The sequence below is a fragment of the Cognataquiflexum aquatile genome (assembly GCF_003316845.1).
Taxonomy (GTDB): Bacteria; Bacteroidota; Bacteroidia; order Cytophagales; family Cyclobacteriaceae; genus Cognataquiflexum; species Cognataquiflexum aquatile.
In genome coordinates, this window is sequence record NZ_QMIK01000004.1 from 1 (window position 1) to 230,686 (window position 230,686).

A 230,686-nucleotide genomic window follows, 5' to 3' on the forward strand; every position below is an offset into this window, starting at 1 on the left:
AGTGCCGATCAAGTCGGCACTACACAAGGTAAACATCCAAGTGAACGATCACTGTATGCTTCCTCTCCGGTATCGTAAAGGTAAAAAAAATTAAAATAATCTTGATTTTAAAGATAGTACCTACACCCAGTCGTAGTGGAATTACATGCCGCTATCAGTATTCATCCAGCACACTATCAATCGCTAAACTACACCAAGGTGGGATAATACATTCCATAATAAATATAATGACTGAAAAAAGCAGAGGACTAAAGACTAAAAAAAAATGAGAACGAGAAGAATTTATAGAATCTGTTTTACTGTCTTAATTTTAGTTTTTAGCTGTAATTCAAAAGAGGAAGTTTTAATCGAAGATCCAATTTTGACAATCCAGACCGATGATGACGGGAACATTCAATTAGTGGGATACACGATATTGGGAAAAAAAGAGGGAGAATGGCGGGAATTCAGACAAGAAAGGTTATTCTCCATTAGAAATTACAAAAATGCCATACCTCACGGAAGAGAAATAAATTATGAAATTGATTCTGGTAAAGTACTTGAAGATGGTTGTTGGAACAATGGAGAAAGAGTTGGGCTCTGGTATTTCTTTCAAGATGGAGTTTTAGTTTCGGTCACAGAATACAAGAATGACGTTGGAAAAATAATTTATCATAATCCTAAGTTCAAAAATGCCGGTGAAATACCCCCTCCACCGCCAGAGAGATAGTCGGTGCTTTTCCCAGTCTGAGTCTAGGTGTGTCGTGAAGTCCGAGCTACGGTGCATGGGGATCAGAGTGAGTATTTTTATCAGAGACGCAACTTTCACGAGGTGTAGATATGATTTGGAATTCGAAGCCAATCAATGGAAAAAAGCAAAATATGATAGAGCAAAATAACTACAAAGAGTGGTCTGGATTTCATAAGAAGTTAGGAGTTGGCTTTATTCTTCTATTTGTAACTCTTGTTTTCGGATTTGAATTTTATCGAACATACATTTCATCGACATCAGAAATAAGGTTTACAATTATCAACTTTTATGCACCGTATTCAGAGGGTAAGGGCAGAGGAATGAAGATTCATTATTTGGCAGAAGGAAGGCAGGAACATGGTAATTGTCTTTCAAATAGATGCAGAAAAATTCTGACGGGAGAACGGCGCTTAGGTTATTATTACCTAAAGGACCCTTCAATGTATGACATTCTTTTCGATGTCGTAGTCCCTGACTCAGTAATTGCCCCAGCAGGAGGTTGGAAAGAAATCCCCCACTGGGAGTAGGTGTGTCATGAAATCTTTGATGTGAATTCAAGATATGTTGTTTAGAAGATTGTAGTAGGCCTACTGCAATCAGCGAGTAAGAGGAGGTTGCAAACCACCTCTCGGTGCTGTTTTGGTGATGAAACGGTAGTTTACAGAATGGAAATAATGTTGGAATATTTTCTTTCATCTGAGGAAATAAATTCAAAATGAATTTACAAATCAACCTTCCCTGTTTTTGGGGTAAACCTTATACCACATTTTTCCTTTTCGCTCCCAAAAACCTGCGACATTACATTTTCATTACCCCGGGCGGCGGTGCATGGGGATTTGTTGAAATATAAAAATCAGAGAAGCACCTTGCCCGGGGCTAATAACATTTCGCCCACTTCGGGGCTTTTGGTCGAAGTTGGATTAAGTTGGAAACTTATTCTTCAAAAAGATTCTCTAATGGAACACTAGCGGGGAGGAAGAAATTTTACCGGGCCGGCGCGGCACCGCGCGTGGGAGGATTAAAATTTCTTGCCTTTTTTGGTTACTTTTTGTGGTAAGACAAAAAGTGACACGAGGAAGAGACGTTAAGAAAATACTTGAGGAAAGAATAGAAATGAATCGATCAATCAACCTTCTCTGTTTTTGGTGGAAACTCCATTCCTTGCTTTAACTTTTTGCTACCAAAAACCTAATAACCCGCATTTTCATTACCCCGGGCGGCGGTGCATGGGGATCGGTGAGTATATAAAAATCAGAGAAGCACCTTGCCCGGGGCTAATAATATTTCGCCCGCTTCGGGGCTTTTGGTCGAAGTTGGATTAAGTTGGAAAGTTATTCTTCAAAAAGATTCTCTAATGGAACACTAGCGGGGAGGAAGAAATTTTACCGGGCCGGCGAGGCACTGAGCGTGGGAGGATTAAAATTTCTTGTCCCGATAATTATCGGGATGGTTACTTTTTGTTTCAAGACAAAAAGTGACACGAGAAGGAAACGTAAAGAAAATACCATAGGAAAGAAATTCAAAATGAATTGACTTCTCCACCTTCCCTGTTTTTGGGGTAAACCTTATACCACATTTTTCCTTTTCGCTCCCAAAAACCTGCGACATCACATTTTTATTACCCCGGGCGGCGGTGCATGGGGATTTGTTGAAATATAAAAATCAGAGAAGCACCTTGCAAGAGGCTATTCATATTCAGCTCCGCCGCGGCGGACTGTTGGTCGAATAAGACCCGAGAATAATCCTGAAAATTGTTGAAGATAATTTTTTTCTTAGTATTCTTTTTTAGATTTAATCTAAATAGATATCTTTGTGTCGAGTTTGCTTTCCATTAAACTCTTGATTTCAGGATTCAATACAGCTATGATTTCATCACCGATTAATATTATTGACAATGCCAAATTCCAAAAAGCCTAAATCCACTTGGGAAAAGACGCGAAAGTTTTTCAATGACATCCACCTTTGGGCTGGGCTTTTCAGTGGGCTTGTTTTGGTAGTGGTATGTTTTACAGGTACTGTTTATGTTTATAATACTGAAATCAGGGAATCTGCCGCTAAGCATCTTTATGAAGTTTCAGAGCAAAGGGGAGAAGTAAAGCCGGGGTTAAATCCCATTTTGGAAAGTGCCAGAAAGCAGATTGAAGGTGATTTTATTTCGGTTTCAATTCCTTTTGAAGCCAATAGGTCTTTACAGATCAATGTCAAAAAGGAGGGAGACCAAAGCCGTTCAGGTACAACTTATTTTATCAACCCCTATTCTGGAGAAGTATTGGGAAATAATGCTGAACCGACCTGGGCTGATAATTTGATGAAGGACATGTTCAGCCTCCACAGGTGGCTGATGTTGGACAGGATCGAGAAGCCTTTGATCGGAGAACTTCCCAACCGAACCCTAGGCAGTTATATCACCGGGACAGCAACCATTCTTTTTACTATTGGAGTAATTACAGGGTTGATTATCTGGTTTCCAAAAAGGCTTAAAAACTGGAAACAGGGTTTGAAAATCAAAACAGGAAATTGGAAAAGACTCAACCATGACCTGCACAATTCTCTAGCTTTTTACTCGATCATTATTTTGTTTTTGATGGGCGTGACAGGTCCATTTTGGTCGTTTCCATGGTATAAAGAAGCCTTACAGAAATCACTGGGAACTTACAAAGAACAGCCTTCCGAAAATCGCTCTGGAAATGCTGCTAACCCAACTGTAACGGGAACCGCCATTCTGAATTCAAGTGCAAATTCAGGGGAAAGTGGGAACCAATCAGTGGCTTTGATGACAATGGACATTGAAAGAATTGTACAGCTAGCAGACAGCATACTTGAATATGAGGGAAGTTATCGGATATCTTTTCCACAGAAACCTGAAGATCTGATCAGTGTAAATAAGTATAAAACCGGGTTTTTTGCTCCTGCTGCTGCAGATAAGATACAAATGAAAGCAGATCTGACAATCGATGAAGTACAGGTATTTAAGGAAAAGCCCTTGAATGAAAGAATATCTTCTTCGATCAAATCAATCCATATCGGGGATGTATACGGTTCATTTTCCAAAATTCTTTACTTTTTAGCCTGCTTGGTAGCTACCAGCCTTCCATTTACAGGCACTTTGATCTGGATAAATAAGATGAAAAAGAAGAAAAATCCTGCCAATTCATCCAAGGCAGTGGCGGCATGATTTTGATCCCGGAATAAAAAAATATACTTATTTGGGTGATTAAATTTCACTTCAAAATCACGAAAATTTGAAGATTTTCAGAGAAATTCTTGTTATCCCCTCTTTTTTGAAATTTATCAGATTATAAATCAATCAGTTATAATCGAGATTTAAAAAATACCCAGTATTGGGTATTTTTTGTGATTAAGTTTATTTCTAGTTTTCAAAGCGTACCAACCACCCACCGCTATGAAAACACACAGATTCCCAATTTTAGCAATTCTTTTTTTGCTTACAATTTCCAATTCTTTTGCCGCTATTCAAGAAGGATTCAAGTTTGGAAAAATCCCGGATGAATTCGTCACTATGAAAGTATATGAAGCCGATCCCGATGCGGAAGCGGTAGTTTTGTCCGATGTTGGAGATGCAAAAATCACAAATTTGGGAGGATCCGGTTTTCAGATTATTTATAGTAGGCATACAGTCATCAAGGTTTTGACCAAAGAGGGAGTTTCATATGGGGATTTTATGATACCCTATTATTTCATTCCAGGGAGAACAGACTTGGTGAGTTCTGTCAAAGGATATGTTTACAATGAATCTGAAGGGACAATTTTGAAAGAGAAAATCGGGAAGGAACATGTTTTTGAAGAAGAAGTATCCAAGTCCTACAGGATGAAAAAAATATCAGCGCCCAATATCAAAGAAGGCTCAGTCATTGAGATTTCCTATGAAATCACTTCTGATTTATTCAGCTATTTGAGAGAATGGGAATTTCAAAGTGAGATTCCGACCAGATGGAGTGAGTATTCCTTGGAATATCCCGAGTTTTTTTCTTTCAGCCTTAGTGCACAAGGTTTTGTAGAATATGCAATCAACGAACAAACAGAAGGTAATGGGGGATCATTCTCCACCAGAAAATACCATTGGGCTGTCCAGGATGCACCAGCATTGCGTCCCGAGCCTTATATAGACAATCCCCAGATTTATCAAACAAAGATTGAATTTCAACTTCAATACATTCAGTACCCCGGAAGCCAAAGGCAGACTTTTTCTGGCAGTTGGAATACCATGTCGGAAGAGCTTCTTAAAGATCCTGAATTCGGAAAATTGTTGGAAAGGAATAAGTTTATCGAGGGTACTTTAGCCCAAATAATTTCCAATGACCAAAATGAACAAGAAAAGCTCCATGCAATTACTGACCATCTCCAAAAAATGGTTCAATGGAATGGGAATTTCGGGATATATCCCAGCCAGCCATCTCTTGAAAAAATTTATAAAGAAGGCAAAGGAAATTTGGCTGATGTGAATTTTTTATTGATTGCATTTCTAAGAGAAGCTGGATTCGATGCCCATCCTGTTGTCGGTTCTACCAGGACAAGAGGGTTTTTGAATCCTGCCAATCCTGTCATGTACAAGCTCAATTATTTAAGTGCTTTGGTTAAATCAGGAGACAAAGAATTTGTGATGGATATTTCTGATTCATCTTTGCCTTTTGGGTTCCTTCCCATCAACGGTTTGAATTTCAGAGGTTGGGCTGTCATTCCTAATAATGCTTCCCGTTGGGTAGATATTTATAATACCGTTCCCACATCGGAGACGGCCATGATTACTGCCAAAATGGAGGATGACAATTTGTATTCAACCATCCAGAAAACCACCAAAGGTTATCAATCTTCCCAGATAAAAAGCAAAATAAAGGCGACCGGAGAAGATAAATTCAAACAAGAAATGACAGATGAATTTACCGGGGGTGAATTGGTATCTATCCAATTTGAAAATCTTGATTCCAAAGAAAAAGGCATTGTCGAAAAATACGAGATCAAAACCAATGAGGGGATCGTACTTACAGGTGACAATATTTACCTCAATCTTTTTGAAAACAGCTACCTGTCCGAAAACCCCTTTAAACTGGACAGCAGGGTCTTCCCCATTGATTTCATTTACCCGCAAAAGAGACAGGTGATCCTCAATTTTGATATTCCTGAAGGATATACAGTGGAAGAAATGCCACAATCGATCTTGACCCAATTTAATGAAAAGGCAATTGTTTATTCCTTTAGGACAGCCCCACCTGCAAATGGAAGAATCACCATCATGCTGAGTTATCAGGTAAATGAAACTTTATTCAATGCTGAAGAATATCAGAATCTTAAGGAGTTTTTTGATATGATAGCCAATAAGCAGAAAGAAGCAATCGTCCTCAAAAAGATCTAAAGTATGAAAGGTAAAATGATTTCTGGAAATGCTTTTCTGCTTTGTTTGTGTCTATTGACAGCCGTTCAACCATCTTTCGGACAAAAATATGCAGCTACGACTATCAATCCTGAACATATCAAAAACGCTCCGGCCGTAATCAGGGAAGATATACAGGAGGTTGTGGTTGGAGCTGGGGGCGGATTTAGTGTGAAGTCCAAGATGGTCGTGACCATTTTCAAAAAGGAGGCAAATGACCTCGGTTTGCTTCAGGTCGATTATACCAACAAAATCAAGATCAAAAGTATCGACGGTCGGGTTTATGACATGATGGGGAGTGTTATCAAAAAAGGAGGAAAAAGTGATATCAGCGACTACAGCAATTTCAATTCTTTTTCGATCTACGAGGACAACCGGATCAAGCTAATGGACCTCCGGCAGTTGGATTTTCCCTACACCGTAGAATTTGAATATGAGGTAGAGTATCCTAATTTATTTTTTCTGACAAATTGGTATCCCCAATCTTATCCCAACATCCCGGTGGAAATTGCGCAGGGGAAATACATTTATCCCCAGGCAACGAAGCTCCGGTTTTTTTCCAAAACAATAGATGACAAGCATCTCACTTCCAATGAACTTGAAGGAGGTTTGATAGAGAAATCATGGAAAATAGAAAATATGGAGGCCTTTGAGCCGGAAATAATGCTTCCATTGGAGGAAAGTCCGGTCAAGGTGTTGTTCGTAGGAGCCTCGGAATTTGAATATGAAGGATTCCAAGGAGACCTGAGTTCATGGGAATCTATGGGAAAATGGATTGCCTCCCTGAATTTCGGCAAGGATGTTTTGACCCCGCAGTTGAAAGCCAAAGTCAATGAACTTGTTTCGGGTCTGGAAACAACCGAAGAAAAAACAAAAGCGATCTATGAATACCTGCAGAAAAATACACGGTATGTGAGTATTCAATTGGGAATAGGAGGATTCATGCCGTTTGAGGCATTGACGGTAGAGAAATATGGGTATGGAGACTGTAAGGCCTTGTCCAACTTTATGGGCGCAATGCTGAAAGAAGCCGGTATTCAGAGTAATTATGCGCTGATATATGGCGGCGAAAGCAAGCGCAAGGTCTATGAAGAATTTCCCAGAAGTTACTTCAATCACGTCATTCTCGCAGTTCCTGACGGGAAAGACACCATTTGGCTGGAGTGTACTTCCCAGACCAATCCTTTTGGATATCTTGGGAATTTTACCTCAGACAGGCATGCCTTATTGATTACCGAAAATGGAGGAAAATTGGTGAGAACACCAAAATATGGCAAAGAACAAAATACCCTGTTCCAAAAAGCTGATTTTGAAGTGGATGAAACAGGAAAAGCAACAGGGAGTTTACACTTTGAAAATAGCGGTCTTCAGACTGAAAATGGAAGTTTGCTGACTGTGGCAGGATTGTCAGCTACCGAGAAAAAGGATTGGCTACTGACCAATTTGACACTTTCATCTTTTGACATTGTCGATTTTAATTTCTCACCTGAAATGAGTTCTCTGCCCACTGTCAAAGTCGACGCGAAGATTATGGTTAAAAGCATTGCCAGCAAATCCGGCACCCGTATCTTTTTACAGCCCAACCAATTGAATGTGTATTCCATGAAGATTTCCTCCAAGCCTGAAAGGAAAGCCTCTTTTGAAAGGCGCATGGGTTTTATTGACGAGGACTTGATTACCTACAAATTACCTGAAGGTTACAATCCTGAGTCTGTTCCTTCCAAGGTCTTATTGGAATCCGATTTTGGGATTTATTCTGCCGAATACCATCTTGAGGAAAGAAGTCTAGTCTACAAGCGAAAACTGGAAATGAATGATGGTGTCTATCAGGCAGGTCAATTTCCTGCTTTTGTGGATTTTGTGACCAACATCGAAAAAGCCGACAAAACCAAGGTGGTGTTAAAGAAGGTTCAATGAATCCGTTGTAAATAGTCTAATTGAAAACACTAAATAAAAGGGGAGTGTGAAAGATAAAATCAATTTACTCTTTGTACCATTTGTTTTCACGCTTGTAGGGTTAACCTTGGGTTATACGTTTTTGCATTGGATAATTTTTATTGAACTTGAATTATTTCAACTAAAAGATATAATTATAAGTTTTGGAATACCAATCGTATTGACAGCACTTGCGGCATGGTTTATACTAAGACCAAGATTTAAAATTTTAAATCTTGAAGCCAAGAATGGGAATTGGAGAGATTTTTATAGTGCCATTATGTGGATGGCCTTTACAGCTCCTCTTTTGATTGCTCAACAATATGTTGTTTCAGCAACAGGAAAATTGACTGAATTAAATTCCATCAACGAAATCAACAATTCTGAATCAACAAAATATTACACCATTAAAAATTTTTTTATAGACAAATTCGCCATTGGATTACATTCAGCATTTGATGTTAGTGGAAAGAACAATGAAAGTTTCAATATGCATATTTATGTTGCCCTTCCAATTTTTGAAAGTTTAAAGGATACAACAATTTTAGAACCGAAAGCTTGGTTTGGAATTGAGTATCGAAAAACCATAAGTAACCGACTTGAACCAAATGAGAAAGAGAAAAAATATCAAGAGTTTGCCAAGGAAAGTGAGTTGGATTTTGAGCATAAAAATGTTTCTGAATTTGTGTATTTAGATAGAATCAGACATTCCGATAAAAAAGAAGGATATATTGAAGCAATTAAAGCCAATCCAAAATATATCCCAAATGAAATTATTCTTGAACCAATAAATGAACCATTTGAAGCGAGGAATGGTAAAAAGTTAGAGTGGATTATAGGTTCTTCAATAATTGGATCAATTGTTTGGTTAATTATGGTTCTTGTTCCTAAAATTGACGAAAATGAATTAAAAAGGATAAAAGAGGGGAAGCCTGACCATAAGGCTCAAAAAGAATTTCAAGAATTTGTTGGCTTCTTAAAACCTAAAAAAGGGTATTTCATAACACCAATATTAATCAATGCCAACATTGGGATTTACTTAATCATGGTTGTAATGGGATTTGGATTTATTTCATTCAAAGGTCAAGACCTTTTACAATTGGGAGCTAACTATGGACCCTTAACAAAAAACGGAGAATGGTGGCGGCTTTTGACAAACACATTCTTACACGGCGGACTAATGCACCTATTAGCAAATATGTTTGGACTTACTTTTGTCGGGAGTATTCTTGAGCCAAAATTAGGGAAACTTAAATTATTGACATTTTATTTAATTACCGGTATTTTGGCAAGCATTGCCAGTATTTGGTGGTATGAAGCAATTATAAGTGTAGGTGCTTCGGGACCAATTTTAGGGCTTTATGGAATTTTTCTTACATTTCTCCTGACTAAAATTTTTCCTCCTGAATTTTCTACATCATTTTTTATCAGTACATCAATATTTATAGGATTTACTCTTCTTATGGGTTTAGCAGGTGGTATAGACAATGCTGCACACATAGGAGGCCTTTTGAGTGGTTTTATAGTTGGATTAATCATATCCCCTATAATTAAAAACAAACAGAAAATTAAACGACTAAAAAAGACTAAGAAAGCAACTCTTTTAAGGCAAGATTAAAAAATGGGCAAAAATTCAATTTTTGCACAGATGAAAAGTTCCTCATTTTAAAGCCTCAGCTTTCCTTAAAGTTTGATCGATTTTTTCAATGCCTTTCGTACATCATCTCCGGTTCGACGGCTTCCACATTCCCTTTTTCATTGATTTCGCTGAGGGTGACGGTCTTCAGTTCATTGATTAAAATCGGATCGTACTTGGCTGCTACCCTGATATAATTTTGGGTAAAGCCGTGCATTTTACCATCTTCCACATCCTCTTCGAATAGGACGGTAAAGGTTCTTCCTAGATTCTCCTGATAAAATTTTCTCCTTTTCTTTTCAGAAAGAATCCTGAGCATTTTGGAACGCTCATTTCTCTTTTTGATTGGGACGACTCCTTCCAATTCCACTGCACGGGTATTTGCCCTTTCGGAATAGGTGAAAACATGGAGATAAGAAATATCGAGTTCGTTCAGGAAATGGTATGTTTCTAGAAAAAGTTCGTCTGTTTCACCCGGAAATCCCACAATCACATCCACACCGATGCAGCAATGCGGCATTAGGGATTTGATTTTGGAAATCCTGTCTTCATATAATTCCCTTAGGTACCTTCTTCCCATGCTTCGGAGAATGGTATTGCTGCCGGATTGAAGGGGAATATGAAAATGAGGGACAAATCTTTTGGAAGTCGACACAAATTCTATGACCTCATTGGTAAGCAAATTGGGTTCAATAGAAGAAATCCGGAACCTTTCTATACCTTCAATCTCGTCAATCGCCATCACAAGGTCTGCAAACCTTTCTTTTCTTTTCCCTTCCTGAATACCAAAATCTCCGATATTGACTCCTGTCAAAACCACTTCTTTTACTTCTGTGGCGGCAATTTCTCTAACTGAAGTCAGGATATTTTCGATGGTATCGCTCCGGCTTTTTCCTCTTGCCAAAGGGATGGTGCAAAAAGCACATCCATAATTACAGCCATCCTGCACTTTCAAAAAGGTCCTTGTCCTGTCATGCATGGAGTAGGCATTGTTAAAAATATTCGCCTCTTGGATTTCGGAGGCCAAGACTTTGGTTTCCTGTTCTTTGGCAAATCCATCCAAAAGTTCTATTAACCTGAATTTTTCTGCAGCGCCCAATACTGCGTCAACGCCATCTATCTCAGAGATTTCCTGTGGTTTCAGTTGCGCGTAGCAGCCAATAATGGTCACGTAAGAGTTGGGAGAAATCTTTTTTGCCTCTCGGACGATTTTTTTACACTTCTTGTCTGCGTTTTCGGTCACAGAACAGGTATTGATGATAAAAATATCAGGCGTATTGTCGAAGTCGACCTTTCGATAGCCTTTCGCTTCAAACATCCTGCTGATGGTGGAAGTTTCTGAATAATTTAACTTACAACCTAAAGTATAAAATGCAACTTTTTTCACGCTAACCTTTCTTTTTACCGGTCGCAAATTTAAATATTATCATTCAGTTTTCAATTTTCTATTTTTTGAGATCAAAACCCGATTTTTTTGGCCACTTTAAAGATATTTTGAGCCATTTAATTAAAAAAAATGTAAATTTTTTAAAAAATGAGCCCAATTGAAACCCTTTTGCTTTGAAATTCATATAATTTCATATTTTTGTGGGTACATAATCAAACCACTTATTGTAGAAAATGGCAACTTTAAGACAAAAAGCGCTACTAATGGCCCAAGGCAGGTCAAAAGTTACTGTAACACCGCCTTCGAGCAAGATTTCCGACTATTATGGAATCAATGTTTTCGGCACAAAGCAAATGAAAGAGTCTTTGGCCCCATCCGTATTCAAAAAGGTAATGGAGGCGATCGACAAAGGCAGCAAGATTGATCCCTCAACCGCAGAAGAAGTCGCATCTGCAGTGAAAGTATGGGCGCTATCCAAAGGAGTTACCCACTACACCCACTGGTTTCAGCCTCTAACAGGCTCGACTGCGGAGAAACATGATTCTTTCTTTGATGCCCATGCAGGTTTAGAAAAATTCAAAGGTTCTGCTTTGGTTCAACAAGAACCTGACGCATCCTCATTCCCACATGGCGGTATCCGTTCGACTTTCGAAGCAAGGGGTTATACAGCTTGGGATCCTTCCTCACCGATTTTCATTTTTGATAAGACATTGTGTATTCCTACCATATTTGTCTCCTTTACAGGGGAAGCGTTGGATTATAAGACACCATTGTTGAAATCCATGGAAGCCATTAATTCAGCTGCTGTGGAAGTATGTCAGCTATTTGACAGAAATGTCAGAAAAGTGAGCCCATCCTTGGGTGTGGAGCAGGAATATTTTGTGATTGACAAAGCGCTGTTTGCGACAAGACCTGATTTGGTGATGTCCGGACGTACAGTTTTTGGACATAACCCCGCAAGAGGTCAACAGTTGGAAGATCACTATTTCGGATCTATCCCTACCAGAGTGAAAGATTTCATGATGGATTTTGAGATTGAAGCCCACAAATTGGGAATTCCTGTCTCTACCCGCCACAATGAAGTAGCTCCGGGTCAATTTGAAGTTGCGCCTCTTTTCGAAGAAATCAACAAAGCCATCGACCACAACCAATTGTTGATGGATCTGATGGATAAAGTTGCAGAAAAGCATAATTTGAAAGTTTTGTTCCACGAAAAACCGTTTGCAGGTGTAAATGGTAGCGGAAAGCACAATAACTGGTCTTTGATCACTGACACAGGTGTCAATCTATTCCAGCCAAGCAGTTCTGCGAGAGAAAACCTTCAATTCCTGACTTTTGTGGTTGCTACTGTAAAGGCAGTGTATGACCATGCGGATTTGTTGAGGTCAAGCATCGCTTCTGCAAGCAATGATTTCAGATTGGGAGCAAACGAAGCACCTCCTGCTATCATGTCTGTATTCTTGGGTTCAACATTATCTTCCGTGTTAGACGAATTGGAGAAAAACGGAAACGTGAAAATCGAAAAAGGAGATAACATGTATATGAAACTTGGAATCTCCAAGATTCCGGAAATCATATTGGACAACACAGACCGTAACAGAACTTCGCCTTTTGCCTTCACAGGAAACAAATTTGAGTTTAGAGCGGTTGGTTCAGGTGCCAATTCTGCAGGACCGATGACGGCTTTGAACGTGATCGTAGCCGAAACATTAAGGAATCTTCTCAAAGACATTGATAAGGAAGTCAATGCCGGCAAAGAAAAGAAAATCGCCATTGTCAATGTATTGAGGAAATACATCAAAGACAGCAAAAAAATCAGATTTGAAGGTGACGGTTATTCCGATGAGTGGGCCAAAGAAGCTGAAAAAAGAGGTTTGTCAAACTTAAAAAGTACTCCGGCTGCTTTGGATATTTATCACGACAAGAAAGTTGCAGAGTTATTTGCAAAGCACAATGTCTTGAATCCAAAGGAACTCCATGCGAGACATGAAATCATGTTGGAAAATTACATCAAAAAAGTTCAGATCGAATCCAGGGTAATGGGCGACCTTGCTTTGAACCATGTAATCCCAACTTCTATCCTGTATCAAAACAAACTGATCGAAAATGCAAATGGTTTGGCTGGATTAGGCTTAGATAATACTGCTGCCATTGAGACTATCAAAGAAATCAGTAAGCACCTTGAATCTATCAACAAGAATGTTCACGGGATGACTGAAGCAAGAAAGCAGCTGAATAAAGAAGAGGATATTGTCAAAAGAGCCAAAGGATATTGTAATGATGTCAAAGAAGCTTATTTCGATAAAATCAGGTATGCTGTTGACAAACTTGAATTGGTTGTCGATGACGAATTGTGGCCTTTGGTTAAGTATCGGGAGATGTTGTTTATCAAATAAAATAGAAACCGCCTTCGGGCGGTTTTTTTTTGCTCAAATCACTGCATTACCAGCACCCGCTTTGAATAAAGTCAATGATCTTCTTTAATTTTTTTTTAAAAGTGGGTATGATTAAGCTTGCGAAGTAAATCAAGCCTTATTTCGATAATAAACATTTGGACGTAATTAATTGGCTTTGAGGGGGAATTGAAAGATGTAAATGGAAATGGACAAACTGAAAAAAGTCATGGATAAACAACCTTGTCTGGTAAACAATAAATAAATTTATTTGCTAAACCGATTTATTAAATATAATAAATCGTAAAAGTCACTGAACTTAATTAAAAAAAATATTTAAATATTTTTAACAATAATTTTTTTTAGATACATTTACAAAAGGCTAATCTTTCAATTATTTGAATTTAACCTATATTATTATACTGTTTAATCTCAAAATGGTTAAATTAATCTATGGCGTATCTTAAAATTGTCGAAATAAAAAATAATAAGTTGAAATCAAGTTAATTCCCATTTACCCTAAACCAATAAAATGTAACCTTTAAATAATTCCTATGAACAGAGTTGTACTATTAATGTTAGCGATGGTCATGATTTTTGCCTCAGGTTTTGAGGCATATGGCCAAAGCCGAGTTCTTACCGGTAGAGTAGTTGATTCTACCGGAGAACCGATCCCGGGAGTAAACATCCTGGACAAACAAGCAAATACCGGTACTACCACCGATTTGGATGGTAGATACTCCATTTCGGTGACCAATACCTCGGTATTGGTATTTTCATTTATCGGATTTTCGCCCCAAGAATTTTTGGTGGGAAACAGAAGTTCACTTGATGTAAACTTAGCGGAGGACTTGTCAGAACTTTCCGAAGTTGTAGTCACTTCCTTTGGTATGGAAAAAGACAAGAAAGCTCTTGGATTTTCTGTAACACAGGTAAGTGGTGACAAATTCACTGAATCAAGGGCCGTCAACTTAGGTAATGCCTTGACAGGTAAAATTGCCGGTGTGAACGTTTCTCCTCCTGCTTCAGGAGCTGCTGGTTCTACTAGAGTTGTTATCCGTGGAGGTTCTTCCCTAACAGGAAATGACCAACCTCTATATGTGGTCAACGGTATGCCAATCGAAACAGGCAACCTTGGAAGTGCAGGTATGTGGGGAGGTAATGATGCCGGTGACGGTCTTGCTTCTATCAACCCTGATGATATCGAAAGTATTTCTGTATTGAAAGGAAATGCTGCTGCAGCGCTTTATGGTGCCAGAGCTGCCAATGGTGTTGTGTTGATCACAACCAAGACCGGTAAAGCTAGAAAAGGTATTGGCGTAGCATTGAACTCTAACATCACCTTTGATAACGTTCTTGATTTCACCGAATACCAAAGATCATATGGTCCAGGTATAGACGGTGTTATACCTGCGACCTCAGGCCAGGCATTGGATGCTGGCAATATCCATTGGGGTGGTAAATACAACGGTGCAAGTACCCCTCAGTTTGATGGCGTATCAAGACCTTACTCCCATACTGGCGAAGGTTTAAATGCCTTCTACGAAACAGGTTATACTATTAACAACTCCGTTGCTTTGAGTGGTGGTAATGAAACAGGTACATATAGATTGGCTTATTCAAACCTGAATAATAATGACATCATGCCAAATGCAGGTTTCAAAAGAGATGTTGTCAACTTGAATATCAACAGTAAGTTGAAGAGACTCACATTGGATATGAGCGGTCAGTATTCCAATCAAAATGCGCAAAACCGTCCGAGACTTTCAGACTCTCCGGGAAATGCCAATTTTTCTATGATGACAAGACCAGGCAATCTTCCACTTTCAGCAATGAGAGGACCGACAGACAAACTTGGTGCTCAGGAAGACGGTTTTGAATTGAGATATCAACCTAACGTTTTCCAAACCAACCCTTATTGGGCTGCGCATCAGTTCTATCGTGAGGATGTCACAGACAGGGTTTTGGGAAAAATCTCCGTGAGATATGACCTCACAGATTGGTTATATGTAATGGGTAGGGCAGGTACTGATTTTCAGTCAAGAACAGATGATTCCTCTGAGCCTTATGGAACTGCATACAAACCAAGAGGTGATTACAATGTAAGTAAGAGAACCATTAGAGAAGATAACTTGGATTTGTTTATCGGTGCGCAAAAGCAATTTGGAGATATTTCTGTGGATGCCTTGGTCGGTGGCAATAGAATGAGAAGGTCCTTTGAAAGCCTTTCAGGTGGAGGAAATGACCTTGTAGTACCATTCTTTTCTAGTGTAAGAAACGTAGCAGCCCCTCAGGTTGGATATGGTTTTAGTGAACAAGGAATTAATTCCATATTTGGTTATGCCAATGTGGGTTACAAAAACTTCCTTTTCTTAAATGTTACTGCACGTCAGGACCAATTCTCGACTTTGTCTCCTGAAAACAGCAAATTGTTTTATCCATCAGTGGGAACCAGCTTTGTTTTGTCGGATGTAATTGAATTGCCAAAAGCATTTACATTCACCAAGTTAAGAGCTTCTTGGGGTCAGACAGGTGGAGGTGCACCAAATCCTTATGCCCTTAACTTGACTTATGGTCTTGTGGGTTCAGGACACTTGGGCGGAAGTTTGGGTCAGATCAACAATGGTTCAATCCCTAATGCAAACCTTAAGCCTTATTTGTCTACTGAATATGAATTCGGTGCTGATTTAAGATTCTTCGAAAATAAATTAGGATTGGATGTGGCTTATTACAGCCGAAATACAACCAATGATATCCTTGCTACTGGTATTTCTGCAACTTCAGGTTTTGGATCCACCATCATCAACATTGGTGAATTGACAAACAAGGGTGTCGAATTGTTATTGAACGTTGTTGCTTACGAAAGGAAAGATTTCCGCTGGGACTTCTCTTTGAACTATGCCAACAACCAAAGTAACGTCGTAAGTCTTGGAACAAACGCAAAAGGTGAACCGATTGAATTCATCAACCTTGACGAATCAAGATTGAGAAGGGAAAGAATCCGTCACATAGTTGGTCAGCCTTTGGGTATGATTGCAGGTTTCAAACATCTGGAAATCGATGGTCAAAAAGTGTATGACAACAGAGGTCTACCAGTTCCAACTAATGGACTTGAAACTATCGCAGAGGGACGTCACCCAATTTCTGCAGGTTTTATCAACAACTTCAGCTATAAGAATTTCAAGTTGATGGTGTTGCTTGATGGTAGATTCGGAGGCCATTTGGTTTCAGGAACCAATTACTTTGCTTACAACAATGGTTTACATGAAGAAACCTTGGCAAGCCGTACGAATGGTTTGACTACTTCTGGTGTGGACGCTAACGGTGAGTCAAGAACCTGGAACATTCCTGCAAATCCTGGTGATCCAACGCAATTTTTGATTGATGATTATTTCAACAGATATGCTCAGATCACGGAAAACATCGTGTATGATGCATCTTTCATCAAGTTGAGAGAATTCTCTTTCGGATATTCACTTCCTGGAACACTTTTGAGCAAGACACCTTTTACCGCTGCCTCAGTTTCTTTGGTGGGTAGAAACCTTGCCTTGATTTGGTCAAAAGTTCCTAACATAGATCCTGAATCTGCCTACACTGTCGGTGGTAACTCCCAAGGTTTGGAGTTCTTCGCAATGCCTACTACAAGAAGTTTCGGTTTCAATATCAATCTTAACTTCTAATAGGGATGTTTAACAAACTAATTCACGGAAAAATGAAAAGTATATATAAAATAACTGGACTCCTTCTCGCTTTCACTTTGACTTTCAGTTCTTGTGATGAGCAGGCCTTGTTGGATCTGAACAACGATCCAAATGCAGTTACAGATATGGATATGGCGTTCTTGTTCTCTCTTGCTACCTTAAGGATAGGCGGGGAATATGAAAACACAAGAGCTAACATGCTGTATTCTGCCACCATGATCCAACATTCCTCCTCGTTGGCGGGATATTTCAGCGGTGATAAGTATTTCTATAATGCACAATATAGCGGTGCTTACATGGAAAGACATTATACCGATGTAATCAAGCTTTATTCGCATGTGATAGATCAAACCAAAGACAGTCCTGAAGATGCCAATTTGAATGCGGCAGCAACTGTTTTGAGGATTTATGACCTTCACAGAATGACTGATATCTATGGTGATATCCCTTATTTCCAAGCCGGAAGAGGATTGGAGAGTGAAACCAACTGGTTTCCTGCCTATGATAACCAGAAAGATATCTACTATGACATGGTAGATCAGCTTAAAGCAGCAAGGGATAAGTTTTCGGCAACTGCCAAACCACTTGGCGTACAAGACTTTATCTATGCAGGAAATCTTGATAAATGGAAGAGATTTACCAACGCTCTTTTGATGAGGATTGCTATGAGAATGTCCAATAAGGATGCTGCCAAAGCCCGTGAGGTATTCATCGAAGCTAGTAACAGTGGAACTTTTGGTTCAATTACTGACAATGCCTACATTAAATACACTACAGGCCCGATCGGTAATAACAGAAACGGTTTGAATGATGGTTATTGGAATACTTATAAATATTCTCAGGACTGTAAAATCAGTAAGACCTTCATTGATTGGATGAAAGCCAATAATGACCCTAGATTGATGATTGTTTCCGGTGGACTTGGCGATCCAACTGCTGCTTCCAGCACTTGGAATGTTGATCCGCCAGCACAGCGTGGTATGCCAAACGGATACAATACACAGACTTTGAGAACTATCCTTACTCCTTCAGAATTAGCAGAATTTGAGGCATTACAGCCAAGAGGAAACAGAATGTTCTCTATGCTTAACCTTAAGTATCTTGATTGGGAAGATCCGTATTTGTTGATAACCTATTCTGAGACTGAATTGATGAGGGCTGAAGCAGCTGTAAAAGGTTGGATCACTTCTGATGCCAATACACACTTCAGAAACGGCGTTTCAGCTGCAATCACCTCATGGGTTGACTTTGATCCTACTTTTGCCAGAACAACTGCCCAAATCAATGCTTACATTGACGGAAGAGGTTTTGCAGCAGCTTCCAATACTGATAAATTAAGACTTATCGGAGAAGAATTTTGGGCTGCAACATGGTTAAATGATATCGAATCATGGTCCAACTGGAGAAGAACAGGTTATCCTGTATTGGCTCCAACTCAGGATCCAAACAGGTTTGAAGCCAATGAAATCCCAAGAAGATTACGTTATTGGGAAGCTGAAATCGGTGGAAACCCTGCAAATTATGAAGCTGCCCGTGTTAGAATGGGTGGTGATAACCTGATGACCAAAATGTGGTGGGATGGTGGAAATTGATTTCCATAGGAATTTAAATAAAGAAAAGGTGCTTTCGGGCACCTTTTTTCATTCAATCTAAATGAGATAAAAAATGAGAAGAATAATTTTTGCTTTTGCTGTTTTGGCTTTCCTATCCTGTGAATCAAAAGTCGCAAACATTGTTTCCAAAGATTCCGATTATAAGATCATTGGGTACATTGCAGGATGGAAAGGTGTGGATACCACGAAAATCGATGCTACAAAACTCACCCATATCAATTACGCCTTTGCAAATGTAATTGATGGTAAAGTCATCGAAGGAGAGGGAAGAGAACAGGCTGACAAAGAAAACCTGGCCAAATTGAATTCTCTCAAAAAGTCAAATCCCAAATTGAAAATTATGATTTCTATCGGTGGATGGACTTGGTCCAAAGGATTTTCGGATGCGGTCTTGACGGAAGATTCCCGAAAAATATTCACGGCTTCAGCGGTGGATTATCTGATCAGACATGACCTGGATGGATTGGATTTCGATTGGGAATATCCCGCGTATCCTGGTGATGACAACATTTATCGTGCAGAAGACAAAGAGAATTTTATATTGATGCTCAAATCTGTTAGGGAGGCTTTGGACAGCCTTGGTGCCTTGGACAATACCCATTATTTGAGCACCATTGCCTCTGCGGGTTTTAAGGAATACCTGGATGTGAATGACCTCGGTGAAGCGCAAAAATACCTTGACTTTATCAACATCATGTCCTATGATTTTATCGTCCAATCTTGGAGAGATACCACAGGTCACCATGCCAATCTGCATACCAATGACCCAATCGGAAGGTCAGTTGAAAAAGCTGTCAACGACCATGTGGCCGCTGGAGTACCTATAGAAAAACTGGTGATGGGAATTCCTTTTTATGGGCGAAGTTGGACCGATGTCAATCCGGCTAATAATGGTCTTTTCCAATTTGGAAAGGGATCAAAAGGATATCCTTATAGTGCCCTTTTTGAAATGATGAAAGATTCTTCTTTTGTCCGTCATTGGGATGAAAACTCAAAGGCTTCATACTTGTGGAATGAAAAGGAAAAAATATTTGTGACTTTTGAAGATCCTGAGTCTATTTTTCAGAAAGCCGAATTTATCAAAAAACACAAAATGGGAGGGGCAATGTTTTGGGAATACAATGAGGATACCGATGACCATATTTTATTGAATGCCTTGTTTGAAAGCTTGAAGTAGTCTTAAATTTTGCCATAGAATGGATAAATAAACAAAATTCATCATATTGTCGTCCTATTCTAAGGTTTGGAAAGGAAGGAAATGGCAAAGAAAAAGACATCCATTAAAGATATTGCTAAGTCCTTGGGAATATCAATTACGACGGTTTCATTCATCCTCAATGGGAAAGCGAAGGAGAAAAGAATCAGTGAAGAATTGACATTGAAGGTAGAGGAGTATATCAAAGAAGTTGGGTACAAACCAAGCCATTTGGCACAGAGTCTTCGCTTAGGGAAATCCAAAGTGATCGTCTTTATGGTGGAAGATATCTCTAACCAGTTTTTTGCTTCTATAGCGAGGAAGATTGAAGAAAAAGCCTATAAAAACGGCTATAAGATCATTTATTGCAGTACTGATAATGATCCCGAAAAGGCCAAAGCACTGATCGATACCTTTAAAGTGAGAAGTGTAGACGGATTTATCATCACGCCTACCCCGGCCCTAGAAAGCACAGTTTTAGAACTGTTGGAGGAAGAATTCGCAGTTTTGCTCTTTGACCGATGGATACCGTCTATAGATTGCAGCTACGTGGTGGTGGAAAATGAAAAAAGTGCTTTCGAAGCTACGTCACATTTGATCCAAAATGGGTGTAAGAATATTGGATTTATCACCGTAGAATCTGATCAGATCCAGATGATTGACAGGCTTAAGGGATATAGCTATGCTATGGAGAGCAATGGTTTGAAGAAAAACGTGTTTATGTTGCCATTCCACAACCTTTCGGAATTGGGTGCAAGCTCTAAAATCCAGCAGTACCTCCAAAAGAACAGTGAACTTGACGGTATTTTTTTTGCAACCAATTACCTTGCTTTTGAAGGATTACAGGCGCTCAATTCCTTGAAGAAACGTATCCCCGAGGACGTGTTGCTGGTTTCGTTTGATGACCATTATTTCTTTACCCTTTTTCAGCCAAACATTTCAGCTATTGAACAGCCATTAGAATCTATTGCGGAGAAATTGATGGAGGGGATGTTGATGCTTCTTGAAGATGATGGAAGCAGCAAACCTGATTTCAAGGTAACACTGCCAAATATCCTTCATATTAGAGAATCATCAGATTACAAGAAGTAAAGCATCTTTCTTGAAGATGGAAATGTGAAAGTGTTTTCTTATTTTTGATAAATCCTTTTAGCAAGATTCTTTAGCTTTTTTGGATTTGGAAAGAGGTTTCTGAAATTTCCTCTTCATCTATAATTTGAATTCAATCTATGCATAATAGATCAATTTTATCTGCCGATATCGGTGGCTCGCATATTACTGCCGCAGCTTTTGTAGAAAGGCCTGAGGGGTATGCTATGGAGTCAATCGCAACGAAAAGTATTGATTCAAGACAATCCAAAGATTTCATACTCAAACAATGGGTCTCGGTTTTTAAGGAGTTGGTTTCTGATTTCAGTCACTGCTGCATCGTTCTTGCCATGCCTGCGCCTTTCGACTATGTCAATGGAATCTGTCAGATAGTAGACCAAGGAAAATTTATCCATCTTTTGGGGGTTGATATAAAAAAAGAATTGAGTGAAAGATTGGGCATTTCTACTACCCAAATCCACTTTGTCAATGATGCAAAGGCTTTTTTGATGGGAGAATCAAAATTTGGGAAAGTTTCCGGTTTTGAAGATATTTTGGGACTGACTTTGGGAACAGGTCTTGGCTCTTCACGAAAAAATGGGGAACAGATTTTCGATGCTGAACTATGGTCTTCAAAATTCAAAGACAGCATTGCAGAAGATTACCTTGGTACAGGATGGTTTATCGGTTGGTGTAAAGAGAATCTCTCTCTGGAAGTAAAGGGTGTAAAAGAAATCATTGATAATCCCGAATTTCTTCAGATGGCAATGCCTGCATTCAGTACATTTTCAAAAAATCTAGCGGAATTTATTTTGATGAGAGTTGAGGAAATCCCTATTGATGCCATTGTTTTGGGAGGAAGTATTTCCCGGGCACATGTGCTTTTTTTGGAAGAAACAATTTCTATCTTGAATCAACACCACATCCACAAACCGGTTTTTATCAGCGATCTTGGAGACAAGAGTGCACTTTTTGGGGCAGCATCCCAGTTTTTTGGTCAAAAAGTACTATTAGGTTTGGATCAAGAATCGTAACTTGATCCTTTACTTTATTTTCTATAAACCAATGAAGCGATTTTCATCGATTACTCTCTTTTTGTCAATTCTTTTCAGCTCGTTTACAGGATTTAGTCAGGAAGAACCACAACTCATCATCATCGGAGGAGGTGCAAGTGGCACATCTGCAGGGATCCAAGCCGCGAGAATGGGTGTCCGCACGGTTATTTTGGAAGAAACCCCTTGGCTTGGTGGAATGATTACCGCTGCCGGTGTCTCTGCCATTGATGGTAACCACAATTTACCGTCGGGGATTTGGGGAGAATTCAGAGAAAAGCTATATGCACATTATGGTGGTCCGGATGCAGTCGGTACGGGTTGGGTCAGCAACACCCTTTTTGAGCCATCGGTAGGCAACAGGATTTTTCAGGAATGGGTCAAAGAAGAGCAGAACCTCCGTGTACTATTTGGAGTCAGCTGGCAAAAGGCTGTTTTTGAAGACGGTTTTTGGACAGTTCAGTACCTCGAAAAAGGAAAAGTTAAGACCATAAAATCCAAAATGCTCATCGATGCCACTGAGCTTGGTGATGTGATGGCTTCTCTGGGCTACAAGTACTTTGTAGGAATGGATAGTCAGGAGCGCTTTGGAGAAACATTCGCACCAAAGTCGGCCAATGACATTGTACAGGATTTGACTTATGTGGTTGTTTTGAAAGATTTTGGGAAAAACTCAGACAAAACCATTCCCAAACCGGAGGGATATGATCCTTCAATTTTTGCCTGCGCATGCAATCATGCAGATCCCATTTCATTTGACAGTCCCCAGAATGATTGTCAAAAGATGCTCAACTATGGAAAACTTCCCAATGGAAAGTACATGATCAATTGGCCCAACTGCGGCAATGACCTGTATATGAACATCATTGAAATGTCAAAGGAAGATCGAAACAAGGCGCTTGAAGAAGCCAAATTGCATTCTTTGAGGTTTATCTATTATATCCAAAACGAACTTGGGTACAAAAACCTTGGACTTGCAGAGGACGAATTTCCAACAAAAGACAAACTTCCATTTGTGCCGTACCATAGAGAGTCTAGGCGTATTGACGCGGAAGCCATGTTTTCTTTGCAGTATGTGTTGGATCCGAACGGGCAGGAGAATGCTTTTTACCGGACAGGAATCGCGGTTGGGGATTATACCATTGACCATCACCATAAGATGAATCTAAATGCACCCGAAATGGATTTTATTAAAATCAGAGTACCTGCCTACAATATTCCATTGGGAAGTTTGATTCCCAAGGGGTCCACCAATTTAATTGTGGCGGAGAAAAGCATCGGCGTTTCTAATATCGTCAATGGTGCAAGCCGACTTCAGCCGGTTGTATTGGGGATCGGACAAGCAGCAGGAGCATTGGCAGGGACGGCTATCCTGAGCCAACAAAATCTGCAAGAGGTTCAAGTGAGGATGGTTCAGAAAAACCTCTTGGCAAAAAATGCCTATCTGATGCCATTTCGAGATGTGCCGATAAGTCATCCCCACTTTTTGGCAGTTCAAAAAATTGGAGCGACAGGGATTTTGAAGGGGTTTGGTGTGCCCTATAAATGGGCAAATCAAACATGGTTTTATCCTGAAAGGGAAATATCTGAATTCGAATTGGTCGATGGCTTGAGGCCCTTGTATCCACAATATGCCCAATATTGGGATGCTTCCGGTGAACCCTTGAACGTTGGTAGGTTTTTAGAGATTTTGAAAGTAGTCAGACCTGAACTGAATGAAACCGATCTAAGGATGATTTGGAAAAATTTAGAGCTTAGTGGGTCACCTGATTCCGATTCAAAGCTTGACAGGCTGATTGTGGCGGTTTTGTTGGATAATATCCTTGATCCATTTTCAATTCCGGTCGATTTGAATGGGAAGATTATCAAGCCTTAAATCAAGGTTGCCTAGCGTTCGGAAACCTGTTTTCCTCCAACTCTTTGCAGGATGTAATTTCCTATTTTATCACCTTGCTTGACACCTTCTTCTATGGCATCGCGGAAATGTATTCCACCATAAAGCCTTGAAATCGCAGCTTCATCTGACGCCTGGGAAAATGACTTAAAAGGCCTTTCTGGTAATCCAAAATAGACTTCTGAGGTATCTATAAAATCAAAATCATCCCCAAAATAGTGGGTAAGGATGACAGCGCTCGTTTTAGAAATAACACTGTGACCACTTGTATATTCAGGAAATGGGGGAGTTTGTAACAATGGCCGCCAAGTAGGGTTCAGGTATTTTTGGATGGCAGATTCAGGTCTGATTCTATCGGAATCGTATTTTTCTTCCCAGCAACTTACAAAAGCGTCATGCAATCCCATTGCCACCAAGGTGTGGATATATATGGTTTCCTGCCAAGGTAACTTGGCTTTTTCTGCGGCAATTCCTGTGATTCCAATCCAATGACCTCCGGGTGAAATCTTCTTTAACCCAATGGCCATATGTCCCGAAAAACTCACTTTGAATGGATTGCAGTCCCAAAAATTGGCAATCAATTGTTGTTCTTCCGATAATGCAGAAGTAACCTGAACCACTTCATCCAATTGGTTTTTGAATGGACTTCCTTCGGTCAGGTCAAACTTTGCAGGTGGGGCAGGCTTATAGGGCTTCAGGTCTTGTAAGAAAAATGTCTTGATTGTACGCCATTCGGGTTCCACTGCGCCCATATAGGCAGGAGGAGTGGGGTACCAATGTCCTTCGTTTTTCTTGGGAGTATATCTTGTCAGTGCACTCAGTTGCCTGTAACCATCATTTTTGGCTATTTCCAAAACCTGTGCCGACACTTTTTCCGCAAAGGTAATGTTGGCTTCTACTTCTTTTTTAGAAATCCATTTTGACTTGGAAAATTGGTTGATTAGGGCTTTTTGCTTGGCTTCAAGTAGCTTTCCGGAGGGCATGATTTTCTTTCCCACATCCAGCATGGCATAAATTGACACAAATTCCGGTGAAAGGTTTTTTTCTGTTTCCCCGATGAATCCGATTTTTTCATGATTGGTTTTGGTCAACAGATTTTCGTTTTCCTTTATTCCTAAAGCTTGATCCCATGCAAGATGAGCGGCTAAGGTCGAATAAGCATAGAATCTAGCGGCACCGGGTGGGGAGGCCACATCCGTAACCATCACTTCTGTAATGTAAAATAGATTTTCGATGAAAACTTTTGTAGGAGGAGATCCATTTTTTTGGGAGAAAGCAGGAATTGGATTGCCAAGGCAAACAAATACCAGAAAGGCCAAGTGAATTAACCCCCATCGTTTATTGAAGCAATTCATGTCAATCATTTTTTTGGTAGTTGATCAGCCCTTTGTTATTGATACCGAAATATAGAAGATTTGGCTGGGAAGGCAGCTGAAGAATCGACTTCACATCGCCCAGAATGGAAAATCCTGATTCCCGCTGAGGGATGAATTGGAAATTCCCTTTTCCATCTCCGCGATAAAGTTGTCCAAGATTGGCATCCATCATTCCAAGCCTCAACCTTGTATAGCTTTGATTTCCTGCAAGGACCAAATCCAAATTACCGTCATTGTTATAATCGAAAACATGAATGGCATGAATCGGAGCGAATTGAGCTTCAATCGGCAATACGTGGGGAATGAATTTCTCCGCATTGTTTTCGAAATACATACTCCGCAACTCATTGGCCTCCAATTTTGAGGAATTTGCCAATTGTTCTTTGGTCAGAATCTGCTCTATGGTGGCCTCGGCATAACTTGCATAATCGGTAAACTTACTCCGGAAACCATATACCTGATCCAGCAATTCGTCTCTGCTTGGAAATGGAAAGGGTTTTCCCTGAACATAGCTGACTAGGATCGGGTCTATGGAGGTATTGTCATCAAAATCTCCAAAATAGAGTTTCAGCGGTTCGGCTGTATTTGTTTTAAATTGTGAATTCAGGCCGAAGTTACCCGCCACTATATCCATGTCACCATCCTTGTCAAAATCCCCGATGGCAAGACTCGACCACCAACCTTTTGTTTCTTCTCCAACCCATTCTTTGGTAACATCCTTAAAGCTTTTTCCCCCGTCATTGAGAAAAACGGTGATAGGCATATATTCTCCTGCGATAACCAGGTCTTGTAAACCATCTTTATTCAAATCCAAATCCACAGCATCGGTAACCATTCCGATTTTTCCACCTGACGGCAGGTACTGATTTGAAAGATCAACAAAATTGCCTTCGCCATCATTGATCAAAATATAGCTTTGCGGAGTTTGTGGGTATTTTCCGGGGATTATTCTTCCCCCAACAAAAATGTCCGGTTTCCTGTCATTGTTGAAATCTGCTACAGTGACCGATGAGGTGCTGACCAACATTTTTGGTAAAGACGTAGGGCTAAGTTTCAGGTTTCCTACGCCATCATTGAGGTAAAACCTGTCCTGTAAGGATTCTTCATTGGAAAGGTAATCGTGATAGCCGCCACTGCCGATGTACAAATCCATATGCCCATCACTGTTGGCATCAAAAAACTCTGCGTCTGCATCTGTGAATTCGCTTTCGGATTTAAAGGAATTAATTGTCTGCCACTTTCCGTTTGAAAATTGAAACAATTTTCCGGCTGACCCTTTGGTACCTCCAACAAATACCTCTTCCAATCCATCACCATTGATATCTGCTGCAGCCAAGACAGGACCGACATAAGAAGGCATTTCGAGTAAAAGTGGTTGCCTTTTAAAATCATTGAAACCATATTCCTTGTGAATGAAGGGGATTTTGTTTTCTGTTGGTTGGAAAAGAGGCGTAATGGAAGGTCTCTTGGTTTCTCCGCCCGCCAAGTCACTTTCTGAAATCTCAGAAATTTTATTGATTTCAGGATTTTTCAAAATTGAAACATTTCCTTTTGGCCAGATGACAACCAGGGAATCTATGTTGGATTTTTCTCCCAATCCGAAATGTAGTCGGTTAGAAACAGAGGATTGGAAGCCTCTTGTCGGCATTTGCTCAAGATATTGGGCTTGGCCTCCAGAGTAAAGAGCTACTTTGGCACCGATCCCAAGTGTGTTGGAATTGTTTCCTTTCAAATTGATCTGAATCCAGTTTTGGGTTTTTCCGCTATAATCTTTGTATTTGTTTTCATAAATGAAAGCAGGATGATTTTGGTTGTTTACAATTAGGTCAAGCTGCCCGTCATTGTTGAGATCGGCATATATTGCACCGCTTGAGAAGTTGGGGGAGTAGATTCCCCAATCTTTTGACTTGTCCTTAAAAATCAGATTCCCGCCATTTTCAAAAATGTAATTGGAAACCGGAGTGGAGGTCATGCTGGTGACCAAATGAAGCGTGTCGGCTTTTTCTCCGGCTACTGCTGATTTGAAATAATAGTCTCCTTTGTACTTCAGAAAATCCCTGTTGGTATAATCCCTGTAATAACCGTTGCTGATAAAGAGGTCTTTATAACCGGAATTGGTAGCGTCAAAAAACAAAGCCGACCAGCTCCAATCAGTATTTGATATGCCTGCCAATTGTCCTATTTCGCTGAATAACCCGTTTCCCTGATTGAGATGAAGCATATTCCGCATGTTTTGGTGGTAAAAGCCACGGTTGACCATGAGGGCATATTGTTCATAATTTTCCGGGCCATACAGCAATTTCTGTCTTTTATTGTCTTCTGGAAGCATGTCCAAAGTGAATATGTCCATCAATCCGTCATTGTTGACATCGGAGATATCCAAACCCATGGAAAAATGGGAAATATGCTGCATCATATCGGTCATTCGGTCCGAAAAAGTACCGTCTCCATTGTTGATATACACATAGTCCGGCTCGATATAATCGTTGCTGACATACAGGTCAATCCATCCGTCTCCATTGATATCTGAAGCCGCTACTCCAAGACCAAATCCCAAAGCGGTTCCTTTGATCCCTGCATCTTCGCTGATATCCGTAAATTTCCCCCCATCATTTCTAAATAATTTATCTCCTGCAAAGGGATGCCTTACGGCTCTTGCCTGGTCAAACTCAATTTCATTGATGACTTCAATGTGGTGATTGAGGAGAAACATATCCAAATCACCATCTTTATCAAAGTCAAAAAATAAGGCTTGGGTACTGTTAGAAGGGTCATCCAAGCCATAGGAGGCGGCTTCTTCTTTGAAAGTCAGATTTTTTTGGTTGATATAAAGTTCGTTTCTGCGGCTGTTGAGATCTCCGTTTCCCGAATAGCACACATGGATGTCAAGCCATCCGTCGGCATTGATATCGACCATGGTAACCCCTGTTGTCCATGATTTTTTTCCTTTGACTCCGGCTGTTTTGGTAATGTCTTTGAATCTGAAATCACCTTGATTGAGATACAGGACATTGTCTGTCATGTTTCCGGTAAAAAAAACATCTTCCAGTCCATCATTGTTGATGTCTCCTACGCCGACACCTCCTCCGTTGTAAAAATATTCATAGGTTAAAATGTTGTTTTTTTGATCCTCTCTGAGCGTATTGGAAAAATTAATACCGGTTCTTTTGGGAGAAAGAAGTTCAAATGCTCCGGTTTTGTTTTTTTCAGTCACTGAAAGGAAAAAAAGCCCTGCCATGAAGATCACACCCAATAAAATCCATACGGATATTGAAAACTTCTGATTCATAATACTTTTCAAGAATATTTTACCTCTACCTGACTTCGAACAGAACCTTGAATATCCGCAAAATTAAACCAGTACATCGTCAAAGATTTTTTCATTGACCACAGCTACACCTCCCAATAGTCCTACTTCTTTCCCTAGCTTGTACAATGCCAGTTCGGTATTCTCCCGGGCCTTAGCCATGCTGTAAATATTCAAAGCTTGTTGGATCGGGGTTATTAAATATTGTTTTGCTTCGGCTACCGAACCACCAATGATGATCATTTCAGGATTGAGCAGTTGGATAAGGATAGATATGCCCCTTCCCAAATCAAGCCCCACTTCCGAAAGAATAGTGATGGCCCTTTGGTCTCCGGCCAATGCCGCATCCACTACCAAGAAAGGTTCGATTTCATTGTTGTTTTCCCTTACCATGCGTGACAAGATGGAATCGCTGTCTGTGGCAATCGCTTCTCTTGCCATCCTGACTATCGCCGTTCCTGAAGCCACTGATTCTAAGCATCCCTTTTTTCCGCAGGTGCAGGTGATGTCACTTGACTCGAAAATGGGGGAGTGGCTAAATTCCCCGGCAAAACCGGAGGCACCTTGGTAGATTTTCCCGTCGATGATTATTCCCAATCCAATTCCCCAACCTATAAAGATCCCAAGGACATTTTTGTAATTGTCTTTTTGACCAAATTTAAATTCGGCCAAGGTCATGGCCCGGGCATCATTTTCCAAAAATACCCTTCTCTCAAGTCTTGCTTCAAAATTTTCCACAAGACTTTTCTTTCCAAATTTCAGATAGGTATGGTTGATGCCGTGAATGGAATCAATCAATCCCGGCATGGAAATCCCTATGGCAATGATTTTTTCGTCCGGTATTCCTGAATTGTTCTTATGGTTCAATATAAAATCACAAATCTGCTCAAAGGTTTCTTTTTCATTGTTCAAAGTGATTTTTATAGTTTCGGCCTCCGTGATACATTCATTTGAACTGTTATAGATGGCAGCTCTGACACGGAATTTATTGATGTCCACAGAAAGTACATAGAAGGCATCTCCTGCCAATTGGTATAAGTCCGGTTTTCTTCCACCCTGAGATTCTGCCCTTCCGTTTTTAATTACTTCTCCTGAAGCCATCAAGTCACCTAACAGGGAATTGACTGTCGGCAGGGAAATCCCCACCTCAATGCAGATTTCTCCAGCAGTATTGCTTCCTTTGGTGTAAAGGTTTTTGATTAATTTCAATTTGTTGGTATAACTTTTTGTTTCTACCACACCCAGAATTTTTTCCAGGTTTTTTTTCGGGTTTATTAGGTTCATTCTGCGGCTTTAAGAAAGCCAATTAAATGATTATTTTAAGCATATCAAAAGGGCTTATTAAAAAAAATCAATTATCAATGGTCATTTGTTGCAATTTTCCTTGAAGATTACCCGAAATCTCTAAGGTGTTAGGAAAGTTTTTCATTTTTTATCTGATTTTCAACTTTCCTAAATTCCAATTGCTTTTTATAGTATCGGTGTGAAATTTCCATTTAACATTTTTAATTCATACTGGGAATAAATTTTCAGGTAGGATATAAAAAGAAAAAAGAGGCCCATTTTGGACCTCTTTTTCTTGTTTTAGTTTCCACCTCTTCCACCTCCTCGGGAAAATGAAGCAGGCCTGCTTTCCGAACTTGGCCCGGCTTCCTGGGTTCTAGTCGGTCTGGCCTCTTGTCTGGAATTTACAGCTGGAGAACTTTGTTGACTTGGTGCCGGCTGTCTTTTGATTACCTCCTGACTTCTCTGGTTTACCTGTTGCCTTGTAGATTCAGCTTGTCTTTTAGAATTTTCAATGGTTCTTGATACACCCGGTTTTTGGGCTGGTGAAGCTTGACCTGATCTTGAATTCCCATCTACAACGGCAGGCGAACTGTTCCTTGACCTTGATTCAGGGTTTGGTGCCTGTTCTGGTCTAGCTTGACTCTGAGGTTGTGTTTGTTCAAAAGAACCATTTCTATTGCTGTTTTGGACATTCCTTGAAGGCGTGTTGGATTCATTTAATCCAACATTTGGATTTCCAGAGCTGTTTCTATTGATTTCTCTGTCAGGGACAGCCTGTCTATTTGATTCACGGGTAGGTTGGTTTTCAGCGCTTCTTGTGGAAGATTGTCTGGACCGGTTTTCCATGATTGACTTATTTTTAAACTCTTCAGCAGTAAATGCTCTTGAAGGTCTTGGATTTTCATTTCTTCCATTTACTTCCCTTACCTCTGGTCTGTAGACATTTAACCTATCCTTTTGAACGACAGTCCTGCCCGGTTTTTCAGAATCACTGACTTGGTACACCGGAACCACCGTTCTTGTGGACCTTTCTATATCTCTTTTGGAAGGTCCTGAATAGTAAGTGTTGTTGTTGTAGACATAGGTGTTGTTGATGAGGGTCGTTCTTTGGTAGATATGCGACACATAGTAGGAAGGGGCGCAATACCTGTAGAAGTTTCTTGACCTGAACCTCCTTTGAGGGATGAAAACCCAATAGTTGGAAGGGATGTTGAATCCCATGCTGACATGAAGTCCGGGACCTAAAGGTGCCCAACCATAATATCCTCCACCGGTTCTCCAATTTACCCAAGCCGGTCCCCATTCATAGCCCGGAACCCAAGCCCAACCGTAGAAATCATCCCAAAACCATCTTCCGTAATGGAAAGCTGCCCATCCCCATTGGTAATTTGATACCCAAGTGTTACCAAAATTTGTCATTTCCCAATACCCATCTGTTCCATAAGGGTGAAATCCCTGATCCACATAAGGTATCCATACATAGCCATAAGTTGGGTCCATGACCCAATCACCATAAGGACTCAATTCATTGTAGAATACCTGAAAGGAAATTCCATGATAAGGATTTGCCTTGGATTCTTGACTGAATACCATTCCTAAGCCAAAGAGGATCAGGAAACTTACCCGATAAATTGTTGACCTTTTCATAATAATTTGGTTTATTCTCTTGATGGGTTTTACGGCAGTTTAAAGAATTAAGTTTTATGATATTGACTTATATAAAATAATATATTTTGAAAAATCGTTTTAGCAAATTATTATTTTTTTTTTACCCGTTTTAAATTACCTGAAAAAGTGAAAAATCAATTAAAAATGGTAGCAATAAAAAAGCCCGAAAGTGACTTTCGGGCTTGAGGGATTATCCGTTTTTTCTGAGGAGGTCTATTTTTTTTGCTATTTCTTCCGCTTCTGCAGCCATCTTGTCAGCGAGTGTTCTATTGCTATGGGATATTTTATGGGCTTTCTCTAGCAATTCCTTGTAACTGTCCTGGAGTTTTTCCAACTCGGTTTTTTTCTTGAATAGTCCAAACATGGTTTTTATTTTGAAAACTCCCAGAACTTCAAAAGTGTTTGCCCAATTTAAAAATTGAATCTTGAAAGAGTGGTTTCTTCATTATCCTCTATAATTTCGTCGTCTTTATAATTGATGACTTGTTCAAGACGACCGCTGATATTGTAGTATTTCCATGGGCCCTCTTTTTTTCCATCTTTCATTTGACCTTCTGAGGCTTTTTTGCCCGTCTCATGATAATAGATCCACAAACCTTCCGGCTTGCCGCTTGAATAATTGCCTTCAGATTCCTTGGTACCGTCAATGTAATAGGTAATTCTGATGCCATTTCCGTCTTTTAGAGAACCTTTATCCAAGGTTTTGGTACCGTCATAGGAATTATAATCACCAATATTGATCAGTCTTCCATTGGTCCAAAACTCGTCTTGGGTAAGTTGCTTGTTGTCATAAAACAAGCCCCAAGTCCCGTCTTCAAATCCAAGGAAGTAACTTCCTACGGATTTCAATTGGCCGCCGTCATAGTAATAAAACCACTGTCCGTTTTCAGACCCAAGGGTATATTCACCCTCAGCAATCAAAATCCCGATCTTGTTGAAATACTTCCAAAGACCTGTTTTCAAATCATTTTTATATTCACCGATAGAATATATTTTACCCTCCGGAAAATAACTTTTCCAAAGTCCGTCTTTCCCTCCGTTTACATATTGACCCTGTACAGAGACATTGCCGTTGGCGTGGTTTTCGATATAGGGACCGGTAGGCAGGCCTAATTCATAGGTTTTTCTTTTGGATAATGCCCTATTGGGAAAAAATTCCTCCCAAGTTCCCACCGGAATGTCATTTTCATACTTTTCTATTCTGGCAACTCTTTTATTCTCGTAATAAAATTTCCATTCTCCTGTCTTATTTCCTAAAGCATCATAGAATTTTTCAGATTCGATGGTTTTGGTACCGGGAAAATAAGTAAGCCATTTACCAATTCTTCTTCCATTTTCAAATTCGCCCGTTTCTTCGACCACTCCCCCAAATGCAAATCGGGTGAATTGCCCATGAGGTACATCGTTTTTGTAATTGACCTGAAGCATAATATCACCCTCAAGTGCATATTCTATATGCGGACCTTCCACTTTTCCGTTCTCATAGGTCTGTATCACAGCTAGGTCACCGGTATTGTAAAAGGTCACCCATTTGCCATGTCTATTGCCATTGACAAACTGTCCTTCAATTTTAACTTGTCTAGGATTGACAAAATCAGGTTGTCCTTCTCTTCCATAAAACTCGCGGTAAGGGCCCACTCTGACACTGTCATTGAATACCATTTCTGTTTTCAATGAACCCGTCCTGTCATATTCTTTGTAAAAACCATTGAGTCTGTTTGCCCTGTATTCTGCTTCTATGTGCTTTGCTGCATTTGGATGATAGCTGACTGTGACTCCTTCTCTCAATCCCCGGCTAAAAGTGATGGTCTGTACAAGTGCTGTAGTTTTGGGATTTTGAAATCTCCAAAGTCCTTCCATTCTTCCATCCCTCAGGACACCTGTTCCAACCAATGAGGAATCTGAGTTGTAAAGCGAAACCAGATTTTGATTGTCTTGGGCGATTGAACTGAGAGAAATAATGAAGAATAAAACTCCAAAAATATATTTCATATAAGTTGGCTTCTTGTTTTTGTTGAATACGGTAACCCTACAAAGGAGGTTCTAAATTAGCGCTAATTATGAAATAAGGAAAGTTTTAAGAATGATTATCTAAGACAAACCTAATTTCTTTTTTTATCAAAGAATATGTTTTAGAATATTCCGGGTCCGGATCAATCTGTTTAAAAAATTGGGAAAAACCATCTTTTTTTGGTTTTAAACCAACTTCCTGCACTTCTTTGGAAATAATTTGGCCATAAGCCCAAGGGGAAGAATGGTCACAATTCTTGTAGGAAGCTGTTAATTCTGATTGTGATCCAATGTATTTTTCTAAGGTCAGTCCGCCAAAATAAACAAAAATAAAAAGGCCATTTCCCCACCAGTTCAAAACCCGGATATTAAATCCTGTTTGTTCGTCAAAATCCCTGACCAAATCCAACACCTGATAAGGGGAATTTTCTAGATTATATCCCTTGGATATTTTTGTTCCTTTGGCATTTTGGTGAATTTTCCGAAGTTCCTTCTGGGGGAAATCATTTGCCAGGCTACTGAAAAGATCTTCTACCAAATCTGACTGTTCCTTGATTTTTTGGAACAGGGTTTTGTTTTTTAGCAATTCCAGATCTAGTTTCAATTCGGTCATTTTTTACCAATTCAGCAATGCTGAGGCCCAAGTAAAACCACTTCCGAAAGCGGCCAAACAAACCAAATCACCTTCTTTGAGCTTTCCTTGTTCAAAAGCTTCACTCAAGGCAATAGGAATCGTACCCGCAGTCGTATTACCATAATACATGATATTATTGAATACTTTCTCGTCAGGCAAGCCCAATTTTTGTTGGATATAATTGCTGATTCTTAGGTTGGCCTGATGGGGAACAAGGAGGTCAATATCATGTTTGGTTTTACCGTTGGCGTCCAGGGCTTCTTGGATAACCTCTGCAAACCTGACCACGGCATGTTTGAAAACGGCATTTCCGTTCATCTTGAGAAAAAAGTCACCTCTGTCTATCATTTCAGTGGATATCCTGACTTCTTGGCAACTGCTAGGTGAGGAACAATACAACTCTTCGGCATGGTCACCGTCAGCATGGAGGTGTGTAGAAAGGATAGCTGATTTTTCAGAATTGGACCTACTTACCACCACTGCACCTGCGCCGTCAGCAAAAATTACCGCACTTGACCTGCCTTCATCACTTTTGTCCAAAGCTGAAGACTGGATTTCTCCGCCTACCACAAGGATGTTTTTATACATCCCGGTTTTGATAAATTGATCTGCAATAGAAAGCGCGTATATGAATCCCGAGCAGGCATTCCGGATATCCAATGCTCCGATTCCCTGCATGCCAAGTTCTCTCTGTAACAATACCCCTTCCCCCGGAAGGAAATAATCAGGGGTTATTGTGGCAAAAATGATGAAGTCAATGTCTTTATTGGATAATCCCGCTCTTTCCAAGGCAATCTTTGAGGCATTGACAGACATACTTGCCAAAGTGTCTTTGCCCGGAGTAAACCACCTTCTCTCATGGATGCCTGTGCGCTCCACAATCCACGCGTCATTGGTATCCATGATGGTGGATAGATATTCATTGGTGATGATTCTATCAGGGACATAATGTCCTACTCCTGTGATTTTGGATTTGTACATGGCCGTAAAAGTATTTTGGGTCTGGTTGTTTTGCGCGTAATTGGTTGAGGCAAATATCCCATTTCCTTTTTTGAATACCAAAAAACAAAATTGAAACAGCCTTACAAGTCGCTATTCGTACATGAATGGATAAAATAAGGGACTATTTCAGCCTTCCCTGACTTTTAAGTTTCCAATACCGGTAAAGGCCCGCTACTGACATCCAGCTGGGATTGGCATATTCATAGGTTTGGATCTGTTCTTTTGAACATCCTTCTCTCAAAAATTGCGATTTGGAATATTCCATAAAAAGTGGGACCACCTCAGATTGGTCCACATTTTTCTCAAAATAGGGTTTGATCCATTCTGCCCAATCGTCTAGCATGTAGGAGAGACTATCCAAATGATAGTCTACCGCGTCGATAATCCCAAAATGGGTGAGGTATAATTCCTTAGGCTTTTCGCTTTTTATGATGGCAAGGGACTTTTTCCATTCTTCCAAATTGATATCGGGTGGAGGGCAGGGAGGCATCACCGGGCCTCCGGCAATCTTGACGCCTGCTACATCGCCTGTAAATATGATATTGCCCATTTTCCATGCTATGTGGTGGACAGCATGTCCGGGAGTATGGAGGGATTTGATTTTGGTAGTACCAAATTCGAGTTCTTGCTTGTCTTCCACACTGACCAATTGGTTGGCAGGAATTGGTTTCATCTTTCCCCAAAGCCTGTCCATGTCATCTCCGTAAATTTGGGAGGCGGAGTTCCAAAGTTTTTCCGGAGAAGCCAGATGGGGAACACCAAAGGGATGCACATAAATTTTGGCTCCGGCTTCAGCAAGTTTCCAAGCTGCCCCGGCATGGTCAAAATGAATGTGTGTCAGCAATACATGTTTGATTTCATCTATGGAATGTCCGCATTTTGATACTCCTCGGCTGAGTTGGTCATAAGTGCTTGCCGGACCGGTTTCGATAAGTATCGGTCCATCGGATGTTTCTATCAAAAAGCTTGCGATAGCATCTTTTGATTTTTGAAAATGCAGGTCAATAATTTTGATTTTTTCCATCATCCGAATAAAGTGTAATTCCCAAATTGGTCCATAGGGGATGTTTTGCGGATAATTCCGGGACTGTCGTTGGTGACCTGATTTACAAGAGGGGATACCGTATAGCTTAACATGTCATCGGCCGAGTAGGTTGTTAGCATCTTGAGCAGGTTTGATTCAGAACTGTATTTGTCAAGCCACTTTTTCTCATCTTCTTTTTTCAGAATGACGGGCATCCTGTCATGAACCTCGGCCACAAGCCTATTTGGTTCGGTCGTCAATATCAAAAACGTATGGTTGATTTCCCCTTTTTCGTTTTCATATTCTTCCCAAATACCCGCAAAAGCGAAAGCTTCATCGTTGGCCATCGTAAAACGATACGGGACCTTGGTTTTCTTTCCCAATTTTTTCCATTCATAAAAACCGTCTGCAGGCACCAGGCATCTCCTTTTCTCAAAAGACGATTTGAAGGAAATTTTTTCATTTACCGTTTCTGCCTTGGCATTGATAAATTTTTGGGAAACAGGTTTGTTTTTGGCAAAATCAGGTGTGATGCCCCAATAGAAAAATGAAAAACCCTTAGGGCTATCAGAAGTGATGACCGGCACAAGCTGGGTAGGCGCTATATTGTAGCGTGGTTTGAAATCGACCAACATCTCTGCCTGAAATCTTTCTTCCAATTCAATTTTACTTTTGCTGAGGGAATATCTGCCGCACATGGTAATGGTTTTTCTGAAAATTACTGATCTGATGTGATAAATTCAAACGCCCTTTTTTCGGACCAATAAATATCGGCCTTCTTTCTCGGACTAAAGCCAACATGGCCTCCATATTTTGGAAAATCCATCCATACTTGTTCCAACTTTCTTCCAACAGATACCGGAAAGCACTGGTCGCTGAGGAATGGATCATTTTGGGCATTCAGAATCAAAGAAGGGATTTCAATATGTTCTAAGAAATACAAGGAGGAATTCTGCTCATAATAATCGTGGGCATCCTTGAATCCATGTAAGGGCCCGGTGTAGTGGTCATCAAAATCCTGTAGGGTTTTGATCTTCCTCAAAATTCCTGTTGGAATTTCATTAGGAAATTTTATTGCCTTCTTGACTACTTTTTCTTTCAGGGTTTTCAAAAATCGCTTGGCATACATGATATTTTCTCCCGTTGAAATTTTGATACAGGCAGATTCAAGATGAAGCGGAACAGAAATAGCCACGGCTTTTTTGATTTTTGGAGTTCTTTCTCTTTTTTCTCCTAGGTATTTCAAGGTAAGGTTTCCACCCAAGCTGAATCCGATAAGATAGACGGATTCGTAATTTTGCGAAGCATGGTCCACCACAAAATCCAAGTCATAAGTGGCTCCTGAATGGTAGAAAATCGGTTTGTTATTGAGTTCTTCACTACATCCGCGAAAATTCCAATTCAGCACATCATAACCGTTTGCAAAAAAATGTCTTGCCATTCCTGTCATGTAAGGCCGCTGGCTGTTGCCCTCCAATCCATGGCTGATGATGACTAATTTTTGGGATGAGTTCCTGAGCCAATCCAGGTCCAAAAAGTCCCCGTCAGGGGTAGTAACCCTTTCTCTTTCAAAAGGTAAGGAGTGCGTGTCTCTGAACAAGCTTGGGATTATGGTCTGCAAATGACCGTTAAAAAGCCATTTTGGATACTCATAATCTGTTTTTTTTACAACAGGCATTTTAAAACAAAATCATCAATTCTGAACTTATCAAACCTGAAAATACTACTATTATATTTGAATTAAGACATTTTAAGAACTATTTTTGGACTCCTTAAAATTTGACTAGGATATAATCAACTTATGGCCGAGATAATACGAATGCCCAAAATGAGCGATACCATGGAAGAAGGGGTGATCGCAGCGTGGTTGAAAAAAGTAGGAGATGCAGTAAAGCCGGGAGATATACTTGCAGAAGTGGAAACCGACAAGGCAACCATGGAGCTTGAATCTTACGAAGAAGGTGTTTTGCTGTATATCGGTGTGGAGGAAAAAAACGCTGTGGCTGTCAATGGGGTAATTGCCATTATTGGAGAAAAAGGTGAAAACATTGATGCTTTGCTCAAGGACATCTCCGGTGGCGGAGCTCCTGCAGCAAAAGCTGAACATAAAAAAGAAGAAAAAACCGAAGCTCCCAAGGAAGAAAAAGCTGCCCCTGCTCCTCCAAAAGCAGAGGCTCCAAAGGAATCTATCGATGTCTCCGGCATCAATGCGACCGTGTTGACTATGCCAAAGATGTCTGATACCATGACCGAGGGCACGATAGCCTCTTGGTTGAAAAAAGTCGGAGATGCCATCAAATCCGGTGATATCATTGCTGAAGTGGAAACCGATAAAGCCACCATGGAACTCGAATCCTATGACGATGGCATCTTGCTTTACATAGGTGTGGAAGCCGGTAATTCTGTGGAAGTGGATGGCGTGATCGCCATCATCGGTGAAAAGGGTGCTGATTATCAGACATTGCTCAAAGCACACAAATCAAAATCAGGCGGTGCGGAAGCCCCAGCTGTTGAAGAGCAGAAAGAAGAAAAGCCAGCTACTCCGGCGGAAAAAACTTCTGAATCAAAACCTGTAGAATCAAAACCGTCTACACCTGCTGCACCAACTGCGTCAACTTCCTCTTCTGACAATGGAAGGGTAATAGCTTCTCCCTTGGCTAAGAAAATGGCTTCCGAAAAAGGAATCGACATAACTTTGGTAAAAGGAAGCGGTGAAGGTGGAAGAATCATTAGAAGAGATGTGGAATCCTTTGATCCGGCATCTGTAAAACCTGCTGCTATGCCTACAGCCGCAGCATCAAGTACACCTGTATCAGGACCTGTCTTGGGTCAGGAATCTTTCAGAGAAGAGAAGGTTTCCCAAATGAGGAAAGTCATTGCCAAGAGATTGGCAGAAAGTAAATTTGGGGCGCCTCATTTCTACCTTACCATGGAAATCAACATGGATAAGGCAATTGCTGCAAGACAAAGCATGAATGAAATTTCTCCGGTGAAAATTTCCTTCAACGATTTTGTGATCAAGGCCGCTGCAATGGCATTGAAGCAACATCCAAAAGTAAATTCTTCTTGGTTGGGGGATAAAATCAGGTATAACGACCATATACATATCGGAATGGCAGTTGCCGTGGAGGAAGGATTATTGGTTCCTGTGATCCGGTTTGCGGATAGTAAGTCTTTGTCGCAGATCTCGACAGAAGCCAAGACATTGGGAGGGAAAGCCAAAAACAAAGAATTGCAACCGAAAGATTGGGAAGGAAATACATTTACCATTTCCAACTTGGGGATGTTCGGAATCGATGAGTTCACAGCAATCATCAATCCGCCTGATGCCTGTATCCTTGCCGTCGGCGGGATCAAAGAAACCGTGATCGTGAAAAACGGTCAGATGCAGATCGGAAATATCATGAAAGTGACACTTTCCTGTGACCATAGGGTAGTGGACGGAGCTGTCGGTTCTGCCTTCCTGCTTACCTTGAAAGGTCTGCTAGAAGATCCCGTCAGGATGTTGATCTAACAAAAAAAATAAATACTGTCAAAAAGTCCTGTTTTCACAGGACTTTTTGCTTTTGTATGGTTATTGAAGAAGTGAAATATATTTTAGAAAATAAAGTTGAAATACGCTTCGCGAAATACATTGGAAATATGCTTCGCGAAAAAAAGTGGAAATAGGGTTTGCTACATAGACTAGGGTTCTAAGTTTTATTTCAATGTATTTCTATCTTATTTCAATGTATCTCCTTTAATATTTCAATTTTATTTCTACCATATTTCAATGTATCTCCTTTAAATATTTCAATTAATTTCTACCATATTTCTACTTATCTCAATTCAAAAGTCTCTTATCTCACGTCTTATATCTCTTGTCTTTTAAAAAATGGAAAAAATAAAATCAACAACCGTAGTAGCCATCAAACACAACGGGGAAGTAGTCATCGGTGCAGATGGTCAGGCTACCTTGGGCAATACAATTGCAAAAAGCACGGTCAATAAAATCAGAAAATTACAAGGCGGAAAAATCGTCACCGGATTTGCAGGTTCTACGGCAGATGCATTTACGCTCTTGGAGAAATTCGAGGAAAAGATGGGTGCCTATGGCAACAACATGAAAAGAGCCGCCGTCGAACTCGCCAAAGAATGGCGGACAGACCGCATGCTCAGCAAGCTCGAAGCCATGATGATTGTGGCTGATGCGGTGGATATTCTGATTATTTCGGGTAATGGCGATGTGATCGAACCGGATATGGAGATCGCTTCCATCGGTTCCGGAAGCATGTATGCCCAATCTGCCGCCAGAGCGCTGAAGAAATTTGCGCCCCAACTTACTGCAGAAGAAATGGTCAGGGAAAGCCTCGGCATCGCTGCTGATGTCTGTATCTATACCAACCATAACCTGGTGGTGGAAAAAGTAGTGAAATAATTTCTTTTAAAATTTTGCCCTTCGACTTCGCTCAGGGACCTATCCTTCGACCACGCTGAGGGTCCAATATTGATTTAATGAAGGGGGGGAGAAGGGAAAGGGCGGAGCCCTTTCCCTTCTCCCCCTACTGTTTTTTCATTTAATGCGTTCCCTGAGCGAAGTCGAAAGGATTTTTTTGAATTTTTGTTTAATATCTATAAAGTGTCGTAAGTCTAAAGGTACATATCGAATTGGATTACCATCCTTTCATGCGATTTTAACAAAGTTATCTTCAAGTTTTACGTTAAAGTTTATCTCTGCTTTCAAAGCTTTAAACACTTTCAAAATGGTATCAATTGTAGCACTGTTGGCACTGCTTTCAAGTTTGGAAATTTGGGCTTTTTGCACGCCAATAAGCTTCCCAAGTTCTTCTTGTGTCAAATTCCGTTCTTGCCTAGCTGCTTTGATCATTTTCCCCAAAACATCCATACGAAGTTCATATTCGTATTCGTCACGGTCAACCGTTCCTACTTTACCGATATACTTGTCCTTCATTTCGGCAAGCGAGTATGTCTTGATCTGTTTGGTTGCCATATGATTAATTTTTCTATTTGTTTCGAAAATAATTATCCTTTAATCTAATTGCTCTGTCGATTTCGCTTTTTGGCACTTTGTCAACCTTTTTTATAAAACCATGGGTCGCAACAACCAAAGTTTTTTTGTTATTTGATTTATCCCAAAAGGCAAGAAGCCTAATTTGAAGTCCTGCGTATTTTGTACGAAACTCCCAAATGTCATTTTGAAGTTTCTTTAAAAGTTTTGGGTCATTGGTCTGTTCAGCAAGGTCAATATTGTAAAAGATTTTTTTGATGGCCTTAAGATCCAATCCTGAAATGAACTCGTTTGCTTCTTCTAAAAATTTTGTCTCGAAATACCTCATTAAATACTTGTTAAACATTACAAAAATACATAATGTTTCCATATTTAGAAACCTTAATTAAAATTATTTCTCTCAGCTTTTAATTTTCGAAAGACCTTTTGAATGTGATCATTCAGAAGGTCTTTTTTGTTTTCTTAGGTATTGAAAAGTTCGGCCTTACCATTCGTTTACTGATTATTCCCGAAGATATTCATTCAAAATGTAAGAGTAGGACCTTAGCCTTTCTCCCGTCTAACCTCTCTTTTTGGTAACTATTTTTCATATTCGATTCGCAAAAAATTCATCTGCAATTATGTATGGTTGTCCTAAATTAAAATCATTCGGGCTGACATCTTCATTTCCAAAAATCAAAAGTTTTGCATTTGTCCGATTTGCATAACCTTTGCTAAAACCATCAATTTCATTTTCAACAATAAATTTTATTCCGTGCTTTTCGCAAACTCTTTGAATAGGTTCTTTTAATGGTTTTGCAATGGATAAATTCAGCTTTCCCTTTTTTTTATAATATTCATTTAGTGACCGAAAAGTATTATTTATAGGAATCCAGTTTCCAGTAATTTTTTCATACTCAAAAAATAAGTCGCCAATAAACTCACTTGGATTTTTTGGAAAGACATTCAGTATACACTCAAGTTCGGGTTTTGTATATGTCCAAAGCAAGGGATGGTCGGTAAGTATTTTTAATTTGATATAAGGTAAATACAAATCAGCAAAAATTCCGCGAAAGTCTATGGTTTGGTTGCAGATCAATCTCCAATGTTCGGGATGGGTTAGTTTTCCATAATCATCTTGTTCATCAAGTATAAGATTAAGCTCAAGAGTTTTAAGTTGCCCAATTTGGCCAATTAAGTCAGTCAAGTGTATTCTTCCACTTTGATAGAATTCTTTCTTATTTGTCCGTTCGATTAATTGTTCAATCATTTGCTCCTAAATGAGTAGAGATTTTTTGCTTTCTCTTGACTATTGGAAAAGCCCTCCAATTTAAAACCCTTTCCCCCTTCCTATTGAACCCAACCCCATAAAACTAAAAATAAATTTTTATAATCCTGTTGGATTTGTGCTGCTTTTCTAAACTTCATATCCCTTTTCTAGGTTATGTCTCCAGTAAACAATACCAACCATGGAAAAAGCACCCGCCAAGAAAACTACCAAAGTAGATCAAAAAACAAAAATCATAACCGGATACGTCGAATACGTATTGGAACACGGTAAGCAACCGGCTTCGGTATTCAAGTTTGCCAAGGAACTGAAGATGAAAGAAGAGGAATTTTACACTTACTTCACTTCTTTCGAATCCATCAAATCAGCCGTTTGGGCAAAACTTTTTGACGACACCATCGGAAACTTGGAATCTCAGGAAGTTTATAAAGAGTACAGCGCCCGTGAAAAATTTCTTGGATTCCTTTTCACCTTGGTGGAAGAACTTAAGAAAAACAGGTCATATCTGCTGTCCCTGTACGGAGGTAACAAAGGTCTAAAAAATATCCTTCCCGCAGAAGCCAAAACTTTCAGGCACAAGTTTAAGGACTTTGCCAATGAGATCATTTTGGAAGGAAAAGAAACGGAAGAAATCGCAAGCAGACCGATCATTTCGGACCGATACGATGAGGCACTTTGGCTTCAGGTTTGGTTTGTGTTCCAGTTTTGGATCAAAGACAGTTCACCTTCATTCGAAAAAACAGACGCGGCCATCGAGAAATCCGTCAACCTTGCTTTTGACCTTATGGGAAAAAGCGCCATTGATTCCTTTATCGATTTTGCCAAGTTTTTGTACCAAAATAAGTAATCAGTAACATCATGGAAAGCAAAGTGAAGGAGCAAAAGAGTATCCCAACATCCAAAGTACAGCGTGCGGCGAAGTTTATCAGTACAGGTGCCAAAGTCGGCGGTAATTACATGAAGCATTATGCCAAAAAGGTCGTCAATCCTTCGATGACCAAGGAGGAACTTCATACCAACAACGCGACTGACATCTACAATTCTCTGAGTGAATTGAAAGGTTCAGCACTCAAAGTGGCGCAGATGATGTCTATGGACAAAAATATCCTCCCAAGGGCCTATCAGGATAAGTTTACCATGGCGCAATACAGTGCACCGCCTTTGTCTTATCCCTTGGTAGTAAAGACTTTTCAGAAGTATTTTGGCAAGAGCCCCGAGCAGATTTACGATACATTTACCCGGTCAGCGGTCAATGCGGCCTCCATCGGTCAGGTGCACCAAGCGATCCAAAACGGCAAAAAACTCGCAGTTAAAATCCAGTATCCCGGTGTGGCTGATTCGGTAAGTTCTGATTTGAAATTGGTAAGACCATTCGCCTTGCGCCTGCTCAATATGAATGAAAAGGAACTCGACCACTATATGGCAGAAGTGGAAGAGAAACTGTTGGAGGAGACGGATTATGTACTCGAAGTGCAGCGATCCAAGGAAATTTCAGGTGCATGCAGCCATATTGAAGACCTCGTTTTCCCGACATATTATGAAAACCTGAGCTCTGACCGCATCATCACGATGGATTGGATAGAAGGAAAGCACATAAAAGAATGGCTTGAAACCAATCCTACCCAAGAACAAAAAAACAGAATCGGGCAGGCACTTTGGGATTTTTACCACCATCAGGTGCATAATCTGATGCAGGTTCACGCCGATCCACATCCAGGAAACTTCATCATCCAAAACAATGACAAACTCGGAATCATCGATTTTGGCTGTGTTAAAGTCATTCCGGAGGATTTTTACAAAGGCTATTTTTCATTGATCAAAAGGGAATTATTCATCAATGAAGATGAATTGAACGAGATCTTCTACGGTTTGGAATTTATCAGCGACAAGGATACCGCAGAGGAGAAAGTTTACTTCAAAAATATATTCAAGGACATGATCTCTTTGTTGGGAAAACCTTTCCATGTGGAAACTTTCGATTTTGCGGACAACAGCTATTTCGAGCAGATCTTCCAGTTGGGAGACAGAATTTCCAATGACAAAATGTTCCGAAAATCCCGTCAGGCGCGTGGTTCCCGTCACGGCTTGTATATCAACAGGACTTATTTTGGAATTTATAATCTGCTCAATCAATTGGAAGCAAATATTGTCACGACCAAGCCGGAATGGCTGAAATAAGGAAAAGTTATTTTCATTTACCTTAAACAAAGAAAAGGTAAAGGCATCTCGAAATCCTAGTTAAGGAAGTAGTGAGTCTTGGTATGTAAAGTTGGATTTTTGAAAATGTAATGTTCGCCATCCCGGAGTAAAAAGGGTCTGAAAAGATCTCTTGTTCCTCGGGATGGCTTATAAATTTTGCCTGATATCAGTTTAAAACTTTTTCAGAACCCAAGATTTTTTGATTAGTCGTTTTATTTCGACTTTTATCAATCATTGCTATTGAAAAAGGCCATATGGATTCATCAAGCAACTTAGCCTATAACTCCTCCCAAATCTTTTCAATCAACTGTTTGGTAAGCCTGATTCCTTCTGGTTCTGATTGCTGCAAGCCCTCATACTCAATATCGATATAAGCATCAAAACCTGATTCTTTTACTATACCGAGCATTTTTCGGTAATCTATCTTAGGCTGTTCTCCCTTTTCGTCAAAACTGTAAGACTTTGCACTCACCCCTTTGGCAAAAGGCAAAAGCGTCTTCACTCCCTCATACCGGTCAAAAACTTCTGTACAATCATCAGCTTGGGTGCTGCCCCATTTGGCTGAGAGGCACCAATTCCCAAAGTCAGGCAAAGTACCAAGGTTGGGGGCTTTCAATTCTTCAATTATGCTTTTTATCCAAAACGGATCCGAACTGTAGAGCCCGTGATTTTCAATCAACACCTGAATATCAGATGCAGCAGCATAGGAGCAGAGTTTTCCAAGGCTTTGTACCATTGCTTTTTGGACATCTTCCTTGGCTCCATCTCCAAATGCATTGACACGGATAGAATGACATCCTAGGATTTTAGCGGCATCTACCCATTTGTAGTGGTTTTCAACCGCTTTTTGGCTTTCGGCTTGATTAGGATTACCCAAATCACCCTCTTCATCCACCATGACCAAGAGATTTTTGACGCCTTGGTCTTGGGATTTTTGGAGCATTTCCTTCCAAAAAGAGGTGTCCGAACCCTTTTCCCTGTAGAATCCATTCACATACTCTACAGCTTCCAGTCCAAATTCACTTTTGGCAATCTTGGCAAAATCATAGGGATTCAGTTCCCCGTTTTGAAAAGCGCGGTGAAGGGACCATTGGGCCAAAGACAAGCGGAGGAGTTTGGTAGGTTCCGGCGTATCCACGGTAGCGGTTTGTGTGGGGCGGTTGCAAGACCAAAGGGACGGGGCAGCCAAACTGACTGCAGCGCCAAGACCAATTTTTTTCAAAGTGTCACGTCTGTGCATGGTTACTTGCCGGAATAGGTGATCTTATAAATACAATTTGCCATATCATCTGATACCAACATGCTGCCATCCGGCATCTGAAGGACATCCACAGGCCTGCCCCAGACATCCTGCGATGCATCATCGAGCCATCCTTCAGCAAAAACTTCCTGCTTTACCACGTTTTGGTTGGCATCCAGGATTACCCGGGTCAGGTTATATCCTGACTTTTTGCTTCTGTTCCAAGAGCCGTGTTTGGCTAGGATGATGTTGTTTTTGTATGCCGCAGGAAACTGATTTCCGGTATAGAACCTCATTCCCAAAGGTGCCGTGTGCGCTCCTAATTTGGCTTTGGGAGCCGTATAGGCAGATTTGTCTTTTCCTTTACTTCCAAACTCCGGATCTTTGACATCACCGGCATGCCAATACGGGTATCCGAAGTGCATGCCTTTTTTTGGAGCGTGGTTGAGTTCGCAATCCGGCACATCGTCACCCATCATGTCTCGTCCATTGTCGGTAAACCAGATTTCCTTGGATGTAGGATGCCAAGCGAAACCAACGGTATTTCTGATGCCTTTGGCAAAAATCTCAGGTTGGATATTGGTTGATTTGACATCAATACGCGTGATCGAGGCGAAGATTTCTTCAGGTTCGCAGATGTTACACGGTGCGCCAATCGGCACATAAAGCAAGCCATCCGGACCAAAAGCGATGAATTTCCATCCATGATGCGCTTTGTCGGGAAACTTGTCATAAACCACTTCAAAAACAGGTTTATCCAGCGTTTTTTCAATATTCCTGAATCTCAAGATTCTACCGACTTCCGCCACGTAAAGGTCGCCATCTTTGAAAGCGACACCATTTGGCATCCGCAATCCTTCGGCAAGGGTATATTTTTTATCAGCCTTTCCGTCCTTATTGGTATCGACCAAGGCATAGACATTTTTACCCTGTCGGTTGCCGACGAAAATGATGCTGCCGTCCCCATTCATAGCGAGTGAGCGCGCGTCAGGGACATCTTCAGCCCAAACACTGATCTTAAAACCTGCCGGAAGCTTGATTTTTTCTAGTTGGATATAACTTTTTTTGGTGCTTTGGGCATTGCAGGACAGGCTGATGACTGAGAGGCAAAGGAGAAGGATTATTTTGCGCATGTTGGTTTTGGTTTTAGCGGAATAGATATTCATTGATATTCGTACTAGGGATAAATCTTAAATTGAATAATGAATAAAGAGACTGGTTTTTTTGGTTAAATCTCCTAGGGTTCCGAACCGTTGGAGGGTTTTAGGTATTTTTTCAAGCTACAAGTTATTGAAAATTAAAAGTCGAGACACTTTCTCAGTAATAATTGCAACGAAATCATTTATAAACGGGAGTTTGGTTATTTTTGCAGCATGTTATCAATTAATAATCTTTCTTACTTTATCGGAGGCCGGGCGCTTTACGAAAACGCCGCTCTCCATATCAAACCTAAAGACAAAATCGGATTGGTCGGTCTGAACGGAACCGGCAAGTCGACTTTGCTCAAAATCATCAACGGCGATATCCAACCGAGTTCAGGGGAAATCCAAAAAGCGAAGGATTGTACCATCGGTTTTTTGAACCAGGATTTGCTTTCTTACCAATCAGAGGATAGTATTTTGGATGTGGCCTTGGAGGCTTTCAAGGAGACACTCCAACTCGAACAAGAAATAGAAAATGTACTCCATCAGATGGAAACGGACCATTCTGATGAGATTATCAATAAGTTGGCAAGGTTGCAGGACCAGTTTGAAGCCAATGAAGGCTATACCATCAAGGCCAAAGCGGAAGAGGTTTTGGAAGGGATCGGATTCAATACCAAAGACCTCAGCAGACCGCTGAAGACTTTTTCCGGAGGATGGAGAATGAGGGTGATGCTTGCCAAGTTGCTTTTGGAAAAGCCTTCTTTGCTGATGCTCGATGAACCTACCAACCACTTGGATTTGCCTTCCATCCAATGGGTGGAAAATTACCTCAAAAATTATGAAGGTGCTGTCGTTGTGGTTTCCCACGATCAGGACTTTTTGGACAATTGTGTCGATATCACTGTGGAGGTGTCTAATGGATCTCTGACTTCCTATTCCGGTAATTATTCTTTCTACCAAGAGGAAAAGAAAGAAAGGATGGAAATCCAGCAAAACGCCTACGAAAATCAGCAGCAGATGATCAAGCAGACGGAGCGATTTATTGAGCGCTTCCGTGCCAAAGCCACCAAATCCAATCAGGTGCAATCCAGGATCAAAGCCTTGGACAGATTGGACCGGGTCAATGAAGTGGTAGATGACAACATCTCTGTGAATTTCAAATTTAAATTTTCCCAAAAATCAGGAAGGGATGTGGTTGTTTTGGACCATGTATCCAAAGCTTATGGGGACCTGGTGATCTTGAAAGACACCACCGCAAGGATCGAAAGAGGGGATAAGATCGCTTTGATCGGAGCCAATGGAAAAGGTAAATCCACGCTTTTGAGGATTGTCGACGGTACCGAACCGATTAAAGGAAAACGCGAACAGGGACACAACGTCATCAAATCGTTTTATGCACAGCATCAGCTCGAGGCTTTGAATGTCGACAATGAAATCCTTCAGGAAATGGTGCAGGCCGGTTCCAAGAAAACCGAAACCGAACTCAGAAATGTCTTGGGTTGCTTTTTATTTACCAATGAAGATGTATTCAAAAAAATAAAAGTCCTTTCGGGAGGAGAAAAATCAAGGGTTGCTTTGGCCAAAACAATGATCTCAGAGGCCAACTTCCTGCTTTTGGATGAACCGACCAACCACCTTGATATCCAGTCTGTCAACATCCTGATTCAGGCGATGGAGCAATATGAAGGAACTTTCATCACTGTTTCCCACGACAGGCATTTTATCCGTGGTGTGGCAAACAAAATCTGGTACATCGAAGAAAACAAGATCAAAGAATATCCGGGAACTTATGACGAGTTTGTTTATTGGAAATCCCAACAAGCCGCATCTCCTGCCGACACCAAACAGGATTCCAAACCAAAACAGGATACCCGGAAAAAGGAATTGAATATCACCGAAGTGAACGAAGCAAAGAAAAACCTAAAGAAGAAAGAACAGGAACTTGCTTTGGTTGAGGAAAAAATCCTTCAGATCGAAACCAAAAAAGCCGAATTGGAAAAGAAAATGGCCGATCCGATCGTTTTCTCAGACAATAACAAAATGGAGGAAGTCAATCAATCCTATCAAAAACTCAAAAACCAAGAAACCGAACTCAATCAAAATTGGGAGACTTTGGTGGAAGAGATTGGTTCTTTGCAGGAGACAGCTTCTTTGGCATAATTTTTTATATTGTTCCTGAAAACCAAAGCCCATGCGTAGTTCGATCGCCGTTCTGATTCTTCTTTTCACATTTTCTTCCCCTCTTTTTGCCCAAAAGGTTTTTGAAGACAGGGTATTTGAAGAGAATATCCAATCGGTGAGGTTGTTTCCTGCCTCCATTGAATATGAAGCACAGATGAGTTCTCCGGTGATCGAGTTGAATAGCGGCATTCCGATGTACCTGACTTTCGATGATTTGGCGTATGATCCCGATCAGTATTCTGCCAAAATCATCCATTGTAATTTTGATTGGACCCCTTCGGACTTAAAGGAACCGGAGTACTTGGTGGATTTCAATGAGTTCAATATCCTCGATTTCAGCTATTCGATTGATACCCGAATTCCTTACCTGCATTATAATTTTGTATTGCCAAGAGTCACCAAATCCGGTAATTATGCCATCATGGTATACCGGGGAAGGGACCAAAAACAGGTGGTGCTGACCAAGAGGTTTATGGTTTATCAAAGGATTTTGACCGTGGCCGCCAAGGTCGTTCCCCCAAGCCAAACTGAAAACAGACGCGCTGTCCAGCAAATCAATGTAAATATCAATTACAAGACGCGGGAATTGTTTGATCCCAAAAACAACCTGAAAGTCATGATCCGGCAAAATCAGCGTTGGGACAATACCAAGCTATTGAAAACCCCGACGATGATCCGAGAAGACATCAAGCTGATCGAATACCAGCTTTTTGATGGGAGCAATACTTTCTGGGCAGGAAATGAATTCAGGTTTATCGATTTGAGGTTTGTCAGGTCCAGAGGATTGGGTGTCAAAGCCATCAAAATGGAGGAGGATGTGGTCTATGCCGAGGCCGGGATCGATAAACCAAGACCACAGGGTGTCTATTCCGAATACCTTGATTTAAATGGGCAATATGGCATCATGAATCTCGAGCGGAGAAATTATGAGTTGGAAAGTGAATACATGCTTGTGACTTTTAATCTGGAGGCAGAACCGGGGAATGAAGTTCCCTATGTCATAGGCGCCATGACAAAATGGGGAAATGACCCAACTTCCAAAATGGTTTATAATAAATCGACCAAAAATTTCGAGGCAACTTTATTGCTTAAGCAAGGTTGGTACGATTACCAATATGCCTATAAAACTGCTGAGGGTTGGAACATGACGCCTTTTGAGGGGAATTATTTCGAAACCGAAAATGAGTACGAGATTCTCATATATTTTCGGGACATGGGCTCGCGGTATGACGAACTGATCAGCTACACCAATCTCAATCCAAATAAGAGGAGGCTGTAAGGATCAAAAAGTTTAAAGGTTTGGATAGTTTTAATGTTGGTGGAACAATTGAGTTTTTTTTAAATGATTTAAATTTCCCCATCTTACGAAGTATAATAAACCTTCTGCCTACAACAATCCAATGAAAACCCAAAGCAAAAAAGTAAAACCACGTCTAATCCGTGGCCTTTTTGCAGCTGTATTTTTTACCTTATTATTTGGCTGCAAAAATGAAAATACCGGCCAAACTGAGGAGAATAAGCTACCAAACATTGTCATCATTTACATGGATGATTTGGGATATGGTGATCTGAGCGCTTACGGTGCCACCGAATTGCAGACTCCCAATATGGACAGGTTGGCCAATGAAGGTATGAAGTTCACCAATGCCTATGCTACCTCCGCCACCTGTACGCCCAGCAGGTATGCTTTGCTCACAGGAATCTATCCCTGGAGAAATGAAAATGCCAAGATCTTGCCTGGTACCGCCCCCTTATTGATTGGGGTTGATCAGATGACCGTTCCCAAAATGTTGAAAACCAAAGGCTATCATACCAGAATTGTAGGCAAATGGCATTTGGGATTGGGTGAAGGAAATATGGATTGGAATCAGCGCGTTTCACCCGGACCCAATGAGGTTGGGTTTGATTATGCCTATATCATGGCTGCGACGCAGGATCGGGTACCCACTGTCTATATAGAAAATGGCCTCGTAGTCGGTTTGGAAGCCGATGATCCCATTTTGGTGGATTACGACAAAAACTTTGAGGGTGAACCGACGGGTTTGGACAATCCTGAACTGATCAAAATGAAATGGCATCACGGTCATAACAACAGCATTGTCAACGGTATCCCTCGGATCGGTTTTATGAAAGGAGGAGAAAAAGCCAAATGGGTAGATGAGGATATGGCAGACCATTTTCTGATCAAAGCCCAGGAGTATATCAACGGAAAGAAAAATGATGAAAACCCATTTTTCCTCTATTTTGCGATGCAGCAGCCACATGTGCCTAGAACTCCGCACCCGAGATTTGTAGGAAAATCAGGAATGGGTCCTAGGGGGGATGTGATTTTGGAAGCTGACTGGGCCATTGGAGAATTACTGAAGACTTTGGAAGAAGCAGGGATTTTGGAAAATACCTTGGTGATTTTTTCTTCTGACAATGGGCCTGTTCTGAATGATGGTTACTATGATGAAGCCGTCGAGAAAATAGGAAACCATAAACCCGCAGGAATCCTGAGAGGTGGGAAGTACAGCCTTTTTGAGGCAGGAACCAAGGTTCCATTTATGACCTATTGGAAGGGGAAAATCAAACCTGGGGTTTCTGATGCCTTGGTATCACAATTGGACTTGTTCTCTTCCCTGTCCAAGCTTGTGGGAAGTGAAATTGCCACCGAAGACAGCAAGGACATGCTGTCAGTCCTGTTGGGAGAAACAAATCTGGGAAGAGAAGAATTGATTTTAGAGGCTACCACCAAGACAGCCCTTCGCAGCGGGGATTATATCATGATACCCCCATACCAAGGTCCGGCAGTAAATCAATCCGTCAATATAGAATTGGGAAATGATCTCCAATATCAACTCTATAACCTCAAGGCAGATCCCGGCCAAAAAAACAACATTGCTGCGGCAGAACCGGAAATGCTTGAGAAATTGAAGAAAAGATTTGAAGAATTGAGGGGTGTCGGAACAGGAATTATTGAACAATTGGAATTGAAGTAATTTAAACGATTTGGAATAAAAAAAACCTGGAAGAAACATTTTCCAGGTTTTTTTTATGGTAAAATTTAAGACAGGTTATAATCTTTCAATCTTCCAATTTTCAAATCTTTCAATTCCCAAACTTCCCTTTCAAATAGCCCAAAGCCATACCATATGCTTCTGCGGTAGCTTCGCTGTCATATTTTGGGTTGGAGGGATTGGAGAATCCATGCACTGCGTCAAATATTTTGTATTCTAGGTCTTTTCCGGCTTTGTCCATCGCAGCAGCAAATTCTTCAATCACTGCTTTGGAAATATTTTCTTCAGTAGCAAAAAGTCCCAAAACATCAGAGTTCAAAGTTTTCAATTGCTCCACATCACGTACCGGCATGCCGTAATAAATGATCGAGCCCACGTTTTGTTTGCCTAGTAAAAGTGCGGATTTCAATGACCATCCTCCTCCAAAACACCAGCCCACATTGGCGATTTTAGCATCTTTACCTGCAAAATCCTTGGCGCCAAGAACGATTGTCTCCAGTCTTTTTTCATTTGTTCCCCTCATGAAACCCATTGCCTCTTGGGGATTTGAGGTCACATTGCCATCATACATGTCGATAGCGATCACGTTGACATTTCCTCCAAGGTCAGTATAAAATTTGTCTGATTCGGCTTTGATATTGTCATTGAGACCCCACCATTCCTGGTAGACAAAAAGCCAGTTGTTTGATGGTTTTTTGGCTTTGATCAGATAGCCGTTGGCTTTTTTTCCATCTGCGGTTGGGAAAGTTGTCATTTCCCCCAATGGATTAAAGTCAAAAGGAACCGGGGAAGGATGGAAAGCAACGAACTTGGGATCGTCAAGGAACGCGATCATTTCGGAAGGACCTGTGTGGCACATGGTGATTTCGTCAGAAACGATTACGGTTTCTTTTTCGGATACTTTCCAGCCAATGAGGCCGATAAGGATCAGATTGAGGTAGATGATGATTTTGTACATAGGGTTAGTTTTTGGTTAGAACTGTTTAAAATAGATATTGTTGGCCTGACGGTAAGGAGAAAACATGCCTACTGCAATGAAAGGAAATAGTAAGATCAAATTTAACCAATTTGAATTTGGAATATGACCAATCAAACCTTTTTCTTTCCGATTACAATCCCGCTTTTGGTTTGGAAAAAGGTCCGTGCTAAATTGAAAAAAATACCTAACAGCAGATACTTATGAGAAAATTTTACTTCTTGTGGGCAATAGTAGGTTTGTTGACCTTTACTACTGCCTTTTCCCAAAGCATCCCCACCCCGAAGGAACATTTTGGTTTTGAGATAGGGGAAGACTACAAATTGGCCACGTATACGGCTACAGATGCTTATTTCAGAAAACTGGCTGCCCTTTCAGACCGCGTAAAGTTCGTAGAAATCGGACCGACGGAGGAAGGAAGACAAATGCCGATGATGATCATCACCTCCCCCGAAAACCACAAAAAATTAGACCGGTATAAGGAGATTTCCCAATTGCTCGCAAGGGCCGAAATCACCGAAGAAGAGGCCAAAAAGCTATCTGTTGAGGGAAAACCTGTGGTTTGGATCGATGGTGGATTGCACTCTACAGAGACTGTAGGCTCGCACCAGTTGATCCCGACTTACTACGAATTGGTCAGCAGCAATGATCCTGAAATCCTCCGCTTTCTTGACGACCTGATCATTCTGATGGTACAGGTCAATCCTGACGGACAAGAGATTGTCACCAATTGGTACATGGGTCCTTCTGATGTCAAAAAGAGAAATATGAACAGCCCTTACATGTACCAAAAGTACGTGGGTCATGACAACAACAGGGATTTTTTCATGATGAACATGAAGGAAACTACCAACACTTCGCTTCAGCAATATGTGGAGTGGCTTCCACAAATCATCTACAACCACCATCAGACCTCGCCGGCAGGAACAGTTGTCGCAGGACCTCCTTATAGGGATCCTTTCAACCATGTTTTTGATCCATTGATCATGACAAGCTTGGATGGAGTAGGTGCCGCGATGATCAACAGACTCAATTTGGAAGGAAGACCCGGTTATACACGTCTTGGCGGTTCGGTGTTTTCATCTTGGTGGAATGGTGGCTTGCGTACCACGCCCTATTTTCACAACATGATCGGTATCCTGACAGAAATCACCGGAGGGCCTACACCTTCCGAGATTCCTTTGGTGCCGGACAGATTGATCCCGACCCATGCCACGCCATTTCCAATCGAGCCTCAGGCTTGGAGTTTCAAAAAATCAATCGACTATTCTGTTTCGCTGAACTTTGCGATTTTGGATTTTGCCAGCAGAAATGATGACGCCATCCTTTACAACATCTATAAGATGGGTAAAAACAGCATTGACCGTGGCAATATGGATTATTGGACGAAATATCCAAAGAGATCTGCCGCTGTCCAGGCAGCCTATGACAAAGCCAAAGAAAAGAAGTCAGCCGACGATCCTGAAATGGCTTTTTTTGGTATGAGAAGCGGATTGCCAAAGCAATATTTCGATTCGGTTTTTCAGGATATGGACCTTCGCGATCCAAGAGGATTTATCCTTCCTGCCGATCAGGCAGACTTCCCGACTGCGGTCAGGTTTATCAATGCCTTGATCAAATCCGGGATTTTGGTGCATAAAGCCACTGCGGAATTTACAGTGGATGGCAAAAAATATCCTGCAGGTTCGTATGTGGTGAAATCCGCCCAGGCATTCCGTCCTCACGTCTTGGACATGTTTGAGCCCCAGGATCACCCTAATGATTTCGAATATCCGGGAGGACCTCCAAAGCGTCCTTACGATGCAGCAGGATGGACTTTGGCCTACCAGATGGGTGTAGAGTTTGACAGGATCATGGAGGGGTTTGATGGACCATTTGAGCGGATTGGCTATGGTGAAGTTCAAAGTTTCCCTGCCATGAAAGTGCCTTCCGGTTCAGGATTTTTGATTGATGCCAGAGCAAACAATGCCTTTATTGCAGTCAATGATTTGTTGAAATCAGGAGCTGAAGTTTCACGAACCACTTCAACTGTTTCAGGATTGCCCGCAGGGAGTTTCTATGTTTCCGGTGGCAAAGCAGTTTTAGAGAAAGCCGCAAAAGATTTTGGGGTGAAATTGGTGGCAAGTTCCAAGCCTTCCGGCGCAGTCAAAATCAAACCTGCAAGAATTGCCTTGTTTGACCATTATGGAGGTTCTATGCCTTCAGGTTGGGTAAGGTGGATGATGGAGCAATACCATTTTCCATTCCAGGTTATTTTTCCTCAGGACATTGACAAAGGTGATTTGAAAGCCAAATATGATGTCATCTTATTTATCGGTGCAGGCGCACCAGGTACCATCAGAAGCTGGGGTGGCATGCCAAAAGCAGAAGACATCGATGCACAATACCACAAACTCCTTGGCAACCTGACCAAAGACAAGTCAGTACCTGAATTGAAAAAATTCATGGAAGACGGAGGAAATGTAGTAGCCGTAGGTGCGAGCACTTCGCTTGCCTACGACCTCGGGCTCCCGGTGACGAATGCCTTATTAGAAAAACTTCCTGATGGAAGAGAAAGACCTTTATCAGGTGAAAAATACTATATACCCGGAAGTATCCTGAAAGCAAATCTTGATTCATCAGCTCCGGCAAACTGGGGAATGGGAGAGTCTGCCAACATGGTATTCAACAACAGTCCAGTATTCAACCTTGCCCCTGATGCACTGATCAAAGGCATCAAACCTTTGGCTTGGTTCGGGACAGAATCACCGCTAATATCCGGTTGGGCTTGGGGACAATCTTATCTGAGAAATGGTGTGGTCGCATTTGAGGCACCGATCGGAAAAGGAAAACTGGTAGCTTTCGGACCGGAGATCACTTTCAGGGCGCAGGCACACAATACTTTCAAGTTGTTGTTTAATCAGCTTTATGTGAAATAGATTGTAAGTGTCAAAACTTCATATTGGAGAGGAAACAGGTTGAATAGCCTGTTTCCTCTTTTTTTGCTCAAAGTTTTTTACTTTTTATGGAAGCCGGTAAAAGAAACTACGCCTAAGAATTCTCGGGTTTTGGGGTTTCTTATTTTTTCAAAGAACAATTAGTTTCTTAAATAAAAATTGGTCTAATTTGTGTGGTTTGTTTTTCATATAGATGGACAGTTTTTGATATTCATGGTTAAAATTTAATCTGAAATATTAAAATCAAGCCCAAATTTGAATTTTGTGGGTGCAATCACCACCAAATGATTCAAGCCCATTGATCAAATAACCCAAAATAAACTCTTCCAGATTACTTCAGTGATTGTTACCATCAATAGGTAGAATTAAAACATTGAATTCGGATTCAAAAAAGTTTAGATATGGGTATCTCTGTTTGTGTATTGTTAGATAATATTTGGGATAGGATGTTTGCCAAATCTTTTTCTTCTGAATATCAATTATTGGATTTTTTAGGCCCCATGACAATTTCCCAAAATATCAATTCAAGCAAATTCTAACGATTCAAAACGGGACAAAATATGGCCGTAACCGATAAAAAGCTCTGTATTTTTATTCATTTCTGTAACCTGCCATACTTTCCCAAGTATGTAGAAATATATGTAAAAGAGCTTTCAGGGTATTTTGATGAACTGATTCTGATTTCCAACGAAAGGCAGGTCCAAGATGCTGAGAATGTTAATTTACCCAATGTCAGGATGATGTTCGTCCAAAATGAAGGATATGATCTTGGCATGTTTCATAAAGCCATCGAAAAAGTAAATCCAGAAGAGTACAGTCAGATAGCCTGTATCAATGATTCCAATATTTTATTCAAATCCTTAGAGCCTGTTTTTACCTGGGGAGAAAAACAGGATTTGGATTTTTGGGGATTGATTGATTCTTACCAAAAACCGTGGTTTTCGACACATTCAGACAACCACCATATTCAGAGTCACTTTTTGGTCTTCAATAGAAAAGCCATTGAACTGATTCCTCAAATTTTCAAATCCCTTGAGCTGGAAAAATTGTACAAGGAGGAGGATTTGAAAAAACTCCGCCAAACAGTAATCAATACATGGGAGATTGGTTTGACGCAGTTTTTTAAAAGCCAAGGATTAAGAGTAGGAAGTTTTATTGACAGCAGGTCCTTTTCAGCACAGAATAACATAAAAAAAGACACCAATTTAAGCCATTCCCACTATTTCAGGTTGATCAAGGCGGGCTATCCTGTCATCAAAAAGAAAGTGATTTTCCATACCAAATTTTTCAAGTGCTTTTTTAGACCAAAGATAAAGTGGGATGCCATGATGTTGAAATACGGCAACAGGGATTGGGATCTAGAAGGCTTAATTAAGGATCTGAAAAGGATGAAAAGAGAAAAGTAAGACCAATTTGGGAATATTTTTTAAGGAGCTTTTCAATAAACCGGATTCCTAAGCTAATTTGCTTGTGTATTTTTAAAAAAATTGAATTCTCAAACCCATGACTGACCATTTGGATTCGAAAATATACATCATGCATTACAAGAAGGGCATGGTTTTGAAAAACGATTCCCTGTACCGGCCTCTCATGTGTGGCAATGCATTGAATCCTGAAAAAGCCTCAGACAACATGACAGGGGATGATTCCGGTGATAATATTTCTGAAAAAAATTCTTTTTTCAGCGAATTGACTGGTACATATTGGATCTGGAAAAATACCGACCATGAGGTCACAGGCACTTGTCACTACCGGAGATTCTACACTGTCGAGCCTGAACCGCTTTTCTATAGGATCAAGCGTTTTTTTTATTATCCGATTGGATTGGCTGCCAAAAGGTATGGATTGATTTATACCGATAATGTGGATTTTTTCAGTTCAAAAATCTTAAATCAAGAGCAATTGAATGGTCTTCTCAGCCGTTTTGATGCCATATTGCCCCAGGCCCGCAAGTTGAGGTATTCGGTAGAGGAACACTACAGACGCTACCATGATATCCATGATCTGGAAATTCTCCGTTCTATTCTTGAAGAAAAATGTCCGGAATACCTGCCTGCTTATGAAGCGGTCCTTCAAGGCAATAGGCTGTATGCCAACAATATGTTTATATTGAAGCGTGAACAATACCAAAAATTCATGCCTTGGTGGTTTGGGATGATGTTTGAATTTGAGAGAAGAATCGATCTTGAAAATTATACCGGATACCAAAAAAGAATCCTTGGCTTTATTGCTGAAAGATTGCTCACGGTGTGGTTCAAAAAAGAACAATTGAACTGTAAAGAACTCCAACTGATTTATTTCAAAAATTTCAAAAAAGAATAAAGATTGATCTGTCGGGAATTTGACACAGATGAAAAGTCCAAACTGCGTAATTCAATTCATTAAACCTTATAAACTCATGAAATCCAATTTGATTCCTTCGCTGCTCCTGATTGTTTTATGGGCTTTTCTCCAATCCTGTAAGCCTGTATCTGAGGCCCAACAAATCGTGGACCGGTCCATTGAAGCACATGGAGGTAAGTTATTTGAAACTAGCAATATCAGTTTTGATTTCAGAGACCGGCAATATGAAATCTTCAAAAGCCCTTCCAAATTTCGATATACCAGGGAATTTTCAGATTCTACTGGCTATGTCCGTGATGTGCTGAATAACTCCGGATTTGTCAGAACAGTCAATGGTGAAGCAGTTACCCTTCCCGAGGACAGGGTCAGGGCCTTTACCAACTCTGTCAATTCTGTGGCTTACTTCACCTTTTTGCCTTACGGCTTAAATGATGAAGCGGTATTCAAAACTTATTTGGGTGAGGCTGAGCTTGAAGGAAAAAAGTACCACAAAGTCAAGGTGACTTTTTCTGAAGATGGGGGCGGAGAGGACTTTGACGACGTGTTTATTTATTGGTTCAATCAGGAAACCAACCTTATCGATTACCTTGCTTATTCCTACCATACTGATGGTGGTGGGGTGAGGTTCCGCAAGGCGATCAGACAGCACAATGTTGGAGGTATAATCCTTCAGGATTTTGAAAATTACCAACCGGCGGATAAAAACACCCCTGTGGAAGACATGGAAAACCTGTTTAAAGAAGGTAAATTGGAATTACTTTCTGAAATCATTTTAGAGAATGTGGTGGTGGAACTACCCGTTACCAAACAATAGCAAAATGAAAAGACCTCTGATCTTGCTTGTGTTGATTTTGCTGAGTCTGGCCATCTGGACTTATCAAAATCAGGCTGCCGAAGAAAATATCGGCATTGTTATCGCCGATAAACACAAGGGAGTATGTTGGGTGGGGAGCAGAAATCCTCTGGAAGGATGGGAATTGGATACATTGGGGAGTTTTGGTGTGAGCCATATTTCCCAGACTCCATTTGGATGGCAAGGGGATCCAAACCTTCCTGAAATCAAATGGGAGGAGCATTCTGATAAAATGTGGTGGGGAGAATCTCTCAAGGGGATGAATACAACCACCTCCATTGGCAGGGAAAAGGGCATTGAAAGTATTCTAAAGCCACATCTTTGGGTGAGGGGGAGTTGGCCGGGAACCATCAGCATGAAGACAGAAGCAGACTGGGAAAAATGGTTTGAGCAATACACTGCCTTCATCCTTTATTTTGCACGGTTTGCTGAGGAAAATCAGATCCCGATTTTGTGTATCGGAACAGAATTGGAGATGACAAGTGAGCGGGAGAAGGATTGGAGGAAAGTTATTGAAGAAATCAGGTCTGTGTACAAGGGCGAACTCGTATATGCTGCGAATTTTACAGAATACCAACAGATTGAATTTTGGGATGCCTTGGATTACATTGGCATTCAGGCTTATTTCCCCTTGAGTGACAAGACGAATCCTGATCTCGAGGAATTGATTTCTTCTTGGGAAAAGAAAAGTAAAGAAATAGAAAAGACCGTGAGGCAATATCGTAAGCCGGTTATTTTTACAGAAATCGGCTATTGCAACACCGAGGATGCGGCCATCCAACCATGGGTTTGGCCAAATGAAAGAAAGGAAATCCCGCTGTCGGAGGAAGTTCAGGCGCTTTGCTATGAGGCTTTCTTTCAGACAGCTTGGAAAAAAGATTGGTTGGCGGGCGTCTATTTTTGGAAATGGTATCCTCAACCCCGTGAACGGGATCCGGATTTTACCCCGCAAAACAAAAAGGCGCAATTGGTGATGAGAAGTTATTTTTCAGAATAAGACCCATAATTTTTGAACAAGAACTAGCAAAATCAAATAGGCATGCGGTTAAGAAATCTTGGTCAAAAACTCAAAGGGCTACTTAAACAGGGGCTTACACCCAAGGAACTCGCTTTGAGTATTTCCATCGCAGTCCTGATCGGGGTTTTTCCTATTTACGGAACCACTACTTTTATTTTGGCTTTTTTGGCTTTGAGATTGAGGTTGAATTTGCCCATCATGATTGCCGTCAGTTATGTTTTGACGCCGGCCCAAATCTTACTTATTATTCCTTTTGCTAGGGTTGGAGAATTTTTGTTTGGGTTTGAGACTTTGGGAATGGACATGGAAAGCTTGCAAAATGCATATGCCGATGGAATTTTGGAGGTTTTTTCACAGTATTCGGGTAGGTTGGTTTTGGCAGTTGGCGGTTGGATGATAGTAACCATACCCATAGCAGTTTTATTATACGTGATATTGTTTCAGATTTTTAGGGCAATAAAGTCGAGCAGGAAAACAGCCGTAAACAATATGAGTTCTGAGATTAAATGATACAGGTTTGAATATTTTCACTCAGCCGACAGATACCCAAAAGCACACCCTTTATGGGTCAGGGATTTTTGTGTTTTTATTTCTGATTTTGGCCTTTTGGTTTCCTGATTTTTTCCGGGAAAAGCTTGGTACCTGGACTTTTCAAATCCTGGAGGTGTTTGGGATGTTCAATTTGATAGTGGGTTTGGGTTCGGTTTTGATATTGTTGGCCATTGCTTTTTCTCCTTTAGGAAAGAGAAAATTGGGAAAGGAAAAACCTGAATATTCCTGGTTTTCTTGGATTGCGATGCTTTACAGCACAGGAATGGGTGCAGGATTGCTTTTGAGGGCAGTGCAGGAGCCGGTTTTCTATTATACCCATCCTCCTCGGGAATCGGTGCTTTCACAGGGGGAGTTTGCGCTGCAATACACTTTTTTCCATTGGGGGCTTACACCTTGGGCATTTTATGGATTGTTCGGATTGGTGATAGCCTATAACCTGTATGAAAAAAATGGAACCATCCTCAGTTCCTCAGTTTTAGAAAAGCGCCTTCAAAAAACCATTTGGGCCACAATGATGGATATCTTGACCATCATCTGTACGCTTTTGGGCGTAGTGGCTGCGGTAGGATTGGGTAGCAGGCAATTGCTGGATGCGGCAGCGTATTGGATGGGCTTGGAAGAAATACCTTCCAACCTTACCATTTGGCTGGTCCTTTTGGTTTGCGCGGTTTCTTCCTATTCTGCTATTTTGGGCCTAAACCGCGGAATCAAAATCATATCCAATGTCAATATTGGTCTCGCTTCCCTTTTATTGTTCTTCACATGGATAGTCGGAAGCGAATGGATGGTGGTCGGGATGTTTTTCAAGTCACTCGGAATCTATTTGTTGGAATTCGTCCCCATGAGTCTCAATATAGGAGATCAAAAAGTTTCGCATTCCTTTCTGACAGATTGGACATTTTTCTATTGGGCATTTTGGTTGGCTTGGGCACCGTTTACAGGCGTGTTTATGGCAAGGATTTCCAAAGGAAGGACAATTCGTCAATTCATTACCGGAACATTGATTGTGCCGGCTTTGGGTACTTTCATTTGGTTTACAGTTTTTGGTTCCAATGCTTTTGGATTGATCGAAAGCGGCAATACCACTGCCGAAAGCTTCGGTTCCATTTACAGTGCCCTGTTCAATTTCTTTTCTCTTTTCCCCTATTCCTCATTCAGTAATACCGTTTCTACGATTTTGATTTTCACATTTCTGATTACATCTGTGGACTCAGCCATTTTTGTGTTGAGCATGTTTACAGACGACGGAAAGGCCGAGCCAATGAGAAGGTACAGGATGTTTTGGGGTGTCAGCATTGCCATGTTCACTATTGTGGTGATTTTGATGGGCAAAGAAAGTCTGCTTCAATCTGTCAGTCAGTTGCTTATCATTTTTGCGCTACCGTTCAGTTTTCTTTTTGTCGGAATGGTTTTTTATTTTCTGAATTCTGTGATTTTAGAAAAGAATAAGAAAGGTTAGTTTTTTGTGTGACAAAAGTCATAAGAATGTAGGTGTTGTTTGATTTAAATTTAATCCAATGAAAACCGCTTTAAAATTGATTGCTGTCTGCGCCATTTGCCTGTCAATAATTTTTGGTTTGGTTTTATTGTTTCACTCCTAAACACACAAAAATCATGAAAAAGAACATGGGAACCACGGATAGAATCATCCGTACTATTATTGCCGTGATGGCGGCTTACTTATATTTTGGCGGAATTGTGACCGGCACTTTGGGCATTGTACTTGTCGTTGTTGCGGCTGTTTTCTTATTGACTAGCCTTGTAAGTTTTTGCCCGCTTTATTCAATTGTAGGACTCAATACCTGCTCCGTTAAGAAATAAAACTCTGTACTTTGTATTCATTGAAAGCAATCCTTTTTTGGGTTGCTTTTTTTAATATGTATGCACACAATTATGCCAGTAGATTGGATATCCATTTAAATTTTTGTCCGCAGACTGAAATATCCGGTACATCGGTCTTCCGACTTCCGTCTTCTGTCCCCATGAAGAAGAATATAGGGTTACTGGCAAAGAAGCGTATATCCATGTTTTTTATTTTTCAAATTTTACACGAGGATCTTTTTCAAATAGGAATAAACCTTAAATTCAAATTTTTAAAGATAAATACCAAAAACCCATTTCCGCATGAACAATAACCGCAGAGATTTCCTCAGGCTTGCAGGCCTCGGATTAGTAGGTTCGGCTTTGCCAAATTTTGCGCAAGCCGAAACCCCCGAGCAAGTGCTTTTTCAAAGCCTACGAACCCATTCCCAGCATTTCAATATGTCGGGATACGCAGCCCCAAAACTTCCAACCGTCCGGATAGGGATTGTTGGTTTAGGTCAAAGAGGACCTGGCGCTGTAGACCGTCTGAGCAAAATCGAAGGTGTTGAAATAAAAGCCCTTTGTGACCTGATGCCTGATAGGGTGGACAAAATGAAAAAAGAGTTGGAAGGTACCAAGCATAAGCCTGAAGGATATTCAGGATCGGCATATGCCTGGAAGAAAATGGTGGACAGGCAGGATTTGGACCTGATTTATATTGCTACCCCATGGGAATGGCATACTCCGATGGCCGTCTATGCCATGGAAGCAGGCAAGCATGCCGCCGTGGAAGTTCCTGCAGCGAGGACTTTGGAGGAATGCTGGCAGTTGGTAGAAACTTCCGAGCGCACCAAAAAACATTGCATGCAATTGGAAAACTGCTGCTATGACTTTTTTGAATTGATGACACTCAGCATGAAAAGAGACGGATTTTTTGGAGAAATTATCCATACCGAAGGAGCATATATCCATGATTTGCTTTGGCTGAATTTTATGAAAACAAGCGATGGCGGCTATCAGGATATGTGGAGGCTTAAGGAAAACTACCGAAACGGAAATTTATATACCACGCACGGTCTTGGTCCGGTCTGCCAAATCATGGACATCAACAGGGGAGACCAAATGAATTACCTGACTTCATTGTCCAGTGCTGATTTTCAAATGGGAGCCAAAGCCAATGAATTGGCTGAAACAGATGATTTCTTTGCGCCTTTTGCAGAAAAGAAGTTTAGAGGAAATATGAATACCACCATTATCAAAACCCAAAAAGGACGCTCCATCATGATCCAACATGACGTGACTTCCCCAAGACCTTATTCACGTCTGCATACAGTCAGCGGGACAAAAGCTTATGCACAAAAATATCCCGATCCAAAGGTCGCACAGGGACACAGTTGGATGAAGGCAGAAGAAATGAAAGCTTTGGAGGAAAAATACACTCCGGAAATCGTCCGGAAAGTAGGGGAACTAGCCAAGCAGATCGGAGGCCATGGAGGCATGGACTTTATGATGGATTGGAGATTGATTGACTGCCTGAGAAATGGGCTTCCGTTGGATCAGGATGTATACGATGCAGCGCTTTGGTCAGCTGTTTCGCCTTTGAGCGAATGGTCGGTAGCCCACCGTTCCAACTCCATCGATGTTCCGGATTTTACTGGAGGAAGCTGGAAATCAAACAAGCCTGTTGATATCACCCTCAAAGGCGGCGGAACAACCAAGGTAATTGTGTAATTTTCTTAAGACCTTTGAGGTTTTTTTGAACCTCGAAGGTCTTTGCATTTAATTTACCACATAGACAGATAGAGCGAATAGTTTTCCTTTTCAATTACTTTTGATTGAGAAAAGAGAAAAATGATTTCACTATGTGATCTATATGAACTATGCGGTAAAAAAAGTTTTACAAATCCTCAAAAGCAGGTTTGATGTTCGCCCAAAAAGCATCCAACGCGATGATTCTTGGCTTCAAAAAACTGATGATCGCCGGCCAATCATTTTGGTCAAATACATTCAACCCATTTTTGACTTTTTGGATGCGGGAAACCACTTTTCCCAAATCATCAAATTGGTGCAGTTGCCAATCCCACGGTTCTTCAAGTTCAGCTTCCAACAGTTTGCGAAATTCCACAAACTGCTCAAAGTAAAGCTGCTGCAGTTCATCGTCTTTGTGGTAGATTTCTATCCCGATGGAAATGAAATCCCGCTCGGTTTTCATGCGGAAATAGACATCTTTCACCCCGGTTTTATAATTCTGCCAATTGATCCGATATCCTTGGGCGGAAGGTACGGGCTTCATGTATTGGCCAAAAGTAGTCCAAAAATCCTGTCTGATTTTTGAGGATTCGGCAGCAGAGTACATCGGGGGTCAGTAGCTTTTGGGACTATCCATTGGCAATACGATGATGAAATCTGCGATGCCTTTTGATTTTTCTTCCAATTCTTTGATACTTTCCTGTTCTACAGTGGAAATGGTCAGGATCTTGGTTTTTGGGTATGCTTTATTTAGGTACCAAATGATTCCTTCATAATTGTTGGAATGGTACGAGCCATTGATGTGGAGAATGGAATTGCCTTTTTCGAGATAGTCAAATAATGAGTAAGCCATTGTAGCATCTTTCAGGGCCTGTGCCTCTACCATATAGTCTGCATTCATGCCTGAACCGTGCATCATGTCTTTCATGCCCACGTACCCAGGAAGGGTTTTGTCCACTTCTATCGGCAAAGGTGCAATGGATTTTTTGGCTTCCTCGGAAAGGCTGTCCAAAACCGAAAGCCCTTTTCTGCTGACCATGGAAGCATATTTTCGGGGAACATTGGTACCCACAAAAGGAATGTTGTTTTTCTTGGCAAAGAGCATCATCGGCTTGTAATCCACCTGATAGTTGTTCCAAAGCTTGGCTTCTGCTTCGAAATTTTTATCCGTCATTTTGCCTGCAAACCATTCCTCGATGTTCAATTGGTCATCCCTTTCAAAGAATTCAGCGGCAAGGATTACTTTATTGCCATTTTCCTGAAGGTTCTTCAAAAGCTGCAATTGTAGCCAATGTGCGATGCTGTTGTTATGGAGTTCTCCAAAAAAGATGACCTCAGACTTCTTGGAGTCTTTTACAATATTTTCAAAAGTGACTTCCTTTCCCTTGCCATCAAAGATTTTATAAGGCTCTGTTTGGGCAAAAGACGCTTGGAATGCAAATAGGAATAGGAGGGCTATGATTCGTGTTTTAAACATAATCTTCTGGATAGGTCACTGTCACCACGGAGAAATTAACAACGCCTCCGAGGGCAGGATTGTGTTTTTTGATGGTTACGATTACTGATTTGAGGTCAGGATATTCTTTGAGAATATCCAGGATCATAAGGTGGGAAAGGTGCTCTAATAATTTGACAGGCTCAAGCATATGTGCTTTGGCTATTTTGTAAAGCTTGGCATAATCTACCGTGGAACGTAAGTCATCATCCAACATTGCTTTGCGGAAATCAGTCTGCACGTGGATGTCCACTGTAAACCTGTTGCCCAATTTGGTCTCTTCGGAAAAGACACCATGGTAAGCATGAAATTCGATACCTTCAAGCGATACTTTTCCCATCAATCAAACTGGTCAAAAAATGAGCTTCCTTTATCAGGTTTTGATTTTGGTTCGGAAGATTTTTCATCCTCTTTCTCTTCTTCCGCATCTTCAGCTTTTGAATTTTCCACTTCGGGTGCGGCTTCTGGTTTTGGTTCTTCTACAGCTGTTTCAACTCCTTTTGCTTCTGATTGGATGGTTTCAACGGATTCTTCCTTTATGGTCTCTTCGACTGTTTCCTGTGATTGAAGAGGGGAAATTTCTTTTGGTTCCTCGGGCAATACCTGCTTGGTCATTGGCGATTCATCCACATGGACCGAGGAGATATTGGCAAAGGTAAATGCTTTTGCCCTGCTGAGTTCATCAACTATCTTGGCATGAACCTGCACGTTTACTTTCTTGAAAGACTCATTGGATGTGGTGATCTTGTCATCCAGATCCTCGGACAACCGCTTCATGTTTTTGAGGATGAGTTCCCTTTCTTTGATCAGTTTCTCATAGCTTTCAACAAGGCTTTTGACATTTTCCTTGAGCTCTTCCATGATCTGTTTTGCCTTTGCTTCAGCTGTTTCGATCAGATTTTGGGAATTTCTTTTCGCCTCAATGACCATCGAATCTGCATTATGGTGCGCATCAGCCATGATTTCGGAGGCGGCAATACTTGCTTCTTCGATGATGCTGGCGCCGGTATCTTCTGCAGTTTTCAAAGTCCTGAAAAGTGACTCTTCCACGTCTTTGAGTTTTTTTGCTTCCCGTTGACTGGTTTCCAGGGCCCTTTCAAGGTCTTTTTTCTCTCCCTGCAATTTATCCCATTCATCTGCCAATACGCCCAAAAAAGCGGTTACTTCATCCTTGTCGTATCCCCGGAAGTTTTTTTCGAAGGACTTTTGGCTAATTTCTTTAGAGGTTATGTTCATGTTTTTCAAAATTCTAGGTTCCAGATGGAGATTTTTCTATCGTCGCTGATGGAGATGATGTTTTGGTTGTAACGGCTCCAGGCAACTTTGTTGATGGAAGTGCCATGACCTGCATACCTTGCTTTGTCGATGACTTTGAGGAGTTTGTAGGATTCAGCATCCCATACTTTGATGGATTTGTCCATACTACAAGTTACAAAATATCTGCCATCTTCACGGAAGGCCAAATAATTTATAGCATAAAGGTGGGCAATAATGGTCTGTTTCAATTCATAATCCACTGTATCCCAAATCTTAAGACTTGCGTCCCTGCCACCGCTGATCAAGATTGAATTATTCGGATCAAAGGCCAGGGCAAAGACTGAATTGGTATGGGAACTGAGGTTGTGGATGGGTTCAAGAGAATTAAGGTCAAAAATCTTGATGCTGTGGTCACTCAGGCCCGCCGCAATCTTGGTTCCGGCAGGATTGATAGCCAAGACCCGAACGCTTTTTTCGGAGATTTTCAAATGTTTTTTGACAGCCCTTGTTTGGGTGTCTATGATGATGACCATGCCATCTCCTGTTCCCACAAAAATATTATTGCCCGCCACTTTGATGTCAAAAATCGATTGGTTTGTAATATTCAAAGACCAAAGTTCTTTTTGATCCAGGAGGTCAATTACATGGATTCCTTCAAAATTATGGCCAATAATGAGTTGATTTCTGTTCCGGTCGACCTCCAGCGCATAGACAGAATGGTTGACTTTGGCTATGAGCTTTCCGTCCTTTGGATCCTCCAAATCCCATAAAACAACCATTCCATCCCCCGAACCCGTAAAAAAATACCTTGGGTCAGGAGCTTCTGCCAAGGCATAAATACAATCGTTGTGGCCGGTCAATGTATGCAATTTATTTACTTGGATTTTTACCATATTTTGCTGTGATTAGCACTTCTTCCCATAATGGGTCTATGCAAACAAAAATAGAAAAAATAAGTCCTTTATCTGCTTTGGCGATAAAGAATATTGAGGAGGTCTCCCAAAACGGAACTGATTTTTTAAGCTTTAGGGAAAAACTTTCATTCGCCAATATTTCTCATCCTGAAAAAAGAATGGAGTGGAAGGGTGCGAGAATTGCCATCAAGGAAGCATTGGACTGTATTGCATTGCCTTATCCCGGATTTTATAAGGATGAAAATGGGAAATCACATTCTATGGACGGTTTTGGGCATGTGTCTATGACCCATACCAAAGGCCTGGCCGCTGCGATCTTTCACAAAGAAATGCCTGTAGGGATTGATTTGGATTATGTGCGCGAAAAGGTCGTTCGCTTGGGACCCAAGTTTCTGAATAATTTTGAGATTGATTTTTTAGGAAATGAACCCCTTATCAATACCATTGCTTGGTCAGCCAAAGAATCCATCTTCAAATGTCAGGGAAGGAGGGGGGTAAGCCTCAAAAATAACATCCGCCTTTCTCCTTTCACCCTTCAGGACAAAGTCATCTCAGGAAGAATTGAAAACACCGAATTTTCAGACCACCATTACCAAGTCAAAATCGAATGGCAAAATGATATTGTCCTGACTTATACGATCTGGTAGTATCTTTGTATGTATCTTTATTGTATCACGCAATTCATACCTGAAAATGAAAAAGATATCTCTATTCTTTCTATCGTTTATTTTGGTTTCTTACTCCTTTTCCCAAAGGGTCGAAAACTTCCAATTGGTAGATGCAGTATCAGGCCAAGAATTCTCTCTGGCTTCACACGGGGAGGCCAAAGCCGTCGTATTGGTTTTTACGAGCCTCAATTGCCCATTTTCCAAATTGTATGAAGAAAGAATTTCCAGCCTGAATAGTCAGTTTGCCGGTGAAGGGTTCGTTTTTGCTATGATCAACCCCCACGTAGGAATCGAGGAAGAAGAAACCTCCGCCGGAATGAAAGCTAGGGTTGCTGAAAAAAAGATGTCAATTCCATTTCTTGAGGATGGGAATCAGGTTGTCACCAAACAGTTTGGAATCACCAAATTGCCCGAGGTAGTGGTCATTACCCCCGGACCGACAGGTTTTGCTGTAGCTTATAGAGGTGCTATCGACAATAATCCTCAAATGGCTGAAAATGCAAACCTTAAATACCTGGAAAGTGCCTTGACAGCTATCCAAAACAGGAGGTCTCCAAGTCCCTCCTCCAGCCGTGCCGTGGGCTGTAATGTCAAATTGCGTTAACTTTCGCTAATCTCCAGGAGTTCTTTGATCTCTCCGGACTTTTCTACTTCTCCCAGTTTTTCAAATGCGACAATCAGATTTCTCAGGACTCTGGTGATGATATCTTTATTGGAGCAAGGTTCAAAGAAAACTTCACGTGATTCGATATGGAGGTGCTCAAGGTAATTGACAATGTCTTTTCTCGAAAAAATCAAGCCTTTATTAAAAGCATTGATGTAAAATGAAGCATCGGAAGATTTGTAAGTTAGGACAAACAAATTGGGCAGATTGACACCATAAATAGGAAGACCGAGTTTTTTGGCAACTAAGAGGTAGATGGAACAAAGACTGATTGGATTGCCTTTTTTGGTTTCAAGGACATTGCTCAACATGCTGTTGCCTGGAGAATGAAAATTCTTGGTATTGGCCGAAAATCGGAGTGAATTGAACAGAACGCCGTTGATGATCCTGACCTGTTCGTATGGAAGAAGGTCATTTTTGAAAGCCGTCCATACCTCAAAATAAATCTGATGCATATCTGCATTCAATTTTTCAAATTCCAGATCGGGGTATTGATAGGTATTGATGATCCATAATCCGGTCAGGAGATCTTGGTCAGGGGAATTTTTCCAATCTATAAGCCTTTCTTTTAATTGCAAAAACTGGAGACGGTGTACCAGGTCTTCAATCTCTTTTTGGATGGCAGGATTGAAACTTTCTTCCCACTTTTTTTCTAAAAACGGGATTACAGGATGCCCTATGGAAATCAGCTTGTCCAATACAAGGCTTTTCACCTCGCGGTCCGTATCGTCGAGCAGGGAAACCAGGGCATGAAGTTCTTTTTCACTGAGTTTTTCCATGGGCAAAATTGATATCCAATTTAATAAAATTTAGGATGAATGGAAACCCTAAGAAGCTTTCAAATCTCAAATCTCAAATCTCAAATCTCAAATCTCAAGTCTCAAATCTCAAGTCTCAAGTCTCATGTCTCAAGACTTATGTCTGTATCACCCCGACATTATACCGCTCGGTAATCGGCGCATGGTTGGCAGCTTCAATTCCCATGCTGATCACTTTTCTGGTTTCCAAAGGATCAATGACTCCATCCACCCAAAGTCTAGCTGAAGCATAATAAGGGCTTAATTCTTCATTGTATTTGTCGGTGATCTCCTGCAACAGTCTGGCCTCATCTTCAGGCTTGATTTCTTTGCCTGACTTTTGCAGGGTCGAAATTTTGATCTGAAGCAGGGTTTTGGCAGCAGAGGCACCACTCATGACAGCCATCTGTGCAGTCGGCCACGAATAGATCAACCTCGGATCATATGCTTTGCCGCACATGGCATAGTTGCCTGCACCATAAGAATTCCCTATAATAAAGGTGAATTTTGGAACAACCGAATTGGCCATGGCATTGACCATCTTGGCGCCGTCCTTGATGATGCCGCCGTGCTCGGCCTTGCTACCCACCATAAATCCACTGACATCCTGAAGAAACACCAAAGGGATTTTGCGTTGGTTGCAGTTCATGATGAACCTCGCAGCCTTGTCAGCAGAATCGGAATAAATCACTCCGCCCATCTGCATTTCGCCTTTTTTGGTTTTGACTATTTTGCGTTGGTTGGCGACGATGCCGACAGCCCATCCATCGATCCGGGCAGTGGCACAGATCAGTGTTTTGCCATAATCTTTTTTATATTCTTCTATTTCAGAATTATCCACGATCCTGGATATGAGGTCGGTCATATCGTAGGGTTTGGCCCGGTCTGCAGGCAAAATTCCGTAAATTTCAGGTTCAGGTTTAGCCGGTTTCTGTGGTTCTATCCTGTCAAACCCGGCTTTTTCAAAGGCTCCTATTTTTGAAAAAATCTTTTTGATGGCATCCAGGCATTCTTGGTCATTGGCGTATTTGTTGTCCGTGACTCCCGAAATCTCACAGTGGGTACTTGCTCCACCCAAGGTTTCATTGTCAACATTTTCTCCGATAGCAGCTTTGACCAAGTAAGATCCCGCTAAGAATATGGAACCTGTTTTGTCCACAATCATCGCCTCATCCGACATGATGGGAAGGTAAGCTCCACCTGCCACACAGCTTCCCATGATAGCCGCTACCTGAATGATGCCCATGGAGGACATCCGGGCATTGTTGCGGAACTGACGTCCGAAGTGTTCTTTGTCAGGGAATATTTCATTTTGTAGGGGTAGAAAAACCCCGGCACTATCGACCAGGTAAATGATGGGAAGCCTGTTTTCCATAGCGATTTCCTGGGCACGGAGGTTCTTTTTGGCAGTCATGGGGAACCATGCGCCTGCTTTCACTGTGGCGTCATTGGCGACGATCACGCACATCCTTCCGCTAACATATCCAATCCCGGTAACAACCCCGGCTGACGGACAACCCCCTTCTTCCTGATACATGTCATCTGCAGCCAAAGCGCCGATTTCCAAAAATTCCGAATTGGTATCCACCAGGTAATCGATTCTCTCTCTGGCGGTTAGCTTTCCTTTTTCGTGTTCTTTGGCGATCCGGGACTTGCCACCGCCAAGCTTGACAGTTTCTATTTTACTTTGAAGATGAAAAAGCAGCTGTTTGACCTGATCTTCGTTTTTTTTGAATTCACTGTCCATAAAGGCACTTGGGTTTAGTTTTCTTGTGATGCTAAAATAACTTAATTAACCCACAAGAATCAAATAGAAGTTTTTATTTCATTAAAGCTAAAATATTAGAAAAGTCATCAGTTAACAGTGAACAGTGGCAGTGTTCACTGAAAAAATTCAGGATTAAAAATCAATATGGATTTAGAAACAAAATCATTTTGCGATTATGAATCTAGGTTTTTTGATATCAAAGGGAGTGAAAAGATTTGCGGTAAAAAGAAATACTTTGAGGAGGTAAAGTCTTAAGATAAAAGTAAATTGAAGAAAAATCGCATATGAGACTTTTCAATAACCAATAACCCAATAACCAATTTTACAAGGCCTCTATCTCTTCCTTGTACGCCTTCACTGACCTATAAATAGCCGAGGATAGGTAGGTCTGTCCGTCTTTGGTATTGAGGTATTTTTCCTCGTTTGAATTGGAAAGAAAGCCCAATTCGATGAGGACGCTTGGCATACTTGTGGTCCAAAGTACGTATAGCGGTGCCTGTTTCACACCCCTCGAATACCTGTTGACACGGGTGCTGAAATCCTCCTCAACTTTGGATGCAAGTGAAAGGCTGTTGGACAAAAAAGCTTTCTGCATGAGGTTGAACATCATGTAGGATTCCGGCGACGATGGATCAAATCCCTCGTATTGCTCTTCAAAATTTTCTTCCAGAAGAATCACAGAGTTTTCCCTTTTGACGATGTCAAAGTTTGCCTCAAAGTTTTTGGTACCCATTACAAAAGTCTCTGTACCGTAGGCAGCCCTACTCGGTGCTGCATTGCAGTGGATGGAGATGAAAAGATCCGCTTTATTTCTATTCGCGATGTTGGACCTTTCTTTTAGCTCGATAAAAGTGTCTGTTTTTCTGGTGTAGATGACTTCCACCTCAGGCATATTTTCTTGGATGTATTGGCCAACCTGAAGGGCTACCTTTAAGGCAATGTCTTTTTCTTTGGACATAGACCCGACAGTTCCGGGGTCTTTTCCTCCATGACCTGCGTCGATGACGATGCGTTTGAGTTTGAATTCAGGTGCTTTTGGGCCTGTAGAAATAAATCCTGAGAGCAAGAAAGAAATCGTCAGGACCGAAATAATAAGAATATTTTTAACTTTGGGGCGTTTCATGCGTGTTAATACTATTAACTTTGCTGAGGCAAATTTTACAAATTTTTAAATAAATTAAAATCACTAAGTGCGGAATAACCGGTTCCTTTGGCTTCTATTTTTGGTTTTGTGGGCATTGCCCCAAATGGGCTATTCACAAAAAAGAAGCCAAAGAAATCTAGAGAAGAGGATCACTGCTCCGGATTCTATCCTTACTACTCCAACGAGGAATCCTTCTGCTTTGGATACTTTGCCGGAAATAAAAAACGATACCATTCCCATTACCGACAGCACAAAGATAGCACCCCAAGGGGATATCCAAACGGAAATCAAGTATTACGCAGAAGATAGTATCATCACAGATTTTCAATCCAAAAAAGTATTCCTCCATAAAGGGGCATGGTTTGAGTATGGTCTCATCAGGTTGGATGCTGACCTGATCATCATTGATTGGGAAAAAAGCGAAATATTTGCTTCGGGAGTAACAGATTCATTGGGGGCCATTGAGGGAAATCCCATTTTTAAAGAAGGAGCGACATCCTATGAAATCCGTAAGGAAATGCGGTATAATTTCAAAAGCCAAAAAGCCATTATCAAAGATGTCGTTACCGAACAGCAGGATGGATTGCTCCGAGGTGAGACCATCAAAAAAGACAAAGACGGCAGCATTTACCTTGACCACGGGTTCTACACTACCTGTAATCTCGCCGAACCCCATTGGCATATCAACTCCAGCAAGATTAAATCCATCCGGGGCAAACAGGTCGTAACCGGGCCTTTCAACCTCTATTTCAATGATATTCCTACTCCTCTTGGCCTCCCCTTTGGGATAATCCCTGACACACCGGAAGAAAAAGCCTCAGGAATTGTGTTTCCCTCCTATGGACAGGAGCAGGTCAGGGGATTTTTTCTGAGAAACTTCGGCTACTATTTTGCCTTTAATGATTATGTACACACAAGGGTTACAGGCGATATTTTCTCCAATGGCGGTTGGGGTGCCAAAGCATCTACGATGTATAAAAAGAGATACCGGTACAGCGGCGCATTCAATATAGATTACCAAAAATTCAAAAGCCCCGAAACAGAACTGAACCCGGTCGATTACAATACGATCTGGGTCAATTGGAACCACTCCCCCGAATCAAGGGGCAATTCAAGGTTTTCAGCTTCGGTGAATGCCGGTACCTCCAACTATAACAACGTGGTGGTCAACCCCAACAACTTTGTTCAGAACGTAAAGTCTGAATTCTCCTCCAACATCGCTTACAGCAAGACTTTCTCAGGAACGCCTTTCAGTATGTCTGCCAACCTGAGGCATTCCCAAAACATCCAATCAGGGGAAGTCAACCTGATCCTGCCGGACATTGCGGTCAACATGAACCGGCAAAACCCCTTTCAAAATGCCAAGTTTGAACCGATCAAGACATTAAACATTGCATGGAATTTCAACCTTCAGAATACAATAACCAATAGGGTAACCCCTCCTATAGGCGTATCAAGCGAGGTAGTGAATCAGGGACAGGGGATCAGTCCTGACCAGAACATCATTCCATTCAATCTGGAAAACCTACCTTTATTGCTCAAAAATGCCAGCAATGGTGCCAAAAACACCATTCCGATTTCCTCCAATTTCCGCCTTTTTAAATACTTTACAGGAACAGCCTCGGCAAACCTAACGGAGCTTTGGTACTTGGAGAAAACAAATTTCTTCTACAATCCCATTGAGCAAAGGGTGGATAAAATATTGGAGTCAGGCTTCAACAGGGTGACTTATTACAACACCTCCTTTGCCATGAATACCAACGTCTATGGTTTCTATAATTTTAAGGGAAGCAAAAAAATAGAAACCATCAGGCACCATATGCAGCCTTCTTTTGGATTTACATTCAATCCGGATTTTTCTGATCCTTCCTTTGGGTATTACCAAATTGTGCAAACTGACTCCATGGGAAGGTCACAATTCTTCTCAAGACATCAGGGTTTTGTTTTTGGGGGTGCGCCTTTGGGTGCATCCAAATCTTTAAACCTCAATATCCGAAATACCCTTGAAGCAAAATTGAAGAAATTGTCCGATTCAGGGGAAGCAGAAACCAAGAAAATCCCATTGCTCCAAACTTTGAATATCGGTACCAGTTACAATTTTGAGGCAGATTCCTTCCAATTGGCTCCGATTAGAATGGACACGCGGACATCTTTTTTTGACAATAAATTGTCGCTCAACATCGCAGCTACCTTGGATCCTTATGCGGAATTGGTCAAGACAGATTCTGAAACCGGAGCGGTGACAGGACGTCGTGTAAATCAGTTTGCTTGGAGAAGCGGTCAGGGAATCGGTAAATTCAGGAACGTCACCATGAATATCAACGGTAACCTCAATCCTGCCAAACAGGGAGGCCAAGCCGGCGAAATGAGGGACCAAATGACCGACGACTTCCTGCAACAAGGCGGTCAGTTGAATGAATTTGTTGAAAATGAAATCAACCAAATCATCAACGATCCTTCTCAGTATATTGAATGGAATATTCCTTGGTCATTAGGTTTTGGTTTTAATATAGCCTACTCTCAAGAGCCTGGCAGAGAGTCCAACATCACTTCAGCGATCAATATCAACGGTGACCTGAGTATTTCGGAAAAGTGGAAAATCACTTATAGTGGTGGCTATGATTTTATGACAGCTCAGCTTACCCAATCCATGATAGGTTTGGCGAGAGACCTTCACTGCTGGCAGATGAATGTCAGCTGGATTCCTTTTGGCCGATTCACTTCCTACAACCTCGATATCCGTGTCAAATCGTCCATTCTTCAGGATTTGAAAGTTTCTAGAAGAAGGTCATTCTTTGATTAATTAGTTTTGGCCTGGCAAATACCAAGTCAATTTTTAATTCATTTTTCATTTTCAATTTAAATGCCTTCCCTCTGATTTTTTTAAATTACTTCCTATGAATTAATGAGAATTTATCAGAGGGGTTTCTTGTTTGCCATATAATTATCGTTTGATATCGGATAAAAATTGTTGTCCTGTTCTTAATCTCAAATTGATGCAAAAACCTAAAATTTTGAAATTTTCGTTACCTTTAAATAAAAGTTAAAAACAATGAAAATTGAAAGAACAGATAAAGAGATCATTATTCGAATACCTGCCTCAGTTGATACAGAAGGATTACAGGAATTGGTAGATTATGTCAGGTACAAAGAGATTACCTCTAAATTTGAGGTTGACCAAAATGATGTTGATAAGTTGGCTGATGAAATAAATGAATCTTGGTGGTCTAAAAATAAAGACAGATTCCTCAAGTGAAAATAATCGTTGATACCAATATTGTATTTAGCGGAATTTTAAATTCATCTAGCAGAATTGGTAAGAAATTGATTTCTTCAAACGATCATTTTGAATTTTTTTCTTGCGATTTTCTAAAAAAGGAATTGCTAAATCATAGAGGAAAGTTAGTAAAACTAACAAAATTGACACTTTTAGAATTGGATGAATTAGAGCAATTGGTTACCGCAAATATACTTTTATAAATGAATCATTACTTCATAGTGAGAATTTCATTCAAGCTCAAGAATTATTAGCTGACATAGATGAAAATGATATCCCTTTTTTGGCACTTACACTTAATTTAAATGGGATTCTGTGGACTGGAGATAAAGTTTTAATTCAAGGATTGAAAAGAAAAGGTTTTACGAGAGTATTTGATACAGATGAATTGTCTAAAATGTTAGATGATTTGGGAAATATGTAATTGATGGTTTTTGTTTTTGTTTCAATAATCAACTTTTTTACCCCTTATTTTTATTAACTTCCTTCCTATGAACGGAGGAGAAATCATCGCCCAAGTACTCCTAAACCACGGAGTCAAATTCCTGTTTACGCTATGTGGTGGACATATTTCCCCCATTTTTGTTGGTGCTGAGAAAGCGGGAATCAGAGTCATCGATACACGACATGAGGCCACAGCGGTTTTTGCTGCAGACGCAGTGGGGAGGTTGACGGGAATTCCTGGAGTCGTTGCCGTCACTGCGGGACCCGGCCTGACCAATACCATCACTGCCATCAAAAATGCACAAATGGCCCAATCACCTGTGATTTTGTTGGGAGGTGCAGCCGCTACTTTGCTCAAAGGCAGGGGAGCACTGCAGGACATTGATCAGATCAGCATCATCAAACCCATCGTCAAGTGGGCAGTCAGTATCAAGAAAGTGAAGGATATTGGGCCGACCATGGAAAAAGCCTTTCGGATTGCAGCTGAAGGCGTCCCCGGACCGGTTTTTATAGAATGCCCCATCGACACACTCTATCCCGAGGCCATGGTCAGAGAGTGGTACGGTGCCAAAAGCAAATCAGGCAACCCATCCCTGAAGGACAAGGCTTTACAATGGTACATTGAGAGACATGCCAAGAAGCTTTTTGAGGACAACGACAAGACTATTTTCAATTCCCATCCTGCAAAGCCAAAATTTCAGCTGCATTCTGATTCACAATTGGCGAAAGCTGCTTCCCTGATCCAGAAAGCCAAACGTCCGCTGATGATTTTGGGAAGCGGTGCTATGCTCCAACCCGAGTTGGCCGGGCAATTGGCCATAGCGATAGACCAAATAGGGATACCTGTTTTCCTCAGTGGTATGGGAAGAGGTTTGCTCGGGAGCTCAGGCAGGCTTCATGTCCGGCACAAAAGAAAGGAAGCCATCAAAGAGGCCGACTTGATTATTTTGGCAGGGGTGCCCAATGATTTCCGTCTGGATTATGGAAGCCATATCGGAAGCCGAAAATTCATCTCCATCAACAGGAGCAAGTCAGAACTTTTTCTCAACAAAAAACCCACACTAGCTGTCCAAGCTGATCCCTGTAGTTTTTTGGTAGCCCTTTCTGATCATTTGAAAATCAATTCACAGGAATGGCTTGATACTTTGCGGAAGAGGGATTCGATGAGGGATCAGGAGATTGGCAAACAGTCTGAAGAAAACATCAATGGTTTAAATCCTTTGAAGTTGCTTTGCGAGTTGGAGCATCTATTGCCCGAAAAAGCAGTTCTTGTGGCAGATGGAGGTGATTTTGTGGCGACTGCTTCCTATACTTTGAAGGCAAGACAACCTTTGTCATGGCTTGATCCGGGAGCTTATGGGACCTTGGGAGTCGGAGCAGGTTTTGCCATCGCCGCAGCTTTGGTCTATCCGGATCGGCCAGTGTGGATCTTGTATGGAGATGGGAGTGCTGGATACAGCCTGATGGAATTCGATACTTTCCAAAGACATGGATTGGCTATCACTGCCCTCATCGGAAATGATGCCTTTTGGATGCAGATTGCCAGAGATCAGGTGGAGTTTTTGGGTTCGGACTGCGCTGTGACATTGGATGCTTCTGATTATGAAAAGATTCCTTTGTCCTTCGGTGTGGAAGGTCAAAAAACCGGGAGTTTGGAGGCATATGTGTCGGCAGTGAAGCAGGCCATAACTTCAAATCAACATGGTAAATCCTATTTGATCAATGCCATAATCGGGAAGACGGACTTTAGGAATGGGTCGATTTCGGTTTGAGGGGGAGGTATGGAAGTCGGGAAGTGAGGAAGTGGGAAGTTCGATGTACGAAGTACGAAGTTGGAATTAGTTTAAGAAGTAAAAAGTAAAAGATAAGAGGAACAAAGTATTATGTACCAAGTTGCAAGCTTACTAATTCGACAACCCGATAACTTGACAACCCGATAACTTGACAACGCGAAGCAGACAACCATAATTACAATTACAACCATTATAACTACTAGAACAATTACAACCAATACAACAATACTCCAATCATGCAAATGCATCCCCAATTCGCAGCTTTCCAAAAACCCTCTAGAGTAAAAATTCATTGACAAAAAACCACTTTTTTATATTCCTTCTTTGTTTTACCTTTTGAAAATAGTCTTCATTGATCCTATCCACTATGAAAAAATCCTTTCCCTTATTCGTTCTTCTTTTGACCTTACCGACAATCCTTTTGGCACAGGGAAAGAAAGCTATCGATCTCGATGCTGTCACTGAAAAACATTTTCTGTCAGGTATCGGCATTCTCAATGACCTGGTTTCCATCCCCAACAACTCCAATAACAAGGAAGAACTGGTTCCCAATATAGAGTGGTGCGAGGAAAATTTTGAGAAAAGAGGTTGGAAGATAGAACGGCTGGAGACGAAAGGTTTTCCTATGCTTTTGGCCGAAAAAACATTCCCAAAAGCCCAAAAGACAGTTTTGTTTTACTTCCATGTGGATGGTCAGCCTGTAGAAAAGAAGCGTTGGGATCAGGAAGATCCCTTCAAACCGGTGTTGAAGAAAATGGAAAACGGCAAGTGGGAAACTATCCCAATGGAAACATTGGACTCCTCCTATGATGCTGAATGGAGAATTTTTGCAAGATCTTCCTCTGATGACAAAGGTCCTTTGGCGATGTTTTTGACAGCATGGGATGCCTTAACCCAAGAAGGAAAATCCCCCAATTACAACATCAAAGTCATTCTCGATTTCGAAGAAGAAATAGGTTCACCGAATCTGCCGGCTGCCGTCCTCATACACAAAGAAAAGTTGGCCGCTGACATGATGCTGATCATGGACGGGCCGAGACACCTGAGCAATGAACCGACTTTGAGTTTTGGGGCAAGGGGAATTTCTGAAATTACCTTGACGGTCTTTGGTCCAAGAGCCGCCCAACACAGCGGTCACTATGGCAATTATGCCCCAAATCCGGCTTTTAGGTTGTCCCAATTGTTGGCTTCGATGAAAGATGATGAAGGGCGGGTGACCATCCCGGGATTTTATGACGGGATCACCTTGACCGAAACGGAAAGAGCCATTCTGACAAAGGTTCCTGACAATGAAGAGGCGATTAAGAAAAAACTTGGAATTGGTTCCACAGATAAAGTGGCCGGTACCTATCAGGAATCATTGCAGTACCCCTCGCTCAACATCCGTGGATTGGCGGCAGGAGGTGTAAGGGAAATGGCCACGACCATCGTGCCTGCCGAAGCCATCGCAGAGATTGATATCCGATTGGTACCCGAAAGTGACCCTGAGCGTCTTTTTGCCTTGGTCAGGAAACATATCGAAGGCCAAGGTTATCACATTCTGGACCATACTCCCACTGATGAGGAGAGGTTGAAATATCCAAAATTGGTCAGGTGGGAAGGAACCATTTCCTACAAAGCATTCCGAACACCTTTTGATTCCGAACCTGGTATTTTTCTGAACAAAGCCATGGTGAGGGCTTTTGGCAAAGATCCTATCAAAATCCGCATCAGCGGCGGTTCACTTCCGATTGCACCATTTGTCGATGCGTTGCAGATCCCTGCTGTGACCGTGGTGACAGTCAACTCCGACAACAACCAACATGGCCCCAATGAGAACATCCGTTTGGGGAATTACAAAGAAGGTATCAAGACGGCGTTGGCGATTTTTACGCAAGAACTTTGATAAGAGTAGGCAGTCTCAGTAGGCAGTTTTCAGTTGGTTAGTGAGAAAGTAGGTGAGAAGTAAAAGGTTAAAGGTGAGAGGTGCCGTAAGATTGGGAACCAAGTATGATGTACTAAGTACCTTAGTAGGCTGTAGCAGTTGGCATTTTTCAGTTAGTTAGTGAAAAAGTAGGGGTGAGAGGTAAAAGAAAATAGGTGAGACGTACGGTTAGATTGGGACCAAGTATTATGTATAAAGTACCATGATTCCGAATGTGATAAACAGACAGCGCGAAGCAGACAACAATTACAGCAACTGCAACAACTACAACCAATTAGACTGAGACCCTTCGTATCTTAGGGTGACGGATTCGAGAACCGTGAAACCTGATAACATGACTACACGAAGCAGACAACTTGACAACTCGACAACGCGAAGCAAACAACAATTACAACCACTACAACAATTACAACCAACCCTAAGGCAGATTCTTCGCTTCACTCAGAATGACATGAGAGACCCTTCGTTCCTCAGGGTGACGGACAGGTTAAATATACCCCACCACCCAATACACCGTAATCCCAATCCATTCTTTGAAAAGTCTGTGCCACATGAAAATGGAATAGGGTTCGGGTTGGAGTAATTGTGGGATGCTGAAGCGGATATCTTCAGAATAGTAATCCACGGGGAAAGTATCTGTCTGCAATCCTACCTTGTCAAAGCAGCCTTTGGAACGGTACATGTGAAAAGCAGAGGTGATCAATAAAAATCTTTGGTCAAGGTTGAATCCGTTTTGAGTAAGAATATCTTTGGAAAAGGCTGCGTTTTCTCTTGTATTTTTTGCTTTGTTTTCTACTAAAATATCCTCATTTGGAACACCGGTCATGACCATAAAATCCCGTAACAATTCCGCTTCAGTATTGGAATTGGAGGGGTCGAGGCCCTGTCCGCCGGTGATGAGGATTTTTTTGATCTTCCCCAATTTATAGAGTTGCACCGTATGGGTGGCACGGTCAGCGCCCTTATTGAAAAAAGTACGGTCGGAGGCTGTTTTGTTCAGATTGGTCACGCCGGTCAGGACAATACCGACTTCATACTCGGGGAGTGAATCGAAGGCTTTGAAATCCGGTTCCCAAGTTTGCATGGCGAGGTTTGCCAAAAACTGATTGGAAAAAAAGAGGATCAGAATGATTCCACCTAACATCAATTTCTTGCCGTACTTCTTTTTGCGGAGCCAAAAACCTGCTATCAACAAAATCAGGATGATCGTCAGCGGCATGGCCAAAAAACTCAGGAACTGGGAAAGGTAGAAGAACATGCGGATGGGTTTTTGGGAATAGAAATTTTGCTTATTGAGCAAACCTAGTATGGATTTTCGAATTTATTAAAATGATTCTAAAGGCTATGGCAAAAATAATTGTACTTTTTAATGCTACTTTTTTTCTTGACAAAAAAAGTAGCCAAAAAAGTCAAGACGGCGGAATCCTATCCACGCACAAGGCTGGAGCCGGCCCGGTCCGCCGTCGTCCTGCCCGCCTCAAAAATTCAAGATTCAGTATTAAGAAAAATTTATTGAATTGGTACGATTGCCTACAGAATTATGCAGAACAGTTAACCAAATAACCATTACCCAAATAACCCATTAACCATTAACCAAATAACCCTTTAACCAATAACCCAATAACCATTAACCTCTAACCACTCACCACCCATTATCCAGATTATTATAGTACTTGATTTTTTCATTGAGGAGTTTGTATTCCAATTTTCCTTTCACATCCTTCAGGTGTTCGATGATGGCAAGCGACTTATTGAGCCGGGAATTGGTGTTTTTGACTTTGGTTACGATGTATATCAGGCCCCGCTGCTTTCCTTTGGTCAGGGAATAGAAATACCTGCTTCCTACCTCATCCTGATCAAGGAGTACCTGCATTTCCTCCGGCATATCATGACCATATTCGGAGTTGTCCTTTTCCAAGGTCATGGTGATTTTGTCCCCCTCGGCGATTTTGAGCTTTTCCCTGTTGGGCTTATTGAGCAGGATAAACCAATATTCTTTCGTCTTCATCAGGGCAGCAGGGAAGACAGGGATTCCTCCCAGGTGAACCCTGACCCGCCTGTTGTCTCCGTTGATAAACTGCGCCGCAATATCCTCCGGCACGGGCAGGTGAAACTTCCAAAGATTGGTATGGAAATCTTCCAAAGTGGATAAAAATGAGATCATTTGAGGGAATTAATTTCTCCAAAAGCCGAGATGGCTGCCGAGCGATAGACGCTATGAATCTTGCCGTTGCCAATGATAAATATGAATAAAAAATTACTGATTCACAATTCAGTTAGGGTCTTTAATAATGTAAGGATTCAAATTATGCTTTACTCCAAAACCCCGGTTCAGTTGTGAAAGAATGCATTGAAGTAGTCAGATTGAAACCCCCAACAATATCTTTAATCAAAACAGCATCTAAATTCAAACCTATAAAAACAAAATAGCATCGGGTTTAAACCCGATGCTATTTAATTTGAAACCTTAAAAACACTAAGCTCTATGGAGAACCAGGCAAAGTCCTATCTTGATTTTTTAAGAAACTTAATTTTCCTAATTAACCCCTGACCCTGATCAATTATTAACAAATAGGTTCCGGGAGCCATTTTGAGTCCTGTTAGGTCGAGTTCTATTTCACCATTTTCGGTGTTTTCCATTCTGGAAATATAAATTCTTCCCATCATGTCGTACACCGCAAGGGAAATCCTAACATCTTCCTTACTGTTCATCTGAATGTACATCCTGTCTTCAACAGGGTTAGGGAAGATTTTAAATCCAAACATGGATTCCATTCCATCTTCAGGCACGGACATACCTGGTGTCAAATCTTTCTCCATCATAGAAGGATTTTCTTGGGAGTCAGAAGAATTCCCTTTTTCTGTCGGGTTTTCGGAAATCCTTAACGCTCCGCTAGTGATGGAAAAATTAATAGTTTTGACTGTTCCAGCTGTTCCGCCCCTGTTTGCTGCCGAATATGCTGTAGCTGTCAGGGTATAATTCCCGACGAGCAAAGTTCGGCCACTATAATTGCCATTGCTATCCCCGAACAGGGCGTAAGGTGCTCCGTTTTCAGTTTTTGTTGCATTGACAGGACCGGAAAGGGTAATGTAAACACTTCCTACTACAGATGGCAGCGTATTCGCTCTTATATTCAGACTTAAACCTTGGACCTGAGCTTGACTGATCTGGAGGCCGTTTGTCAAGGTTAAGATATCCAAATCAGTACCTGAATTGATCAAGGTAAAACTTGAAATGGTAAGTGGCGGAGGACTTTGGGTTACAGTAACCTGAGTGTTGGCTGAAAAATTCCCATCCTGCGTCGTGGCGGTAATCGTAGTCTCACCGGGACTCATGGCCATTACCAAACCACTGCTACTTACCGTTGCCACAGCTTGGTTAGTGGTTGACCAAATCACGTTCTTGTTGGTAGCGTTTGTCGGCAAAACCGTTGCCACCACCTGTACAGTGTTACCGACGATGAGGGAGGATGAGGAAGGATTGGTAGTTATACTAGTTACCGGAACAGGAGCTGCTACTATTGAGAACTGTATGGAAGAGAGTGTACCGGTTGTTCCGCCCCTGTTTGCTGCCGAATATGCTGTAGCAGTCAGGGTATAATTCCCGACGAGCAAAGTTCGGCCACTATAATTGCCATTGCTATCCCCGAACAGGGCGTAAGGTGCTCCATTTTCAGTTTTTGTTGCATTGACAGGACCGGAAAGGGTAATGTAAACACTTCCTACTACAGATGGCAGCGTATTCGCTCTTATATTCAGACTTAAACCTTGGACCTGAGCTTGACTGATCTGGAGGCCGTTTGTCAAGGTTAAGATATCCAAATCAGTACCTGAATTGATCAAGGTAAAACTTGAAATGGTAAGTGGCGGAGGACTTTGGGTTACAGTAACCTGAGTGTTGGCTGAAAAATTCCCATCCTGCGTCGTGGCGGTAATCGTAGTCTCACCGGGACTCATGGCCATTACCAAACCACTGCTACTTACCGTTGCCACAGCTTGGTTAGTGGTTGACCAAATCACGTTCTTGTTGGTAGCGTTTGTCGGCAAAACCGTTGCCACCACCTGTACAGTGTTACCGACGATGAGGGAGGATGAGGAAGGATTGGTAGTTATACTAGTTACCGGAACAGGAGCTGCTACTATTGAGAACTGTATGGAAGAGAGTGTACCGGTTGTTCCGCCCCTGTTTGCTGCCGAATATGCTGTAGCAGTCAGGGTATAATTCCCGACGAGCAAAGTTCGGCCACTATAATTGCCATTGCTATCCCCGAACAGGGCGTAAGGTGCTCCATTTTCAGTTTTTGTTGCATTGACAGGACCGGAAAGGGTAATGTAAACACTTCCTACTACAGATGGCAGCGTATTCGCTCTTATATTCAAACTTAAGCCTTGTACCTGAGCTTGACTGATCTGGAGGCCGTTTGTCAAGGTTAAGATATCCAAATCAGTACCTGAATTAATCAAGGTAAAACTTTCAATGCTCAGTGGCGGAAGACTTGGGGTGACAGTAATCGACGTTGTAGCGGTAAAGTTCCCATCCTGTGTTTTTGCTGAAATGGAAACATTCCCGGTAGCCAATCCTGTCACCAGACCACTTTGGTTTACCGAGGCGATATCCGGATTGGAAGAAGACCAAATCACTGATTGGTTGGTGGCATTGGAAGGTGTAATGGTGGCATTGATTTGGAGCGTATTTCCCAAAGTGATTGAGGAATTCGTAGGAATAACAGAAATACCTGACACGTTTATATGACTATTGCTTAGCCCGGGAGTAGGTTGATTAAAACTGTTTATTGTAGCTCCTCCGTCAGGTGTTCTGCCTTGGGAAATATTGGTTAATTGTGCACCAAATGACAAAGAGTCAATATAGGTTATAGTATTGTTGTTGACCTGGATAATTCCCAATTGCTCCCCGCTTGCACTGAGTTTGATATTGACATGGCGCACTCCCTGAAAAGTTTGCTCATCCGCCCAAAGTTGAATGAAACCACCGGCAGGAATAGTGGTCATACTTGGGTTAGAAGTAGGTATTTGCCATTTTGTAGGGTTGGCCAAGTTATCGGTAACAAATAGACCCCCAATATCAACAGGCATGGTATTGGCATTGTATATTTCAAACCAATCATCGTAACTACCAAACTCATCAATCTGTCCACCGGTGTTATTACTTGCTACCCATTCATTGATGAAAAGATTTTGAATTTGCGGGAGCGTATTTGGTTCTCCCGGTGAAGGCAGACTGAAGGCAACAAAATTCACACTTCCATCCGGATAACGTCCTGTAGAAATATTGGTAACCTGATTGAAATATTGCGTGGAATCTATGAAGTTAGTATCAGTTCCTATACGTTCTATTAAACCGATTTCCCCATTGATTTCATTCAATACAAAACCCAGATGCAAGGGACCTTGTGCCTGTTGGTTATCGGCCCAAAGTTTTAGAAAACCTTTAGCAGGAATACTTGTGATTAGGGGTTGACCGGATGGGATTTGCCATAAAGTTGGGTTATCCAGGTTATTGGTAAGGTATTTTCCTCCCAGATCTACTGTTTCTGTGTTGCTGTTATATATTTCGATCCAATCATTTGCTTCTCCAAACTCATCTATTATACCTGCGTTATTTTCTGCCAGAAATTCATTGATGTATAGCCCTGAAATGAATGGTATCAAATTGGGCTGTCCAGGAGTAGGGATATTGAAGAATCGCTGAACGGCATTCCCATCAGGATCGCGCCCCTGTGAAATATCATCTGTCTGGACTCCGAAAGTGAAGGAGTCTATGAATTGTTGATCAGTTCCCAGCACTTGGGTGAGGCCTATTTGTTCACCACTTTTGCCAAGCTTTGGCATGATGTGCAAGGGGCCTTCAGTCAGTTCGGCATCCGCCCATAATATAACAAAACCCTTGGCTGGAATAGTGGTGGCCGCTGGATTATTGGTTGGGATTTGGAATAATAAAGGATTGGCTAAATTGTCCGTGATATACATTCCTCCTATATCGACAGGCAAACTATTGCTGTTATAAATTTCTATCCAATCCTCATGGTCGCCGGCTTCGTCAACCAAGCCATTCACATTGCTGGCAAGAAACTCATTTATATACAATCCTGTAGCAAAACCCAGCTTATTGGATTGACCGGGAGTCGGATTAGTGAAAGTTCTAATGTTTGCAATACCATCAAGATAGCGTCCGGTGGATACATCGTCCGATTGTGCTCCGAAAGTGAGTGAGTCAATCACCACAGTACTTCCTCCTTCTATCATGGACAGGCCAATTTGCTCACCACCCTTGGACAATTTTAGATTCAAATGCCTGACACCTTGTGCAGGTTCATTGTCTGCCCAGAGCAACAGGAATCCATTCGCAGGAATGGTGCTTTGAGCAGGGTTAGTAGTCGGGATCTGCCATAAAGTACGGTTGGTGAGATTGTCCGTTAAGTACATTCCTCCAATATCTACAGGTACGGGACCTCCGTTATATATCTCAATCCAGTCTTCATGAACCCCCAGCTCATCTACGATACCGTTTACATTGCTTGCAAGGAATTCATTGATTTTCAGATTAAGAAGTGAATAAGTTGCTTCATGCAAGGCGCTCCAAATGCTTCCATCTTTTACCCTCGCCTTAACAGTCAAATCCCCTGTCAATAAAATTGAACTATTATAAATGGAGGCACTACTTGAGACTGTACCGTCAGGGTTTTTGGGGTCAGAACCATCCGTTGTGTAATACAGGGTTCCTGATCCATTTGGATTGGACATGGTCAAATTGAAACCTGATACTATGACGCCTGTTTCTTTGTTAAAGGCAGGAGGATTGATGGAAGGGTAATATCCTTGGGCTATCAAGGCGTTGATAAATCTGTTCACGTTCCCGTTCATTAGACTATCCACCCTGGTCACCTCAGGTTGCCAATGCGTATTTTTGGTTCTTGTAACGCCATCATTCAAGGCATCTCCCCACCTGGCTGACTCGCCGATGACTGCCGAAGAGATGAAATTATTCAATAGCATCCATCGCGCCCTTTCGTTTTCATCGGTCATAGCGCCATTATTGAAACAATGCTTGTATACCCTGTCTGCAAATAATTGCATGAATTCCGGGCTTTTTCTAGCCGAATGCCAAATATTCGCTATAGGCGATCCGCCGGTCGAGTTTGTACGGAATTTTGGGTGTACCCAAGCTCCTTCATTCGATCCGTTGGTGACATCCCAAGACCATTCAGCATCCCATGCTAAGTATCTGAATAAGCCGGGAGGGTTATTTCGATTGATGCCATAATAGTTGTTATCCGGCCAATCTGTCATTCCTATCATCCATGTTACGATGAGGTATTCAATGTATTTCTCAACATCCAAATACTGCTTGAGCTCTTGATAATTTGCCGAAACTGACATATCCTTTGGAACCAGTGTATTTAAAATATATTGATAGCGACTGTCATCCCCACTTCTTACACCATCGTGATTGAGAGCCATCCAATCTTCAACATTCCCTCCAAAATAAGCAGGAGCAAATCCCTCATCCGGCCGTTCGATTGGATTGAAAAGGCCCCAATATAATCCATTGACATAGAGGTGCATAAAAGTTCCCCGAGAGCCTTCACCGCTCATGGCAATTTGAGAGTCGCGGTACCATTGGTCTCGGGTAAAAGCGGTTCTGTCAGGATTCCAGTTTCTTGACCAAGCACGGTTATTTCCGGCGCGTAAAACAATAGCTGTTTTATAAAATGTCTCTACTGCAGATTGGTTATTCAGGGGTGCGTATTTAAAAATTTTCGAGGTGACGGGGTTAGGAAATTTGAGTTTTAAAGATCGTTTAAGCCGAAGGTGGCTATGCGATTCAATCTCGCACTCGAACTGCTCATTTCGCCCGGGAGTAGCGGGATATATTATTTCCACAGAGGTGGGTTTGTCAATATCTTCCCCATCATAGGCAGCCCAGAAATCATTTTTATCCATGACAATAGACATTGTGGGGATAGACTTCATTGCTGCATCTAGTTGGGCACTATATTCCGGATTGTTTACCACATCAGGATCCATTTCATAATCGTGCTGAGCTGTGGCTGTGCCTGAACCCAAACTATAGGTGTTATTTGGCCATCCTGATATGTTTGCCGGCTGCTGAATGATGTCATTTATGAACAGATATGTCTGTGTAATAACCGGTGATACTGTCCCACCATTGTAAGCTATGGCTCTGATCACAGAGGTTGTATTGATGGGTATGGAACCCGAATAGATTGTTCCCGAACTAGGGGTAGGTGCAGTACCGTTTGTTGTATATCGAATAGCACCTTCACCAATCGAAGTAGTCAATGTTAGTTGAAAGGGAGTGTCATAAAACCCTCTTTCAGTTGAAAAAATAACAGTTTGACCATATGTGTTTATTGAAAATGTACATATCAGGAAAAGTATGTACCCGCGTAGCAAAGTTTTCATATCAGTGAGGTTTAAAAGATCAAAATATATGGAACAGAGTTACCATACATTAAGCTGTATTTCAATGATTTACGTCATATTTTAGAAAAATAATTATCAACTTTTCAGGTATTTGATTTATCAAGAATTGGTATGTCAATTCTTGGCAAACCACTCTCACTTGGTTTATTCAAAGCCGCTAAAAAGACCGGAATTCCTTCCCTACCAAGAGAACCCTCATTGGCTCGATGTTCCCTTCAGTTAACTGTGTTGCTAGATCTAGGTAAGGGCAGGTGAAACCTCCAAAGATTGGTATGGAAATCTTCCAAAGTGGATAAAAATGAGATCATTTGTGGGAATATTTTTCTCTAAATATCGCGGTTTTTCGATTAAATTAACAGCATGACAAATGATCCCAAATCCAATTATTCGGTCTCCAAGACTGCTATAACCAAGCTCAATGACCGCAGCAACGGAAAATCATTACATGTAATGTCTGAAGCGGATTGGGATTTTTGGATCCACAATGGCTATGTGATTATCAAAAACGCTGTTCCAAAATCTCAGGCAAAAAAGCTGTCGGATTTCCTATGGGAATACGAAGGAAAAGATCCCGAAAATCCGGAGACCTGGTACCGAAAAACCAATCCCGATATGGAGATGAAGGAACTTGTCAATACCGGAATGGTCGAAATCTACCACCACCAATACCTTTGGGACAACAGGCAGACACCAAAAGTCCATCAGGCTTTTTCGGATATCTGGGGTACCGAAAAACTTTGGGTGACCATCGACCGGGCCAACCTGAACTTTCCCATCCGGTCCGGATTTGAGTACAAGGGTTTTATCCATTGGGATTATGACCCCGAAACCAAACCCCAAAATGTGCAAGGCGTCCTTGCCCTCGCAGACCAAACCGATGAAGAAATGGGTGGCTTCCAATGTATTCCCGAGCTCTACCGGACTTACGATACCTGGAAACTTACTAAACCCATAGACCGCAATTATTTCCAACCCGACACCACCGGATTTGAACTGACCAAAGTCAAACTGGAAGCCGGTGACTTGCTGATCTTCAATTCACTTTTGCCGCACGGAATCCGTGCCAACAGGAGCAAGGGCAAAGTTCGCATCGCTCAATACCTCTCCATGATGCCTGCCGAACCCGAAAATGAATCCCTCCGTCAGTGGCGCATCCATAGCTGGCAAAGCCGCGAAGCGCTGAAAGGCTATGCCTTTCCCGGCGATCCTTTACAGCGTGAAAAACAGCATCCTGTAGCGGAATTGACAGATTTGGGGAGAAGGTTATTGGGGTTGGAGGGATGGTAGGGGAAGTGGGAAGTACGAGTTACGAAGTACGAGGGATGAAGGTGGAATTTGGTAAGAGGTGAGAAGTGAGAGGTGGGAAGTACGATGTGGGAGGTGGGAAGTACGAGGGAGGAAGGTGGAATTTGGTAAGAGGTGAGAAGTAAGAGGTGGGAAGTAAGAAGTAAGAGGTGAGAAGTGAGAGACAAGAGCCGAGATGAGGGAGAAGTGAGAGGTTAAGGTAGCTAAAGGGTAACCCAGAGTCGGAGTATGGGTAAGGGAGACACGGAGTATCGGTAGGAGAGACACGGAGTATCGGTAGGGGAAGGTGGGGGGAACTATAACGGGTCTAGGGATTTACTATTGGAGATCCTTAGGTTTAGGACAGCAAGAATTCATTTGAAATTTAGCAGATCATGTTCTGCAGGAGGGGTATTAATTAGGCTTCAGAGTCTGAATAAAAATCCCATTTCATTGCTTCCAATGTGATTTTCGGAATGATATTCCTAAATTTAATTTGTTGTCAATCACAAGGTTTAAATTTTAGAATATGAAGGCTCGGCTTTTTCTTTACCTGCTTCTTGTGCTTCATCTTTTTCTGAGTTTGGGCGCATTGGCCGGAGGTGGAATGCTGGTCCTCCAACCGGATGGTTCCTTACTTGGTATGGAACCGGGATGGCTTGCTCAATCGCCATTCAGTTCCTACCTCATACCCGGTTTGTTACTCTTCATTTTTAGCGGTTTGCTTCCATTGTTTTCATTTATTGGGTTACTCTTCAAACCTGAATGGCGATGGTCAAATGCACTCAATATCTACCCAAACAGACATTGGGCCTGGACATATTCCCTGTATTCAGGCATTATTGTGATTACCTGGATTACGGTTCAGCTGGTCATGACTAGGTATTTTTGGTTGCAGCCGGTCATGATTTTCACCGGGCTGCTGATTGTTGTTTTCACTTTGACACCTTCCATCATGAAAAGATTTGAATTGAAATGAGTGGAAAAATCAACAGGGAGTGGCATGAACAACACAAAATGCCAAAAAACCCAACCATCGAACAGCGGATAGCATGGCACCTCGCCCATTCCAAAAATTGTAGCTGCCGCAAAATTGACGGGAAGCTCGCCGAGGAAATGAAGAGAAGAGGGATAGAGTACTGAAAACACGGTGGTAAATGGACTATCGACTATGGTCTATGGTCTGATTTTCCGCAGCTTTTACTTTAAATTTGGGCTTCTGGCAATTTGCGGATAATCATCTATTTTTACATAAATCCTTAATTGATGCCATTTACCTTTTCCCATGCTGCGCTTGTTTTTCCCATCAATTGGGGTTTCAAAAAATGGACTTCCATGACCGGCCTGATCATAGGCAGTATGGTTCCTGATTTCGAAAAATTCATCAACATGAGACCGGGAAATACCTTCAGCCACACTTGGGAAGGTATTTTTTGGTTCAGTCTGCCGGTAGGTTTATTGCTTTGCTTTATCTTTCACCTTTTGGTCAGAGATCCCTTGATTGACAACCTACCGGGACATTTCAGAAAGAGGCTCCATGTGTATAAGGCTGTCAATTGGATTCCGCATTTCAGAAAGCATTATCTCCTTATTTGTATTTCCATCCTCATCGGCGCATTTTCCCATATTGTATTGGATGACATTACCAAGGACCACGAAAGGTTGGTCAGGTATTTTCCCCTGACCGGGAATGGCATCCACCTCAGCGATGCTATTTATTTGTCCTTTTCCCTGATTATAGAGGTTTTGAGTGGCGTAATAGGATTGATGTTGGTTTATTATTTTGTGCTGCGGCTGCCGAAGGTAAGCGTACCCGGCCAAAGCATTTTCAATAAGATGGTCTATTGGTCTGTTTGCTTCTTGGTAGCGGCGACGGTGGTGTTTTTGCGGATTTCTCTTGACGCTTCAGTGGATAAATGGGAATTGATCATCACAACCATTTCAGCTTTTATGATAGGCCTGATGGGTGCGTCGCTTTGGACGAAGATGGGAGCAAGGTCAGCAAGAGGAGGATTAGGGTAAAGGCATATATTTCGACTTTTTCCCGAACATGACCCTTAGGATATCCAAATGAAAGCAATTAAGTTTAGGTAATTGAAAAATAACCACAATATTGTTTATAGCAGCCGGATTTGGGTAGATATCAACAAGTCTTGTTGATATACAAGCGTTACCTGTAAGCATTACCAACGACAGTACTATGAATGAACATTTACAAAATGACTTATTAAACCTTGACAATTTACTTGAAATAGTAAAAGACCAAGGACTTGAATATCTGAACAAACTTTCAGACAGACAAACCTCTACGAAAAGTGTAAAAAATGGTACACTGAGTTTATCCGAAATCGGTTTGGGGACAATTGGAACGCTTAAAAAATTCAATGAAAGATTTGAACCGATAATTGTATCTTCTTCTGGACCTCGATATTGGGGATTTGTAACTGGTGGCTCAACACCAGCCGCAATAGTTGGAGATTGGCTAACCACAATTTACGACCAAAATACTTTTGCAACAAAAGGACAAGGAGATATTTCTGCATTAATTGAATTAGAAACCATACAGTTAATGTTGGACCTTTTTGAATTGCCAAATGATTTTTTAGGGGGATTTGTTACAGGAGCGACAATGTCTAATTTCACTTGTCTTGCAGTTGCAAGGCAATGGATAGGAAAAGAATTAGGAAAAGATTTTGCGAAGGAAGGTGTTTCTGGAAATGTAAACATTTTAACTGCAACTCCACATTCTTCTGTTATAAAATCACTTTCACTTTTAGGAATTGGAAACAACAATATAATTAAAGTAAAAATATTAGATGACAATAGAGAAGCAATAGACATAACTGATTTAGAAAAGAAAATCATTGAACTTCGTGGAGAACCCTTTATACTTATTTCAAGTGGAGGAACAGTAAATACGGTTGATTTTGATGACTTTCTTGCAATAAAAAAATTGAAAGCGAAGTATAATTTTTGGTGGCATATTGACGCTGCATTTGGTGGTTTTGCGGTATGTTCAAAAACACATAAATACCTTGTAGCAGGTTGGGAAAATGCAGACAGTATAACCATTGATTGTCATAAATGGTTAAATGTTCCTTATGAAAGTGCCGTGTTCTTTGTAAAGGAACAACATAAACATTTACAAATTGAAACATTTCAAAATTCTAATGCCCCGTATTTAGGAAATCCACTTGAAAATTTTAGTTATCTAAACTTTCTGCCCGAAAATTCAAGACGATTAAAAGCATTACCAGTTTGGTTTTCTCTTATGGCTTATGGCAAAACCGGGTATCAAGGCATTGTAGAAAATTGTATTGCTTTGTCAAATCAATTCGGACAATTTATAGAAGAAAATAACAACTTTGAATTATTAGCTCCAGTAAGACTAAACACTGTTTGCTTTACATTGACAGGAAAAGAAAATCAAGAAAAAGTATATACATATCTAACACTCTTAAACGACACAGGTAAAGTATTTATGACACCAACTATTTACAATGGACAAAAGGGAATTAGAGCTGCTTTTGTAAATTGGAGAACAACAAAAAATGACATAGAAATAGCAACAAAACTAATGACTGAAATAATAAATGAACTGAAATAATGCCGGCAGGTAACTGGAGTTTGGTAAAAAAGCGGGTTCAGTGCTTAAATGAAGCTTTGTGCTTCTTAGCAAATTCAGAGCTGGCAGACAGCTTTCGTCTCCGAAATCCGCTTCTTCGCCAAGCTGAAAACTGTCAGTGGCAACCCTAAAAAAACAGCATACTAGATGACGAAAAGACTTGATATATTGGCTATTCTGAATTTTCTGATAATTTTTTTATCTAATCAGACTTTTGGACAAAATGCTTTGACAAAGGAAATTCTTTGGACAACTGATTGGAGTCCCAACGGAAAGTACATTGCAATTGGAGGTAATGTTGACTCTTTAAATATCTACAATAAAGGAAATCTAAAAATACACAAGTCAATCCCAGTAAAGAATACAATCACCCGTATTAAATGGCATCCTTCAATCAATATAATTGCTATAACGACACAAATGTCAGATGAAAAATCTTTCATTTTCAATCTTGAGACAAATGAAAAAATTGAATTAAGTGGCATCTCACCTGACGGGGCAAGAGGAATTGATTGGAATTACACAGGTGACTATTTAGCTGTTGCAGACAATGATGGACAAATATTGATTTATGATATCAAAGGTCAATTAATCAGAAAATTTGTAAATCAAGTCAACTCAACCAAAGGAATCACAGCTCTTGATTGGCATCCTAAAAAAAACATGCTTACATCTGTAACTGACAAAATTCGTTTTTTTGACATTGAAGGAAATTTGTTGAAATTAATAAAACATAGACAGGAAGATGTAATGTTGTTAAGTATCGCTTGGCATCAATCAGGTGACTTTTTTGTAACAGGAGATTACGGAGACGAAAAAGACAAATCATTACTTCAATATTGGAATGACCAAGGCGAACTTTTAAAGACCATTGACATCAGCAAAGGAGAATATAGAAATTTGGCTTGGAATCCAAAAGGTGATAGACTTGCCTCTGCAAGTGACGCTTTGAGAATTTGGGACACAAAAGGAAATCTTATTTCGGAAGGTAATTCCAAAGACTATTTATGGGGAGTTTCTTGGAATGAAAAAGGGAACAGAATTATCACATCAAGTATGGAACAAAGAATAATACTTTGGAATAAAAAAGCGGAAAGAATAATTACATTAGAATAAAGGGCAGCCGATAGCAGTATTTCGGCAAAATGGCGGGTTTAGTACTAATATGAACATTCAGTTTTCAAATGAATATTAGTACAAAAATGAAAGTAAGTGCTTAAAATCCACCACTTCGCCAAGCTGAATCCCGTTGATAGCAAGTGTGACAGACAACAATAACAACATCATACTATAATGCACGACATTCTATTTGACTTTATATCAAAATACATTTCCCTGACTGAGGAGGAGAAGGAGGCAATGCTTTCGTTAGACATATTCCGCACTGTCAAGAAGGGGACTATTTTACTCAAAGAAGGACAGAAATCGCAGGATGTCTATTTTATCCTAAAGGGATGTTTACGGAAGTATTACATCATCAACGGTGAAGAAAAAACTACCGCCTTTTTTACAGAAATGGACGCTCTAACACCCCATTGTGCCATCAATAATGCTCCGTCTGAATATTTTATAAGTTGTGAAGAGAATACCATCCTGACGGTTGGAAACCCAAAAATGGATATTGAAATTTTTTCCAAGTCTCCAAAATTTGAACTGATGTGTAGAATATTGTCAGAAGAAACGTTGGCCAAACACCAAATCAATTTTGACGAGTTTAAGACTTCATCCCCTGAACAAAGATACCTGAACTTACTGCAAAACAGACCGGACCTGATTCAACGTGTGCCACAACACCAATTGGCAAGTTTCTTGGGTATAAAACCACAATCACTGAGTAGATTAAGAGCAAGAATCTTAGAAAAAAGTAAAGCGTAAATCATTTCTTCACTTAAGTGAACGATTTGAAGTCTATTGCCAATCCACCTTTGCATTATCCTTTAACATCAATTAAAAAAGATATGCAAAAGAAGATTTTATGGATTGGACTTGCCTTAATTTTAGCAGGCAGCTTACAGGTGAAAGCACAGTATGACAAACAAGACAGTACTTACAGAAAGTTTTTTGTGGGAAGTACCTTGTTTTTGTTGGGCAATTTTGCAACCACAAACAACCCCGAATTCGTTCAACTTAATCTAGGCCATCGCATTACAGGAAAGGATGTGATTTCCCTTGAACTCATAACCTGGAAATATGCCTGGCCACTTGGTATCAACCCTATATTTAATCAGGCCTACGGAACACCTGAAGAAAAATTTCCCGGTTATGTAAGAGAATATGGTATTGGCCTTGCTTATCAACGGTTTTTTTGGAAAGGTCTGTACGTAGCAGTACATGTCATGCCTATGTGGCAAACATTTATGAATGATAACGGAGTAAAAATTGACAACGGTTTCCATATATTCAATACGAATCGGGTTGGCTATCATATTAAACTCTTTAAAGACAGGTTTTTTATAGAACCATCACTTGGTATTGCCGGCCGACCTTTTCACACTGAAATGCCTGACGGTTTTAAACAAAAAGATGACAAGTGGCCAAAATACACGTTTGAATTTGGACTGCATTTTGGGTTTAATCTTTAATCTTCACTATTATACGCTTCTTTGCCAGTAACCCATTATTCTTCTTCAATCGAGACGGAAGACGGAAGACGGAAGACCGAAGACCGAAGACAGAAGACGGAAGACCCCCGCCTGTCGTCGGGCAGGGATGTACCGGGCATTTCAGTCCTCAGACGAGAATTATTATGGTTCCCAAACCTTATGGCATAATTGCGTACATACATAATCTTTAAAACTACAATAAAATGAAAGCAGTTATTTGCACCAAATACGGACCACCTGAAGTTTTGCAAATTCGGGATGTCCCTAAACCGATACCCAAAGACAGTCAGATTCTTGTCAAAATAGTTGCTACTGCCGTCAACTCCGGAGATGTAAGGGTTAGAGCGCTTGATGTCAAAGGCTTTATGAAAACAGTAATGCGTTTCGTTCTTGGTTTTTCTAAACCACGTAAACCTATTTTGGGGACGGTGTTTTCCGGCATAGTAGAGCAAGTAGGAAAAAATGTAAGCAATTTTAAAATTGGTGATGAAGTGTATGGTATCACAGGTTTTAATTTTGGCACCTATGCAGCATATATAGCGGTGTCAGATAAAAGTGTTGTTGTCAAAAAGCCATCCAACGCAACATTTGAAGAGGCAGCAGCAATTTGTTTTGGAGGTCAGACTGCCTATTACTTTTTAGAAAAAGCTAAAGTTTCAAAAAAAGCAAACTTAAAAATATTGGTTTATGGGGCAACAGGGGCTGTAGGAACAGCGGCTATACAAATAGCAAAATACCATAACGCCGAAGTTACGGCCGTTTGCAGCGAACAAGGGAAGGAACTTGTCCAAGAACTTGGTGCTGATAAGATCATCCTGTACAACAAAGAAGATTATACAAAAACTGCTGAAAAGTTTGATGTTGTTTTTGATGCAGTGGGCAAAATCACCAAAAAGCAATGTGGACATTTGTTAAACCATGGAGGGATTTTTAAGTCTGTTGAAAGTTTTGAAATGGCATCTGAAGAAATTGAACAACTGAATTTTTTACGGGAGCTATTTGAAAAGGGAAGATATAAAGCAACTATAGACAGAACATATTCCATAGATGAAGTTGTAGCTGCCCACAGGTATGTCGACACGGGGAGAAAGAAAGGAAATGTTGTACTAAAAATAAGTGAATGACAGGAACACCATCCACCGACGCGGGCTTTGCAAAAGTGGAGGTTCAGTGCTTCGAATGACAGTTTTTATTAAGTTTGAAGTTCGTGGCTTCGTATGAAGTTTTGGTGGTAAAATCGTCCCCTTCGCAAAGCGGCAAAACGTTCATAAGATAGACCAGCTTTTCACAGGAATTTCAGCCTTTATGATAGGTCTGATAGTTTCTTCGATTTGGACGAAGAAGGGTTCAAGGTCAGCAAGTGGGGGATTAGGGTAAAGGCATATATTCCGACTTTTTATCGGATATGATCCTTTGGATATCCAACTAAAAGCAATTAAGTTTAGCTAACTGAAAAACAACAACAAAATTGTTGATAGCAGCCGGATTTGGGTAGATATCAACAAGTCAAGTTGATATACAATTGTTACCACAAATTTGAAAAATGATGCGATTAAGACTGATAGCAATATTCACCTTCATAATTTGCGTAGAAAGCTTTGCTTAAAAAAGTGGAGAATTATATGATACTATTTCAAAGCTTGACTATACCTTTTTTAAAGCCCTGAATGAATGTGACCTTAAGAAGTACGAATCTTTTTTAGCCTTTGACTATGAATTCTATCACGACAAACAAGGCTTAACAGTTTCTAAAGCAAGCGAAATGGAGTCAATGAGCTTGTTTTGTGGAGAACAAAGAGAAAGACAGCAAATTAAAAGGGAGCTTATAAAAGAAAGTCTTGAAGTATATCCTATTGCAAATTATGGAGCTATTGAAAATGGAGAACATATTTTTCACCTCGTTATAGATGAGAATACCAGTAAACCTGTTTCAAAAGCTAAATTCACAAGTATTTGGAGGTTTGACAAAAATGAATGGAAACTGGCAAGAACAATAAGTTATAATCATGTTCCATACGGTAAAATTCAGCTTGATGATGAAATTCTTGAACAATACGTGGGAAACTATCAAGCCTCTGACAGAATGATTAACATCAAACAAGAAGGAAAAGCTCTTAGAATAATGGATTTGGTGGATGAAAAAGAAGTGTGGAGCAATGATATGCTAGCAGAAACTGAGGATACATTCTATTTAAACCAGAATAATGTTCAAATCAAGTTTATAAAAAATAGAGGGAAAGTCGAAAAAATGGCCGTTTATGAAAATGGAGAATTAATAGAAGAAGCTATAAAAGAAAAATAAAAAACATGTGGTAACAGGCGTTTGGCTCAATGGCAGGTGACGTGGTAAATTAAACTTCCTATCTCGCATCAACTTTTGAGATGTTTTGACAGCTTTATGCTCCGCAATCTGCCTCTTGGCCAAGTGCCAAATCCTTAAATTCTCTCCTGCAAGTGCGGGTTGCTGAATTCATTCTGATAGATCGGGATTGTGCATATAATGAAGTTTAATATTAAAAAACGATTTCTTCACCTAGCCGACTTACGCTGGTACTAATGAAAATGAACAAAATATTATTGACCATATCGATTTTTTTGGGACTGACAGATTTTTCTTTAAGTCAAGTCGAGCAAGACAGCCTGAAGACAGCGAAAATGATTTCAGATTTGATTCAGAATCAAAAAGAAAACGTTGAAAAAGACTCGCTAACCTTCCTTTCTGGACATTTGTTTTCAAAATCAGTTAATCACAAGTATATAAGGATTTCTACTCGCTTAGAAACTTATATCCATGTTTACTCAGAAGAAGATAAGTATTTGGAACCAATTTTCACCGAGTCTGTCCATTGGATCAACTTTGTGAAAGATTCAATTTTTGACATTAATGGAGATAGAGTAATTGACCTAGCGATTCATTGGTATCCATCTTCAGGCTGCTGTTTAGCGGACATTTATGACTGTTATATTTATGATGAACAAACTGATAAATTTTCGAAAAAAGTAGAAATACCGAATCCGACATTCTATCCAGACCAATTTCAGACATACAGCATGACCTATGGGCAACCGGGAGAAACAGAGTTTTTTGAATTCAAATGGGTAAATAATTCATTGGAAACGTTGAAATCCTACGAATGGAACGATAGAAATCAAAGCCACATTATTCTTACAGACTTTGAATCAGCTACAAAAACTGACTTGACAGAAATTCCTAAGAAACTTGAAGCACTTTATGGATATTATTGGTTCGTGATGAAAATAAAAAACGAAGAAGAAAAGTAAAAATTAATCAATCGAACAAGACCTAAGGAAATACCTGGGTTACAGAAAATTCAACAAGACACCTTGTCCTCTTACAACCTCAATAAAAGCTGACCGATGGTATATTTGGAAAATCTCAAATTTTTGAGAACTTAACCTTAGTACTTAACAAAACCTCAAAACCACACTGATATGGAAAAAAAGAATTACAACGAGATGACAGATGAAGAACTGTTGGTCGAAAGAAAGGAACTAAATAAATCTAAAATCTTTCACGCAAGCGCAATTGGCTTTCTTGCCGGAATCCTCATTTTCGGATTGGTAGGTTGGGGTCTGTCTGAGGAAAAGCGTTTGGGATTTTTTATACCCATGTTGATCCCCATCGTTTTCATTTACAAACTGGTTAAAAATCCAAAAGGGAATAAGGATTTGGAGGAAGCCCTGAAAGAACGCCGCCTGAATTGAGGTATTATTAAACTAGACCGGTTGAAATACGACAAAGCCTTTTCCTTACTTGGTTTTTTTTGGATTTCCCTTGACGGTGATTGAATAAATGGGAATTGATCATCACAACCATTTCAGCTTTTTATAATAGGCCTGATTGGTGAGTCGCTTTGGACAAAGATGCGTGCAAAGTCAGCAAGTGGGGGATGGGGGTAAAGTCGGATAGTCGAATTTTTTCCCGACCATGATCCTTTGGATATCCAACTAAAAGCAATTAAGTTTAGGTAATTGAAAATTACAACAATATTGTTGATAAAAGCCGGAAGAGGTAGGTATCAACAAGTCTTGTTGATTACAATCGTTATGTGCCATATTTTGAAACGAATACTTAACAAACGAACGATAAAAATTATATCATCAACTTCGCCTCTGACATTTGAGACGACAGGTGGTGATTCGGGGAAAGTATGGGACAGATTTATTGCTGTAAACGGACAAAATATCTATCACATTGGAAATGTTTGTGGGACTTGTTCATTCTTTTTTGAAAAACTAATTGACAATAAGAAATCAATCAATCCCAAAGAGGTCATTGAGAAACTAAATGTTGGACTTACTTCCATTGACGACAATACAATTGAAATTTTAAGAGAAATAATTCCCAACGGGTTTTACGAAATAGCTCTGCTGACAATTATTCCAAAATTTACAGTTGTTGGACAACCAAGCGACTATTTCGCAAAGGAACAAGTTGACTTATGGGGAATAGACGGATACTATGGCGTTCCGCATTCGCCCAAAGTAAATTACTATCGTGGGACAGACAAGGAAATCGGTGACGATAGAAAAATATTTGAATTTTTTATTCCGTTGACATCGCCTGATAATATTGACCAAACACGAGTTGACTTTTATAAAGAACAAATTTTAAAGGGCAACAAACCGACAGCTATTAGCCTGACAATTTTAGACATTAAAGAGCCTGCTGTTTGGCCTGACGATGACATCAAACCTGAATTTACTTCGCATTGGTGCATTGCTCACTACATACTAGACGGACACCATAAAATTAAAGCTGCGAGTGAATTAAACTCTGAAATAACTTTACTTTCGTTCATTGCGACAGAAAAAGGAATTTCATCAACAGAAGACATTAACGAATTACTGAAACACATTGACTAAGAAAATAAATACGGCTCATAACAGCACCTACCCAAAAGTGGCGGTTCAGTGATTAAATCAAGCTTTGTGCTTCTATCAAAGTTTGTTCTTAATTGATATTGAAGTGCTACGAAATCCGCTACTGCGTCAAGGGAAAAACGTTGCAGCGTATTTAAAAAAGAAGACTATGGACAAAGAGATCACATGAAAAGGTTGAAACGGACATTAAAAATAATCTCGACAAATTGGGTGCACCTTGTTGGGTTTTACGTGACGACCCTTTTTAGTTTGATCCTTTTCAGTTTCTTTGGACTAGAAGGTTATACGACCGAAACGTGGACACAGGCACTTTTTCTTAACCTGATAATGATTCTCTTTTTGATATTCGGTTACGGACTAATGTTTTTGGTCGGATTTTATGTAGCATTAATAATTATGGACTCGATTGGGTTCAACATGACAAAGACCAAAACTGATTTCATTCTCCTACTCGAATGGATAATAATTGTCCCTCCGTTCGTGACATGGGCATTCAAATATGACTATTGGCTTTGGTTAACCCTGATAATTTCATTTGCTGTTACTCAATGGATAAGAAGACGAAAAATTGAAAAAATTAATAAAAAAATCGCTACAACATCCGCTTTAGCAAATTCGGGCTGATTGCTTAAAAATTAAGATATTTCAATTAAACAAGGTTCGGTCTGGTGGACAAGGGACCGGTTTCAAAATTCCGCACTTGCAATGGCTAGGGCCATTTTATACTACTCAATACTTCAATACTACTACCAACCCAGAAAATGATCCCAATTGATTTCCTAATTGAACTACAAACCAACAAGGAAACTGAAAGGCTTTCGTTTGCGACAAGGTATTTGGTTCAGGTTAATTTCTTTAAAAATAAGTTTGGGAATCAATTGTTTTAACCTTGAGACCGAAATCAAAGCAACACCGCAAAACTTATTGCCCATTTTTCCCCCTCCTTTCCTTGTATTTTTATCAATATCCCCTAAAACTGTTTTTACATAAAAACCATTTTCAAAAAGCGGTTATCCTGAATTGTTTCGGATAACCGCTTTTTCTTTTTGTCTGCCTTCCACCACAAATTCACCTCCATTTTCCTTTGAGGCACGGTTAATGCTCCTGTTTACTGCGGCTGTTCAAAGCCGGGGGCCGGGACAGGTTTTTTTTGGCCCAAATCAATTAGACAAAATGCATAAAGAAAATAGATTCAAAATCAGACACCTGCCCGGCCTGTTGTGGGAAGCGGGGAAGCTTTGGAATAAAAACAATCCCTGGAGATTGGGCGCCGTCGTGGCCTACTATGCGGTGTTGTCTTTGCCGGGACTGCTTGTCGTCGTCATCAATGCCGTCGGGGCATTTTGGGGACAGGAGATCGTGCAGGGGGAGATTACAGGGCAGATTTCGGAGGCCATCGGTCCGGGTGCTGCGGAGTCTGTCGTCTCCATCATCGAAAATTCGAGTAAGGATGACAGGACGGTTTTTGCTACCGTGATGGGTGTGGCGGTGTTGGTATTCGGTGCTACGGGTGTGTTTTACCAGCTTCAGATCTCGATGAATGAGATCTGGAGTGTCAAGGTGGACCCGGACGCCGGTTGGTGGAAAATCATCAAAGACAGGGCATTGAGCCTTGCCTTTGTGATGGTCATTGCTTTTTTGTTGATCATCAGTTTTGTGGTTTCCACGGCGCTGACGCTGCTGAGCAGTTTTCTGTCCAGGCTTTGGGAGCCTGCTTTTGTGTTTATAGCCCAGTTCTTTGATTTTGCCCTGTCCACTTTTGTCATCGGGCTTCTGTTTGTGTTGATATTCAGGTTTATGCCTGACATGAAGATCAGGTGGAGGTCGGTATGGTTGGGGGGATTTATGACAGCACTGTTGTTCAATCTGGGGAAAATTCTGCTCAGCCTCTACTTTGGGGCCGCGGATCCGGCTTCGGTCTATGGTGCGGCAGGTTCCGTGGTGCTGATTTTGCTTTGGGTGTCTTATTCCTGTTTGATATTGTTCTTTGGGGCGGCATTTACCAGGGTGTATGCGGAGAAGTATGAGGCGGCGGTTCATCCTTCTGATTTTGCGATGAAAGTCGTCGAGAAGGATATCATCGTCGAGAAAGGGGACGAGGAAATAAAGACCGAAGGGTAGCAATTGGAACTATACAGGAATATATTACCTTATGATAGGATATTGATGTTTTTTCGAGACCTTCTCAATAAGGAACATTTTTTTCTTAATATTTTAATAAACAACAGGAATGAAGGAGATAGGAAACAAGGGAATGGGAGCCGTCGTAGGCTTACGAGGTGTGACCTTCAGGGTTTGGGCCCCCAATGCCAACAGCGTTTTTGTCATGGGCAGCTTCAATGGCTGGAAAGACGATGAATACCAGTTGAAACACGAAAATGACGGTTATTGGGCGGTGCATGTGGATGCTGCCCATGAAGGCGATGAATACAAATACATCCTTTACAACGGAGAAAACAAAATCACTAAAAACGATCCCTATGCCCGGAAATTGACCAACAGCATGGGCAATTCCATTGTCATAGACCTGAAGAGAGACCGGGAAGACCATCAGTTTCAAATTCCTTCCTTCAATGAACTCGTGATCTATGAGATGCACATCGGGACATTCAACAGGGATGGGATAGAAAACGGAGGCGTGGGAACCTTTTATTCCGCAGTACAGAGATTGGATTATATCAGAGATTTGGGCATCAATGCCATAGAAATCATGCCGGTGATGGAGTTTGCCGGAGATGAATCCTGGGGATACAATCCCGCACATCCTTTTGCCGTCGAGTCGGCATATGGCGGACCGGAAGGGCTCAAGCATTTTATCTTCGAAGCCCATATCAGGGGCATGGCCGTGATCATGGATGTGGTTTACAACCATTTTGGTCCTTCGGATATTGACATTTGGCAGTTTGACGGTTGGCAGGAAAATGATCTCGGCGGCATCTATTTCTACAACGACGAGAGGGCCAAGACACCTTGGGGTGAAAACCGCCCCGATTACGGCAGAAAGGAAGTACGAAACTACCTCCGGGACAATGCCATGATGTGGCTCGACGACTACCAATGTGACGGGTTGAGGTTGGATGCCACCGCCGTTATCCGGTTTTTGGAAAATGAAAACCCTCACAACAATGCCAAGTTAGATGATGGCTATCGATTTTTGCAGCAACTGAATGAAGAAATCAGGGATAAATTTCCCGGCAAAATCCTGATCGCGGAAGACCTCAAAGCGGATCCTGTGGTTACTTCTGACATCATGCACAATGGCCTTGGCTTTCACTCCCAATGGGGCCTTGGCTTTGCAAACCATATCAGGGGGGTGATCCTTGAAATTGATGACCGTCACCGGAACCTCCAAATGGTGGTCGAATCCCTGTTTTTCTCTTTCAACAACGATGTTTTCCAAAGGGTGATTTTCACTGAATCCCATGATGAGGTGGCCAACGGTTCATCCCGCCTGCCCGAAGAAATCCATCCCGGGGAAGCCGATGGGGAATATCCCAAGAAAAAATCCACTTTGGCTGCCATAGCGCTGATGACAGCCCCGGGGATTCCGATGATCTTTCAGGGACAGGAATTTATTACCAACGGGCACTTCACAGATGATGTCCCTTTAAACTGGGAAATCCAGTCAACTTTCAACGGGATTTCAAGGATGTACAAAGACCTCATCAATATGAGGAACGGTAGGAACCCGCAAATGGTAGGTCTGAACGGTCATGCGATCGAAACGCTGCATTTCAATCAGGAAACGCTCGTATTGGCTTTCAGCAGGACCCACAGGGATTTTAGAGACCGGCCGGTATTGGTAATCCTCAATTTTTCCGACCGGGAATACTATGATTACAAAATCGGGATATCCCATGGTGGCAAATGGCATGTCAAGTTCAACAGCGGCTGGAAAGGGTATGATGAGGATTTTTCAGGGACAGAGTTTTTGTCCGTTGATGCCAAGGGACCTTTTGAAGGCAAGCCTTATTCGGTTTTGGTGGATCTTCCTGCATTCGGTGGGATCATTTTGATCAGGTAAGGTGAAGGACTCCCTGATTTTCTCTCCATAAACCAAATTATTAAGAAATGCAGAGAATGAGCTTGTACATATTGTATGAGTGGTTATGATTCGGGGTATAGAAGTCGTAACTTAATCCTGTAGAATTTACCTACATCACATATGTTCTTGCTGATGCTGACCTAGGCTACCGAATAAAAATCGAAAACCGGCATGGAACTATCCAAAACAAAGAAAATTAAGAAAGTACCTTTACCGGAACCCAAGCAGAAGGAGGATTTCCTGATTGTTGCTATCGGTGCTTCTGCGGGAGGATTGGAAGCCATTTCCGAATTGTTGAAATACCTTGCCCCGGATACGGGCATGGCATTTATTTTTGTGCAGCACCTCAGCCCTGACCACAAGAGTATGCTTACGCCGTTGTTGGCCAAAATCACCTCCATGGAGGTAAGAGAGGTTGAAAACAAGGTGCAGATCACGCCCGATACATTTTACATCATTCCTCCGGACAAGGAGATATCGGTGGAAAAAGACCACATTATCTTATCCCCTCGACCTGAAACGCCCAAATTCAATTTTCCGATAGACATTCTATTTACCTCGCTGTCAAAGACCCATAGGGAAAATGTCATTGGTATCGTTCTGAGCGGAAGTGCCACGGATGGTACCATCGGCATGACGTCGATCAAGCAGGAGGGTGGACTGACCTTTGCCCAAGATACCTCAGCAAAATTTGACAGCATGCCCAAATCCGCGATTACTGCAGGTTCGGTGGATTTTATTTTGTCCCCGAAGGATATCGCCCTGGAATTGAACAGGATCAGCCAAAATCCTTTGATTAAGATTTCAGGCAAGAAAGCAAGAGAAGAAGACCTGATAAGCGACGAAAATCCGGAATTGGTAGCCATCATCAAAAGCCTTCTGAAATCCACAGGTGTTGATTTTTCTCTCTATAAAATGAGGACTATCAAAAGAAGGATACTCAGGCGCATGCTCCTCAACAAAGCAAAAGACCTCAAGTCCTATTTGGCGCTGATCAATGGAAAAAAAGAAGAATTGGATATCCTTTATCAGGATTTGCTGATCAATGTAACCAGTTTTTTCCGGGATTCGGATATCTACAAATACCTGAAAGAGACCCTTCTTCCCAAGCTTCTGAAGTCCAAAAGCAGTGAGGAAACCTTCCGTGTGTGGGTTCCTGCCTGTTCTTCGGGGGAGGAAGCATTGTCCATCGCCATGATGGTGTTAGAAATACAGGAAAATACCGGTACCCATAACCCCATTCAGATGTTTGCGACCGACCTGAGTGAAAAAGCGATCAAGAAAGCAAGGGTCGGTGTCTATACCAAGGATGAACTGGAATCGGTTTCTCCAAAACGTCTGCAGCGGTTTTTTACAAAATCAGGAAGCAGCTACAGGATTTCCAAAACAATCAGGGACATCTGTGTCTATGCGCCGCACAATGTGCTGAAGGATCCGCCATTTTCGAGGATAGATTTTATCAGCTGCCGCAACCTGTTCATTTACCTTGATTCGGCAGCACAAAAAAGGGTTTTGGCCACCTTTCATTATGCATTGAACGAAACAGGATATCTGATGCTTGGCAAAGCAGAGACCATCAGTTCTTCACCCCATTTATTTTCAGAGGTCAATAAGAAGTACAGGATCTATTCAAGAAAAAGCAGCGCCGAAGGGCGCCAAATACCATTATCAGCTTCAAGAATGCCAAAAGGAGAGACCCAACATACAAAACATACAGTAGATTCTGATTCCAAAGCCGGAATTACCAAAGCCAATACTTTGCAAAACAGCAAAAACCTGGACCAAGCCATAGATGCAGTGATTATGGCTGAATTTTTACCCCCTTGTGCAGTCATCAACCAACAGATGGAAATCCTCCAATTCAGGGGAAAGACGGACCTTTACCTGAGTCATTTTTCAGGAAAGGCTTCCCTGAATATCCTCAAGCTGGTGCGAAAGGAAATAGCTTTTCACCTGAGAAGCCTGATTTCCAAATGCATAAAAACCAATCGGCGTATTCGGAAAACCGGAATTGAGATGAGTATCGAGGATACTGTTTTTGTCATCAGCATCGAGGTAGCACCATTGAATACAGATTATGAAGAAAAACTGATGCTTGTGGTTTTCTCCCAACACGATCAAGTCGCCGGGTCTCATCAGAAAAACGGGAAAGATGAAAATCCGGATTCGATTTTAAATATCAAAGAACAAAAAATAAAAAAACTGGAAGAGGAACTTGCCTTGTCACAGCAAGATGCCATGGAACTGTCCCAAGAGCAGGAAGGATTTATAGAAGAATTGCAAAGCGCCAATGAAGAAGTAGTCTCCAGCAATGAGGAGTTGCAGACGGTCAATGAGGAACTCGAAACTTCCAAGGAAGAACTTGAATCCTCCAACGAGGAGCTTGTCACGACCAACCAGGAACTCCAAACCCGGAATGACCTGCTCCACGAATCCTACGACTATTCCAATGCCATCATTGCCACACTTCATGAGCCCATGATCGTCTTGGATAAAAACCTGAAGATCAAGACCGCCAACAAATCTTTCTACAGGATATTCCAACTCAAAGAAGACCAGATAGATGGAAAGAAGTTGTTTGACCTGGAAGAAAAGCAATGGAACATCCCGAGTTTGAGGGAATTACTCGAACATATCATTCCCAAGAATTCCTCCTTCAGCAATTTCAAAATAACGCATACCTTTCCAAGGATTGGCGAAAAAGTCTTTTTGCTCAATGCCAGCCGCCTAGTCCAAAGAAGGCACGGGGAGCAATTGATCTTACTTTCTTTCAACGATATAACAGATGCCATGCAGACTCAAAAGAATGAATTGGAAGAATATACCAAAGACATAAAGGAAACCAAAAACTACAATGCAAAGCTCGAAAAGGCGGTTTTGGAAAGAACCAAGCAACTTGACCTTTCCAATAAGGCCCTTTCGGAAAAAAACAATGAACTTGGAAGAATGAACAAAGAGCTTGAAGCTTTTGCCTACATTTCCAGTCACGATTTGCAGGAGCCCCTCAGAAAGATCCAGACTTTTGCCGACAGGATATTGGAGAAAGAGGAGGTCAACTTATCTGCATCCGGCAAAGTCTACTTCCAACACATGCAGAAATCCGCCAACAGGATGCAAAAGCTGATTGAGGAACTGTTGACTTTTACGAGTCTCAATTCAGCCGAAAGGAAATTTGAAGCCCTTCCCCTCGCCGATATCCTCAATGACGTACAGGTGGAAATGAAAGAGGGATTGGCAGAAAAAAAAGCCACCATTACCATCAAAAAGATGTGCGAGGTCAGTGTGATTCCATTTCAGTTCAGGCAACTGTTCAATAACCTGATCAGTAATTCTTTGAAGTTTTCTAATCCTGATAACCCTGTCAAGATTACCATCTCCTCAGAAATAGTAAAGATGGAGGATATCAAAACAGTGGAGAATCTGAGCCAAAAATTTTACTGTCATATAAGATTTTCGGATAACGGGATTGGATTTGACCAGGAATACAGCAAAAGAATTTTTGAGGTGTTTGAAAAACTACACAGCAAAGATGAATACCCGGGCACGGGAATAGGACTTGCCATTGTCAAAAAGATTATAGAAAACCACAATGGTTTTGTTAATGCAACAAGTGAAATAAATAAAGGAACTATCATAGATATCTATTTACCAGCCAAAAAATGAACGAAAAATCCATTAAAATCCTATTAGCAGATGATGATGAAGCCGATAGACTGTTGTTCAGGGAGGCTTTTGATGAACTCAATGTCGGCACATCTGTCGAAACCGTCAATGACGGGGACGAACTCATGCACCTCATGCAAAGCACCGAGGCCGATAGCCTTCCCCACATCTTATTTCTCGATATCAATATGCCAAGAAAAAACGGCTTGGAATGTTTGAAGGAAATCAGGGCAGACAAAAAGTACAGGGAAGTTTCTGTTGCGATTTATTCCACCTCCTCTTCCGAAAACGACATGCAGGAGACTTTCCTCAATGGTGCAAATGTATACATCCATAAGCCTAACGATTTCCAGAAATTAAAGAAAGTCTTGGAAAAAGCGATCACTTATGCAAATATGTATCAGGATCCGCCCTTCAATAAAGAAAATTTTCTATTAATGGCGGAATAATTAGGTATATTTAGAATAAAGTGGAAAATCACAAGATTCATATTAAGTACATGGTCAGCCTGCGCTGCATCATGGTTGTCAAAGAAGAGCTCAAAAGTCTGGACATCCTCTATTCCAGTGTCAATCTGGGGGAAGTGGAGATTCCTGAAAAAATCTCCGCTTCCAAGAGAGAAGCCCTGGGTCACAATTTAAAAAAAATCGGACTCGAGCTTCTTGATGATAAAAAAAGCATCCTGATCGACAAAATCAAAAATGAGGTAATCAAAATGATCCACCATTCGGAGTCAATGCCGAAGGTGAATTATTCAGACCATATGAGTGACAAACTGGGGTATGATTACACCTATTTATCCAATATTTTTTCGGAAGTACAGGGTATTACCATTCAGCAGTTCATCATTTTCAATAAAATCGAAAAAGTCAAAGAGCTCCTGCTGTACAATGAACTCAACCTGACTGAGATCTCCTATCAACTGGACTACAGCAGTGTGTCCCACCTTTCCAATCAATTCAAGAAAGTAACGGGACTTACACCCTCATTTTTCAAGCAGATGAGGGAGTTGAGGAAAAACAATCTTTTAAAAGTCTGATTTTTTTGGGTACCCGGTTTTTGGTATTCGTTGATAGATGCTGTGGGCAGCTCCGGGATTTTATATAGTTGAAGGGAATAATTGCAATATTTTTTGGTTTTGGGAATTATCCGAAACTTGGTCTGAATGTTGGGACTGGCTTATCAGATAAATAGTTCTAACATTAAACAAAACTAACCATGACACATTCAGAAGAATTGAGCAGTGCTCTAAATGATCTTGTATTGATCAACAATGACAGGATCGAAGGCTATCAAAATGCAATTGAATCATTAGAAACTCAAGATGCTGATCTGAAAATGCTTTTTGCCAAAATGATTTCCAACAGCAGCGACCATGTCAGGGTATTGAGTGACCTCATTGTAGCAGCAGGTGGAAACGTGGAAGAAGGCACCACTACTTCAGGAAAGATCTTCCGCTCATGGATGAGTATCAAATCCGTTTTTTCGGTAAATGACAGAACGAGCATATTGGAATCTTGCGAATCCGGCGAAGATGCCGCGTTAAAAGCTTATGATATGGCTTTTGCTTCAGATGCCCATATGAGCGTAGACGTCAGACAAACATTGACAGATCAAAGAGCTTCCCTCAAAGGAGACCACGATCAGATCAAAAAAATGAGAGATTTGCATAAAAGCATGGTCTGATTTTAGGCCATAAAACCATCCCGGTAATTGGGATGGTTTTTATTTTTTATTGGAAAAGGCCGGCAAACTTGAAGAATATGAGAATCAGAACTTTTGAACCTTTTTGGTTAGTTAAAAACGGTCTTTTGCACAGTTATCCATCCCTTCAAAAAAACCTTGAAACCGAAATAGTTGTACTCGGAGGCGGCATAACAGGCGCCCTGGTCAGCCATGGGTTGTTGGAAGCCGGGCATCAGGTAGTATTGATAGACAAAAGGGATATCGGTCAGGGCAGTACATCTGCTACGACCAGTATGCTTCAATACGAAATCGATGAACCACTTGTAGAACTCACAAAAAAAATCGGAGAAAAAGGAGCTGTTGCCTGCTACAAAGCAGGAATCAAAGCCATCCGGACGATCGGGGATTTGGTGGCGAACCTGAACTTGGAATGTGGTTTTGATTTCAAAAAATCACTTTTTCTAGCCCATGATGAAAATGCTGCGGATTGGCTCAAGGAAGAATTTGAAATGCGCAATAAGCACCGGATGGGAGTGAGTTGGCTCTCAGCCGATCAAGTATGGAAAACCTTTGGGATCAGGTCATTTGGTGCGATCCTTTCCAAAACAGCAGCGAGCGTGGATGCTTACCGATTGGCGCATGGATTGATCCACCACAGCTTCAAAAGGGGAATGGATATTTATGACCAAACCGAAATCACAAAAACCGAGCACCGGGAAGATGGGGTCACGCTCCAGACTATGGATGGATTTTCAGTAAAATGCCGGAAAGTCATCTATTGCACGGGGTTTGAATCTACCGAATTGCTAAAGGAAAAAATCGCAAGCCTTTTTTATACCTATGCTTCTGTGAGTGAACAAGGGATAGCCTGCGCCAAGCAGCTAAAAGATGTTTTGGTATGGGACACAGCAAACCCGTATCTCTACATGAGGACCACAGACGATGGCAGACTATTGGTGGGCGGAGAAGATTCTTCCACCAATTTTCCATTTTTTCAACAGCAGATCAAGGAAAGAAAGTATGTAAAATTGCAGTCAAAACTTGATGAACTCATTCCGGAAAATGGATTTATAGAGGATTTCAGTTGGGGAGGAACTTTCGGAGCGACCAAAGATGGATTGCCTTACATCGGGGCATCTCCCGAATACACAAATGCCTTGTTTGTATTGGGATTTGGAGGAAATGGCATCACGTTTTCTATTCAGGCGATGGACATCATAGTAGCTATGCTGAAAGGCAAAAAGCATGATCTTGAAAAATATTACAGATTTGGCAGGTAGGGGAAAACTCACTTCCAGAGACCCTTTTTTTTCTCCCTTGCTTCTTTTTGGAGTTGGACAAATTGGTCAGCATACCTGACATTGGGAGGTACAGTCATGGTGGATGCATAGCCGTTTTTGATGAGATGGGCATTGAGAAACGTGCCGTTTTCCAGATATACGTAGGCCAAAGTTCTTTTGTACCGGTCGTATTTGCTGACATCGTATTCCAGCCGCACTTTTTTACCAGTCAATAGTTGTTCAAGGTAGATTTTTGATTCTTTGCCATAGTATCCTATTTCCTTTTTTCCTGACTTCCTTGATTCAGGTGCATCGACGCCGATCAACCGGATCTTTTCATTTTCGTTTTTCCCATTGATGATCCAAAAAGTGTCACCATCGACGATTTTAGAAACTTGGTACCATTTGGAACTGGTCTGTGAAGGTGAAGGGATTGCGGATAAAAAAATAAAAATGACAAGTAGGAGGTAATGTTGGGTTTTAAGCATGGGTGAAAGTAGGGAATTTAAGTATCAAGTACGAAGAACCAAGTACAAAGTACCAAGTACGAAGTATTAAGAGGCGAGAGGTGAGAAGTAAAACTCAGGATATACCGGTATCAGTTAAACAATTAACCCAATAACCAATAACCAATAACCAATAACCCAATAACCCAATAACCAATACCTCATAACCTAGCAACCAGACAACCCCACAACGCGAAGCAGACAACAATTACAACAATTACAACATTTCAAACCACTACAACTTTCCTCCAAGAGACCCTTCGTTCCTCAGGGTGACGGTTCCACCTACACCGCCCACTTTCTGTCATTGGTAAAGGCGACGTTCAGCCATTTTTTGAGGGAGATAGGCTTCATTTTGGACAGGATTTCTTCACGGATATTATCCTGTTCGGCAAGGTTCGGTTGCCATCCTTCGGGAGCAACAACAAAATCAATTTCGATAAAAAGCTTTGGGCCTGACTTCGAAACCCTCAAAAAAGATTCTTTGAATTGGTACTCTTTTTCGATTTCTGCGACGATCTCCTGACAAAGATCCAGGTATTTGGTGTCGGCTTTCATGTCGAGTACTTCTCTGATCTGCAAACCCATGTTGGTAATCGGAACTTTGAGAAAATAGCCCGAAACCAAAATGACCATCAAGGGATCCATGTATGGCGTCAGGTGGCTGTATTTGGTATAGCCCAATCCAAGGGACAGTACAAACCCAAGCAATACCGCCAAGCTCAGGAAAGTATCCATCAGCCACTGTTGGGATTCTGCTTCTACAAGTCCGGAACCGTTTACTTTTTGTTTTTTTACCAAGAATATATGAACTACATAGCAACCCACTGTCGCAATGAATGCATAGACCAACCCTGAACCGGCATTGACTTCCTGTCCTCCGGAAAGCAAAGTCGATACTCCTGAGAAAAAGGCAAACAGACAGAGGATAGTAATGACGAGGAATTTGCCAAGGATGATGATGGGTTCGATCATCTCTTTGCCATAAGGAAAGCGGTCAAAATCCTGTTTGGCCATAAAGGAAGCTGTGAAGAGGGAAATCATCGAAAGCCCAACGCTGATCAGGGAATAAATCCCGTCAAAAAGGATGATTTTAGAGTTTTCGATGACACCCCAAATAATGGCAAGCAAAGCAAAAAACAAGGCTCCATAAACAGAGAATTTTAAAAGTTGCTTTTCATTGTTCATATTTTTCCGATTAACGTCTAATGGTGAAAAAAAATTAAATGCCTCATTTCTTAAAGGTATTGTTTATCCAAAATGAAGTCAATAGGAGATTTTTAAAAAATGGCAAAAATAATGGATTTGGGAATTAGGAAATTTTAGTGTCCCGATGGTGTGGTTATTTCGCCCTTTCAGGGCTAACCTGAATCGGACATTTATACGATGGATGGGCTGCACCCATCCCTGAGATATTTTGCCCTTTCAGGGCTAAGATTAAAAATGGATTTCACTAAATTCCAATCTTCAATAATTCTTCGTTTCAACAATGATAAAAGGGTATCCAATATTATCGCCAAAGCCCTGAAAGGGCGGAAAAACCTAGCGATGGGTGAAACCCATCGCAAATATATGATCAAATTAAACGGCAGCCCTGAAAGGGCGGAATCCATAATTTTTAATAGATGAAGATAAACGTTTAAGTATTCGATTATCCTAGGGATTACTTTGTCAACTTAGTTATTTTGAAACTTAACCTAAGGAGGAATAAACAAACTTCAAAGCCCTGAAAGGGCAAAATAACCTAGCGGTGGGTACAGCCCATCGCAAATGTTGGATCAAATTAAACGGCAGCCCTGAAAGGGCGGAATAGAATATGGGACAATCTCTGGTAAAAAATTATATCCACATTATTTTTAGTACAAAAGGACGATACCCGCTGATTATTAACCCTTTTGAAAAACAATTGCATAGCTACCTTGGGGGAATATGTAAAAACCATGAATGTACTCCCATTATCATTGGTGGATATGTTGATCATGTTCATATCCTTTGTTTACTGTCAAAAAAAGTTTCATTAGTCAATTTGATGGAAGATTTAAAATCAAGTTCTTCGAAATGGATGAAAACTTTAGATTTTACATTAAAAGACTTTTATTGGCAAGATGGTTATGGTTCTTTTTCAGTAAATCCGAGTCAGGTTGATGTTGTCGTAGAATATATTAAGAACCAACATGACCATCATCGAAAGAAAACATTTCAAGATGAATACAGGGCCTTTTTGAAAAAATACAAAGTTGAGTTCGATGAGAGGTTTGTGTGGGATTGATTCGTTTCAAAATTGATTAAATTTTTATTTCGCCCTTTAAGGGCTTTCCATACTCCATCGATTTTTTTATGGATGGGCTGCACCCACCCCTGAGATATTTCGCCCTTTCAGGGCTGATTTAAATCAATGATATTGAACATGTCTTTTGAAATGATGGATTTTTTGAATTGATTAAATTTTTATTTCGCCCTTTCAGGGCTTTCCATACTCATTCGATTTAATATGGATGGGCTGCACCCATCCCTGAGATATTTCGCCCTTTCAGGGCTTATGAAATGCTCATTTCTATGGAATTTTTAAGTTACTTGATGAAAAGTTTTTTAGACCAGAAAGAGCAACAATCAAAGGGTTGAGTGCCTTTTTTTCAAATTCAATGCTGTTTTTAAGCCCTGAAAGGGCAGGATAGCCTAGCGATGGGTGAAGCCCATCGTAAAAAAACATTGCCATTTTCCGGTAGCCCTGACGGGGCGAAATTTTAATTAATGAAAATCAATTTTGAAAATTTGACCTTATAAAATTGATCAAAATATCCAGGAGTCCAGAGCCTCAGGAGTGATCGGATCGATGTTTCGCCCTTTCAGGGCTTTCCATACTCATTCGATTTTTTATGGATGGGCTGCACCCACCCCTGAGATATTTCGCCCTTTCAGGGCTTATGAAATACTCATTTCTATGGAATTTTTAAGTTACTTGATGAAAAGTTTTTTAGACCAGAAAGAGCAACAATCAAAGGGTTGAGTGCCTTTTTTTCAAATTCAATGCTGTTTTTAAGCCCTGAAAGGGCAGGATAACCTAGCGATGGGTGAAGCCCATCGTAAAAAAAACATTGCCATTTGCAGGTAGCCCTGACGGGGCGAAATTTTAATTAATGAAAATCAATTTTGAAAATTTGACCTTATAACATTGATCATAATATCCAGGAGTCCAGAGTCTCAGGAGTGATTGGATTGATGTTTCGCCCTTTCAGGGCTGATTGGAACCTCCTTTAATTAATTTGTTTTTCTCTTCATTTCCAATTTGGTTTTTTGATGGTATTGAGCCTTCCCGTTCAATAAATTATTGATTAAAATTTTATATTTGGTTTTCCTGATTTTGGCTACCCAAATAGACCTTTATGAAGAAACTTTTACTTTCCTCCTTATTTATTTTCATCGTTTTATTCCTTCAGGCCCAGGAAAAAGAGAATGCCGACAGACCCAAGATCGGACTTGTGCTCAGTGGTGGTGGTGCCAAAGGAATGGCCCATGTGGGGATTTTGCGCTATATGGAAAAGGCCGGCATTCGTCCTGATTTTATCGTTGGGACTTCGATGGGTTCGGTAGTCGGAGGCTTGTATGCTTTGGGGTATAGTGCGGATGAACTGGAGCAAATTATTCTCAATATCGATTGGGATATATTGATCACCAACCGAGTGGGATTCAATGACATTTCATTTGAAGAAAAGGAATATTACAACAGGTATCTTGTTGAATTGCCGGTGATTGAAGGGAAAGTTTCACTTCCCTCGGGTTTGATTCATGGTCAAATGCTCTCCGAGACCTTGCATTATTACACCTGGCCTGCCAATAACATTGAGAGTTTTGATGATTTTCCGATACCTTTTCGATGCATCACCACCGATGTGAAAACCGGAGAAGGCATCGTGCTGAAAGGCGGGTATCTCCATGATGCATTGCGGGCGAGTATAGCCATACCGACATTTTTTACCCCCTTTGATATGGACAGCACCATGGTCGTGGATGGGGGAGTGGTCAATAATTTTCCTGTAGATGTGGTCAAAGAGATGGGTGCCGATATCATCATCGGTGTCAATGTCGGAGATGAGGATTTTCTGGATCCCAAAGATATCGGTACTTTTTCAGGGATCCTGATGCAGATAGCTATGTCCAAATCCTACAGCAGGCTGAGGCAAAATATTCAGGATACGGATATTTACATCAAGCCGGACCTGAAAAACTACTCTACAGGGAGCTTTAGCAAGTTTCGCGAAATCCTGGAATTGGGGGATTTGGCCGGACAAAAGCATGCTCAAAAATTCAAGAACCTAGCGGACAGCTTGGATGTATTTGTTCCCACTCCCGGAATCGGGCTTGATGTCGCCCCGATCGTCATCAGTGACATCGAGGTTAAAGGAAACTATCTGTTTTCTGATGTATTGATCAAATCCAAGCTGAATATCAAGGCGGGGGAAACAGTCACCAGGCAGGAACTGAGGGAAGGGATGTCCCGGGTGTTTGGGATCAACGGTTTTTACAAGGTGGATTATTCTCTGATCAAAACAGGTGAGGACATTTATCAATTGGTGATACGGGCGAATGAAAAACCTAAAAGTCTTCTTTTCGCCTCCGTCCATTATGACAACCAATTTTCCGCAGGCATCCTACTCAACCTCACCATGAGGGATGTATTGGGAAAATCCTCCCGATCCATCATCCTCGCGGACATTTCCCAAAACCCCAAGTTTCGGTTTGACTATTACAAATACATCGGACCTCAAAAAAAGTATGCCTTCAACTTTAAGGTCAATTACTTCAACCAAGAGGCACCCGTCTATGAAGCTGGCAAAGAGACAGACATCAATGTCAATAGGGAAAGCAGGGTCGGTGCCCATATCCTTTCTACCCAATCCTTGAACAAGACTTTTGTTTTTGGGGGATTCTATGAAAATAACCAGGCAAAATCAAAATTCAATATCAGTTCACCTTCTGATGTCAGAAGCGCCGTCAGTAATTTTATGGGCTTGCGGTTTATGTATTACCGCAATTCTCTCAACGACCGAAACTACGCCACGAGAGGTGCAGAGGCGATCGTCGAACCTGTTTATTTATTCAATAACAATTTAAAAATCAACCTCAATGATGGAGTGGATACTTTGTTTATCGGGGAAGGCGACAGTCAGGTGGGAATTCCTAAAGAAGATATCCCTTTCATCACGGACTTATTGACACCAAAGGGATATTTTGCTTTTTATTTCAAATACATCAAATACTTCCCTTTGGCAAGAAACCTTCAGGTTATGCCGACTGCAGCTACAGGTCTGACATTCTCCAATGAAAATGCTTTCAAGGTTTTTGATGGATTTATAGCGGGCGGGCATCAGCGGGTGAGGTTCAATGACACCAGGATTTGGGGATTGAATTACAGGGAATTGGTCGTTCCCAATTTTGCCAAATTGGGCTTGGAGTTTCAGTATATTCCTGTCAACAATATTTTTCTCCGGACAGGTGCAAATTTTGTCGGATACAGCGAACATGTTCCTTTGAAAAATGGGGAAGGTTCCATCATTTCTGAAATGGAATCCAACAACCTATTTGGGTATGGAGTGGATATTACTTACAAATCGATTTTGGGACCCATTATAGCAGGAGTTGGAAAAAACAATTCAGATGAAAACCTCAGGTTTTATTTCTCCATCGGATTTTCTTTCGGCTATTCAGACCGTTAATTTTTTATTACTTGTTTAATTCTCTTTTGGGTTCTTTGATTTTTTTACCATTTTTGTGTCATTATGAAGGCTTGATTTTTCTCCGGTTTATTTTGGCCCAATCCCATAAGGGACAGTGGTCTATTATCTTCACCTCCCTACGGGAAAGCTATTTCATATATGACAATCAAGAACTTCATCCAACATTTCAAACAGGCCGTAAGTGGTCTTGAAGAGGATTTCACCAATATCAGTATCAAAAAAGCGATTTTCTACCTTTCTATCCCCATGATTTTGGAGATGGTGATGGAATCGCTGTTCGCAGTAGTGGATATCTTTTTTGTAGGAAAACTGGGCGTGCACGCAGTCGCAACGGTAGGCCTGACTGAATCGGTTTTGACGATAATTTACTCCATTGCCATCGGTCTCAGTATGGCCGCAACAGCGATTGTAGCCCGTAGGATAGGAGAGAAGAAACCCAAGGAAGCATCTGCAGCAGCATTTCAGGCCATTTTGGTTTGTTCGCTTTTTGCGGTAGCAGTGGCAGTTCTTGGGGTAGTGTATGCCAAGCAAATGCTTGCCTTGATGGGGGGAGAACCTGAAGTGATCGAGCAGGGCTACCGGTATACCCAGATAATTTTTGGAGGTAATGTCTGTGTGATGTTGCTTTTTCTGATCAATGGAATCTTCAGAGGAGCCGGTAATGCCGCGGTAGCCATGCGGACACTATGGATCGCCAATGCCATAAACATCGTTTTGGATCCCATTTTGATCTTTGGATTGGGACCGATTCCTGCTATGGGATTGGAAGGGGCTGCTTGGGCGACTACTACAGGCAGGGGAATCGGTGTGATTTACCAGTTTTATATCCTGTTCAATGGCAAATCCATCATCAAGTTCTATTGGGACAGCCTCAATATGAATTGGAAAACCGTCCTTACCATTGTGAAAGTGGCTTCAGGAGGCATGGGGCAGTTTCTGATCGAATCCGCTTCCTGGATCTTTTTGATGAGGATCATTTCCGAATCAGGTTCTGTGGCTTTGGCCGGGTATACGATTGCAGTGCGGATCATCATCTTTGCGCTCTTGCCTGCTTTTGGTCTTTCCAATGCTGCAGCGACATTGGTAGGACAGAATCTCGGAGCCTTGCAACCGGGCAGGGCTGAAAAATCCGCTTGGTTGGCGGCACATCTGACAGCCATATTTCTTGGGTTTTGTGCCATCATTTTCATCGCAGGGGCAGGGTTTTTTATCGGGATTTTCAATCAGGAAGAAGGGGTGATCGCTGTCGGGACAATGGGTCTGACGATCATTTGCTTGGGTTATGTTTTCTTTGGATATGGGATGGTGATGAGTCAATCGCTCAACGGTGCCGGAGATACCAAGACGCCTACGATCATCAACTTGGCCATCCTTTGGGGATTTCAGATTCCCTTTGCCTACCTGCTTGCCAAGACTTTCGGATTGGGCGCAACGGGGGTTTTTATCGCCATTGCGGTCAGCCATTCACTGCATGCTATCGTGAGTACTTGGGTATTTAATAGAGGCAAGTGGAAGTTGGTGCAGGTTTAGGTTTGGTTCAATAATCCCAAACAAATTGTGGTTGCTAAATCGGAGAATCTCCAAGTCTCAAAATTTCGTAATTGTCCGAGTTGTCATCCTGAGTTTTTCAACCTTAAGAGAAATGTCCAGAAAGGAACTGACATATAGGAAAACCCCCAACGGGGGTTGAACCATTAATAGCCCCGGGTTTCAACCCGGGGATTTATGGCGATTTAAGTTCAGGCCAACCCTGAAGGGGTTGAACATCTTTTATTGAAACAATTCTGTCATTGGTAGTGATCCTGATGGTAATCTGGAGAAGGGTCTCTTATTTTTTTGAGATCTTTCATCCTCGTACCTCGGATTCAAGATGACGGGTAACCACTGGTCCTTGACCACGCTGGCCCGGAAATCCCGACAATTGTCGCGGATTCCTCCTCCCTGCTGTTGTTCCAATTGAAGGATTATTCTAAAATAGAAGATGGAAAACTTCTCCTCCTTTAGCCTTATGCTTACCTGATATTCCCTCCACTCAAAAATCCTTTCTTTTAAATACCCTCATGGCGGCGGAAACAGGCAAAATCATCCAAATAAACATCACTGCAGAGGAAAGGAGGATTCCTTTTGCCGAACCGAAGAAATCCTGAAAGAAGGCTCCGGTATATCCCATCAGTGCTGAAATGTCCAATTGCATCAACATGATGATTCTTCCCAAATCCACAGGATTCAAAAACACCAGGGCCAAAGTGGGTTTTTCCAAAGGATAGTCCACCAAGCTATAAATCAGGTAAAGTACAAATCCGTCATAGACCAAAGAGAAATAGATCCAAAAAGAAAGGCTGATGCCGATGGCTTTGGCTTTGTCTCTCGTCAGAACGGAAGCCAAAAATGCCAATCCTGCAAAAACTACACTCAGTCCGATGCCGATTCCCAATAAGATCAAGACTGAAGAATCTGCACCCCACAGGATCATGGGCACACCAAAACCTATTACAATCGCCAAGCTCAATACAAACATTACCGCTAAGACCTGACTTAAAAAAACATCCCTTCTTTTGACTGGTTGGGCGAGCATAAGCTCGGTAAACTCCAGGTTATTGAAAAAATGGGTTGTGGCAAAGATGGCTGAAATTAAAGGAACGATCATCAGCATGATGTTGAGCAGACTGAGGGAAACCTTGCTCATGTCTTCCGAAACCTGGTAAATGGAGATGGCTACCAACACCATAAAAAGGGTGTAAAGTAAGGCAAACCTTGACTTTACGATATCATACAGGGCGTATTTCAATAACTTAAACATGGCTCAATTCAGTTTTAATTTGCTTTTTTTTTAAACTCCATTCCATCAACCTCGCGATCGCGGTGGTAAACTTGGATTCTCCTGTGATATCCTTCAGGCTTTCGGTCGTGTCATTGAAGAATATTTTGCCTTCATGGATATAGATCGCATGGTTGGTCAGTTCATCCAATTCACTCAGGATATGGGAAGTGATCAGGATGAGTTTCCCTTTTTCCCTTTCTTGGATGATTTTGTTTTTCAGGATTTCGACTGCAATGGGATCAAGTCCGGCAGTAGGTTCATCGAGGATCAGAATATCCGGACAAAACATAAACGCCAAGGAGGCACTCACTTTTTGGCGCGTTCCCCCGCTGAGTGTATGCATGGGTTTGTCCAGCATGTCCATCAATCCAAATTCTGTAGCCAAAGCCATGTCATATTCCCTGATTTCAGGTCGCATGTCCTGCATCATCGAGAATAACTGACCGATTTTGATATTGTCAGGATATCTGCCGATCTGTGGCATATATCCGATATCGGAACGATAGGAATAGCTTCCTTTGATGGATTTGCCTTTGACGAGGATGTCTCCCGCATTTGGGATGACCATGCCAAGGATGATTTTGATCAATGTGGTTTTTCCGGAGCCGTTTGGACCCATGAGGGCATAGCTTTTTCCCGATTCAAATTCCAGATTGAAATCCTTCAGGACTTCTAGCTTGCCAAATTTTTTATGTATTTGCTGTACGGATATCATAAGGTCTCATTTTTGGGGAGTTGTCGATCATGTTTTCTGGTGTGATGGAAGGGAGCACTTTTTCCATCCTGTCAAGGAGCGTCACCAGAAAACTTCTCCAAAGAATCACTGCAGCGGGGATTTTTTCTACGATGACGCTGAACAAACTGATGGGTCGATAAGGAACGTCTCCGGTACGGTTTTTATCCAGGTCATAGCCTTCGTATTTGTCCCAATAATTATGCTGTAAGGTATTCAGGACCACATTTCCGTTGGTGCTGATGTCAAAGGTGTTGGCCATGAAATTATTCTCTTCGAATTTGTTTTGGTCACAGCTCGCCATGAGTTTGATGGCCCAGCCATTCTGTGTAAAGGAGTTGCTTTTGAATGTACTTCGGCTGCATCCTTCCATGTAAATCCCGATGGTGTTGTTCCTAAAAATGTTTCCGACTACTTCGCTGTCGGTAATGTCTTTGAGCAAAATCCCGTAAGAGCTTGCCCCTTCGCTTTCTTCAAAGATGTTTTCCTTCATCAGAACATTTCGGGTGTACATGACTGCAACACCTGCACCGTTTTTTCTAAAAGTATTTTGGATATAGCTGTTGTCATGGGAAAACATAAAATGCAGCCCATATCGCTTGTTGGCCTCGATCATGTTGCCGGTGCTGACTGTATTGGTGACAAACTCCAGGTAAATGCCATCCCGATGGCCGCTTACCGTATTTCCCTCAATGAATGAATCCCGGCATTTCCAGAGATGGATGCCGTTGCCGGTTTGGTATTCCCGCTCGGCATGGGAAGAAAGCCGGTTGTTTTTGATGGTAAGGCTGGAGGAATTGGAAAAGTGTAAGCCGAAGAATGTTTCTTCCAAGATGTTGTCTTCCACAGTGCAGTTTTTGGAATCAAAAAATTTGATCCCGGCTGAATCGTCCATGTTGGACATTCCGGTATTGATGATTTTAAGGCCACGGATATGCACATTTTCTGATGCTACCAAAAAAACGTTTCCTTTTTCTCTCCCATCAATAATTGGGTAGGACTCGCCGATGAGGGTCAGGGGTTTCCTGATGGTGATTTCATTTTCAGCGTAAGTTCCTTTTTCGATGATCAAGGTATCTCCAACGGCTGCCTGAGTGATTGCCTTTTGGATGGATTGACCGTTTTTGACCCTGATGGTAGCGGCTTCCAAGGAAGCTGCATACAGCATGCAACATGTCAGGAAAAGGAGTTTTAAAGGTTTCATCTTTTTGGATTTAAGTCCTGAATTTTTTCTCACTTGAATTGGGTCACTAATTCACCCCACGCCAGATACACGCCTCCATGTTGGGATTTGTAGGATTCCAGTGTTTCATAATCGGAGAATGCGATGATATTGCTTGCCATGGGGGTTTTGAATTTGTCAGACTTCAGGTAAAAAGCAACCGTAGCATCCGTCAGACTTTCGGGTTTGGTGTAGTCAGCGACGAGGATATGTTTGATATCTTCCTGACTGACTTCATCGGATTCTAAGAATGACATCAGGCAGTTGACATCATCGAAGATGAAGATTTTTCCTTTTTGGGTAACGACCTCCGCGCCGTAGACAGGGTCCATCAGCTTCATTTTGCAATGGTGGCAGTTGTCATTTCCGTAACTGATGGGTCTCGGTTCTGCCTTGCAGGAAAGCATCAGAAGAGAGACCAGGAATATTTTGATTATATTTTTCATTGATGGTGTGGTTTATCGTATTTGGTTTTCAGAGGGAAGACACTTTCTTTTTCTTCCTCCATTCGGTAAATACCGCAACTGTCAGGAGTAAAGCCGATACGCCAAGAATCCATCCTCCGGTGTCGGGACCTGAATAAGCGAGGAAGTTGAGGAGTTCTTTGTATCCGATAAGTGGAGGCTGGTAAGCCATTCCCGGAACTTTGATCGCAGCAGTCTGATCCAAGTTGTGGCCATAATCATATCCCCAAAGGTACATGTCGGTCAAAACTCCGATTCCAAGTAAGACGATCATCACAAAAAAGGTATAAAGTGCCCATCTTTTGGCTATGGCAGCAGTGAGAATCCCAAACCCGATAATGAATCCAAAGACATAGATCAGGTAGGTAAATTCGGGAAACATCTCAACTCCGATATGCTTCATGCCGATGTAGTGGTTGACACCGTTGATGATTTCGACATCTCCGCTGAGCCGGTCTATCCATATTTTCATATTCAATCCCTCGGGATATTGGGGAGCCCAAAGGCTGATCTGCCACAGTGGGGTAAAGTACGCGGAAACCATCAGGGCAGCGGCGATGAGAGCCAGAATCCGGTTTGATGGGCTGATATTGTTCATCTTTTTCGGTTTTAATCACCGCCGGTTTTGATCCCGGCGGTGAGGTTGATGGGGAAATTATTCTGCAGCTCCTGTAGAAAACTTGAGCGGCGTATTGCTTCCTGCCGGAGATACCCTGAGGTAGCCCTGCATTTCTTGGTGCAATGCCGAACAGAAGTCTGTACAATAGAATGGGAACACACCTGTTCTGTCCGGTACCCATTTCAAAGTGGCTGTTTCACCAGGCATGACGAGCAGTTCAGCAGTGTTGGCGCCTTTGATGGCTAATCCGTGAGGCACATCCCAATCCTGTTCGAGGTTGGTCATGTGGAAGTATACCTCATCTCCAACCCTGATTCCTTCGATGTTGTCGGGTCTGAAATTGGACCTGATACTTGTCAGGTAGATGTGGACTTCATTGCCATTCCTTTCGACCCTTGCATCATTGATGCCTTTGAGCACGTGCGGGTGGTTGTTTTCTTCCAGTTTGTAGAACTTCACTTGCCTGTCTTTGATCAAAGAAGCAGGGAAAGACTCTGCATAATGGGGCTCACCGATGGTCGGGAAGTCAAGAAGCAACTGCATTTTGTCACCTGAAATATCATAAAGCTGGGCAGAGTGGGCCAATTCAGGACCTGTAGGAAGGTATCTGTCTTTCGTGATTTTGTTGTAAGCGACCATGTATTTGCCATGTGGCTTGCCTGTCGGTCCACCGGGGATACTCAAGTGTCCTACTGAATAGTAAGTAGGAACCCTGTCTACCACTTCAAGTGTTTCGATGTTCCACTTCACGATCTCCGAAGAAACAAACATGGAAGTGTAGGCAAATCCCTTTCCGTCGAATTCAGTGTGCAAAGGTCCAAGACCCGGTTTTTCAACTTCTCCGTGCAATACTGACTCATACTTCAATACCGGCATGCCGTCAATATTTCCTTCGAAATCCTGCTTTTCAATGGCTGCAAGCATCTTGGTAAAAGAGAATACAGGAATGATCGCTGCCAATTTTCCACTGCCGATGATGTACTCTCCCGTAGGATCCGTGTCTGTGCCGTGAGGTGATTTTGGACATGGGATAAAGTAAACGATGTCCTTCAGTTCTCTTGGATCTAAGGAAAGTACCTCGGTCCTGATGGTAGAAGTGGCAGTGTGGGTACTTTCATCCCACTTGTTGTGGGCATATTTCACAGGGACTTTTTTGCCCTTTCCTGCGGCGATGTATTCTTCCGCTTTCTTCCAGTTTACGGCCATGATAAAGTCCTTGTCTTTTTGTGAAGCATTCACTTCCAAAAGTGTATGGGCCATTTCGGTATTGTAGGTAGAGAAGAAAAACCAACCATGTGACTTTTTCTTTCCTGCCCTTGCCAGGTCAAAGTTGAATGGCGGTGCTTCCAATTGGAAAGCAATGTCCATATCACCTTTTTCTTTGTCTACACTGATGAAGGAAATTGTCCCACGGAAGTTTTCCTTGTAGGTATCGATGGCTACATCCCTGTTTTTGTCATCTCCGGTAGGTACCGAAAATCTCGTTCCTGCCACCACATACTCAGTGTTTTCAGTAATGAACGGAGAGGAGTGGTTACCGCCGGAATTCGGGATTTCGATGATCTCGACAGTTTTGAATGTAGTCAAGTCCACCCTGGCGATCCTAGGGGTATTGTTTGCATTACCAAAAGCCCATCTTGCATCATGCTCTGCATTGGTCGTAGAGATGGCAATGTGGTGCAAATCGTCCCAAGGAACGAATCCGTGGGAAGTGTTCAGCATGGGTTTTGTTTCTTCAGAGAATCCCCAGCCATTTTCCGGGTGAACCGAAAAGACCGGAAGGATCTTTAACACCCTTCCCGAAGGAAGACCTACTACGGACATCTGTCCATTGAAACCACCGGAAATGATGTTGTAAAATTCATCATGTTGTCCCGGGGCCACATATACTTTGGAGGCAGCGTCTCCCGAAATGGCGGTCTGTGCGCCTTTGGGTTTGCAACCATAGGCAAAAGCTATAGCAACTGCTGCTCCTGCCATCAACCATAATCTTGTTTTCATTGTCTTGGGGTTTGGTTTGTTTATTTCGCAGCAGCATCCATGCTACCGGCTTTTTCTAAGTCATTTTTTCTCATAAATTCCAAAATGTGCCTGGCTTCATCCATAGAGATGTTTTGGTTGGGCATTCTGGTGAGACATTCTTCCAACAAGGCCTGTGCGGTAGGATCTTCATCCAGCATCACATCGACATTGGTGACCATGTTCATGATCCATTCCGGACGTCTCCTGTTGGTCACCCCTTGGAAACCGGGACCCACCAAACGCTTGTCGTTGAGCTGATGGCAGGCAGTACACTTCATGTCCACTATTGCCTTTCCTTTTTCTGCCAAAGCTTCATCAACAGTGGCTCCGAGGTCGACACTTTTGATTTCACCCACCCCTTTTGGATCGGCTTCTTTTGCAGTTTCTTCTGCGGTCGGTGGGGTATAAGTACCTTGGTTTTCACCGCCACCACCGCAACTTGCCAACAGGAGCAAAGCCGCTCCCATGGTCATGATCATCGTACTTTTCATAGTTTTTCTGTTTTTATAAAATTGGGTTTTGATAGTATTTTCAATTGTAAGTTCAGCCTCATTGAAAGCCGGTTTTCGCCACAGTCCCACCCAAATCAGCAATAGGCCAATTGGGAAAAATGAGGAGGCAATGAATAAGATCAGGTGGTAGTAAGGAATAAATCCAAGTTTGGCCCAAAGCAAAGTACCCTGCCCGAGGAGTAGAATCTCCGAAGCGAGGAAGGCCAAAGCCAGGAAGTGCCAACCCAAACCTGAAAATCTGCCTGTGCCAAGCCAGTTGTTTTTCAAAGCAAAGGCTCCAATGCCAAAGGTGATGGAACCAAGCATTACCAAATGGACAAAACCGATGACATACATGCGGATGGTATAGGCGATGGTGGCCACATCAGGGATGATAAGGGCGGCCTGAATCAGAGCTTTGGCCACCAAACTCATCATTCCGATGTAAAGCATCCTGTCTATCCAGTTTTTGGGAAATTTCAGTCCCTCGAACAGTTGGTTGAAAGCAGGTTTCAGTATCCGGTAATAGGCGATGACTTGGAGGATTACTCCTGCAGCATTGATGAAAATCAGGGCTTTGATCGGTGTACTCCAAGAAACGGCCAAGGCATAGGTCAGGAAAAGGGAAATATGGAGAATCCATTCGCTTTTTTTGGAAACAGGAATGCTCCATCCGTTTTTTTGCAGGTAGCACACCAACAATCCCAAAAATCCATAGACAAAGCAGCCATTGAGCTGAAAGTGCAGAAACCATTGCACACTCATGAAATACAAGGGGTGGAGCCTGCCCAATGTTGCGCCGACAGGACCGATCGCCCAAAGTCCAAGGCTTGAAACAAGCAACCAAATGATGGAAAATCTCACCAATCGGGTAGCAGTAGATGCTTTGTACCGGGAAAGATCCTGAAAGAAGAAGTATGCAAAGAAATAGCTTGAAATCAGGTGCAGGGATGAAAATGTGATGCTATAAAGGCCATAACCCTGAAAGGGAAAACTCAGCATCATGCCTAGCGTGGTAAAAACCGATATACCGAGAAGTACTTTATAGGTTTGGAGCCTTTTGGCATCTTTTACATAGGTAAAAACCAAAGCCCCTGTGACCAATAAATATCCCCAACCCAACAAGGCCAAATGGGAGTGTGCATGAAGAATATGCTTGTATTCGAAGAAACTGACTTCGCCGACAAGGAAATACCTCATCAAAAGCCCAAAGGATGAAGCCATCAAAAAGAAGAAAACCGCCCAGAACATCCACGGTTTTGCCAAATGTCTCTCAAGCGGAGAGACACTTGGTTTTTGGCTTAAAAGTTCCTGTGCGGTTTTCATTTTTTCAGGGATTCAATTGGTGGTACAGTTCGGTTGCCTTCGGAAAAAGGATGTTGTTTTCAAGATGGATATGCTTGTGAAGGTCTTCTTCAAATTCCTGAAGCATGGCAAAAGCGACTTTGTAAGTCTGACAGCCATCGGTAGGTGTCTGATACCCGCCGCTCAGTTCCGATATCTTCCGGAACCTTTCGCCTTCAGTGTCATGCTCATGTTCCATCATGTGGATGGGGTTTTCGATGGTGCCAAAATGTGGTTTTGAGAGTGAGAAGTGGCTTGATTTTGCCTCTTCCATGGCTTTTATGTAGGGAAAAAGGATCAGTTCTTCCTTTTTCATATGGGTAGTCAAAGCATCTGCAGCATTGAAAAAATGATCCTTAATGAGTTCAAGTTCAGGATGTCTTCCTCCGTGTACAAGGACAAGTTTTTGCAAATAAGCCTTCAGAGCGGGAATGCTGTTTTCGACATAGCTATGATGGGTAGTCGTGATATGGTTGATCAGGTCGGTCAGTCCAAAATCTGTAAAATGAACTTCCTCGGGGAGGTTGACTGCATTTGCCAAGTCCTTTAGGATGCTTTCCATGGGGACATCGTTGACCTCACAGGCTTTCTCAAGGGTGATGCCGCCTTTGCAACAAAAGTCAATTCCGTATTCTGTGAAAACCTTTGCCGCCCGGAAGTTTTCCGCTACGATTCCGCCTACTTTTCTTTTTGATAGATTTTCCATTTTAATAGTATTTAAAGACCTTTTTATCCTTTATATATGTAAATTTTTTTCAGTATTTCAGAAAGCTGATTCCGATGTTTACCCTATCCGCCACATCTCTCAGGCTTGTAGTCATCAGCATGCCGGTCAAATGATCGCGGATTGCCAAAAACTTATGATGAACAGGGCATGGGTGGTCTTCGGAACATTTTTCCAATCCCAAAGCACAACCTGTAAAGAGCATGTCTCCGTCTATGGCCTCTACGATTTCTGAGAGAAATATCTTATTGGGATTCCCCTGAATATGAAAACCTCCGTTAGGCCCTTTGACAGAACTAAACAGATCATGCCTGACAAGTTCCTGAAGTATTTTTGCCGTAAATGCCTCCGGAGAATTGATAGCTTTGGAGATTTCCTTCAATCCTGCACGCTCCTGACCTTCCGGCAGAGTGGCCACATAGATCATGGCGTTGATGGCATATTTGCAGGCTTTCGAAAACATCTTTCGTCTTGTATAGTCCAAATGTAAGTACAAAATATTAAAGGACAAAAATATCCTTTAATCTTTTTATCATATTTTTAAAAACAATTCCTCAATTCAAAACAGAATCAGGGGAGGAATGTGGACCGGTTTTGAAAGTGTTTTATGACTAGGCAGAAGGGGATTGATCCAAAATTGATTTTAAAAAACGGAAAGGTTACTTGTTATACCTGATCCAAAAGCTACTTTTGTGAAGATGAAAAACCGGAGGCGCTGAGTGCTTTCATTTGGTTTTTTTTCAATCAAATTATCCAAAAGATAAATGAACCATTGAATGGAATGGGTCTGTTTTATCTGTGAGTTTCAAAAACTAATTTCATGACCGCAGCACAGCTTTCTCTTCAACAATCAGCCACCATTGAAAGTATCCAGGAATCTGATATTTCTATTAATTTTTTGGAGTTAGGGATTTTGCCCGGGAAAGAAATCAAATTATTAAAGAAAGCACCTTTTGGAGGGCCAATGGCTTTTTTGATTGAAGAAAATATTATCGCCCTCAGACAGCAGGAGGCCATTATGATCAATTTAAAATCCTGATTAGTATGGAAACCGCCACCGCTCTCCAGACCAAAACTGTTGCCATCATCGGCAATCCCAATGTAGGCAAATCCAGTATTTTCAACCAACTGACAGGTCTCAATCAAAAAATCGGAAATTACCCCGGAGTTACCGTTGACAAAACAGTGGGTTTTCTCCGGATTGGTGAAAAGGAAATTAACCTGATCGACCTGCCGGGAACTTACAGCCTTTACCCCAAGTCTGAAGATGAAGTCATCGCCCATCGTGTCCTGAATGGATTGGGACAGGAAAAGCCGGATTTCGCTTTGGTAATCCTCGATGCCTGCAACCTGGAGAGAAGTCTGTTGCTTGGTACCCAGGTGATGGATTTGGGTATTCCAATGGCTTTTGTGGTCAATATGAAGGATCTCGCCCTCAAAAAAGGAATTCAGATCAAGACTTTTGATTTGTATAAAATGCTTGGCGTGCCTTTGGTACTTACCGATGCAAGAAACAATGAAGGAATAGATGCCATCCGTCAATTGATGGCAACCGAAAAGTTTGAATCCCCCAAACCGCTTCTTGACTCTTACGCATTCGCCGACAAGGCATTGGTAGAGGAAGTCATGGTGAGATTTGGGTTTAAAAATCCCTATCAGGCTTTCCAGATGTTGGTGTTTGGAGAATTTGACAAAACCCTACCACTAGCGGACAAGCAATGGCTGGAGGAAAAATCCCTTGCTTTTGGATTTGACAGAAAAAGGCAACAGGTACGTGAAACCGAAGCACGATATGTCAAAATAGCTTCAATACTCAAAAAATCTGTCGATAGGGTTAAAATCGAATCAAGCAATGTAACCATCAGCTTGGACAATGTTTTCTTGAATCCTGTCTTTGGGTTTGTGGTTTTTCTGGGAATCATGCTGTTGATATTCCAGGCAATTTTTGCTTGGGCAGCCTTCCCGATGGATTTGATAGACGTGGGATTTGCAGGCCTGAGTGGTTGGATTTATGAGAATCTTCCTCCGGGTGTATTGACTGATTTGCTTGCAGAAGGGATTGTTCCCGGGATCGGCGGGGTTGTCATCTTTATACCGCAGATCGCCATGTTGTTTGGTTTTTTGGCGATTTTGGAGGATACCGGATACTTGTCCAGGGTGGTGTTTTTGATGGATAGGTTGATGCGTCCTTTTGGCCTCCATGGCAAAAGTGTCGTTCCCCTGATCTCAGGTATGGCCTGTGCCATCCCCGGTATCATGGCGGCCAGGAATATCAGCAACTCCAAAGAAAGACTGATCACGATTTTGGTGACTCCTTGGATGAGTTGCTCAGCAAGGTTGCCGGTCTATATCATCCTGATAGGGCTTACCATTCCGGATACCCTTTGGATGGGAATCAGTTTTCAGGCCCTTGGTCTTTTGGCGATGTACCTGTTGGGAGTCTTGTTTACGCTCTTGGGGGCTTTGGCCCTGAAATTTATCCTAAAAACAAAAGAGAAAAGTTACCTCTTGACCGAGCTTCCCATTTATAGATTGCCAAGATGGAAGACCGTCCTATTGACGATGTTCAACAAATCCAAAATCTTTGTTTTGGAAGCCGGCAAGGTCATTCTTTCCATCTCCATAGTCCTTTGGGTTTTGGCGAGTTATGGTCCGAGTGGCAAAATGCAGGCGATTGAAGAGGAAAAAACAACTGTTCTACAAACTACTCCTGAGGCAGATTGGTCTACTGTGGAGGAGTTATATGCTTCCAAAAAGCTTGAGGCATCATTTATCGGTATCATGGGCAAGGCCATCGAGCCCGCCATCAGGCCCTTAGGTTATGATTGGAAAATCGGTATTGCACTCTTGACTTCTTTTGCAGCCCGGGAAGTCTTTGTCGGGACCATTGCTACGATTTACAGCATCGGCGGAGATGTCGAAAACGAACTGACCATCCGCGAAAAACTAGCCAAAGAAGTTCATTCTGATACGGGAGAGAAGGTTTTTGACAAAGCTACAGGGTTTTCCCTGATGGTCTTTTATGCCTTTGCGATGCAATGTATGAGTACCTTGGCAGTAGTGTACCGCGAAACCAAAAGCTGGAAATGGCCGATCCTGCAGACCGTGGTCATGACCGGGATTGCGTATTTGGCAGCCTTTATCACTTATCAGATTTTCTCTTAATTATGTGGCAGGAACTTGTTGTTTTCGGATTGTTTGCCTTGGTTTTGGGAACTTGGGTTTTCAGGACTTTTATAAGAAAACCAAAAAAATCCCAATCCGGTCCAGGTTGCGATAAATGTGGGGGATAATTAGTGCCTTTCTCCTCTCTATTTTTTGAATTCAAGGAATTATTAATTATAAATATTTTTTATACATATAATTATTAATATAAATAAAAACTAATGAGTAGACCTTTGCAATTTTGTAATATCAAAAGAATCAGACACTAAAGGCTACACATATGAACAGGCAAAACAACATCACTTTGATCAAAGGGGAATTTGAAACCGAAGAAGCAAAAGATATTTTGAGAAACCTGATTGATTTCAAGATCAAGTTTCATCAGATCAAAAGTTTCAATTCTGAATTAAAATTTGGTGAAAAAGATGCTCGTTCCATGGCAAGAATCATAGAATTGAAGGCAAGCATGCAGAAAATGCTTGAAATAATGGAAGAAGCTGAAGCAAATGGATATAGCCTAAAAATTGACGCAAAAATTGATATTGAGTTTCAGCGTCAAGAGACTCAGATATTGGATCATATGGTGGTCAGCCATTGATATATATTTTCAGACTAATTCGAGGAAAAAATGGGGAATTATTCTTCCCCATTTTTTTTTACCTTAATTTTTTTCAATCATGTCTTGCTCCCTCCATCACTTTGAAAATATGTAACACTGCGGGAAAAATTGCATCCATGGATTCGGCCGCTCCTTTGGTCGAACCGGGTAAAGCCAATACCAATGTCTCTCCGATCAGACCTGCTACACTTCTCGACAACATAGAATAGGGCGTCCGCTGCTGTCCATACGAACGGATGACCTCTTCGATTCCGGGAACTTCCTTTTCCAAAAGCGGCTTGATCGCTTCCGGAGTAACATCCCTTGGAGACAAACCTGTTCCCCCTGTGAAAATTACCAAGTCCATTCCTCCAGCACAATACTGCTTTAATTTTTCCTGAATGATAGCAGTTTCGTCAGGAATCACAATATAATCTCCAATGATGACACCTTGTTTTTCCAACTTTTCTATAATGGCCTTTCCTGCCATGTCCACTTTGGTTCCCTTTGATATAGAATCCGAACAGACCACCACGGCAGCTTTGAGTCCTTGATTTTCCTTTTTGGCAAAATCCGTCTTGCCGCCTTTCTTTTCCAACAATTTGATCTGATTGATGCTGATGCCCTTGTCGATAGGCTTGAGCATGTCATACATCGTCAGCGCCACGACAGAGGCAGCATGCATGGCTTCGACTTCTACGCCGGTTTTGTAGATTGTATGTATCTCCGCATGGATGTGTATATCCAACCCTTCGATTTTATAGCTGATGGAAGTGAACTCGATCGGGAGGGGATGACAATCCGGGATCATGTCCGAAGTGCGCTTGGCAGCAAAAAGTCCCGCTGTCTTCGCCATTTCAAAAACATCACCTTTGGGTACCTTCCGCTGTACGATGGCATCGATGGTTTCCTGTGAACTCACTGAGACAATTGCCTGGGCAATGGCTTTGCGGAGAGAGGGAGATTTGTGGGTAATGTCGACCATTTTTTAGAATATCAAGAAATTAGTATCAAGTATCAAGTAACAAGAGGCGAGAGTCTAAGTGCTCAGTTGGCAGTAGCAGTTTGCAGTGGTTAGATTTTGAGTATAAAGTATCAGGTAAAATGTATCAAGTATCAAGAAGCGAGAGTCTCTCAGTGGTCAGTTTGCAGTAGCAGTTGGCAGTGGTTGTGTGGTAAGAATCAAGTAGCGAAAAGCGGGAGCCAAGATGCAATAACCAAGAGACCCTTCGTTCCTCAGGGTGACGCATAACAACCCGACAACGCGAAGCAGACAACCCGACAACTATTACAACCATTACAACAACTACAACAATTACAACCCTTCACTCCAACCCTCACAAATTCTCCTTCCAGACCGAGCCGTCGTTGTCTATCAGTTCTTTTCCCCAGACAGGGACTTCTTTTTTGATCCGTTCCACCAATTCTTCGCAGGCATCGATTGCTGCTTTGCGGTGCTTGGAAGAGGTGAATACAAAGAGGCAGATTTCACCGACTTTTACCTCTCCGAGACTGTGGTAGATATGCATACAGCTCAAAGGGTATTTGGCAAATATAGCTTCCCTGATCTCAAAGGCCTTTTCCAACGCCATATCTTCATAGGCTGTATACTCAATCGCAGTTACTTTTCCGCCTTCTTTTTCATCCGCCCTCACCTGACCGAGGAAGATGCTGTGGCCTCCGATATCCGTTTTGGTACTGTGGTTGGCGATGGACTTTGCGATGGATTCAGGTGAAATAGGACCCTGAACAAAGATGTTTTTTGGGCTTCTTTTGGTTTCCATGTACTTATTTATAAATCGGTGAATCAGGGGCTTCAATACCTCCTGATATGGAATGTATCTTTTTTCCCGGAAAATGCTTCTCCAACATTTTTACTGCCTTCAAACTCCGGACTCCGCTTTGGCAAAACAACAAGATCAATTCCGAATTGAGCCATTCTTGGTGCTTTTCTTCTATCAGATCCAAGGGTACAGATTGAAATTTAAATCCTTTCAGTTTTGGGAATTCATCTGCTTCTCTGACATCAATGAGTGTTCCTCCGGGGAATTTATTCAATAAGGAAAAAGCTTCTTCCCAATCAACAGAGTCACCATCTCCACAAACTACGGCATAATCTGTTGCCTCCAAAGCTTCCATCGAGAAAGGAATCCCCTTCTTTGAATCCGGATTTTTGCTAAGCTCCATTGAGTAGGATTGATGGCTGAGAAGGTTGTAAAACAGCATCTTGTCCACCAAAGCTACGCCGTATCCTGTCAGATATTTTATGGCTTCTGCTGCCTGAAGTGTGCCTATGATTCCAGGCAAAACCCCCAAGACTCCGGTTTCATTGCAGTTGGGAATTTCGTAGGCAGTAGGAGGATCAGGGAAAATATCGCGGTAATTGATGCTGTTATGGCCCTTTCCATTCAAGATAGCAACCTGTCCTTCATTTTGGTATACAGCTCCAAAAACCAATGGTTTCCCCAAAAGCACGCAGGCATCATTGACCAAATATCTTGTGGGGAAATTGTCCGAACCGTCTATAATTAGGTCGTATTTGGAAAATATCGCCTTGATGTTTTGCGTGGTGATGAATTCCGGGATGCAATTGATCTTGATATCGTGGTATTTTGCTTTGAGAAAATGGCCGGCAGTTTCAGCTTTGTTTAGTCCCAAATCTCCCTCTCCAAAGAGTACTTGTCTGTTGAGGTTGGATAATGATACCATATCTCCATCCACAATGCCGATGGTTCCGACCCCTGCGGCAGCGAGGTATAGTAGAACGGGGCAACCCAAACCGCCCGCACCGATGACCAATACCTTTGCCTGCTTCAGCTTATGCTGCGCTTCTTTTCCAAATCCGGGCAATATGTATTGTCTTTCAAAGCGGTCCATATCATCTTTTTATTAACCTCCGGAAAAAGGAGGGAGCAACGCAACTTCAGCACCTACAGGAATGGCTGTCTTTCCGACTGCCATTTTTTTATTTATTGCAATGCTAAACTTGGTATGCTGGAGGTCGGGGTATTGTTGGTAGAGATAGCCTAATAAAACCTCTGTGTCCGGCATGTATTCCAACACCAACTCTTTGGTTTTTATCTTTTCGGCAATCATACCGAAGGCTATCACTTGTATACTTGTCAGTGCCATAGGTTCGAAGTTAGGGAATTCAATTGGTCAGATTCTGATTGAATAAAAATTTTGTTTCTGGAAAATGACCGAAGTCCGATGACCGATGTCCTATCCTCACCGAGGTATGGTAAGGAATTTATGGTTGTTTTCCTTTGGATATTGAAAAGAAACAAGTCATTTCATCCCGACCAGATCAACTTCACCGCAGCAATAAAGAGAACAACAGTCAAGAGGTATTTGATCATGACGGGATTGAATTTCTTTGCACCGAGGTACGCGCCCAAAGCTCCTCCTGCGATCGTCAACGGCATGACGATCCAAAGTTGCCGGTCGATCTCCACCTGAAACCCGTCTGCACCAAGAAACCCCGATACGGAGTTGAAAAAGATGAAAAGCGCACTGACGGCGGCGGTTTCTTTCATATTGGTCCAACCCAACATCAGCAATATCGGCGATAGGATGATCCCGCCTCCGATGCCGATCAGTCCGGAAAAGAATCCGATCAGCAATCCCAATACGGGTCCCATCCACCACTGCCTTTCCATGGCAGGACGGTCAGATACCGGAAAAACATTCATAAATCGGAGAATGGGAAAGAAAAGCAAAATACCCAAGATCCTTTTATACAGGACTGTATCCACCAGAATACTGCCCCCAAGATATGCCGCAGGAATGGAGAATAAGATCAACGAAATAAACAGCTGCGTGGGAAAAGTGCTCGCTTTCCGAAAAGAAAGAAAGGCCAACAAAGAAACAAACATGTTCATGATCAGCGCCGTAGGCCGGATCTGCTCGGGTGCAAAATTCAACAAAGCCAACACCATCAGGTAGCTGCTAGCACCGCCATGACCCACGGAGGCATACAAAAAAGCCACGATGGGAAGCAGCAGATAAAGGATAAATTCATTCAGTCCCTCTGCCATGCTTTACCAATTGTATACTTTGACGATCGTTCCTGCTTCCAGACTTTCCACCTCTTCCCCGACTTCTGCGATGCAGTTAGCGGCACCATACGAGATCAGGTTAAAGGATTCCTGACCTGGAAGTATGATCACTTTTTCGTTTTCAAGCTTTGCTTTGAGGAAAAAAGTGAGGCCTGTTGTTTTTTCAAAATTATCAGCCAAGGGATAGGAACCACTTGGTTTCCAGATATCAGTTTTTCCCATCCAAGCTTCGATGCATGGTTTGACATATTGGTTGAAGCAGGTGAGGGTAGAGGCGGGATTTCCCGGCAAGGCAAAAATCCATTTGTTTTTATTCTGCCCGACAAAAAGAGGTTTTCCGGGCTTTTGCTTCACTTTGTAGAAAAGCTCCTGCACTCCAGCTTGCCGCAATCCTTCTTTGACGTAGTCATAATCTCCCACAGAAATACCTCCGGAAAGAATCAGGACATCGTAGTTGCCGAGGTATTCGTTGATTTTCTCCTGTAATTTCTCGGGTTCATCTATCGCCTTCCCGATCTGGATTTCTTTCACTCCAAGATTTTGCAGGTAGGACTTCATCACAGGACCATTGGCATCATAGACTTTTCCAAAACCCAAAGGATTCCCTGCTTCCTCGAGTTCATCACCCGTCAGGATGATCCCGACAGTCGGAGCGGCATGTATCGGAACCAGGCTGATTCCCACAGAAGCAAGCAAACCGATCATCCCCGGACTGATGTGACTGCCCTTCTTTGCGATCAGGTCTCCTGCTTTGTTTTGGGCTCCTTTGCCACGGAAATTGGCTCCCTTTCGGAACTTTTCTGAATCAAAAATCAGCTGCCCTTCTTTTATTTTGACATACTCTTGAGGAATGATCGTATCTGCACCTGAGGGGACAGGCGCACCTGTAAAGATCCGGATGGCTTCATTTTCTCCCAAAACCAACTCCTGCATGTCTCCGGCTTTGCTCTTAGATTGGCTTAAAAGCGTTCTTTGGTTATTGTCTTTTTGCCAGCAAATGGCATAGCCATCCATGGCGGAATTATTGAAAAAAGGAATATCGATGGGGGAGAAAATATCCTCAGAAAGGACTGATCCGGAAGCTTTGTCCAGGTCGGCCAAGATGGTCCTGCCTAAAATGAGGTTATCCTGAAGTATTTTTTTTGCTTCGCTAACTGAAATCATATGGGTTGGCTATCCGCCGATTTTGATCATGCTGCGGTTTTCGATTTTATCTGCTTCGGCTTTAAGGTAATCAGGTGAAAACTGTCCCCCGAGCATGGCGTGTTTTCTATAGATGGATAGGTGGATCAAAGGAAGGATGTCTTCACCTTTGCGCAGGGTGCCGAGAAGGTCCATTTCCTCTTTTCCAAAAAGGCAATTCTTCATCTTGCCGTCAGCTGTGATCCGCATCCTGTTGCAGTCGCCGCAGAAATGCTCGCTCATCGTCGTGATAAAAGCGAAAGTTCCTTGATTGCCGACCACTTTATATTTTTTGGCTGTATCATGGACCTGATCCTGAAGCTTGACCACATCCATTTCAGCTTGGACCATCCCGAGCATCTGCTTGGTAGTGATGACCTTTTCACTTTTCCAATGGTTGCCAGAAAAAGGCATAAACTCTATAAAGCGGACGTGCAAGGGCAGCTTTTCAGTGATTCTTACAAAGTCAAGCAGTTCTTCTTCGATGATGCCGTTCAGTGCCACTGCATTGATTTTGACGCGGAAGCCATGGTCAAGGAGTAGTAGAATATTGTCCCAAACCTGTTGGAACTGGTTTCTTTTGGTGAGTTTGAAAAATGTCTCCGGATTCAGGGTGTCGAGACTGACATTGAGGGAACGGATGCCTGCATCTTTCAAAAGCTGGAGATGCTTGTGAATCAAGACCCCGTTGGTGGTCAGCGTAAGTTCAACCGGTAACTTTGACAACCGCTGCACAATGTCGGGAAATTCCTTTCTGACCAAAGGTTCGCCACCAGTCAACCTGATTTTCTTTACTCCGAGGTCCACAAAAGTCTTGGCGATCTGCTCGATCTCTCCTGTGGACATGAGTTTGGAATTGGGCAGGCACTCGATTTCCTCATTCGGCATGCAGTAGGCACAACGGAAGTTGCAGCTATCTGTCAGCGATATCCGGAGGTAATTGTGGATCCTGTTATGTTGGTCAATGAGCATTCGAAGCGGGTAAATTTCCCAATTGTATCAAGATCAAATTTGCCAAGAAAGATTAAGAATTAAAAGGGGAATTTTGTAAAGGGTAGGAGGCCAGATGTCCGATGACGTATGTAAAGAAAGGAGCCGAGAAGCAAGACAAGTGGGCAGTAACAGTTAACAGTTAACAGTGATCAGTCTCAGTCGCATTCAGAATGTTAGTTTGATTTTATCCAAGCAAAGTTAAATGTCACTCACAACTTTGAAATTGGAAAAAACTTATCCTTGTCACCTCGACGAAGGCGAGGTCCATTTCTAGATATTTTTAGATTTCTCTCTGTGTTGCCAATGACAGAAATGGAATTTTCCCCTTCGACAAGCTCAGGGACCGGAGATTCGGCGTTTGGAGGGGGAGGAGGAAAAAGCGGCTGCACCGCTTTTTCCTCCTCCCCCTCTCTCAAGAACAACCTCGTTGGCCGAGCTTGCCGAGGCCGAAATAAAATAGTTTCAATGTCATTCCTTTTCCAAATGTTTTTTGAAAATGTTTAAGACCCGAAATGACAAAGGGATGTGAATTTTATCCTTAACGCCCTTTTTTCATCTGAACTGTTTCAAAAAAACTAAAAACCCCAAACAAAAACCAAATCTGGTTTCTGTTTGGGGTATGATGATTGATTTTCAAATAAAGGTTTGATCCAGAAACATTATCAATCAATATCACTCAATATCTATTCACTCCGAATACAACCTAAGTTGAAGTTTTATTTCGCCAACGAATTAATCCAAGCAGCAATCTTCAAAGCTTCATCTCTTGGAACCTGTGGCATTGCGGCCATCGGCGTGGCATAATCCGGCCAATTCTCAGGTTTTGGATTGTAGATCAGTTCCACGATTTTCTCATTGGAATATTTCCTTTTGGCTATTTCTGCATAGGCAGGACCGACTTGTCGCTTGGTGGCATTGTGGCAGGCGGTACAGGTATTTTTAGCAAGCAAGGCATTGATAACCTCTAGTGAAGGAACTTCATTGGCAACAGCTTCGGGTTTGGCGGCAACTGCAACAGGTGCTTTCTTTGGAGAAGCGGCGGCTTTCTTCGCTGCTTCAGCTTCCAGTTTTGCTTTTTCGGCTATGGAGTTGTACTGACTGAGTTCATCCACTGCCAACTTTGCCCCTTCGGGAATATTGTTCAGTGTGTAATATGCCGTGCCGTGTAGAAGCGAATGGGATTCGATACTCTCCCGGACGCCATCCAAGGATATTTTATGGATGTGATACCTCCTCAAGCCATCGACTACGATCCTTACTTTCATGCGGTCAGCCGATACCTTTACTCCTGAGATAACATTATCCTGAATATTCACAGGAGGACTGCCGTAGACCGGATGGTATTTGTAAGTAAAGCTCTGAACGGCATAGGAAGCCAAGTCCTCGGCGGAATTGATATTGACCGGCTTGGTAAATTCTATCTCAAAACCATCTGGCATGGCTTTGACGGTTCTCATTTCGAAAGGGATTTCATTGTTCCAAACCATACGCTGCAAGCCTTCATTGGCTTCGCCTGCCGAACCCCAACCCCTGTTGGTCTCGCCTACAAAAAGCGACTTGTCCGCTCCGAAGGCAATCCGCATTACACCGGACTGGAAGCCTGCCCTGAAGTCGATGGATGCCCCTTGATACTGTCCGTTGACTTTCTCCAGCATGATACGCATGATTTTGCTCTGACCCTGATCGCCGACGAGGACCTGACCTTCGAATGGCCCCAAATGTCCTTCTGGAATCTGCAAAGGCTCAGAGTTGGAAATGCCGTGGATGCCATGTGGCAACCAAACTGCAGGAAGCTTGATGGATGGGATTTTTTCTTTGGCCTCAAAAAGTGTGATGAATTCCTCATCGACTACATTCTCTGGCTTAATATAGCGGCCGTAAGTGTTTTTGATTTTCCTTGGATCGACTACTGCGTCAAATTGCTCAGAGGTCAGTTTGAAGGGAGGACCTGCCAATCCTGTCCAGGCCAAGCCTGCAGGGTGTCCGGTGAAATCTCCCTTTTCCAAATGCCACAAACCACCCGAAGCCATGTAATCTCCCTGGTTGTCGGTGTAAAACAATTCTCCGTCTATGATGCCGAGTCCTGCAGGGGAGCGCATGCCAGTGGCCCAAGGCTCCATTTTGCCGTCAGGGGAGATTTTCATCACCCAACCTCTGTACGGCACGCGGCTTTCACCTCTCCACCATTCTTCATTGCCAAAGGCCACATTGCCGGAAACAAAGTAATTCCCATCCTTGCTGACTTTGGGTCCAAAGCTATATTCATGGTAATGCCCGGAAATGTCCCATGCATAGATCGTCTCGAATTTGTCTGCGTAGCCGTCCTTGTCTGTGTCGGTGACTTTGGTGAGTTCACCCCTTTGGGCACAGATCCATGAACCGTCCTGATAGGTCAATCCAAGGATTTCGTGGAGTCCTGAAGCAAATTTTCGGAAGAAAGGTCTTGGGCTTGTGGGATTTTCTACGATGAAAATATCCCCCCGCCTAGTCGCCACGCCAAGGTTACCATTTGGCATCAAAGCCAATCCACCCACCTCAAGGAGCGTTCCTTCCGGACTGCTTACCTTCATGATTTTGTAATAATCCTCCTCTAATGGAGACTCCTGTGCCATAGCCGGACGGGAAAACAATCCCAAAAGTCCAAGTGCCAAGACTGTAATATATGTTGAATAAAAGGTCTTCATATTCTAATTGTCAATAAGTTAAAACAAGATGGCGTATTGGATTTGTGAATTGAGGGATACCAAGAGCTGCTGTTTGTCTCCACTGCTTTGGACCACAGGCTTGTTGGCCGACTTGGGGTCTACCTGAATGTAAAATCCCTTGTCTGCCACCCAATACAATCCGTCCTTGATCAGCTTAATTTCAGCACCTTCGGCGATGGCGTACTGCTTGTTGGCGGTGCCTCCGGTGGCGGAAAGTGTCCTGTCCAATCCCTTGCCGTCAGCCCTGCTGATGATAAAGTCCTTGAAGTTGATTCCCTGCAATTCGTAGGAAAACTCCACGCCGCCGTTTTTGGATTGGTAGCCCTGCGGGTCAAAGTTCTGCTTGTTTGACTGGAATTCTATTCCCTGAAGGTTCTTTTCAGGATTGCCGAGGAAAACCACCGCACCAAGAGGAACAGAGGCGCCATTCCCTCGGTCATTCCACATCGGCGTGGCATCTAGGAATCCACCTCTCCAGACCTGAAATAGATTGCCTTTGCTCAGGTCATAGGAATAATGCACCTGCTGAGGACTTGATACCGAAAGGGCATGGGTGATTCTTTTGCCGTCAGGCAAATCCATGAAACTTCGCAGCATCGGTACATCTTGTTGGTCGACGAGAATAGGGTCAGTGGTCCATATCTGTCTCGTCGTACTTTTTGACAAAGGCATCTCGCGCAGACCTGGTCCTGAGACATAAAGGTCAAGACCTGTGTCGGACCAATCTTTGGTTTTGGAGACGAGGATTTCAACAGGAACTGTTCCTTTGGTGAGGGTGACAGTTGCCCTTTGGTACTCTTCACCCATCTCAGTAACTTTCTTTCCATCTATTTTTAACTGACCTGTTCCCGAGGAAACAAGAAAATGGAATGTATATTCACCTGTTTCGGGAACGTTTAAATTTCCCATGTATCGGGTCAGGTTCTGTCCGGTAGGGGTTTGGATCGGGTCCTGGATATTGGCAATGATGCCTAGAGTGGCCGCGTCCAATTTGGAAAATTCAGGCTCTTGATTGAAGAATCCTTTGTAAGTCATATACTTCAGGTCTGTGAGTGTCGGTACCGCTGTATCAAATCTTGTGATTTTGATATTGCGGAAAGCCACCGCGCCATGGTCGCCCTGGATTCGGAGCGGGCCTTTGGCGATGTCTTTTGGCATCAACGAACCTCTTGTCGGGCCAAAAAGCTCTAGGTTTTCGTGGATTATCACACCATTGAGTGCAATGTAAAGGAACTTTGCATTTTCGGTTTTGTCTCCCTCAGAATTGAACCTAGGAGCCTGGAAGGAAACCTGCAGCTTCTGCCAAACTCCCGGTGCGCGGGCGACATTCTGTCTTGGGGCATAGCCCTCATAGCCTTTTTGTCCCTCTGGCTTGCTGTCATCCCAACGCTCGTAGACGCCACCCATGTCTCCTGGCTTGACGGTGGTTTTGGTCCAACTGTCAAGGACCTGGATTTCGTATTGGCCCATGAGGTAGACGCCTGAGTTGGAATGGGAAGCCACCATCACTTCAAGCTCTAAGTCGATGTCGCCAAATTCTTCGACAGAGACGAGATCCTGTCCGTTGTTCTTTTTGGTAGGGAGGTTGACGATGATGCCATCGCCTTTAGTGGCTTTGAGGAAGTTGGCCTGGTCTGGATCGCCCGAGACTTCAGATGCCATCTGCCAGGTGCCGCTGTTGGGTTTGAAAGTAGAGAGGTCTTTTAGCATTACAGTCTGCTGGGCAAAAAGGGCAGTATTGCCAAAAAATCCAGTCAGGAATACACAGCCTAGGAGTACTGCATATTTTTTGAAATCAGTATTGGTCATTTTTTCAAAGTAATGGTTTGAAATGGAAGTAGTTTGAAAGAGTAAATATGTCCCAAATGGGGTGTTTTTCCAAATGAATGTTTAATTACCGCAATGGACGCGGAGGTTTCGCAAAGGGTCGCAAAGGTTCTTTAACTTTACCACAGAGCTCCCAGAAAGCACAGAGAAAAAAGGTTGAATTTTCTCCCGCAGATTTCCAGATTTACTTAGACGACATCTAAGCCGATTTTTATGTTTCTGCTATCCAGCTTCTCCAGAAGCTGGATTTGATTTCACTTTTACCGCAATGATCGCCAAGGTTTCGCAATGGTCGCCAAGGGTCTTCGGCTTATAGCCACATCGTGGCGAAATATTGGTAGCGATGGGTAAGATGCTAAACTAATTCTCATAATTTCTTGAATTCTCATGCACCGCAGCCCATGGTGAATATGAATGCCGTTGGTTTTATTTCGGTCATGAATCTTCTAAGCAGAAGAATCTTCAATACCGAAATGGTAGGGGGTATTTTGATTTACCACTGAGCACACAGAGGGCACAGAGAAAAGTAGGTTTAATTTTCTCCCGCAGATATCGCAGATTGACGCAGAAGGTCTACAAACAAGCAGCCACATAGTGGCGAAATATTAAAAGCCATGGGTAAGGTGCTAAAGCCATCTTTATACTATCACAAATCCCTATGCACCGCAGCCCATGGTAAAGAAGGCGATTAGTGGGTCATTTCGGTCACGGATTTTGTAAATAGAAGAATCTTCAATACCGAAATGGTAGGGGTAATTTTTCTTTTACCGCAAGAGATACGAAGGTTTCGCAAAGGGTAATTTATTTTCCCGCAGACTGCGCAGAAAACGCAGATTGTTTTTTTCCTTTTCAATCCTTAAATTCTTTTTCCCTGCCGCTTTGCATGAGTCAATTTTTCTTTTGAGCAAAGGGCAACCCTTCTGAAGGGAAAAACAATCAATAGAACTTAAGGTAATCGATCCACAAATTGAAAGTACCTTCCTGCTTGTCAGCCAAAATAAACCCAATCCGCTGAATTTCTTTTAAGACCTCAGGGTCAATTCCCTTTTGGATGGTGGCACCCATTCTGCTGACTTCAAAATCCCGAAGCGGAATGGTGACGGTTTCCCAATCTTTGCCTTTGGCAGCAAACTTTACCCTGAATTTTGGGAGGTAAAATGGAGTGTCTTTTTCAATCAACACTTCAAACTTCCTTTGGGTATCTGATTTGAAACGGATTTCACAATACCCGTAAGACGAAAGGTCGTAGCTACCCAATGGACTGCGAAGGGAAACAAATCCGCCATTGTTTTTTAGGGAAACATTTCCTGCAAAAAGCAACGCATCGGCTTCCAGACTCGCTTTGGATTGGGAAAGCCCACCCATGACACCGTCGTTGACTATGGTCCAACTTCCAAAATTTTTACCAACTCCAAAATCAAACAGCAAGGGATCTTTCATCAAAAGAGGATTTATATAAAACAAAAGGAATAAAAATAACATTGGCTGCCACATACCATGAGAAGAGAATTGAGCGGGTTATTGTTTGAAATTTGAGTGGTAATTTTTCATTTACCGCAATGGACCCAAAGGTTTCGCAATGGACGCCAAGGGGGTGGTTAGTTTACCACAGAACTCACTGATGGCGCAGAGAAAAGATCCATCATCCTTCAATATTTTTCCTTTTGCTCCGCGTCTCTGCCTGAGATCATTTTTTTTTACCGCAATGGACGCAAAGGTTTCGAAAAGGGTCCCAAAGTCAAGTTAAATTTACCCCGGAGCGCACTGAGGGCGCAGAGAAAAGAGCCATCATCCACTATTCAATTATATTTTTGCTTTTCCTCTGCGGCTCCGTGTGATGTATTTTTTTTACCGCAAAGGAAAAGAAGGTTTCGCAATGGTCGCAAAGGATTTTGAACGTTCCTGTTTTTGGCGGAAACTCTAAATCACTATTTCCGATTTCTCGGCCAAAAACCGGAATCGTCTTGCTCGTCTTTATCCCCGAGTTGCGTTCCTTACTCGGGGCTACCCATATTTGACCACTATGTGGTCGGTCGCCGCCGCCAATGTTTGTGTCTCCACAAACATTATTTATTCTCCTCTTTTTCTCCTTTTGCTCCGCGTCTCTGCGTGAGATCATTTTCTTTTACCGCAAAGGTCTTAAAGGTATTGCAAGAGGATTTTAGTATTTTTACCTGTAAATCTTTTTTCTTATGAAATACTTTTCAATACTCTTTTGCCTGATCGGACCGCTTAGTATTGCATTATTTCTCCCAATTAATGCAGACATCGAATCGATTTCCAAAATCATGTCTGATAAGAATATCCCGGGAATTTCTTACGCATGGCTGCAAGAGGGTAAGTTGAAGGAAAGTTTTGCCATCGGAAAAGCTAACAATGATAACCAACCCATCGACCAAGAGACGGTTTTTTCCGCAGCCTCCCTCAGCAAACCCATCTTTGCTTACATCGTCTTTCAGTTGGTAGATGAAGGCATTTTGGCACTAGACACGCCTTTATATACCTATTTTGATTATCTGGATATTGCCCATGACCCAAGGTACAAACTTGTCACAGCCAAAATGGTACTCAGCCATACAAGCGGATTGCCAAATTGGAGAAAGGGAAAACTCCAGTTCCAATATGAACCCGGAGAGCAGTTTCGGTACTCAGGAGAGGGTTTCGTCTGGTTGCAAAAGGTGACAGAACACCTTAAGGGGAAAGGTTTGGAAGAGCTTGCTGAGGAATATGTTTTCCAACCATTGGATATGAAGAGGAGTAGCTTTGTTTATTTAGAGGAATTTGATGCTAACCATAGTCTTTCCTTCAAGAAAAACGGAAAGCAAATAGGGAAAAGTAAAGTAAAAAATCCCAATGCAGCGGCTTCCCTGAAGACAACGGCGTATGACTATGCCTTGTTTCTAGAAGCCTTATTGGAGGGTAAAAAGATGAACCCGGGTTTGCAGCAATTGATGTTTACTCCCCAAGTTCAAGTCAATCTGAAGGAAGGCAAAGGGCAGGAGGTCTATTGGGGTTTGGGTGTGGGAATCCAAGAAACATCTGAGGGCAGACAGATTTTTCAATGGGGAGATAATTTTACGTTTAGGGGTTTTTTTACTGCCAATGTAGAATCCGGAAATGCAGTGGTTTACTTCACCAACAGTCAGAATGGTCTCAGTCCTGTCCGGGAATTGGTCAAGTTAGGGATGCCCGATCCACAGCCAGCGTGTGATTGGTTAAATTATGAATGAGGGGATTAATTTACCACGGAGCGCACTGATGGCGCAGAGAAAAATTCATCATCCATTATCCTTTAATATTTTTCCTTTTCCTCTGCTGCTCTGCGTGAGATCATTTTTTTTTACCGAAATGGACGCAAAGGTTTCGCAGTGGTCGCAAAGGATTTTGAACGTACCTGTTTTTGGAGGAAACTCTTATTCACTATTTCCGATTTCTCGGCCAAAAACCTGAATCGTCTTGTTCGTCTATATCCCCGAGTTGCGTTCCTTACTCGGGGTTACCCATATTTGACCACTACGTGGTCGGTCGCCGCCACCAATGTTTGTGTCTCCACAAACATTATTCATTCTCCTCTTTTTCTCCTTTTGCTCCGCGTCTCTGCGTGAGATCATTTTTTTTTACCGCAAAGGAAAAGAAGGTTTGGCAATGGACGCAAAGGGAGATTTCCTTTTCCGGCTTTAACCTCCTCATTTGGAAAACTTACCCCAATCAGACATCTTTACGTTCCATCGAATTCAGGTTTCAACCTTCTTCCTTCCTCCTTTAAAAAATGACCAACAACGATATCCTCCGCAGCCTGCGCTATACTTTTGATTTTGGTGATGACAAGATGATCGCGCTTTTTGGGTTGGGGGGCAAGACGGTCACAAGGTCTGAAGTGAGTGATTGGCTGAAGCGGGAAGAAGATCCGGAGTACAAGGGAATTTATGACAAGGACTTGGCCTATTTTCTCAACGGTCTGATTATCGACCGCCGTGGCAAGCGGGAAGGGGTTGAACCTGTTGCGGAGAAGACCCTGACCAATAACATGATTTTCCGCAAGCTAAAGATCGCGCTCGACATGAAGGATGATGAGATCCTGGAAATCTTGGCCAAGGTGAATATCAATATCAGCAAACATGAACTGAGTGCGTTTTTCCGCAAACCAACCCAAGACCAATACCGTCCCTGCAAGGATCAGATTTTGAGGAATTTTTTGAGGGGGATTCAGATGAAGTATAGGCCTGATTGATTGGCTTAAAGGTTAATTGGTTAATGGTTATTTGGTGAAAATTGTCTTAAATTTTATAATTGAAGTATCAGATATTGATTGATATTGGATCCCTACAGCTATCGGGATGGATATTGATTCAAAAAAACCGTTTATTCCACATTTTAAGGTCTTGGGCATCAATTGATATTCCGGTTAATGATTGAATTTCCTGATACACCGGTCATCGGAAATCTTGCATCGGGAATTCTGTCTGATTCATCCGCTCTCTTTACTTTCTTGTAAAAGGTACAAACCTCACGGGGCCAAGGTTGGTGGTTTTGATTTGGCCTTTGGATTTTTCGAGCAATATTAGGTCCTGCACTTTTCCTTCCGGTCCGACGGGAATGACCATTTTACCACCCTCTTTGAGTTGGTCGATCAGCGGTTGGGGCACTTTCTCCGCCGCCGCAGTGACGATGATCGCATCAAAGGGACTTTGTTCCTTCCAACCTTGATAGCCGTCTCCGATTCGGAAATTGATATTGGTGTAGCCTAAGTTGTCTAAATCCTTTTTTGCACGTTTTTCGAGGTTTTCGACGATCTCAATGGTATAGACTTCCTCTACCATTTCGGCCAAAACTGCTGCCTGATACCCGGAACCTGTCCCAATCTCCAAAATTTTCATGTATTTTTTTGGATCGATCAGATCGGTCATGTAAGCAACAATATAGGGCTGAGAAATGGTCTGTCCCTCACCGATAGGAAGCGGGCGGTCTTCATAGGCATATTCCCTTTGGTCTTCGGGAACCAATAAATGCCGCGGTACTTTTCTCATGGACCTAAGGATCTCCGGGTCAGTAATCCCCCGGGCTTCGATCTGGTTTTTGACCATTTGTTCTCTCATGGCTTTGTAGGAATCTGTTTGCGGGAGCAGAAAGAAAAAGAGAAAGATCAGATACTTCATGGCAATGATATCGGTAATTTGTTTCTTTTAGAGTGGTGGATTTTCCTGCTTTTTAAACTCCTTCCATTCATTAATCCATTCTTCGGATGCAAGGTCATGGTCATAAATGTAATTGACGATGCTAGCCAGGTCCTTTTGATCAATGGGCAGCGGCGGCATCAGCCCAAAATTTCGGATGGCTCCGGGCATTTTGGATTTGTCCTGACTTGGATGCTGCACATAGGCAATAATGGGTTCGACAAACTCCTCCCTTCCCATCCCTTCCCTAAAGTAATGTTCCCTTACCCTGAACATCGGCGGACCTGTTCGTCCAGACGGACCCCCACCCATTCCGGGATGGTGACAGGCAAAGCAATACCTGTCCATCAATACCATGCCATCTAGTTCCTGTTCACTATTTTGGAGCTGTATGTGGACTTCGTTCTTTTTATTCTGATGCAGGTACAAAAGGATCCCGATCCACAACAAGGCGGGCAGCAAAGAGAGAATGATTAATCTCTTGGTAATCATAGTGTCTATCATTTACATGGAAAATGGATGTCGGAGTAGGATCTGTTATTTGATCAGCTTCAGTCCTTCCAAGGCGGATTCGTCGCCGGGATTGTTCAGCAATACTTTTTGGAACAGGACCTTGGCTTCTCTTGATTTTTGAAGGCTGAGTTTGTTCCAAGCTAGGAGCAGCAGTCCGTCATAGTCGAAAGGGTAGAGATTGACGACTTTCTCTAGATGGGGATCAGCCTTGGCAAATTCCCCGCGATTGTAGTAGATCAATCCTACGCGGTAATTGACGAGGCTGTTTTGGGGATCAGTCTGTAGGATTTGGCGGTAGATATCGAGGATTTCGTCCCATTTGCCCTGTACAGAGAGCGGAAGGACCAAGCCAAGCTTTGGTTCGATGGCATAAGGTTTCAGGGCCACCGCCTTGTTGTAATATCCTGTGGCTTGATCAAGCTTGGAAGCTTGGTAGTGCAGCCAACCCAACCTGAGGTTGAGTTCATAGGAATCCGCCTGATAAACTTCCATCAATTGGTCAATGGCAGCCTTGAAGTTTTGGGATTTTTCGAGGGCGTAGCTCTCGCGAAATGCCTCGGTGACCTTGTCCTGTGCCTGCGCAGTGAATGCAGTGAGGAGTGCGATCAGAAATGCCAAAACCAGGATTTCGGTGGTTATGATCCAATTGGTTTTGGATCTTGGTTGTTTTGCTAAAATCTCCATGATAAGATGCCGGTTAGGGATTGAATGTTGTATTCCTTTAAGTTGAGGGGTTCGGCTTCGGACCCGCCTGTGTTGAATTCACTTTGGTTGGTGAAGAGGGTATAATCCAGGGTAATGCTCCATCGGGGATTTGGGAGGATAATGGCTCTCGCACCGATTCTTTGTTTGATTTTGTCCAGCCTGTTGAAGACGACAATGCCGTCATTGAGCAGGAAGTTTTCCATTTCACCAAAGCTGCCATAGGCTTCGAGCCACAGGAAGTTGTTTACTTTAGTCCCGATTTGCTGTTCAAAGACAAGGCGGTTGGTCGTCGGCTGGGTGTCGGTTTGCTGTCTTTGGTGGGACAAAACCGAAACCGTGTAGAGGTTCAGGTTTCCCTTTGGATAGAGGATGAGTTTGAGGTCCTTTTGGTCCTGCCGTGCATTGGCCAGGGTTCCGTAATAATAGGATACTGCTAGGGTAACATAGGACCATCTCTTGTACAGCGAGCCAAAGTACACCATGTCGGTGTCGGTTTGGTTAATTTCTTGGGTAATCACATTGGGACCTTGACCCACCTGACTTTGGACCGGAAGGGAGTAACTGATATTGATGTAATGAATACCACCCATCAGGCTCAGTCCTTTTGCCAAAAGGACATTGGCAGCGGCGTAATATTGAAACAGACTGGATTGATAATCCCTGTCGAGCAGGATTTCCCCGTCGGATTGGCTGTAGAGAAGGTGGCTGACCCGCAATGCCGAAATGCCATGATACAGTGTCAGCCTTGGACTGAATCCATGCTGCAGACCTGCGAAGAAATAGTGGTGCCGGTTTGGGATAAACTGACTTCCTTCCAGATCCGGGCTGAGGGAAGCCGTAAATCCATCTGTTACATTTTGGTCGGTCAGGCCTGTATAGTTGTAGGAGAGATCGAGTTTTTCGATTAATTTGACAGTACCTATTTTTATCTTTTGTTTCATTGCAAGAGAGAAATCTGCTGCAACGACTTTTGCTTCCGCGGACCTTCCCGCTAAGAGGTAGGCATAGAAAAGGTATTCCTGAAGGTACTCCTCACTGCTGTTTGTTTTGATTGCTTTTTCAAAATGTGTCGAAGCCAAATGGTAATTGCCGGTTTCATAATAAGCAATCCCCATCCTCACCCGCAGGTAGTAATAGTCGATGCCGTCCTGAAGCGCTTCATTGCCTTCCTTGATCAGCGTTTGCCATTCCTTTTTTTGGAAAAGGGAATAGGTCTCAGCATCCACTTGGGAGAGGCTTTTTTGCTGTTGGGCCTGTGCCAAAGAAGTACAGACCAAAAGCAAAATGATTCCGGGCATTAACTGTCGTAAATACATGTTGCCAGAATTTGGTTTTTGTTGTTTTTAAATCCGAATGTCCTGAGTCCTCCGCCATCCAATACAAATTCAAACTCCGAAACAGCCAAGGTTTTTCCCCATGATTTTTTGAGGACCTGGCCTTTGAGAGAAAGGGGTTTGGTGGAAAAGCCTTTGTTTTTTTCGGGATAGGTCAGGGTAAATTCCCCTTTGAGGTATTGGTAAAAAGGGGCGATAAAATCCTGAAGGAAGATGGTGTTGATATTGAAAACCATATGGACAGGAAAACGGTCCTTGAGTTTGAGTCCGTTTGTAAAGCCGAAACTTACCTTGAAGGCGGAGAGATAGAATGCATAGAGGAGGGATTTCCTATCCCCTTCGAAGTGTGTGAAGTGAAGCATCGCCTCATCGAGTTTGAAGTAGGCTTTTGATCCTGTCTGTTGGCATTCGAGGTATTTGTTGAGGCTATAATCCCTTTTGACTTCCCATTCATGCCGTTTTCCTTCTTGGGTTTCGAAGAGGAGTCTGTTGCCTACGACAAAGGAAAAAGCTTTCTTCAGGTCATTTTCAGGCATAAGAGTACTGACTACAGCATCCATCGGTGGATTGGCGGCGGACATCAGTTTTTCCTCGCCGGTGACCCTCATCCACACATCGGTAATCCGGAAGTCGATTGTTTTGGATCCGATATAGGGGGTCGCCTGGATCTGAAAGTGGAGGTGTGGATAGGGTGAATTTCCGGAGTTCCCGCACTTCCCGATAACTTCTCCTTTTTTGACCTTGTCTCCGGGTTTGGGTAATATGGAGCCCTGTTTGAGGTGGCTCAATTTGCTGTAAAGAAAGTCAGCGTGCTTGATGATGATGGTATTTCCCCAGTTTTTCTCCAGGTTGTTTGCCCCAATGGGATTGTCAGGAATGTCGTTGACCACGGCTTCCACCGTCCCGTCGGCAGGAGCGAGGATGTTTTTGTCAAAGCAGTAATAGTCTGTAGGGAAATCCCCTTCGTCTTTGAAAGTCTTGTTTTGTTCGTCCTTGATTTCAAAATCCCATGCATATCGCCAGGCGTCTTTGTGGGTATAGGCCCCATTGTGTCCTTGGGTGACAGTCCATTCGCCAAAGAATGGAAGGTAAATGGGTACCGGGCTGTCTTCCCCAAACCTTTTATGAAAATTGCTGAAGCTGTAAAGATTTTTTTCGGGAGAGTTTTGCTGCCAAAAGATCGTGCTGAGACCGATCCTGTTGTCCACCCGGAACTTTAGCGCATAGAGGAAAGTCAAAGTTGCGAGGTTGAATGGAAAAGAGTGAATCGGGAGGTAAATCAGGCTGAAAACCTGCTGCAGGGCAATGCCCAAAATCGTCACCACTGGAATGATGGCGATCAGGCCAAGGTAAGAACTACGGCTCGGGATGATGAAATATCCCCCGAGGGCAATGGCTGTCAGGATGTAATTGAATCCGATATAGCTGAAGGATACTTCGGAAAAAGGAATCCCCAAAAGCAGGTAGAAAACATAGGCAAGGTAAAATCCCCACAGGGAGAGTGTGAAGGCGATCCGGGAATAGATCAGGATTCCCAAGGCTGCGAGAACTCCCGCAAAGACATTGCTCTGGAAAAATATGGCTCCCAGGGAAAGGAAATAGGCTTTGAAAGAAAGCGGCATGGGGAGTTGGTTCCACCATTCGTACATGTCGACGAGTGATCTGCCGCCTAAGAGGTAGAGGTCATTCAGGACATAAACTCCTCTTTCACTCAGTCCCAATTCCCCAAACTCCCGTGTGGCGAGCCTGACCATCCAAAAAACAAGGATAAAAGGAATACTGAGGTAGGGGAGGCCATATTTGCCCAAAACCCCTTCCATCGTCACAGCAATAAAGACAGTCAAAATCCCTGCTATCAATACTAGAACAAAGAGTAAGAGTCCGGGCTCAAAGTAAATTCCAAGTCCCACCCCAACAAGGAGGGCATTGAATCCATAATATCCCTGACGGATGTTTGGCTCATAAAGTCCGATAAAATAGGCAGTCAACAAAGCCGCCAAGACCGCTGTCAGCCCAAAAAAACCGACATATACATCCACGAAAGTGATACCAAGCAGGATGATCCCAAACCATTTGTTGTTCGAGAAAAATACCTGTGCATAACTGTTGAACAGGGACTGACCTAACCATTCAAACTTTTTCATGGAAGCTGATTTGGCTTTTTAAGGAAACTTTTAGAGTTTGAATTGCTTCAGGTGCTCGGGCATCACTTCCTGAGAATTGATGGTCTCGAGGACCTCTCTTTTTCGGATCAGATGGGGATTGCCTTTGCTGTCGAGCATGACCACATTTGGCCGGAGGGTGATGAATTGCATCCATTGGGTATTGTTGTAAGCGCCCACTCTTTTGATCACATATTGGTCACCTTTTTTGAGGAGTGGAAACATCACATTGCCCCGAATCACATCGATGTTCATACAGAGTGGACCGTACAGGGTCGTGTCTTCAGTTTGGTCGGATACCGGCTGCACAGGCCTGACGTCATGCTCATACCAAAAAGCAGTAAAGAGAAGGTTTACCCCTGCATCCAGGATGGTGGCCCTTCTTCCGTCCGCCAGTCGCTTATTGGCGATGACCGTGCCGACAAGGTAGCCGGCATCATCGATCATGGCCCTGCCCGTTTCGAGGATCAGCATGGGAAGATGGTCGGGCTTGATATCGGAGCTCATGAGTACTGAGGTAATGGCCTCTGCAAAATCATCAAAAGAAGGTGCTGTGTCTGTACCCGGATAGTAGGCACCTCGAAGGGTGTTTTTGGAAGCAAAGCCCCCACCCATGTCGATGTACTTGAGGACATGGCCATGCTTCCGCTCCAGTTTGATGGCGAGGTCTGCCAATTTGCCTGCGGCAATCCTGTAGGCTTCGACGCTCATCATATAGGTACCGATGTGGGTATGCAGTCCCATCAGGTCGAGGTTTTTGTTGGCCATGATCCTGTTGAGCGCATCCCAAGCTTCCCCGTTTTCATAATTGAATCCAAACCGATCCCATTTGGGATAGATACCCGTGTCCATGTTGACACGGATGGCGACTTTGGGCCGCTCGGTCATTTCCTTGCTGAGGTGGATGATTTCATACAGCTCATCAAAGTGGTCGATATGGATCAGGGAATTGTTACGGATGGCTTTTTGCAGGTCTTCGGTGCTTTTGTCCGGACCATTGAAGAGAATAAGTTCACCCGGAACACCGTTGGCGATTGCTTTGTCATATTCAAATCCGGAGACCACTTCCGCCCATGCGCCCTCCTGATGGAAGACATTGCAGACGGCATTGAGGTAATTGGTTTTGTATGACCAGGCAAACTTCACATTGGGGTATCGGCTGCTGAAGGCACGGTGGGCTTCCTTGTAGGTTTTGCGGATCGTGGATTCAGAGAGGACAAATAGCGGAGAACCAAATTCCCCGATCAAGTCCTTGATTGGTGTGCCATCGATGTGGCTGAGCGGTTCCAAGCGGTGCGACATGCCGTATTTGCTTGGCAAACCGGCATTGATCCGCTGTATAATCGGTCTTTCAAAATCTAGCTTTGTCATGGGTTTTTAAGTCTTATTGATTCAGAGTTCTCCTTTGGTGGACAACTTTTCAAATTCATTTAATTCAACAATCAGGTCAAATGAGTAGCGGATAAACATTTTGCCGATATCGTATTTGGTAAAAGGTGCAACTGGAATGTCCATAGCCAATTTAACCAAGGCCTCAGGTAGATTTTGGCCCGCTGCCACGGCGAGGTAAACCCAAGCCGGAAGTCTCGGGTTGATTTCTATCATGTAGAGTTCGTTCTTGGTGGTACGGATAAGCTCGAGTTCCATGCCGCCACGCCAATGGGTCTGGGAAATAATTTTGTAGGTGAGATCCATCATGGTTGGGTCTTCCAAGGTGATTCCTCCCCAAGCTTTTCCTTTGTCCGTGATGTAAGTTTTGCGCATGGGAACAGCACCAATGGTATTGCCCTTGCCATCACCCAAAGCAATCACGTTGACTTCTGTACCTCGGACAAACTCCTGGATGACGATGGGAAGACCCCATTTGGCAGCAATTTTATTGAAATAGAGCGCCACCTGATCCATGTCATAGGCGATGTAGGCATCATAGAATTTTCCTTTGACTACGACAGGAAACTCAAATTTGTCCTGCATTTTCCTGAAGTCTTCCACGCTTGTAATCGGCGCGCTGTAGGGAACATTGACGCCATACTTTTTGCCGTATTCCGGAAGGTTGGATTTGTGTCTTTCTTCGAATTGCTGCAGGGTAGGGAGGAATGTCCGGATACCCATTTCCCGCAGGATTTTTTCAGATTTCATAAAAGTGAAAAGCTCCGAATCAAAATTGGGAATCAGGACATCGATTTTTTCTACTTGATGGATGTAGCGAATCCTCTCCAAAAATGGCTCTACCCCATCAGAAGGATAGGGGACTTTGTAGGATTTGTCCACCAAGTCATGCATGTAAGGACCCGGCTCGAGGTTGTCGTAGACCAATCCGATGATTCTCGCATCAATTTCCTTCGAATCCCTCAAGCCTCTCACAACAGGAATCCCGGGACCCGGGCTGTCGATGTTGTTGAGTCCGGAGAGGGCGATGGTCAACTTATTCTTTTCCATCGGGGTCGGTGAGGTGAAGCTGGGCCAAAGTGGCTATAAAGTCGTAGTAGTACCGTTCAAAACTGTCGCTGTCCACCTCATACTTTTCGGTGACAGCCTCCAAAATTGCGCTAAAATCTTTTCCCGATTTGATCAGTTGGACAATTTCCAAACCACTGGGATTCAGTGAATAGGAATCTCCCGAACCAGGATCAAAAACAAATCCCGAATCACTGATGGCGATGTTTTTCTTGATTTTTACCATGGTATATTTGTATTTTTTTTACCAACAGTTGAATCTACATAAATCATTTCGGGCATTTTATGACTTTTATCACCCAATAGAAATATTCAATGATGGAAAATGAAGGCGCAGAGAATAGTAGGTTTCATATTCCCCCTCATAAATCGCAGATTGTAGCAGAAAACCCCTCAGCCCATATTTGGGTCTTCATAAACATTCTTATCCTCTGCATGAGATAATTTTTCTTTTCACAGCAATGGACCCGAAAGTATCGCAAAGGGGCGCAACGTGTGCTTTACTGAAGGGTTAAGCTTTTTCCTTTGCGTCTTTGTGGCTTTGCGAGATAATTAATAGGGACAAAAAAAAGAGGACTTTTCAGTCCTCCTTGGTTGGTTTTGGGAATCAAATGTGCTTAAGCTGTCCAGTCGTTGTAGCCACCGGAGTAGTTCAGGATATTGTCAAATCCATTGGCTCTCAATATAGAGTAGGCAATAGCTGCCCTTGCACCGCCTTGGCAGTGAATAATGACTGGTTTGTCCTTGGATACTTTGTCCAGGTTCAATTGAAGTTTACCCACAAAGAGGTTGTCCGAAGAATAGATTTTGCCTTTTTTGTATTCCGCCACACCCCTGACATCGACTACCTGCACGTTTCCTTTTTCAAGTTTGGCTTTGACAGTTTCTTTGTCGATAGGATTGTAGCTTTCGAGATGGCCTGCTTCGAACGAAGCCAACTGATCCGGAGTGATAAATCCATGGATGTTGTCCAAACCGATTCTCATCAATTTTCTGGTAAGGTCTTCGATTTCAGCTTCTGTGGCAATCAATACGAAAGACTCTTCGTAGTTCAGGTACCAACCCATCCAAGTGGAGAAAGAGTTGTTGTTGCTGATGTTCAGCGTTCCTTTCAGGAATCCTTTGGCATATTGCTCCCAAGGTCTGGCATCGATGATTTTCAGGCCATCTTTCTTGGCTTTCGCAAATTCATCTTTTGACAGGTTTTTGATCTTGGGTACTTCAGTCAGCAGCTTTCTGTCCACCTTGTTGAGTTTCTTCATCATGGCGAAGTACTTTGGTGGTTCAGGCTGGTCAGCAAGGAGTTCTTTTGCAAATGCCGCTTTATCATCGAGCAGGTTCAATGCCCAGTTTCTGATTTTCTCATAGCCGACAGTCGTCATCGGAACAGCTCCCAAAGCTTTGCCACAGGCAGAACCTGCACCGTGACCTGGCCATACCTGAATATATTCCTGGAGTTTGGAGAAAGACTGTAAGGAATCATACATCTGTGCAGCTCCGATATCCTGGGTGCCTTTGATGCCTGCAGCTTGCTCTAACAGGTCGGGTCTTCCCACGTCACCCACAAACACGAAATCCCCGGTAAAGAGCATTGCAGGTTCGGTAGTAGCCGGTCTGTCCGTCAAAAGGAAGCTGACACTCTCAGGTGTATGACCTGGGGTATGGAGCACCTCAAAGGTGATATTTCCCAATTTGATGATGTCGCCGTGCTTGATTTTGTTGTGTGGAAATTCATATTTCCAGTCCTTGTCACCTTCATCCGAGAGGTACATCTCAGCTCCTGTCAATGCAGCAAGTTCTCTTGAACCGCTCAGGAAATCTGCATGGATGTGCGTCTCCAGGATGTGGGTGATTTTGAAATTATTGGCTTTGGCAATGTTGAGGTAAGTGTCTACGTCTCTTTTTGGGTCAATTACGGCAGCGATCCCGCTCGCCTGACATCCGATCACGTAACTCGCTTGCGCCAGACTTTTGTCATAAACTAATTCGAAGAACATAATTTTTATTTTTTATAGTTATCTGTATTCAATGCCTGAATTCCAATTCCCTTTGATCACAGTGACGGAAGACCGAAGACGGAAGTAGGCTGCTTTTTTTATCTATCCATGGATTTAAATAACCCAGAGAATCGACTGGCATTATCGTGTTTAATATTATTTGAAAGTGAATTGCTTGTTGGAACAATTTCATCTTTTAATAAAGTACAAGTTTACGGACAATTTCAGCCATTTATTGTGACTATTGGCACGAAACAATATTTTTGAAATTTGGGTTTAGGAATTTCTTAATAAAAAAATTAAACCGCAACCGTTAGAAATTCTCACTTGATTTCTTGAGAATTTCTAAAAATTGGGGCTTTTTGGGATTTTGGAAATTTCTCTTTAAAATTTCAGGCTGAGAAGAAAAACTTTTAAAAAGCCAGCTTCAGGTTGACCAAGGGATTGGAAACATTGGAATTGATCCCGATGATGCCGGAAGGAACGATCATTCTTTGGTTGACAAAGAAATTTTCAGGAGTGACCTTCATGGTAAATCTGTAGGGTTTGTCCTTGTTGATTTTGCTCAGGAGATTTCCGGCTAGGTTGTCTTTTTTATATTTATTGAAAAGGATTTGTTGGGTAGCCAAAGCCAACACAGAAGGGATACCAACCCATAGAGTAGGGGAGTCCGTTTCGAAGATCGCTGCAAGTCCAAAGCCGACGAGCCCCGCACCGCCAGTAGAAAGTGCGATGGTGCTTCCCTGCTTTTTGTTGAGGTAAACCCCTTTGACCGCTTTTTGTCCTAGTATCGTACCGAGGACGGTACCTGCTGCAGGAATTAATATGACAGCACCTGAGATATCATCTTGTAAGACTTCTGCAGCAATTGCAAAACCAATCCCAGTTGTTGCCAAAGACATGGCCGAAATATTGTTCACATCACCTTTGGTGTAATCGTATTTTCTAGAAACGTTATTTGCCACAAGGATTCCACCTACCCCGCCTGCCAAAAGTGCCGCTCCGTATAGATTTGAGTTTCCGGATTCGGCCGCAATCAAAGTCGCTGCACCAAGCCAAGGTCCAATAATGCCGTAATGGCTGATCAATTCGATATGTCCTTCAGAAAAGTTTCTTTTCTTCTGCAATTTGAAACCGACTTCTCCCAATGCTATACTTCCTACTGTAGAAAGCCCCAAAGCCAATTGTCCCGTATAGTCTTGATCTCCACCGATCATCAATGCCAAAGATCCACCATAAATCAGGCCGAGAAATTTTCCTGTATTGCTTGCACGGATGACAGAGCGGTTGATGTTTTCATATTTTTTTGGTACCATGACCGGTCCCAATGCCCAAAGCCCACCTGTCAACAAAGGAATACCAAGAGCTGCTGCACTGCTGATTTCTGTGACAGCCACCAGACTTGCACCGTAATAGGCTCCAAAGAGGATATTGGTCGCATAGTCCCTGCCTCTCCATTCAAATTCTTCTTCTACAATCTGAATATTGGATGGTCCCATCAGTTCCCGGTCCCATTGCTCTTTCATTTTGGTATAAAATGCTTTTTCATCTTCTGAAAGACGCTGGAAATAATTGGAAAGGTAAGTTTCAAAATCCTGTAAATAGGAGGTTTCATCAGCCGTCAGGGCGATGCCTGTTGTGCTTTTCTGCTTAATGATACGGTATGTTTCTTTGTTTGATTCTTCCCAATATCCCCTTGCGGTGTAGATTCCCTGCGCATTTATTTGGGTATTTAGGGCAAAGGCAACGAAAAAAAGGAAAATGGTCAAATAGTAGCTGGGTTTCATAGAGTATTATAAAGTTGGATAAAGAGAATCAAAGAAAAGGACTATCGAATAGAATAAACAACTGAAATTAAATAATTGCCAAAAATTGTTACGCAGTTCTAATTTGTAGGGTTTTTAAGTTGTCCGGATTTGAGGATATTTCCCCATTCTTTTACCTGTTTCTGTCAGATTTTCGGGGAGTATCGTGTGGTTATTCCTGTTCTGATTATTCATTTTTCCTGATCAAAATCATAATCACAAATGATCCAGGTTTCCTAATTGGCTTAATAATGACTTTAGCTTTGCCTGCTTCTTATTTGTCCTAAATATAAAAAAACCGATCAAGCTCTCGCATATGTTCAATTCCCAAGCAGCCACACATAGTTTTCATATCCCGGTCATGGGATTGGGTTTTACCGCTGACTCCCCAATCAAAGTTGCCAAATACGGGATTTCCTCTGTAGTCTCCATCATGGATGACCACATGTTGGAAGACCTGAGGCGCATTTACAGCAGAAAGCTGCAGATTCCTTACTTGCCAATCACCGACAAAACCGATGATTCCCGTGCCAACAGGATCAAAGCTTACCTCAATTTATTGCATGATGCTGTCAACAAACAGATTGTAGATCTCAAATCCCAATCTTTTGAATACGGCATTGCTATCAATGAATATTTCACTTTGTTGCCGGAAAGTCATGGTCTAAAAGTGCTTTATGAAAAAATGAAGCAGGAAGTGGGAGAAGCCAAAGAAGCCATCCAAAGCAAGTTGAAAGCGGCTATTTCTCCTGGGAAAATCGATGTCAACATCATGACCAAAGTAGACAAAATCAACTTTGACAAAGAAGGAAATGAACTGCCGAGAGAATATTCAGATGCCCTCTCTGCCCTTAGGGGATTTGCAGAAAGTGACCTGGAATCTTCCGTCGTATTTTCTGCCGGGATGAATCCCGCGCTTTATGGTTATGCTGAGCAGTTCGCTGATTTCTTTCCTGATCAAAATGGAAAAATCAAAAAAGGCATCATCCTCAAAGTAAGCGATTACCGCTCAGCTTTGATTCAGGGAAGATTTTTGGCCAAAAAAGGATTGTGGGTTTCTGAATTCAGGATCGAATCGGGACTCAACTGTGGAGGTCATGCCTTTGCTACGGACGGATTATTGATCGGTCCGATATTGGAGGAATTCAAAAGCAACAGAGCGGAATTGAGACAGGTATTGTTTGATACCTGTCAAAAAGCTTTGACTGAAAAGGGAAGTCACCTCCTTTCAGATGATATCATGCCGAAGATCACCTACCAAGGCGGAATTGGTTCTGCAGCTGAAGACAAATTCCTGATGAATTATTACCAACTAGACGGTACCGGTTGGGGAAGCCCTTTTTTACTCGTACCCGAAGCAACAAGTGTGGACAAGGATACCTTGGACAGGTTGATCCAATCCCGGAAATCGGACTATTATCTGAGTCATGCTTCTCCTTTGGGTGTTCCTTTCAATAATCTCCGCACCAGCAGCGGCGAGGAACAGCGGATTTCTAGGATTGAGAAAAACAAACCGGGCAGTCCCTGCTACAAGAAATTCCTGTCTTTCAGCACGGAGTTTTCGGCCAAACCCATTTGCACCGCATCCCGCGAATACCAAAATCTCAAGTTGAAAGATTATGCCGAGGGAAAAACATCACAATTGGAAATGGATGAAGTTTTGGAAAAAGACTGCCTCTGTGAAGGGCTGAGTGCTTCTGTGATTTTGAACCAAGGCGAGGAACCAAGAAGAAACCTAAAGGCAGTGACAATATGCCCGGGTCCTAACCTGGCGTATTTCAAAGGGGTTTTTAGCCTTAAAGAAATGCTTGACCATATCTATGGCAAGGTCAGCATTGCCCTCGATCCCGAAAGACCGCAGGTTTTTGTAAAAGAACTGCAGCTCTACGTCCAACACCTTCAGCATGAAATCAGCAAATCGCTGCCTGAAAAAACACAGAAGTTTGAGGCCTATGTCGAAAAATTCAAAACCAACCTGTCTCAGGGAATTGCTTATTATCAGGAATTGATTGCTTCTTTTCCTATAGATACGGAGGAAGTGATGGATAAAATGAAAGCACAACTTACTGAATTGAAGGAAAAAATCGCCGGACTTGAAACAAAAACAGTGTAAAAAAATATCCCTGATTTTGAATGTATGGAATGAGACAACATTTAAACAATGGTTTCTTGTTTCCGGAAAATTTATGAGAAACTGAAATAATTATTGAATGAAAAGCAGGTTAATTTTTTGCTATTGAAAGTCTTTTCTTGAAAACGACCTGGTTTTTTATATCAAATTTTCATAAAACTACAAAAAGTATAATGTTGCCTTGTGCCGCCGGGGGTGATATGGTCGGTTTGGAAGCAATTGGTTTTTTGGAAATAAGGTTTGAAAACTGCGGCCAACTGTTCCATAGAATATTGTCTGACTGGCAGTCCGCTGCAATGTGTTGGGCCTTGGTCAGAGAAAGTCCCGATTAGCATCAATCCGCCTTCGGAAATGGACTCATTGGCTATTCGAACATAGTTTTCAACTTCTTTTGGGTCAAGCAAAAAGTGGAACGCTGCCCTGTCATGCCATACATCAAATTTTTCTTTGGGCTCAAACATTAAGATATCGGAATTGATCCAAGTTACTTTTGTAGCATTTTCACCCAACCTGTTCTTGGCTTTTTCTATGGCTTTGTGGCTGAGATCGAGGACATGTATATGCACAAACCCCAAATCCAAAAGATGGTCAACCAAATAGCTGTCCCCACCGCCTACGTCAAGGATTTTGGCGGTTTTTGGGATTTTCGATTCTTCAATGAAGGATAGGGAAACAGTTGGTGTTTTTTGATACCAACCCACTTCGGTAAAATTTTTTGTTTCGTAGATTTTCTCCCAATGCTGCTCTTTGTCAATATTTGCCATGATTGGATATCTGAATTTGAATATTTTCTTTCTCAATAAATTATTCAAAAGTCTGAAAAAACCATTTTCTGTTTTGTAATAAAAATTACGAATAATAAGATGAAAATATCTTTTATTTGGGATTCATTTCCTGATCTTGTCAGTCGAGTCAAAAAACTTATTCATATGTTTTCAAAAACCTGTCAATACGCAATCAAAGCGGTAATTTATATCCATAAGCAATCGTTGGAGGGAAAAAAAGTAGGGGCGAAGGAGATCGGTCAGGAAATAGATGCGCCGGATGCATTTACGGCTAAAATTCTTCAGGTTTTGGTGAGACAGCATGTGGTAGGTTCATTCAAGGGTCCCACCGGAGGTTTTTTTGTAGACAAAAGTCATGAATCCAAAACCTTGAAAGACGTTGTTTTGGCCATTGATGGTGACCAACTTTTTCAGGGTTGTAGCTTGGGGCTGAATCAATGCTCTGAAGAAAATCCCTGTCCCTTGCATTTTGAAATTAAAAATGTCCGCACCAAGATTATCAATATGCTGACCATTAAAAGTCTGAAACAGTTGGCTGAGGAGGTTGGAGACGGGACGACCGTTTTGGCAAGGTTAGCCTGATTTTTTTTCCACAAAAGGAATCGCCTTCCTATAAAATATTTTTGGATGGGTTTAATTATCCGGGAAAGTATGACTTTTATCATAAAGGATAAAATTATCCTTTATTATTTTTGTCCTACATTCAAAACCCCAAAACAATATGAAATCACTAGTCAAATATTTTCCATTATTGGCCTTATTGCTGATAACAATGAGTTGTGGCGGTTCCGGAGAACAGCAACAAAGTACTGAAAACCCTGCATCTCCTCAAGCTGTCGGACAGTCAGGTGTTGTCGATGACGATTCCAATCCCAATATCGTGCAGGTAGCAGTTGGTTCCCCTGACCACACCACCCTTGTGGCCGCCTTGCAGGCTGCCCAATATGTAGATGCGCTGACCAATGTGGGGCCGTTTACAGTTTTTGCCCCCACCAATGCCGCATTTGATGCGTTGCCAGAGGGAACGTTGGAGACACTCACCAAACCCGAGAACCAAAGGAAACTGCGGGACATTCTTGAATACCATGTAGTATTGGGTGTGTATAAGGCTGATGCTTTTGTAAGCGGCAGAAAACTGGGAACCGCTGATGGAAGGTCTCTAGATGTAGAAGTCGGTGCTGATGGTACCATTTTGATAAATGGAGGAAAAATAATCGCAACAGTTCCAGCCTCCAATGGCATTATCCACGTAATAGATAAAGTTCTTGTTCCAGCAGATAAATAAAGGTTGAATGGATTTTGGAAAGCCGGGTTTTTTTTGAAACCTGGCTTTTTCTTGTTTTTTATTTTGGGTTTTAATGATTTCAGGCATTTTTAAAATTGGAGAGTTGGCTTTTTTTTCAGTAACTTTTGAAATGCAAAACAAATAAAACCACCTCTATGAAACGTCATTTCAATCCATTGATTTTTAGGGTATTTTCCCTTGTACTACTTCTTTTTGCTTGCTGGAGCTGTCAGCCCAAACAGGAAGAAATTGTCACCTCTTCCGAAAAATCCGATACTCTTCTCCATGATTATGTGCATGCCGTTGATTCTACTTTTAGGTATGAAATCATCCATAGCAGTGAAGGGGAAGGCTATGATTACCATGTCATGAAGATGTATTCACAGCATTGGCTTACCAAAGATATCGTGGATGACACTGAATGGTGGCACTATGTCTCGGTGGTGATTCCTAAAGACACCCCTTTTGAAACCGGCATGATGTGGATAGGCGGTGGGAGTAAAAACTCCAAGTTGCCCACCGAACCGGATGCTTTGATTTTGGCCGCTGCTACCCAGACCAATTCTATTGTTGCACAGATTCACAATGTACCTTTTCAGCCAATCGTATTTGCCAATGACACTTTTGGCGAAAGGTATGAAGATGCCATCATCGCTTACGGATGGAGAAAATTCATGGAAGGGGGAGCAAAAGATGAGGATGCCTATTGGCTTGCACGCTTGCCCATGACCAAAGCCGTCAAATTGGCGATGGACGTGGTTACGGAAGTTGCCCAAAAAGAACACAGTAAAAAGGTGGATAAATTTGTGGTAGCCGGTGCTTCAAAAAGAGGATGGACTACCTGGACCACTGCTGCAGTGGACGATAGGGTGGTGGCGATAGTTCCCATCGTGATCGACCTCCTCAACGTGGTGCCTTCTTTTCAGCATCACTGGAGAAATTATGGTTTTTGGGCGCCTGCTGTGGATGATTATGTGAGAGAGGGGATTATGGAGTGGCAGGGCTCCAAAGAATATGACAGGCTGCTGGAAATTACCGAACCTTATTCCTTCCGGGAGAATTATGATATGCCAAAACTGCTCATCAATGCTACCGGAGACCAATTTTTCTTGCCCGATAGCTGGAAGTTTTATTGGGACAGCCTGCCTGGAGAAAAGCACGTCCAATACGTCCCCAACTTTGGACATGACCTCAGCGAGTCTGATGCCTTGCCCAATATGATTGCGTTTTATTCATCTGTATTGAATGGAAAGGATCGGCCTAAATATGATTGGAAGATAGACGGAGAAAAAATATTGATCACCACAGATCCCAACCAAAAGCCAGCCTCCATCAAGCTTTGGTCAGCCCACAATGAGGAATCCCGTGATTTTAGGATCGATGTTTTGGGACCAAAATGGACTTCTTCAGAAATCCTTGTCAATGAAAGCGGAAGGTATGAGGTAGATATCAAAGAACCAGAAAAAGGATATAAAGGCTATTTTGTGGAAATCACCTATCCGGGTGAAGCGCCGATCAAGGTCACCACAGGAGTAGAAGTTTTGCCTAAGGTGTATCCATTTGAACCCTATGTAGCCAAGGAGCCAAAAGGAAGCAAGTAACTCTGCGGTTTGGCCACCCAATTGCCTAAACAAATAAAGCCGGGAAAATTCCCGGCTTTTTGTGTTCAAATAAAATTTTTCGGTTGGATATTAAGTCAACTCAATTTTCGATCATTGCAAAAAACTCATCCATATCTGGGATAAGGACAATTCTTGTCCTTCTGTTTTTGGCCATGTTTTCTTTGCTGTCGTTTTCTACCAAAGGAATGTAGCTAGCTCTACCTGCAGCGATCAACTTTTCTGGAGATACATTGTATTTGGTTTCAAGTATCCTTACGATAGAAGTTGCTCTTTTTACACTTAGATCCCAATTGTCCTGGAGAACACCGGTCTGAATAGTTCTAGGGTCAGTATGACCTTCGATCATCACCTCAAGAGAAGGCTCTGAATTGATGACTTCGGCTAATTTCTTAAGCAGGTTGTCAGCATTTTTGGATACCTGGTAGCTACCTGTATTGAAAAGTAATCTGTCTGACACATTGATCATCACGACAGTTTTGTCTACAGTGATCTGTATGTCGTCATTTTGCTCGGTTGAACCGTCGGTGATTGATTTCATCAGGTTATGAGAAACTGCCACATTGATAGAGTCTTCCAGGTTTTTGGCACCTTCTAATTCCGATGCAGATACATTGGCTAGAGTTGCGTTGAGTTTTCCTCTGGTGTCGTTTGACATCGGGGTTTTTCCTTCCAAAGTGAATTTGGAATCGTTTTCTTCCTTCAATGAATTGATCCTGCTGTTGAATTCCGCTACACGGGCTTCAATTTTCCCCATTTTATCTTCTAAAACTTGTTTTTCAGCTTCTAAGGCTTCTTTTTCCTGGCGTGTTTCGGCAAGGGCGGCTTCAGTTTGGAACTTGTCATTCTGAAGTTGGACATATTTCTTTTTGGAAACGCACGAAACGCTTATGGTAGCGATTGCGAGAGATAATACGATAATTTTTTTCATAGATAGAACAGTTTTTCTACCTTACTTCCAAAAATGAAGCCATTGAAAATACTAAAATTGATATTCACTTAAATTAGGCCTCGTTTTCTCGTATTTAGTTTTAATTTACCTGATAAACCCATCGAAATGAAAAACTTAACCTATTTACTAACCTTAATATTGTACTATTCACTGGCTTCCTGCCAAGCTCCTAAAGAGGAAAAGGTAGAGGAACAGATCAAATTTGAAGTCATGATAAAAAATATCCAAATGAATGGCAAAGATGCCAAGGTATTTAACCTGAAAAACGGGAATGGCATGGAAGTGGAACTGACCAACTATGGCGCGACGATCTCTAGGATTCTCGTGCCTGACCGTGAAGGCAATTCCGGGAATGTCATGCTTACTTACAATAAAGTGGAGGATTTCGTTACAGACAGTTACTTTTTTGGTGCGACTGCGGGAAGATATGCCAACCGGATCGCCAAAGGTAAATTTGAATTAGACGGTCAGACCTATGCATTGGCCACCAATAACGGCGAAAACCACCTGCATGGAGGAGAAGTCGGGTTCAACCAAAGAATCTGGGATGCCGAAATACTGGAATTGGAAGATGCCGTGGGAGTCAAAATGACCTATGTAAGCCCTGACGGAGAGGAAGGTTATCCCGGTACTTTGACCACGACGATGACTTTTATACTGGCAAAAGATAACAAACTTTCCATCGAAATAGAGGCAAAAACAGACAAGCCGACTGTTGTCAATATCACCCAACATGGATATTTCAACCTGAGCGATATGAAAGAAGATATTCTGGGCCACGAAATGACCATTTTTGCTGACTACTATACACCGGTGGATGCTGGTCTGATACCTACAGGAGAGATTGCGCCTGTTGCAGGAACGCCTTTTGATTTTACTACCCCACACAAAATCGGCGAAAGAATTGCCGATACGGGAAGCGGCTATGACCATAATTTTGTGGTGAAAAAAGAACACGATGGCCAACTTGCAAAAATGGCGGAAGCCTATCATGCCGGTACCGGAAGGGTTTTTACGATGTATTCCAATATGCCCGGAGTGCAATTTTATACCGGGAATTTTCTGGATGGCAAGCAGACTACCAACGGAGTGACCTACACAAAAAACTATGGATTTTGCCTGGAGCCTCAGTTTTTTCCCGATTCTCCAAACCGCCCTGATTTCCCAACAGCAAGGTTGAATCCGGGAGAAACTTACAGCCATAAGATTGAGTATGTTTTTGGGGTAAGGTAGATCTATTTATTTTGGTTGTCCGCTACTTTGCCAGGAGGCCAATAATCTTCTATAAACGGGTTGGAAGACGGAAGTCGGAAGACCCCCGCCTGCCGTCGGGCAGGGATGTACCGTTCATTATGGTTTCCGGCCATGATTTAAATTGGAAAATCATTTTACTGAAATCAATGCATATATGCATATTTTAGTAGAATTGGATCAAATCTTCTAAACTGCTTTTTCTTCGTTGATGTATCTTCGAAGGGAAAGCAGTTTTATTTTTTGGAGTATTGGGCAATCGATAGGTTATCAGGAGTTTCTTTTGAAAATTCAGTCTCTATTGATGCTATTGTCTGATTATTCGAAAAGCAAAAAGCCCAAGCTTGGTGGCATGGGCTTTTTTGTCTTTACGAAGCAAGAGGTTTGTTTTAAATTCTGATTGCAGTTATTAATCCAATAGAGATTAAAGAATTGCAATACATCTGTCATCCGTCATCGGACAATTTTTTTACACTTCTTTCACCTCAGCAGTCAATTTCTGAAGTGTGGCTTTGGCATCTCCAAAAAGCATTCTGGTTTTAGGATAGAAGAAGAGTTCATTTTCTATACCGGCATAACCTGCCGCCATACCTCTTTTGAGGATGATTACATTTTTGGCTTGGTCGACTTCGAGGATTGGCATACCATATATCGGAGAGGAAGGGTCATTCTTGGCAGCCGGATTGACCACATCATTGGCCCCGATCACGACTACGACGTCTGTGTTGGCAAACTTGGAATTGATCTCTTCCATTTCCTGCATCCTTTCATAAGGTACATCAGCTTCCGCCAAAAGCACGTTCATGTGTCCCGGCATCCGCCCTGCCACCGGATGGATGGCATAATTGACTTCAACTCCTTTTTCTCCCAACAATTTCTCCAGTTCATGGCAAATATGCTGCGCCTGCGCGACTGCCAATCCATAGCCTGGTACGATTACGACACTTTGTGAATAGGAAAGCAACACGGCTGTATCTGAGATGCTAATTTCACGGACCGTTTGGTCACCACTAGCGGATTTTGCACCACCGGGTGCGGCGCTACCAAATGCACCCAACAATACATTGGTCAACGACCTGTTCATGGCTTTACACATGAGGATCGTCAGGATTGTTCCTGCCGAACCGACAAGAATACCTCCTGTCAGCATGGCTTTGTTACCATAAAGGAAACCACCAAAAGCCGCTGCCATACCTGTAAAGGAATTGAGCAGGGAGATTACCACCGGCATATCTGCTCCCCCGATCGGCATCACAAACAGCACTCCGTAGATCAAAGCAATTCCAAGAAGGACATAGAATAGAAGAGGGTCAGAACCGCTTACCATTTGGTATACGATCAATACGACTATTGTTCCCAACATGACCATGTTGATGACTTGGTTCATTGGCAATACTTTGTCCTGGATTTTTCCTTCCAGTTTGCCGTAGGCAATGATAGAACCGGAGAATGAAACCGAACCGATCAAAAGGCCCAAAAGCATCACCAACAGTTCCCCGTCAAAACCGGTAACCGTGCTGTGCTGATGGCTTTGGAATTCGATGATCGCGATCAAAGCCGCACAGGCACCACCCATCCCGTTGAAGAAAGACACCATCTGAGGCATGGAAGTCATTTGGACTTTTTTTGCCATGATGGTTCCGATGACAGTTCCGATGATCAACCCCAAGAAGATCAACCCATAATTGATCATTTTTCCCGAATCATAATCTTGGTATAGCGTGATGGTGGCAATGATGGCGATCAGCATTCCCCCGGCTGCGATGAGGTTTCCTTTCCTTGCCGAATCAGGGTTACTGAGCATTTTCAATCCCAGAATAAATGTCAGGGATGCTATGAGATAACTGATTTCTAATATGTTCAGGCTCATGATTTCTTAGGTTTTTTCTTAAACATCTCCAACATTCTGTCCGTCACCACAAATCCGCCGATGACATTCAAAGTGCCCACCAATACGGCCAAAAATCCGACTGACAAGGCAAGGTAATTATCAGGAGAAGCCTGCAGCATGACGATGATGGCACCCACGACTACCACCCCGTGGATGGCATTGGCACCGGACATCAGGGGAGTATGAAGGATGGCAGGGACATTGGAAATTACTTCCACACCTAATAGGATGGCTAGCAACAGGAAATATACCATTTCCATATTTTCGCCTATATAACTTAGCACTTGTTCCATGGTCAGTTGTTTTGCATTTGAATGATTCTTGGACTGATCGGATTGCCGGCATGGCAGACACAGGTGCCGGTGACGATATCATCCTCAAAATTCAGGTTGAGGTTTCCGTCCTTGATGATCAGTTTGAGAAAATTAAGGTAATTTTTGCCATACATTTTGCTGGCATCCTGAGGCATGCTTGAAGCCAGATTTCCGACTCCGACAATGCGCACGCCGTTGACTTCCACGGTTTGATCCGGCTGGGAGAGTGCACAGTTTCCTCCTGAGGAAGCGGCAAGGTCAATGATAACTGAACCCGGTTTCATAGCCCTGACAGTTCTTTCCTCCACGAGCTGTGGTGCTTTTCGTCCCGGAATCTGTGCGGTAGTGATGATGATATCTGCCTTGGTGGCATGCTCATGAATCGTGTCTTTTTGTTTTTGGATGTACTCCGGAGTTTGTTCGACAGCATAGCCACCGGCTCCTTTGTCCTCCTTGGCACCTTCGACATCGACAAATTTTGCCCCCAAAGAAAGTACTTCTTCCTTGGCTGCCTGTCTGACATCAAATGCAAAAACAGAGGCTCCGAGTCTCCTTGAAGTAGCAATGGCTTGTAGCCCCGCCACACCGGCACCTAAAATCAAGACCCTTGCGGGAGTGATACTTCCTGCGGCAGTCATAAACATCGGAAAAAATCTCGGAAGGAGATTGGCAGCCATCAATACGGCTTTGTAACCTGTGACTGTAGCCATGGAAGAAAGCACGTCCATGGATTGGGCCCTAGTCGTCCTCGGTACCAACTCCATACTGAATGCGGTTTTTTTCTGTTGGATCAGGTACTTGGTAAGTTCAGGATTGAACAAGGCACCCATTTGTCCCATCAGCACCGCCTCGGGTTTCAATCCGCTTATTTCACTTTGTGAAATGGGTTGGATACCGATGACCAAATCTGATTGTGTTACTATTTCCTGTCTGCTGTGTATTTCTGCTCCGGCTTCTTTGTAGAGTTCATCCGATGCATAGGCTCTAGCGCCTGCATGTGTTTCTACCCAAACCGAGACCTTCCAGCTGAGGAGTGTTTTGACCGCTTCCGGCAAAAGCGCTACCCTGGACTCGTCTTGGGGTTCTTTTAAAATCCCTATTATCATTGGTTGAAAATGTGATGGCGATAAATATATGCTCAAAAGATTTGAAGTCCTTAAACTATCAAAAAGATTGCAAAAATAAAGTGATTTTAATCAGGCGGTATTGGTTTATTTTGATTTGAGTGATTTTTTTGGAATATTGTGCAAAATCTCGCAGGTATAGTAAGTATCACCCCAAACCAATTCCCTTAAACATCAGCTGTTTTTAGTCCAAATAGAACCTTTTTGTCAGGGACAAACAGTTATTTAAGTAAAATCAATCCACCTTTAAATTCCATCCTAATAAAATTAGGTAGGCAATGTTATTGTGGAATCAGCCCTCAGTAATTATTTATATCTATCTCATGAAAACCAACCTAGTCCGATTTAGCCTGTTAATGGCTTTTTTTCTATCTTTTTATCAGAAATCCTATTGTCAAAACCAATGTTTGTTGGACGGAATTATCAGAGGGGACATTTCCAAAAAACAGGTTTCTCTCGTATTGACGGGTCATGAATACGCTGAAGGAGGTTGGGAAATTTTGGAAACTTTGGAGCGGAGTAATCTAAAAGCGTCATTTTTTTTCACGGGGGATTTTTATAGGAATCATGAGTTTGAACCTTTGATCAAAGCCATCAAGAACAAAGGCCATTATCTTGGTGCCCATTCGGACAAGCACCTTCTTTATTGTTCTTGGGAAGAAAGGTCACAGCTATTGATTGACAGGTACACTTTTTCAAAAGACCTTTTGGACAACTATTCAGAAATGAAGCGGTTTGGTATCGAACAGGAAAATGCGCCTTATTTTTTACCTCCTTACGAATGGTATAATGAAAATATCACTGAATGGACACGAAAGTTGGGATTTCAGCTTATCAATTTTACACCGGGTCCCAAAACCCCTGCCGATTATACCGATCCGGAAATGGAAAATTATATCAATTCGGAAGAAATTATGCAAACTGTATGGCAGGCTGAATTCAAGGACCCCAACGGACTGAATGGCTATATTATACTGCTACATATTGGGGTAGGAGATAAGCGAACAGATAAATTTTACAAACTCCTTCCGGATTTGATCAAAGGATTGCAAAAAGAAGGTTACGAAATTGTGGGTTTGAACGAATTGCTCGAAAAGAATTGAGCGGATTATTTTTCAAACAAACCTATTGTACCACCTACCCAGTCTTTGTCTTTGTTGAATTTGACGCCGATCATTTCTCCACGGCTTAGGCGGACGAGGTTCCCTATCAGGGTGGGATTTTCGTCTTTCTCCGGCCAAACAGCCAAAATCCGCACCTCGGCCTTAACCTTTCCTTCAATGGCTTGGAGAACAGGAACGTACTTGGCTTTTTTCTGAAGGATGTAAAGGTCTTTGTCTTTTACCGCTTCAACATCGGATTTTTTGACATTAAAAATCACCCCGCTTCCTGAAAAGGAAAACAAAGGCTTCAAAACGTAATTTTCCAGATCATCGGGTATTTCCTTCAACTCGCTCAATAAAGTTGTCTCTATGAAATAGGGGCCATTTAAATATGGCAGGATGAATTTACTGATGCGATAAAACCAATTTGGGTGGCCTGCCCATTCCACATCCAGTTCCTCCAAAAAAGAAAATTGCATGTTGAGGTCTTTTCTTGCTTCAAGTTCATCGAAAATCACCCTGTTATAAATTCTTTTGATTTGGATCTCACGACCTTTTTTATTGATGTAAAAAAGCTGCTTCCCTTTTTTGATCACTTCTGTGACGCAGACAAAAGGAACTCCAAGATCTCTTTGGCAATAGTAAAAATCAATTTTGGTGTTTTGTTTTTCAGGCTCGATTTCAAGCAAGATAACTTCTTCAGGTTGGTATCCGTTGAGGACAGTTTTTTTGAAAATTTTCAGGTATCCATCCGAGTCAAGGTCACTCAGATAGGGAGTGAATTGGGAGAGATAGGGGTAGGCCTTTTTGATTTTTTCAAAAAGGTTATATTGAAAATTGAATACGGACGGGAAACCCTGGACTTCAATCAATTTGGGAATGATCTTCCCATCTTCTTCGCAGATGCCAAAATCAATTGCCAAAAACTCAGTGTGCCTGTTTTGATTCGGTACATTAAAATTGAGACCTAACGAAGGTTCGGTAAGTTGGTTGAAATCTTTTCTTTTGATGAAATCGACGACATGTTGACAGCCTTCGATGAGTTGGGCTTTCAATTGACTGGGAATAAAGAAAGGGGTCTCTGCTACCCTGAATGTCGGCAGGTAATCAAAATCTGAGGCTAGGTCATTTAGAAAAGCCTGATATTTTTCTTTACTGAACCCGTTGTTGAAAAATTCCCGATGCTGCTGAATCATAGTTCACTAATTATTGAAGGATGGCCTGTTGCTCTTTGATAAATTGGATGGATTGGGAAAGGAAGTTAGGAATCAGCGTTTCATTGGTCTTGTAGATGGTGTGTTCTTCCACAATATGCTCAAGCATCGCCAAGTAGCGGGACTTTCCCCTTAGGGCAATGATTTCATCTCTGACTTCGTGTTTTTTGAGGTGGCTCAGAAAACCTACCGGATCGGCTTCCGGGTGGAATTGGGTCCCTACCATTTCCGGCGAAAACCTGATGGCCATGATTGCTCTTTCGTATTCTACATGGTTTCGGATTTTTTCAAGTGCAATGATTTCAGCATCCATTTCCCTGAATTTTTTTTGGTGTGGCTGCACCACCTGGTAATCTCTGGAATCAATAGCCCAAAATGGATTATCCAAACCTTCAAATATTGGATCCGTCATCCCTGATTCGGTTTTGTGGATGGTCATTACCCCGAAAGAGGTGGATTTTCTCCGGGTCACATTGGCCAGCCCAAAATGGTTTACCGCCATCTGAAAGGAATGACAAATGAAAAGGATGTATTTTTTTCTTTCATTGGTCTGATTCCAAACCCAAATGTCATCGATCAGTTGGTAATATTTTTTATCCCAAATGCCATCACCTTCCAGCGGATTTCCGGGTCCACCGGAAGAGATATAAAGGTTGAAGTCTTCTATATTGGGGACATCCGCATTTTGTCTTACATCAAAAACTTCAAGGCTCAGTTCGTCGGCAAACCTTCCTACAATATCATGGATACAACGCATACCCTGATTGGCTTTGCCATTGTACATGTCCAAAACAGCAACTTTGATTTTTTCTTGCATGGTGATTGTTTGATTTTTGGGGCCGAAAGTTAAAGAGTTTTGAATGCAGGTATGTGAAAAATTATTTCCCATCCCACGTTCAAAACCCTTTTCCTACTAGATTCCTTTGGTGAATTCTCCCACAATGAAGTCCACCACTTTGGACAGATCATGGTCATTCTCTTCAAATACCGCAAGCTGCTTGTCAGCGCCTGTACCGTTTTTGAGGATTTCATAGACATAATTGATCTCCTGCCTGCTTCCCAACTCGTCTACCACGTCGTCGATAAATTCCAACAACTCCACCATCAACTCCTTGTAAGCGACTTCTTTTTTCTGACCAAAGTCGATCATCAACCCATCTGTCCCATACCTTGCCGCCCTGAACTTATTTTCGCGGATCAGGGCTATTCTGTAGATATTGAAGCTGGTATTCATCATACTCATTTTGTAGAGTTTGGCAACTACAGCTTGGATCAGTGCGGTGATACAGATTGTTTCATCTACAGTCAGACACATGTCGCAGATCCTAAACTCAATGGTGCTGAAGAAGGGATGCATCCTCAGGTCCCACCATATTTTTTTAGGATTGTCGATACAGTTGGTCTTGACCAATGTCTCTAGGAAATTATCATAAGACTGTACAGAATCAAAATATTCTGGAAGGCCTGTTCTGGGGAATTTGGCAAAGACGTGAGCTCTGAAAGCTTTAAAGCCTGTATTTCTCCCTTCCCAAAAAGGTGAGTTTGTCGAAAGGGCGTAAATATGCGGAAGGAAATAGCATGCCTGATTCATGATTTGCAGCGCAAGTTCCCTGTTTTCGATGCCCACATGGACATGCAGTCCGAAAATTAAATTGGACCTTGCCGTATCCTGAAGTTCTTTGACGATCATGTGGTACCGTGGATCATCGGTGATCGGCTGTTCCTGCCATTTTGAGAAAGGATGGGTTCCTGATGCCCCTACAATAAGGTTTTGTTCGGCGGCCAGGTCCACGATTTTTTTTCTCAGGTAGGAGACTTCATTTCTTGCATCGGCAATGTTTTGACAGATATTGGTCCCAACTTCTACCACAGATTGGTGCATTTCTGCCTTTACCTGTTCTTTAAGAATGATTTTGGCACCATCTACAATTTTTGACATGTGGGATCTCAGGTCCCTCGTGTTGGGGTCGATGATTTGGTATTCCTCCTCAACGCCCAAAGTGAAAACAGGTAATTTTCTCATAGATCAGAATCTTTTGGCCGAACTGACTGCGTCTTTCATAAAAGTACCCCACGTGAGGTTGATTTTTCCCGGTTTGTGTGATTTGGCGTAGGAAATAGCCATTTTTGCGGCTTCTTCCACTACCCAATCAAAATTTGCCTGACCGACTGAGTTGATGTCTGCATCCGGTGCGGGATTCCCAAAATCAATGGCATAAGGTACCCCATCTCTTACTGCGAATTCAACGGTATTGAAATCATATCCCAATCCTTCGCAAAGCTTGATGGTATAATCCTTCACAGTTGCCAATAGTTTTTTGGAAGCAGGAGGTCCATCAATCACATAGCGGAGATGGTGTGGATTACGTGGCTCATACTGCATGATACGGACCGCTTTTCCGCCAAGGCAATACACCCTGAAATATTCCTGAAAAACGATTTCTTCCTGTAGCAACATGACCAATTGGCCCGTTTCCCTATGTTTTTGGAAGAATTCTTCTTTGTTTTCCAAGCGATAGACGTTTTTCCATCCGCCACCCGCATAGGGTTTCATATAGGCAGGAAATCCTACATAGTCAAAAATCCCCTGCCAGTCGAGTGGCATTTTTAAGTTTCTGAAGGACTTGGCCGTAGTGTCGGTGGGATGTTCCGCAGAGGGCAAAATCACTGTGTTGGGAAGAGGGACTCCCAATTGGTCTGCGAGGGCATTGTTAAAAAACTTGTCATCTGCACTCCACCAAAAGGGATTGTTGATGACTGCCGTGCCTGTGAGGGCGGCATTTTTCAGATAAGCCCTGTAAAAAGGAACGTCCTGAGAAATCCTGTCAATGATGACAGCATACTCAGAAAGTTGGTTTTGGATTACCTTATCGATCAAAACAGGTTCTGCAACAATTCCTTTTTCATTTTTTTCATTGACTCTTTCGACAAATGCATGGGGAAAAGTGTCTTCCATGCCAAACAGAATTCCTATCTTTTTCATATATGGTTGGTATTTGGTTAATTGAACTTAATTCTTGATAAATAGTGGGGGAACATCTCCTTCCAGATCGGCCAATCGTGGTGCTTGTCCTTGCGCACATCCAGCCAATGCCGGACTCCCTTTCCTTCCAATACATCACTGAGTTTGATATTGGCATCAAAGCAGATGTCCCAATTGGAAGTGCCGAGAACAATGTCCATCTTCCACAAATCCCCGTCATGGTTGCCCGGCAAAAACTCCAAAGGAGAATTATAAAATATATCACCGTGGTTATATCCATCCATAAAATTGCGGATTTCAAAAGCTCCCGACATCGAAAACATATGGCTGACAAAACCTGGATATCTGAATGCAAAATTGGCAGCATGGTATCCTCCAAAACTACAACCGGCCACTACGACTTTGCCGACGGCGGTATTAAATCTGATTTTCTCTACGATCTCGTGGCGGATCATGTGGTCATAAGCAATGTGGTTTTGGATCCGCTGATGGGGGTGGATTTGCTTGTTGTAAAAACTGTCCCTGTCATTGCTTTCCGGACAGAATATCTGCGCCAAACCTTGTTGGATAAACCAACTTGCTGAACCTATCAATCCCATGTCTCTGTTTTCATGGAATGATCCCATGGAGGTTGGGTACAATACAATAGGATAACCCGCATGGCCAAACGAGAGCATTTGTACATCTCTATGCAGATGGGGTGAGTACCACTTAAAATATTCCTCTTTCATATAACAAAATTTTCTTATCTGAATAAAAATAGTCCGCTTTTGGGGATTCACAAAAAAATATGGTTAAAGTTTTCGGGACCTGATTCAAATAAATATTTTACCCTGTATAATTTATATTTTACCAAATTGGTTAAGCAGAAAAAAGAGGTTAAAAATGAATAGATTTTTAAAAGAATGGTAAGCGTAATAATTTTTGGAGGTATTAAGTCCGGTAAATTTTGGCATTGCAGGAAACTGATATCTTGATTATTTAAAAAGCTTTCTCTTTTCAATCCTCATAAAAAAATTGATCTAGAAATTATTCTATATGATTATCCGCTTTTTTACCAGGAGCCAAACACCAATTTTCCAGACCTCGGCAAGCTCGGTGAACGGATATCGTGAGATCAGAGGGGGGTGGTAGAAATGCGGCTTTGCCGCATTTCTACCACCCCCCTTCAATATCAATAAATTCCGGTGGTCGATCCCGATAATTATCGTGGACGAGACCATTCTGTAAGTAATCCTATTCTGGTAAGAAGGTGGATATACATATTATTTTTTCAACAATATCTTTTTGCCTATCCCGGACAGGACAACCAAGATGGTTAGTGCGGAAAAGGTCCATTTTATAGCTGTCGAAATTCCGGCCAATGATCCCCAAAAGTCACTTTTTTCAGGAAATAGATTTAAAATATTGATGATGCTGATGTTTTCGATGACATCAAACAACAGGATGGCAAGGGGAAAAATGACCAATTTTTCATTTTGCCAAAGGCTGAAAATAAGGAATGAGAACAAGGCGCCGTAAACCAATGGATAGAGCATGTCCGAAACCATCAATCCCATTCGGTAGCTTTCCCTGATTTCAGGAGTGAATCGGTTAATTTTGGCATAGGCTTCGTCTGAAGTATAAAAAATCTCTAAATCAAGCGGTTTTTCTCCCGGCAGCATACCCGGTAAGATCCAAAGATTAAATCCTAGAAACAGTACAAAAAGTAGGGAGATATTTTTGTTGGTACTGAAATGGGCCAAGAAATCCTTCATTTTGCATCGCCTTCTTTAAACCATTCTGCATACATCGGATAGTTGCGTGCTGTCCTTTCTATGACTTCGAGCATTTCGGGTCCGGTTTCTTTTACTTTTTTGGCAGGCATTCCTGCATATATTGAATTGGCCTCTACGATTGTTCCTGCCAAAACCACAGCGCCTGCAGCAATCACCGCGCCGGAGTGGACCACGGCATTGTCCATGATAATCGCTCCCATGCCTATCAGTACGTTGTCATGGATCGTGCAGCCATGTACCACCGCATTGTGAGCGATAGAAACTTTGTTTCCTATTACTGTTCCGGATTTTTGATAGGTGCAGTGAATCACTGCGCCGTCCTGAATGTTGGTGTCATCACCGATGCGAATGTGGTGTACATCCCCGCGGACCACGGCATTGAACCACACCGTACAGTTTTTGCCCATGATCACATCGCCGACTATTGTCGCGTTTTCTGCCATCCAGCAGTTGTCTCCAAAAACTGGGCTAAAACCCCTTACACTTTTAATTAAAGCCATTTTTTTTTGGTCTATAGTCTGATTGTGTACAAATACCTGAAGGTCAAATTTATTTTTTTTTAAACCATCTGAACTTTTTTTACCAAAAATAGTTTTACATGTATATACACATATGTATGTACATTTAATTCAAACAACAACATTCAACATTATGAAACTATTACAAAAAACAGGTTTGGTCATTGCACTTGCCTTTATTGTGGTTGCCTGTGGCAAACCATCTGACGCCGTTGATGCAACAGAAGCAGCTGAAGTAGCTGAGGCTACGGGCAAAACTTTGGCCATCAATCCATCTTCTAGCCAAGTTAATTGGAGAGGCTATAAGCCAACAGGTCAACATTTTGGAGTCATCCCTGTGACTACAGGAGAGGTGACTGTGAAAGGTGATGAACTAACAGGCGCAAAGTTTGTATTTGACATCACTGGTTTGAAAATCCAGGATATGGAAGAATCAAACGAGTTTTATGGAAAACTTTGGGGACACCTTCAGTCTCCTGATTTCTTTGATGCAGCAAATCACCCACAGGCTACTTTTGAATTGACTTCTGTAGAGCCTTATGCAGCAGGTGCGATTGCAGACAAAGAAGAATTCGCTTCTGAAAATACACCAAAGAAGGACTCTGAAGTTGCTCCTGCCAATCCAACCCATTGGATTTCAGGTAACCTGACTATGAGAGGTACTACCAAAAACATCAAATTCCCGGCTTCTGTGTCTATTGTGGACGGAGCGGTTTCAGCTTCTGCAGGTTTCAATATCGACAGAACAGCTTGGGGCTTGGCTTACGGTGACGAAAGCACTGCAGTTGACAAAGCAAAAGATCAATTCATCTACAATACAGTTTCTATAGGTTTTGACATCAAAGCAAACTAAACCAACATAGTATATAAATCCAGAAGAGGAAGCCGCAAGGTTTCCTCTTTTTTTTGTGCCATTACGTTACTTTTGCAACATGTCAGAAAAATTTGTGTTTTCGATTCCTGATCATCTTGATTGGAAATGCCATTTGCTACAATGGTTTGACAATCAGTATCTGTATTTTTCATTTTTTCAGAACAACGGGATTTCCTATCCGCATGATGGATTTCCAAATGTCATTTTTGCAGCCAATCAGTTCTTGGATTTGGCTGAGGCAGACCGGTTTTATGGGAAAAATGAGTTGGTAGGAATCGTCAGTTACGATTACAAAAACAAGGTTGAAAAACTCAGGAGCAATAATTCTGTACCGGTCGATTGTCCTGAATCCTTATTTTTTATTCCCGAAATCAAGATAGAAATCGGCAAGAACAATTTCACTGTTTTTCATCCTGAAGGAAAAAGAATAGGAGGAGAAATCTTGGAGTCAATCCAACTGATTTTGTCCAATCCCACAGTAAAAGTGAATCCTTTGACTACCAGACAGGACTATTTCTCTGCTATCAAAGCTATCCAGAACCACATTGAAGAAGGGGATATGTATGAGTTGAATTTTTGTTTGGCTTTTACCTTTGAAAGTCAAAATTGGAATCCGATTATCGGTTATAAAGATTTGATGGAAAAGTCTCCCATGCCTTTTTCCTCTTTATTCAAAGCAAAAGAGAAATACCTTATCGGAGCTTCTCCAGAGAGATTTCTCAAAAAAGAAGGAAATCAACTTATCGCCCAACCCATCAAAGGCACCATTAAAAGAGGCAAAGATTCTGTCGAAGATGAAATTCTTAAAAACCAATTGCTGCACTCGGAAAAGGAACGGGCCGAAAACCTCATGATTGTCGACCTGATGCGGAATGACCTTTCCAAAATCTCCGAAACAGGTTCTGTGGAGGTGGAAGAGCTTTTTGGTGTTTATACTTTTGCCAAAGTCCATCAGATGATCTCGACGGTGAGTTCCACTATTAAAAATGAGGTTGGTCTTAAGGAAATTTTCCATGCCACATTTCCGATGGGCAGTATGACAGGCGCTCCAAAAATCAAGTGCATGGAATTGATCGAAGGATATGAAAATTTCCAGAGAGGATGGTTTTCAGGAACTTTGGGACATATTCAAGCGAATGGGGATTTTGATTTCAATGTGGTTATCCGCAGTATTATTTTTGATCAAAATGAAGGCAAAGGATACTTTGCAGTAGGTTCGGCGATCACCTATGATGCAGATGCAGGATACGAATATGAAGAGTGTCTGCTCAAAGCTTCAGCGATCATAGAGGTTTTGGAAGGAATATAACCATGGAAAACGTCAGGAAAATCATACATGTCGACATGGACGCATTTTATGCATCAGTGGAGCAGATGGACAATCCTGACTTGAGGGGAAAGCCCCTTGCCGTAGGCGGAAACAGGGAAAGGGGAGTGGTAGCCGCAGCTTCCTATGAAGCCAGAAAGTACGGCGTCCGCTCGGCCATGTCCGGCAAAATGGCCGCTTTGAAATGTCCTCACCTTATTTTTGTTCCTCCTAGATTTGAGCGGTACAAAGAGATATCCAATCAGATCAGAGAGATTTTCTATGCTTATACCGATTTGGTTGAGCCCCTCTCTTTGGATGAGGCTTTTTTGGATGTGACAGAAAACAAAGTGAACAACCCTTCTGCCACAAGAATCGCCTTAGAAATCCGAAAACGTATCAAAGAAGAAGTCGGATTGAATGCCTCAGCGGGAATATCCTACAACAAGTTTTTGGCAAAAACTGCCTCTGACATCAACAAACCCAATGGTCAGGCCGTCATCTTGCCCAAGGATGCGGAAGCATTTTTGGAGAAGTTGCCGATAGAGCGGTTTTTTGGAATTGGAAAAGTGACTGCTGACAAGATGAAAGAACTCGGCATCCACAATGGTTTTGACCTGAAGCAATTTTCCCTGCAATACCTCAGCAAGCGATTTGGCAAATCAGGGCTTCACTTTTACAACATAGTCCGTGGGATTCACCTGAGCGAAGTCCAACCAAACCGCATCCGGAAATCGTTGAGTGCTGAGAATACTTTTGAAACTGATCTGGCAAAAATGGAAGAATGGCTGAAAGAGTTGAAGGAGATTTTCGAAGAACTTAAGCGCCGTATCAGCCGAAGCGGGATCAAAGGAAGAACTGTCACGCTCAAGATCAAATACCACGATTTTACTGTTCAGACGAGAAGCAAGACCTTTGAGCAGTTTACCGAACCTGAAAAAATCTGGGAAACCACCTTGGAACTCCTCCACCAAGAAGAACTCAAATCACCTGTCCGCCTCTTCGGCATTGGCATCTCCAACCTTAATGTCGAAGAAGAAAGCTTATATGTAGGCAAGCAACTTTGGATTGAATTTGGGGAGTATTGAGTAGGCAGTCTTCAGTCGCAGTTGGCAGTGTCTCAGTAGTCAGTTTTCAGTCGCAGTTGCCAGTGAATCAGTAGTCAGTTTTCAGTCGCAGGTGTAAGTGGTATGAATTATGGATCTTGTCAAATCCTTAAATCCTTCCAACCTTCCAATCTTCCAATTTTTCAATTTTCCAATTCAAACCCATAATCCCTCTCTACCAAACAAATTCTTGTCTTGTATGAACGGTACCATTTTTCCCTTCCCATCCGCTGTGCAAAGAGGTGTTCGCTGACCATTTTCCAGTTGCGGATGGCATCGAGACTTTTCCAATAACTGACAGTAATTCCGAGTCCTTCTCTAGCCGACTCGTGCCCGAGATAGCCTGGTTGCTTTTTTGCAAGTTCGACCATTTGATCCGCTATTTCTCCATAACCCCCATCCACTTCTGTACGAATGCTGCTGAAGATGACTGCATAGTAAGGTGGAGATGGTGTTTTTGAGATTTGGATGTTTTCAGCACTCATATTGTATCGGTTAAAAACTATTTAGCCCAAAATTGGAAAACCGGACTTGGATAGTCAAATTTTATATAATTTTAAACCAAACTATTTCAATTCCCTTATGCCTATCATCAAATCGAGTTTGAGCATGATGATGCTCTTTGTTTTTTCTTTTGCTTTTGCCCAAGAATCCCCAAAATGGCTACGTTATCCTTCCATTTCTCCTGACGGTTCGCAGATTGTTTTTACCTACAAAGGGGATTTGTACAGCATTCCCGCTTCAGGCGGAAAAGCCACCCAATTGACTTTCCATGAAGCACATGATTTTATGCCTGTTTGGAGCAAAGACGGCAGCAAGATCGCTTTTGCCTCGGACCGATACGGTAATTTTGATGTCTATGTCATGAGTGCTCTTGGCGGAGATGCCAAGCGGCTGACCTATCATTCCAATGATGAGATGCCCAATACTTTTTCTGCAGATGACAGGAATGTAATCTTTGGCGGTGTGCGTCAGGACCTTGCCGAACACAGACAATACCCGACAGGTTCGCAGGCAGAACTCTATCAGGTAGCTATCGGAGGCGGTAGGGTAGATCAGGTGTGGACCATTCCTGCTGAATATGTACAGGTCAGCGCTGATGGCAGCAAGATGATCTATCATGACAAAAAAGGCGGCGAGAATGAATGGCGCAAAAGACACCAATCTGCCATCACCAGAGATATTTGGGTGTATGACGCTGCGAGCAATACCCATAAAATGATCTCGGAATTTGGGGGTGAAGACAGAAATCCTGTTTTCGCTCCGGGAGAAAAAGCGGTCTACTACCTTACCGAAGAGAAGGGAAGCTTCAATGTTCAAAAAATGAGTTTGGACAATCCTGCCCAAAAAACGGTATTGACTAGCCTGAAGAATTTTCCTGTCAGGTTTTTGAGTATTTCCAAAAATGGACTGATGAGTTTTTCTTATGATGGAGAACTTTATACCCTGAAAGAAGGGGAGCAACCAAAAAAAGTAGCGGTTTCCATCACCACACAGCGTATTTCTAATGCGGACAGCTATATCGGGATCAATGGAGGAGTGAGAGAAATGTCCATTTCGCCGGACGGAAAAGAAATTGCCTTTATCGCAAGGGGAGAGGTTTTTGTGACTTCTGTGGATGGTTCTTTGACCAAAAGAATCACCAATACGCCACAACAGGAGCGTTTTGTACAGTTTGCACCGGATGGCAAATCAGTCGTGTATGCAAGCGAAAGGGATGGCAAGTGGCAGATATACCAAACCAAAAGGCTGAGGGAAAAAGAGGAGATATTCTTCTTTGCGAGCACCTTACTCAAAGAAGAGGCTTTGGTGAGTTCGGAGGTAGACAATTACCAGCCGATTTTTTCTCCTGACGGAAAAAAACTAGCCTATGTCGAAGGCAGAAGGACCTTGAAAGTTCTCGATTTGGCCACCAAAACTTCCGTGACTTTGATGACTCCTGAGCAGTTGTTACACATGGGAGACGGTGACCAATATTTTACATGGAGTCCGGACAGCAAATGGCTGTTGGCAGAATTCAACCCCACCATGGCCAATGGTGAAGTGGTGCTAATGGATGCTTCAGGCAAAAAAGCCATGGAAAACCTGACCCAAAGCGGTTATGGTGACAGCAGACCAAAGTGGGTCAATGGCGGCAAGCAGTTGATATGGTTCAGCAACAGGGACGGTCTGAAAGGTTTTGCAGCAAGCGGAGGTGCCCAAAATGATGTGTTTACACTGTTTATGACCAAGGATGCCTATGACAGGTTCAAGTTGACCAAGGATGAATTTGACTTGCTAAAGGAAACCGAGAAAGCCGGAAAGGAAAAGAAGGATGACGACAAAAAGGAGGAGAAAAAAGTAACTCCCCCAGTAGAAGACATCAAAATCGACTGGGAGGACCTGAGGGAAAGAAAAGCCAAATTGACGATCCATTCGTCTGCTTTGGGTGATGCGGTCATTGACAAAGATGGCGAGAAACTTTTTTACCTCGCCCGTTTTGAAAAAGGGATGAACCTTTGGAGCACGGATCTTCGAACCAGAGATACCAAGATGGAACTGAAACTCGATGCCGGATTTGGCAGGTTGGAATGGGACAAAGAAATGAAAAACCTATACCTTCTCGCAGATGGAAACATCTCCAAAATCACCGACAAAGGCACCAAAAGAGAGCAGATCAAAATAGCCGGGGAAATGACTTTGGATACCGATGCAGAGCGTGCAGAGATGTTTGAGCATATCAAGATCCGTACAAAAGGAGCTTTTTACACCCCGGATTTCCATGGGGTGGATTGGGACGCCCTGACTGCCCAATATGAAAAATACCTTCCTTATATCGGAAACAGCTATGAGTTTGCCGAGATGGTTTCTGAGTTGATTGGCGAACTGAATGTCTCGCATGCCGGAGCGCGGTTTAGCCGAAGCATACCACAGGCTGATGCCACAGCATCTTTGGGGATTTTTACGGACTATTCTTTCAAAAATCCCGGAATCAAAATCGTTGAAGTGCTCAAGGGCGGACCTTTGGACAAATCCGGCATGAACATTCAAAGCGGCATGATCATCGAGAAAATTGACGGAGAAACCATTGCTTTGGACAAGGACATTGCCCAATACCTCAACCGTAAATCCGGCAAATTCACTTTGATCGAAGTATTGGATCCAAAGACAAATACCCGTCAACAGGTCACTGTGAAGCCGATCAGTTTGGGTGAAGAGAATCAATTGCTATACAAGCGATGGGTAAAGAAAAACCAGGAAGAAGTGGACAGGTTGAGCAACGGCACTTTGGGCTATGTCCATATCCCCGGCATGTCAGACGGTCCCTACAGGACCACTTATGAAGAAATGATGGGCAAATACCATGACCGCAAAGGCGTCATCGTGGATACAAGATTCAATGGTGGGGGAGACTTGGTGGCGGATTTGGCCATGTTCTTTACCGGAGAAAGATTCATCACCTATGCAACTGAGGACAGGGAAGTAGGTTATGAACCGACATTCAGATGGACGAAGCCGACTCTGGCGATGTTCAACGAAAGCAACTATTCCGATGGACATTGTTTTGCCTGTGGTTATACCGACTTGAAAATCGGCAAAACCGTCGGCATGCCTACTCCGGGAACCTGTTCTTTTGCAGGTTGGGAAATGTTGCCGGATGGCGGCAGATGGGGAATGGTTCCGATTTCTGCCAAAGACAAAGCAGGCAATTGGATGGAAAACAACGAAACCAAGCCGCAGTTCCAAGTCAAAAATATGCCTGGACAAATCGACAAAGGCAAAGACCAACAGTTGGAAAAAGCTGTGGAGGAATTGATGAAGGATGTGAAGTAGTCCTTCGACTATGGTCAGGGACCAAGAGCCCTTCGACTTCGCTCAGGGACCAAAAGAAAATGACTTTTCCTTGTCACTTCGACGGAGGAGAAGTCTTTTTTTTTAGCCTTTTTGTTGATGGTGTTGATTTTTTTGACCGAATTATTGAAAAGAATGTCACTTAACAGAATAGAAATTTAATTATCTGGTATTTTTTAAAATAAAATTAGGCAAAAAATTAATTTTCATACCCTTAACCTAAATCTTGCTTTTTCGTTGTTGTTGTGAATAGAAAAAAACTACTTTTGTAATCAGCCCTGATTTCACTTAATCCCCAGTCTCAATGAAGTTAAAATTTACGCTACCGTTACTCTTGTTGGTGGCCGGATTGCTTTCATCCTGCCTTTCCGAACCGGATCTCGAGAATATCCCACAAGAAACTGTTCAATTTATTCCTGTTGACGAAACAGATGAAGCATCGATTTTTCCGCTCAAAACAGCCTCTTATGCTGAGTTTGGCGTTCTTGGACATGGATATGATGTCACCAAAGATTATGCAATCGAGGATGGTTTTTCCAATAAAGGACAAGTGATTGACATTCAAAAAATCAATGAATCAGGTAGCAAGATTGCCGATTTAGTCGGCATTGAATCAGTAAAAATCCTAATCCAAGAAACGATTGATCTTGTAAGTAGTAATGCAACTGAATATTGTAATCAACTAACCTTAAATGCAGGATTAAATGGTTCAACTCCTGTTTTTGGTGGAGCTATTAATAATCGGTTTGGAACCAAAAGAAACGCCGAAAAGGAATTTGATGGCAAGGAAATATATGGCACTTTCGAGATTTCCATAAAGGAAGAAAACCTCAAGATATTTGGGGTAGCACCTCAGGAAGAAAATATTTCAATGATTAACATCCGTAACAAATACCTTTCGGAATCATTTATTGGTTTTATTGAAAACAGCAGTCCGCATGATATTGTCAAAAATTTCGGAACCCATGTAATCGTTAATGCAATTTTTGGTGCAAAGGTGCAGGTCAATTTCCAAGCAGAAACCAATCAGCCAAACAGAAGTGAACAAGTTTTTCAAAAACTTCCTCTAAAATCTTACCCGGGAGCTAGAGGAACTTTCAATGAAATCTATACTTGGAGGACAATCGGAGGAGATCCTTCACTTGCTATAAGCGGAAGGCATGATTTATCAGACGGCACTCCTCCTTCCCTCAATTTGGAAAATTGGCAAAGCAAAATTTCAGGAATAAATAATGTTTTGATTGAGTTTGTTCCAGGAGGATTAATTCCCATTTACTATTTCATCCTTGATCCTAACAAAAAAGCCGAAGTCAAAAACTATGTAGACCAATATATCTTTGATAACAGTGCCAAACTTTTCAACAAGAAGGCAAATATTCATAGACTTCATGACAGAAAGGGAGAGAACCACATCTTCACGGGTGAACCTGAAAATGAAAGCCTCAGAGGGTATGATTATGAGGGAGTTTCCTTTCAAGCTTTCACCTATCTCGCTCCGGGTACCCGCCCGGTTTATAGGTATTTAAATTCTGAAAGCTCGAACCATCTTTTTACCATGGAACCAAAGCTTTCTCAGGGTTTTATAAAAGACCCATTTATTGGTGGGGATAATGTTTTTGAAAAAATCGCTTTTTATGCTTTTGAATCAGAAGCGCCGGGAACCAAGCCTATCTTCAGCAGCAAAAAGACCAAAGGAAACAATACCCATCAATTACTCACTGCAGATATTACAGAACATCAAAATGCCTTGAAAAATGGGTACGCGGATGAAGGGATTGTTTTTTACGCCTATTGACATTATTTCTTAAGCATTCGATTTAATACAAATCCCTTTTCAAGCAGTGGTTTTGAAAGGGGATTTTTTTTGTATTACTTCCAAGTTTGCGGGTCTTGACTTGTAGCAAATACAGCCAGTACAATCACTTTGTCACCCTCAATTGTAAAATGAATAGCAAAAGGGAATCTCTTCACTAAACCAAATCTGGTTTTCTTGTATCGGATTTGATAATGGAGTGGGTTATTTTGAATTAATTTCAGTTTATTTTCTATCTCCTCAAGGAACTCAATTCCCAAAAAATCTTTCTTAGACTCATACTTCTTTGCAATTTCTAATACATCATTTTCAGCTTCCGGTTTGATCACCAAATGATAATTCATAATGTACCTTTTATCCTGGTTTTTACCTCCTCCCAACTTGAACCGTCTTCCGGATCGGCTTTGTGTGAAGCAATTCTTTCATCAAGGATTTTGATATGGGTATCAGTCAACTGAAACTCTCTCTCTTCCAAGTCTGCTTGAGCCATTGCGTATAAAAGTTTGAGCATTCTTTCATCTGCTTGATCTATGTACTCATGAAGATGCTCTTTAATTTCTATTGTACTCATGTGTTTGACAGTTAATAAGTAAATATAAGAATTTCAAATTGTAACGTATTTACGAATTCTTTGAACAAGGTTTAATTATTTCCTCATCAAATTAATTCGAAGTTTTTGACTCCTGTTTTATTAAATCGTGCTACAATTCTTCCGAAAATCCCTCAATTCTAGATAATCCAAATATTTATTTTATATTCAAAGTACCTATTTACCTGTATTTGTTACATAAATCCTGTTTGTAAATCCGCATGGAAATAAGAAATCTTGCATTGAAAGGGGGAGGGGTCAAGGGGATTGCGTATGTGGGTGCCTTAAGGGAACTGCACCATGCAGGTCTTCTTTCCGGAATCGAAAGGGTGGCAGGGACTTCGGTGGGTTCGCTTTTGGCAGGAATGATCTGTGCCGGCTATTCAGTCGATCAGATCGAAAATCTTCTCAAGCATCATTTTGACTTAAAGAAATTCAAAATAGGTTGGAATCCGCTTCGGATCTTCAAATATTTCGGACTTTACTCCGGAAGCTATATTTTTGATTTTATCCATTCCTATCTGATCGAATCTCCAAAAAACCTTCCTCCCAATGTGACTTTCAGACAAATGAAAGAGGCCGGTTGCAAGGATCTTTTTGTTTTTGCCTGCGACCTGAACCTGCACACGATTCAGGAATTTTCACCTTTCAAAACCCCTGAGGTCGTCGTTGCGGAAGCCATCCGTGCTTCGATGTCTATACCCATGTTTTTTAGGGCATGGCAATTCAGAAATTCCAATCCCAACAACCATATCTTCGTGGACGGTGGCATTGCCTTCAACTACCCATTGGGATTCTTTGACAATGAGCGCTTTGCCCCGGCCCCGGATTTTATATGCGAGGAGGCAATTGGGCTGTACCTGCATGACAAAGCGAGCGATAAGGAGGTGGACCTGCATTTTTCCCAACCTTTGAGTTTTCTAAAGCAGTTATTCGAAACACTTCTCAATGTCCAAAACATAGATATAGGATTTGAAACAGCCGAAGGGAACCGTTCCATCAGGATAGATGGATTGGGGATTCCTGCTACTGATTTTAATTTGTCACTTTCGGACATGGATAGCTTGATCCGTTCAGGAAGTGAATGCGCCAAAATGTTTCTATTGAAAAATAAACTTATAAGTTAATGCAAAATTTATGAGGCAAAGCTCAGTCACCATCATAGTCCCGGTCATCCAAAACAAGGTTGATGACTTATTGAAATATCTGGGTAAAATTAAAAAAGACCTTGACAAAGGGATACCGCCGGAATTCGAAAAATTGGATATTATCCATTTTGCAAGGTGGGTGGTCATCGACCATGGAAAATCCTATATCAATGACCCGACACCGAGAGTTCCCAAGCTTGTTTTTGTGGTTGATTTTGATGGAGAAGTGGATGCTTTTTTAAAAAGTTTTTGCAAGGATACTTCTGATATTCTGGATAATGTCTATCAATTTTGTGAGGGCTTTCCGGTTTCGGATCAAAGAACTTCCGATAGTAGGGTTGCCTTTTTGGAAAAACACATGGTGAAGGATGCCGCAGTCTATATCGGGGCTCCCGGACGGACAGTTCGGCAGATAAAGGAGGAATGGAAACTGAGAAATCATATCAGGAAATACCTTGATTCCAGGTCCTGGCAGGATGTATCCGCACATACCATTCACAAAAAAATCAAGGAGGAGGTACTTCATAATAATGAATTTTCATTTCTTAGCAAAAGGGCCAAAATGCCCGGAATCAATTGGTTGGGATTGATTTTCCTCGGCTTGATCCTGATTGCTTTACTTCCTTTGATTATCATTTGGCTGTTGATTGTCCATTTTTTCTACGAGAAAAAGGATGTGAACTTTACCAAAAAGCGGAGTGGATTGGACAGTCATTACTTAACCGAACTTGAAAAGTATGAGGACTTCAAAAACCAAAATCAGTTTACCCAATTGGTTGACATGAAGGAAGGAAAAGTCAGGCTGATTACCATTAAAGCCATGTTTGCCCTGTCCAAAGGTCTGATCAGGTTTGTCTTTGTACAAGGAAAACTGATGGGGATCCCGACCATACACTTTGCCAAATGGGTCATGTTTGAAGACAATTCACGGGTTTTGTTCTTCAGCAATTTTGACGGCAGTTGGCAGCAATACCTTGGGGACTTTATCGACAACAGCGGATGGGGATTGACCGGTATTTTTTCCAATACCAAGGTCTTTCCCAAAACCAATTTTTTACTCACAGGTGGTGCTTATGACGAAGAGCATTTCCTGGCTTGGAGTCGAAATTCGGAGTTGGTCACCAATGTTTGGTACACCGCATACCCGGATCTTTCCATCAAAAACGTCAACAACAACACCAAAATCAGGGTGCAGCTGATGAAATCGTTATCAGAGCGTCAGGCTGCCAAATTCCTCAAACTCATTTGATATCCTTATGACAAAGTTAGAACTCGAAGATATTCAGGGTTATATCATCCGCGGCTATGCACACATGATGTATTCGCGGTTTGTATACCTTCAGATTACAGATGCCGCTGCTGCCAAAAAATGGCTGTCCAAATCGTGGGAAGACATGACCACAGCGGTCCATTTCCATGACAGATCAAAGATATCAGACACACATTTGAATATCGCTTTCACACACCTCGGTTTAGAGTCTCTAGGGCTATATCAAGAAAATCTCGATGCATTTTCTAGGGAATTCCGACAGGGAATGGTTTCTCCACACAGGAGTCGGTTGCTGGGAGACGTTGAAAGCAGTGCACCGAAGCATTGGAAATGGGGAAATAATTCCGATGATTCCAAGGATTCCGAAAAGACCAATGAATCCAAACATTTGAATAAACCAATTCACCTATGCCTGATGATTTTTGGCAATGACAAAAAAACTGTCGACAATCTTGAAAAGGACAAAATCGTTTGCCTTAATTATTATGAGAAGTTAAAAGCCGAATTTGCAGAAAGTGGCTTGAAGGAAATTTATTTCATTGACGGGCAGACACAGCCTGACAACAAGGAGCATTTTGGATTTAGGGATGGTATTTCACAGCCGATCATAGAAGGTTCCGGAAGGGTAGGTTCCAAAGATGATGTTGTCAAAGCCGGAGAATTTTTATTCGGGTATGAAAATGAATTTGGCGTCTATCCTGATACCCCGCTTATTATCAAAGACCAAGGGGATCAGAACCTTCTTGCTCAAGACGCAGGAGGAAGTGGGCTAAAGGATTTAGGACGAAACGGATCTTTTCTTGTCATGCGTCAATTGGAACAGGATGTAGATAAGTTTTGGTCGTATCTGAATGAGAAATCAAAAAACCCTGACGGCTCCTTGAATAAGGAGGAAAGCCTGAAATTGGGTGCGAGGATCATGGGAAGGTGGCAAAGCGGGGCGCCGATCACACTTTTTCCTGACAAAGATCCGGGACATACCAGCGACATCAATGATTTTGGTTATTCAAAATTTGACCCTGACGGATTGAAATGCCCCTTTGGATCTCACTTGCGACGAACCAATCCTCGCGATAGCGTAGATGACCATGGGGTCAAAGAATCGCTCAAACTGAGCAAGCAACACCGGATCATAAGGAGGGCGAGGCTTTATGGAGAGATTTTCGAAGGATCACCGACCAATAAAAAGCCGAAAGGGGAAGTGGGATTGCTTTTTGCCTGCTTCAATGCCGACATCAGCCGTCAGTTTGAGTTTTTGCAATATACTTGGGGAAAACTTCCCAAAGTCAAAGAACTCTACAATGATCCTGACCCTATCATCGGAGTAAAGGAAAAGCCGGATGAGGGAGAAGAACAGAATTTCACCATTCAGGACCTTCCGGTAAACAGGACAATCCATGACCTGCCAAGGGTAATCACTGTCAAAGGCGGTGCATATTTCTTCTTTCCTTCGATCAGTACTTTGCGGTATTTGGCAACGGTTTAGGAATAAGACGTGAGAAGTGAGACACAAGACGTGAGACACAAGACATGAGATTTTAGAAAAAATAGAAAGAGATTGGAGAATTCGAAGTGTTCAGCAATAAGAAAAGGCTCAGATAGGGAAATAGCGGCTGTTCCTCCGTCATTCTGAACCGCAGCCAGCGAAGGTGAAGAATCTCCACTTGCAGAGACACTTCTCCGCCGCGGCGGACCAGTGTGACGACCCAGAAATCAATCCTCTAAATAAGCCTTTGCATTGTTGAGGCCGTTTTGGAGGTACTTTTTGAGAAAGAGAGGAATGAAAAGCATCAGGAATAATTTAGCAAAAATGTTTTTGTAAGTAAAAGTATAGACCCATCTCAGTCTTGTTTGGTCATCTACGGTATCAAACCACATCTGCCCGTAGGTTTTATTGGTCATTTTCTTGAAGATATCGCTAAAGTCTGTCGTCTGATAGGCATAATGGGAATGGGGGTGGACCGTAATCAATTCTTCTACCAATGTAGCCGAGTCACCCCTTTCTACAAGCCTGTTATCGCCGACATTTTTCCAATGACCACGAAGGGTAGTCACATTGATGACGCCATATATCGGGCCTGTTTTTAATAGCCAATTAGGTAATTCCTTGACACTGGATACATACTTATAGGCTTTTTCTTTATTACAGTTGACAATGACTTCTGCGGAAGTTTGCAGGATTTTTTTAGAAGGTACCTGTTGGTCGATGGTTTTGTTTCCGCTTGGTTTGAGTATATGTTTGAGGAAATCGGGTGACTCTTTTGGCTCGAATACAGGAAGTTTGTTTTTGTCATGACGGAATTTGGACATGACTTCGTAGACTCTTTTCCTGACCCTATTGAAGCTGCCCAAAGGTCTATGCGCCGGTAAGGAATGCCAAGGATTAAAAGAGAGGTTGTCTCCGAATTCCATTTGGGCATTGGAATCAAAAACCTGGGCATAGATAGTCAGTGTGGCCATTTTGACATATTGTGAAGTCCATGGAATTGTGGGATCTTCGATCGGCATGGCTTCGGCATCGGTTTGGAATTGGACATAAAAATCAAATTTTGCCTCATTGTCATGCAGCGATTGGGCTAGGTTATACCTCAGGTAATTGTAATCTGTCGTGTTTTCGATGACGATCTGATTATCAGGTGAAGGTCTGAGGTGGTACTTTACTGCTTGGTTTATGGTCCCGAATTGGTACGGCTGTGTACTCCAGTAGGGGATATTGAGTGGATTGTCGCAGGCTACCATGGATTTTTTGATCCGCATCAGCGTAGGTAAATGGAGCGGGTTCAGAAAGTAAAGCAAGGTTTTTATCTTGCTTGCAGATGTCAGGGCTGTTAATAAAGTATTCAGTTCTTTGATGGTTTTTGCGAAAAAAGTTTCACTGCTCATCAATAAGAAATCCTGTGTTTCCTGAAAATGTGCATCGTTTAGGATTTTTTCACCGGGGACGCCCATCAGCTTGATGGCAATTCCTCTGATGTCTTTTTTCTTGTCTTTTTGTGTTTCGGTATTGCCATTTGAAAAACGAACCCATGCTTGGTATTCTCTTGGTTCTCCCTCAAACACACCCACTTTCAAATCATGAGGCAGGTCCTTTTCAACTGCAAAAGTCGCTTTGACACAGCCGTGCATTTTGGTATGGACCTGCCGGAGCATTTTTTTGTCTTTGTACATCCGGGTGACCTGGGCCTCAAATTCATTGACCATTTGAGAGGCAATGGTATCCTCATCGGCTGACACATATTCATGCCCTATTTTTTTACCTGAAACCTGAATTGACATAAAATTAAGTTTTTTAAATTTGAATATTTTATCCAATAACCTAGACAAATAGCCTGAAAGTAATTAAAAATAGGGTAAAGTTTCTGGATAACAAAATATTATTAGGCAGTTCAGATAATTAAAAATGTATTATATTTAAGACGAAACTTATTGATCCTACCTGTCCGGATGCACGGATAATTTAAAGTTTCCGCTTTGGTTATTACCCTAAAAACCTAATCTAAATGGAGTTGCATGTTTTGTATGCAAATAAAATTCACTCTATTCTGAAGTCAGAATCGTTTTTTGAACAAAATTTTGTCATCAAAAAAGCCCCTATATCATCTCTTTCCCAGATTGATTTTCTCAAATCCGGAAATGAGGGTTCTTTTGCAGGACAATCGGTCGAAGGCTTTAGAAAAGTTTTGGAAAGCGAAAACAGCAGTTCCGAACTCAACCTCAAACTTCAATTTATCAAAGGGCAAAGTCTAAGAGAATATAATTCTGCTCCTCTCAGCATAGTTGATAAATTAAAAATCTGCATTGCCATCACCAAAAGACTTGCAGAAGTCCACAGACAGGAATTGGTACACCTAAACCTAAATCCTGACCATATCCTTATTGAGTCCGGCACAAACAAAATTTTCTTTATCAGTCTTGGTTTGGCCACACATATTCAAAGGAAAATCGGAATTCAGAGCAGGTTGATTTTTTCTGAAGCTGATAATGATTACATAGCCCCTGAGCAGACGGGCAGGATAAGCACTGATATTGGCTATTACACAGATATTTATTCATTGGGAGTGGTTTTTTATTGGTTGTTTACCCAAAAACTTCCTTTTGAATCGAAAGAAGGGCCTTCCAAAATCCATGCGCACATTGCATTGACTCCTCGAAGTCCAATCGATCTTGTAGATATTCCCAAAATCATTTCGGATCTGATTCTGAAAATGCTCGAAAAGGATGTTCAATCCAGGTACCATTCCGCTGCAGGGGTTTCATCTGACTTGGAATTGATCCTGAACTCTTTGCAGAGAAAAGGTGTCGCAGTTGGTTTCGAACTTGGCTCCAACGATACTTCCGGTGTTTTGAGATTTTCAGATGAATTGTATGGAAGGGAAAAACAAATCGCCCAGCTATTAGAAGCTTTTAAAAGGATTTTAGAGGATGAAAAAGTCCTCATGCTTGTTTTTGGAAATTCAGGTGTTGGGAAGTCGGTTCTTGTAGAACAACTGTACCGTCCGGTAATCAAAGAAGGTGGTTTTTTTATTTCCGGCAAATTTGACCAGCTCAGAACAGATGTTCCCTATTTTGCTTTTTCCCAAGCCTTGGGCAGATTGGTGGATCAGATATTGCTTCTTAACGAAAAGGACCTTGCCCATTGGAAGCACGAGCTGCACAGACTCCTTCACCCTATCGGCAGGGTCTTGTATGACATTATCCCTGGTTTGGAAAAACTCTTGGAAAACGAACCTGAACTTCCTGTTTTGAACGGTGTGGAGGCACAATTGAGGTTTAATTATGCGCTGAGTAATTTTTTTCAGGTGTTCTCGGATTCCAATAAACCGCTTGTCATTTTTATAGATGACCTTCAGTGGAGCGATCTTTCATCACTGAATTTGATGAGGAATATCCTCACCAACAAAGACCTTAAAAACATTTTGATCGTCGGTGCCTACCGGGACAACGAAATCACCACAGGCCATTTGTTCCTTCAGTTTAAGATGGAGATTGAGGAATTGGGAATCCATCCTGAAGAAGTCCACCTTGACAACCTGCAGTACGGAGATATCTACCGTTTGGTAACCAATACCTTGGGAAAATCAAAAAACCCATTGGATGAATTGGTCAAAATCGTGGATAAAAAATCCGGGGGAAATGCCCTGTTTGTCAACCAGTTTCTGAAGGCAATTTACAAAAACGAGATGCTGTACTTTGACAGTATTGAGTCGAGTTGGAAATGGGATTCTGAAAAATTGATGGGCTATAATGTGGAAGGGGACATCGTTAACCTATTTTTAGAAACCATCAATAAATTGCCTGCGGAATGTATTGAGGTCCTCAAACTTGCTTCATGCATCGGCAATAAATTTGGTTTGGGAGAATTGTCCATCATTACCAAAAGTGGCAAAAACAAAGTTTACCAAGACCTGAAACCTGCCTTGGATCTAGACCTGGTTTTGGAAAGCAGAGACGGCAGCCTCTATTTTGTACATGACAGGGTACAGCAGGCGTTTTATTCTCTTAACGATGATCTTGGTAAGCAGGAATACCACTTGAAAATCGGCAGACTTCTACTCGAAAATACAGATGAGGAAGACCTGCGGGATAGCATTTTCGATATCGTAAACCAGTTCAACTTCGCCAAGGAAATGATTTCTGATCCCTTGGAATCAAAGAGACTTTGCGAGCTCAACATCATAGCAGGGCAGCGTTCACAGAGCGCAACTGCCTATTTGTTGGCGATGCAATATTTTGAAAACGCCCTTCAGTTTCTTCCCGAAAATGCCTGGGAAAAGGACAAAAAATTCACCTACAACCTTTACCTGAATTCCGCGATAGCAGCCAATCAATGCAACCGACAGGATCGGTTCAATGAATTTACAAAATTGCTTGATGCCAATGCAGTCGACACTTTGGACAAACTCAAACTTGCTGAACTCAAAATCCAAAATGCCAATGTAGACAACAACCAAAAGAAAGTAATCGAAATCGGTCTGGAAGCCCTCCGATTTGCCAACATCCATTTGAAACTTCACCCCTCTCAGATAGATGTGCTATTGGGTTACTTGAGAACCAATATGCGGTTGGGATCACACAAGGAAGAAGACATAGAAAAGCTTCCAAAAATCGAAGATGAGGAGATCATTCTCAGCATGTCCATCATGCACCACATGTCTTTGGCAGCTTACTTTTTGGAACCCAATATGGTTCCTTTGATTATGTTTGAACTGATCAGGTTGACTTTGAAATTTGGCTTGGGACCCAAGACACCTTTTGCTTTTGTGGTTTTCGGTTATATCAATATTGCCTTCATGGGGAAAATGGAGAAAGGCCTTAAAATGGGGCAGTTGGGCAATAGACTAGGTGAAATTCTGAATAATGAAGACCAGTTCGTTTCCCTCAAGCAGGTGTATGTCATGTTTATTTCCCAATGGCTTACCCACCTAGCCGATACCATCCCGGACTTGGAAGAAGCACTCAAAAAGGGACTGGAAACAGGAGATTTTGAATTTACCTCCATCATCGGTCAGCTGATTATTTATTGGAATTTTTATGGTGGCGAGCCTTTGGATAAAGTCCTGAAAAGAGGCGATCTTCTCAGCATGCAAGTTGCCCCACTCAATCAGATCATGCAGATCAAGCGGATTGATTTATTCAGGCAATCCACATTAGGTTTGTTGGAAGGAGTCAGGGATTTTGAGGTCTTGAGCGGAGATATTTTCGATGAGCGAAAAATCGATTTCCCAAATGAACCTGCATTTGGACTCTACTTCCATAACCTTTATGCCCAGAAAAAAATCCTTGCGATGGTATTCAATAAAGATGAAACAGCCTGGAAATTTTGTGTCAAGGAAAAAGAATACCTCATTCCTGTGAAAGGTTCAGTGACAGAAATGTTGTTTTATTTCTATGAAAACCTGTGTATTACGCCCATTTATGCATCAAGGTCAATTGAAGAACAGAAGCAACTATTGAAAATTTGCCGAAAAAACATTAACCTGATCAAAGGTTTGTTGAAATATTCGGAGGTAAATTACCAGCACCGCTATGAATTGATGAAGGCCGAATACGAAAGGCTAAACAATAATTTTGATCAAGCGGTCAAGTCTTATACCTATGCGATCAGGTATGCAAGGCTTCATAAATACATCAATGAGGAAGCAATGATTTGGGAAAGGGCAGGATTATTTTTCAAATCCCAAAACCAGCCTGAGGCGGCCCAGTTTTATTTTTCTAATGCCTACAAAGCTTATTCAAAATGGGGTGCCAAGGCCAAGCTTGACCAGATGAAGGAAGAATATTCAGGATTTATTTCTCCGGAGGAAATTGGCCTGAAATCCAATAATCTTGACTTGGACACCATCCTCAAAACCATCAACCTGATCTCAGGGGAAATGGTCCTCGAAAACATCCTTACCGGCTTGATGAAGCTGGTAACAGAAAATGCCGGAGCCGAAAGGGCTTTCCTTGTCACTAAAGACAAGGATAAAAAAGTAATCAAGGCATCTTTGGATATTTCAAACAATGAAATCCGGGTATTGCAGGATGATCCTTTTGACCAGTTTGAAGAAATCAGCCATTCAGTGGTCAATTATGTCATCAGAACAGGAGAGACTTTGGTGTTGGAAGATGCAAGTGCAAAACTTCCCTATTCCAATGATGAATACATCTTGAGAAACAAAATTAAATCTGTGGTCTGTCTTCCTTTGAAGCATGCTGGACAAGGTTTTGCCTATCTATATCTGGAAAACAGGTTACTTTCCGGGGCTTTCACAAAGGAACGGATTGAAATCCTGCAGGTAATGGCTACCCAAACAGCCATTTCTCTTCAAAATGCGATGCTTTTGGAACAGACCACCCACCTCAATGAGGAACTCAAACAAGAGGTTGAGGTGCGGAAGGAAGTAGAGGAAAATCTCAGAATCAATGAAAAAAGGCTGGAGGAATACAATGCCAACCTCGAGTTTAAAGTCAACGAAAGAACCATTGACCTGCAATCGGAAAAGGAAAAAACAGATGAGTTGCTGCTAAACATCCTACCTCTGGACATAGCAAGAGAACTCAAGGAAAAAGGAACTGCGCAGGCCAAAAAATATGAAAGTGTCAGTGTGCTGTTCACGGATTTTGTTGGATTTTCAATTATCGCAGAGAATATGAGTGCGGATGAGCTTGTTTCGGAGATTGACTATTGTTTCAAAGAATTTGACAGGATTATCCAAAAATACCCAATTGAGAAAATCAAGACCATCGGGGATGCCTACATGGCGGTGGGCGGCCTCCCGGTCACCAACCAAACCCATGCGGTAGATGTCATTCATGCTGCCTTGGAAATCAGGGATTTTATAGAGGAACACAAAAAGAAAAAGAAAGCACAAAACAAACCCATTTTTGAAGTCCGAATCGGAGTCCATACCGGTAATGTGGTAGCGGGCATTGTCGGGCTAAAAAAATTCGCCTATGACATCTGGGGTGATACAGTAAACCTCGCCTCCCGCATGGAAAGCAGCAGTGAAGCAGGAAGGATCAATATTTCAGGAACAACTTATGAGCTGGTCAAAGACCATTTTGTATGTACTTACCGTGGCAAAATTATGGCAAAAAATAAAGGAGTGGTAGATATGTATTTTGTGGAAGGGGCCAAGTAATCAGTTTTATTGGCATGTCAATTGCCATCCATGGATGATAGTCTTGTTTTTGAAATCCACGCGTAAAAAGCATCAAATCCATCATTATTTTTATTGCTTTCAAAAGGGGTAGACATTAACATTTATTCATCACAACATAAATCAAACCATCATGAAATGGCAAGGAAGACGTAAAAGTAGCAATGTAGAAGACCGGCGTGGGCAATCTTCAGGAGGAGGGGGTGGTGGCGGTATCAATCCCATGTTACTTGCCCCTTTGGTCAGATTGCTTTTTTCGAAAGCAGGTCTAGTCATCGTCGGAGGTTTCTTTTTGGTCATGTGGCTTACGGGAACCAATCCGATTGCTTTGATATCACAGTTTACCGGTGGGGGTCAGACAACACAGCTGACAGAAACCTACCAAGCTACAGCTGAAGAAGAGCAATTGGCAGAATTCACAGCTGTTGTCCTAGCTGAAACAGAAGATGTGTGGAACAGTTTAATGGAGGGGTATAGAGAACCCGGCTTGGTATTATTTACGGAAGGTGTGGATTCTGCGTGTGGCTTTGCCTCTTCAGCTTCAGGACCATTTTATTGCCCAGGTGATGAAAAAGTCTATATAGACTTGAGTTTTTTTCAAGACATGGGAAGAAAACTAGGGGCACATGGGGATTTTGCACAAGCCTATGTCATTGCCCATGAGGTTGGTCATCATGTCCAAAGGTTGGATGGTACATTGGAAAGAGTCCAATCACAGCGCGGCAGTTTGCCTGAAGCTGAATTCAACAAATTGATGGTCATGTTGGAATTGCAAGCAGATTTTTATGCCGGTATTTGGGCGCACCATACCCAAAAAGTCGCCAAAATTCTTGAGCCCGGAGACTTGGAGGAAGCGTTGAATGCTGCCAGTTCGGTAGGAGATGACAGGCTTCAAAAACAGGCTTCAGGTCGGGTTGTGCCCGATTCCTTTACCCATGGTACTTCGGAGCAAAGGGCACGTTGGTTTAAGCTCGGATTTGACACCGGCGATGTGACTTTGGGTGATACCTTTAATGCAAGAAGACTGTGACTTCCTTGCATTTATTTTTTCATCAAACTTTGAAATTTAAGGCATTTCAATTGTTTCTTGTGGTTGTGTTTTCCACTGGCACGGTCTGCTTTGCGCAAGATGCCAAGGAAGATTTCAATATCATTTTGATCCATGTTGATGATTTGGGCTGGGCAGATATCGGCGTTCTGGGTAGCGATTTTTATGAAACACCGAATATTGATAGATTGGCTGCCGAGGGAATATTGTTTACCAACTCCTATGCCGCTGCCGCAATATGTTCCCCGACCAGAGCAGCGTTGTTGACAGGGAAATATCCTGCACGGACCGGCATAACAGATTGGATTCGGGCAAAATTCCAGGGTGGAAGTGAAATGGCTTTGCCCGATGAGTATGAGGAAAACCTTGGAAAAGAATGGAAAACACCCAAGAATCAGGGCTTTTTGCCCCTCGAGGAAATGACTTTGGCTGAAAGGTTGCGGCAATATGGCTATACCAACCTTCATATTGGTAAATGGCATTTGGGTGAAGAAGGGCATTTTCCGGAGGACCAAGGATTTCATATCAATATTGGAGGAAATGACCTGGGCCAGCCGCCAAGTTATTTTGATCCATATTTGCCAGAAAAGCCTGTTCAGCACTATGAATTCAAAAACCTTCCACCAAGAAAAAAGGGGGAATTTTTAATGGATAGGGAAGGAGATGAGGTAGTGGCTTTTATCCAAAGCCAAGAGAAGAATAAATTTTTTATTCATTGGGCTCCTTATGCAGTCCATACTCCGATCATGGGCAAAGCCGAAATCATCGCCAAATACCAACAGAAGAAGAAGGGAATTCAAGGCAATCCCGTCTATGCGGCCCTAGTCGAAAGCCTTGACCAAAATGTAGGAAAAGTGATGATGGAATTGGATAGGCTGGGTTTGAGGAATAACACATTGGTCATTTTCACTTCTGATAACGGCGGGTTGATCGGAAATCCCACACAGCCAATTACGGACAATTCTCCCTTACGCTCCCAAAAGGGATATCCATACGAAGGGGGAATCAGGGTCCCGACTATTGTAAGATGGCCAGGGAAAATTAAAGCTGGGCAAAAAAGTGATACCCCTATTATCAGCATGGATTGGATACCTACGATCATGGAGTATTTGGGAGATAAAACGGTCAAAGAGGCTGTGGATGGAGTCAGCTTGATTAAGGTTTTTGATAATTCGGACCAAAATATCACAAGGGATTTATTTTGGCATTTCCCACATTTTAGGGGAACAGATATCGTACCTTATGCCATTGCCAGGTCGGGAGATTTTAAGTTGATACATTATTTTGATGGTAGTAAGGCAGAGCTTTTTGATTTAAAAAGTGATCCCAGAGAAAGCCTGAATATGATCGATTCGGATCCGGAAACCGCCGGGTTACTATTGAAAAAACTGGAAAAATGGCTTATTGAAACAAAAGCAAGGATTCCCATCAAAGCCGGTTAATTTTTGGAAAAAAAAGAAATCAAACGACTCAATCCATTTCTCAGATCTCATAAAGTAATTAATGTGAAGGCCAAAACCCCGGTTTTTGGAGCGTTATACATTTTACGGAATATGTTGTCAATTTATGATAATCTTAAATTTCTTTAAACAAATATTCACAACTCTATATAACTTCGCACGTCTTATCGGCTAAAACTTAACTAAACCACACATGGAAATCTTTCTTCAGACCGAAACCTGGATTGCTTTATTGACTTTGACCTTTTTGGAAATAGTCCTTGGGGTTGATAATATTATTTTTATTTCCATTGTTTCTAACAAACTTCCTGAATCACAGCAGGCAAAGGCAAGAACCTTGGGACTGGCTTTCGCATTGATTTTTAGGATTCTGTTGCTTTTGGGTATTTCCTATATCATCCAATTTACACAGCCTTTGATTACTGTTTTCGATTTTGAAATGAGTGGCAGGGATTTGATATTAGCAGGTGGGGGCTTGTTTTTATTGTTCAAATCTACTTTGGAAATCCACCACAAAATGGAAGGAAAAGCTGAAGTGGTGAAGGCAAATTCTGTCAATAATTTTGCCAGGGTAGTCTTTCAGATCATCTTACTGGACATGGTGTTCTCATTTGATAGTATTTTGACTGCCATAGGTTTGGTCAAAGAAGTGTTAATCATGATTATTGCAGTGACCATTTCAATCGGGGTTATGATGGCTTTTGCAGGCAAAATCAGCCGGTTTATCAACAAACACCCGACTTTACAGATATTGGCACTTTCCTTTCTGATTTTGATAGGATTCATGTTACTTGTGGAAGGATTCCATGTTGAAGTTCCAAAAGGATATATCTATTTCGCAGTGTTCTTTTCCTTGGCAGTCGAGGTAATCAATATGAGAATGAGGAAGAAAGAAACATCAAAACCTGTGGAATTGCACCCTAGGATTAAAGAAGGGAAGTGATAGTTTGCAGCAGCAGTTGTTAGTTTTCAGTAGGGGATGTTAGAAGGGTGACTTAATAGAGATTTGGAAAAAATACCAAGTAACAATCCATCATTTTAGCAACCTTGATTTATTTTATTTGGAGATCCTCCTTTAAGTTAACACCAATTACAACCAATACAACTGTTACAACCATTACAACATCCTTAACCCTCAAATGAAAGTCCTTATCATCGATGAAATGCACCTGAGCATTATTCCTTTGTTGGAAAATGAAGGGTTTGAGGTGGACTATAATCCGGAGATCAAAAGAGAGGAGATCATGGAGATTGTCCATGAGTATGAGGGATTGATCATCCGGTCCAAAACTCCGATGGATAGGCCTTTGCTACAAAAGGCTACCAAACTCAGGTTTATCGGCAGGGCTGGTGCAGGTTTGGACAAAATAGATTTGGAGTATTTGGAAGAAAGAGGAATCCACTTGTTTCATGCTGCCGAAGGCAATAAGGATGCAGTGGGAGAACAGGCGATTGGGATGCTTTTGGCTTTGTTTAACCACATCGGTAAAGCGGATCGGGAAGTCAAAAAAGGGATCTGGAAAAGGGAAGAAAACCGGGGGGAAGAACTTCAGGGAAAAACAGTGGGCATCATTGGTTATGGAAATATGGGTTCCGCAATGGCTAAAAAACTGACCGGATTCGATGTCAGGATTTTGGCTTACGACAAATACAAAAGCGGTTTTGGAAATGAATTCGTCAAAGAAACCGATTTTCAGTCTATCCTTGAGGAATCAGATATCGTCAGCATGCATGTGCCATTGACACCAGAAACAAGGAATTTTTTCACTTTGGAAGTCCTCAAAAAGTTCAGAAAACCCATTTACCTCATCAATACAGCGAGAGGAGAAATCATTTCCTTTGAGACATTAAACCAAGCTTTGGATCAAGGGATTTTGAAAGGAGCTGTTTTAGATGTGTTGGAAAACGAGAAATTCAACACCTATTCTCCCGAGCAAAAGGCGGAATTCTCAAAAATGGCAGCTCGGAACAATGTGATTTTCAGTCCCCATATCGCAGGATGGACGCATCAATCCTATATCAAAATCAATGAGGTATTGGTGGAGAAGATAAGGCAATCGTTAAATTAATGGTCTTGATCCATTAATTCCAAAAAGTTTTCTTTTTACTTATGGATTGCATTCTCTGACTGATTTAATTACCTTTGTAACATAACATAAGAAATTAGAATGGAGAAACGGTTTCAGCAATGAGACCGTTCTTTTATTTTTCATAGGCATAGTAAAATTTAGAATACCATGGGACAAATACAATATTACACTGAAGAAGGCTTGAAAAGGCTGAAAGATGAACTTCAGGAATTGAAAACAAAAGGCAGGATAGATATCGCCAAACAGATCGCTGAAGCAAGGGACAAGGGGGATTTGAGCGAAAATGCAGAATATGATGCAGCCAAGGATGCTCAGGGATTGCTTGAACTGAAGATTGCAAAATTGGAGGCTGTAGTAGGCAATGCCCGTGTTATGGACAATTCCAAAATGGATGCTTCCAAAGTTGGGATTCTCAGCACCGTAAAAATCAAAAATATCAAAAACGGAATGACGGTTTCCTATACTTTGGTTTCCGAAGAAGAAGCCGACCTCAAGGCAGGTAAGATTTCCTTGGCATCCCCATTTGGAAAAGGACTGAATGGAAAAGCTATCGGAGAAATTGCCGAAATCAATGCACCGGCAGGGGTATTGCAGTTTGAAATCTTGGATATATCTTACTAAAAAATTATTCTCCCGATGGATTCTCCCTCGGGATTTTTTATTTTTACTCCCATGGCAACAATTTTCACCAAAATAATCAACAAAGAAATCCCTGCAGAAATCATTGCGGAGGACGACAAATTCATTGCTTTCTTAGATATCATGCCTTTGGTCAAAGGACATGTGCTTGTCGTTCCAAAACAGGAAGTGGATTATATTTTTAACCTTGATGATGAGACACTTTCGGGACTCCATATTTTTGCAAAGAAAGTAGCCAAAGCCATCGACAAAACCATCAAGTGTACCAGAGTGGGCGTGGCTGTAATCGGATTGGAAGTTCCCCATGTTCACATCCATCTTGTCCCGCTTCGCACCATGGACGATATCAATTTCACTAGACCCAAGCTTAAAATAAGCAAAGAAGAATTGGCAGAGATTGCGGAAACGATCAGGAAGGTGTTTTAATTCAGTTTGCAGTGGTCAGTTTGCAGTTTTCAGTAACAGTAAACAGTTGTGGTTTGCAATAACGGTTTGAGTATTCCAGTAACAGTTTGAAGGTAACTAGAATTGTTGGTAATCACAGTTTTTTGGTATAGGGTAATTAAGTTGACGAAGTAGGAATTGATGAAATCTGAAAGTGCATTTTGGTTTACACTGACTGAAATCAAATTCAAAATTTTGCCCCACCAACCTTTGCCCCAAATTTTTCAGGATTCTGAATCATGTAATTGAGTAATTTACCAATTTCCTGATTTTTCAAAACCAGCTGTTTGTAGGTTTTTTCTTCCAAGTATTTACAAGAAAAGGCAAATTCAAGCCAAACAACCGTTTCACTATTTTCCATATCAGCATCACTCATTTTAGAAGCAAAATGGAGAGGATACATCCTTTTTCTATATCCCTCTGAAATATTTATACAAACAGACCGACTACTTCTCCTTATTTGATCAATTAATGAATATTTTTCTTCCTTGGGGAATAATTTACTTACTTCAAAAATTTCCATAGCTAGAGAGTAAGCTTTCTGGAATGCTAATAAATCCCTGAAATCCATAAATTTTCGTAAAAATTTTACTATCGGATAATTACTCTTTGAATATGAGACCTGTAATTAAAATATACTTCTCACTGAAAACTGCCGACTGATTACTGCTCACCGACTACGGACCACTGCACCCCTGCCAAACTGCCCACTGAACACCGCCCACTGAACACTGAACACTAAATCACTGATCTCCTACCATACTCCAAACTTCCCTCTCCTCATACCTCGGTGTTCCGCCTTTTTTGGTAGCTACAAAAGCGCCCATGGCACAGGCAAAATCGAGTATCTCGTTGGGCGTTTTACCCTGAAGGTAGGTTTTGACAAATCCCGCAAGAAAAGCATCTCCTGAACCAACAGTATCTTCCACTTTGACTTTGTAGCCATGATGTCTGAAAACCTCTCTGTTTTGGTATATCAGTGCTCCTTTTGAACCTAGGGTAACACATACCAATTTGATAGGGAAGCGAGTTGTCAAAAGTTTACAGCAACTCTCTACGTCAGAAGGCACGCTAAAATAATCGGAGACAATCTCCAATTCGTCCTCGTTGATCTTCAGGATATCGGTAAATCCGAGCATGAGTTCTATTTTTTCAAAATCAAAAAACGGTGCACGGAGATTGATATCAAAAATCTTCAAAGTTGGCAGGTGCATAAGTTGGTACAAAGTTTCCCAACTCACGGTATTTCTGACAGCCAAACTCCCAAAAATAAAAGCATCGGCTTCTTTGACGGCGTTTTTATTTTCCTCTGTCAAGGCTATAAAATCCCAGGCTGCAGGGGAAACAATGGTGTATTTGATGTTTTCCGGGTCCTCATTATGGACTGTTACTGTTCCAGTCCTATGTTCAGAATCTTCTTGTACCAAGCTTGTGGGGAAATTGTAGGAATTGATAAAATCAAGGTATCTTTTTCCATACCCGTCTTTTCCCAACCGGGAGATCATTTGTACGTCAAGGCCTAATTGGTTGAGGTGCAGGGCGACATTCATGGGCGCTCCTCCGGGGATTTCGTGGTCAGGAAAACAATCCCAAAGCATTTCCCCGTAACATATGACTTTCTTAGACATGGCTTTTTTGTAGTTCTTTTTGAATTTCTTCCAACGATTTTCCTTTGGTTTCGGGCATTCTGAAGATTACCCAAAGTAATTGTAATACCATCATCAATGCAAAGAAGGCGAAGATATTACCTGCTCCGTAGGTATTGGCAAAATATGGGAAGATATTGGCTACCAAGGCGGCCAAAATCCAATGGGTAAATGAACCCAAAGACTGGCCAAAAGCACGGAGTTCGTTGGGGAAAATCTCAGCAATGAATACCCAAATCACAGAACCTTGGCCAATGGCATGGGAGGTGATGAAACCAAATACAAAATAGGGGAGCAGCTGTGGTGGAATGAACCCTCCAAAATAACTGTATGCCATCAGTGAGAGTGAGATGATATAGCCTACTGATCCAATGTACATGAGCATTTTTCTTCCGATCCTGTCAATAAGATAAAGACCGAGCATGGTAGCCACTAGGTTGATGACACCGATCCCAATGGTAGAAAACAGCGCATCTTCTGTAGAAATCCCCGCAGATTCAAACACCCGTGGTGCAAAATAGATGATGGCATTGATCCCTGACATCTGATTGAAGAATGCCATCAGGAAAGCAAAAAAGGAGATTTTTCTAAACTTGGGATTGAAAAGGGTAGAGACGGAGATTTTCCCTCTAATTTCCTTACTTTCTGCAATGGCAAGTTCCATGGCTTCATCCACCCCTTCAGGGTCAGTTCTAGTGAGAATTTCTCTCGCAGTATCATAATCTTGTTTTTTAGCGATCAACCATCTTGGGCTTTTAGGGACTTTGAGGATCAAAACACTATAAATCAAAGCCGGTAAAGCTTCCACACCAAGCATCCATCGCCATCCTTCGGTGAGATTGGCGGTCCCAATCAGGTAATTTGAAAAATAGGCCATAAGTATACCCAAGACAATGTTGAATTGGTATAGTGCTACCAACTGTCCTCTTCTTTTGGCAGGGGCGATTTCTGAGATGTACATTGGAGCAACCACCGAGGAGGCTCCGACACCCAATCCTCCAAGAAACCTGTAAAACATAAAGGTATTGACATCATTTGCCAAAGCCGAGCCGACTGCCGACACAAAGTAAAATACCCCGATCCAAATCAAAGAATTCCTCCTGCCAAATTTGTCTGCCGGAATTCCTCCAAACAATGCTCCGAAAACAGTCCCGTATAATGCTATGGCCACAGCCATCCCATGGCTCCAATCGTCCAAATTCCAAAGTCTTTGGATATCGCGTTCTGCTCCTGAAATTACAGCGGTATCAAATCCGAACAAAAATCCACCCAATGCAGCAGTGATGGATAAGAACAAAACATAGTTTTTACTTTGCATGAATAGATTTTTTGGGGTTACCCTTTAAAACTAAACAGAAGATCGGAATTATAAAATTTTACAAGCATTACGGACCAAATTAGGATCTTTTTATAGTGGGGTTTCTTTAAGTTTTTGCTAAAATTTGGCAGGTAAGCTTAGCAAGAAAAATTCAATTTTTCGGTTTTTGGAGTTTGGCATGGATCTCAGGAACCATCATCACCGCCGCCGAACCATACCATTCCCTGAGCTCCATTTTCAAAACCCCGGCCTTCACTGCCGGATCGGTATTGGTCAATTCCTCCGCTTCTTCTTTGGTCTCCACATCAAAAATAAAAATACCCCGCATGGATTCAGTCCCAAAGAAAGGGCCCGCCAAAATAAGTTTTCCCATATCTGCCAATTTGCTGATGTTGGCCATATGGCCTTTTTGGATTTCTGCCCTTTCCTCTTTGGAATATTCAGCCACGCGGTCTCCCGAATAAAGGAAAGCCATCACATATTTTTTCATGCCGATATCATCCGCCTTCAGTTTTGCAGCGAGATCTGGATCGTAAATTCCATCTTGTCCAAGGGCAGTAAACACCCCAATCGATAGGGAGAATAGAACAAACAGAAATAGAGTTTTCATCATGGTTGGGTTTGGGTTACAGGATTTTTTTTGAATTGGGTTTTGAAATAGGGGAGTAATAGGTAATGGTTTTTATTCTGAAACCGGCAATGGTTTGTGAAGCAATTTAATTAAATCAGGAGATTTTTTTTGGAAATTTCAGGTTTCAAAATAATCGGTAAAACTGGCGGCTAATCTTGAACCATTAGAATTTGACAAAAATTGTTTTGGCATACATACAAAAAAGTGTAGACAAAATAGGTGAATTCAGTTTAATAAAAGTATCGTAAGTATCTGATTTTAAATTTTTTAATTCACATTTAGTTTCACCTTAATTTGATACAGCTAAAAAGATTAGATAAATCTAAAAATTCAATTAATCAAAATCTTTCCCCGAAACATTGATTATGGTGTTATATTTGTAAACAGTCATATTGCTTTCCAAAGCTTCCCAGAACTTTATAGACTTTGGATGATGGGACAAGAGATTTGATTGTTAAGTTGCTTGTGTAGATTAATCTTTTTACAAAATGACAAAGCCTATCAACAAATTGATTTTTGTGGATGATGATAAGATCCAACATATGATCAATCGGAAAAACATTTTAAGGATCAATCCTGAAATTGACCTCTTGTTTTTTGAAAATCCTTTTGAAGCACTGGGATGGCTGAAAGACAATGACACAGATCTTTTGATTTTGGACGTCAACATGCCTGAGATGCAGGGTTGGGATTTTTTGGATGAACTCAATAAAATGAATAAGAAGGTTCCTGTCAAAATGCTGACTTCCTCTATGGACCCAATGGATGTCGAAAAAAGCCACAGATATCCTCAGGTGTCGGGCTTTTTGGTCAAGCCATTAAGTAATGAAGTATTGACTGAAATATTGGGAACATAATCCTTGGAAACAATTGGATTTGTTTAGATTAGGGAAAAGAATTTTAACTATTTATGTCAAAAATCAAAAAGGTAGATAAACCTGTAATATCCAAAAACCTGGATGAGTTTTTTACCGGTATGGCTAAGGCTTTTTCATTCGTCAAAAGGTTTTTTAAGGAAGTTTGGTTTCCTCCATATGAGTTTAAAGAAGTCCTGAGACAATGCTATGAAATTGGCTATCGGTCTCTGCCATTGATATCACTGACAGGTTTTATCATAGGAATTGTATTTACCAATCAATCCAGACCATCACTTGCTGAATTTGGCGCTACCTCTTGGTTGCCCTCTCTGATTTCTATCGCAGTGGTGAGAGCTTTGGGACCATTGGTTACCGCCTTGATTGCCTCTGGAAAGGTAGGCTCGAGTATCGGGGCTGAAATTGGGTCAATGAATGTGACTGAGCAAATCGATGCGATGGAAGTTTCCGCGATCAATCCATTCAAATTCCTTGTCATCACCCGTACTTTGGCAGCTACATTTATGATCCCCATTTTGGTTATGTACACGGATTTTGTGGCATTGATGGGTTCTTTTGCCAGCGTAAATGCGAATGAACTCGTGAGTTTGTCAACATTCTTTGTTCAGGTGTTTGAGGCTGTTTCCTTTTTGGATATATTCTCATCAGTGATTAAATCAGTTGTTTTTGGTTTTACCATCGGAATAGTGGGATGCTATAAAGGATATAATTCATCAAGAGGAACAGAGGGAGTAGGGCAAGCAGCCAATGCGGCGGTAGTCATGTCTATGTTCTTGATTTTTGTGGAGGAGCTTTTGATTATGCAAATTGTAAATGCCATCCGATATGCTTAACGAACAGGAAAAAGTCGTAGAGATCAGAGGTTTGGTCAAATCCTTTGGCGAAAACCATGTCCTCAGAAATGTTGACCTCGATTTGTATAAAGGAGAAAACCTTGTAGTTCTCGGGAAATCCGGTAGTGGCAAGTCCGTTTTGATCAAAATCATGGTGGGCCTACTCAAGCAAGATAAGGGTACAATCAAAATATTTGGCATAGATAACTCTAACCTTAATTTGAAGGAACTGAATAAGTTGCGACTTAGAATCGGTTTTTCATTTCAGGCTTCTGCATTGTATGATAGCATGACGGTTAGGGAAAACCTAGAATTTCCTTTGGTCAGAAATGTTAAAAACCTGACGAGAAAAGAAATCGACTTTAAGGTTGAGGAATTGTTGGAGTCCGTGGCCTTGCCGAATACCATCAATCAAATGCCCTCTGAACTTTCGGGGGGACAAAAGAAAAGAATCGGGATTGCAAGGACGCTCATTCTCAACCCTGAAATCATGCTTTATGATGAGCCTACCGCAGGCTTGGATCCGGTAACCTGTATCGAAATCAACAACCTGATCAACGAGGTAAGGGAAAGGTACAAAACCTCCTCTATTGTAATCACGCACGACCTTACGTGCGCCAAACAGACAGGAGACAGAATGGCTGTATTGATCAAAGGCCATTTTACATCGGTAGGAACCTTTGAAAAGGTTTTTGAAGAAGCCACCGACAAACAAGTGAAATCATTTTACGACTATAATTTTATCAGATAATGAGAAATGACAATAAAAAATCCGTGATCGTTGGCGTTTTTGTCCTGATCGGGATCATCATCTTCATAGCCGGCGTCCTCACTATGGGAGGACAACAGAAAAAATTTGTAAGAAGCATAAAACTGAATGCTGTATTTGATGACATCGGGGGATTGCAGACAGGGAATAACGTTTGGTTTTCAGGTGTCAAGATCGGGACGGTCAGGAAGATCAATTTTTATGGGGAATCCCAGGTTGAAATCGTCATGAGCGTTGAGGACAAGGTCAAAGACTATATACGCAAAGATTCCAAAGCAACAATAGGCTCGGATGGTCTTATCGGAAACAAAATCATTGTCATCTATGGAGGAACTACCAATGCACCTGCTGTGGAAGATGGAGACAGGCTTACGGCCGAAATGCCTCTTGATACGGATAAAATGATGGCAACATTGCAAGAAAATAATAAAAACCTTGTCACGATTACTGAAAATCTAAAAGTCCTTACCACCAAAATAGCGGAGGGCAAAGGTATTGTAGGAGCAGTGATGACGGATAGCGTGATCGCTGAGAATTTTAAAAACACACTTTCAAACTTAGAAGCAGCTTCTGCCAAAAGCAACAAAATGATGGGTGACCTCGGTCAGTTTTCCTCCAGTCTGAACCAAAAAGGAACCTTGCTTTACGACATTGCCAATGACAGAGAAACTTTTGCCAACCTCAAAGCAACAGTAGGTGAGTTGCAGGCTACAGCTGAAAACACAAAAGTACTGACAGACAACCTTAACAAGGTTTCTGAAAAACTTGATGATCAGAATAACACCGTCGGTATGTTATTGAACGACCCTGAGTTTGCCCAAAATCTAAAAAGCACCATGGTGAATGTTGACAGTTCGGCTTTGAACCTCAACAGGGGCTTAGAAGCTTTGGAATATACCTGGCCATTTAGAAAAGGCTTTAAGAAGAAAGCCAAAGCAGATGCCAAAGCTGCAGGAAGCAATTAAAAAAAGATCCAAATATTTGAATAGCCCTTTTGATTCAATATCGAAAGGGCTATTTTTTTTAAGTTTAATGGCCGATTCGCATTTCCTCCATCAATTCCAAACCGTAATTCCTGATCACTTCAATCACAGGAATAGCTTTTATTCCCCTTTCAGTGATGGAATATTCCACTTTTGGTGGAACAACAGCATAGACTTTTCTAAGGATAAAACCCTCTTCTTCCAATTCCCTTAGCTGACTCGTCAGCATCTTGTGGGTAATGTGAGGTATGTCTTTTTTGAGTTCTCCATACCGCATTGTTTTTTCTTTCAATCTCCATAAAATCGGGATTTTCCAGGTTCCTCCGATTCTATCCATGGCAAACTCCACGGGATTGTAATACAGTTTTTTATTAAATAGAAAATCAGGCATCGGCTTCTGAAGCTAAATTTTACATTACTTTCCAAAAAGTGAGTATGGCTCTTATTGGTAAGTATATTGATTGAGATACTATATAAATCCAAATTTGAGAGATAAATATTGAATTCAAGACCCATACAAATAATAAACTCATGTCCCAAGTTTAGGATATTATCCTCAGCCACGGGTTGGCATCTGAAGGGAAGTTTCTGATGGTAGCAAGCAGCCCGACTTCAGTTTATTGTTATTTCTGTTTAAATTAAATGATTGAAGAAAATAATGATAACACCATGAAAATAGCCATCATAGGAACAGGAAACGTAGGCGGCGCTTTAGCTACCAAATGGGCGGATTTTGGACACCAAATTCTTTTGGGAGTCAAGGATATTGAAAACTTCAAAGGAATGGATTTACTTTCCAATCCCAATACTTCCGTGCATCCGGTCAAAGAGGCAGTGGCTGCTTCCGAGGTGATATTTATTGCAGTTCCAGCTACAGCAGCTGTTGAAGTTGCCCAATCCTTAGGAGATACGGAAGGAAAGGTGATCATTGACTCCATGAATATTGTGATGGGAAGGGGGCCTCAGGGATTTAGCAATACTGCCGATGCTATCCTCGCAAATACTGCTACCAACGATGTCGTGAAATGCTTCAATACCACGGGATTCAACAACATGGTCAATCCCCGATATGGTGACAAGACTTTGGATTTGTTTACTGCAGGTGACAGCAAAAAAGGAAAAACAATTGCGATCCAATTGGGTAAAGATGCAGGATTTGCGGAATGCTATGATATCGGAGGCAATGATAAATTTGGGCTGATGGAGCAGTTTGCCTTTTTTTGGATCAATCTCGCGATGATGCAGGGACAGGGAAGGGATATCGGATTCAAGCTTTTGAAAAGGTAAACGCCATTTCCCTAGAGACGGATTCAGATTTGAAAATTGGAATACATGTCCATCACGGCATGGAGACAATTTCTACTGAATGCCTCAAGTTGAGTGGAATTGGCGCTGGATTGGAGGAGGTTTTTTTCTTCTTTCAAAAAGCTTTCCTCTAATTTTTTTGTTTCCGCGATGAAACTTGTTTTCCGAAATTGATAATCCTCACAAATCCACCGATGGATTTTTTCAGCTTTCCACCACAACGAGTTGTCCGGATTTGCTCCGGGTTGGAGGAAATTTCCCAATGTTTTTGTCCCCATAAAAAAAGGAATGTAAACCGACAAACAGGGCATGGAGGTTCCTGTCATCCAAACCGTGGACGGAAGGGCTGTACGGATTTCTGCCACCATACTGCCTGTGGTAGTACTTGGATTAGTCATTCCTGTGGCATGCATGCAGAGGGAAGAAGTGTTGCAATTTTTTGGACTGAATTGAGGATCGGGAAGGTTGTGTGTTCGGAGGATTTGCATGGCTTTCTCTGCTGTAAAGTCCCCTTTGCTTGCAGAAAGTAGGTTGCTGCTGCAGGCTTGGCGGGTTTTTGATCTCCCCACTTTGGTATAAAGGAAATCAGAGAAATACTCCCTAAAGGAAAAAGGAGTGGTTTTTGGTTTGAGAGAAAATGGGAAAGTCCGTTTTTCCTCTGCCAAATGTATACTTTCAAAATCCGACCCTATGCCAAGACCATTGGAAATGCTTGCGAAACTTTCCACTTTCCTGCTTGCCCATGATTTACCCGCTGTCTCTAAGATGTAGGCCTCTTTTGGATCAGCGATGATGTAGCTGTTGTGGTAGAAAAAATCCTTGTTTTTGTAACCGCCACAGGCATTTTGACCATAGAGGGACAAAAGGTTAGTGATACAGTTTAGCGCCTCCTCTGCAGTTTCGCTCCGTTCCAATGCCAACCTCAGCATATCCATTCCGGTCAATCCTGTGTTTTGTTTTTGGATTTTGACGTTGGTAAATACGGCTTCATTACCGATCACAACTCCAAATTCATTTATACCCATTTCTGCTCCCCACATTTGAAATGGCTTGGAAAGCAGCACTTCATAGTTTCCCTTGACTTGTGGAATGTCAATATATGTGCACTTTAACGTTTGATTCTGTTCGGACCCTTTTGTGTTTTCTCTTTGGGAAATCCTTGGAAAATGTTGTAATGCCTGCGCTTCATCCGGTTCGCGGTCTGAATTTTTTGCAAAGATCAGGTTTTTGTTTTTGGTAAAGTGGGGAAGGGCAACCAGGGTATCGCACATAGTTAGGGATTAATTTAAGATATGATAAGGTCAAAAATCCATGTTCCAGATTCCTCCTTTTTCAGCTTTTTTGGTTTCCAATAATTTTCCGTCTCTGATGAAAAACGGTTGGCCATCTGTACCCAAATCCCACAATTGACCTCGTAAAAATACATTTGCGCCTGTTTTGGCACCCGAGCTCCCGATTCTCCCCGGAAGTGCATATTTCATCCATGCTTCCTTTTCTGTCAGTTTCCCGATGTCATTGGGGTCTACATCACTAGGCATGGGAGCTCCATTGTAGCCTGCCCATGGGACATCCATTGCGCCGTCCACCGCACAATAGGAGTTGACCAAAACTAGGTCCACACCCTCTATCGCTTGATAGGATTCCGGATACCATGAGTCTGCACAGACCAAAACCCCGACACTTCCAAAAGGCAATTCAAATTTGGGGATTTGTTGACTTGGGCTTTGGGTTACAAAAGGCTTTTCTGAATCTATGGTAAATGCCTTTCGGATACTTTGGGGGTGGATATTGCCATTTGGGTCAAACAAAAAAGAGGTGTTGTAGATTCCTTGTGCTGCGTCGACTGTCAAGATGCCATCTATGACTTCCGGTCCTGGTAGCAAAATAGAACCCGCCGAGATATACACTTGGTATTGAGATGAAAGTCGGCTGAAAACCTCTGCATAAGTCTTGGCCATTTTTTCTGATTTCATTCTGAAAAGGGTGGCGGCAAGTTTGTCGGATTCTTTGTCTGATTTTGAAAAATAGCTGATAAAATCGAATGGATGGCTCAAAATCAGTTGGGCCATGGCCAAGGTGAGGTTTCCCGAATTGGCCACGGATTTCTTTTCATCCAGGATTACGAGCCAAGTTCCTAGATATTCCGGCAGCAAGACGATTGTATTTTCTTTGAAAAACCCACTTTCCTTGGCATTATGGAAATAGGATTCCAGTTTGGCTTGAAACTGTTGCTGAGTCAGATAATCTGTTTCCAGCATGTAGGGTTGGATTCCAACCACATTTCCCCGAATACTGTCAGAAGGTATGGGGGAAATATTTTCAGTAACGCTGATTTCAGGTGCAATGGCCGGCAGCTCAGGATGGAACCCGGTGTTTGCCCAAATGGCCCAAATCAGGACAAATACAGATATAACGAGCAATATTTTTTTCATGATAGATTTCCGATTGTCATATGTGCGGCTTTTTCTCCTGCTCGTACAGCCCCTTCTATATAGCCAAACCAGACATCTGATGCCTCCGTCCCTGCCCAAAATATTCTGCCTTCAGGTTTGGAGTAGGCATCTTGGAATTCGGTCCAACCACCGACGGGATAAAGTCCCGCATAACAGCCACGGCTCCAGGTTTCATCCGTCATGGTAAAATCATGGTAAGCGGTAGGGTTTTTGGCTTCGTCCCCAAAATAGTCCACCAACTTCTTCAGCATGGTCTGTTTTCGTTGTTCAAGTGATTTTTTGAAAAAATTCTCTGCTCTGTCAGCAATCGTGAAACCAAGGATTACTCCGTATTCGCCGTTTTTGGGAGAAGAATCAAAAAAAGTCTGAAATGGAGAATGCTCATCGGCCAAAGCTTGTCCACTGAAGTTTTTATCCCGCCAAAACGGCTTCTCATAGACCATGAAACATTTACCTACTTTACCCATGCTTATCCGATTGATTATCTGAGACTTTTGAGAACCTAACTCAGGTGAAAATTTGATCTCGGCAGCAAGTGGTGGTGGAATAGCAATGATTACATTTTTTGCTTCAAATTCAAAACCATCGCCCGAAACCTTCACACTTTTTTGATCTTGTATAATGGACCGAACAGGGTGATTATAACGGATCTTCGAGAGGAATTCAGCCGCTATTTTGTCGACAAGCGTCTGCATGCCTCCAACGATCCGATGTTGCTGAGCACCATCTTTGATACTGATAAGGCTATTTAAATTATGGCCTGACTTGATATAAAACAATGCATGAAGTAAAGAAATGGTGTTGAGCTCGCAGGCAAAAACAGTCTCCAGACCGTAGGTGATTACTTTATGGCTTGCCTTGGTGAAGCTGTTGTTTTTTATAAAATCTGAAAGTAGGATTTTGTCGTAAGCTTCCGATTTGGGATGCGACCAAGGTTTGGAAGCAGGGATTCCTTTGGCCATCCTTTCCATTTTACGCAATAACCAATCGAGGTTGAGCAGAGAGATGATGTCGATTTTTGGGATCAAACCTCTGTACTTTTTTACCTTTTGATCAAAGTCAAGGATATTGTAGCCTTCGTTGTAAGTCTCATAATAGTCCACTCCGTATTCTTTGCAGAGTGCATACATCCTGTCTTGGGTAGGGCCAATCCATTGTCCGCCAAAATCCAGGTATTGTCCATTCTCAAATCTTTTGGTGTAAACCCTTCCTCCTAGACGTTCCCTTGCCTCAAGTACGATAAAGGATTTGTTCGTTTTGTGAAGGATGCGTGCGGCGGCAATCCCGGAGAACCCTCCGCCAATGATGATGGTGTCAAGCATAGGGATATTTTGGGCAAAGTGAATGAGTCATTTTTTCAGTCGAAAAGAAATGACTTCTCAGACCTTCAAGATAGCAATTTATCAATATTCCAATTCAAACCTTTCTCCTTTTTTGAGGTTTAAATAAGCTCGTTTTTTTCAAGCTCAAAAAGATACTCAACAGGCAGAAAGGGTTATTTGGGAAAATCATTCCTTTTAAATTCAAATCGGAATAACTACCAAAAACAGCCTCATTGTCACTTTTTCAAATAAGAAAAAGCTCCTCATGAGACTGTGAAGGGTTGGGATTGTGCGCTCCTGTGGTGCAGATGAATTTTGAGATGCTTTATGTCAATTTGGAGGTTTTCAATATTTGAGAATTGACTTCTCTGTTTTTATTTATCCAATAGGCTATTGCCAAATTTGGAATCCAAGCTGCCCAAGCTATTATTTGATAAGATGAAATGTAATCCAGACCCAGCACATAGGCTGTTGGTGTAGCCAATCTTAGGGTAACTGCCGAAAGGCAAACGGCATAGCTATACGTCATGAAGTTTTGATGTGATAGGATTTGTCCTTTTTTGATGTGAAAAAATCCTTGGATTGATGTATAAAAATAGATACAAGCTACTGTAATAAATCCCGCAGCTGCAACCCACCCACCTGTGGCGAAAAACCCGACATATATTCCGGATAGGGAGCAGAATAATGCTGAAATAAGATAGATTTTACCAATGGTCCGATGCAGATTCGTCCATTTTTTCTGCATGGTTTGATTAAATTGAACCCAACCAATCAATATGGTGATGCCGCCTGAAATGATGTGCATGTAAAGAAAAAAGTACCATGTTTTACTGTTTAAAAGAGCTTGACTTTTCAGTTCTAAATAGCCAGTATTTACTCCGTTTAGCAAATAGTCAACAGGTATATATCCTATCAAAATTGCTAAAATGACAACGATAACCCACATTGATTTTAAGAAATAGCGTTTCATAATTGATTGATTTTTTTTGCTTAATGCCCGAAATTCAGTCAATCAAAAACCAAAAGCGTCTTTGCTTGTAAGGTGGGAAGAAGTTTTCTTATGATTTTGCGGTATTTGCTTTTGAAAACAGCCTTTCAAAGGGGATGTGTAGGCCAATTGATTTACAAATTCAAAGACAGTCGAAAAAATGAAAATCAGGATTTGTTTCATTGTTTTTTAGCACCTTCCGATAAAAACCTTGGCTTACATTTTTTCTGTTAGGCTTTTTACATATTCCGACGGAGATGAACCGGTTGCTTTTTTGAAAATGCGGTTAAATGCTGATTTGGAGTTAAAGCCACATTCATAAGCCAATCCTAAAAGTGTAAATTTTTGATTCTCGGGTAGTGAAACCAAGCGTTTGAACTCCTCGATTCGAAGCCTGTTGATATAATCGTAGAAGTTAACCCCCTCGATTTCGTTAATCACCTGTGACAGCGAATTGGAATGAATATTTAACCGGGTGGCCAAATCATTGAGATTCAATTCGGGTTGGGTAAACACCCGCTCAGTTTCCATCAAGCAAGTTAACTTTTGATGGATTGCCTTGACCATTTCTTCATTCAAGCCCGATTTGGCATATTTTTTCCTTTCTGAATTTATATCTTCTTCTTCCTTGGCAATTGACTCAAGGGATTCATTTTTGGTGTTTTGATTTGAAAAAATACCCACTTGATTGATGCCATAATAGCCAATAAGTATTGTAAAAACCGTAGCAGCCGAAAATATGAGGGTATCATTACCGATAAATATGATAAAAAACCACATAATTCCCATTCCATAAAACAACAACCTCAGCCAGTTCAGACTGATTTTTTCCTGATAAGAAAACTGATTTAGGATCCGTTTTTTATGCTTGGAAAGCAAACGGTGGGTAATGAAAACATAAAAAAAACCCGAAGAAATCAATAAAATTGAATGTATAACTGACTGCCAATCGTTGGTGTTTCTTCCTCCATTTTTAAGTATTTCAAAAATTTCTTTTGTTGGCAAAAGCATAAATGGAATATGGATAACCAATATAAAAGCCGGAAGAATAAAATGAAATAACCATGCTTTTGATTTCAGTTTTTCAGGATTGGTTAATGCCTGCGTATATAGAAACAGCATTGGGCCATGAAAAAACGGATAAGGTAAATTCAGCCACAAAAATTGAGGGTAGTCATAGACCAATCCTGAAGCGTAGCTGTAATAGCCCAAAAGGTGGGTACCGATGACAACCATCCAAATCCCCAAAACAGTATCAGCGAGATTTCTCCCTTTTTTGGTAAAGATGAGTAGCGCCAAAAAAAACGCTACAAAAATGCCTATAATATAAATCATGGAATGAAGTTAATGAATCGTTCCAGCCTATGACAACTTACCGGGCTTTTACCCTCAAGCCAATCCTCACTAATTTCGCCAAATACTTTACCCAAAGTAATTATCTTTTGAATTTGTCTTTTGTTGGATTTTCTTTTTCAAGTAATTTTTTTGCGCTAAAGATATGGTTGGAATATAGTATTGGAAAACCAAAATTGAAAAAATCAGAAAAGGCAAAGACTTCGTGTGAATCGGGAATATTCAAAATCCTGAACTTAACCCTGATCCACAAGAAGTCTTCGTGGAAAAAAACGTGGAAATTAATTTTTTCCTGTCAAGAAATCCCTGAATTCTTCCGTGTCGAAGTTGCTCATGCCTTCCTGGTAAAAAATGATTTCTCCTTTAGGATTCACTACCAAAGTGGTTGGGATAGACTCACTTTGGAGGGCATTGTTAAGACCATAGCTCGCATGGACGACAGGGAAAGTGAAACCTTTGTCATCAATGAATTTCTTGCTTTTTTCCATTTCCTTGTCAAGGGCTATCATCAAAAATTCCAGGTTTTCGGTGTCTTTGACTTTGGCATACATGTCTTCAATATGTGGCATTTCGGCCCTGCATGGAGGACACCATGTTGCCCAAAGGTTGATAAAAACGGTTTTGCCCCGGTAATCTTCCAAGTTGACGGGATTCCCGTCCATATCGACAAACCTTCCGGCATAATCAAAAGTCTGGTTTTCTTTATCTACCAAAGTGATTTTTGGTTTTTTGATTCCTGTGGCCAAAAGCAGCGACTGCAGTCCTCCCATTATCGGTGTAATCAACCCTGTAAAATATAGGAATGCAAATACTGAAAGTATCAGTCCCCAACTTTTCAACTCCTTTTTCCAATCAATCATCTCAATTTTTTTTCTCGATTCAATACGCAAAATTAAAAGGATCGGCCATCTTTCTCTGTGATAATTCATACTGTTTTTCCATCCCGAATTTTGTAATCTTAGATTCTTCTTCAAAAAACAGGAGGCCAATTGCTTATCGAGTTTTGATAAAAAGGTAAATTTATACTTACAGCAATTGCTGCTATTTGAACTTTTGAAAATCTTTATCCTGAGTGATTATGAAAAAGAGCCTTTCACTTTACCTGATAATTCCCGCCTTGCTATTTGGAGGACATGCAGGGGCGCAGACTTTTGAAATTACACCCACCACGGGCTACACTTTCTCCTCTCAATTTGACATCACGGGAGGCACCGGAAAATTGGAAGGAGGGGTTAATTGGGGGCTTTCGGCAGGATACACTCCTAATGAATTTATGGAATTTGAAATCTCTTATAATTATTTTGGAACAGATGCCCGGGCGAGTTCTGTGTATCTGGTGGAGGACGAGGTCACCAAAGCCAACCTTCATTTTTTGATGGGAGGGGTAAACATGCTTTTTCCTGCAACAGAAAAAGTGACATTTTTTGGAGGTTTGAAAATCGGCGCGGCATCTTTGCTTTTCAAGGACAGCCCCAATGTAGACCGGACTAGGTTTTCTCTTGGGTTTCAGGCAGGAATGCGCTACTATGTTTCTGAAAGGATTGGGTTTAGACTTCAGGGTACCCTGTTGCTTCCTATTGTAAGTGAAGGGGGGAGTCTTTGGTGGAATCCAAATACGGGAACCAATGTAAGTGGATGGTCTCCGATCGTTCCTGTCAGTATGAATGCCGGATTGATTATCAGGTTGCAACAATAACCTCGGTTTTAATCTTTATTTTTTTCAATAAAGACAGGCTCCTTGCCTTTTTCCTTGGAATTAAAAAATCAATTTATTTGATTGGATAGATACTGTAGAATATTAAATATTTATACCTGTTTAGCTCTTTTAACGATTGATAGGAATATTGAAGAGTTCTTAACGGGCCGTTTCAGAGCTTGATATCAAGAAATTTCTGAAGTGGTCAGTATCAAAATTATTTGTTCCATTGAGGTAATAGATGACTTTTCCCTCAGGACTTACCACCACTGTTGTCGGGATAGCTTTGGTGTAGAGTGAGGAATTCAATCCCTCATCGGCATGGAAAACAGGAAAGGTATATCCTTTATCCCGGATAAAGGTTTTGCTTTTGCCAAAATCCTGATCGGTAGCAACCATCAAAAATTCGATGCCTGGATTGTCTTTTACTTTGTCATATAAGCTGTGGATGTAAGGCATTTCTATCCTGCATGGGCCACACCAAGAAGCCCAAATATTGATAAAAAGTGTTTTTCCTTTGAATTGGTCAAGGCTGACCCTGTTTCCTTCCATATCCAAAAAAGTACCCGCATAATCAAATTCAGTTTCTTTATCGGTTTGGGGTTCATTTTTAGGACCAATCAGGTTCATGCCTACAAGCTCTAACCTGACGCGTCTTTTGATGGATTTTCCTTTTTCGGTAAAATAAAAGAATGCAATTCCTAAAAACAGGACTCCAAGCAAGGAAAACAAAATTTTATTTCTAAGCATGATTTTACTTTTGATTTGACTGACGGTTAAGGAAATCCACTGTAAATATATAAAAGCAAACCTAAATATCTTTGGCCATTTGGAAATTGCCGATAGGTACCAATTATTTTTAAAAGGATCAAAAATACGATTCTCAACCCTGCGCTTCCTTTAACCCCGTAATTGCCAAGATTTGATATTGAAACTAAATTTTCAATAGAAATTATTTTCAATTCAAAAAAATGCTAATATTTGATCATCAGATTAAATAAATACAAACCACAAATCATGAAAAAATTAATCTTACTCTCAGTTTTGGTCATCGTATCATTTCTGGAATTGAAAGCTCAAGGTGTGGAAATTACACCGATTACAGGTTACACTTTTCCTGCTTCTTATCGTATCACTTCAGGAAATGCGAGATTAGGAGATGGTCAGAATTGGGGAGGTAATCTAGGATTTTCCCTTAATGAACATGTGGAAATTGAGCTTTCTTACAGTTACATGGCAACGCGAGCTACAGCTTCCTCACCACTAATAAATAATAGAGTGGATGTAAGGACACAGGTTCATTATGCGATGATTGGTGCCAACAGGCTGTTTCCCACTTCTGATGCAATGACTTTTTTTGCAGGAATGAAATTGGGAACAGGAACTTTGGCATTTCCTGACCGTGAATTTAATAATATCACCAAATTTTCTTGGGGTTTTCAAGGCGGTATGAAGTATTTTGCATCGGACAGGATTGGTATCAGGTTGCAGGCAAACTTAATGATGCCTGTGGTAAGTGCAGGAGGAAGTCTTTGGTGGAGTCCGGGAGGAGGTACAGCTGTAGGTGTATCCACTTGGTCGCCGATCGTTCAGTTTGGTTTTACGGGCGGTATTATTTTCCGTTTGCAGCAATAAAGGGTTAATGATGTACAATTTAAACCTGCTTGGCAACAAGCAGGTTTTTTTATTGCCTAATGGAAAAACATTCTCCCAAAGGATCAAAAACTTAGAAAGATAGGGACCATAATTTATCCAATAGCCATAGGAGTATTTTTTAAAGCTTGCTACTTTGCGGGCTTATCTATCTAGATCAAAGCTTCATGTCATCAAATCATTCTATCAAAATTGCCGAGGAACTCGGGATCAAAGTCAAACAGGTAAACGACACCGTCGAATTGTTGGATGACGGAGCGACCGTTCCTTTTATTTCCCGATATAGAAAAGAAGTCACCGGAAGTCTGGACGAGGTGCAAGTGGCTGCCATTCGTGACAGGATCCAACAATTGCGGGAACTGGAAAAAAGGAAAGAGGCAATTTTAAAATCAATACAGGAGCAGGGAAAACTTACCCCAGAATTGGAGAAAAAAATCCTAACCGCAGAAACCATGTCGCTTTTGGAGGATTTGTATCTGCCTTACAAACCCAAAAGAAGAACCAAAGCCACAATCGCCAGGGAAAAAGGATTGGAACCATTGGCATCCAGGATTTTTGAGCAACTTTCCATAGACCTTGAGTTTGAAGCTTCCTCTTTTATTGATACAGAAAAGGAGGTCAATTCTATCGAAGAAGCACTTCAGGGAGCAAGAGATATCATTGCCGAATGGGTAAATGAAAATGTGGAGCTGAGAAAGAAGATGCGTGACTTATTTATTAAAGAGGGTCAATTCGTATCCAAAGTCATTCCCGGCAAGGAAGAGGAAGCAATCAAATACAAGGATTATTTCGAATGGTCCGAGCCAGTCAAATCTGCGCCTTCCCATAGGGTCTTGGCAATGAGAAGGGGAGAAAAAGAGCTTTTCCTGATGTTGGACACCTGTCCTGATGAAATTTCAGCTATAGCATTGATGGAAAAGGAGATTATTCAAAATGCTGCAAACTCCTCAGTCGAGCAAGTGAAATTTGCCATCAAGGATTGCTACAAAAGATTATTGAAGCCATCGATGGAAACAGAAGTAAGGCTTTTCACCAAAAAGAAAGCCGATGAGGAGGCGATCAAAGTTTTTGCAGACAACTTGAGGCAATTGCTCTTGGCAGCACCTTTGGGAGAAAAATCCGTTTTGGCCCTTGATCCTGGATTCAGAACAGGCTGTAAAACCGTCTGCTTGGGTCCGCAGAGTCAGTTGCTGAGTTATGATGCGATTTACCCCAATGAGCCACAAAAGAGAACCGCTGAAGCCGGTGCGACAATCAGGCGTTTGGTGGAAAAGCACCAAGTGGAAGCCATCGCCATCGGAAACGGTACCGCAAGCCGCGAGACTGAAGCTTTTGTCAAATCATTGGGTTTGCCAAAAAATGTCATCGTCACCATGGTCAATGAAAGCGGCGCTTCCATTTATTCCGCTTCCGATGTGGCAAGGGAAGAATTTCCGGACCACGATCTTACTATCCGAGGAGCCGTTTCTATCGGTCGCAGGCTGATGGATCCTTTGGCAGAACTGGTGAAAATCGACCCGAAGTCAATCGGTGTCGGCCAATACCAACATGATGTAGATCAGGGAGCGTTGAAGAATTCATTGGATGATACTGTAATGAGTTGTGTCAATGGCGTAGGGGTGGAGGTCAATACTGCTTCTAAGCAATTGCTGACTTATGTCTCGGGTCTTGGTCCTGTTTTGGCACAGAACATTGTAAGCTTCAGGGAGGAAAACGGTCCCTTCAAAAGCAGAAGTGAAATCCGGAAAGTTCCTAGGTTGGGCGAAAAGGCATTTGAACAGGCAGCAGGATTTCTGAGAATCCGAAACGCCAAAAATCCATTGGATGCTTCAGCCGTCCACCCCGAACGCTATGAGTTGGTAGAGAAAATGGCAAAAGACATCGGTGCCAAAGTCGCTGACTTGATGACCTCAGGGGAACTCAGGTCAAAAATCATTTTGAAGAATTACATTTCTGAGACAGTTGGTTTGCCGACCTTACAGGATATCATGGCTGAACTTTCCAAACCGGGAAGAGATCCAAGGGAAAGTTTTGAGGTATTCAATTTTCAGGATGGTGTCAACGAAATGAAAGACCTGAAAGTCGGTATGAAACTTCCGGGTATCATTACCAATATCACCAAGTTTGGCGCTTTTGTAGATATCGGGGTTCATCAGGATGGTTTGGTGCATTTGAGTCATTTGGCAGATAAGTTCGTGACTGATTCTGCTGCTGTCGTCTCCGTCAACCAAAAAGTACAGGTCACTGTCATGGAAGTGGACATTGCGAGGAAGCGGATAGCATTGAGTATGAAATCGGATCCATTTGCTGCCAAGGGAAGCTTCACCCCAAAAGAAAAACCTGAAGAAAAGAAAAAGAAAGAAGCCGAAGTAGAAGGTGACTTGGCTGCGAAGTTGGCGTTGCTGAAGGGGAGGTTTAGGTAGAATTGAAAGATTGGAAAATTGAAAGATTTCAAAATTGAAAAATGGGCTTCCGACAGCAGAAGCTTTTTTTGCCTTATTCCTTCAAATCCATAAAAGTAGCTACTTCTGTGGATCGTATTCCATAAAAGTAGCTGCTTTTATGGATCGTATTCCATAAAAGTTGCTATATTTGGAATAACAAAGATTGTCCACTGCATAAAATCCTGGGAATAATGGATATTGGAAGGTTACAAAAACATTGGATTGGAGAAAAGCTTCATAAAGGGAAAGTCATAATCGTCATTGGTCCAAGACAGGTTGGAAAAACTACCTTGATCAATGAATTATTGAAATCTGAGAGCTTTTTATTTTTGGACGGGGATGACCCGACCGTTCGAGAACTTCTTAATTCTCCAAACACGGAGCAATTAAGGAGTATTTTGGGAGGTTATTCCTTGGTTTTTATAGATGAGGCCCAAAGAATCAAAGACATTGGGATTACTCTAAAATTAATTCATGATAGGTTTAAAGATGTGCAGTTATTGGTAAGTGGCTCCTCATCTTTTGAGCTTTCCGGGTTGACACAAGAACCTCTCACAGGGAGAAAATGGACATTTTTTTTATTTCCGATTAGTTGGGAAGAGTGGGAAAAGCAGGTAGGATATTTGAGGGCTGAGCAAAGTATTGAGGAAAGATTGGTATTTGGTATGTATCCAGAAATCCTGACAAACGTGCCTGATCAAAAGGAGTTGCTTTTGGAACTTTCAGAAAGCTACTTATATAAAGATATTTTTTCCTTGGGACTTATCAAGAAACCTGATGCTATCCATAGACTGCTGCAAGCCTTGGCCTACCAAGTTGGAAATGAAGTTTCATTCAATGAATTGAGTAATCTTTTGAAAATCGATGTCAAAACCGTTATCAGTTATATAGAATTATTGGAGCAGGCTTTTGTGGTTTTCAGATTAGGGACCTTCAGCAGAAACCTACGCAATGAAATAAAAACAAATAAAAAGATATATTTCTATGATAATGGGGTTAGAAATGCCTTGATAAACAATTTCCAACCTGTTTCACTGAGAAATGATATCGGTGCACTATGGGAAAATTTTCTGATAAGTGAACGGGTAAAATTTTTGGAATACCATAAAGTGAACAGGGATATATTTTTCTGGAGAACTAAATTTCAACAGGAGATTGATTTTGTAGAAACATTTGACGGAAAAGTGCTTGGATTTGAATTTAAATGGAATCCGAAACAAAAAGTGAATTTTCCTGCTTCATTTATAGAATCATATCAGGCAGAGACTAAAGTCATCCATAGGGACAATTTTAGGGAATTTGTGATGGGGAATTAAAACCCCCTTCAATTTTCCAATCCCAGATTTTTCATTCTTCCAATTACTCCGACAGTATATGTCGAATAAAGGTAATTTTTATAAACATATATATGTTATTTAAAATAACATTTTTATATTAGCTCCTGTTAAAACGCTATGGACATGGAAGCTATCGACAAAATCAGTGTAACTCAAAAAGAACTTCCTTCGGGAAATTGTCAGGTGAAGTTTTTTATCGAAGATGAGAGGAAGCCCCAATACGGTTACCTTTTGGTCAACGAACCCAAGCCGGTAGGGGAGATCATCGCCGAAATCCAGGAGCGGTTGGAGAGAAGAAGGATGGCAACCTCGGGTTTGAATCCATTCTCGGTAATGCACCAACAAAAAGAGGATAACAATTTTTACTTGTATTCAGCTTAAAAGAATTCATATGATACTCGCCAAGAATCTTAGATTTCTCAGGACAGAAAAGGGATTGACCCAAACTGACCTCGCCGAAAAGCTTGGTGTGCAGCGCACCATGATTTCAGCTTATGAAGACGGAAGATCCGAACCAAAGCTTTCAGCCTTGGATATTATTGCGGAACTGTTTGCGGTGAGTATAGATGAATTGCTCCACCACGATATCCAACAGTTTGGAAGAAAGGCATCGAAAAACAAAGAAATCAAAATCCTGACAATTGCTGCCGATGAAAGCGACCGCGAGAACATCACGATGGTGGGACAAAAGGCATCTGCCGGATATCTGAATGGTTTTGCTGATCCGGAGTACATGGAATCTTTGCCGCAGTTTCATATTCCGACCCTCTCGAGAAGTGCGACTTACCGGGCCTTTGAACTCAGCGGAGACAGCATGCTTCCCTTGGTCGCCGGCACCGTGATTATCGGTTCTTATATCGAGCAATTGAGAGATATCAAAAGCGGCAAAACATACGTTCTTGTCACCTCTTCTGAGGGGGTGGTTTACAAAAGGGTGTTCAATTACCTCGAAGAAAACGGTAAATTATTTTTGGTTTCTGACAATGAACATTACAAACCTTATGAAGTCAAAGCGGAAGATGTCGTCGAAATATGGGAAGCGAAGGCATTTATCAGTACGGACTTCCCCAATCCAAAAGACAAAGCCAAGCCGGTAAGCCTGGATGATATTTCCCAGATGATCCTGGATTTGAAGTCTGAAATTATTCGATTGAGATAGGGGTTTTATTTAAATCAAATATGGTCAATCCTGCCAATACAATTGGTTCAAACATAAAGTACTAGTCTTCATAGGTTTTTGAAGAATCCGCAATTAATCTGTTCACTTCAGCCATTTCTTTTTTGCTCAGGTCGCGCCATTTGCCGATTTGCTGATCGAGGATGATGTTCATGATGCGGATGCGCTTGAGTTTGGTGATTTTGTAGCCAAGGTAATCGCACATTCTCCTGATCTGCCTGTTGAGTCCTTGGGTCAAAACAATATTGAATTTGTAAGTATTGATCTGCCGAACTTCACATTTATTGGTGATGGTGTCCAAGATCGGAATCCCATTCGCCATTTTATGGATAAAAGTTTTGGTGATAGGTTTGTCCACCGTCACCACATATTCCTTTTCATGGTTGTTTTTAGCCCGCAGGATTTTATTCACAATATCACCGTCGCTGGTAAGCAGGATGAGTCCTTCACTTTCCTTGTCAAGCCTACCAATCGGAAAAATCCGCTTTGGATGGTTGATAAAATCGATGATGTTGTTTTTTTCGGCCTTTAGATCCGTCGTACAGACGATACCGATTGGTTTGTTGAATGCAATGTAAACATGTTCTTCCTCCGGTTCGGAAATCAGCTTCCCATCTACCCTGATTTGGTCTCCGGGATTGATTTTGGTTCCCATTTCAGGAACATTGCCATTGATCGTTACCCTTCCCGCATCAATGAGTTTGTCTGCTTCCCTTCTGGAGCAAAACCCCACTTCGCTGAGGTATTTATTGATCCGTGTGCCACTGGATTCGGTCATTTGAGCTTTGATTTGAGTCTGCAAAGAACAGGCATTTAGAATAAAAATGAAAGTCAGAACCTTAAGTGATTTCTGTCATATTATTTTTTGGAGATTCAAAGTAAATTATCCTCATCAATACACCAACTTAAACAACCTGACCATGAGGTATGCCATTCCTTTTAAAGATATCCGAAACAAAGATATTGCAATAGTAGGAGGTAAAAATGCCTCATTGGGAGAGATGATCCATGAATTGGGTCCGCTTGGTATCAGGATTCCGGATGGCTTTGCGACGACAGCAGAGGCCTTTAGGCTATTCTTAAAAGACAACAACCTGATCGATTCTTTGAACAAGGAATTGAAAAAGCTTGATACCAAATCCTTGGATAATTTACCCGAGATAGGAAAAGCCTGTAGGAAACTGATGCTTTCAGGAAAGATTCCGGATGCAGTGAAGCAAGATGTTCTTTCTGCTTTTAAAGAATTGAACAATGGTCAAGGGTTTTCTTTTGCCGTCCGAAGTTCGGCTACGGCCGAGGATTTGCCGACGGCGAGTTTTGCCGGGCAACATAGCAGTTTTTTGAATGTGGCTGGTGAAGAAAAAATACTTGAGGCAATTCATGGTTGCTATGTATCCCTTTTCAATGACCGAGCTATCAAATACAGGATTGACAATGGATTTGACCATATGCAGGTGGCCTTATCCGCCGGTGTACAGCGAATGGTCAGATCGGATATCAGCAGTGCCGGCGTTGCTTTCACCATTGACCCGGAGTCAGGATTCGCAAATGTGATTTACATCACCTCAGCTTGGGGATTGGGTGAAAACATTGTTCAGGGCGCGGTCAATCCCGATGAATTTTATGCTTTTAAACCTTCTATAGAAAAAGGTAAAAAAGCCCTTTTTACCAGGAGATTAGGGGCAAAAGAAAACAAGATGGTCTATGCTGTCGGTACAGAAAGGCCTATCGTCAATGTCAAAACCAGCCCGATGGAGCAAATCATTTTTTCTCTTTCCGATGAGGAAGTAGAGTCATTGGCCGAATGGTGTTTCCAAATTGAAAAACATTATAAGCTTCCCATGGATATCGAATGGGCAAAAGACGGTTTGACAGGAGAGATGTTTATTGTGCAGGCCCGGCCCGAAACCATCCATGGAAAGGATCAAAAAATCACTACCAAAGAATACAAGTTGCTTTCCAAAGCTGACCCGATCACGAAGGGAAAGGCAGTAGGAAGGTCCATTGCAAGCGGACCGGTTTGTATCATCCATTCTGTCAAGGATGTGGGTAAGGTAAAGGATGGCGACGTCATCGTGGCCGACATTACCAATCCGGATTGGAATGCCATGCTTAGAAAGGCAATTTGTATCGTGACCAATAAAGGAGGGCGAACAAGCCATGCATCCATTGTGGCAAGGGAACTTGGAATCCATGCCGTGGTAGGTACAGGAGACGCAACCCAAAAACTGAAAGATGGGCAAATGATTACTGTTTCCTGCATTGAAGGAGATGAGGGAATGGTATATGATGGGAAGTTGGAATGGTCAGAAAAAATCATTGACCTTCAGAAAGTGCCGCCGACTAAAACCAAGCCGATGTTTATTTTAGCCGACCCTTCCAAGGCTTTTCGGTTCTCGTTTTATCCCAATGAGGGAGTTGGATTGCTAAGAATGGAATTTATCATCAGCAATGAAATCAGGATTCACCCCATGGCTTTGGCCGATTTTGATAAGCTTCATGATTCCAATGACAAAAAATCCATTGCCGCCATCACGCAACAATATCCCGATAAAAAGAAATATTTTATTGAGAAATTATCCGAATCAGTTGCGATGGTGGCTGCGGCTTTCTATCCAAAAGATGTCATCGTCAGAATGAGTGATTTCAAATCAAATGAATATGCGCAGCTGATAGGTGGAAAGGTTTTTGAACCGGAAGAAGAAAATCCCATGATCGGATTCCGTGGAGCGTCCAGGTATTATAATGAGCGGTACAAAGCTGGTTTTGGATTGGAATGTGAGGCGATGCGTGTCATCAGGGAAGATATGGGTTTCACCAATGTCAAGCTGATGGTTCCGTTTTGCAGGACTGTGGAGGAAGGAAAAAAAGTCTTGGAGACAATGAGAGAATTTGGATTGGAAAGAGGCAAGAATGGATTGGAAGTCTATGTCATGGCCGAGATTCCAAGTAATGTCATCCTTGCCAAAGAGTTTGCGGAGATTTTCGATGGATTTTCTATCGGTTCAAACGACCTTACCCAACTGACTCTTGGGATTGACCG

The 230,686-nt window shown here is 41.9% G+C and carries 186 protein-coding genes and 1 pseudogene (1 of these 187 cut by a window edge); 98 read left to right on the top strand and 89 right to left on the bottom strand.

Annotated features, from left to right (window positions below; genetic code table 11):
• The first annotated feature begins 265 nt into the window (after positions 1 to 265).
• The 6 genes from DQW11_RS11515 (at position 266) to DQW11_RS11545 (ending at position 9,672) form a co-directional block, all read left to right on the top strand.
• Positions 266 to 709: a toxin-antitoxin system YwqK family antitoxin gene (locus DQW11_RS11515; protein ID WP_157966102.1), complete on the top strand. Its 444-nt coding sequence runs from the start codon at positions 266 to 268 to the stop codon at positions 707 to 709.
• Positions 710 to 861: 152 nt separating this feature from the next.
• Positions 862 to 1,257 carry a hypothetical protein gene (locus DQW11_RS11520; protein WP_157966103.1) on the top strand — a complete coding sequence of 132 codons (396 nt, stop codon included), beginning with the start codon at positions 862 to 864 and terminating at the stop codon, positions 1,255 to 1,257.
• A 1,367-nt stretch (positions 1,258 to 2,624) separates the two neighbouring features.
• Positions 2,625 to 3,905, top strand: a complete 1,281-nt coding sequence (locus DQW11_RS11530; RefSeq protein WP_113924241.1) for a PepSY-associated TM helix domain-containing protein — start codon at positions 2,625 to 2,627, stop codon at positions 3,903 to 3,905.
• A gap of 228 nt (positions 3,906 to 4,133) precedes the next feature.
• Complete coding sequence (locus tag DQW11_RS11535; RefSeq protein WP_113924242.1) at positions 4,134 to 6,101, top strand: DUF3857 domain-containing protein; 1,968 nt, start codon at positions 4,134 to 4,136, stop codon at positions 6,099 to 6,101.
• A 3-nt stretch (positions 6,102 to 6,104) separates the two neighbouring features.
• A complete protein-coding gene (locus tag DQW11_RS11540; RefSeq protein ID WP_113924243.1) occupies positions 6,105 to 8,036 on the top strand; it encodes a DUF3857 domain-containing transglutaminase family protein in 1,932 nt (643 codons plus the stop codon).
• Between the two features lie 46 nt (positions 8,037 to 8,082).
• Positions 8,083 to 9,672: a rhomboid family intramembrane serine protease gene (locus DQW11_RS11545; protein WP_113924244.1), complete on the top strand. Its 1,590-nt coding sequence runs from the start codon at positions 8,083 to 8,085 to the stop codon at positions 9,670 to 9,672.
• 85 nt (positions 9,673 to 9,757) lie between these two features.
• On the opposite strand, the gene mtaB is transcribed toward DQW11_RS11545, so the two are convergent.
• Positions 9,758 to 11,077: a tRNA (N(6)-L-threonylcarbamoyladenosine(37)-C(2))-methylthiotransferase MtaB gene (gene mtaB, locus DQW11_RS11550; protein WP_113924245.1), complete on the bottom strand. Its 1,320-nt coding sequence runs from the start codon at positions 11,075 to 11,077 to the stop codon at positions 9,758 to 9,760.
• Between the two features lie 233 nt (positions 11,078 to 11,310).
• Between mtaB and DQW11_RS11555 the strand changes: the two genes are divergently transcribed.
• From DQW11_RS11555 to DQW11_RS11585, 7 genes are all read left to right on the top strand, one after another.
• Complete coding sequence (locus DQW11_RS11555; RefSeq protein ID WP_113924246.1) at positions 11,311 to 13,473, top strand: glutamine synthetase III family protein; 2,163 nt, start codon at positions 11,311 to 11,313, stop codon at positions 13,471 to 13,473.
• Positions 13,474 to 14,024: 551 nt separating this feature from the next.
• Positions 14,025 to 17,150: a SusC/RagA family TonB-linked outer membrane protein gene (locus tag DQW11_RS11560; protein ID WP_113924247.1), complete on the top strand. Its 3,126-nt coding sequence runs from the start codon at positions 14,025 to 14,027 to the stop codon at positions 17,148 to 17,150.
• Between the two features lie 32 nt (positions 17,151 to 17,182).
• Complete coding sequence (locus tag DQW11_RS11565; protein ID WP_113924886.1) at positions 17,183 to 18,763, top strand: SusD/RagB family nutrient-binding outer membrane lipoprotein; 1,581 nt, start codon at positions 17,183 to 17,185, stop codon at positions 18,761 to 18,763.
• A 73-nt stretch (positions 18,764 to 18,836) separates the two neighbouring features.
• Positions 18,837 to 19,961 (top strand): glycoside hydrolase family 18 protein, encoded by a 1,125-nt coding sequence (locus DQW11_RS11570; protein WP_113924248.1) that lies wholly within the window; start codon positions 18,837 to 18,839, stop codon positions 19,959 to 19,961.
• Between the two features lie 81 nt (positions 19,962 to 20,042).
• Positions 20,043 to 21,071, top strand: a complete 1,029-nt coding sequence (locus tag DQW11_RS11575; protein ID WP_113924249.1) for a LacI family DNA-binding transcriptional regulator — start codon at positions 20,043 to 20,045, stop codon at positions 21,069 to 21,071.
• 137 nt (positions 21,072 to 21,208) lie between these two features.
• Positions 21,209 to 22,102: an ROK family protein gene (locus DQW11_RS11580; RefSeq protein ID WP_113924250.1), complete on the top strand. Its 894-nt coding sequence runs from the start codon at positions 21,209 to 21,211 to the stop codon at positions 22,100 to 22,102.
• A 31-nt stretch (positions 22,103 to 22,133) separates the two neighbouring features.
• On the top strand, positions 22,134 to 23,996 hold the full coding sequence (locus tag DQW11_RS11585; protein WP_113924251.1) for an FAD-dependent oxidoreductase: 1,863 nt from the start codon (positions 22,134 to 22,136) through the stop codon (positions 23,994 to 23,996).
• 11 nt (positions 23,997 to 24,007) lie between these two features.
• Here the strand turns inward: DQW11_RS11585 and DQW11_RS11590 are convergent, their stop codons facing one another.
• The 11 genes from DQW11_RS11590 to DQW11_RS11640 form a co-directional block, all read right to left on the bottom strand.
• The gene (locus tag DQW11_RS11590) at positions 24,008 to 25,369 is read right to left on the bottom strand and encodes a vanadium-dependent haloperoxidase (protein ID WP_113924252.1); all 1,362 of its coding nucleotides are present in this window, start codon (positions 25,367 to 25,369) and stop codon (positions 24,008 to 24,010) included.
• A gap of 1 nt (position 25,370) precedes the next feature.
• The gene (locus DQW11_RS11595) at positions 25,371 to 28,679 is read right to left on the bottom strand and encodes a VCBS repeat-containing protein (protein ID WP_232826731.1); all 3,309 of its coding nucleotides are present in this window, start codon (positions 28,677 to 28,679) and stop codon (positions 25,371 to 25,373) included.
• Positions 28,680 to 28,742: 63 nt separating this feature from the next.
• Positions 28,743 to 29,981, bottom strand: a complete 1,239-nt coding sequence (locus DQW11_RS11600; protein ID WP_113924254.1) for an ROK family protein — start codon at positions 29,979 to 29,981, stop codon at positions 28,743 to 28,745.
• 300 nt (positions 29,982 to 30,281) lie between these two features.
• On the bottom strand, positions 30,282 to 31,631 hold the full coding sequence (locus DQW11_RS11605; protein ID WP_157966104.1) for a DUF6600 domain-containing protein: 1,350 nt from the start codon (positions 31,629 to 31,631) through the stop codon (positions 30,282 to 30,284).
• A 211-nt stretch (positions 31,632 to 31,842) separates the two neighbouring features.
• A complete protein-coding gene (locus DQW11_RS11610) occupies positions 31,843 to 32,016 on the bottom strand; it encodes a Lacal_2735 family protein (protein ID WP_113924256.1) in 174 nt (57 codons plus the stop codon).
• Between the two features lie 47 nt (positions 32,017 to 32,063).
• A complete protein-coding gene (locus DQW11_RS11615) occupies positions 32,064 to 33,644 on the bottom strand; it encodes a toxin-antitoxin system YwqK family antitoxin (RefSeq protein ID WP_113924257.1) in 1,581 nt (526 codons plus the stop codon).
• Positions 33,645 to 33,729: 85 nt separating this feature from the next.
• The gene (locus tag DQW11_RS11620; RefSeq protein ID WP_113924258.1) at positions 33,730 to 34,275 is read right to left on the bottom strand and encodes a hypothetical protein; all 546 of its coding nucleotides are present in this window, start codon (positions 34,273 to 34,275) and stop codon (positions 33,730 to 33,732) included.
• A gap of 3 nt (positions 34,276 to 34,278) precedes the next feature.
• Complete coding sequence (locus DQW11_RS11625) at positions 34,279 to 35,277, bottom strand: 3-oxoacyl-ACP synthase III family protein (RefSeq protein WP_113924887.1); 999 nt, start codon at positions 35,275 to 35,277, stop codon at positions 34,279 to 34,281.
• A gap of 142 nt (positions 35,278 to 35,419) precedes the next feature.
• The gene (locus DQW11_RS11630; protein ID WP_317047881.1) at positions 35,420 to 36,325 is read right to left on the bottom strand and encodes an MBL fold metallo-hydrolase; all 906 of its coding nucleotides are present in this window, start codon (positions 36,323 to 36,325) and stop codon (positions 35,420 to 35,422) included.
• Positions 36,322 to 37,020: an SOS response-associated peptidase gene (locus DQW11_RS11635; RefSeq protein WP_113924259.1), complete on the bottom strand. Its 699-nt coding sequence runs from the start codon at positions 37,018 to 37,020 to the stop codon at positions 36,322 to 36,324. The genes DQW11_RS11630 and DQW11_RS11635 overlap by 4 nt, the downstream gene beginning before the upstream one ends.
• A gap of 20 nt (positions 37,021 to 37,040) precedes the next feature.
• Entirely contained in the window at positions 37,041 to 38,000 is a 960-nt protein-coding gene (locus DQW11_RS11640) for a YheT family hydrolase (RefSeq protein ID WP_113924260.1), read from the bottom strand.
• A gap of 123 nt (positions 38,001 to 38,123) precedes the next feature.
• Here DQW11_RS11640 and DQW11_RS11645 point away from each other — a divergent pair, with 123 nt between their 5' ends.
• Positions 38,124 to 39,836: a pyruvate dehydrogenase complex dihydrolipoamide acetyltransferase gene (locus DQW11_RS11645; protein ID WP_113924261.1), complete on the top strand. Its 1,713-nt coding sequence runs from the start codon at positions 38,124 to 38,126 to the stop codon at positions 39,834 to 39,836.
• 360 nt (positions 39,837 to 40,196) lie between these two features.
• Complete coding sequence (hslV, locus tag DQW11_RS11650) at positions 40,197 to 40,739, top strand: ATP-dependent protease subunit HslV (protein WP_113924262.1); 543 nt, start codon at positions 40,197 to 40,199, stop codon at positions 40,737 to 40,739.
• Positions 40,740 to 40,985: 246 nt separating this feature from the next.
• On the opposite strand, the gene DQW11_RS11655 is transcribed toward hslV, so the two are convergent.
• The 3 genes from DQW11_RS11655 to DQW11_RS11665 all read right to left on the bottom strand — a co-directional run bounded on the left by DQW11_RS11655 (position 40,986) and on the right by DQW11_RS11665 (position 42,579).
• On the bottom strand, positions 40,986 to 41,312 hold the full coding sequence (locus DQW11_RS11655) for a helix-turn-helix domain-containing protein (protein WP_113924263.1): 327 nt from the start codon (positions 41,310 to 41,312) through the stop codon (positions 40,986 to 40,988).
• Positions 41,313 to 41,325: 13 nt separating this feature from the next.
• Positions 41,326 to 41,700, bottom strand: coding sequence for a type II toxin-antitoxin system RelE/ParE family toxin (locus DQW11_RS11660; RefSeq protein WP_317047882.1), 375 nt, complete (start codon positions 41,698 to 41,700; stop codon positions 41,326 to 41,328).
• Positions 41,701 to 41,916: 216 nt separating this feature from the next.
• Entirely contained in the window at positions 41,917 to 42,579 is a 663-nt protein-coding gene (locus DQW11_RS11665) for a hypothetical protein (protein WP_113924265.1), read from the bottom strand.
• Positions 42,580 to 42,778: 199 nt separating this feature from the next.
• Here DQW11_RS11665 and DQW11_RS11670 point away from each other — a divergent pair, with 199 nt between their 5' ends.
• Together DQW11_RS11670 and DQW11_RS11675 are read left to right on the top strand one after the other, a co-directional pair.
• Positions 42,779 to 43,444: a TetR family transcriptional regulator C-terminal domain-containing protein gene (locus tag DQW11_RS11670; protein ID WP_113924266.1), complete on the top strand. Its 666-nt coding sequence runs from the start codon at positions 42,779 to 42,781 to the stop codon at positions 43,442 to 43,444.
• 11 nt (positions 43,445 to 43,455) lie between these two features.
• Positions 43,456 to 44,775, top strand: coding sequence for an ABC1 kinase family protein (locus DQW11_RS11675; protein ID WP_113924267.1), 1,320 nt, complete (start codon positions 43,456 to 43,458; stop codon positions 44,773 to 44,775).
• Between the two features lie 298 nt (positions 44,776 to 45,073).
• Here DQW11_RS11675 and DQW11_RS11680 read toward each other — a convergent pair whose 3' ends face one another.
• Entirely contained in the window at positions 45,074 to 46,036 is a 963-nt protein-coding gene (locus tag DQW11_RS11680) for a sugar phosphate isomerase/epimerase family protein (protein WP_232826732.1), read from the bottom strand.
• Between the two features lie 2 nt (positions 46,037 to 46,038).
• On the bottom strand, positions 46,039 to 47,169 hold the full coding sequence (locus DQW11_RS11685; protein ID WP_113924890.1) for a PQQ-dependent sugar dehydrogenase: 1,131 nt from the start codon (positions 47,167 to 47,169) through the stop codon (positions 46,039 to 46,041).
• 240 nt (positions 47,170 to 47,409) lie between these two features.
• Between DQW11_RS11685 and abc-f the strand changes: the two genes are divergently transcribed.
• From abc-f to DQW11_RS11700, 3 genes are all read left to right on the top strand, one after another.
• Complete coding sequence (gene abc-f / locus DQW11_RS11690) at positions 47,410 to 49,341, top strand: ribosomal protection-like ABC-F family protein (protein ID WP_113924268.1); 1,932 nt, start codon at positions 47,410 to 47,412, stop codon at positions 49,339 to 49,341.
• Positions 49,342 to 49,372: 31 nt separating this feature from the next.
• Positions 49,373 to 50,641: a type IX secretion system plug protein gene (locus tag DQW11_RS11695; protein ID WP_113924269.1), complete on the top strand. Its 1,269-nt coding sequence runs from the start codon at positions 49,373 to 49,375 to the stop codon at positions 50,639 to 50,641.
• Positions 50,642 to 50,762: 121 nt separating this feature from the next.
• Positions 50,763 to 52,343, top strand: coding sequence for a sulfatase family protein (locus DQW11_RS11700; RefSeq protein ID WP_113924270.1), 1,581 nt, complete (start codon positions 50,763 to 50,765; stop codon positions 52,341 to 52,343).
• A 109-nt stretch (positions 52,344 to 52,452) separates the two neighbouring features.
• Here the strand turns inward: DQW11_RS11700 and DQW11_RS11705 are convergent, their stop codons facing one another.
• The gene (locus DQW11_RS11705; protein WP_113924271.1) at positions 52,453 to 53,319 is read right to left on the bottom strand and encodes a dienelactone hydrolase family protein; all 867 of its coding nucleotides are present in this window, start codon (positions 53,317 to 53,319) and stop codon (positions 52,453 to 52,455) included.
• Between the two features lie 221 nt (positions 53,320 to 53,540).
• Between DQW11_RS11705 and DQW11_RS11710 the strand changes: the two genes are divergently transcribed.
• The 9 genes from DQW11_RS11710 (at position 53,541) to DQW11_RS11755 (ending at position 64,573) form a co-directional block, all read left to right on the top strand.
• The gene (locus DQW11_RS11710) at positions 53,541 to 56,255 is read left to right on the top strand and encodes a M14 family metallopeptidase (RefSeq protein WP_113924272.1); all 2,715 of its coding nucleotides are present in this window, start codon (positions 53,541 to 53,543) and stop codon (positions 56,253 to 56,255) included.
• Between the two features lie 578 nt (positions 56,256 to 56,833).
• A complete protein-coding gene (locus tag DQW11_RS11715; protein ID WP_113924273.1) occupies positions 56,834 to 57,679 on the top strand; it encodes a rhamnan synthesis F family protein in 846 nt (281 codons plus the stop codon).
• Between the two features lie 97 nt (positions 57,680 to 57,776).
• Entirely contained in the window at positions 57,777 to 58,595 is an 819-nt protein-coding gene (locus DQW11_RS11720) for a DUF4422 domain-containing protein (protein WP_113924274.1), read from the top strand.
• Positions 58,596 to 58,671: 76 nt separating this feature from the next.
• Entirely contained in the window at positions 58,672 to 59,430 is a 759-nt protein-coding gene (locus DQW11_RS11725) for a DUF6503 family protein (RefSeq protein WP_198669890.1), read from the top strand.
• Between the two features lie 4 nt (positions 59,431 to 59,434).
• Positions 59,435 to 60,466 carry a glycoside hydrolase family 113 gene (locus DQW11_RS11730; RefSeq protein ID WP_113924892.1) on the top strand — a complete coding sequence of 344 codons (1,032 nt, stop codon included), beginning with the start codon at positions 59,435 to 59,437 and terminating at the stop codon, positions 60,464 to 60,466.
• Between the two features lie 42 nt (positions 60,467 to 60,508).
• Entirely contained in the window at positions 60,509 to 60,997 is a 489-nt protein-coding gene (locus DQW11_RS11735; protein ID WP_113924275.1) for a DUF2062 domain-containing protein, read from the top strand.
• 7 nt (positions 60,998 to 61,004) lie between these two features.
• Positions 61,005 to 62,498 (top strand): BCCT family transporter, encoded by a 1,494-nt coding sequence (locus DQW11_RS11740; protein WP_232826733.1) that lies wholly within the window; start codon positions 61,005 to 61,007, stop codon positions 62,496 to 62,498.
• 155 nt (positions 62,499 to 62,653) lie between these two features.
• A complete protein-coding gene (locus DQW11_RS11745) occupies positions 62,654 to 62,860 on the top strand; it encodes a YgaP family membrane protein (protein ID WP_113924276.1) in 207 nt (68 codons plus the stop codon).
• A 303-nt stretch (positions 62,861 to 63,163) separates the two neighbouring features.
• On the top strand, positions 63,164 to 64,573 hold the full coding sequence (locus tag DQW11_RS11755) for a Gfo/Idh/MocA family protein (protein WP_113924278.1): 1,410 nt from the start codon (positions 63,164 to 63,166) through the stop codon (positions 64,571 to 64,573).
• 166 nt (positions 64,574 to 64,739) lie between these two features.
• Here the strand turns inward: DQW11_RS11755 and DQW11_RS11760 are convergent, their stop codons facing one another.
• The 5 genes from DQW11_RS11760 to DQW11_RS11780 are packed head-to-tail and all read right to left on the bottom strand — an operon-like array spanning position 64,740 to position 68,236.
• Positions 64,740 to 65,198: a DUF4268 domain-containing protein gene (locus DQW11_RS11760; RefSeq protein WP_113924279.1), complete on the bottom strand. Its 459-nt coding sequence runs from the start codon at positions 65,196 to 65,198 to the stop codon at positions 64,740 to 64,742.
• Positions 65,199 to 65,204: 6 nt separating this feature from the next.
• Complete coding sequence (locus DQW11_RS11765; protein ID WP_113924280.1) at positions 65,205 to 66,068, bottom strand: ChaN family lipoprotein; 864 nt, start codon at positions 66,066 to 66,068, stop codon at positions 65,205 to 65,207.
• Positions 66,061 to 66,426: a dihydroneopterin aldolase gene (folB, locus tag DQW11_RS11770; RefSeq protein ID WP_113924281.1), complete on the bottom strand. Its 366-nt coding sequence runs from the start codon at positions 66,424 to 66,426 to the stop codon at positions 66,061 to 66,063. The genes DQW11_RS11765 and folB overlap by 8 nt, the downstream gene beginning before the upstream one ends.
• Positions 66,426 to 67,322 (bottom strand): DivIVA domain-containing protein, encoded by an 897-nt coding sequence (locus DQW11_RS11775; protein WP_113924282.1) that lies wholly within the window; start codon positions 67,320 to 67,322, stop codon positions 66,426 to 66,428. Before DQW11_RS11775 ends, folB begins: the two co-directional genes overlap by 1 nt.
• Positions 67,323 to 67,327: 5 nt before the next feature.
• A complete protein-coding gene (locus DQW11_RS11780) occupies positions 67,328 to 68,236 on the bottom strand; it encodes a WD40 repeat domain-containing protein (RefSeq protein WP_113924283.1) in 909 nt (302 codons plus the stop codon).
• Between the two features lie 38 nt (positions 68,237 to 68,274).
• On the opposite strand from DQW11_RS11780, the gene DQW11_RS11785 reads away from it, so the two are divergent.
• Entirely contained in the window at positions 68,275 to 68,904 is a 630-nt protein-coding gene (locus tag DQW11_RS11785) for a 4'-phosphopantetheinyl transferase family protein (protein ID WP_113924284.1), read from the top strand.
• Positions 68,905 to 68,950: 46 nt separating this feature from the next.
• On the top strand, positions 68,951 to 69,529 hold the full coding sequence (locus DQW11_RS11790) for a redoxin domain-containing protein (RefSeq protein WP_113924285.1): 579 nt from the start codon (positions 68,951 to 68,953) through the stop codon (positions 69,527 to 69,529).
• On the opposite strand, the gene DQW11_RS11795 is transcribed toward DQW11_RS11790, so the two are convergent.
• From DQW11_RS11795 to DQW11_RS11805, 3 genes are all read right to left on the bottom strand, one after another.
• Positions 69,526 to 70,368, bottom strand: a complete 843-nt coding sequence (locus tag DQW11_RS11795) for a transglutaminase-like domain-containing protein (protein WP_113924286.1) — start codon at positions 70,366 to 70,368, stop codon at positions 69,526 to 69,528. The two genes, DQW11_RS11790 and DQW11_RS11795, sit on opposite strands and share 4 nt — an antisense overlap.
• A gap of 136 nt (positions 70,369 to 70,504) precedes the next feature.
• Positions 70,505 to 72,133 (bottom strand): acyl-CoA carboxylase subunit beta, encoded by a 1,629-nt coding sequence (locus DQW11_RS11800; RefSeq protein WP_113924287.1) that lies wholly within the window; start codon positions 72,131 to 72,133, stop codon positions 70,505 to 70,507.
• Positions 72,134 to 72,476: 343 nt separating this feature from the next.
• Complete coding sequence (locus DQW11_RS11805; protein ID WP_113924288.1) at positions 72,477 to 73,277, bottom strand: N-acetylmuramoyl-L-alanine amidase family protein; 801 nt, start codon at positions 73,275 to 73,277, stop codon at positions 72,477 to 72,479.
• 67 nt (positions 73,278 to 73,344) lie between these two features.
• Between DQW11_RS11805 and DQW11_RS11810 the strand changes: the two genes are divergently transcribed.
• The 5 genes and pseudogenes from DQW11_RS11810 (at position 73,345) to DQW11_RS11835 (ending at position 80,697) form a co-directional block, all read left to right on the top strand.
• The gene (locus DQW11_RS11810) at positions 73,345 to 76,101 is read left to right on the top strand and encodes a putative LPS assembly protein LptD (protein WP_394337144.1); all 2,757 of its coding nucleotides are present in this window, start codon (positions 73,345 to 73,347) and stop codon (positions 76,099 to 76,101) included.
• A 249-nt stretch (positions 76,102 to 76,350) separates the two neighbouring features.
• Positions 76,351 to 76,554 (top strand): hypothetical protein, encoded by a 204-nt coding sequence (locus DQW11_RS11815; protein WP_113924290.1) that lies wholly within the window; start codon positions 76,351 to 76,353, stop codon positions 76,552 to 76,554.
• Positions 76,551 to 76,999, top strand: a pseudogene (locus DQW11_RS22645) (PIN domain-containing protein). The gene DQW11_RS11815 and the pseudogene DQW11_RS22645 overlap by 4 nt, the downstream one beginning before the upstream one ends.
• A 67-nt stretch (positions 77,000 to 77,066) precedes the next feature.
• A complete protein-coding gene (locus tag DQW11_RS11830; RefSeq protein WP_113924293.1) occupies positions 77,067 to 78,791 on the top strand; it encodes a thiamine pyrophosphate-binding protein in 1,725 nt (574 codons plus the stop codon).
• 388 nt (positions 78,792 to 79,179) lie between these two features.
• Positions 79,180 to 80,697 (top strand): M20/M25/M40 family metallo-hydrolase, encoded by a 1,518-nt coding sequence (locus tag DQW11_RS11835; protein ID WP_113924294.1) that lies wholly within the window; start codon positions 79,180 to 79,182, stop codon positions 80,695 to 80,697.
• 526 nt (positions 80,698 to 81,223) lie between these two features.
• Here the strand turns inward: DQW11_RS11835 and DQW11_RS11840 are convergent.
• Positions 81,224 to 81,994 carry a YdcF family protein gene (locus tag DQW11_RS11840; RefSeq protein WP_113924894.1) on the bottom strand — a complete coding sequence of 257 codons (771 nt, stop codon included), beginning with the start codon at positions 81,992 to 81,994 and terminating at the stop codon, positions 81,224 to 81,226.
• Positions 81,995 to 82,080: 86 nt separating this feature from the next.
• Here DQW11_RS11840 and DQW11_RS11845 point away from each other — a divergent pair, with 86 nt between their 5' ends.
• On the top strand, positions 82,081 to 82,299 hold the full coding sequence (locus DQW11_RS11845; RefSeq protein ID WP_157966106.1) for a hypothetical protein: 219 nt from the start codon (positions 82,081 to 82,083) through the stop codon (positions 82,297 to 82,299).
• A 79-nt stretch (positions 82,300 to 82,378) separates the two neighbouring features.
• Here DQW11_RS11845 and DQW11_RS11850 read toward each other — a convergent pair whose 3' ends face one another.
• Positions 82,379 to 82,900 carry a YdeI/OmpD-associated family protein gene (locus tag DQW11_RS11850; protein WP_113924296.1) on the bottom strand — a complete coding sequence of 174 codons (522 nt, stop codon included), beginning with the start codon at positions 82,898 to 82,900 and terminating at the stop codon, positions 82,379 to 82,381.
• A gap of 341 nt (positions 82,901 to 83,241) precedes the next feature.
• Positions 83,242 to 89,181: an Ig-like domain-containing protein gene (locus DQW11_RS11855; RefSeq protein WP_113924297.1), complete on the bottom strand. Its 5,940-nt coding sequence runs from the start codon at positions 89,179 to 89,181 to the stop codon at positions 83,242 to 83,244.
• A gap of 381 nt (positions 89,182 to 89,562) precedes the next feature.
• On the opposite strand from DQW11_RS11855, the gene DQW11_RS11860 reads away from it, so the two are divergent.
• The 20 genes from DQW11_RS11860 (at position 89,563) to DQW11_RS11955 (ending at position 112,293) form a co-directional block, all read left to right on the top strand.
• Positions 89,563 to 90,489 (top strand): phytanoyl-CoA dioxygenase family protein, encoded by a 927-nt coding sequence (locus DQW11_RS11860; RefSeq protein ID WP_113924298.1) that lies wholly within the window; start codon positions 89,563 to 89,565, stop codon positions 90,487 to 90,489.
• Positions 90,490 to 91,015: 526 nt separating this feature from the next.
• Positions 91,016 to 91,465, top strand: a complete 450-nt coding sequence (locus DQW11_RS11865) for a hypothetical protein (protein WP_113924299.1) — start codon at positions 91,016 to 91,018, stop codon at positions 91,463 to 91,465.
• Positions 91,462 to 91,629, top strand: a complete 168-nt coding sequence (locus DQW11_RS22385) for a hypothetical protein (protein ID WP_198669892.1) — start codon at positions 91,462 to 91,464, stop codon at positions 91,627 to 91,629. Before DQW11_RS11865 ends, DQW11_RS22385 begins: the two co-directional genes overlap by 4 nt.
• A gap of 123 nt (positions 91,630 to 91,752) precedes the next feature.
• The gene (locus DQW11_RS11870) at positions 91,753 to 92,508 is read left to right on the top strand and encodes a DUF4184 family protein (RefSeq protein WP_113924300.1); all 756 of its coding nucleotides are present in this window, start codon (positions 91,753 to 91,755) and stop codon (positions 92,506 to 92,508) included.
• Between the two features lie 178 nt (positions 92,509 to 92,686).
• On the top strand, positions 92,687 to 94,093 hold the full coding sequence (locus tag DQW11_RS11875) for a pyridoxal phosphate-dependent decarboxylase family protein (RefSeq protein WP_113924301.1): 1,407 nt from the start codon (positions 92,687 to 92,689) through the stop codon (positions 94,091 to 94,093).
• Between the two features lie 165 nt (positions 94,094 to 94,258).
• Positions 94,259 to 95,227, top strand: coding sequence for a WD40 repeat domain-containing protein (locus DQW11_RS11880; protein ID WP_113924302.1), 969 nt, complete (start codon positions 94,259 to 94,261; stop codon positions 95,225 to 95,227).
• A gap of 177 nt (positions 95,228 to 95,404) precedes the next feature.
• A complete protein-coding gene (locus DQW11_RS11885; RefSeq protein WP_113924303.1) occupies positions 95,405 to 95,986 on the top strand; it encodes a Crp/Fnr family transcriptional regulator in 582 nt (193 codons plus the stop codon).
• 83 nt (positions 95,987 to 96,069) lie between these two features.
• Positions 96,070 to 96,693, top strand: coding sequence for a hypothetical protein (locus DQW11_RS11890; RefSeq protein WP_113924304.1), 624 nt, complete (start codon positions 96,070 to 96,072; stop codon positions 96,691 to 96,693).
• Positions 96,694 to 96,917: 224 nt separating this feature from the next.
• Positions 96,918 to 97,838: an NAD(P)-dependent alcohol dehydrogenase gene (locus tag DQW11_RS11895; RefSeq protein ID WP_113924305.1), complete on the top strand. Its 921-nt coding sequence runs from the start codon at positions 96,918 to 96,920 to the stop codon at positions 97,836 to 97,838.
• Positions 97,839 to 98,344: 506 nt separating this feature from the next.
• Positions 98,345 to 99,016, top strand: a complete 672-nt coding sequence (locus DQW11_RS11900; RefSeq protein WP_113924306.1) for a nuclear transport factor 2 family protein — start codon at positions 98,345 to 98,347, stop codon at positions 99,014 to 99,016.
• 254 nt (positions 99,017 to 99,270) lie between these two features.
• Positions 99,271 to 99,996 (top strand): hypothetical protein, encoded by a 726-nt coding sequence (locus DQW11_RS11905; RefSeq protein WP_113924307.1) that lies wholly within the window; start codon positions 99,271 to 99,273, stop codon positions 99,994 to 99,996.
• Between the two features lie 171 nt (positions 99,997 to 100,167).
• A complete protein-coding gene (locus tag DQW11_RS11910) occupies positions 100,168 to 100,440 on the top strand; it encodes a hypothetical protein (protein ID WP_113924308.1) in 273 nt (90 codons plus the stop codon).
• A 267-nt stretch (positions 100,441 to 100,707) separates the two neighbouring features.
• Positions 100,708 to 101,601, top strand: a complete 894-nt coding sequence (locus DQW11_RS11915) for a BTB/POZ domain-containing protein (protein ID WP_113924309.1) — start codon at positions 100,708 to 100,710, stop codon at positions 101,599 to 101,601.
• Positions 101,602 to 102,792: 1,191 nt separating this feature from the next.
• Positions 102,793 to 103,740, top strand: coding sequence for a YihY/virulence factor BrkB family protein (locus tag DQW11_RS11925; protein WP_113924895.1), 948 nt, complete (start codon positions 102,793 to 102,795; stop codon positions 103,738 to 103,740).
• 109 nt (positions 103,741 to 103,849) lie between these two features.
• Positions 103,850 to 105,643: an alpha-amylase family glycosyl hydrolase gene (locus DQW11_RS11930; protein ID WP_113924311.1), complete on the top strand. Its 1,794-nt coding sequence runs from the start codon at positions 103,850 to 103,852 to the stop codon at positions 105,641 to 105,643.
• Between the two features lie 192 nt (positions 105,644 to 105,835).
• Entirely contained in the window at positions 105,836 to 109,327 is a 3,492-nt protein-coding gene (locus tag DQW11_RS11935; RefSeq protein WP_113924312.1) for a CheR family methyltransferase, read from the top strand.
• Positions 109,324 to 109,776, top strand: a complete 453-nt coding sequence (locus DQW11_RS11940; RefSeq protein WP_113924313.1) for a response regulator — start codon at positions 109,324 to 109,326, stop codon at positions 109,774 to 109,776. The genes DQW11_RS11935 and DQW11_RS11940 overlap by 4 nt, the downstream gene beginning before the upstream one ends.
• Positions 109,777 to 109,796: 20 nt before the next feature.
• On the top strand, positions 109,797 to 110,366 hold the full coding sequence (locus DQW11_RS11945; RefSeq protein WP_394337145.1) for a helix-turn-helix domain-containing protein: 570 nt from the start codon (positions 109,797 to 109,799) through the stop codon (positions 110,364 to 110,366).
• Positions 110,367 to 110,545: 179 nt separating this feature from the next.
• Positions 110,546 to 111,013, top strand: a complete 468-nt coding sequence (locus DQW11_RS11950; RefSeq protein ID WP_113924315.1) for a ferritin-like domain-containing protein — start codon at positions 110,546 to 110,548, stop codon at positions 111,011 to 111,013.
• Positions 111,014 to 111,090: 77 nt separating this feature from the next.
• Entirely contained in the window at positions 111,091 to 112,293 is a 1,203-nt protein-coding gene (locus DQW11_RS11955; protein ID WP_113924896.1) for an NAD(P)/FAD-dependent oxidoreductase, read from the top strand.
• Positions 112,294 to 112,301: 8 nt separating this feature from the next.
• Here the strand turns inward: DQW11_RS11955 and DQW11_RS11960 are convergent, their stop codons facing one another.
• Positions 112,302 to 112,781: a thermonuclease family protein gene (locus tag DQW11_RS11960; protein WP_113924316.1), complete on the bottom strand. Its 480-nt coding sequence runs from the start codon at positions 112,779 to 112,781 to the stop codon at positions 112,302 to 112,304.
• A 303-nt stretch (positions 112,782 to 113,084) separates the two neighbouring features.
• Entirely contained in the window at positions 113,085 to 113,987 is a 903-nt protein-coding gene (locus tag DQW11_RS11965; RefSeq protein WP_113924317.1) for a cation diffusion facilitator family transporter, read from the bottom strand.
• Positions 113,988 to 114,615: 628 nt separating this feature from the next.
• Between DQW11_RS11965 and tnpA the strand changes: the two genes are divergently transcribed.
• From tnpA to DQW11_RS11985, 3 genes are all read left to right on the top strand, one after another.
• Positions 114,616 to 115,068, top strand: a complete 453-nt coding sequence (tnpA, locus tag DQW11_RS11975) for an IS200/IS605 family transposase (RefSeq protein ID WP_113924319.1) — start codon at positions 114,616 to 114,618, stop codon at positions 115,066 to 115,068.
• Between the two features lie 1,114 nt (positions 115,069 to 116,182).
• Complete coding sequence (locus DQW11_RS11980) at positions 116,183 to 118,513, top strand: patatin-like phospholipase family protein (RefSeq protein WP_113924320.1); 2,331 nt, start codon at positions 116,183 to 116,185, stop codon at positions 118,511 to 118,513.
• A gap of 159 nt (positions 118,514 to 118,672) precedes the next feature.
• Entirely contained in the window at positions 118,673 to 120,064 is a 1,392-nt protein-coding gene (locus DQW11_RS11985; RefSeq protein WP_113924321.1) for an MATE family efflux transporter, read from the top strand.
• A gap of 502 nt (positions 120,065 to 120,566) precedes the next feature.
• On the opposite strand, the gene DQW11_RS11990 is transcribed toward DQW11_RS11985, so the two are convergent.
• The 9 genes from DQW11_RS11990 to DQW11_RS12030 are packed head-to-tail and all read right to left on the bottom strand — an operon-like array spanning position 120,567 to position 129,437.
• Entirely contained in the window at positions 120,567 to 121,334 is a 768-nt protein-coding gene (locus DQW11_RS11990) for an ABC transporter permease subunit (protein WP_113924322.1), read from the bottom strand.
• Positions 121,327 to 122,070: an ABC transporter ATP-binding protein gene (locus DQW11_RS11995; RefSeq protein WP_113924323.1), complete on the bottom strand. Its 744-nt coding sequence runs from the start codon at positions 122,068 to 122,070 to the stop codon at positions 121,327 to 121,329. The genes DQW11_RS11990 and DQW11_RS11995 overlap by 8 nt, the downstream gene beginning before the upstream one ends.
• The gene (locus DQW11_RS12000; protein ID WP_113924897.1) at positions 122,045 to 123,292 is read right to left on the bottom strand and encodes a nitrous oxide reductase family maturation protein NosD; all 1,248 of its coding nucleotides are present in this window, start codon (positions 123,290 to 123,292) and stop codon (positions 122,045 to 122,047) included. Before DQW11_RS12000 ends, DQW11_RS11995 begins: the two co-directional genes overlap by 26 nt.
• A 29-nt stretch (positions 123,293 to 123,321) precedes the next feature.
• Positions 123,322 to 123,756, bottom strand: a complete 435-nt coding sequence (locus DQW11_RS12005) for a nitrous oxide reductase accessory protein NosL (protein WP_113924324.1) — start codon at positions 123,754 to 123,756, stop codon at positions 123,322 to 123,324.
• A 28-nt stretch (positions 123,757 to 123,784) separates the two neighbouring features.
• On the bottom strand, positions 123,785 to 124,372 hold the full coding sequence (locus DQW11_RS12010) for a hypothetical protein (protein WP_113924325.1): 588 nt from the start codon (positions 124,370 to 124,372) through the stop codon (positions 123,785 to 123,787).
• Positions 124,373 to 124,429: 57 nt separating this feature from the next.
• Positions 124,430 to 126,394 (bottom strand): Sec-dependent nitrous-oxide reductase, encoded by a 1,965-nt coding sequence (gene nosZ, locus DQW11_RS12015; protein WP_113924326.1) that lies wholly within the window; start codon positions 126,392 to 126,394, stop codon positions 124,430 to 124,432.
• A 20-nt stretch (positions 126,395 to 126,414) separates the two neighbouring features.
• Positions 126,415 to 128,232, bottom strand: a complete 1,818-nt coding sequence (locus tag DQW11_RS12020) for a c-type cytochrome (protein ID WP_113924327.1) — start codon at positions 128,230 to 128,232, stop codon at positions 126,415 to 126,417.
• A 4-nt stretch (positions 128,233 to 128,236) separates the two neighbouring features.
• Positions 128,237 to 128,956: an iron-sulfur cluster repair di-iron protein gene (gene ric, locus DQW11_RS12025; RefSeq protein ID WP_113924328.1), complete on the bottom strand. Its 720-nt coding sequence runs from the start codon at positions 128,954 to 128,956 to the stop codon at positions 128,237 to 128,239.
• Between the two features lie 49 nt (positions 128,957 to 129,005).
• Positions 129,006 to 129,437, bottom strand: a complete 432-nt coding sequence (locus DQW11_RS12030; RefSeq protein WP_113924329.1) for an RrF2 family transcriptional regulator — start codon at positions 129,435 to 129,437, stop codon at positions 129,006 to 129,008.
• A 357-nt stretch (positions 129,438 to 129,794) separates the two neighbouring features.
• Between DQW11_RS12030 and DQW11_RS12035 the strand changes: the two genes are divergently transcribed.
• The 3 genes from DQW11_RS12035 (at position 129,795) to DQW11_RS12045 (ending at position 132,737) form a co-directional block, all read left to right on the top strand.
• Positions 129,795 to 130,013: a FeoA family protein gene (locus DQW11_RS12035; RefSeq protein ID WP_113924330.1), complete on the top strand. Its 219-nt coding sequence runs from the start codon at positions 129,795 to 129,797 to the stop codon at positions 130,011 to 130,013.
• Positions 130,014 to 130,018: 5 nt separating this feature from the next.
• A complete protein-coding gene (feoB, locus tag DQW11_RS12040) occupies positions 130,019 to 132,139 on the top strand; it encodes a ferrous iron transport protein B (protein WP_113924331.1) in 2,121 nt (706 codons plus the stop codon).
• Positions 132,140 to 132,419: 280 nt separating this feature from the next.
• A complete protein-coding gene (locus DQW11_RS12045) occupies positions 132,420 to 132,737 on the top strand; it encodes a hypothetical protein (protein ID WP_113924332.1) in 318 nt (105 codons plus the stop codon).
• Between the two features lie 73 nt (positions 132,738 to 132,810).
• Here DQW11_RS12045 and moaCB read toward each other — a convergent pair whose 3' ends face one another.
• From moaCB to DQW11_RS12100, 10 genes are all read right to left on the bottom strand, one after another.
• Entirely contained in the window at positions 132,811 to 133,722 is a 912-nt protein-coding gene (gene moaCB / locus DQW11_RS12050; RefSeq protein ID WP_113924333.1) for a bifunctional molybdenum cofactor biosynthesis protein MoaC/MoaB, read from the bottom strand.
• 352 nt (positions 133,723 to 134,074) lie between these two features.
• Positions 134,075 to 134,521: a molybdenum cofactor biosynthesis protein MoaE gene (locus tag DQW11_RS12055; RefSeq protein WP_113924334.1), complete on the bottom strand. Its 447-nt coding sequence runs from the start codon at positions 134,519 to 134,521 to the stop codon at positions 134,075 to 134,077.
• A gap of 4 nt (positions 134,522 to 134,525) precedes the next feature.
• The gene (locus DQW11_RS12060) at positions 134,526 to 135,614 is read right to left on the bottom strand and encodes a HesA/MoeB/ThiF family protein (RefSeq protein WP_113924335.1); all 1,089 of its coding nucleotides are present in this window, start codon (positions 135,612 to 135,614) and stop codon (positions 134,526 to 134,528) included.
• A gap of 12 nt (positions 135,615 to 135,626) precedes the next feature.
• A complete protein-coding gene (locus DQW11_RS12065; protein ID WP_113924336.1) occupies positions 135,627 to 135,869 on the bottom strand; it encodes a MoaD/ThiS family protein in 243 nt (80 codons plus the stop codon).
• Between the two features lie 161 nt (positions 135,870 to 136,030).
• A complete protein-coding gene (locus tag DQW11_RS12070; protein WP_113924337.1) occupies positions 136,031 to 136,774 on the bottom strand; it encodes a sulfite exporter TauE/SafE family protein in 744 nt (247 codons plus the stop codon).
• 3 nt (positions 136,775 to 136,777) lie between these two features.
• The gene (locus DQW11_RS12075; RefSeq protein ID WP_113924338.1) at positions 136,778 to 137,959 is read right to left on the bottom strand and encodes a molybdopterin molybdotransferase MoeA; all 1,182 of its coding nucleotides are present in this window, start codon (positions 137,957 to 137,959) and stop codon (positions 136,778 to 136,780) included.
• Positions 137,960 to 137,968: 9 nt separating this feature from the next.
• On the bottom strand, positions 137,969 to 138,949 hold the full coding sequence (moaA, locus tag DQW11_RS12080) for a GTP 3',8-cyclase MoaA (protein WP_113924339.1): 981 nt from the start codon (positions 138,947 to 138,949) through the stop codon (positions 137,969 to 137,971).
• 737 nt (positions 138,950 to 139,686) lie between these two features.
• Positions 139,687 to 141,654 (bottom strand): c-type cytochrome, encoded by a 1,968-nt coding sequence (locus tag DQW11_RS12090; RefSeq protein ID WP_113924341.1) that lies wholly within the window; start codon positions 141,652 to 141,654, stop codon positions 139,687 to 139,689.
• Positions 141,655 to 141,672: 18 nt separating this feature from the next.
• Entirely contained in the window at positions 141,673 to 143,484 is a 1,812-nt protein-coding gene (locus tag DQW11_RS12095) for a family 16 glycoside hydrolase (protein WP_113924342.1), read from the bottom strand.
• 954 nt (positions 143,485 to 144,438) lie between these two features.
• Positions 144,439 to 144,942, bottom strand: a complete 504-nt coding sequence (locus tag DQW11_RS12100; RefSeq protein ID WP_157966107.1) for a CIA30 family protein — start codon at positions 144,940 to 144,942, stop codon at positions 144,439 to 144,441.
• 752 nt (positions 144,943 to 145,694) lie between these two features.
• On the opposite strand from DQW11_RS12100, the gene DQW11_RS12110 reads away from it, so the two are divergent.
• Both DQW11_RS12110 and DQW11_RS12115 read left to right on the top strand, forming a co-directional pair.
• Positions 145,695 to 146,732 (top strand): serine hydrolase domain-containing protein, encoded by a 1,038-nt coding sequence (locus DQW11_RS12110; protein WP_113924345.1) that lies wholly within the window; start codon positions 145,695 to 145,697, stop codon positions 146,730 to 146,732.
• A 539-nt stretch (positions 146,733 to 147,271) separates the two neighbouring features.
• Positions 147,272 to 147,733 (top strand): YehS family protein, encoded by a 462-nt coding sequence (locus DQW11_RS12115; RefSeq protein WP_113924346.1) that lies wholly within the window; start codon positions 147,272 to 147,274, stop codon positions 147,731 to 147,733.
• Between the two features lie 250 nt (positions 147,734 to 147,983).
• Here DQW11_RS12115 and DQW11_RS12120 read toward each other — a convergent pair whose 3' ends face one another.
• From DQW11_RS12120 to DQW11_RS12165, 10 genes are all read right to left on the bottom strand, one after another.
• Positions 147,984 to 148,658 carry a protein-L-isoaspartate(D-aspartate) O-methyltransferase gene (locus DQW11_RS12120; RefSeq protein WP_113924347.1) on the bottom strand — a complete coding sequence of 225 codons (675 nt, stop codon included), beginning with the start codon at positions 148,656 to 148,658 and terminating at the stop codon, positions 147,984 to 147,986.
• Between the two features lie 27 nt (positions 148,659 to 148,685).
• Positions 148,686 to 149,168, bottom strand: a complete 483-nt coding sequence (locus tag DQW11_RS12125; RefSeq protein ID WP_113924348.1) for a cytochrome c — start codon at positions 149,166 to 149,168, stop codon at positions 148,686 to 148,688.
• A gap of 45 nt (positions 149,169 to 149,213) precedes the next feature.
• A complete protein-coding gene (locus tag DQW11_RS12130) occupies positions 149,214 to 149,873 on the bottom strand; it encodes a tetratricopeptide repeat protein (RefSeq protein WP_113924349.1) in 660 nt (219 codons plus the stop codon).
• On the bottom strand, positions 149,861 to 151,210 hold the full coding sequence (locus tag DQW11_RS12135) for a tetratricopeptide repeat protein (RefSeq protein ID WP_113924350.1): 1,350 nt from the start codon (positions 151,208 to 151,210) through the stop codon (positions 149,861 to 149,863). The genes DQW11_RS12130 and DQW11_RS12135 overlap by 13 nt, the downstream gene beginning before the upstream one ends.
• Positions 151,192 to 153,372 (bottom strand): urea transporter, encoded by a 2,181-nt coding sequence (locus DQW11_RS12140; protein ID WP_113924351.1) that lies wholly within the window; start codon positions 153,370 to 153,372, stop codon positions 151,192 to 151,194. The genes DQW11_RS12135 and DQW11_RS12140 overlap by 19 nt, the downstream gene beginning before the upstream one ends.
• Positions 153,373 to 153,402: 30 nt before the next feature.
• Positions 153,403 to 154,761, bottom strand: a complete 1,359-nt coding sequence (locus DQW11_RS12145) for an alanine racemase (RefSeq protein WP_113924352.1) — start codon at positions 154,759 to 154,761, stop codon at positions 153,403 to 153,405.
• 21 nt (positions 154,762 to 154,782) lie between these two features.
• Complete coding sequence (locus DQW11_RS12150; RefSeq protein ID WP_113924353.1) at positions 154,783 to 155,829, bottom strand: ATP-grasp domain-containing protein; 1,047 nt, start codon at positions 155,827 to 155,829, stop codon at positions 154,783 to 154,785.
• Complete coding sequence (locus tag DQW11_RS12155) at positions 155,816 to 156,073, bottom strand: HPr-rel-A system PqqD family peptide chaperone (protein WP_113924354.1); 258 nt, start codon at positions 156,071 to 156,073, stop codon at positions 155,816 to 155,818. Before DQW11_RS12155 ends, DQW11_RS12150 begins: the two co-directional genes overlap by 14 nt.
• Positions 156,074 to 156,464: 391 nt before the next feature.
• Positions 156,465 to 157,844 (bottom strand): MBL fold metallo-hydrolase, encoded by a 1,380-nt coding sequence (locus DQW11_RS12160; RefSeq protein WP_113924355.1) that lies wholly within the window; start codon positions 157,842 to 157,844, stop codon positions 156,465 to 156,467.
• Between the two features lie 413 nt (positions 157,845 to 158,257).
• A complete protein-coding gene (locus DQW11_RS12165) occupies positions 158,258 to 159,631 on the bottom strand; it encodes a hypothetical protein (protein WP_113924356.1) in 1,374 nt (457 codons plus the stop codon).
• A 334-nt stretch (positions 159,632 to 159,965) separates the two neighbouring features.
• On the opposite strand from DQW11_RS12165, the gene DQW11_RS12170 reads away from it, so the two are divergent.
• Positions 159,966 to 161,762 (top strand): hypothetical protein, encoded by a 1,797-nt coding sequence (locus tag DQW11_RS12170; protein ID WP_113924357.1) that lies wholly within the window; start codon positions 159,966 to 159,968, stop codon positions 161,760 to 161,762.
• Positions 161,763 to 161,923: 161 nt separating this feature from the next.
• On the opposite strand, the gene DQW11_RS12175 is transcribed toward DQW11_RS12170, so the two are convergent.
• Positions 161,924 to 162,544 carry a class I SAM-dependent methyltransferase gene (locus DQW11_RS12175; protein ID WP_113924898.1) on the bottom strand — a complete coding sequence of 207 codons (621 nt, stop codon included), beginning with the start codon at positions 162,542 to 162,544 and terminating at the stop codon, positions 161,924 to 161,926.
• 165 nt (positions 162,545 to 162,709) lie between these two features.
• Here DQW11_RS12175 and DQW11_RS12180 point away from each other — a divergent pair, with 165 nt between their 5' ends.
• From DQW11_RS12180 to DQW11_RS12190, 3 genes are all read left to right on the top strand, one after another.
• The gene (locus DQW11_RS12180; RefSeq protein WP_113924899.1) at positions 162,710 to 163,147 is read left to right on the top strand and encodes an RrF2 family transcriptional regulator; all 438 of its coding nucleotides are present in this window, start codon (positions 162,710 to 162,712) and stop codon (positions 163,145 to 163,147) included.
• A 139-nt stretch (positions 163,148 to 163,286) separates the two neighbouring features.
• Complete coding sequence (locus DQW11_RS12185) at positions 163,287 to 163,850, top strand: fasciclin domain-containing protein (protein ID WP_113924358.1); 564 nt, start codon at positions 163,287 to 163,289, stop codon at positions 163,848 to 163,850.
• A gap of 155 nt (positions 163,851 to 164,005) precedes the next feature.
• Positions 164,006 to 165,451, top strand: coding sequence for a PhoPQ-activated pathogenicity-related family protein (locus DQW11_RS12190; protein WP_113924359.1), 1,446 nt, complete (start codon positions 164,006 to 164,008; stop codon positions 165,449 to 165,451).
• Positions 165,452 to 165,551: 100 nt separating this feature from the next.
• Here DQW11_RS12190 and DQW11_RS12195 read toward each other — a convergent pair whose 3' ends face one another.
• Positions 165,552 to 166,400 (bottom strand): OmpA family protein, encoded by an 849-nt coding sequence (locus tag DQW11_RS12195; RefSeq protein WP_113924360.1) that lies wholly within the window; start codon positions 166,398 to 166,400, stop codon positions 165,552 to 165,554.
• 126 nt (positions 166,401 to 166,526) lie between these two features.
• On the opposite strand from DQW11_RS12195, the gene DQW11_RS12200 reads away from it, so the two are divergent.
• On the top strand, positions 166,527 to 167,654 hold the full coding sequence (locus tag DQW11_RS12200) for an aldose epimerase family protein (protein ID WP_113924361.1): 1,128 nt from the start codon (positions 166,527 to 166,529) through the stop codon (positions 167,652 to 167,654).
• Positions 167,655 to 168,141: 487 nt separating this feature from the next.
• Here DQW11_RS12200 and DQW11_RS12210 read toward each other — a convergent pair whose 3' ends face one another.
• From DQW11_RS12210 to DQW11_RS12220, 3 genes are read right to left on the bottom strand one after another with little or no spacing between them, the layout of a single operon-like run.
• Positions 168,142 to 169,542: an NAD(P)(+) transhydrogenase (Re/Si-specific) subunit beta gene (locus DQW11_RS12210; protein WP_113924363.1), complete on the bottom strand. Its 1,401-nt coding sequence runs from the start codon at positions 169,540 to 169,542 to the stop codon at positions 168,142 to 168,144.
• Positions 169,539 to 169,856, bottom strand: coding sequence for an NAD(P) transhydrogenase subunit alpha (locus DQW11_RS12215; protein ID WP_113924364.1), 318 nt, complete (start codon positions 169,854 to 169,856; stop codon positions 169,539 to 169,541). The genes DQW11_RS12210 and DQW11_RS12215 overlap by 4 nt, the downstream gene beginning before the upstream one ends.
• A gap of 2 nt (positions 169,857 to 169,858) precedes the next feature.
• Positions 169,859 to 170,983, bottom strand: a complete 1,125-nt coding sequence (locus DQW11_RS12220) for a Re/Si-specific NAD(P)(+) transhydrogenase subunit alpha (protein ID WP_113924365.1) — start codon at positions 170,981 to 170,983, stop codon at positions 169,859 to 169,861.
• Positions 170,984 to 171,411: 428 nt separating this feature from the next.
• Here DQW11_RS12220 and DQW11_RS12225 point away from each other — a divergent pair, with 428 nt between their 5' ends.
• The gene (locus tag DQW11_RS12225) at positions 171,412 to 172,104 is read left to right on the top strand and encodes a polysaccharide deacetylase family protein (RefSeq protein ID WP_232826734.1); all 693 of its coding nucleotides are present in this window, start codon (positions 171,412 to 171,414) and stop codon (positions 172,102 to 172,104) included.
• 5 nt (positions 172,105 to 172,109) lie between these two features.
• Here DQW11_RS12225 and DQW11_RS12230 read toward each other — a convergent pair whose 3' ends face one another.
• The 7 genes from DQW11_RS12230 to DQW11_RS12260 form a co-directional block, all read right to left on the bottom strand.
• The gene (locus tag DQW11_RS12230) at positions 172,110 to 173,300 is read right to left on the bottom strand and encodes a hypothetical protein (RefSeq protein WP_113924367.1); all 1,191 of its coding nucleotides are present in this window, start codon (positions 173,298 to 173,300) and stop codon (positions 172,110 to 172,112) included.
• Positions 173,301 to 173,310: 10 nt separating this feature from the next.
• Positions 173,311 to 174,135 (bottom strand): type 1 glutamine amidotransferase, encoded by an 825-nt coding sequence (locus tag DQW11_RS12235; protein ID WP_113924900.1) that lies wholly within the window; start codon positions 174,133 to 174,135, stop codon positions 173,311 to 173,313.
• A gap of 96 nt (positions 174,136 to 174,231) precedes the next feature.
• Positions 174,232 to 175,341 carry a carboxylate-amine ligase gene (locus tag DQW11_RS12240; RefSeq protein WP_113924368.1) on the bottom strand — a complete coding sequence of 370 codons (1,110 nt, stop codon included), beginning with the start codon at positions 175,339 to 175,341 and terminating at the stop codon, positions 174,232 to 174,234.
• A 3-nt stretch (positions 175,342 to 175,344) separates the two neighbouring features.
• Positions 175,345 to 176,301, bottom strand: a complete 957-nt coding sequence (locus tag DQW11_RS12245) for an ATP-grasp domain-containing protein (protein ID WP_113924369.1) — start codon at positions 176,299 to 176,301, stop codon at positions 175,345 to 175,347.
• 17 nt (positions 176,302 to 176,318) lie between these two features.
• Positions 176,319 to 176,927 carry an alpha/beta hydrolase-fold protein gene (locus tag DQW11_RS12250; RefSeq protein WP_232826735.1) on the bottom strand — a complete coding sequence of 203 codons (609 nt, stop codon included), beginning with the start codon at positions 176,925 to 176,927 and terminating at the stop codon, positions 176,319 to 176,321.
• Between the two features lie 639 nt (positions 176,928 to 177,566).
• Positions 177,567 to 178,058: a hypothetical protein gene (locus DQW11_RS12255; RefSeq protein WP_113924371.1), complete on the bottom strand. Its 492-nt coding sequence runs from the start codon at positions 178,056 to 178,058 to the stop codon at positions 177,567 to 177,569.
• The gene (locus DQW11_RS12260; protein WP_113924372.1) at positions 178,055 to 178,579 is read right to left on the bottom strand and encodes a gamma carbonic anhydrase family protein; all 525 of its coding nucleotides are present in this window, start codon (positions 178,577 to 178,579) and stop codon (positions 178,055 to 178,057) included. Before DQW11_RS12260 ends, DQW11_RS12255 begins: the two co-directional genes overlap by 4 nt.
• Positions 178,580 to 178,730: 151 nt before the next feature.
• Between DQW11_RS12260 and DQW11_RS12265 the strand changes: the two genes are divergently transcribed.
• From DQW11_RS12265 to dinB, 3 genes are all read left to right on the top strand, one after another.
• Complete coding sequence (locus DQW11_RS12265; RefSeq protein WP_113924373.1) at positions 178,731 to 179,450, top strand: YceI family protein; 720 nt, start codon at positions 178,731 to 178,733, stop codon at positions 179,448 to 179,450.
• Positions 179,451 to 179,529: 79 nt separating this feature from the next.
• Positions 179,530 to 180,780: an anthranilate synthase component I family protein gene (locus tag DQW11_RS12270; protein WP_113924374.1), complete on the top strand. Its 1,251-nt coding sequence runs from the start codon at positions 179,530 to 179,532 to the stop codon at positions 180,778 to 180,780.
• 2 nt (positions 180,781 to 180,782) lie between these two features.
• On the top strand, positions 180,783 to 181,865 hold the full coding sequence (gene dinB, locus DQW11_RS12275; RefSeq protein WP_113924375.1) for a DNA polymerase IV: 1,083 nt from the start codon (positions 180,783 to 180,785) through the stop codon (positions 181,863 to 181,865).
• Between the two features lie 161 nt (positions 181,866 to 182,026).
• Here dinB and DQW11_RS12280 read toward each other — a convergent pair whose 3' ends face one another.
• Positions 182,027 to 182,368 carry an antibiotic biosynthesis monooxygenase family protein gene (locus DQW11_RS12280; RefSeq protein ID WP_198669893.1) on the bottom strand — a complete coding sequence of 114 codons (342 nt, stop codon included), beginning with the start codon at positions 182,366 to 182,368 and terminating at the stop codon, positions 182,027 to 182,029.
• A gap of 97 nt (positions 182,369 to 182,465) precedes the next feature.
• Here DQW11_RS12280 and DQW11_RS12285 point away from each other — a divergent pair, with 97 nt between their 5' ends.
• Together DQW11_RS12285 and DQW11_RS12290 are read left to right on the top strand one after the other, a co-directional pair.
• Positions 182,466 to 185,696, top strand: coding sequence for a S41 family peptidase (locus DQW11_RS12285; RefSeq protein WP_113924376.1), 3,231 nt, complete (start codon positions 182,466 to 182,468; stop codon positions 185,694 to 185,696).
• A gap of 322 nt (positions 185,697 to 186,018) precedes the next feature.
• A complete protein-coding gene (locus tag DQW11_RS12290) occupies positions 186,019 to 187,509 on the top strand; it encodes an MAC/perforin domain-containing protein (protein ID WP_113924377.1) in 1,491 nt (496 codons plus the stop codon).
• A gap of 74 nt (positions 187,510 to 187,583) precedes the next feature.
• Here DQW11_RS12290 and DQW11_RS12295 read toward each other — a convergent pair whose 3' ends face one another.
• Both DQW11_RS12295 and DQW11_RS12300 read right to left on the bottom strand, forming a co-directional pair.
• Complete coding sequence (locus DQW11_RS12295; RefSeq protein WP_113924378.1) at positions 187,584 to 187,871, bottom strand: type II toxin-antitoxin system RelE/ParE family toxin; 288 nt, start codon at positions 187,869 to 187,871, stop codon at positions 187,584 to 187,586.
• Positions 187,868 to 188,098 (bottom strand): addiction module protein, encoded by a 231-nt coding sequence (locus tag DQW11_RS12300; protein WP_113924379.1) that lies wholly within the window; start codon positions 188,096 to 188,098, stop codon positions 187,868 to 187,870. Before DQW11_RS12300 ends, DQW11_RS12295 begins: the two co-directional genes overlap by 4 nt.
• A 239-nt stretch (positions 188,099 to 188,337) precedes the next feature.
• On the opposite strand from DQW11_RS12300, the gene DQW11_RS12305 reads away from it, so the two are divergent.
• The 3 genes from DQW11_RS12305 to DQW11_RS12315 are packed head-to-tail and all read left to right on the top strand — an operon-like array spanning position 188,338 to position 192,020.
• Complete coding sequence (locus DQW11_RS12305; RefSeq protein WP_113924380.1) at positions 188,338 to 189,243, top strand: patatin-like phospholipase family protein; 906 nt, start codon at positions 188,338 to 188,340, stop codon at positions 189,241 to 189,243.
• Positions 189,244 to 189,253: 10 nt separating this feature from the next.
• Complete coding sequence (locus tag DQW11_RS12310; RefSeq protein ID WP_113924381.1) at positions 189,254 to 190,513, top strand: hypothetical protein; 1,260 nt, start codon at positions 189,254 to 189,256, stop codon at positions 190,511 to 190,513.
• A 7-nt stretch (positions 190,514 to 190,520) separates the two neighbouring features.
• Positions 190,521 to 192,020, top strand: a complete 1,500-nt coding sequence (locus tag DQW11_RS12315; protein WP_113924382.1) for a Dyp-type peroxidase — start codon at positions 190,521 to 190,523, stop codon at positions 192,018 to 192,020.
• A 227-nt stretch (positions 192,021 to 192,247) separates the two neighbouring features.
• Here the strand turns inward: DQW11_RS12315 and DQW11_RS12320 are convergent, their stop codons facing one another.
• Positions 192,248 to 193,810 (bottom strand): SRPBCC family protein, encoded by a 1,563-nt coding sequence (locus DQW11_RS12320; RefSeq protein WP_113924383.1) that lies wholly within the window; start codon positions 193,808 to 193,810, stop codon positions 192,248 to 192,250.
• A gap of 224 nt (positions 193,811 to 194,034) precedes the next feature.
• Between DQW11_RS12320 and DQW11_RS12325 the strand changes: the two genes are divergently transcribed.
• The 7 genes from DQW11_RS12325 to DQW11_RS12355 all read left to right on the top strand — a co-directional run bounded on the left by DQW11_RS12325 (position 194,035) and on the right by DQW11_RS12355 (position 204,839).
• Entirely contained in the window at positions 194,035 to 199,158 is a 5,124-nt protein-coding gene (locus tag DQW11_RS12325) for an adenylate/guanylate cyclase domain-containing protein (protein WP_113924384.1), read from the top strand.
• A 151-nt stretch (positions 199,159 to 199,309) separates the two neighbouring features.
• The gene (gene ypfJ, locus DQW11_RS12330; protein WP_113924385.1) at positions 199,310 to 200,206 is read left to right on the top strand and encodes a KPN_02809 family neutral zinc metallopeptidase; all 897 of its coding nucleotides are present in this window, start codon (positions 199,310 to 199,312) and stop codon (positions 200,204 to 200,206) included.
• A gap of 29 nt (positions 200,207 to 200,235) precedes the next feature.
• Entirely contained in the window at positions 200,236 to 201,666 is a 1,431-nt protein-coding gene (locus tag DQW11_RS12335; RefSeq protein WP_232826736.1) for a sulfatase, read from the top strand.
• A gap of 211 nt (positions 201,667 to 201,877) precedes the next feature.
• Positions 201,878 to 202,627: a TerC family protein gene (locus DQW11_RS12340; protein WP_113924387.1), complete on the top strand. Its 750-nt coding sequence runs from the start codon at positions 201,878 to 201,880 to the stop codon at positions 202,625 to 202,627.
• A gap of 196 nt (positions 202,628 to 202,823) precedes the next feature.
• Positions 202,824 to 203,753, top strand: a complete 930-nt coding sequence (locus DQW11_RS12345; protein WP_113924388.1) for a 2-hydroxyacid dehydrogenase — start codon at positions 202,824 to 202,826, stop codon at positions 203,751 to 203,753.
• Between the two features lie 168 nt (positions 203,754 to 203,921).
• Positions 203,922 to 204,395 (top strand): transcription elongation factor GreA, encoded by a 474-nt coding sequence (gene greA, locus DQW11_RS12350; protein WP_113924389.1) that lies wholly within the window; start codon positions 203,922 to 203,924, stop codon positions 204,393 to 204,395.
• A gap of 51 nt (positions 204,396 to 204,446) precedes the next feature.
• Positions 204,447 to 204,839, top strand: a complete 393-nt coding sequence (locus DQW11_RS12355; RefSeq protein ID WP_113924902.1) for an HIT family protein — start codon at positions 204,447 to 204,449, stop codon at positions 204,837 to 204,839.
• Positions 204,840 to 205,044: 205 nt separating this feature from the next.
• On the opposite strand, the gene DQW11_RS12360 is transcribed toward DQW11_RS12355, so the two are convergent.
• From DQW11_RS12360 to DQW11_RS12375, 4 genes are all read right to left on the bottom strand, one after another.
• Entirely contained in the window at positions 205,045 to 205,428 is a 384-nt protein-coding gene (locus DQW11_RS12360) for a four helix bundle protein (RefSeq protein ID WP_113924390.1), read from the bottom strand.
• Between the two features lie 172 nt (positions 205,429 to 205,600).
• The gene (locus DQW11_RS12365; protein WP_113924391.1) at positions 205,601 to 206,485 is read right to left on the bottom strand and encodes a carbohydrate kinase family protein; all 885 of its coding nucleotides are present in this window, start codon (positions 206,483 to 206,485) and stop codon (positions 205,601 to 205,603) included.
• Positions 206,478 to 207,821, bottom strand: a complete 1,344-nt coding sequence (locus DQW11_RS12370; RefSeq protein ID WP_113924392.1) for a sugar porter family MFS transporter — start codon at positions 207,819 to 207,821, stop codon at positions 206,478 to 206,480. The genes DQW11_RS12365 and DQW11_RS12370 overlap by 8 nt, the downstream gene beginning before the upstream one ends.
• A gap of 151 nt (positions 207,822 to 207,972) precedes the next feature.
• Positions 207,973 to 208,434: a YciI family protein gene (locus DQW11_RS12375; RefSeq protein WP_113924393.1), complete on the bottom strand. Its 462-nt coding sequence runs from the start codon at positions 208,432 to 208,434 to the stop codon at positions 207,973 to 207,975.
• Positions 208,435 to 208,940: 506 nt separating this feature from the next.
• Between DQW11_RS12375 and DQW11_RS12380 the strand changes: the two genes are divergently transcribed.
• From DQW11_RS12380 to DQW11_RS12395, 4 genes are read left to right on the top strand one after another with little or no spacing between them, the layout of a single operon-like run.
• Positions 208,941 to 209,309, top strand: coding sequence for a response regulator (locus DQW11_RS12380; RefSeq protein ID WP_113924394.1), 369 nt, complete (start codon positions 208,941 to 208,943; stop codon positions 209,307 to 209,309).
• A 53-nt stretch (positions 209,310 to 209,362) separates the two neighbouring features.
• Positions 209,363 to 210,160: an MlaE family ABC transporter permease gene (locus tag DQW11_RS12385; protein ID WP_113924395.1), complete on the top strand. Its 798-nt coding sequence runs from the start codon at positions 209,363 to 209,365 to the stop codon at positions 210,158 to 210,160.
• The gene (locus DQW11_RS12390; protein WP_113924396.1) at positions 210,153 to 210,911 is read left to right on the top strand and encodes an ABC transporter ATP-binding protein; all 759 of its coding nucleotides are present in this window, start codon (positions 210,153 to 210,155) and stop codon (positions 210,909 to 210,911) included. Before DQW11_RS12385 ends, DQW11_RS12390 begins: the two co-directional genes overlap by 8 nt.
• Positions 210,911 to 211,894, top strand: a complete 984-nt coding sequence (locus DQW11_RS12395) for an MlaD family protein (protein ID WP_113924397.1) — start codon at positions 210,911 to 210,913, stop codon at positions 211,892 to 211,894. Before DQW11_RS12390 ends, DQW11_RS12395 begins: the two co-directional genes overlap by 1 nt.
• Before the next feature lie 64 nt (positions 211,895 to 211,958).
• On the opposite strand, the gene DQW11_RS12400 is transcribed toward DQW11_RS12395, so the two are convergent.
• On the bottom strand, positions 211,959 to 212,303 hold the full coding sequence (locus DQW11_RS12400; protein ID WP_113924398.1) for a winged helix-turn-helix transcriptional regulator: 345 nt from the start codon (positions 212,301 to 212,303) through the stop codon (positions 211,959 to 211,961).
• Between the two features lie 278 nt (positions 212,304 to 212,581).
• On the opposite strand from DQW11_RS12400, the gene DQW11_RS12405 reads away from it, so the two are divergent.
• A complete protein-coding gene (locus DQW11_RS12405) occupies positions 212,582 to 213,199 on the top strand; it encodes an NADPH-dependent F420 reductase (RefSeq protein WP_113924903.1) in 618 nt (205 codons plus the stop codon).
• Positions 213,200 to 213,222: 23 nt separating this feature from the next.
• On the opposite strand, the gene DQW11_RS12410 is transcribed toward DQW11_RS12405, so the two are convergent.
• The 6 genes from DQW11_RS12410 to DQW11_RS12435 all read right to left on the bottom strand — a co-directional run bounded on the left by DQW11_RS12410 (position 213,223) and on the right by DQW11_RS12435 (position 220,196).
• Positions 213,223 to 214,488: a carcinine hydrolase/isopenicillin-N N-acyltransferase family protein gene (locus tag DQW11_RS12410; protein ID WP_113924399.1), complete on the bottom strand. Its 1,266-nt coding sequence runs from the start codon at positions 214,486 to 214,488 to the stop codon at positions 213,223 to 213,225.
• 30 nt (positions 214,489 to 214,518) lie between these two features.
• On the bottom strand, positions 214,519 to 215,649 hold the full coding sequence (locus DQW11_RS12415) for a nitrilase-related carbon-nitrogen hydrolase (protein WP_113924400.1): 1,131 nt from the start codon (positions 215,647 to 215,649) through the stop codon (positions 214,519 to 214,521).
• Entirely contained in the window at positions 215,646 to 216,992 is a 1,347-nt protein-coding gene (locus DQW11_RS12420) for a flavin monoamine oxidase family protein (RefSeq protein ID WP_113924401.1), read from the bottom strand. Before DQW11_RS12420 ends, DQW11_RS12415 begins: the two co-directional genes overlap by 4 nt.
• A gap of 325 nt (positions 216,993 to 217,317) precedes the next feature.
• Positions 217,318 to 217,965, bottom strand: coding sequence for a DUF2306 domain-containing protein (locus tag DQW11_RS12425; protein WP_157966108.1), 648 nt, complete (start codon positions 217,963 to 217,965; stop codon positions 217,318 to 217,320).
• A gap of 234 nt (positions 217,966 to 218,199) precedes the next feature.
• Positions 218,200 to 219,318, bottom strand: coding sequence for a helix-turn-helix domain-containing protein (locus DQW11_RS12430; protein ID WP_113924403.1), 1,119 nt, complete (start codon positions 219,316 to 219,318; stop codon positions 218,200 to 218,202).
• 299 nt (positions 219,319 to 219,617) lie between these two features.
• On the bottom strand, positions 219,618 to 220,196 hold the full coding sequence (locus DQW11_RS12435) for a TlpA family protein disulfide reductase (RefSeq protein ID WP_113924904.1): 579 nt from the start codon (positions 220,194 to 220,196) through the stop codon (positions 219,618 to 219,620).
• 218 nt (positions 220,197 to 220,414) lie between these two features.
• Here DQW11_RS12435 and DQW11_RS12440 point away from each other — a divergent pair, with 218 nt between their 5' ends.
• Positions 220,415 to 221,032 carry an outer membrane beta-barrel protein gene (locus DQW11_RS12440; RefSeq protein WP_113924404.1) on the top strand — a complete coding sequence of 206 codons (618 nt, stop codon included), beginning with the start codon at positions 220,415 to 220,417 and terminating at the stop codon, positions 221,030 to 221,032.
• A 159-nt stretch (positions 221,033 to 221,191) separates the two neighbouring features.
• Here DQW11_RS12440 and DQW11_RS12445 read toward each other — a convergent pair whose 3' ends face one another.
• Positions 221,192 to 221,782 (bottom strand): TlpA family protein disulfide reductase, encoded by a 591-nt coding sequence (locus DQW11_RS12445; RefSeq protein ID WP_113924405.1) that lies wholly within the window; start codon positions 221,780 to 221,782, stop codon positions 221,192 to 221,194.
• 267 nt (positions 221,783 to 222,049) lie between these two features.
• Between DQW11_RS12445 and DQW11_RS12455 the strand changes: the two genes are divergently transcribed.
• The 5 genes from DQW11_RS12455 (at position 222,050) to DQW11_RS12475 (ending at position 227,625) form a co-directional block, all read left to right on the top strand.
• Positions 222,050 to 222,667, top strand: coding sequence for an outer membrane beta-barrel protein (locus DQW11_RS12455; RefSeq protein ID WP_113924407.1), 618 nt, complete (start codon positions 222,050 to 222,052; stop codon positions 222,665 to 222,667).
• Between the two features lie 185 nt (positions 222,668 to 222,852).
• Entirely contained in the window at positions 222,853 to 225,108 is a 2,256-nt protein-coding gene (locus tag DQW11_RS12460) for a Tex family protein (RefSeq protein ID WP_113924408.1), read from the top strand.
• A 212-nt stretch (positions 225,109 to 225,320) separates the two neighbouring features.
• A complete protein-coding gene (locus DQW11_RS12465; protein WP_113924409.1) occupies positions 225,321 to 226,445 on the top strand; it encodes an ATP-binding protein in 1,125 nt (374 codons plus the stop codon).
• A gap of 144 nt (positions 226,446 to 226,589) precedes the next feature.
• Positions 226,590 to 226,847: a hypothetical protein gene (locus DQW11_RS12470; RefSeq protein WP_113924905.1), complete on the top strand. Its 258-nt coding sequence runs from the start codon at positions 226,590 to 226,592 to the stop codon at positions 226,845 to 226,847.
• Between the two features lie 10 nt (positions 226,848 to 226,857).
• Complete coding sequence (locus DQW11_RS12475; protein ID WP_113924410.1) at positions 226,858 to 227,625, top strand: XRE family transcriptional regulator; 768 nt, start codon at positions 226,858 to 226,860, stop codon at positions 227,623 to 227,625.
• Positions 227,626 to 227,686: 61 nt separating this feature from the next.
• On the opposite strand, the gene rluF is transcribed toward DQW11_RS12475, so the two are convergent.
• On the bottom strand, positions 227,687 to 228,421 hold the full coding sequence (rluF, locus tag DQW11_RS12480; RefSeq protein WP_113924411.1) for a 23S rRNA pseudouridine(2604) synthase RluF: 735 nt from the start codon (positions 228,419 to 228,421) through the stop codon (positions 227,687 to 227,689).
• 46 nt (positions 228,422 to 228,467) lie between these two features.
• Here rluF and ppsA point away from each other — a divergent pair, with 46 nt between their 5' ends.
• Positions 228,468 to 230,686: the 5' portion of a phosphoenolpyruvate synthase gene (ppsA, locus tag DQW11_RS12485; RefSeq protein WP_449396618.1), read on the top strand. Its footprint extends 262 nt past the window's final position; 2,219 of the gene's 2,481 nt are visible here — the first part of the coding sequence; the start codon lies at positions 228,468 to 228,470; its stop codon lies beyond the right edge, outside the window.

Bases quoted from the DNA above. Each gene is read 5' to 3' on its own strand.
- DQW11_RS12180 (WP_113924899.1), top strand. From the start codon at position 162,710: ATGTTTTCAAAAACCTGTCAATACGCAATCAAAGCGGTAATTTATATC.
- DQW11_RS12470 (WP_113924905.1), top strand. From the start codon at position 226,590: ATGGAAGCTATCGACAAAATCAGTGTAACTCAAAAAGAACTTCCTTCG.
- DQW11_RS11725 (WP_198669890.1), top strand. From the start codon at position 58,672: ATGAAATCCAATTTGATTCCTTCGCTGCTCCTGATTGTTTTATGGGCT.
- DQW11_RS11695 (WP_113924269.1), top strand. From the start codon at position 49,373: ATGCGTAGTTCGATCGCCGTTCTGATTCTTCTTTTCACATTTTCTTCC.
- DQW11_RS11980 (WP_113924320.1), top strand. From the start codon at position 116,183: ATGAAGAAACTTTTACTTTCCTCCTTATTTATTTTCATCGTTTTATTC.
- DQW11_RS11955 (WP_113924896.1), top strand. From the start codon at position 111,091: ATGAGAATCAGAACTTTTGAACCTTTTTGGTTAGTTAAAAACGGTCTT.
- DQW11_RS12185 (WP_113924358.1), top strand. From the start codon at position 163,287: ATGAAATCACTAGTCAAATATTTTCCATTATTGGCCTTATTGCTGATA.
- DQW11_RS12135 (WP_113924350.1), bottom strand. From the start codon at position 151,210: ATGTATTTACGACAGTTAATGCCCGGAATCATTTTGCTTTTGGTCTGT.
- DQW11_RS12265 (WP_113924373.1), top strand. From the start codon at position 178,731: ATGAAACTATTACAAAAAACAGGTTTGGTCATTGCACTTGCCTTTATT.
- DQW11_RS12140 (WP_113924351.1), bottom strand. From the start codon at position 153,372: ATGAAAAAGTTTGAATGGTTAGGTCAGTCCCTGTTCAACAGTTATGCA.
- DQW11_RS11745 (WP_113924276.1), top strand. From the start codon at position 62,654: ATGAAAAAGAACATGGGAACCACGGATAGAATCATCCGTACTATTATT.
- DQW11_RS11530 (WP_113924241.1), top strand. From the start codon at position 2,625: ATGCCAAATTCCAAAAAGCCTAAATCCACTTGGGAAAAGACGCGAAAG.
- DQW11_RS11660 (WP_317047882.1), bottom strand. From the start codon at position 41,700: ATGGAAACATTATGTATTTTTGTAATGTTTAACAAGTATTTAATGAGG.
- DQW11_RS12240 (WP_113924368.1), bottom strand. From the start codon at position 175,341: ATGAGAAAATTACCTGTTTTCACTTTGGGCGTTGAGGAGGAATACCAA.
- DQW11_RS11870 (WP_113924300.1), top strand. From the start codon at position 91,753: ATGCCATTTACCTTTTCCCATGCTGCGCTTGTTTTTCCCATCAATTGG.
- DQW11_RS11890 (WP_113924304.1), top strand. From the start codon at position 96,070: ATGCAAAAGAAGATTTTATGGATTGGACTTGCCTTAATTTTAGCAGGC.
- DQW11_RS11940 (WP_113924313.1), top strand. From the start codon at position 109,324: ATGAACGAAAAATCCATTAAAATCCTATTAGCAGATGATGATGAAGCC.
- DQW11_RS11635 (WP_113924259.1), bottom strand. From the start codon at position 37,020: ATGTGCGGCAGATATTCCCTCAGCAAAAGTAAAATTGAATTGGAAGAA.
- DQW11_RS11720 (WP_113924274.1), top strand. From the start codon at position 57,777: ATGACTGACCATTTGGATTCGAAAATATACATCATGCATTACAAGAAG.
- DQW11_RS11845 (WP_157966106.1), top strand. From the start codon at position 82,081: ATGGCAAAAATAATTGTACTTTTTAATGCTACTTTTTTTCTTGACAAA.
- DQW11_RS11785 (WP_113924284.1), top strand. From the start codon at position 68,275: ATGCAAACAAAAATAGAAAAAATAAGTCCTTTATCTGCTTTGGCGATA.
- DQW11_RS12070 (WP_113924337.1), bottom strand. From the start codon at position 136,774: ATGGCAGAGGGACTGAATGAATTTATCCTTTATCTGCTGCTTCCCATC.
- DQW11_RS12195 (WP_113924360.1), bottom strand. From the start codon at position 166,400: ATGAAAAAAATTATCGTATTATCTCTCGCAATCGCTACCATAAGCGTT.
- DQW11_RS11655 (WP_113924263.1), bottom strand. From the start codon at position 41,312: ATGGCAACCAAACAGATCAAGACATACTCGCTTGCCGAAATGAAGGAC.
- DQW11_RS11765 (WP_113924280.1), bottom strand. From the start codon at position 66,068: ATGTTTAAAACACGAATCATAGCCCTCCTATTCCTATTTGCATTCCAA.
- rluF (WP_113924411.1), bottom strand. From the start codon at position 228,421: ATGACCGAATCCAGTGGCACACGGATCAATAAATACCTCAGCGAAGTG.
- DQW11_RS11755 (WP_113924278.1), top strand. From the start codon at position 63,164: ATGAACAATAACCGCAGAGATTTCCTCAGGCTTGCAGGCCTCGGATTA.
- DQW11_RS11795 (WP_113924286.1), bottom strand. From the start codon at position 70,368: ATGGAAAAACTCAGTGAAAAAGAACTTCATGCCCTGGTTTCCCTGCTC.
- DQW11_RS11780 (WP_113924283.1), bottom strand. From the start codon at position 68,236: ATGGTAAAAATCCAAGTAAATAAATTGCATACATTGACCGGCCACAAC.
- DQW11_RS11815 (WP_113924290.1), top strand. From the start codon at position 76,351: ATGAAAATTGAAAGAACAGATAAAGAGATCATTATTCGAATACCTGCC.
- DQW11_RS11990 (WP_113924322.1), bottom strand. From the start codon at position 121,334: ATGTTTAAGTTATTGAAATACGCCCTGTATGATATCGTAAAGTCAAGG.
- DQW11_RS11805 (WP_113924288.1), bottom strand. From the start codon at position 73,277: ATGAAACGCCCCAAAGTTAAAAATATTCTTATTATTTCGGTCCTGACG.
- DQW11_RS11855 (WP_113924297.1), bottom strand. From the start codon at position 89,181: ATGAAAACTTTGCTACGCGGGTACATACTTTTCCTGATATGTACATTT.
- DQW11_RS12065 (WP_113924336.1), bottom strand. From the start codon at position 135,869: ATGGCACTGACAAGTATACAAGTGATAGCCTTCGGTATGATTGCCGAA.
- DQW11_RS11535 (WP_113924242.1), top strand. From the start codon at position 4,134: ATGAAAACACACAGATTCCCAATTTTAGCAATTCTTTTTTTGCTTACA.
- DQW11_RS12460 (WP_113924408.1), top strand. From the start codon at position 222,853: ATGTCATCAAATCATTCTATCAAAATTGCCGAGGAACTCGGGATCAAA.
- DQW11_RS12175 (WP_113924898.1), bottom strand. From the start codon at position 162,544: ATGGCAAATATTGACAAAGAGCAGCATTGGGAGAAAATCTACGAAACA.
- DQW11_RS11600 (WP_113924254.1), bottom strand. From the start codon at position 29,981: ATGAACCTAATAAACCCGAAAAAAAACCTGGAAAAAATTCTGGGTGTG.
- DQW11_RS11595 (WP_232826731.1), bottom strand. From the start codon at position 28,679: ATGAATCAGAAGTTTTCAATATCCGTATGGATTTTATTGGGTGTGATC.
- DQW11_RS12390 (WP_113924396.1), top strand. From the start codon at position 210,153: ATGCTTAACGAACAGGAAAAAGTCGTAGAGATCAGAGGTTTGGTCAAA.
- DQW11_RS12000 (WP_113924897.1), bottom strand. From the start codon at position 123,292: ATGAAACCTTTAAAACTCCTTTTCCTGACATGTTGCATGCTGTATGCA.
- DQW11_RS12030 (WP_113924329.1), bottom strand. From the start codon at position 129,437: ATGTTTTCGAAAGCCTGCAAATATGCCATCAACGCCATGATCTATGTG.
- nosZ (WP_113924326.1), bottom strand. From the start codon at position 126,394: ATGAAAACAAGATTATGGTTGATGGCAGGAGCAGCAGTTGCTATAGCT.
- DQW11_RS11540 (WP_113924243.1), top strand. From the start codon at position 6,105: ATGAAAGGTAAAATGATTTCTGGAAATGCTTTTCTGCTTTGTTTGTGT.
- DQW11_RS12380 (WP_113924394.1), top strand. From the start codon at position 208,941: ATGACAAAGCCTATCAACAAATTGATTTTTGTGGATGATGATAAGATC.
- DQW11_RS11640 (WP_113924260.1), bottom strand. From the start codon at position 38,000: ATGCCTGTTGTAAAAAAAACAGATTATGAGTATCCAAAATGGCTTTTT.
- DQW11_RS11830 (WP_113924293.1), top strand. From the start codon at position 77,067: ATGAACGGAGGAGAAATCATCGCCCAAGTACTCCTAAACCACGGAGTC.
- DQW11_RS11710 (WP_113924272.1), top strand. From the start codon at position 53,541: ATGAGAAAATTTTACTTCTTGTGGGCAATAGTAGGTTTGTTGACCTTT.
- DQW11_RS12125 (WP_113924348.1), bottom strand. From the start codon at position 149,168: ATGATTACCAAGAGATTAATCATTCTCTCTTTGCTGCCCGCCTTGTTG.
- DQW11_RS11790 (WP_113924285.1), top strand. From the start codon at position 68,951: ATGAAAAAGATATCTCTATTCTTTCTATCGTTTATTTTGGTTTCTTAC.
- DQW11_RS12155 (WP_113924354.1), bottom strand. From the start codon at position 156,073: ATGGTAAAAATCAAGAAAAACATCGCCATCAGTGATTCGGGATTTGTT.
- DQW11_RS11840 (WP_113924894.1), bottom strand. From the start codon at position 81,994: ATGTTCTTCTACCTTTCCCAGTTCCTGAGTTTTTTGGCCATGCCGCTG.
- DQW11_RS11835 (WP_113924294.1), top strand. From the start codon at position 79,180: ATGAAAAAATCCTTTCCCTTATTCGTTCTTCTTTTGACCTTACCGACA.
- DQW11_RS11730 (WP_113924892.1), top strand. From the start codon at position 59,435: ATGAAAAGACCTCTGATCTTGCTTGTGTTGATTTTGCTGAGTCTGGCC.
- DQW11_RS12445 (WP_113924405.1), bottom strand. From the start codon at position 221,782: ATGCTTAGAAATAAAATTTTGTTTTCCTTGCTTGGAGTCCTGTTTTTA.
- DQW11_RS11895 (WP_113924305.1), top strand. From the start codon at position 96,918: ATGAAAGCAGTTATTTGCACCAAATACGGACCACCTGAAGTTTTGCAA.
- DQW11_RS12020 (WP_113924327.1), bottom strand. From the start codon at position 128,232: ATGAAAACCGCACAGGAACTTTTAAGCCAAAAACCAAGTGTCTCTCCG.
- DQW11_RS11565 (WP_113924886.1), top strand. From the start codon at position 17,183: ATGAAAAGTATATATAAAATAACTGGACTCCTTCTCGCTTTCACTTTG.
- DQW11_RS12210 (WP_113924363.1), bottom strand. From the start codon at position 169,542: ATGAGCCTGAACATATTAGAAATCAGTTATCTCATAGCATCCCTGACA.
- DQW11_RS11775 (WP_113924282.1), bottom strand. From the start codon at position 67,322: ATGAACATAACCTCTAAAGAAATTAGCCAAAAGTCCTTCGAAAAAAAC.
- DQW11_RS12170 (WP_113924357.1), top strand. From the start codon at position 159,966: ATGTTCAATTCCCAAGCAGCCACACATAGTTTTCATATCCCGGTCATG.
- DQW11_RS11935 (WP_113924312.1), top strand. From the start codon at position 105,836: ATGGAACTATCCAAAACAAAGAAAATTAAGAAAGTACCTTTACCGGAA.
- DQW11_RS11625 (WP_113924887.1), bottom strand. From the start codon at position 35,277: ATGTACAAATCCAAAATCACAGGAGTAGGACATTATGTCCCTGATAGA.
- DQW11_RS12005 (WP_113924324.1), bottom strand. From the start codon at position 123,756: ATGAAAAATATAATCAAAATATTCCTGGTCTCTCTTCTGATGCTTTCC.
- DQW11_RS12430 (WP_113924403.1), bottom strand. From the start codon at position 219,318: ATGATTTATATTATAGGCATTTTTGTAGCGTTTTTTTTGGCGCTACTC.
- DQW11_RS12260 (WP_113924372.1), bottom strand. From the start codon at position 178,579: ATGGCTTTAATTAAAAGTGTAAGGGGTTTTAGCCCAGTTTTTGGAGAC.
- DQW11_RS11615 (WP_113924257.1), bottom strand. From the start codon at position 33,644: ATGAAATATATTTTTGGAGTTTTATTCTTCATTATTTCTCTCAGTTCA.
- DQW11_RS12215 (WP_113924364.1), bottom strand. From the start codon at position 169,856: ATGGAACAAGTGCTAAGTTATATAGGCGAAAATATGGAAATGGTATAT.
- DQW11_RS11670 (WP_113924266.1), top strand. From the start codon at position 42,779: ATGGAAAAAGCACCCGCCAAGAAAACTACCAAAGTAGATCAAAAAACA.
- DQW11_RS12285 (WP_113924376.1), top strand. From the start codon at position 182,466: ATGCCTATCATCAAATCGAGTTTGAGCATGATGATGCTCTTTGTTTTT.
- feoB (WP_113924331.1), top strand. From the start codon at position 130,019: ATGGAAACCGCCACCGCTCTCCAGACCAAAACTGTTGCCATCATCGGC.
- ypfJ (WP_113924385.1), top strand. From the start codon at position 199,310: ATGAAATGGCAAGGAAGACGTAAAAGTAGCAATGTAGAAGACCGGCGT.
- hslV (WP_113924262.1), top strand. From the start codon at position 40,197: ATGGAAAAAATAAAATCAACAACCGTAGTAGCCATCAAACACAACGGG.
- DQW11_RS12160 (WP_113924355.1), bottom strand. From the start codon at position 157,844: ATGTTCTTCGAATTAGTTTATGACAAAAGTCTGGCGCAAGCGAGTTAC.
- dinB (WP_113924375.1), top strand. From the start codon at position 180,783: ATGGAAAACGTCAGGAAAATCATACATGTCGACATGGACGCATTTTAT.
- DQW11_RS11950 (WP_113924315.1), top strand. From the start codon at position 110,546: ATGACACATTCAGAAGAATTGAGCAGTGCTCTAAATGATCTTGTATTG.
- DQW11_RS11800 (WP_113924287.1), bottom strand. From the start codon at position 72,133: ATGGACAGTGAATTCAAAAAAAACGAAGATCAGGTCAAACAGCTGCTT.
- DQW11_RS12055 (WP_113924334.1), bottom strand. From the start codon at position 134,521: ATGGAAACCAAAAGAAGCCCAAAAAACATCTTTGTTCAGGGTCCTATT.
- DQW11_RS11575 (WP_113924249.1), top strand. From the start codon at position 20,043: ATGGCAAAGAAAAAGACATCCATTAAAGATATTGCTAAGTCCTTGGGA.
- DQW11_RS12165 (WP_113924356.1), bottom strand. From the start codon at position 159,631: ATGAAACCCAGCTACTATTTGACCATTTTCCTTTTTTTCGTTGCCTTT.
- DQW11_RS12340 (WP_113924387.1), top strand. From the start codon at position 201,878: ATGGAAATCTTTCTTCAGACCGAAACCTGGATTGCTTTATTGACTTTG.
- folB (WP_113924281.1), bottom strand. From the start codon at position 66,426: ATGGGAAAAGTATCGCTTGAAGGTATCGAATTTCATGCTTACCATGGT.
- DQW11_RS11700 (WP_113924270.1), top strand. From the start codon at position 50,763: ATGAAAACCCAAAGCAAAAAAGTAAAACCACGTCTAATCCGTGGCCTT.
- DQW11_RS12045 (WP_113924332.1), top strand. From the start codon at position 132,420: ATGAACAGGCAAAACAACATCACTTTGATCAAAGGGGAATTTGAAACC.
- DQW11_RS12130 (WP_113924349.1), bottom strand. From the start codon at position 149,873: ATGGAGATTTTAGCAAAACAACCAAGATCCAAAACCAATTGGATCATA.
- DQW11_RS12320 (WP_113924383.1), bottom strand. From the start codon at position 193,810: ATGTCAATTCAGGTTTCAGGTAAAAAAATAGGGCATGAATATGTGTCA.
- DQW11_RS12325 (WP_113924384.1), top strand. From the start codon at position 194,035: ATGGAGTTGCATGTTTTGTATGCAAATAAAATTCACTCTATTCTGAAG.
- DQW11_RS12435 (WP_113924904.1), bottom strand. From the start codon at position 220,196: ATGATTGATTGGAAAAAGGAGTTGAAAAGTTGGGGACTGATACTTTCA.
- DQW11_RS12385 (WP_113924395.1), top strand. From the start codon at position 209,363: ATGTCAAAAATCAAAAAGGTAGATAAACCTGTAATATCCAAAAACCTG.
- DQW11_RS12400 (WP_113924398.1), bottom strand. From the start codon at position 212,303: ATGCCTGATTTTCTATTTAATAAAAAACTGTATTACAATCCCGTGGAG.
- DQW11_RS11905 (WP_113924307.1), top strand. From the start codon at position 99,271: ATGAAAATGAACAAAATATTATTGACCATATCGATTTTTTTGGGACTG.
- greA (WP_113924389.1), top strand. From the start codon at position 203,922: ATGGGACAAATACAATATTACACTGAAGAAGGCTTGAAAAGGCTGAAA.
- DQW11_RS11580 (WP_113924250.1), top strand. From the start codon at position 21,209: ATGCATAATAGATCAATTTTATCTGCCGATATCGGTGGCTCGCATATT.
- DQW11_RS22385 (WP_198669892.1), top strand. From the start codon at position 91,462: ATGAGTGGAAAAATCAACAGGGAGTGGCATGAACAACACAAAATGCCA.
- DQW11_RS11995 (WP_113924323.1), bottom strand. From the start codon at position 122,070: ATGATATCCGTACAGCAAATACATAAAAAATTTGGCAAGCTAGAAGTC.
- ric (WP_113924328.1), bottom strand. From the start codon at position 128,956: ATGGAAAATCTATCAAAAAGAAAAGTAGGCGGAATCGTAGCGGAAAAC.
- DQW11_RS12010 (WP_113924325.1), bottom strand. From the start codon at position 124,372: ATGAACAATATCAGCCCATCAAACCGGATTCTGGCTCTCATCGCCGCT.
- DQW11_RS11735 (WP_113924275.1), top strand. From the start codon at position 60,509: ATGCGGTTAAGAAATCTTGGTCAAAAACTCAAAGGGCTACTTAAACAG.
- DQW11_RS12310 (WP_113924381.1), top strand. From the start codon at position 189,254: ATGAGGCAAAGCTCAGTCACCATCATAGTCCCGGTCATCCAAAACAAG.
- DQW11_RS12115 (WP_113924346.1), top strand. From the start codon at position 147,272: ATGACCAACAACGATATCCTCCGCAGCCTGCGCTATACTTTTGATTTT.
- DQW11_RS12360 (WP_113924390.1), bottom strand. From the start codon at position 205,428: ATGGATTTCAGGGATTTATTAGCATTCCAGAAAGCTTACTCTCTAGCT.
- DQW11_RS12395 (WP_113924397.1), top strand. From the start codon at position 210,911: ATGAGAAATGACAATAAAAAATCCGTGATCGTTGGCGTTTTTGTCCTG.
- moaA (WP_113924339.1), bottom strand. From the start codon at position 138,949: ATGCTCATTGACCAACATAACAGGATCCACAATTACCTCCGGATATCG.
- DQW11_RS12270 (WP_113924374.1), top strand. From the start codon at position 179,530: ATGTCAGAAAAATTTGTGTTTTCGATTCCTGATCATCTTGATTGGAAA.
- abc-f (WP_113924268.1), top strand. From the start codon at position 47,410: ATGTTATCAATTAATAATCTTTCTTACTTTATCGGAGGCCGGGCGCTT.
- DQW11_RS12200 (WP_113924361.1), top strand. From the start codon at position 166,527: ATGAAAAACTTAACCTATTTACTAACCTTAATATTGTACTATTCACTG.
- DQW11_RS11570 (WP_113924248.1), top strand. From the start codon at position 18,837: ATGAGAAGAATAATTTTTGCTTTTGCTGTTTTGGCTTTCCTATCCTGT.
- DQW11_RS11925 (WP_113924895.1), top strand. From the start codon at position 102,793: ATGCATAAAGAAAATAGATTCAAAATCAGACACCTGCCCGGCCTGTTG.
- DQW11_RS12110 (WP_113924345.1), top strand. From the start codon at position 145,695: ATGAAATACTTTTCAATACTCTTTTGCCTGATCGGACCGCTTAGTATT.
- DQW11_RS11620 (WP_113924258.1), bottom strand. From the start codon at position 34,275: ATGACCGAATTGAAACTAGATCTGGAATTGCTAAAAAACAAAACCCTG.
- tnpA (WP_113924319.1), top strand. From the start codon at position 114,616: ATGGGACAATCTCTGGTAAAAAATTATATCCACATTATTTTTAGTACA.
- DQW11_RS11605 (WP_157966104.1), bottom strand. From the start codon at position 31,631: ATGAAAAGGTCAACAATTTATCGGGTAAGTTTCCTGATCCTCTTTGGC.
- DQW11_RS11860 (WP_113924298.1), top strand. From the start codon at position 89,563: ATGACAAATGATCCCAAATCCAATTATTCGGTCTCCAAGACTGCTATA.
- DQW11_RS12190 (WP_113924359.1), top strand. From the start codon at position 164,006: ATGAAACGTCATTTCAATCCATTGATTTTTAGGGTATTTTCCCTTGTA.
- DQW11_RS12280 (WP_198669893.1), bottom strand. From the start codon at position 182,368: ATGAGTGCTGAAAACATCCAAATCTCAAAAACACCATCTCCACCTTAC.
- DQW11_RS12095 (WP_113924342.1), bottom strand. From the start codon at position 143,484: ATGACCAATACTGATTTCAAAAAATATGCAGTACTCCTAGGCTGTGTA.
- DQW11_RS12405 (WP_113924903.1), top strand. From the start codon at position 212,582: ATGAAAATAGCCATCATAGGAACAGGAAACGTAGGCGGCGCTTTAGCT.
- DQW11_RS11685 (WP_113924890.1), bottom strand. From the start codon at position 47,169: ATGCGCAAAATAATCCTTCTCCTTTGCCTCTCAGTCATCAGCCTGTCC.
- DQW11_RS12090 (WP_113924341.1), bottom strand. From the start codon at position 141,654: ATGAAGACCTTTTATTCAACATATATTACAGTCTTGGCACTTGGACTT.
- DQW11_RS12235 (WP_113924900.1), bottom strand. From the start codon at position 174,135: ATGCAAGAAAAAATCAAAGTTGCTGTTTTGGACATGTACAATGGCAAA.
- DQW11_RS12295 (WP_113924378.1), bottom strand. From the start codon at position 187,871: ATGAATTATCATTTGGTGATCAAACCGGAAGCTGAAAATGATGTATTA.
- DQW11_RS11560 (WP_113924247.1), top strand. From the start codon at position 14,025: ATGAACAGAGTTGTACTATTAATGTTAGCGATGGTCATGATTTTTGCC.
- DQW11_RS12255 (WP_113924371.1), bottom strand. From the start codon at position 178,058: ATGAAGGATTTCTTGGCCCATTTCAGTACCAACAAAAATATCTCCCTA.
- DQW11_RS11555 (WP_113924246.1), top strand. From the start codon at position 11,311: ATGGCAACTTTAAGACAAAAAGCGCTACTAATGGCCCAAGGCAGGTCA.
- DQW11_RS12035 (WP_113924330.1), top strand. From the start codon at position 129,795: ATGACCGCAGCACAGCTTTCTCTTCAACAATCAGCCACCATTGAAAGT.
- DQW11_RS11515 (WP_157966102.1), top strand. From the start codon at position 266: ATGAGAACGAGAAGAATTTATAGAATCTGTTTTACTGTCTTAATTTTA.
- DQW11_RS11985 (WP_113924321.1), top strand. From the start codon at position 118,673: ATGACAATCAAGAACTTCATCCAACATTTCAAACAGGCCGTAAGTGGT.
- DQW11_RS11585 (WP_113924251.1), top strand. From the start codon at position 22,134: ATGAAGCGATTTTCATCGATTACTCTCTTTTTGTCAATTCTTTTCAGC.
- DQW11_RS12455 (WP_113924407.1), top strand. From the start codon at position 222,050: ATGAAAAAATTAATCTTACTCTCAGTTTTGGTCATCGTATCATTTCTG.
- DQW11_RS12375 (WP_113924393.1), bottom strand. From the start codon at position 208,434: ATGATGAAAACTCTATTTCTGTTTGTTCTATTCTCCCTATCGATTGGG.
- DQW11_RS12370 (WP_113924392.1), bottom strand. From the start codon at position 207,821: ATGCAAAGTAAAAACTATGTTTTGTTCTTATCCATCACTGCTGCATTG.
- DQW11_RS12245 (WP_113924369.1), bottom strand. From the start codon at position 176,301: ATGAAAAAGATAGGAATTCTGTTTGGCATGGAAGACACTTTTCCCCAT.
- DQW11_RS11965 (WP_113924317.1), bottom strand. From the start codon at position 113,987: ATGAACAATGAAAAGCAACTTTTAAAATTCTCTGTTTATGGAGCCTTG.
- DQW11_RS11630 (WP_317047881.1), bottom strand. From the start codon at position 36,325: ATGATGGAAAAAATCAAAATTATTGACCTGCATTTTCAAAAATCAAAA.
- DQW11_RS11930 (WP_113924311.1), top strand. From the start codon at position 103,850: ATGAAGGAGATAGGAAACAAGGGAATGGGAGCCGTCGTAGGCTTACGA.
- DQW11_RS11875 (WP_113924301.1), top strand. From the start codon at position 92,687: ATGAATGAACATTTACAAAATGACTTATTAAACCTTGACAATTTACTT.
- DQW11_RS12100 (WP_157966107.1), bottom strand. From the start codon at position 144,942: ATGAAAGATCCCTTGCTGTTTGATTTTGGAGTTGGTAAAAATTTTGGA.
- DQW11_RS12150 (WP_113924353.1), bottom strand. From the start codon at position 155,829: ATGGAAAAGAATAAGTTGACCATCGCCCTCTCCGGACTCAACAACATC.
- DQW11_RS11645 (WP_113924261.1), top strand. From the start codon at position 38,124: ATGGCCGAGATAATACGAATGCCCAAAATGAGCGATACCATGGAAGAA.
- DQW11_RS11705 (WP_113924271.1), bottom strand. From the start codon at position 53,319: ATGTACAAAATCATCATCTACCTCAATCTGATCCTTATCGGCCTCATT.
- DQW11_RS11665 (WP_113924265.1), bottom strand. From the start codon at position 42,579: ATGATTGAACAATTAATCGAACGGACAAATAAGAAAGAATTCTATCAA.
- DQW11_RS11885 (WP_113924303.1), top strand. From the start codon at position 95,405: ATGCACGACATTCTATTTGACTTTATATCAAAATACATTTCCCTGACT.
- moaCB (WP_113924333.1), bottom strand. From the start codon at position 133,722: ATGGTCGACATTACCCACAAATCTCCCTCTCTCCGCAAAGCCATTGCC.
- DQW11_RS12230 (WP_113924367.1), bottom strand. From the start codon at position 173,300: ATGATTCAGCAGCATCGGGAATTTTTCAACAACGGGTTCAGTAAAGAA.
- DQW11_RS12420 (WP_113924401.1), bottom strand. From the start codon at position 216,992: ATGCTTGACACCATCATCATTGGCGGAGGGTTCTCCGGGATTGCCGCC.
- DQW11_RS12315 (WP_113924382.1), top strand. From the start codon at position 190,521: ATGACAAAGTTAGAACTCGAAGATATTCAGGGTTATATCATCCGCGGC.
- DQW11_RS12475 (WP_113924410.1), top strand. From the start codon at position 226,858: ATGATACTCGCCAAGAATCTTAGATTTCTCAGGACAGAAAAGGGATTG.
- DQW11_RS12075 (WP_113924338.1), bottom strand. From the start codon at position 137,959: ATGATTTCAGTTAGCGAAGCAAAAAAAATACTTCAGGATAACCTCATT.
- DQW11_RS12410 (WP_113924399.1), bottom strand. From the start codon at position 214,488: ATGTGCGATACCCTGGTTGCCCTTCCCCACTTTACCAAAAACAAAAAC.
- DQW11_RS12060 (WP_113924335.1), bottom strand. From the start codon at position 135,614: ATGGACCGCTTTGAAAGACAATACATATTGCCCGGATTTGGAAAAGAA.
- DQW11_RS12425 (WP_157966108.1), bottom strand. From the start codon at position 217,965: ATGAAACGCTATTTCTTAAAATCAATGTGGGTTATCGTTGTCATTTTA.
- DQW11_RS12220 (WP_113924365.1), bottom strand. From the start codon at position 170,983: ATGATAATAGGGATTTTAAAAGAACCCCAAGACGAGTCCAGGGTAGCG.
- DQW11_RS11910 (WP_113924308.1), top strand. From the start codon at position 100,168: ATGGAAAAAAAGAATTACAACGAGATGACAGATGAAGAACTGTTGGTC.
- DQW11_RS12345 (WP_113924388.1), top strand. From the start codon at position 202,824: ATGAAAGTCCTTATCATCGATGAAATGCACCTGAGCATTATTCCTTTG.
- DQW11_RS11680 (WP_232826732.1), bottom strand. From the start codon at position 46,036: ATGCACAGACGTGACACTTTGAAAAAAATTGGTCTTGGCGCTGCAGTC.
- DQW11_RS12300 (WP_113924379.1), bottom strand. From the start codon at position 188,098: ATGAGTACAATAGAAATTAAAGAGCATCTTCATGAGTACATAGATCAA.
- DQW11_RS11865 (WP_113924299.1), top strand. From the start codon at position 91,016: ATGAAGGCTCGGCTTTTTCTTTACCTGCTTCTTGTGCTTCATCTTTTT.
- DQW11_RS11760 (WP_113924279.1), bottom strand. From the start codon at position 65,198: ATGTACTCTGCTGCCGAATCCTCAAAAATCAGACAGGATTTTTGGACT.
- DQW11_RS12120 (WP_113924347.1), bottom strand. From the start codon at position 148,658: ATGAAGTATCTGATCTTTCTCTTTTTCTTTCTGCTCCCGCAAACAGAT.
- DQW11_RS12145 (WP_113924352.1), bottom strand. From the start codon at position 154,761: ATGACAAAGCTAGATTTTGAAAGACCGATTATACAGCGGATCAATGCC.
- DQW11_RS11610 (WP_113924256.1), bottom strand. From the start codon at position 32,016: ATGTTTGGACTATTCAAGAAAAAAACCGAGTTGGAAAAACTCCAGGAC.
- DQW11_RS12440 (WP_113924404.1), top strand. From the start codon at position 220,415: ATGAAAAAGAGCCTTTCACTTTACCTGATAATTCCCGCCTTGCTATTT.
- DQW11_RS12415 (WP_113924400.1), bottom strand. From the start codon at position 215,649: ATGAAAAAAATATTGCTCGTTATATCTGTATTTGTCCTGATTTGGGCC.
- DQW11_RS11850 (WP_113924296.1), bottom strand. From the start codon at position 82,900: ATGATCTCATTTTTATCCACTTTGGAAGATTTCCATACCAATCTTTGG.
- DQW11_RS12305 (WP_113924380.1), top strand. From the start codon at position 188,338: ATGGAAATAAGAAATCTTGCATTGAAAGGGGGAGGGGTCAAGGGGATT.
- DQW11_RS11675 (WP_113924267.1), top strand. From the start codon at position 43,456: ATGGAAAGCAAAGTGAAGGAGCAAAAGAGTATCCCAACATCCAAAGTA.
- DQW11_RS11880 (WP_113924302.1), top strand. From the start codon at position 94,259: ATGACGAAAAGACTTGATATATTGGCTATTCTGAATTTTCTGATAATT.
- DQW11_RS12465 (WP_113924409.1), top strand. From the start codon at position 225,321: ATGGATATTGGAAGGTTACAAAAACATTGGATTGGAGAAAAGCTTCAT.
- DQW11_RS11960 (WP_113924316.1), bottom strand. From the start codon at position 112,781: ATGCTTAAAACCCAACATTACCTCCTACTTGTCATTTTTATTTTTTTA.
- DQW11_RS11590 (WP_113924252.1), bottom strand. From the start codon at position 25,369: ATGAATTGCTTCAATAAACGATGGGGGTTAATTCACTTGGCCTTTCTG.
- DQW11_RS12365 (WP_113924391.1), bottom strand. From the start codon at position 206,485: ATGTCTAAGAAAGTCATATGTTACGGGGAAATGCTTTGGGATTGTTTT.
- DQW11_RS11715 (WP_113924273.1), top strand. From the start codon at position 56,834: ATGGCCGTAACCGATAAAAAGCTCTGTATTTTTATTCATTTCTGTAAC.
- DQW11_RS11520 (WP_157966103.1), top strand. From the start codon at position 862: ATGATAGAGCAAAATAACTACAAAGAGTGGTCTGGATTTCATAAGAAG.
- DQW11_RS12355 (WP_113924902.1), top strand. From the start codon at position 204,447: ATGGCAACAATTTTCACCAAAATAATCAACAAAGAAATCCCTGCAGAA.
- DQW11_RS12290 (WP_113924377.1), top strand. From the start codon at position 186,019: ATGAAGTTAAAATTTACGCTACCGTTACTCTTGTTGGTGGCCGGATTG.
- DQW11_RS12250 (WP_232826735.1), bottom strand. From the start codon at position 176,927: ATGGGATCATTCCATGAAAACAGAGACATGGGATTGATAGGTTCAGCA.